This window comes from Cellulomonas alba (assembly GCF_030362835.1).
GTDB lineage: Bacteria > Actinomycetota > Actinomycetes > Actinomycetales > Cellulomonadaceae > Cellulomonas > Cellulomonas alba.
Genome location: NZ_JAUCGQ010000001.1, coordinates 342,783 through 573,468, shown reverse-complemented (window position 1 = coordinate 573,468; position 230,686 = coordinate 342,783). Strand labels below are relative to the sequence as shown.

Genomic DNA, 230,686 nt, shown 5'->3' with positions numbered 1-230,686 from the left:
GCTGCGCGCGTCGACCACCCGGCTGTCGTTGACGTACGACGACACGCGCGTCTGGAGCACGCCCGTCGACCTGCCCGGCGGCGGCGCGCTCGTCATGACCGACGACGGGCTGTCGCTCGTCGGGCCCGACGGCAGCACCGTGTGGACGACGGGCGCAGGCGCGGGCCCGGGGGCCGAGCTCGTGCTCGACGAGGGCTCGGCGCTGCTGCGGACCGCGTCGGGCGTCGAGCTCTGGCGGCACGACGTGCCGGCCGACCTGTTCGCGACCGCGCAGGTGACGGCGGACTGCACCCAGGTGAACAGCCCGGTGCCCCAGGCGGCGACCGTGGCGACCGTGCTCGGGGTGCGCGTCCACCGCTGCCTGGCCGACGCGGTCGACGCGATGGCCGCGGCCGCCGCGCAGGTGGGGGTTCACCTCGGTGGCGGCAGCGGCTGGCGCAGCGCCGCGGAGCAGGCCGCTCTCCGGCGGGCGCACTGCGCTCCCGCGTCGTCCGACCCCGGCGCGCCGGTGCTCTGCGAGCCCGCGACGGCCCCCGTGGGCGCGTCGTTCCACGAGCGCGGCCTCGCTCTCGACCTGACGCAGGACGGCCGGCTCCTCGGCTCGGGCTCGACCGGCTACGCGTGGCTCGTGCAGCACGCCGCCGCGTACGGCCTGCACAACCTGCCGGGCGAGCCGTGGCACTGGAGCACGACCGGCCACTGAGCGCCGCCCTAGGCTGGGCGCCGTGAGCACCGCCGCGCCGCTGACCGCCGTGACGCAGGACTACCTCAAGGTGATCTGGTCCGCGCGCGAGTGGTCGGACCAGCCGGTGACGACGAAGCTGCTGGCGGCGCGCCTCGGCGTCGGGGCGTCGACCGTGTCCGAGACGGTGCGCCGGCTCGCGGACGCGGGGCTCGTCACGCACGAGCCGTACGGTGCCGTCCACCTGACCGACGTGGGCCGGCGCCACGCGCTCGCCATGGTGCGTCGCCACCGGCTGATCGAGACGTTCCTCGTCGAGGTGCTCGGCTACGGGTGGGACGAGGTGCACGACGAGGCCGAGGTGCTCGAGCACGCGGTGTCGGACGTGTTCGTCGAACGCCTCGCGGCGCGGCTGGGCCACCCGACGCGCGACCCGCACGGCGACCCGATCCCCGGGCCGGACGGTGAGCTCGACCCTCCGGCGGCCACGACCCTGTGGGACGCCGAGCCGGGCCGCTGGACCGTCGCGCGCATCTCCGACGCCGACCCCGAGCTGCTCCGCTACCTCGAGGGCGTGGGGCTCGTGCTGGACGCAGCCGTGCAGGTGGTCGAGCGGCGGACGGTGACCGGCGTCATCGCGACGCGGGTCGCCGCACCCGGCGGCGCCGGCCCGGCCGAGCCCGTCGAGCTCGGTGAGGTCGCGGGCCGCGCGATCTGGGTCGTCGCGGAGGGCTGACGCGCCCGCACCGCGCAGGCCCGGCGCGGCCCGCGGTGCCCCGAGGGTCATGACCGCCGCCGCTCGGGCGCTCGGTAAACTCGGCGAGTGACCTCGCAGGACGCCCCCACCCCCGTGCACCCGGACGCCGCCGCCGGCGCCGACGTGCCGTTCCGCTACACCGCCGCGCTCGCTCAGGACATCGAGCTCCGGTGGCAGGACGAGTGGGAGCGGCGCGGCACGTTCTACGCCGCGAACCCGACGGGTCCGCTCACGGACGGCGACGGTCGCCACGCCGAGCGCACGCAGCGGCCGTTCTTCGTCATGGACATGTTCCCGTACCCGTCGGGCGCGGGCCTGCACATCGGCCACCCGCTGGGCTACATCGCGACCGACGTCGTCGGCCGGTTCCGCCGCATGCAGGGTGACAACGTGCTGCACGCGCTCGGCTTCGACGCGTTCGGCCTGCCCGCCGAGCTGCACGCGGTCCAGACGGGCGAGCACCCGCGCGTCAACACCGAGTCGAACATCGCGATCATGAAGCGGCAGCTGCGCCGCCTCGGACTCGCACACGACGAGCGCCGGTCGTTCGCGACCATCGAGCCCGCGTACGTGCGCTGGACGCAGTGGATCTTCCTGCAGATCTTCGAGTCCTGGTACGACGAGCAGGCGCCGCGTCCGGGAGGCGGCACGGGCCGCGCGCGTCCGGTGGCGGAGCTCGTCGAGGCGTACGAGCACGGCCGGCCGCTGCCCGTCGTCGAGGGCGTCCGCGAGGGCGTCGCGTGGGCCGATCTCGACGCGGTCGAGCGTCGCCGCGTGATCGACTCCCGGCGGCTCGCGTACGTCTCCGAGACGCCGGTCAACTGGTGCCCGGGCCTCGGCACGGTGCTCGCCAACGAGGAGGTCACGGCCGACGGCCGCTCCGAGCGCGGCAACTTCCCGGTGTTCCAGCGCAACCTGCGCCAGTGGAACATGCGCATCACCGCCTACGCCGACCGGCTGGTCGACGACCTCGAGCTGATCGACTGGCCCGACAAGGTCAAGGCGATGCAGCGCAACTGGATCGGCCGCTCGTCGGGCGCCCGCGTCCGGTTCGCCGTCCAGGGCGGCGAGCAGGTCGAGGTCTTCACGACGCGGCCCGACACCCTGTTCGGCGCCACGTTCATGGTGGTCGCGCCCGAGCACCCGCTGCTCGACGAGGTGCCCGCGCAGTGGCCCGACGGCACGCACGGCGCGTGGACCGGCGGCCACCGCACCCCGGCCGACGCCGTCGCGGCGTACCGCGCCGAGACGGCCGCCAAGACGGCCGTCGAGCGCCAGGCCGACGCGGGCCGCAAGACCGGCGTCTTCACCGGCCACCTCGCCGTCAACCCCGTCAACGGCGACCTCCTGCCGATCTTCACGGCCGACTACGTCCTCATGGGCTACGGCACCGGCGCGATCATGGCCGTGCCGGGCGGCGACGAGCGCGACCACGCGTTCGCGCAGGCCTACGAGCTCCCGGTGGTCTACACAGTCGAGGGCGACGTCGACGACGCGGCCCGCACGGGCGACGGCCTCGTCATCAACTCGTCGAACGACGAGATCTCGCTCGACGGCCTGTCGGTCGCGGACGCCAAGGCCCGCATCACCGACTGGCTCGTGGAGCGTGGCGTCGGCGAGGCGACCGTCACGTACCGGCTGCGCGACTGGCTGTTCAGCCGGCAGCGCTACTGGGGCGAGCCGTTCCCGGTCGTCTACGACGAGAACGACCTGCCGATCGCGCTGCCCGAGAGCGCGCTGCCCGTCGCGCTGCCCGACGTGCCGAACTACGCGCCGCGCACGTTCGACCCGGACGACGCGCAGTCGACGCCCGAGCCGCCGCTGGGCCGCAACGACGACTGGGTCCAGGTGACGCTCGACCTCGGCGACGGACCGAAGCAGTACCGCCGCGACACCAACACCATGCCCAACTGGGCCGGCTCGTGCTGGTACTACCTGCGCTACCTCGACCCGACGGCCGACGAGGTCGTCGTCGACCCCGAGCTCGAGCGGTACTGGATGGGTCCGGGCCATGCCGGGGAGCAGGGCGACGGCACCGGCGGCGCGGACACGGTCGGCGGCGTCGACCTGTACGTCGGCGGCGTCGAGCACGCGGTGCTGCACCTGCTGTACGCGCGGTTCTGGCACAAGGTGCTCCACGACCTCGGCCACGTGAGCAGCGTCGAGCCGTTCCACAAGCTGTTCAACCAGGGGTACATCCAGGCGTACGCCTACACCGACCAGCGCGGCGTCTACGTCGAGGCGAGCCAGGTGCTCGAGGACCCGCTGTCCTCGACCGGCTTCTCGTTCCACGGCGAGCCCGTCAACCGCGAGTACGGCAAGATCGGCAAGTCGCTCAAGAACGTCGTCTCGCCCGACGAGATGTACGCCGCGTACGGCGCGGACACGCTGCGCGTCTACGAGATGTCGATGGGCCCGCTGGACCTCTCGCGGCCGTGGGAGACGCGCGCCGTGGTCGGTGCGCAGCGGTTCCTGCAGCGGCTGTGGCGCAACACGGTCTCCGAGGTCGACGGCTCGCTCGTCGTCTCGGACGAGCCGGCGTCGACCGAGACCCTGCGCGTGCTGCACCGGACGATCGCCGACGTCACGGCCGACATGGCCGCGATGCGGATCAACACGGCGATCGCCAAGCTCATCGTGCTGAACAACCACCTGACGACGCTGCCCGCGGCGCCGCGCGAGGCCCTCGAGGCGCTCGTGCTGATGACGGCGCCCGTCGCGCCGCACGTCGCGGAGGAGCTGTGGGCACGGCTGGGCCACGAGCGGTCGCTGGCGCACGAGCCGTTCCCGGTCGCGGACCCGGCGCTGCTCGTCGAGGACACGGTGACGTGCGTGTTCCAGGTGCAGGGCAAGGTGCGCGGCCGCGCCGAGGTGTCGCCGTCGGCGTCCGACGAGGAGCTCCGCGAGCTCGCGCTGGCCGACGCCGGCGTGCAGCGAGCGCTCGACGGCCGCGACGTGCGCACGGTGATCGTGCGCGCACCCAAGCTCGTCAACGTGGTGCCCGCCTGAGCCGCCCGGCCGCCGAGCGCCGAGCTCGGGTCGCGGTCGTCACCGACTCGACCGCGGCGCTGCCGGACGACCTTGCACAGCGCGCGGGGGTGACGGTGGTCCCGCTCGACGTGACGATCGACGGCGTGCGGCACGACGCCTCGCGCCTGACGCCGGCCGAGCTGCTCGCGGCGCTGCACCGCAACGCGCGCGTCTCGACCTCGCAGCCGCCGCCGGCCGCGTTCGCCGCCGCCTACGCGCGCGCGGTGGCGGCGGGGGCGACGGAGGTCGTGTCGGTGCACCTGTCCGGCGCGCTGTCAGGGACGGTCGACGCGGCGCGCCTCGCCGCGCGCGACGTCGCCGTCCCGGTGCACGTGGTCGACGCGCGCACGTCGGCGATGGCGCTCGGCTTCGCCGCCCTGGCCGCGGCCGGTCTCGCGGAAGAGCTGTCGGCAGCGCCCGCGGAATCCCCGACGGCGCGACGCGCCACCTGGTGGCGACGGCTCCGGCGCGAGGCCGAGCCGCCGCGCGAGCCGGCCGCGCCGAGCCCCGGCGCGCGCGTCGCCACGCGGGCCGCCGAGCAGGCCGAGGCGTCCCACGTCTGGTTCCTCGTCGACTCGCTCGACCACCTGCGCCGCGGCGGCCGGCTCAGCGCCGCGTCCACCGCCATCGGCACCGTCCTGGGCCTGCGCCCGCTGTTGACGGTGCACGACGGGGCGATCGTCGTCGCCGAACGGGTCCGCACCCGGCGCGCCGCGCGCGAGCGGCTGGTCGGCATCGCCACCGCCGACGCGGAGGCGCGCCCCGCACGAGTCCGCGTGGCGGTGCACCACCTCGGCCGGCCGGACCTCGCAGGCGGCCTCGCGGACCAGCTCGCGGGCCGCCTCGGCGACCGCCTCGCGGAGTGCATCGTCTGCGAGTCCGACGCCGTGATCGCGGCGCACGTCGGCCCGGGCCTCCTCGCGGTCGTCGTCACCGGGGCCTGACGAGGCGCCGCTGGCCGCTGCTTGACGGTCGGCCGTGGTGGGTGCCGCCTGACCGGGACCGCAGTCGTCGCCGCGAGCCGCCCACAGCCCGGGGCTCGCGTGCGACGAGCCCGACCTGCTCGTCGCGCCCCCTCCGGGCGCGAGCGCCGTCCTACGTTCCCCGGGTGCGCCGACGTGACCGCGAGCTCGCCGCCCGCCGACTCGCCGCGGCAGCCGCCGGCGCCCGACCGGGACTCCGACGACTCGAGGACGCGCCCCCGGCGGCCGTCGCCGACGTCCCGAGCCCCGCGTGGGCGCGTGCGGCGCCGACGTCGTCCGAGGCTCGCGCACCGTCGTCCTCCGGCCCGGCGACCGGTGGCTGGATCCCTGAACGCGCCACCCGGGCGTCGGCCGAACCCTCTGGCGACGTCGTCCCCGGTGCCGCCGGCCCGCTCGCGTCCGCGACGACGCCCCCCGCCGTCGAGGCGCCTCGCAGTCCCGCCGAACCGCTCGCGCCCGCAGCCGCGGTCCGCACGCTCGACGCGCTCCGCCACGCCGCCGACCTCTACGGCGGCGCCGGCACGGCGCCGGACGCGGCATCCCGGCCGCCGGACGTCCCGGACCGGACCTCGCACCCGCACGCGACCCGCTGGGCGGTCAGTCCCCGCGCGGCGGCGGTCGGCGCCGTCGCGATCGCCCTCGTCGGCGGCGCCGTGGCGCTGCACGCGACGACCTCGAGCCCGGGCGACCCGGTCGACCTGCCGACGCCCGGCGCCGCAGCGACGAGCGCGCCGACCGCGGCGGCCGAGGTGGTCGTCGACGTCGTCGGCGAGGTCGCGGGTCCGGGCGTGGTGCGACTCCCGGCCGGCTCGCGCGTGGTCGACGCGGTCGCCGCCGCCGGGGGCGCGACGCGCCGAGCGCAGCTGGCGTCGCTCAACCTCGCGCGCGTGCTCGTGGACGGCGAGCAGATCGTCGTGCCGCGCCGCGGCGCCCCACCGCCGGCCGCACGGGCGACGACGGCCGCCGACGCGCTCGTCGACGTGAACACGGCGGACGTGGCGGCGCTCGACGCGCTGCCGGGCATCGGCCCGGTCCTCGCCCAGCGCATCGTGGACGAGCGCGCCAAGCACCCGTTCTCGTCCGTCGACGAGCTCGCTGACGTCCCCGGCATCGGGCCGAGCCTGCTCGCTCGCCTGCGCCCGCTGGTCCGCACGTGACGCCCGGCGACGCACCGGCGCACGAGCCCGTCGCAGCGCCGCGCGCGTCAGCCGTCGTCGCCGCACATCCCTCCGGCGTCGCGGCGAGCAGGGCGGCGCCCGTCCGGGAGGCGGGCACCCCGCCGATCGACCTGCGCCTCGCGCTCCCCGGCGCCGTCGCCTGGCTCTCGGCAGCGGTGGGCGTGCGGGCGCACCCCGCCGCGGCAGCGCGCCTCGCCGCGACGACTGCCGCCCTGGCCGTTGCCCTGCTCGTGGCCGCCCTGGTCGTCGCCCGCGCTGCTCCAGACCGCCGCGGCCTCGTCCACGGGCCCCCCGCGGGGACCGGGCCGGGTGCGAGCGGGGCAGGGCGAGGTCGGCGGCCGCCCGCGGCTCGCCGTCGTGGGCCGACCGTGCACGTCGCGGCCGCGGCTGCCCTGAGCCTGGCGGTCGCGGCGGCGGTCCTCGGCTCCGCCGCCGCTCAACGTGCGGCGACCGCGCACGGCCTCCTCCCGCAGTCCGCCCGCGAGGGCGCGACGGTACGGCTCGTCGCGACGGTGAGCGGGGATCCGCGCGTGCAGCCGCCGCTCTGGCCCGGCGCACCGCCGCGCGTGACGGTCGTGGTGAGCGCCGAGCGCGTGACGAGCCGCGGCCGGACGAGCGGCGCCGTCGGGCAGGTGCTCGTCGTCGGCACGGATGCGTGGACGCGCGTGCCGTACCGCGCGCGCGTCGAGGTGACGGGCCGCGCGTCCGCGGACGCGCTGCGTGGGCGCACGGTCGCCGTCGTGACGACGACGGCTGCACCGGTGGTGGTGGGTCGACCCCCGGCGTGGGCGCGTGGGGCGTCGGCGGTCCGCTCCGACGTGCGGGAGCTCGCCGACGGCCAGCCCGGGGACGCCGGCGCGCTCCTGGCGGCGATCGCCGTGGGCGACACGGGTCGCGTCCCGACCGACCTGACGGCCGCCCTGCGGACCTCGGGCCTCACGCACGTCACGGCCGTGTCCGGAGCCCACTTCTCGCTCGTGGTGGCGCTGGTGCTCGCGCTGGCGACGGCCGCCCGAGCGCCTCGGTGGGTGCGCGCGGTCGCGGCTCTCGTCGCGACGGCGGGGACCGTCGCCCTCGTGCACCCCGATCCGAGCGTCCAGCGCGCCGCAGCGATGGGCCTGGTGGCGGTGCTCGGCCTCGTGACCGGCCGCCGGGCGCAGGCACCCGCTGCCCTGGCGACCGGCGTCGTCGTGCTCCTCGTGCTCGACCCGTGGCTCGGCGGTGAGATCGGCTTCCTCCTCTCGGTTCTTGCCACCGGCGGGCTCGTGCTTGCCGGGCGTCCGCTCGCCGAGCGGTGGGCCGCACGTCTCGGGCGGGCCGGCGCCGAGGCGCTCGCGCTGCCGGTCGCGGCGCAGCTCTGCTGCGCGCCCGTCCTTCTCGTCCTGGCGCCCACGGTGTCGACGTACGCGGTCCCGGCGAACGTGCTCGCCGCGGCGGCCGTGGGACCCGCGACGGTGCTCGGCCTCCTCGCCGGGCTCGTCGACCCGCTGTGCGCGCCGCTCGCCCGGGGCCTGGCGGCGTGCGCCGGCGCCGCCTGCTGGTGGGTCGGCGCCGTCGCACGGCTGACGAGCGCGATGCCCGGTGCCCGCGCCGACTGGCTCGACGGCCGCGCCGGCCTCGTCACGCTGGCCCTCGCCGCCGCCGCGACGCTGACGCTGCTCCTGCACCGTCGACCGCGCTGAACCACGCTGGCCGCACAGCCGTCCCGTGGAGGCGCCGCGAGCGCCGAGCCGCGCGCCCACGGGCACCGGTCGTGTCAGCCCGGTCTGGCAGGCTGTGCGCGTGCCTCCCGCCCAGCGCCGCTCGTCCGCCCGGTCCGGCGGAGCGCGCACCGCGACGCCCGGGGTGCCGTGGGACCAGGCGACGCTCGCGCCGGTCGTGCTCGTGCTCGGTGGCGAGGACCTGCTCGCGGAGCGTGCGATCGATCGGCTCGTCGCCCAGGCCCGCGCCGCGCAGCCCGACGTCGACGTCGTGCGCCTCGACGCGGGGGAGTACGTCGCCGGCGAGCTCGGCGTCGCGACGAGCCCGTCGCTGTTCGCCGAGGACAAGCTCGTGGTCGTCGCAGGCGTCGAGCGTTGCACCGACGACTTCCTGCAGGACGCGCTCGCGTACCTGGGGTCCCCGGCGCCCGGCGTCGACGTGGTGCTGCGCCACGCCGGCGGCCAACGGGGCAAGCGCCTGCTCGACGCGGCGAAGGCGGCGAGCGTCCCGGCGGTGGCGTGCGACCCGATCACGACGGACGGCGACAAGTCCGCGTTCGTCACCGCCGAGCTCCGGCGAGCCGGGCGCCGCGCCGACGCGCAGGCGGTCCGGGCCCTCGTCGACGCCGTCGGCAGCGACCTGCGCGAGCTCGCCGCGGCGTGCAGCCAGCTCGTCGCCGACTCGGCGGGGCTGATCGGCGTCGAGATCGTGGAGCGGTACTACGGCGGCCGCATCGAGGCGACCGGCTTCCGCGTCGCGGACGCCGCCGTCGCCGGCGAGGCGGGCCAGGCGGTGTCGCTGCTGCGGCACGCGATCGGGACCGGCCTCGACCCGGTCCCGATCGTCGCCGCGCTCGCGCTCAAGCTGCGCACCCTCGCCAAGGTCGCGGCGGTGCGGGGGCGCGGTGCCGGTGCGGCGCGCGAGCTGGGTCTGGCTCCCTGGCAGGTGGATCGGGCGACGTCGGAGCTCCGCCGCTGGACGCCCGAGGGGCTTGCCACCGCCATCGGCGCGGTCGCGCAGGCGGATGCCGAGGTCAAGGGTGAGGGGCGGGACCCGGTGTTCGCGGTCGAACGGGCCGTCCTCGCGGTCGCGTCGGCGTCCGGCCGCTGAGCGGCACGTCGCCGGGCGTCGACCGCGCGCGCCGCAGCCAGAGCCGGCGCGTGTGTCACATCGAGACGGGCCGGGCTCCGGCTCGGTCGAGCACACCCGCGCGCTCGAGGAGGTTCCCCTGGAACAGGGTGATGCCGAGCTCTCGCGCGTGGGCGAGCTGGTCGGCGCTCTCGACGAACTCGGCGATCAGCAGCGCCCCGTAGGACGCGGCGACCTCGACCAGCGGCGCGCCCTCGACGTCGAGGTCTCGCACGTCGACCTTGACGAAGTCGACGTACGGCAGCAGCCGGCGCTGCTCGACCCGGTCGACGAAGCCCGGCAGCGCGATCCGGAACCCGTTGCTCCGCAGCCGGCGGAGCCCGTCGACGACGGCGCGGTCCACGTGCAGGCCGTCAGGCACCTCGACGACGAGCCGATCGGGCCGCGGCGGCACGGGGAGGTCACCCACGACGTACGCGCGCGGGCAGCGCACGAACAGCAGCCGACCGTGCGCGACGTGCTCGAGGTCCGCGCGGCCGAACGTCGCACCGAGCACGTGGGCCGTCGCACGCTCGTGCTGGTGGGCGTTCCACGCGGCGGCCCGCTCGGTCTTGAGCTCGGGGGAGCGCGCGGAGAGCTGGTACGCGAAGATGCCGCCGTGCGCGGCGAACACGCCCTGTCGCGCGATCAGGACTGGCTGGCGCGCCAGCCTGGCGTCCCACTCCCGGCGCAGGCCGCGCGGGATCGCCTGTTCGACGGCCACCATCAGCTCGAGGAGCCGGTCGGCCTCTTCGTCCGGCGTCATGCGTCCTATGACACCACATCGCCGGGCCGTGATGGAGACCCCCGGTGGGGTGGATTTGGGCGAATTGGGCACTCCGTCCGGTAACGACGCAGGTTCATGAGATTTTTCACCCGAAACAGCCCGTATGCCGAGAATGGCGCGACACACGGCTCCCACCATGTCATCCTGTGCGTGACCTGCCCCAACCTTCCAATGACGGGAGTCGTCCCCATGCGTCAGGCAATGAAGTTCGTGGTCGTCGTCGCGCTGGCCGTCGGCTCCGTCTCGGCGGGCGTCGGCGCCGCGGAGGCCTCGTCCGGTCACACGGTGGCCGGCGGCCTCGGGTGCTGCCGCGCCTTCCAGTGAGCCATTCGGGCCGACACGGTGCCGGAACCCTGGCACGCGATTGACGTCATACTTAGGATGACTGTCCATGACGATCGCTGACCGCGTGCGCGAGGCGCGCCTCGCTGCGGGCATCTCTCAGACCGCCCTCGCCGGCAACGCGTTCTCGCCGAGCTACATCTCGCTCATCGAGGCGGGCCACAGGGAGCCGACGGACGCCGCCCTGGCCGTTCTCGCCGAGCGCCTCGGAACGACCCTCGAGTACTTGCGCCACGGTGACGACGGGCCGAACGAGGCGCGCACCCGGCTCGAGATCGACTACGCCCGGCTCGACCTCAGCCAGGGCGACGCCGAGTCGGCCCGCAAGCGCCTCGAGCGGCTCGACCTCGACGTGGTGTCGCCGGGCGCCCGCCTCGCCGCTCTGACCGCCCTGGCGCGGGTCCACGAGTCGGCGGGCGACCTCGAGGCCTCGGTCGCGGTGCTCGAGCCTCTGCTGGCGGACGCGCGGCGGCAGTCGCACCACCTCCAGGCCGCCGAGCTGGCGATGATCCTGGTGGCGAACTACCTCGAGGCCGGCGACCTGCACCGCAGCGTCGAGGTCGGCGAGCGCACCGTCACGGATCTCGAGGACGCGGGCCTGGCGGGGACGGACGAGCACCTGCGGCTCGCGGCCACCGTGCTGTGGGCCTACGTCGAGCGCGGCGACCTGCTGTTCGCGACGCACCGCGTGGCGGAGCTCATCGAGGTCGCGGAACGCGTCGGATCGGCGCGCGGGCGCGGCAGCGTCTACTGGAACGCCGCGGTCGTGGCGGAGCAGCGGCGCGACTACGTCGTCGCGCAGCAGTACACCGAGCGCGCGCTGGCGCTGCTCTCCGAGGGCGAGTCGGGCCGGGACCTCCCGCGGCTGCGCGTCAACTACGCGTGGCTGCTGCTGCGCTCGGAGCCGCCCGAGCCGCGTGCGGCGCTCGAGCAGATCGAGCGCGCGATGCCGGGCCTCGCAGCGCTCGGCACCGAGGTGGAGCTCGCGCACGTCGACGTCGAGCGCTCGCGTGCCCACCTGCTGCTCGGCGACGAGAAGGCCGCCGAGACGTTCGCGCAGGCGGCGATCACACGGCTCGGCGAGGCGCCCCGCCTCGAGAAGGCCATCGCTCAGCTGTCGCTCGGCGACGCGCTGCGCGCGCAGGGTCGCGAGCAGGAGGCGGCAGGCGTCTACGGCATGGCCGCGGACCTGCTCGGCATGATGTCGGCGTCGCGCCAGTCGGCGGCCGCCTGGCGCGACCTCGGCGACCGCTACGCGAGCCAGGGCGACACCGCCTCGGCCGTCGGCGCCTACGACCGCGCGCTGCGCGAGGCCGGCTTCCGCCCGACGGTGCCGCTGCTGGCCTGGGAGAGCTGGTCGCTCACCTGAGCCGACGCGAGCCGGCGCAGGAAACGAGGAAGGGCGCCACCCCGCCGGGGTGGCGCCCTTCCTCATGTCATCGGGTGCTCAGAGAGCGGCGACCGACTTCGCGAGCGCCGACTTCTTGTTCGCCGCCTGGTTGGCGTGGATGACGCCCTTGGAGACCGCCTTGTCGAGCTTGCGGGACGCCGCGACGAGCGCCGTCTGCGCCGCGTCCTTGTCGCCACCGGCGACGGCCTCGCGGACACGACGGACGTACGTCTTGATCTCCGACTTGACCGCCTTGTTGCGCAGGCGAGCCTTCTCGTTCGTCTTGATGCGCTTGATCTGGGACTTGATGTTGGCCACGTGTGGACTCTCTTGTGCGTTCGCCGAAGCGATCTGACAGGTCGTAGAGGGCGCGCACAGCTCCGGGACTGGGGCGTGGGGACACCCGCGGAGAGGAACTGGGCTTGTGCCCGCCGACCCGGGCGGACACGCGGATCAGAATCTTAGCAGGCGTCAGCGGCCCCGGACCGCCGCCATCGCCGCGACGACCTGGTCGAACAGGGCGCGGTCCACCATCGCACCCTCGCGGCGCACGGTCGTGGGGTCCACGCGAAGCACGCGGTCGAGGCGGACCTCGCTCGGGCGCCGGCGGTTGTCCCAGGGACCCGCGCCGATGTCGAGCCAGTGCCGGCCCCGGCGGGCCTCGCCGGCGGCGTCGCGGTCGTGGTCCTTGCTCGTCAGCATCAGCGCCAGCAGCACCGGCCCGTCGCGGCCGACCACGAGGACCGGCCGGTCCTTGCCCTGCCGCGCGTCGTCCTCGTAGGGCACCCAGGTCCAGACGATCTCACCGGGGTCGGCGTCGCCGTCGAGCACCGGCGCGTACTCGGTGGCCACCGGCCCGACGTGGTCCGGCAGCGCCACGTGGCGCGACGTCGAGGCGGGCGTGGGGCGTGGTTCGGAGCGCGGGCGTCGGCGCGTGCGCGCGGTGCCGCCGGGCGCCGTGCCGCTCGGTGCGGACGGCCCGCCCGCGCGCCCGCTCAGGGCGCCGGTCAGGAGCCTCCGCAGTCGTCCGACCCAGCCTCGGGATGCCGCCACGGCGGCACGCTACAGCCGACGCCGCCGCCGGCGCCGTGCGGTGCGCGTCATCCGCCGGAAACGGCGCCGTGACACGCGCTCGTTAGCGTCCGGCCATGGCGGACCTGTTCGACGACTACGGCGGCGGACCGGCGTGGGACGAGATGCTCGAGCGCGACGGCACGCCGCGCGAGGCGTCCCGGCACCTGTACGAGGCGCTGTCCCGGCTGAGCGAGGGCGAGCTGAGGGCGCGCGCCGACGCGCTGGCGCGGTCGTACCTCACCCAGGGCGTCACGTTCGACTTCGCGGGCGAGGAGCGGCCGTTCCCGCTCGACGTGGTGCCCCGCGTCATCGCCGGCGAGGAATGGGACCACGTCGCGCCCGGCGTCGCGCAGCGCGTGCGGGCGCTCGAGGCGTTCCTCGACGACGTGTACGGGCCGCAGCGCGCCATCGCCGACGGCGTCGTGCCGCGGTCGGTCGTCGTCTCGTCGACCCACTTCCAACGGCAGTCGCACGGTGTCCGGACGCCGAACGGCGTGCGGGTCCACGTCGCGGGCATCGACCTGGTCCGCGACCAGGCGGGCACGTGGCGCGTGCTCGAGGACAACGCGCGCGTGCCGAGCGGTGTCTCGTACGTGCTGTCGAACCGACGCGCGATGGCGCAGACGTTCCCCGAGCTGTTCGCGGCACTGCGCATCCGTCCGGTGGCGGACTACCCGCGGCGGTTGCTCGCGGCGCTGCAGGCGTCGGCGCCCTCGGGCGTCGTCGACCCGACGGTCGTCGTGCTGACGCCCGGCGTCTACAACAGCGCGTACTTCGAGCACGCGCTGCTCGCCCGGATGATGGGTGTCGAGCTCGTCGAGGGCCGCGACCTGTTCTGCGCGCAGGGGCACGTGTGGATGCGCACGACGCGCGGACGCCGCCGCGTCGACGTCGTCTACCGCCGCGTCGACGACGAGTTCCTCGACCCCGTCGTGTTCCGGTCGGACTCGGTGCTGGGGTGCCCGGGACTCATGACGTGCGCGCGCCAGGGGACCGTGACGATCGCGAACGCGGTGGGCAACGGCGTCGCGGACGACAAGCTGCTGTACACGTACGTGCCCGACCTCGTGCGCTACTACCTGCACGAGGAGCCGATCCTGCCGAACGTCCACACCTGGCGGCTCGAGGAGCCCGGCGCGCTCGAGGAGGTGCTCGACCGGCTCGACGAGCTCGTGGTCAAGCCCGTCGACGGGTCGGGCGGCAAGGGGCTGGTGGTCGGGCCGCGCGCGTCGCGCGCCGAGCTCGACGTGCTGCGGGCTCGCCTGCGGGCCGACCCCCGGGGGTGGATCGCGCAGCCCGTCATCCAGCTGTCGACGATCCCGACGCTCGTCGACGCGGGGCTGCGGCCGCGGCACACAGATCTGCGCCCGTTCGCGGTGAACGACGGGGAGACGGTCTCTGTGCTGCCGGGCGGCCTGACGCGCGTCGCGCTCCCCGAGGGGCAGCTCGTCGTGAACTCGTCGCAGGGCGGCGGGTCGAAGGACACCTGGGTGCTCGGTGGTGCCGCGCCGCCCCGGGCGGACCCGCAGGCCGCGCGCCGCGGCGCCCCGATGGCCGCGGCCGTCCCCATCGACGCGAACCCCGACGACGACCTGAGCGCGCAGGTGCTCCAGCAGCAGCAGCAGGAGCGTGCACGCACGAGGGGAGGCGCGCCGTGCTGAGCCGCATCGCCGAGTCGCTGTTCTGGATCGGCAGGTACGTCGAGCGGGCGGACGACACCGCGCGCCTGCTCGACGTCCACCTGCAGATCCTGCTCGAGGACCCGTGGGCCGAGGAGGACCTCGCGTGCCGCTCGCTGCTGGCGGTCATGGACCGGCCCGCACCGCCGCGCGACGTGGTGGTGGGACGCGACCACGTGCTCGACGCGCTCGCGTACGACCGAGTGGCCCCGTCTGCGATCGCCGGTGCGCTCGTCGCGGCGCGCGAGAACGCCCGGCGGGCGCGCGAGATCGTCTCGACCGAGCTCTGGGAGTGCCTCAACACGACGTGGAACCAGCTGCCGTCGCACCTGCGACCGGCGCGGCCCCACGACTTCTTCGCCTGGGTGCGCGAACGCGGCGCGACCGTCGCCGGGATCATGGAGTCGGCCACGTCGCGGGACGAGACCCGCCACTTCATGGTGCTCGGCAGGTCGATCGAGCGGGCCGACATGACGGCGCGGCTGCTGACCACGCGGGCGCTCGCGGGGTCGGCGGGTCCCAGCTGGACGACGCTGCTGCGTTCCTGCGGCGCCCACGAGGCGTTCCTGCGCACGTACCGCGGGTCGGCCTCGGACGAGCGCGCCGCGGGGTTCCTGCTGCTCGACCGGTTCTTCCCGCGGTCGATCGTCTCGGCGCTCGACCAGGCGGAGCAGTGCCTCGCCGACCTCGAGCCCGCCGACGACCGGAGCGCAGCCGACGAGGCGCGCCGTCACATCGGCCTCGTCCGGATGAACCTCGAGTACCGGCCGCTCGCGGACGTCCTCGCAGGGCTGCCCCACGAGATGGAGCAGGTGCAGCGCGCGTGCTCCGCGGCGTCCGACGCGATCCGCGGCCGGTACTTCCCGACCGCGCCGACCACGACCTGGGTGGGGGAGCTGCTGTGAGGCTGAAGGTCGTCCACACGTCCGCGTTCCGGTATGACGCGCCGGTCGTCGCGTCGTACAACGAGGCGCGGATGACGCCCGTGTCGGACGCGGCCCAGCGGGTGCTGTCCACGCGGATCGACCTGACCCCGCACACCTGGACCACCGGCTTCGTCGACTACTGGGGCACGGCCGTGACGGCCTTCGAGGTCCTCGCGCCGCACGAGGCGCTCGTCATCACCGCGGAGCACCTGGTCGAGGTGGGGGACCGGCACCTGGCCGACGACCCCGTCGGGTGGGACGTGCTGCGGTCCCCGCGCGTGCGGGACGAACAGGCGGAGTTCCTCACGGACCTGCCGACGACGGCGGTCCCCGAGGCGGTCGCGGACCTCGCGCGCCAGGCCGCGGGCGATCTCCCGCCGCACGAGGCGGCGGTCGCGGCGTGCGACGCCCTGCGGGACGCGGTCGCGTACATCCCGGGCGTGACGACCGCGCACACGCCGGCCGCCGAGGCGTGGGAGGCGCGCGCCGGCGTGTGCCAGGACCTCGCGCACCTCGCGGTCGGCGCGCTGCACGCGCTCGGCATCCCCGCGCGGTACGTCTCGGGCTACCTGCACCCGCAGCCGGATGCCGACGTGGGCGAGACCGTGGTCGGCGAGTCGCATGCGTGGGTCGAGTGGTGGGTCGGCGCGTGGACGGGCTACGACCCGACGAACCGCGTGCCGGTGGGCGAGCACCACGTGATGCTGGCGCGCGCCCGTTCCTACGACGACGTGCCGCCGCTGCGCGGGATCTACGCGGGCACGGGCACGTCGGACCTCACGGTCGAGGTGCGGATGACGCGCGTCGCGTGACGAAGGGCGCCGCGCGGGTGGCGCCGACCGCGTGACGCAGCGCGCGCGGCCGTGGAGCCGCCCGTCAGGGCGTCAGGCGGCGCTCGAGCGCCGACGCGAGCGCCGCCTCGTCCCCGGTGACGACGAGCGCGGGGTCGTCGGCCGTCGTGCGCCCCCAGAGCAGGAGCGCGAGCCGCTCGGCCGGTCCCGACACGCGCGTCGCCGCGGTGGCCCGATCGCCTGCCGGACCGCCGAGCAGCCACTCGTGCGCGACGTCCGTCGCGGCGAGCGCGATCGGTGCGTCGAGAGGCGCCATGCGCCCGAGCCGCTCCTGACGCGGCTGCATCACGGTGACGACCTCGTCGACGGTGTCGACCCACACCACCGGCTCGACGTCGAGGGTGCGCCCGGCGGCGGTCCGCAGGTCCCACAGGTGGACGAGCGTCTCGTGGACCTGGCGGCGGTGCCAGAACGCGACGGGACCGGGACCGAGCAGCGTGCTGGCGGTCGCCTCCGGGTCGAGCTCGCCGAGGGTCTCGCGCAGCTCGGCGGCGCAGCGCGAGTACAGCTCCGGGAGGTCGAACGGGCCGCGGCCGAGCGGCGTCTCGGGCCGGCGCCGGGCCTCCGCGGCCGCCCAGTGGTGGATGCGCGCCAGGTGCACGACGAGGTCACGCACGCGCCACCGCCCGCACCACGGCACGCGCGTCGCGGCCGGCACGTCGTCGATGCCCGCCAGGAACGCGCCCTGCAACCGCGACAGCAGGTCCAGGTAGGGCAGCGGCTCGGCCATGGGACCATGGTGGGGCTGCCCGCCGACGTCCGAGAGACTGGCGGCAGCCAACGACCGTCGATCCGGCGCCATCGCGCCGCCCACCAGCCGGGAGCCCTGCCGCGTGTCCCCGATCCCGAGTGCCGCCGCCGCCCAGCGCATCGCGCCCGCGGCCACCGCGCCCGAGCTCCTGCGCAACTTCTGCATCATCGCGCACATCGACCACGGCAAGTCGACGCTCGCCGACCGGATGCTGCAGCTGACGGGCGTCGTCGACTCTCGCGCGATGCGCGCGCAGTACCTCGACCGGATGGACATCGAGCGCGAGCGCGGCATCACGATCAAGTCGCAGGCCGTGCGCATGCCCTGGTCGGTGGGCGACACCGCCTACGCGCTCAACATGATCGACACGCCCGGCCACGTCGACTTCACCTACGAGGTGTCCCGTTCGCTCGCCGCGTGCGAGGGCGCGGTGCTGCTCGTCGACGCCGCGCAGGGGATCGAGGCGCAGACGCTCGCCAACCTGTACCTCGCGCTCGAGAACGACCTGCAGATCATCCCCGTGCTGAACAAGATCGACCTGCCGGCGGCGCAGCCCGAGAAGTACGCCGAGGAGCTCGCGGGCCTCATCGGCGGCGACCCGGAGGACGTGCTCAAGGTCTCGGGCAAGACCGGCCACGGCGTCGAGGAGCTCCTCGACAGGATCGTCGAGCTCGTCCCGGCCCCGGTCGGGCGGGCGGACGCGCCGGCGCGCGCCATGATCTTCGACTCGGTGTACGACACCTACCGCGGCGTCGTCACCTACGTGCGCGTGGTCGACGGCAACCTCAACCCGCGCGAGCGCATCGCGATGATGTCGACGAAGGCGACGCACGAGCTGCTCGAGATCGGCGTCATCAGCCCCGAGCCCGTGCCGACCAAGGGGCTCGGCGTCGGCGAGGTCGGCTACCTCATCACGGGTGTGAAGGACGTGCGGCAGTCGAAGGTCGGCGACACCGTCACGAACGCGAGCAAGCCCGCCGCCGAGGCGCTCGGCGGGTACTCCGACCCGAAGCCGATGGTGTTCTCGGGCCTGTACCCGATCGACGGCTCCGACTACCCGGCGCTGCGCGACGCGCTCGACAAGCTCAAGCTCAACGACGCCGCGCTCAACTACGAGCCGGAGACGTCGGTCGCGCTGGGCTTCGGGTTCCGCGTCGGCTTCCTCGGACTGCTGCACCTCGAGATCATCCGCGAGCGGCTCGAGCGCGAGTTCGACCTCGACCTCATCTCGACCGCGCCGAACGTCGTCTACGACGTCACGCTCGAGGACCGCACCGAGGTGCACGTCACGAACCCGAGCGAGTTCCCGGGCGGCAAGATCCGCGAGGTGCGCGAACCCGTCGTCAAGGCGACGATCCTGGCGCCGACGGAGTTCATCGGCGCGATCATGGAGCTCTGCCAGTCGCGGCGCGGCGAGGACTTCTCCATGGAGTACCTGTCGGAGGACCGCGTCGAGCTGCGCTACACGCTGCCGCTCGCGGAGATCGTCTTCGACTTCTTCGACCAGCTGAAGTCGCGCACCCGCGGCTACGCGAGCCTCGACTACGAGCCCACGGGCGACCAGGCGGCCGACCTCGTGAAGGTCGACATCCTGCTGCAGGGCGAGCAGGTCGACGCGTTCAGCGCGATCGTGCACAAGGACAAGGCGTACGCGTACGGCGTGATGATGGCGTCCAAGCTCAAGGACCTCATCCCGCGCCAGCAGTTCGAGGTGCCGATCCAGGCGGCGATCGGTTCGCGGATCATCGCCCGCGAGACCATCCGCGCCATGCGCAAGGACGTGCTCGCCAAGTGCTACGGCGGCGACATCACCCGCAAGCGGAAGCTGCTCGAGAAGCAGAAGGAGGGCAAGAAGCGCATGAAGACGATCGGCCGGGTCGACGTGCCGCAGGAGGCCTTCATCGCCGCGCTGTCGTCGGACTCGTCCGCCCCCGGCGGCAAGGACTCCAAGGACGCGAAGAAGAAGTGACGACGTCCGGCGCTCGGGCCGCGGCGTCGGGAGCCTGACGTGCCCTCGCTGCCCGACGGCCTGCCCGCGCCCGACGACGGCGCGCTGCCCGCGTCCGTCCGCGCGGGTGCCGACGCGCGCCGCCTCGGCGTGTACCTGCACGTCCCGTTCTGCACCGTGCGCTGCGGGTACTGCGACTTCAACACGTACACGGCCACGGAGCTCGGTGGTGGCGCGAGCCAGGCGTCGTACGCCGACACGGCACTGCGCGAGCTCGCGCTGGGCGCCCGGGTGCTGGCCGACGCCGGGCTGCCGGCGCGCGAGGTGTCGACGGTCTTCGTCGGGGGCGGCACGCCGACCGTGCTGCCCGTGGGGGACCTCGCGAGGATGCTCGACGGCGTGCGCTCCTCCTGGGGCCTCACGGCGGACGCCGAGGTCACCACCGAGGCGAACCCCGACTCGGTGACGCCCGAGTCGCTCGCCGCGCTCGCGGCCGCCGGGTTCACCCGGGTGTCGTTCGGCATGCAGTCCGCGGTCGGGCACGTGCTCGCGACGCTCGACCGGACGCACGACCCGCGGCGCATCCCGGACGTCGTCCGGTGGGCGCGGGACGCGGGGCTCGCGGTCTCGCTCGACCTGATCTACGGCACGCCGGGAGAGTCGGTCGACGACTGGCGAACGTCCGTCGAGGCGGCGCTCGCGACGGGCGTCGACCACGTCTCGGCCTACGCGCTCGTGGTCGAGGCGGGTACGCGGATGGGTGTGCAGGTGCGGCGCGGCGAGCTCCCGATGCCCGACCCGGACGACCAGGCGACGAAGTACGAGCTCGCCGACGACCTGCTCGCCGCCGCGGGGCTGCACTGGTACGAGGTGAGCAACTGGGCCCGCACCCCGGCGGACGAGTGCCGCCACAACCTCGCGTACTGGCGCGGTGACGACTGGTGGGGCGTCGGCCCCGGCGCGCACAGCCACGTCGGCGGCGTGCGGTGGTGGAACGTCAAGCACCCGCGCGCCTACGCGGACCGGCTCGCCCGCGGGCTGAGCCCCGCTGCGGGCCGCGAGCTGCTCGACGACGAGGCGGCCGGGCTCGAGCGCCTGATGCTCGGGGTGCGGCTGGCGGAGGGCATGCCGACCGACGGGCTGCCCGCGGGCTCGGTCGCGTCGCTGGTCGCGGACGGGCTCGTCGACGGCGCGCGGGCGGTGCGCGACCGGCGCCTGGTGCTGACACGGCGCGGGCGCCTGCTCGCGGACGCGGTCGTGCGGACGCTGGCCGCCTGACGTCGTACACCGGGGCTGTGCGTACCCTTGTGGTTACGTAACCAAAGAGTTACGGTCGACCCATGGACGCGGTGCTGCAGGCGATCGCCGACCCGAGCCGGCGGACGGTGCTCGAGATCCTCCGCGCCGGCCCGGCGACGGCGGGCGAGCTCGCCGATGCGCTGCCGATCGCCCGGCCGGGCGTCTCACGGCACCTGCGGGTGCTGCGCGAGGCCGGCCTCGTCGACGTGCACGCCGACGCGCAGCGCCGCATCTACACCCTGCGTCCCGAGGCTCTCGTCGAGATCGACGACTGGCTCGAGGGCTACCGAGCGCTGTGGCGCAACCGCCTCGACGCGCTGCACACCGAGATCGCACGAGGGAAGAGGACGCCGAGATGACCATCACCGGGACGATGCGCGCGCTGGACGAGACCCGCGGCGCCGTACGCATGGAGGACGTCTTCGAGACGGACGTCGAGGACCTCTGGCACGCCTGCACGACGCCCGAGCGGCTGGCACGGTGGATCGCCGAGGTGTCGGGGGACTTCCGGCAGGGCGGCACGGTCCAGCTGCTGTTCACCAGCACGTGGAGCGGTCCGGCGACCATCGAGGCCTGCGACGCGCCCCACCACCTGCTGCTCACGACGGCGCCCGGGACGGACGACGAGGCGCAAGTCGAGGCGTGGCTGACGCCCGAGGGCGCGCGCACGCGGCTCGTCGTCGAGGAGCGCGGCCTCCCGGTCGAGGGGCTGCACTTCTACGGTGCGGGCTGGCAGGTGCACCTCGAGGACCTCGCGCGGTCCCTCGAGACCGACGGCCCGGTCCACGCCGGCGGATGGTCGGCGCAGGAGCCGGCTCCCGCGTGGCACGCCCGCTGGACGGAGCTCGACCGCGACTACCGCGAGCGCGCGGTCGGGTGAGCCGCGCGGGTCGACGCCGGCGGGCGTGTCGGCGCTGGTGAGCGCCCTGCCCCGAACGCGCCGGCCGGGCGCGGTTCCTTGACACGCCACCCGGCGCTTCGGTTCGCTCGGGCCAGGGCGCGGCCCCGCGTCCTGGCCCAGGAGGCGACATGAGCGAGAACCCCGGCGGCAACCCGCCGAGCGACGACCAGCCGACCGACCCGCCCGCGGAGCCGACTGCGCCGCAGCCCGTGACGCCGCCCGCGCCCGCCGAGCCGTCCGCACCCGACGCGCCTGGCGAGCCCGCGGCGCCCCCGGCGCCCGTCACGCCGCCCGCACCTCCCGCCCCTTCGACGCCCCCCGCCCCAGCGGTGCCGGACGCGCCCGCCTCTGGCGAGACGCCTGCGCCGCCGCCGCCCGGCGCCTCTCCGCCGCCGCCCGTCGCGGGTCAGCCGGGTGCGTACCCGCCGCCTGCGGCCGGTGAGCCGGGTGCGTACCCGCCGCCCGGCGCCTACCCGCCTCCGGGCCCGCAACCCGGCGCGTACCCGCCCCCGGCCGGCCAACCCGGCGCCTACCCGCCCCCGGCCGGCCAGCCCGGCGCGTACCCGCCCCCGGCCGGCCAGCCCGGCGCCTACCCGCCCGCGGGCGCGTACCCGCCCCCGGCCGGCCCGGCCGGCGCGTACCCGCCGGGTGCGTACCCGCCCGCCGGCGCGTACCCGCCGCCCGCCCCGGGCGGCTACCAGCCCGCGCCGCCCGCGGTGGTGGACATCGGCCAGGCGTGGTCCTGGTCGTGGAGCGCGTTCGCCCGGAACTGGGTCACGCTCGTCTTCGGCCTGCTGATCTGGTTCGTCGGGATCACCGTGGTCTGGGCGCTCGCGTTCGCGGTGCTCGGCGGCTTCAGCCACCTCCGGGACCGGACGGGGAGCTCGCTGTTCCTGTTCTCGTCCGTCGGCATCGGCGGACTGCTCGCCGCGGCGATCACCGCGTTCCTCGTCGGCCTGTTCTACTCGGCGTTCGTCCGAACGGGCCTCAAGATCGCGGACGGCCAGCCGGTCACTGTCGGCGACCTCTTCGACTTCGCGCACGCCGGGCCGGCGTTCGTCCTCGCGTTGATCTTCGCGGCCGCGAGCTTCGTCGGCGGACTGATCCCCGTGCTCGGCCAGCTCGCGGGCCTCGTCATCGGGTACTTCGGCTTCTTCGCGTTCCACTCGCTCGTGCAGCGCGACCTGCCGCCGATCGACGCGATCAAGGAGAGCATCGCGCTCCAGACGCGCGACGTCGGCACGTCGATCCTCGTCGTCGTGCTGACGTGGTTGATCGCGGCGGTCGGGTTCCTCGTCTGCGGCATCGGCGCGCTCGTCAGCGTGCCGGTCGCGATGCTGTTCAGCGTCTTCGCCTACCGCCGTCTGATCGGCGGGCCGATCGCGCAGCCGCTCTGACCAGGCAGGACGACGGCGGCCCGCGGAGCATCGAGCCCGCGGGTCGCCGTCGTCGACGGGTCAGGCGGTGACGAAGTCGATGAGCTCCTCGACGCGGCCGAGCAGGCTCGGCTCGAGGTCGGCGTAGCTGCGCACGGACCGCAGGATGCGCTGCCACGCGGCAGCGACGTCGCGGTGGTCGGCGGCGGGCCACCCGAGCTCGCGGAGCACGCCCTGCTTCCACTCCGTGCCGCGCTCGATCGTGGGCCATGCGGTGAGGCCGATCCGCTCGGGTCGCACGGCCTGCCAGACGTCGACGTAGGGATGGCCGAGCACCAGCACGGTCCCGGACGGCGCCGCGCGCATCGCGTCGGCGGCGATCCGGCTCTCCTTCGAGCCTGGCACGAGGTGGTCGACCAGCACGCCGAGGCGTCGTCCGGACCCGGGCGCGAACGAGCGCACGACGTCGGGCAGGTGGTCGACGCCGTCGAGCAGCTCGACGACGACACCCTCGACGCGCAGGTCGTCGCCCCACACGCGCTCGACGAGCTCGGCGTCGTGCCTGCCCTCGACGAGGATGCGGCTGCCGCGCGCGACCCGCGCGGGCGCGTCGCGGACCGCGACCGAGCCCGACGCGGTGCGGGTGGGGCGGACGGGCGCGCGGCTCGTCACGGGCGCGGTGAGGACCACGGGCTCGCCGTCGACCCAGAACCCGGGCCCGAGCGGGAACGAGCGGGTCCGTCCCCGCCGGTCCTCGAGCACGACGACGTGGACGCCGCCCGACTTCTCGACGCGGACCACGGCGCCGACCCAGCCCGTCGTGACCTCCTCCACCACGAGGCCCGGCTCGGCCGGCTGCGGGCGCGAGGTCCGGGTGCGCGGCGGGTGGGGCGAGGACGAGAGGACGTCGGGTCCGTAGCGGTCGGGCACGTCCGGCACCGTAGGCGCTCGTCGCGGCGTGTCGCCGGTCCGCGCGCCGCGTGTCTCGAGGTCGCCGCCGCGCACCGCGGGTGCATCGGCGCTCCGACGTAGGATTGGCACTCAGGAGCGCCGAGTGCTACCCGTGGGTGCACTCGGCAGGGACGGCCCGGGAGGAGGCGGCGTGAGCGAGGACCGGCGGCTCGACGTGCTGCGGGCGATCGTCGAGGACTACGTGGCGACGCGCGAGCCCGTGGGCTCGCGCGCACTGGTCGAGCGGCACGCGCTCGGTGTCTCGCCCGCGACGATCCGCAACGACATGGCGGCGCTCGAGGAGGGCGGCTTCATCGCGCAGCCGCACACCTCGGCGGGTCGCGTGCCGACCGACCTCGGCTACCGCGTCTTCGTCGACCGCCTCTCGACCGTCAAGCCGCTCTCGACCGCCGAGCAGCGCGCGATCGGCACGTTCCTCGAGAACGCGGTGGACCTCGACGACGTCGTGGACCGCGCCGTCCGGCTCATCGCGCAGCTGACCCAGCAGGTCGCCGTGGTGCAGTACCCGTCGCTGCGGCGATCGGCGCTGCGCCACGTCGAGCTCGTCGCGGTCGGTGCGCGGCACCTGCTCGTCGTGCTGATCACCGACACCGGCCGCGTCGAGCAACGGACGCTCGAGCTCGAGGCCGATCTCGACGAGGCGATCGTCGCCCGGCTGCGCGCGTGGCTGAACGCGAGCACCGCGGGGCGCCGGCTGTCCGAGCTGCCCACGGTGCTGGCCTCGGTGCCCGACGCTTTCGCGCAGACGGACGAGCCGATGGTGCGGGCGGTGCTGCGCGTGGTCGAGGAGACGCTCGCGCAGGAGAGCGAGGAGCGGGTCGTGCTGGCCGGCACGTCGCACCTCGCGCGATCCTCGGGCATCGACTTCGCGCGCACGATCGGCCCCGTGCTCGAGGCGCTCGAGGAGCAGGTCGTGCTGCTGCGGCTGCTCGGCGAGATGGCCGAGGACAACGCCGCCGTCGCGGTCCGGATCGGCCGCGAGACGCAGCACGAGGGGCTGCTCGAGACGAGCTTCGTCACGTCGGGCTACGGCGACGAGAGCGGCGCGTCCGTGGCCCGCGTCGGCGCCATCGGCCCGTTGCGCATGGACTACCCCGGAACCATGTCGACCGTCCGCGCCGTGGCGCGGTACCTGACCAGGATCCTTGCCGGATGAGCGGCCCGACCGGCCGTCCGCACCAGGGAAGCGAGCACACGCACCCGTGACCGACTACTACGAGATCCTCGGCGTGCCGCGAGACGCGACGCCCGAGCAGATCAAGAAGGCCTACCGGAAGCTCGCGCGCGAGCACCACCCGGACGTGGCAGGCGCCGACGCGGCCTCCGAGGAGCGCTTCAAGGACGTCTCGCGCGCGTACGACGTGCTGAGCAACCCGGAGAAGCGGCGCGCCTACGACCTGGGCGCGGACCCCGCGTCGCCCGGCGGCGGCATGGGTGGCGGCTTCGGCTTCCAGGACATCTTCGAGACGTTCTTCGGCGCGGCGACCGGCGGCCCGTCGGCGCGGGGCCCGGTGCCGCGCGCCCGGCGCGGGCAGGACGCGCTCGTCCGGATCGACCTCGACCTCGCGGAGGTCACGTTCGGCACGCACCGCGAGGTGCCCGTCGACACGGCCGTCGTCTGCCCGACGTGCAACGGCACCTGCTGCCGGCCCGGTACGTCGCCGCGCACCTGCGAGGTCTGCGGTGGCCGCGGGTCGGTCCAGCGCGTCGCGCGCTCGTTCCTGGGCCAGGTCATGACGACGCAGCCGTGCCCGGCGTGCCACGGGTTCGGCACCGTGATCCCCGAGCCGTGCACCGACTGCTCGGGCGAGGGGCGCGTGCGCGCGCGTCGAACGCTGCAGGTGGACGTGCCGGCAGGTGTCGACACGGGCACGCGCATCAAGCTCACTGGCCAGGGCGAGACGGGCCCGGCGGGCGGACCGGCGGGCGACGTGTACCTCGAGGTGCACGAGCGCAAGCACGACACGTTCCTGCGCCGGGGCGACGACCTGCACGCGACCGTCTCGGTGCCGATGACCGCCGCGGCTCTCGGCACGGTGCTGACGCTGGACACCCTGGACGGTGCGCGCGAGGTCGACCTGCGGCCCGGCACGCAGCCGGCGCAGATCGTCGCGCTGAAGGGCCTCGGGGTCGGCCACCTGCACACCGGCGGGCGCGGCGACCTGATGGTGCACGTCGACGTCGAGGTGCCCACCTCGCTCGACGACGAGCAGTCGGAGCTGCTGCGCCGGCTCGCGACGCTGCGCGGCGAGGAGCGCCCCGAGGCGCGCCTCGCGGCCGCGAACCCCGGGGTGTTCTCGAAGCTGCGCGACAAGCTCGCGGGCCGGTGAGCGCACCGGTCTTCCTGGCGGAGCCCGGGACGCTCGACGGCGTGCGGGCGGGCGACTCGTACCGGCTCGGGGGCGCGGAGGGGCGCCACGCCGCGGTCGTCCAGCGCCGGGCGCCGGGGGAGCGGGTCGACGTGGTCGACGGTCGCGGCGTCCGGCTGCTCGGCGTGGTCGACGCGGCGGGGCCGGACGGTCTCGTGCTGCGCGTCGAGGAGCGGGCCGACGAGGCGGCGCCTGCGGTGGCGCTCGTGCTCGTGCAGGCGCTCGCGAAGGGTGACCGCGACGATCTCGCGATCGAGGCGGCCACCGAGGTCGGCGCGGACGCGGTCGTGCCCTGGCAGGCGGACCGGTCGATCGTGCAGTGGCGTGGCGACCGCGGCGCGAGGAGCCGCGCCAAGTGGGCGCAGACCGTGCGGGCGGCGGCGAAGCAGTCGCGGCGGGCGTGGGTGCCTGACGTCGACGAGCCGCACGACTCCCGGCTGTTGGCGGCCCGGACCGCTGAGGTCACGGCCGCGGGCGGCGCGGTGCTCGTGCTCCACGAGGAGGCGTCCGCGCCGCTCGCCACGACCGTCCTGCCGACCACGGGCGAGTGCCTGGTCGTCGTCGGACCCGAGGGCGGCATCGGCGACGACGAGCTGGACCGGCTGCGCGACGCCGGCGCGGTCGCGGTGCGCCTCGGGCCGCACGTGCTGCGCACGTCGACGGCGGGGCCGGTCGCGCTCGCGATCCTGGCCCAGCGCCTCGGCCGCTGGGGCTGACGAGCCGGACGGGCTGCGCGCAGGGGCCTGGCGGGCCGAGGCGCCGCCTGGCGACCTGGGCCGTTCGACCCCGGCGCGGCTCGCCCTGCGTCGCCCGCGCGCAGCGACGTGGGCGGATCGACCCGGGACGTGCCCACCCGGCTCACGTCGTCCGCGCCCGCCCCGGCCCTCGCGTGACCTTGCGCCCCGTGACGGCGATGTCCGCGCGCCCACCGGCCGCGACCCCCTCGGCCCAGCCGCGCCCGGAAAGCCGGCGGGTCGTGGTGCGCACCCGCGGGAACGCGACGGCCACGGCGGCGTCGACCTCATGGTCCCGGTCGGCGAGGACGAGTGCGCTCGACGTCCCCTCGGCCTCCGCCTCGGTCAGCACCTCGGCGTAGAAGGCGCGCAGCCGTTGCGTCACCATCGCCGTGAACCCGGCGGCGAACGCTCGCTTGTCGCTCGGCAGCCCACCGTGCCGGTGCATCGCCGTGAGCAGCTGCGGCTCGAGCGAGTCGCACAGCACCGCCGCCATCGACATGTCCGCCGCGAACGGCGTGTCCGTCCGGATCGGCGCGCGGGCCTGGTCGGCGGTCATCCGCACCGCGGCCACGTCGACGCTGTGCCGCAGCATGAGCTTCTCGGCCCGCCGCCGTGCCAGGTCGCGCTCGGGCTCGTGCGGCGAGCCGCCGTCAGCGATCGCGAGGAGCGTGCGGATCAGGGCGAGCGTCTCGTCGTGCGTCTTCGGCATCGGGCTCCCGTCTCGGCAGTGGAGCGGCCACCGTTAGGTCGGGGCGCTGACACCCCGGTCGCCGCCGTCCACAGGGGCGTCACGCCTCTGCGTCCCACCACCGGAGCACGCGCATCGCGTCGAGCGTCAGCCAGCGCGAAGGGCGCCCGACGCCCTCGTCGACGTCGAACCACACCCGGCCCCGCGGCGTGCGGTCGAGCAGCCAGACGCCGTCGGGCGTCCGCCGTCGCCGCACGACCTCGACGGCCTCCGCGAGGCGCGGGTCCGGGCGTCCGTCGAGCGCGGACGCCCGCCGGAAGTGGTCGAGCCCGCGCAGCACGTCGTAGTGCCACCGCCGGGGGTGCGCGAACGAGAGGTAGTCCGGATCGGCCGGCTCGCCGGTCGACAGCCGGCGGAACAGCGTGCGCTCGAGGAGGAACTCCTCGCCGGTCCCCCGTGCCTCGCGCGACGCGGCGGTGCCGCCGGTCGCGAGCTCGAGCTCGCGGAGCCCGTCGAGCACGTTGATCGTCGTGTCGAACGACGAGCGGACCGAGCCCTCGACGCGTTCGCAGTTCCACCCGCCGTCCGCGAGCCGCTCGCCGACGAGCCGGTCCGCGAGAGCGGACATGTCCACGCCGAGGTACGCGCCGTCCGCGACGAGCCGGCCGTTGATGCACTCCTCGGTCTCGCCGCCCCAGAACGGCGCACCCGGCCACCAGTTCGGTCCGTCGGACAGCAGGGCGACGATCCGCCGCGCCGCCCTGGACGACGGGTCCAGCCCGAGCTCACGCAGCTGCGTGAGCACGTGCGACGTCGCGGTCCACGGCTGCCCCTCGGCGTCCCAGAGCTGGCGCGTGAAGCCGTCCGGCAGGAAGGCGCCACCGGCCCACTGGCCGTCCGGACCCTCGAGCGCGAGCAGGCGCGCGCCCCAGCCGTCCGTCTCGACGCGCGCGCGCTCGGCCCGCCACTCGGCCTCGGGCCGGTCGAGCAGGTCGCGCAGCACCTGCCACCGGATGGCGGGGTCGGAGTCGAGGAGCCAGTCGACGACGGGGTCGCTCACCCGCGTGACGCTAGCGCGCCTGCGGCCGTGCGGGCCCGGTTGGGCGCCGCGCGGAGCTTTCACGCGGGACCAGGCGACACCTGCTCGGTAGACTGGCGCAGCACACGTCCCGCCGTTCGTCAGGAGATCCGGCGCCAGCCGAGCCGATGGCCGAGTCCAATCCCGCCCCGCGTACCGCGGGAGCCCCGCACGCGCGGGTCGAGCACCGGATCAGCGTCCCGGCCGACGTGTCGATGGTCGAGCTCCTGGGTCGCCGCGACGAGGTGCTGCGCGCGATCGAGCAGGGGTTCACCACGGTGGACGTGCACGTGCGCGGCAACGAGTTCACGCTGACCGGTCCGGCCGGCGACGTCGCGCTGGTCGCGCGCCTGGTCGACGAGCTCGTCGAGGTCGCCGCCGGCGGCACGCCGCTCACGCCCGACGTCGTGAGCCGCAGCGTGCAGATGCTCACCGCCGCGGGCTCGAACGCGCGGCCGGCCGACGTCCTGACGTTCAACATCCTCTCGACGCGCGGCCGCACGATCCGGCCGAAGACGGCGGGCCAGAAGGAGTACGTCGACGCGATCGACCGGCACACCGTGACGTTCGGCATCGGCCCGGCGGGCACGGGCAAGACGTACCTCGCGATGGCGAAGGCCGTGCAGGCGCTGAACGACCGCACGGTCAACCGCATCGTGCTCACGCGCCCCGCGGTCGAGGCGGGCGAGCGCCTCGGCTTCCTGCCCGGCACTCTCACCGAGAAGATCGACCCGTACCTGCGCCCGCTGTACGACGCGCTGCACGACATGGTCGACCCCGAGTCGATCCCGCGGCTCATGGAGGCCGGGACGATCGAGGTCGCGCCGCTCGCCTACATGCGCGGCCGGACGCTCAACGACTCGTTCATCATCCTCGACGAGGCGCAGAACACGTCGGTCGAGCAGATGAAGATGTTCCTGACCCGCCTCGGGTTCGGGTCGAGGGTCGTCGTGACGGGCGACGTGACGCAGGTCGACCTGGGCGCGGGCGTGACGAGCGGCCTGCGCGTCGTCGAGCAGATCCTCGGCGGGGTGGACGACGTCGCGTTCTGCCGCCTGACGTCGTCGGACGTGGTCCGGCACCGCCTGGTCAGCGACATCATCGACGCGTACGCGCGCTGGGACAGGAGCTGACGGAGCCGGCATGAGCATCGAGGTCAACAACGAGTCAGGCTACGAGGTCGACGAGGCCGAGTTCGCGGCGCTCGCACGCTACGTGCTGGACGAGATGCACGTGCACCCGCAGACGGACCTGTCGATCCTGCTCGTCGGCACCGACGTGATGACGGACCTGCACGTCAAGTGGATGGACGAGCCGGGCCCGACCGACGTGCTCAGCTTCCCGATGGACGAGCTCCGCCCCGGTCGCGAGGGTGAGACGACGCCCGCCGGCCTGCTCGGCGACGTCGTGCTGTGCCCGGACGTGGCGGCCCAGCAGGCCCGCGCCGCGGGCCACTCGACCGCCGAGGAGCTGCTGCTCCTGACGACCCACGGGATCCTCCACCTGCTCGGGTTCGACCACGCCGAGCCCGAGGAGGAGAAGGAGATGTTCGCGCTGCAGCGCCGTCTCCTGCTGACGTTCCTGGCCGGCCGATGAACGATGCGCCCGTCGTGCTGCTCGTCGTCCTGGCGGTGCTCGGCATCGTGGCGGCGGCGCTCCTCTCGGCGGGCGAGGTGGCGGTCGGGCACGTCTCCCGGGCGGCCGTCGCCGAGCTGATCGCGGACCGGCGGCCCGCCGCGCTGCGCGTGCGGGACCTCGTCGAGGACTCGGCGCGCGTCGCCGCAGGCGCGTCGTTCGTCCGGCTGCTCGCCGAGATGACGGCGACCGTCGGCATCACGCTCGCGGTCGCGTCGGGCGGGCTGGTCTGGTGGGCCGTGCTCCTCGTGGCCGTCGCGGTCTGCGGGCTGGTCGCCTTCCTGCTCGTCCGGGTGAGCCCGCGGCGGCTCGGCCGGCACCACCCGGTCGGCACGCTGCTGCTGATGGCGCGCCCGCTGGGCTGGGCGGCGGTGTTCGGCGGGCTGGGCGGCGCGGCGCGCGGCGAGGGCGGCACGTCTGAGCAGGACGAGGAGGAGCTCCGCGAGGCCGTGCAGCGCGTCTCGGAGTCCGAGGCCATCGAGGACGACGAGCGCGAGATGTTCCGCTCGGTGCTCGAGCTCGGCGACACGCTGACCCGCGAGGTCATGGTGCCGCGCACCGACATGGTGACGACGCCCGCGGAGACGCCCCTGCCCAAGGCGCTCGCGCTGCTGCTGCGCTCGGGGTTCTCGCGCGTGCCCGTCGTCGGCGAGTCCGTCGACGAGCTGCGCGGCGTGCTCTACCTCAAGGACGTCGTGGCGCGCCTCGAGGCCGACCCGGCGAGCCGCCACCTGACGGCGGCCCAGGTCGCACGGGCCGCGGTGTTCGTGCCCGAGTCGAAGCCCGTGGACGAGCTGCTGCGCGAGCTGCAGGAGGGCTCGTCGCACCTCGCGCTCGTGGTCGACGAGTACGGCGGCATCGCGGGGCTCGTCACGATCGAGGACGCGCTCGAGGAGATCGTCGGCGAGCTCACCGACGAGCACGACCCGCACGCGCCCGAGATCGAGGACCTGGGCGACGGCGTCTTCCGGGTGCCGGCGCGGCTCGGCCGCGACGAGCTCGGCGAGCTGTTCGACCTCGAGGTCGACGACGAGGACGTCGACAGCGCAGGAGGGCTGCTGGCCAAGGCGCTGGGTAAGGTGCCACTGCCCGGCTCGGTCGGCGAGATCCACGGCCTGCACCTGGTCGCGGACCGCGTCGAGGGCAGGCGCCGCCGGCTCGCGACCGTGCTCGTGAGCCTCGTCGCGCCGACCGACGCGCCGGCCGACCACGACCAGCACCACGACACCACCGCTCAGGGAGCTGCCCGATGACCTTCCGCTCCGGCTTCGCGTGCTTCGTCGGCCGCCCGAACGCGGGCAAGTCGACGCTCACGAACGCGCTGGTGGGGCAGAAGGTCGCGATCACCTCGGGCCGCCCCCAGACCACGCGGCACGTCATCCGCGGCATCGTGCACCGCGCCGACGCGCAGCTCGTCCTCGTCGACACGCCCGGGCTGCACCGGCCGCGCACGCTGCTCGGCGAGCGCCTCAACGACCTGGTCAAGGACACGCTCACCGAGGTCGACGTCGTCGGCTTCTGCATCCCGGCCGACCAGCGTGTGGGTCCCGGCGACCGGTTCATCGCGGACCAGCTCGCCGAGCTCGCGCGCGACCGCCAGGGGACGCCCGTCGTCGCCATCGTCACCAAGGCGGACCTCGTGCCGCGACCGCGCATGGCCGAGCAGCTGGTCGCGGTGTCGCAGCTGGGGGAGTGGGCCGACGTCGTGCCGGTCTCGGCGCAGGACGGCTTCCAGGTCGGCGAGCTCACGGACGTTCTCGTCGGCCACCTTCCCGAGGGCCCCGCGCTCTACCCCGAGGGCGAGCTCACGGACGAGCCCGAGTCCGTCATGGTCGCCGAGCTCGTGCGGGAGGCGGCGCTCGAGGGCGTCCGCGACGAGCTGCCGCACTCGCTCGCGGTCGTCGTCGAGGAGATCGTGCCGCGCGAGGAGCCGGCGCGGGACGGGACGCCGATGCTCGACGTGCGCGTCAACCTGTTCGTCGAGCGCGACAGCCAGAAGGCGATCGTCATCGGCAAGGGCGGCGCGCGGCTGCGCGACGTCGGCAGCCAGGCCCGCCGCGGGATCGAGGGCCTGCTCGGCGCTCGCGTCTACCTGGACCTGCACGTCAAGGTGGCGAAGGACTGGCAGCGCGACCCGAAGCAGCTCGGCCGGCTGGGGTTCTGACGTGCTGAGGCGCAGGACGCGGCGCAGCGAGACGCAGAAGCAGGTCGAGCGGCACCTGGGCGAGGTGTACCGCGTGATCGCCGCGACCGCGGTCGGCGTGATCCTGCTGGCGATCCTCGGCGCGTCGCTCGGGCCCGACTGGGACCCGCAGCCGCTCACCGACCCGCTCCAGGTGGAGACCGACTCCACCGCCATCGGCGGTGCGCCGACGCTCGGCAGCTACGCGACGGTGCAGCGCGACGTGCCGGTCCACCTCGACGGCGCGACGATCACCGCGCGGCTGACCGTGCCGCAGGGCACCGCCGGCGCCGTGCCGGGCATCGTCTTCCTGCACGGTGCGGGCACCGGCAGCCACGAGACCGCGTTCCGCGAGCAGGTGGCGGCGCTGTCGCGCGCCGGCGTCGCGACGCTCGTGCCCGACAAGCGGCTCGACACGTACACGACCCGCGACCGCGACTACGTGACGATGGCCGCCGACTACGAGCGCTCGGTCGAGTACCTGCGCACCGTGCCGGGCGTCGACCCGGCCCGCGTCGGCATCTATGCCGAGAGCGAGGGCGCGTGGATCGGCCCCGTCATGGCGGCGAAGGACCGGCGCCTCGCGTTCGTCGTGCTGGCCTCCGCGCCGGTCGTCCCGCCACGTGAGCAGGCGGCGTTCGCGGTCGACTCCTACCTGCGCAACACCGGTGTGCCGAAGGGCGTGTTCCGCGCGATCCCGCGCGCCGTCGGCATGTCGATCCCGGGCGGCGGGTTCGAGTACGCGGACTTCGACGTGACGCCGTGGCAGCGCAAGATGACGCAGCCCGTGCTCGTCGTCTACGGCACCGCGGACGCGTCGATGCCGATCGTGCAGGGCGCCGAGCAGATCCTGCGCGACACCGCGATCGCGGGGAACGGCCAGGTGACCGTCCGGTACTACGCGGGCGCGAACCACGGTCTCCACCTCGGGAGCATGGAAGGCCCGATGTCGCCGGACTTCCTGCGCGACCTGCCCGGCTGGGTGCTCGGGCTGCCCGCCACGGCGACCGCGCCGCCGCGGATCGCGGGGGACCAGCCGTTCCAGGAGTTCGTCGCCGCACCCGTGCCGCAGCCGCGCTGGCTGCGCAGCGGCAACCTCGTGTTCGGCGGCGTGCTCGGTGCGGTGGGCGTGCTCGTGCTCGCGGGCCTCGCGCTCGGCCTCACGCGCCTGTGGGAGGTGGTGCACGCCCGCGCCCGCGCGCACCGGCCGGGCGAGCCGTACGAGCACGTGCGGTACGGGCGCGGCGTCGCGTGGCGGCTCGCGGCCGTGGGTGGCGGTGCCGTCGTGACGGTCGTGGCGCTGCTCTGGTACCTGGTCGCGATCGCGCGGCTCGCGCTCGACTACCAGCGCAACGGCGTCGTCGTGCAGGGCGGCTGGGTGCTCGTCCGGCTGCTCGGCATCGGCGCGGTCGTCGCCGCGGTGCTGCTGCTGCGTCGCGTGCGCCTGCTCGCGGCCGCGGACGAGGCGGTCGCCCGCGGTGTCGTGCGGGTGACCGCGCTCTGGGCCGTCGTGCTCGCGTCGGCCGTGCTGCTCGTCGTGCTGGCGTACTGGGGCGTCTACCAGCTCGGCATCTAGCCGCTCCCGCGGCTAGTGGCCCGGCGTGACGACCGCGTGCTGCTCGAACGCCGCGCAGCCCGCCGAGGGGTCGTCGCAGTAGTCGAACGCGCTGCCGCTGACGGCGATGAGGACACGCCCCACAGGCACGTCGCTCGGGACCTGGACCACGGTGCGGAACTCGCCGTGGTCGCCGGCGACCGCCGAGCCGAGGACGGTGTCCGCGCGCGCGGTCCGCAGGTGGATCTTGTAGTCGCCGTACGTGCCGCGGTCGAACGTGCACACGGCCGGGACGCTCGAGACCGTGATGGTGCTGCCCGGCCGGAAGGTCGACGGCTGCACGTGCAGCGTCGACGGCAGGCAGTTCGGCGCCGGCGGCGCCGAGCACGACGCGACGCCGCCGGTCACGGCGACGACCGCCGTGACGAGCAGCGCGGCGCGCGCGGAAGTCCTGGTACTCACCGAAGCCCCCTCGATCGGTTTGGTGCGCCCACGATGCTGGCAGCCGCGGCAGGCGGCGGACAACGGCTTTCCGGCGGCCGCGGGCGGTCCCGGCGAGGCGCGACGCCCGGCCCGCAGGGCAGTCGCGCGGCGCCCACAGGTCGGGCGTCTTCGCCAACGTCGCCTCAAGTCGGGCACGATGTGCGCCGATGTCCACCGGGGGACGCCTGTCCTCCGGCAACGAGTCGAGGCGAGGGGGCCGTGTGCGCACGTCGTGGGGCTCGGCGACCGACCGTGGCCTGGTCCGCGAGGTGAACGAGGACGCGCTCCTCGCGTACCCGCCGGTCTTCCTGGTCGCCGACGGCATGGGCGGCCACGACGCCGGCGACCTGGCGAGCCGGATCGCCGTCGAGGAGTTCGCGCAGCTGGCCGGTCAGGCCGCGGCGAGCGCCGACGACGTCCACGCGTGCTTCGCGCGGACCGCGACCCGGATCCGCGGCGAGTTCACCGGCGGCCGGCAGGGCGGCACGACCGTCGCGGGCGTCGCGGTGACCGAGCACGACGGCGGGTCCTACTGGCTCGTGTTCAACGTCGGCGACTCGCGCGTGTACCGCTGGAACGAGGAGGGTCTCGAGCGCGTCAGCGTCGACCACTCCGTCGTCCAGGAGCTGCTCGACCAGGGCGCGATCGACCCCGCGGAGGTGGCGTCACACCCCGAGCGGCACGTGCTGACACGCGCGCTCGGCACCGGCGAGGCGCACGAGCCCGACTACTGGCTGCTGCCCGCGGGCCGCACGGACCGGCTGCTGATCTGCACGGACGGCCTGACGCGGGACGTCGGTGACGCCGAGCTGGGTGCGGTGCTGGCGGACGTGGCGGACCCGCAGGAGGCCGCGACGCGGCTCGTGGGGCTCGCGCTCGACCGGGGCGGGCGCGACAACGTCAGCGTCGTCGTGGTCGACGTCGCCACGACCATCGGGGCGAACGACGACGCGCACATCACCGTGCCGCGTCTCGGTGCCGACCTCGGGCCCCACCTCTGGGACGAGATGCTCAACGGCGCGACCGTGCCTCGCGCGCGCCGCACCGAACCACCCGCCGACACGATCGAGGGGAACGCGCCATGACCGTGCCCGAGTACTCCGCCGGGGACTGGACCGCCGTGGTCCGTCCGGGCTTCGTCGCGCTGCTCGGCCCGCAGGTGCCGCAGGCGACGGTGCGCGCGGTGTGGGCGGCCACCGACGCGGGTGTGCTCGGCGTGCTCGCGCTGCTCGCGCGCGAGGGCTTCGAGGGACTGCCGCCGTTCGCGATCGTCGCCGTCGACCGGCGACGGCTGCACGTCGCGCTGCGCGGTGACGTCGAGGTCGAGGTCGGAGCCGAGGTGCTGATCCCCGGCGAGGTGAGCACGTGGAGCGAGCGCGTCGTCGACGACGCGCCGGGAGTAGTCGTGCGCACGCCCGGTGCCGTGCCCGGCGCCGAGCTGCCGATCGCGGAGGGCGTCGTGCGTGCCTCGGCCGTGCGCGTGGGGTTCGTCGCCGACGAGGCGCCCGTCGCCGCTGACGTCGCGGCCGGCCTCGACGCCCCGGCCGCCGAGCCGGACGAGGCCGAGCCCGCCGAGGGCGGCTACGTCGAGCCGGAGCGCATGGACCACGCGCTCGTCGCGCTCGAGCCGCTCGAGGACGAGGAGCCCGACGACGCGGCGCGGCCGGGCGGCGGTGCCGATCCGTCCGAGCCGGTCGGTGCCGCGGCGGTGACGGACGCGCCCGACCTGCGCGCCGACGCGTACGACGCCCCGCCGGTGGTGCCCTGGTTCCCGACGCACGCGACGCCCGACCCCGAGCCGGCGGACGTGGTGGCCGCCGCCGAGGCGCTGCTGCAGGCGCCGGTCACGGTGGAGGGCGCCTCGCCCGACGACCACGACGGCATGACGATCATGTCGGCCGACCTCGCCTCGATCCGCGACCAGCTGCCCGCGTGGGCGGCCGACGACGCGCGCTCGGCATTCACCGTGCCGACGCCGGCGGCGGCGCCGGCGCGCATCGTCCTGTCGACGGGCGTCGTCGTCGAGCTCGACCGGGCCGTGCTCGTCGGGCGCGCGCCGCAGGTCGCGCGCGTGACGAACAGCGAGCTGCCGCGGCTCGTCACCGTGCCGAGCCCGCAGCAGGACATCTCGCGCACGCACGCCGAGGTGCGGTCGGACGGCGACGTCGTGCTCGTCACCGACCTGGACTCCACGAACGGCGTGCACGTGGCGCGGCCGGGGCAGGGTGCGCGTCGTCTCCACCCGGGCGAGCCGAGCGTCGTCGAGGCCGGCGAGGTGGTGGACCTCGGCGACGGCGTGACGTTCACCGTGGAGCGAGGCACGTGACCGCACGCCGCGAGCCCTCCGCACCACCGGCGCTGCCGGGCCACGAGCACGTCCGCCTGCTCGGCCTCGGCGGCTTCGCCGACGTCTTCCTGTACCGCCAGGACCTCCCGCGTCGCGAGGTCGCGGTCAAGGTGCTGCTCGCGGGGAGCATGGACGACGACGTGCGGCGCCGGTTCCGCACCGAGGCGAACCTCATGGCGCAGCTCTCGCACCACCCGTCGATCGTCACCGTGTACCAGGCGGACATCGCGGCCGACGGGCGGCCGTACCTCGTCATGGAGTACTGCTCGCGGCCCGGCCTCGCGGAGCGGTACCGCACCGAGCGGATCGCCGTCGCCGAGGCGCTGCGCATCGGCATCCGGCTCGCGTCGGCCGTCGAGACCGCCCACCGCGCGGGCATCCTGCACCGCGACATCAAGCCGGCGAACGTCCTGACCACCGACTTCGGCTGGCCGGCGCTCACCGACTTCGGCATCGCCGCGACGACGGGCCCGGACGGCGCCGCGACCGTCGGCATGTCGATCCCGTGGTCGCCGCCCGAGCTGCTGGGAGAGCACCCCACCGGCGACGCGCGCTCCGACGTGTACTCGCTCGCCGCCACGGTCTACTCGCTGCTCGCGGGTCGCACGCCGTTCGAGCTTCCCGGCGGGCAGAACACCGCGCAGCAGCTCGTCGCGCGCATCGAGCGCGCCGCGCTGCCGCCGACCGGCCGAGCCGACGTGCCCGCGAGCCTCCAGCAGGTGCTCGAGCGCGCGATGGCGAAGCACCCCGCGCGGCGCTTCCCGTCGGCCGCGGCGCTGGGCCGCGCGTTCCAGCAGGTCGAGGCCGAGCTCCGGGTGCCCGTGACGCCGCTCGACCTCACGGACGAGCCCGCGCCGCCCGCCGCCGCCGAGCGTGCCGACCACCCCGATGCGACGCGCCTGCGTGGCATCGTCGCGGTCGACCCGGTCGCGCCCACCGGGGCACCCGTCGACGACGACCGGACGCGCGTGCGCGGCGCGGTGCAGGTGACGCCCGAGGCGCCGCCGGCCGGTCCCGGTCCGCGCTTCGAGGTGCCGGCCGAGGTCGAGGACGAGGTCGAGGCGGCCCCGTCGGGCCGCGGTCGCGTCGTGGCCGGGGTGGTGGCCGGCGTCGTCGTGCTCGCCGCCGCGGGCGGCGCGATCGCCGTGGCGGCGCAGGGCTCGGGCTCGGCGGACGCCGGGCCGACGACGACGGCGCTCGCGCCCGCGCCGCCGCCCACGGTCGGGGGCGCGGTCCCGAGCCCGACGGAGCTCGCCGGCGCCCGCCAGGCCGACGGGTCGGTCGTGTTCCGCTGGACCAACCCGGACCCGCAGCAGGGCGACCAGTACGTGTGGGGTGTCCGCCAGGCGACCGGCGAGCCGACGCTCGCGCTCGTCGGGACGACGACCGTCACCGTGCCGGCAGCGCAGGCGTCGGGCCAGGTGTGCATCGAGGTCTCGATCGTGCGGGCGGACCGGCGCGAGTCGGTGCGCCCGACGGAGGGCTGCACGGCATGAGGTGGCGCGGGGAGTCCGTGCGCCGGCGCGTCACGAGCACGGCGGCGGTCGTCACCATCCCGGTGGTCGTCGCCGCGCTCGCGATCGTCGGCCGGGGCTTCCCGCTCGCGCGCGTCGACCTCAATGACGGCGGCGTCTGGCTCACCGCGACCGCGCAGCTCAAGCTGGGCCGCTTCAACGCGCAGGTCGAGGAGCTCAACGGCGGCATCGTCACGACCGGGAACCAGTTCGACGTGCTGCAGGACGGCGGTGACGTGCTCCTCGTCGAGCCCACCACGCTGTCGGTGGTCGACCCGGCGACGGTCACCACGACCACGCAGGTCGCGGTCTCGAACGTGACGCCGTCGATGGCCGCCGGCACGGTCGCGATCGTCGACCCCGCCGGAGACCTGTACGTCCGGAGGCTCGCGGGGCTCGCGGGCCTGCAGGTCGGGACCGACGCGGGCGACGTCGCGCTCGGCGAGGGCGGCAAGGCCGTCGTGGCGCGCGACGGCACCGTGCTGGGCGTCGCGCCCGCCGACGGCCGGGTGACGCGCATGGTGGCGGGCGGCACGCCGGTCGCGGCCGGGTCGCTGGGCGCCGGGCCGGTCGACCAGCTCACCGCGGTCGGCGACGTGCCGGTGACGCTCAGCGGCAGCACGCTGCGCACGCCGCACGGCGCGGTCGAGCTCGAGGGCGACGACCTGCAGCTCCAGCAGCCAGGTCCCGCGTCGTCGCGCGTGCTCGTCGCGAGCCGGACGGCGCTGCTCGAGGTGCCGCTCGGCGGCGGCGCCGTGGTCAGCCACCGGACGCGCGGTGCCGGCGGCACGCCGGCCCAGCCGGTGCAGGTCGGGTCGTGCACGCACGCCGCGTGGGCCGCCGCGACCGGTTCCTACCTGAGCCTGTGCGACGGCCGCACCAAGGTCGTCGACCTGCAGGGCATGACGAGCTCCGAGCACCTGCGGTTCCGCGTCAACCGCAACGTCGTGGCGTTGAACGACACGGTGCAGGGCCGCGTGTGGCTGCCGACGCAAGACGCGAAGGCGCGCGTGCCCAACTGGGACGACATCGTGCCCGAGGACACGCCGGACGAGGACGACCAGCAGAAGGACACGACCGACACCACGCAGGACCTCGTCACCGAGTGCACGCACGAGCAGGCGCCGCCCACGGCCGCCGACGACGAGTTCGGCGTGCGTCCCGGCCGCACCACGATCCTGCCGGTCCTCGACGACGACTCGACGTCCGACTGCGGCATCCTCGTGGTCTCCCAGTTCGACCAGCTCGACCCCGACTTCGGCACGATCGAGAAGATCTACGGCGGCCGCGCGCTCCAGGTCGAGGTCGCGGCCGGCGCCACCGGCTCCGCCGACTTCACCTACACGATCACCGACGGCCGCGGCTCGACGCCGTCGACCGCCCACGTGCACCTGGTCGCCACGCCGGCGGGCAACCGCCCGCCCAAGCAGGTGCGGACCGGGCTGCTGCGCGTCGAGCAGGGCGGCCAGGCCGAGCAGAACGTGCTCGCCGACTTCACCGACCCCGACGGCGACGACCTGCTGCTCACCGGCGCGCGCCTCGCGGCGGGTGGCGCGGCCGGCACCGTGCGGTTCAAGCAGGACGGGTCGTTGACGTTCGTCGCGGGCGCGTCCGCGCGGCTGGGCCGGACCACGGTGACGCTCGAGGTCTCCGACGGCACCGAGAAGACGACCGGCACGCTCGACGTCGAGGTGCGGCCGGCGGGCTCGCTCGCGCCGCACATCGACCCCGTGCACGCCGTCACGTACGTCAACCAGCCGGTGCAGGTGCGGCCGCTCGACGCCGTGCGGAGCAGCTCGGCCGAGCCGCCGCGGCTCGCGAGCGTCGACGACGCGGCGGGCGCGACGATCACGCCCGACCTGCAGGGCGGCACCTTCAGCTTCGCGTCCGCGCGTGCCGGCACGTACTACGTCTCGTTCCTCGTCGTCGCGGCGCCGCAGCAGGCCACCGGCCTCGCGCGGATCGACGTGCTGCCGTGGCCCGACAAGGCCGAGCCCCCGGTCGCGGTGCGCGACGCCGCGTTCCTGCCGTCGGGCGGCCAGGTGACGATCGACCCGCTCGCCAACGACTCGGACCCCGCGGGCAACGTGCTCGTCGTGCAGGACGTCGCGGTGCCGTCCGGGTCCGGCCTCAAGGTCGCGGTGATCGACCACGACCTCGTGCAGATCCGCGGCGAGCGGACGCTCGACGGGCCGGTCTCGCTGAGCTACACGATCTCGAACGGCCAGGCGAGCGCGGTCGGCGAGATCGTCGTGCACCCGGTCCCGCCGCGCTCGTCCTCGCAGGCGCCCGTCGTGCCGAACGTCGACGCGGAGGTGCGCACGGGCGGTGTCGTCACGATCCCGGTGCTCGACACCGCGTACGACCCCGACGGCGACGACATCGCGCTCGAGACGCAGCTGCCCGAGCCGCCGCCGGTCGGCCTGATGTTCGTGTCGGGCGACGTGCTGCGCTACCAGGCGTCCGGGACGCCCGGGACGGTGCGCGCGACGTTCGAGGTCATCGACTCGACGGGCAACCGGACCGCGGCCCAGGTGACGGTGCACGTGCACGCGTCGGACGCGTCCACCAAGGCGCCGCCACGGCCGAAGGACCTCACGGCGCGCGTGTTCGCGGGCGACACGGTGCGCGTCTCGGTGCCGCTCGTCGGCATCGACTCCGACGGCGACGGCGTCACGCTGCTCGGCCAGGCGTCGGCGCCGAAGCAGGGCCGCGTCGTCGACCAGGGCGCCGACTGGCTCGAGTTCGAAGCGTACGCCGACGCGGTCGGCACCGACGCGTTCACGTACGCGGTCGAGGACTGGACCGGCCAGCGCGCGGTCGCGACGGTGCGCATCGGCATCGCCCCGCGACCGACGTCGGCCTCCTCGGTCGTGGCGCGCGACGACGAGGTGACCGTCAAGCCCGACCAGACGGTCGAGGTCCGGGTGCTCGCCAACGACGTCGACTCGAGCGGCGCGGACCTCTCGCTCGACGCGTCGCTCGAGATGCCGCAGGGCACCGACGCGCACGTCGAGGGCCGCCGGATCGTCGTCCACGCGCCCAGCAAGGACGGCACGATCCAGATCGCCTACACCGCGCGCGACGAGCGCGGTGGCCACGACTCGGCGGTGCTCACCGTGAAGGTCGTGTCCGACGCGCCCGTCCTGCCGCCGATCGCGCGCGACGTCGTCGTGCCCGCGACCGAGACGATCGACCGGACCGAGGTCGTCGTCGACGTCCTCGCGGTCGCGCAGAACCCGAGCGGCCCCCTGTCCGACCTGCAGGCGTCCGTTCCCGCGGCGTTCGCCGCGGTCGCGCGCGTCGACGCGACCGGCAAGGTCGTCGTGACCCTCGCGGACCACGCGCAGACGGTGCCGTTCCTGCTCACGAACACGACCTCGCCGGGCGGCAAGGCGTCGTCGTACGCGTTCATCACCGTCCCGGCGCTCGGGTTCTTCCCGCCCACGCCGCGGCCGAAGGCGCCCGAGCTGCGCGTCGCGTCGGGCCAGCCGCTCGTCATCTCGCTGGACGAGCAGATCCAGGTCGCGCCCGGCCGCAGCCCGTCGGTCGCCGACCCGGTCGGCGTCACGGCGACGCGGTCCGACGGCTCGTCGCTGGTCAAGAGCTCGACGCAGCTGCAGTTCACGTCGGCCGCCGGGTACGCCGGGCCCGCGTCGATCACGGTGCCCGTCACCGACGCGCGGTCGGCGGGCGACTCCACGGCGCACACCGCGGTCATCACGCTGCCCATCACCGTCTTCGCGGTCGACGACCACCCGCCCGCGTTCGACGCCTCGGTGATCGACGTGGCGCCGGGGGAGGAGCCCCTCGCGGTCGACCTGCGCGCGTTCACGCACGGGCCCGAGGGCGCGACGGGTGCCGCCGCGGCGTACACGTACACCGTGTCGTCCGCCGTGCCGGCAGGCTTCACCGCGTCGCTCAAGGGGAGCGTCCTGTCGGTCGGCGCCGCCGTCAGCACGCCCAAGGGCCGCACCGACTCGGTCGACCTCCGGATCGGCTACGGCACCTCCGGCCACCTCGACGTCAGCGTGCCGCTGCGCGTGGTGGCCAGCACGCGGCCCACCGCGCGCGTGGTCGACACGACCATCGCCGACGGCGTCGAGGGGGTCGCGCGCACGGTCGCGGTGCTCGAGGGCGCGTACAACCCGTTCCCGGGGCAGCCGCTCCTCGTCGTGGGCGCCGCCGTCGAGACACCCGACGCCGGCACGGCCGGCGTCACGGGCAGCACCGTCTCGGTCCGGCCCGCCGTCGGCTTCATCGGCCAGATGGTCACGCGGTTCACGGTCCGCGACGTCACGGGCGACCCCGACCGCGCCGTCGAGGGCCGGATCACGGTCGTCGTGCGTGGCAAGCCCGCGCAGCCCGACGCCCCGCAGGTGGTCTCGGTGGGCGACCGGTCGGTCGTGCTGTCCTGGGTCGCGCCCGACAACCGGGGCGCGGCGATCACGGGCTACGAGGTGGTGGCGAGCCCGGGCCACGTCGTCCAGCAGTGCCCCGCCACGACGTGCACGATCACCGGCCTGACGAACGACGTGGACTACACGTTCACCGTCGCCGCGCGGAACGCGGTCGGCACGTCGGACCCGAGCCTGCCGTCGGGCAGCGCGCGGCCCGACACCGTGCCCGACGCGCCGGCGGCACCGACGCTCCGGTTCGGCGACCGGCGCATCGAGGCGTCGTGGGTCGCGCCGCACTCCAGCGGGTCGCCGGTGACGGGCTACACGCTGATGATCACGCCCGCCCCGCCGTCCGGGCCGTCGACCGTCGACACGACGTCGACGTCCTACACGTTCGAGGGCCTCGCGAACGGCACGCGCTACGCGGTCCAGGTGCGGGCCCACAACCGCGCGCCCGACCCGAGCGAGTGGTCGCCGGCCGCGCAGGAGACGCCGGCCGCGCCGCCGGACGCACCGGGCGACCTCGTCGCGCAGCGCGCCAGCACGCCGCTCGGCGGCCAGATCTCCGTGTCGTGGACGCAGCCCGCGGACAACGGCGCCGCGATCTCCGGCTACGAGCTGACGATCACCGGCAACGGCTCGAGCCTCGTCAAGACGTTCGACGGTACCGCGACGACGTCGTACGCGCTGCTCGACGCGCGCAACGGCGTGGGATACCACTTCGCGGTGCGCGCCCGGAACCGCGCGGACTGGGGGCCCGCGGCGACCGTGGACGCCACGACGTTCGGTGCCCCGACGACGCCGGAGAACGTGTCGGCCGTCGCGCGCGTCGGCGCGGGCGCGATCGACGTCAGCTGGTCACCGTCGGACGGCAACGGCTCGCCGATCGCCGAGTACCACGTGCGGATCAACGGCGGCGACCCGGTCACCGTGCGCGGGACGAGCTACACCGCCGACCACCTGACCGGCGGTCAGAGCTACGTCTTCGTCGTGCAGGCGCAGAACGCGGGTGGCGGGGGCGACGCCGGCTACGTCAGCGGCTGGAGCGACCCGGCGTCCGCGACGGCGACGACACCGCCGGGCACGCCGAACGTGTCCGACCCGGTGGTGTCGGACACCGCCCCGTCCGGGCGGCCGCGCGCGCTCGACATCGCCTGGTCCGCGCCGGCGCCGGGCTCCTCGGCGCCCGTGTCGTACACCTGGACCGTCACGGGCAAGGGCGGTTCCAGGTCGGGAACGACCACCGACACGTCGGTGCCGGGCATCGACGTGAGCGGCTGGAACTGGCCCGTCGGCGGCACCGCCGTCACGGTGAGCGTCACGGCGACCACCGTCGTGTCGGGCACCACCCTCACGAGCGACGCCGGCAAGGCGACGCGCACGATCGGGACCTGGGGCTCGGCGCCCGGCGCCGTGACCGACGTCACGCTGACCCCCGACCAGGCGACGGACCCGACGCAGCTGACGGTCGCGTGGACCGACCCCACCGACACCGGCGGCCTGCCGATCACCGGCCACGACGTGCAGTGGCAGGTCGACGGCGGCGCGTGGACGGCGTGGCAGGACGCGCCGACCGCACCCGTCGCGATCGACAAGGTGCTCGGGCCGAACCCGACCCCCGGCGACCACACGATCACGGTCGCCATCCGCGCGTCCAACGACGTGGGCGCGAGCGCGCGCGGCACGTCGACCGCCCTGACCGTGACGATCTCGGACCCCGCGGCGGGCCCGGGTGGCGGCTGAGCAGCCCCCACCACCCGCGACTCGACCGGCCACCCCCGAAAGGACCCCCATGACCCCCGAGCAGTCCGTCTGGTTCGCCGAGACGTTCGGCGCGCTCGTCAGCAACGTCGGGCGCGCCGTGCTCGGCAAGGAGAAGCCCGTCCGGCTCGTGCTCACGGCGCTGGTGGCCGAGGGCCACGTGCTGCTCGAGGACGCGCCCGGCACCGGCAAGACCAGCCTCGCGAAGGCGCTCGCCGCGACCGTGCAGGGCACGCACAGCCGCATCCAGTTCACGCCCGACCTCCTGCCGAGCGACGTCACCGGCGTGACGATCTACGACCAGGGCAGCCGCACGTTCGAGTTCCACCCGGGGCCGATCTTCGCGTCGGTCGTGCTGGCGGACGAGATCAACCGGGCCTCGCCGAAGACCCAGGCCGCGCTGCTCGAGGTCATGGAGGAGGGCAACGTCACGGTCGACGGCGTGGCGCACCCGGTCGGTCGGCCGTTCATGGTCATCGCCACGCAGAACCCGATCGAGCAGGCGGGCACGTACCGCCTCCCGGAGGCGCAGCTCGACCGCTTCCTGGTCAAGACGAGCCTCGGGTACCCGGACCGCGCGTCGTCGATCGAGATCCTCGGCGGCGCACGCGACCGGACCGCCGGCCTCACCCCGCGCATCACGACCGAGGTCGTCGGCACCATGGCTGACCTCGCGCAGGCCGTGCACGTCGACCCGGTGGTGCTCGACTACGTCGCGCGGCTGCTCGAGGCGACGCGCGACGACGCGCAGACCTCGCTCGGCGCGAGCGTGCGCGGCGGTCTCGCGCTGGTCCGCTGCGCCAAGGTGTGGGCCGCCGCGGCGGGGCGCGAGTACGTGACGCCGGACGACGTGAAGGAGCTCGCACAGCCCGTGCTCGCGCACCGGCTCGTGCTCGACGTCGAGGCGGAGTTCGCGGGCGTCACGAGCCTCGACGTGCTCGACCGCCTGCTCGACCAGGTCGCGCCGCCGGTGCTGCGGACGGTCTGATGCGCATCACCCCGCTCGGCTGGGGGACCGCGGTCGTCGCGGTCCTCGGCCTCGTCGTGGGCCGGCGGCTCGGCTGGCTCGAGCTCGCGGCGGTCGGCGCCGCGTGCGCGGCCGTGTGTGTCGTCGCGCTGCTCATGACGATCGGCCGGGCGCGGTACGCCGTCGACCTCGACCTCGCGGACCACCGCGTGCGCGTCGGGGACCGCGCGACGGGTGGCCTCGAGATCCGGAACGCGGCGCGCCGGCGCGCGCTGCCGTCGCGCGTCGAGCTGCCGGTGGGCGCGAGCGTGGCGGAGCTCGCGGTGCCGAGCCTGGCGCCGGGCGCGAGCCACGACGAGCTCTTCTCGATCCCCACCTCGCGCCGCGCGGTGATCGTGGTCGGGCCCGTGCGCTCGGTCCGCGGCGACCCGCTCGGGCTCGTGCGCCGGTCGGTGCGCTGGACGCAGCCCGTCGAGCTGTTCGTGCACCCGGCGCTGGTCGGGCTCGCGGGCGCGAACGCGGGCCTGCTGCGCGACCTCGAGGGGCAGGCCACGCGCGACCTGTCGGAGTCCGACATGTCGTTCCACGCGCTGCGCGACTACGTCGCGGGCGACGACCGGCGCAACATCCACTGGCGGAGCTCGGCGCGGCACGACCGCCTGATGGTCAAGCAGTTCGAGGACACGCGCCGCACCCTGACGGCGCTCGCGCTCGCGACGAGCCCCGCCGACTACACCGACGACGACGAGTTCGAGCTCGCGGTCAGCGCGGTCGCGTCGATCGGCGTCCAGACCCTGCGCGACGAGCGCGAGCTGGCCGTCCTGGCGGGTCCCGGTGCGCTCCGGGTCGACACGCCCCCCCGCCTGCTCGACGACTGCTCGGGCCTCGCGCTCGCGGCGGGCGACGCGGGCGTCGTGCTGCTCGGCCGCCGCGTCGCGCGCGAGGCCGCAGGCGCGTCCGTCGCGGTGCTCGTCACCGGCTCGGGGCCCTCGGACGCGGACCTGCGGCTCGGCGCCCGCCACGTGCCGGCGGGCACGCGTGTGCTCGTCGTGCGGTGCGCGCGCGGCGCCGACGTCGAGGTGCGCACGCAGGGGTCGCTCAGCCTCGCGACGCTCGGCACCCTCGCCGACCTGCCCCGGCTGCTGCGGCGGGCGACCGGATGAGCACCACGATCGCGCCGACGCCCCGGACGGCGCCTCCCGTGACGCGCCGCGCCGCGCGACGCCCCGCCCGCCGCGGCGTCCGGCAGGGTGCTGTCGACGCGCTGTGCCTGCTCACGGCGCTCGGGTTCGCGCTCGCCCCTCTGCTCGGCGTCTACGGCGGAGCCACGGCGCTGCCTGCGCTCGTCGGCGGGCTCCTGCTCGGCGCCGGCGTCGCCGCGGCGGGCGCGGCACGGCGCTGGTCGGCGGCGACGACCGTCGCGCTCCTCCTCGTGGTGGGCGTCCTCGGCGGGGGAGCGCTCGCCGTCCCGGCGACCACCGTCGCGGGGGTCGTGCCCACGGCGCAGACGGCGCGCGCGCTGGTCACGGGCGCGACGTCGGGCTGGAAGCAGGTCGTCACGCTCACGACCCCGCTCGGCTCGTCCGGCGCGGTGCTCGTCCCCGCCTACCTGCTCGCGCTCGTCGGCGCGGCTGCCGCGCTGTCGATCGCGCTGCGCGTACGCCACCCGCAGGTCGCGACGCTCGCCGCGCTCGTCCCGGTAGCCGGGACGGTGGCCGTGATCGTGCTCGGGACCCGGTGGCCGCACCCCGCGCCGCGGCTGACGGGCGTCGTGGAGGCCGCCCTGCTGCTCGGCTGGGCGGCGTGGCGCGCGGGGACGCTGCGGGCGAGACGCGTGGTCGCGACCGGGCTGGTCGTGCTCGTCGGGCTCGGCGCGGCCGCGCTGGGCGGCCCGGTCGCGGTCGGCTCGACCCCCCGGTACGTGGTGCGCGACGAGGTCGTGCCGCCCTTCGACCCGTCGGCCTACCCGAGCCCGCTGTCGGCGTTCCGCGCGTTCGTCAAGGACGACGACGAGACGCTGTTCACCGTGTCCGGCCTGCCGGCCGGTGGGCGCATCCGGCTCGCGACGATGGACCGGTACGACGGCGTCGTCTGGAACGTGTCGGGTGACGGGTCGGCCGCGTCGGGCGAGTTCCGCCGCGTCGGCGCGACGACGGGCACGACGGCGCGGGGAACGGCCGCCCGCGTCCGGGTCACGATCGACAAGCTCACCGGCGTCTGGCTGCCGACGGTCGGCGACGCGCGCTCGTTCCACCTCGCGGCCGCGGACGCTGCAGACCTGCGCTACAACGACGCGACCGGCGGGGCGGTCCTCACGTCGGGCGTCCACCCCGGCGACGCGTACTCGGTCGACGTCGTCGTGCCGCCCGTGCCGGACGACACCACGCTCGCCAAGGCGCGGTTGGCCAAGGTCACGCTGCGCGACCCGGACGGCGCGCCGCAGAGCGTCTCCGTGACGGCCGCCGACGTCGCGCGCGACGCGGGTACCCCGGTCCAGGTCGCACGCACGCTCGCCACCTGGCTGTCGACGCAGGGGTACTTCAGCCACGGCATCACGACGCGCGGCGACTTCCCGTCGCTCTCGGGCCACGGCGCCGACCGCATGACGACGCTGCTCGGCTCCGACGTGATGGTCGGCGACGGCGAGCAGTACGCCTCGGCGATGGCGCTGATGGCCCGCGCGATGGGCCTGCCGGCGCGCGTGGTGCTCGGCTTCGTGCCCGGCTCGGGGACGCCGTCGGACAAGGCGGCGGGCTCGACGTCGGACGGCAAGGCCGCGAGCGGCGCCGTCGCCGTCAAGGGCCGGGACGTCCAGGCCTGGGTCGAGGTCGACTTCGTCGGCTACGGCTGGGTCCCGTTCGACGCGACGCCCCCCGCGCAGCAGACGCCGCAGCAGCAGCAGAAGCCCAAGCCCGCCGAGCCCGACCCGCAGGTCGTCCAGCCGCCGCCCGTGCCCCCGGCCGCGGTCAAGCCGCCCGACGTCGACACCGAGCAGCCGCAGACCGACGCTCCGCCGCGGGCCGACTCGGCCGACGACCGCTGGCGCACCGTCGCGACGGTCGCGGGGGCGGTCGCGGTCCCGCTGGCGGTCGTCGCGCTTCCCTTCGTCGTGATCGGCCTGCTCAAGGCCCGGCGCCGGCGCCGGCGGCGCCGTGACCGCGACCCCGTGGCGCGCGTCGCCGGGGGGTACGCCGAGGTGCTGGACCGCGCGCGCGACCTGCGCCGCCCGGTACCCCCCACGGCGACGCGCGTCGAGGCCGCCCGCGCACTGGCCACGGCGTTCGCGGACGCGCCCGCGCGCGCCGGCGTCGCGACCCGCGTGGACGCGCTCGCCCGCGCCGCCGACCGCGCCGTCTTCGCCCCGGGCACGCCGAGCGACGCCGAGACCCGGGCGTACTGGGCCGACGTCGATGCGGCGCTGTCCGCGATGTCGCGCTCCGTGCGCTGGCGCCGCCGCGTGCGCGCCCGGCTGTCGACGGCGTCGCTGCGCCGTCGGGCCGCCCGGCCGCGGCCGACCGCCGCACCCGTCCGCGCGCCCCGTGGCGCCCGCCGACCCGCTGAACCGCACGTCCGCCGAGGAACACGATGACCGATCCGCAGCACGCCCGAGACCCGCGCACCGCGGCCGACGACCTCTACGCGCCGGCCGTGGACCACGCGCCGCGGCCGGGACGCCCGGCGTCCGAGGCGGACCTCGCGTCCTACCCGCGCCGCGTCGGTGCGTTCGTGGTCGACCTCGTCCTCGCGTTCGCCGCGAGTGGCTGGGTGGCGCTCGTGGTGCGACCCGCGGACGGGGACGCGCTGCCCGTCGGGGTGCTCGCGGCCGCGGGCGGGCTCGGCGTCGTGCTCGCGGTCGTGCAGTGGGTGCTGCACGGTCGGCGGGGCTGGACGTTCGGTCGGCTGCTCACGGACATCCGGACCGTCGACGCCGAGACGCGCAGGCCGATCGGGATGGGCCGCGTGCTGGTACGCGGTCTGGTCGTCGCGGCCGGCGCGCTCGCGTGCCTGGTCGGCGCCTTCCTGGTGCTGGCGTCGCCGCTCGTCGACCCGACCGGCAGGCGGCGCGGCTGGCACGACCGGGCGGCGCGTGACGAGGTGCTCGACGCGCGCGCGCTGCGGCCCGGTGCGGCGGACGACCCTGCTCCGACGCGAGCCGCGCGCGCGGTGGGCGGCGTCGCGGTCGGTGGCTCGACCTCCTTGGCGCCGGACGTGCCCGACGAGGTGACTGCCGGGACGCCCGCGGCGCCCGTGCCGGCCTGGGCCAGCTCGGTGCTCGCGCCGACCGACGTGCCCGCGCTCCGCCCGTGGTCGGCGTCGGCGCAGCACGAGATGCCGGCCGTGACGGGCTCGCTGCGGCTCGCCCCGCTGGCCCCGCAGCGCAGCGGGCCCGACCTGGACACCCGTGCGATCCCGGTCGTGCGCGCCGCGTCCGCGCCGGCCGGCTCCGCACCGGCCGGCTTCGCGCCGGACGTCCCGACGCCGGGCGCGGCGGCGCCCGACGCTGCGGGTCCGGCCGGAGCGGCTGCTCTCGCGGCGCGCGCCGCCGGACCCGTGCAAGCCGTCGCCGAGCAGGTCACCGCGGTGGCGCCTGTCGCGGCGTCGGCCGGCACCCCGTCGACGCTCGACCCGGAGCTCGAGCTCACCCACCGAGCGGTGCCGCGGCCCGACGCGCTCGGCCTCGACGACGTCTCGGAGGAGACGCTGCCGTTCACCGGCCCGGAGACCGCCGAGATCGAGCTCTCCGACGGCCGCCGGCTCTACGTCGAGCGCACGGCCCTCGTCGGCCGCAACCCGGTCGCCCGCACGAACGTCCGCGCGATCCGCGTGCACGACCCGAACCGCTCGGTCTCGAAGACGCACCTGCAGATCGGCGTCGAGCCGGGCGGGGTCTGGGTCGCGGACCGCGGCTCGACGAACGGGACCGTCGTCACGCTGCCCGACGGCGGCCAGGTGCGGTGCGGCGTCGACCAGCGCGTGCGGCTGCGCGTCGGGTCGGTCGTGGTGTTCGGCGACTGCGCGCTGCGCCTGGTCCGGGGCCCGGGATCGCCGCCCGCGCCGTGATCCCTGGCCTAGAGTCGGACCATGGCGGAGCGACGCCAGGCTGCACGGATGCAGCTCGTCCGGGTCGACGAGGTCGATGCCGTCGCGCCCGGACAGCCGCTCGCCGTCGAGGCCGGCCTGCCGGACGCGCCCGGTCCCGTGCCCCCGACGCCTGGCGGCGCGAGGCGCGGTCGGCTGCCGCGCCGCTGGTGGCTGGTCGTCGTCGCGGCCGTGTGCGCCGTGGTCGCCGCGTGGCAGATCGGCGCGGCGCACGACCGCGCGTACGTGCGCCGCATCACCGCCGTCCCCGGTCTGGTCCGCCCGCTGGACGGGCCGCCCCGCGCGCTGTGGACCGCGCCGGCGTTGTCGGCGACGTCCGGCGTCGAGGCTGCCGACGGTCGGCTCGCTGTCGTCTCGCAGGTCGGCGACGAGCTCGTCCTCGCTGCACGCGACCTGACCTCGGGCGCCGAGCACTGGAGGCGGCCGCTGGCCAAGGCACCCACCGGCGACACGGAGGGTCCCGAGGTGCTCTGCCCGTCGGACGGCGGGGACGTCGGACCGCTCGTCGCGTGCGTGGTCACCCCGGCGCGCAGCCTGTACGCGACCGGCGCGGGCCGTCGGTCCGGCACGCCCACCACCGCGCTCTCGTTCGCCGCGGACGACGGCCGCGCGCTCGGGCGGTGGCAGACCACCGACGCGGTGCTCGACGTCGCCCGCATCGACGACGACCTCGTGCTCGTGACCTACGACCACGACGGCTACCTGGGCGTGGAGCGCCGGGCGGCGGCGAGCGGCACGACGCGCTGGGCGGTGCGCAGCGACGACCTGCTCGACCTGGCGCGCGCGACGCCGGCCACCACGGTGACGGTCGTCGGCCGATGGCTCGTGGTGCACGGCGCGGGGACGCTCGTCCTCGACGCGGCGACCGGCGCGGTGCTGCTCGACGAGCCGTCGCTCGAGAACGTCCGGGCGGTGCCGGTCGACGGCGACATCGCGACGTGGCACATCGGCACGGGCTGGCTCGTCACGAAGCTGGACGGGACCCTGCGGTACCGGCTGCCGGGCGCGCCGACCCTCGCGGCGGCCGACGACGGCTCGACGGGCCGCCTGCTCGTGGTCGACTCGGGCACGACCCTGCGCGGCCTCGACCCCGCCGACGGCCACGCGCTCTGGTCGCAGCCGCAGGTGATGGACCTCGTGTCGCGCGTGTCGCACCGGCTCGTGGTCGCAGGCGACAACCGCTGGGGCGTGCTGGACCCGCGCGACGGCCGCGAGCTGTGGTCCGTCGCGCTCGGGGAGCCCGTGCCGTGGCCGCCCCTGTCCGACGGCGCGCTCGTCATGGGCCCGGGCGACTCGCCCACCGGTGCGCTGCGGCTCGAGGCGTTCCACCTCGGGGACGGCGTGCCGGCATGGACCGTCGCGCTGCCGCGCCACGTCGTGAGCGTCGGCGTCGCCGCAGGTCATGTCGTCGCGCGGACAGCCGACTCGATCGTTGTCTACGGCTGACCCGGCGTCCGTCCGGCGGCCGGCGGCGGCGGCGGCAGCGGACGTCGGCTTGCGCCCGGGCGCCGTCCGCAGGGTAGGGTTCCACTCGTGTTCGGGCGCACGCTCCTTCTTCGTCGCCGCGGCGGGGCCTTCTAGGCCGGATCCTCGTCGCGGTGTTCGGTGTGCCGGCTGATTCCCGCCGAGACCGAAGGACGAACCCCGATGAGCTACCTGGAGACGAGCGCACAGCAGCCGTCGCCCATGCCGATCCACAAGTACCGGCCGTTCCACGAGCAGATCAAGGTCGACCTGCCGGACCGGAGCTGGCCGAGCAGGACGATCACGAAGGCACCGCGCTGGTGCGCCGTCGACCTGCGCGACGGCAACCAGGCCCTGATCGAGCCGATGAACCCCGCGCGCAAGCTCGAGATGTTCGAGCTGCTGGTGCAGATGGGCTACAAGGAGATCGAGGTCGGCTTCCCGTCGGCGTCCCAGACGGACTTCGACTTCGTCCGGAAGCTGATCGAGGAGAACCGGATCCCGGACGACGTCGTCATCCAGGTCCTGACGCAGGCGCGGGAGCACCTGATCGAGCGCACGTACGAGGCGATCGCGGGCGCCAAGCAGGCGATCGTCCACCTGTACAACTCGACGTCGATCCTGCAGCGCGAGGTCGTGTTCCGCTCGGACGAGGACGGCATCGTCGACATCGCGGTCTCGGGCGCGCGGTTCTGCAAGAAGTACGAGGAGCTGATCCCGGACACCGAGGTGTTCTACGAGTACAGCCCCGAGTCGTACACGGGCACCGAGCTGGAGTTCGCGGTCCGCATCTGCAACGCCGTGCTGGACGAGTGGAACCCGACGCCGGACAAGAAGGTGATCGTCAACCTGCCGGCGACGGTCGAGATGGCGACGCCGAACGTCTACGCCGACTCGATCGAGTGGATGAACCGGCACCTGCACCACCGCGAGAACGTGGTCCTGTCGCTGCACCCGCACAACGACCGCGGCACCGCGGTCGCCGCCGCCGAGCTGGGCTACCTGGCCGGCGCGGACCGCATCGAGGGCTGCCTGTTCGGCAACGGCGAGCGCACCGGCAACGTCTGCCTGGTGACGCTCGGCATGAACCTGTTCAGCCAGGGCATCGACCCCGAGATCGACTTCTCGGACATCGACAACATCCGCCGCGTCGTCGAGCGCTGCAACCAGATGCCGGTGCCCGAGCGGCACCCGTACGGCGGTGACCTCGTCTTCACCGCGTTCTCGGGTTCGCACCAGGACGCCATCAACAAGGGTCTGGCGTCGATGGAGGTCCGCGCGGCCGCCGAGGGGAAGTCCGTCGACGACATCGTCTGGGCGGTGCCCTACCTGCCGATCGACCCGAAGGACGTGGGCCGCAGCTACGAGGCGATCATCCGCGTCAACTCGCAGTCCGGTAAGGGCGGCATCAGCTACCTGATGAAGTCGGAGAAGGACCTCGACCTGCCGCGTCGCCTGCAGATCGAGTTCTCGCAGGTCGTCCAGAAGCACACCGACCGGCTCGGCACCGAGGTGACGGCCGACGACCTGTGGCAGATCTTCAACGACGAGTACCTCCCGGTCGAGCCGGGCAGCCCGTTCGACCCGTGGGGCCGGTTCGCGCTGCGCGGCACGCGCTCGACGTCGGTCGAGGCCGGCGCCGACACGCTCGCCGTCGACCTGCTGGACCGCGGTGAGCCGCGCACCGTCGAGGGCACGGGCAACGGTCCCGTCGCGGCGTTCGTGCAGGCGCTGCGCAGCATCGGGTCCGACGTCGCGGTGCTCGACTACGCGGAGCACGCGCTCTCGTCGGGTGGTGACGCCACCGCCGCGGCGTACGTGGAGTGCGCGATCGGCGACGAGATCCTCTGGGGTGTCGGCATCGACCCGTCCATCACGACCGCGACGCTCAAGGCGATCGTCTCCGCGGTCAACCGGCACGAGCGCTGAGGCTGCTCGCACCCGACTTCCCGGTCCCTGCACCACCCCCGTGGGGCACCGGGCGCGTCGGGCCGAGCCTCGGCGAACCCGTGCACGGTCCGCGCACGCCGTGCCGTGCGCGCCGATCCGGCGCGTGCGGCTCACGACACCGGCGCCGCCACCCACTCCAGCGGCAGCGCCTGCACCGCTCGCGAGCGTGCGGTCCAGAGGTTCGGGCTGGACCGCACGCTCGCCGCACGTCCGTCACCCGGCGCCCGGCGGCGAGCCCGCGGGCGATGTCGGTGCCACGGGGGACAATGGCGGCGTGCCCCTGTACCGCGACGAGGCGATCGTCCTGCGCACCCACAAGCTGGGGGAGGCCGACCGCATCGTCACGCTCCTGACGCGCTCGCACGGCAAGGTGCGCGCCGTCGGCAAGGGAGTGCGCCGCACGACGTCGCGGTTCGGGTCGCGGCTCGAGCCGTTCATGCACGTCGACGTGCAGCTCTCGAGCGGGCGCAACCTCGACATCGTCACGCAGGCCGAGACGCTCGGCGCCTACGGGCGTCCCGTCTGCGAGGACTACGCGCTGTACACCGCGGGCACCGTGATGCTCGAGACGGCCGAGCGGCTGGTCGAGGCGGAGCACGAGCCCGCGCTGCAGCAGTACTGGCTGCTCGTCGGAGCCGTCCGGGCGCTCGCGGGCCGTGAGCACGCCCCGGGCCTGGTGCTCGACTCCTACCTGCTGCGCGCGCTCGCGGTCGCCGGCTGGGCGCCGAGCTTCACCGACTGCGCGCGCTGCGGCGAGCCGGGCCCGCACCACGCGTTCGCGGTCGCGTCCGGCGGCGCTGTCTGCGCCGCGTGCCGGCCGCCGGGGTCCGCGGCACCTGCGCCCGAGACGTTCGCGCTGCTCGCGGCCCTGCTCGCGGGGGACTGGGCGACAGCCGACGCGAGCGCCGAGCGGCACCGCGGCGAGGGCAACGGGCTCGTCGCCGCGTTCTGCCAGTTCCACCTCGAGCGCCAGCTGCGTTCGTTGCCGCTCGTCGAGAGGGTCTGACGTGGAGCTCCGGGTCGCGGCGTACGCGGTGGTGATCGGCGACGACGAGGCGATGCTGCTGGCGCACTGGAACGACGGCCCGGGCCGCTCGGCGTGGACGCTCCCCGGCGGCGGCCTCGAGCCGGGCGAGCACCCCGCCGACGCCGCGGTCCGCGAGGTGCGCGAGGAGACCGGGTACGCCGTCGAGCTCGACGAGCTGATCGGCGTCGACTCGATCGTGATCCCGGCCGACCAGCGGCCGACTGCCGACGAGCCGGTGCAGCTGTTGCGCATCGTGTACCGCGCGCACGTGGTGGGCGGCGAGCTGACCGACGAGGCCGACGGCTCGACCGACGAGGCGGCGTGGTTCAGCCCGCGCGAGGTCGACGATCTGGACCGCGTCGAGCTGGTCGACACCGCCCGCCGGTTCGCCGGGTGGGAGCCTCCCGAGGTCTGACGCGGCCCCGGGCAGAATGGGCGCGTGCCGCAGCCCCCGTACCCGCACCCGTCCGGCGCGCGCCCGCCCGCCATCCCGAAGGAGTTCGTGCCGCGCCACGTCGCGGTCGTCATGGACGGCAACGGCCGGTGGGCGAACGCGCGCGGGCTGCCGCGCACCGAGGGGCACCGCGCGGGGGAGGCGTCGCTGCTCGACGTCGTCGCCGGCGCGATCGAGATCGGCGTGGAGTACGTGTCGGCCTACGCGTTCTCGACGGAGAACTGGGCGCGCTCGCCCGACGAGGTGCGCTTCCTCATGGGCTTCAACCGGGACGTGCTGCGCCGCCGCCGCGACCTCATGAACAGCTGGGGCGTCCGCGTGCGCTGGGCGGGCCGCCGGCCACGGCTGTGGCGCTCGGTGATCTCGGAGCTCGAGGAGGCCGAGCGGCTGACCGCGGGCAACTCGACCTGCACGCTCACGATGTGCGTCAACTACGGCGGGCGCGCGGAGATCGCCGACGCCGCGCAGGCCATCGCGCGTGAGGTCGCCGCGGGCCGCATCAAGCCGGACAAGGTCAACGAGAAGCTCGTCGCGAAGTACCTCGACGAGCCCGACCTGCCGGACGTCGACCTGTTCCTGCGGTCGTCGGGCGAGCAGCGGACCAGCAACTTCATGATCTGGCAGGCCGCGTACGCGGAGCTCGTGTTCCTCGACGAGCCGTGGCCCGACGTCGACCGTCGTCACCTGTGGCGCGCTGTCGAGGAGTACGCGCGGCGCGACCGGCGCTACGGCGGCGCGGTGGACCAGCCCTCGGGGGAGTAACGCGGGGCGGACTGGAGGCGGGGCGCGCGACGCCGGTGCTGTCGGTGGCCGCCGCTAGCCTGCCCGGCATGACGCTGGCTCTCGAGATGGTGACGTTCGACTCGCTCGACCCGCGCGCGCTCGCCGCGTGGTGGGCACGGCAGACCGGTGGCGCGGTCCGCGACGAGGCGGACGGCTGGTTCGTCACGGTCGAGGGCGGCGCCGTCCGGCTCGGCTTCCAGAAGGTCGGCGACCCGACACCGGGCAAGAACCGTCAGCACCTCGACCTCATGGCTGCCGACCGCGCAGCCGAGGTCGACCGCCTCGTGGCCGATGGCGCGACGTACGTCGCGGCACACGACGAGGGCGGGTTCTCGTGGGTCGTGCTCGCGGACCCCGACGGCAACCAGTTCTGCGTCGCGCAGGGCTGAGGCGGGCCGTTCAGTCGCGGGCCAGCTCCGGCTCGTCGGCGAGCAGCACGTCGTCGACCACCTCGGGGTGCGGGTCGTGCACCGGGGCGGGGTGGCGCAGCACGGGTCGGAGCGCCGCGGCGGCGCCGTAGACGAGGATCGCGAGGACGACGATCGTCGCGCCCGGCGGGATGTCCCACCAGTACGTGATGACGAGCCCGACGAGGCTGACAGACACTCCGACCACCGAGGCGCCGAGCATCGTCCGAGCGAACGAGCGCGCGTACAGCTGCGAGACGGCGACCGGCACGATCATCAGCGCGCTGACCAGGAGCAGGCCGACGACGCGCATGGCGATCGTCACCGTCAGCGCGGCGATCACGGCGACGAGCATCGACAGCACGCGCACGGGCAGGCCCGACGCACGGGCAAACTCCTCGTCGTGGCTCACGGCGAACAGCGCGCTGCGCAGCCCGAGGCCGACGCCGAGGATCACCGCGGCCAGCGCGACCGTCAGCCAGACGTCGGACGCCGAGACCGTGGCGATCGAGCCGAACAGGTAGCTGATCAGGTTGGCGTTCGTGCCGCCCGCGACCTTGATGAGCAGCACGCCGCCCGCGATCCCGCCGTAGAACATCAGCGCGAGCGCGAGGTCGCCCGACGTCCGGCCGCGCTCGCGGACGAGCTCCATGACCAGCGACCCGACCACGGCTGCCACGACAGCGCCCGGGACGGCGAGGGCGTCGTTGGGCACGACGCCGGCCCAGCTGCCGACGAGCCAGCCGAGCGCGACGCCCGTCAGAGCCACGTGCCCGATGCCGTCGCCCATGAGCGCCATGCGCCGCTGCACCAGGAACGTGCCCACGATGGGCGCGCAGGCACCGACCAGCACGGCGGCGACGAGAGCCCGCTGCATGAGCGGCGAGGTCAGCATCTCCACGACCGGGCTCATGGCACCTCCACGTTCAGGGTCGGCCCCGTCGGCGGCGGCTCGGGGTCGGGGTGGGCGTGCTCGTGCACGTGGTGCGCGCCGGCGTGGTCGGCCCGCGCGGCCGGCGGGGGGCCGTCGTGCACGACGCGGCCGTGCCGCAGCACGACGGCGCGGTCGATCAGCGGTGCGAACGCGCCGATCTCGTGCAGGATCACGACGACGCTCGTGCCGGCGTCGTGCAGCCGCGCGACGGTGTCGACGAACGTGGCCTGCGTCGGCACGTCGATGCCCGTGGTGGGCTCGTCGAGCACGAGCAGGTCGGGGTCGCTGACCAGCGCCCGTGCGATGAGCACGCGCTGCTGCTGGCCGCCGGACATCTCCTGCACGCGCCGGTGCGCGTGGTCGGCGAGGCTCACGGACTCGAGCGCGGCGAGTGCCCGGGCGCGCGCCCCGCGGGGCGGTCGGAGCCGCCGCCCGTGCAGCAGCCCCGACGTCACGACCTCGAGCGCGGTCGCGGGCACGCCCGACGCCGCGGGCAGCCGCTGCGGCACGTAGCCCACGCGGTCCCACGGCACGGTGGGCCCCAGCGGGGCGCCGAAGAGCCGGACCGTCCCGGACGTCGCGGGCATGACGCCGAGCAGCGCGCGCACGAGCGTCGACTTGCCCGACCCGTTCGCACCGAGCAGCGCGAGCACCTCTCCGGGCGCCACCGTCACCGACACGTGGGACAGGATCGGCTGGCCGCCGATCACGACCGAGACGTCCTCGGCGGCGATCGTCGGCACGGCGGCGCCGTCGAGATCAGCGGTCCGCGCGGCGCCGGTGGTCGGGCCGCCGGCCAGGGCGCTCACGAGCACCCCAGCGCGCCGCGGAGGGCGTCGAGGTTGCGGTGCTGGACAGAGAAGTAGTCGTCGCCCGTGGTCGTGATCCCTTCGATCGGGTCGAGCACCTCGGCCGTGACGCCGAGCTCGGAGGCCAGCGTCTTGGCCACCTTCGGGCTCACGAGCGTCTCGTAGAAGATCGTCGTGATGCCTTGATCCTTCACGAGGCGCCCCACCTCGGCGAGGCGCGCGGGCGACGGGTCGGACTCGGGGTCGAGGCCGGAGATGCCGACCTGGACGAGGTCGAAGCGCTCCGCGAGGTACCCGAACGCCTCGTGCGACGTGACGAACGTGCGTGTGCGGCACGTCTCGAGCCCGGTCGTGAACGCGCGGGTCAGGTCGGCCAGCTGCGCGTCCAGCGCGGCCGCGTGGGTGCGGAACGTCTCGGCGGAGGCGGGGTCGGCGGCGGCGAGCTGGTCGGCCACGGCGTCGACGACCGGGCGCAGACGGTCCGGGTCGAGCCAGAAGTGCGGGTCGACGCCCACGTGGGCGTCGTGCGACTCGTCGTCCGCCTCGTGGTCGGCGTCGTCGCCGGACCGCGCGCCGTGGCGGTGCTCCTCGTCGACCGTCATGAGGTGGACGTGCGCGGACGCGTCGACGACGCGCTTCGGCCGGACCTGCTCGACCGCGTCGTCGACCGCCGCCTGGAAGCCCGACTGGTACACGACGAGGTCGGCCGTCTCGAGCTGCGACACCTGCCGCGGCGACAGCTCGACGTCGTGCGGCTCGGCCCCCGGCGGCGTCAGCGACCGCACGTGGACGAGGTCGCCACCGACCTGCTCGGCGACGAACTGCAGGGGGTAGAACGACGTCATCACCTGGAGGTGGCCGTCGTCGGCCTGCGCGCTCTGCGCGCAGCCGGCCAGCGCGAACGGCGCGGCGACGGCGACAACCAGCGCGGCCGCCCACGACCGCGCTCGGCCGCGGCGGCTCGCGCCGGCCCCGCGGCGCGAGGGGGGACGCTCGCCGCGGGTGGGCACCCGGTGCGACGCGTGTGCGGCGGCCGGAATGCTCATGACGATCATTCTCATCTTGCTGAGAACGAATGTCAAAACCGGGATGCGGTCGCCCGGTAGCCTGAGGGCGCTCGTCGCGGCGCTCCCGCCGCGCATCCCGTCCGCCCGCGACACCCAGCCGCGGGCCCACCACCTGGAGTCTCCCGTGGCCGCTGTCTCCCGCCTGGACGCCGTCGTCTCCCTCGCCAAGCGGCGTGGGTTCGTCTTCCCGAGCGGCGAGATCTACGGAGGTACGCGCTCCGCGTGGGACTACGGACCGCTCGGCGTCGAGCTCAAGGAGAACATCAAGCGCCAGTGGTGGCGCGCGATGGTCACGAGCCGTGACGACATCGTCGGTCTCGACTCGGCGGTGATCCTGCCCCGCCAGGTCTGGGTAGCGTCGGGCCACGTCGGCGTCTTCACCGACCCGCTCACCGAGTGCCTCAGCTGCCACAAGCGCTTCCGCGAGGACCAGCTGGTCGAGGAGTTCACCGAGCGCAAGGGCCACGAGCCCGAGGGCGGCCTCGCGGGCGTCAACTGCCCGAACTGCGGCACCAAGGGCCAGTGGACCGAGCCCCGCGACTTCAACATGATGCTCAAGACGTACCTCGGCCCCGTCGAGGACGAGTCCGGCCTGCACTACCTGCGGCCCGAGACGGCGCAGGGCATCTTCGTCAACTTCAAGAACGTCTACACCGCGGCGCGCATGCGCCCGCCGTTCGGCATCGGCCAGATCGGCAAGTCGTTCCGCAACGAGATCACACCCGGCAACTTCATCTTCCGCACGCGCGAGTTCGAGCAGATGGAGATGGAGTTCTTCGTCGAGCCCGGCACCGACGAGACGTGGCACCAGTACTGGATCGACACGCGCACCGACTGGTACACCGACCTCGGCATCAGCCGCGAGAACCTGCGCCACTTCGAGCACCCGAAGGAGAAGCTGAGCCACTACTCGAAGCGCACGGTCGACATCGAGTACCGGTTCGGCTTCCAGGGCAGCGAGTGGGGCGAGCTCGAGGGCATCGCGAACCGCACGGACTTCGACCTGTCGACGCACACCGAGCACTCGGGCCAGGACCTGTCGTTCTTCGACCAGGCCAAGAACGAGCGGTACGTGCCGTACGTCATCGAGCCCGCGGCCGGCCTGACGCGCAGCCTCATGGCGTTCCTGGTCGAGGCGTACGCCGAGGACGAGGCGCCCAACACCAAGGGCGGCGTCGACACCCGCGTCGTGCTCAAGCTCGACCCGCGCCTCGCGCCGGTCAAGGCCGCGGTCCTGCCGCTGTCGCGCAACGAGCAGCTCTCGCCCAAGGCGCGCGACCTCGCCGCCGAGCTGCGCAAGGCGTGGAACGTCGACTTCGACGACGCGGGCGCGATCGGCCGCCGTTACCGCCGGCAGGACGAGATCGGCACGCCGTTCTGCATCACGGTCGACTTCGACACGCTCGACGACCAGGCCGTGACGATCCGCCACCGCGACGACATGTCGCAGCAGCGCGTCGCGCTCGACCAGGTCGCGGGCTACCTGGCCCAGCACCTGATCGGCGCCTGACGCACGGACACAGCGGGGCGCGACCTTCCGGGTCGCGCCCCGCTGTGCGTGCACGACGATCGCGCCGACGCACGACGCGCCGGTCAGCGGTGAGGAGCGCCGATCAGCGCACGGACCGCGGGGAAGAACGTCTCGGCGTCGGCGCGGTCGCACGTGCCGCTGCACGCCGGGTCGACGACCGTGCCGTCCGGCAGGCCGAAGAGCACGCCGCTCTCCGTGTCGAGCAGCCGGGTCGCCGCCTCCCCGACGGCGCCGACGGCGAACCACCGGCCCGCGCGGAGCGAACCCCCTTCCGTGTGCGATACGGGGAACAGGGGGAGCTCGACAGCGTGGGCGACCTGGCCGTCGGCGAGGCGGAAGCCGGCGAGCGACACGTAGAACGCGCGCGCGGACGGCAGGTCCTGCGGCACCGAGCCGTAGGTGAACATCGCCGGTGTCGGAGCCGAGACCGACGTCGCGCCGAGCACCGGGTCCGCCGTCAGGTCCGTGTCCGGTCCGGTGACCGCGGTGCCGGGCCCGACCTCCACGTCCAGGTGCACGCGGCCCTCGGCCGCGCCGGACGGCTGGAGGCGCGCGGCCAGACCGCCGAAGGTGCCGAGCTCGAGGTTCCGTCCGACGAGCACCGGAACCGTCGTGGCGAAGACGTCTGGCGCGACGACCTGCGCGACTCCCGCGGCGCTCGAGGTCGCAGCCGGCGAGGGCGTCGACACCGGTCCGCCGTTCGTCGGAGCGGGGACGCCGTCGAGCGCTCCGCCGAGGGCCCGGACCGCCGCGGCCAGACCTGGCACCTCATCCAGCTGCGGGCACGCCGCGCCGCCGGGCGCCTCGCACGGCTCGGCCACCACCCGGCCGTCCGAGCCGACCACGACGACGCCCGTCGCTCCCGTGGCGAACGCGCCGGCGGCGGCACCGGTGGCCCGCCACACCGAGAGCAGGTGGTGGCTGCCGTCCGAGAACGTCGGGACCTCGACCGCGTGGGACGTCGACCCGTCGCCGACCGTGAACCCGGCCGCGCTCCACACGACGACCCGGGGGTCGGGCAGCGCGAGCGGGACGACGGCCACGCCGAGCCGCCCCCCGTCGTTCGTCGACGAGTCGAACCAGGTGCCGCCGTCCGCCGGGGCGCCGAGGAAGCCGGGGTCGATCGAGTCGCGCGGCGGCGTGCCCCAGATCCACGCGGCCCCGCCGTCCGTCGAGTCGACCGAGCCGCTCTGGACGCCGTTCTGCACCGGCCCCACCACGAGCCTGATCTCGCCACCTCCCGTCGCGAGCCCGAGGTCGATCGACGTCTCCAGGGCAGCGGCGGGAACCGTTCCGTAGTAGTCGGCCACGGCCGGCGGCTGCCGGTGCGCCGGACCGGGGAGGTTGGTGGCGACGAGCCCCTCGGCGACCTCCGTCGTCCGACCGCTGCCGATCGGGTGCGCTCGCTGCGCGTCGCCGTCGGCGGGCGGAGCCGACGTGTTCCCGTGCAGGTCGGCGGTCACCAGGGTCACGGCCATGAGCGCCGCGACGCCGCCGGCCGCGCCGGCGAGCCGCAGGGCGGTGCGACGCCGCACGAACCGTCGCCCTGCCGCGAGCACGGCGTCGGGGTCGAGCTCCATCGGTGGCGCCGCGCTGGCGGCTCGCGCGGCGAGCATCGGGTCGGGTCGCAGGTCCGTCATCGTTCGGCTCCCTCGGCCACGAGGACCTCGCGCAGGTGCGCCAAGCCACGCGACGCGGTGGACTTGACGGTCCCGACGCTCACGCCGAGCTCGGCGGCCACCTCGGCCTCGGGGAGACCGACCAGGTGACGCAGCACGATGACGCGCCGCTGCCGCGGGGTGAGCAGGGCGAGCGCACGGACGAGCTGGTCGCGGTCGTGGGTCGTGCCGTGCTGGTCGGGCGCGTGGGACTCGGGCACCGCGTCGAGCAGGACCTCGCGCCGGCGCCGACGCCACGTGTCGACGCGCAGGTTCACCAGGATGCGGCGCGCGTACGCCAGCGGGTCGGTCGAGACGCGGTCCCACGCGGCGTAGGTCCGGACCAGCGCGGTCTGCGTGAGCTCCTCGGCGCGGTGCGCGTCACCGGTCAGCAGCCACGCGGTGTGCAGGAGCGTCTGCGAGTGGCTCGTCATGAACGCGGTGAACTCGGCGTCGCGTTCCGACGGGGTCGGGCGCGTGCGTGCGGAGACGACCGCGAGCGTCTCGTCGGCGACCACGCTCCGGTCCTCGTCCGCGTCGCGCTGCCGGACGCGCGCGGTACGCGGGGCGGGCGGCTCGCCCGTGCTCCGGCGCACGATCGGGATCGGCATGGTGGTCACACCGTAGGAGACGCAGCAGCAGGTCCGAGGGTTGTCGCGCGGATGACATTCGTCATCCCGACGCGATGACGGACAGGCGTGGCCGGGCGGCCGTCCGGCCGCCAGGATCGTCCCCATGACCTCCACCGACACCACCCGCCAGCCCCGCCCGGCCGCGGGCGCAGCACCGGCGATCGAGCTGCGCGGCCTGCACAAGGCGTTCGGCCCGGTGCGCGCCGTCGACGGCATCGACCTGGTGATCCAGCCCGGCGAGGTCGTCGCCTTCCTGGGGCCGAACGGCGCCGGCAAGACGACGACGATCGACATGCTGCTCGGTCTCGCCCAGGCCGACGCGGGCGACGTGCGCGTCCTCGGCATGGACCCGACGCGCGCGATCGCCGAGGGCCGCATCTCGGCCGTCATGCAGAGCGGCGGCCTGCTCAAGGACCTCACGGTCGGCGAGACCGTCGAGCTCACGGCGTCGTTCTTCGCGAGCGCCCGCTCGACCTCCGAGGTGCTGGCGCGAGCCGGCATCGCGGACATCGCGGACCGCCGCGTCGAGAAGTGCTCGGGCGGCCAGCAGCAGCGCCTGCGGTTCGCGCTCGCGCTGCTGCCGGACCCCGAGCTGATCGTGCTCGACGAGCCGACCACCGGCATGGACGTCGAGGGCCGGCGCGACTTCTGGACCGCGCTGCGCGCCGACGCCGAGCGCGGCCGGACGATCATGTTCGCGACGCACTACCTCGAGGAGGCGGACGCGTACGCGGACCGCATCGTCCTCATCAGCCACGGCCGGATCGTGGCCGACGGCTCGGCCGCGCAGGTCAAGAGCCTGACCGCGGGCCGCATCGTCAGCGCGACGCTGCCGGGCCTGCTCGCCGACGCGCCCGAGGTCGCCGCGCTGCGCGCCCTGCCGGGCGTCCTCGACCTCGAGGTCCGCCGCGACCGGGTCATCCTGCGCACGTCCGACTCGGACGGCGTCGCGCGGCACCTGCTGACGCAGACCGCGGCCACCGACGTCGAGATCACCGCCCGCGGCCTCGAGGACGCGTTCCTCGCGCTCACCGGCGACACCCAGACCGACACCACCGGGAGCCTCTCGTGAGCACCATCACCTCGACCGCGCCGGCGACGACCGCCGACCGGGCCCCGCGCCGCGGCCTCGTCAACCTGGCCTACCTGCAGATCGAGCTGCGCCGCCTGCTCCGCAACCGGCGGACGCTGATCTTCGCGCTGATCATGCCGCCGGTGTTCTTCCTGCTGTTCGGCACCGTGCAGGAGTACAAGACGAAGTCCGTCGGGTACGCGAACATCACTGCTTGGATCATGGTCTCGATGGCGCTGTACGGCGCGATGCTCGCCACGACGAGCGGCGGCGCGAGCGTCTCGATCGAGCGGTCGCAGGGCTGGACGCGCCAGCTGCGGCTGACGCCCCTGCGGCCGGCGAGCTACGTGTTCACCAAGGTCGTGTCCGCGATGGTGCTCGGGCTGGCGTCCGTGCTGGTCACGACGACGGTCGGCCTGGTCGAGGGCGCCAAGCCGCTCGGCCTCCACCCGTCGATGGACGGTCAGTGGGGTCGCATCGCGGCGGCGACCGCGCTCGCCTGGGTGTGCTCGGCGGTGTTCGCAGCGTTCGGCCTGTTCATGGGGTACCTGCTGCCGTCGGAGAACGTCATGCAGGTGCTCGGCCCGATCCTCGCGCTGCTCGCGTTCGCCGGCGGGCTGTTCGTGCCGCTCGGCACGGGGCTGTTCGCGACGATCGCCAAGTTCATCCCGACCTACGGCGTCGCGCAGCTCGCGCGGTGGCCGCTGACGGGCACCGGCGGTGGCTCGGACATCGACACCGGCAACCTCGCGCTCGCGGTGCTCAACGTGGTCGTGTGGGCCACGATCTTCACGGTCGGCGCGGCGTGGCGGTTCCGCAAGGACACGGCACGGGTGTGACGACGCGCCTCGATGGCGGAACCCGTCGCCCGGCTACGGTGAGCGCCGTGACGCGCAGCACCGAGCCGGGCGACGGCGCGCGCCCACGCCGGCGGCTGACGCCGCGCCGGGACGTGTGGAGCGCCGCCTACCAGCCGCGCCGCGAGGAGTGGAGCTCGACCTTCGACGCGGACCCCGACGGACCGCCGACGCGGACGCGACGGGTGATGCGCGTCGTCGGCCCGTCGATGGGCGTGGTCTGGGCGGTGTTCCTGCTCCAGCCGGCGCAGGTCGCGGCGAAGCACCCGGACCCGGTCGTGCGGTGGGTGTCGCTCGTCGCGATCGTGCTGCTCGCGCTGACCTTCGCGTGGGTCGTGGTCCGCAACCGCCCGCTCGACGACCCGGTGCCGCGGCGCACGGCGTGGCTCGTGCTCGGGGTGCAGGTCGTGCTGGTCGCGATCTCCACGCTCGGCGCGCACACCGAGGGGCTGGGCGGGCTGGTGTTCGTGTGCGTCAGCGCGGTGTTCCTGCTGCGCGAGCCCCGCGTGCTGCTGCTCCCGATCATCGCGAGCGTGATCGTGCTGGTGGTGCCGCCGCTGGTCGGGTGGGACGCCGAGAACGGCATCATCATGTCGCTGCTCCTCGCGACGCTCGCGGTGTACGGCTTCGTGCAGCTCGTCGAGCGGAACCGGCAGCTGCGCGTCGCTCGTGACGAGGTCGCCGTGCTCGCGGTCGAGCGGGAGCGCGAACGGATCGCGCGCGACATGCACGACATCCTCGGCCACTCGCTCACCGTGATCTCGGTCAAGGCCGAGCTCGCGTCGCGCATGTTCGACGTCGACGCGGACCGCGCACGCGCCGAGATCGTCGAGGTGAACGCGCTGGCCCGTGCAGCCCTCGCGGACGTGCGCGCCATGGTCACGGCGACCCGGGCCGTGACGCTCGCGGGCGAGCTCGCCGGCGCGCGTCAGGCGTTCGACTCGGCGGGCATCGCCGCGGACGTCCCCGGCAGCATCGAGCAGGTCCCCGACGACCTGCGCCAGCTGTTCGCGTGGGCCATCCGCGAGGGCACGACCAACGTGCTGCGCCACTCCGACGCGACCCGCGTCCGCGTGACGATGACCGCCGACACGCTGACGTTCGACGACGACGGGCAGGGCCTGCGCACGGATCCGGCGTCCGGCAACGGGTTGCGCGGCCTCACCGAGCGCGCCCGCGCGGCGGGCGCCCACGTGGCCGTGTCCCGCAGCCCGCTCGGCGGCTACCGCCTGCAGATCTCCACCGCGCCGGCCGCGCCCGCCGCACCCCTGACGCCCGGCACGCCGACCGCGTGACCGGCACCGACCCCGGACGGACCCTCCCGTGACCGACCAACCCATCCGCCTGCTCCTCGCCGACGACCAGGCGCTCGTGCGGGGCGCCCTCGCGGCGCTGCTCGACCTCGAGGCGGACCTCACCGTCGTCGCCCAGGTCGGGCGCGGCGACGAGGTCGTGGCCGCCGCGCGCGACTACCGGGTGGACGTCGCGCTGCTCGACGTCGAGATGCCCGGGCTCGACGGCATCGCCGCCGCCGCCGCGCTGCGTGCCCACGTGCCGACCTGTCGGTCGCTCGTCGTGACGACGTTCGGCCGGCCCGGCTACCTGCGTCGCGCGCTCGACGCGGGCGCGAGCGGGTTCGTGGTCAAGGACACGCCCGCCGAGCAGCTCGCCGATGCGGTGCGTCGCGTGCACCGCGGGCTGCGCGTGGTCGACCCGGAGCTGGCCGTCGAGTCGCTCGCGGTCGGCACGAGCCCGCTCACGGAGCGCGAGCGGGACGTGCTGGTGGCCGCGTCGGGCGGGGGGACGGTCGCCGACATCGCACGCGCCACGTTCCTGTCCGAGGGAACCGTCCGGAACTACCTCTCGGCCGCGATGGCGAAGACGGGCGGGCGCACCCGCGCCGAGGCGGTGCGGATCGCCGACGAGAACGGCTGGCTGCTCGCCTGAGCGCGGATGGGACAATGGCGCGATGACCGCCACGACCCAGGACACGAGCGCGCCCGCGGGCGCCGTGCTGCCGCCCCTGCGGATCGGGCCGCTCACCGTCGACACCCCGGTCGTGCTCGCGCCGATGGCGGGCGTGACGAACGCCGCGTTCCGGCGGCTGTGCCGCGAGTCCGGCGCCGGGCTGTACGTCGCCGAGATGGTGACGAGCCGGGCGCTGGTCGAGCGCGGCGAGGAGTCGATGCGCATCATCTCGTTCGAGCCCGACGAGCAGCCGCGGTCGGTGCAGGTCTACGGCGTCGACCCGGCGACCGTGCGCGCTGCGGTCCACCTCATCGCGTCGGAGGACCGCGCCGACCACGTCGACCTCAACTTCGGCTGCCCGGTGCCGAAGGTGACGCGCCGCGGCGGGGGAGCGGTGCTGCCCTGGAAGCGCGACCTGTTCCGCGCGATCGTCCAAGGCGCCGTCGAGGCGGCCGCGCCGTACGGCGTGCCGGTGACCGTCAAGATGCGCAAGGGCATCGACGAGCAGCACCTCACGTACCTCGAGGCGGGCCTCGTCGCGCAGGAGGTCGGCGTCGCCGCGGTGTCGCTGCACGGGCGCACGGCCGCGGACTACTACTCCGGCACGGCCGACTGGGACGCGATCGCGCGGCTCAAGGAGACGGTGACGGACATCCCGGTGCTCGGCAACGGCGACATCTGGTCGGCCGAGGACGCGCTCGCGATGGTCGAGCACACGGGCTGCGACGGCGTCGTCGTCGGGCGCGGGTGCCAGGGTCGGCCGTGGCTGTTCGCCGACCTGGTGGCGGCCTTCGCCGGGCGGCCGGAGCGCGTGCGTCCGGGCCTCGGCGAGGTGGCGCGCGTGATCCGCCGGCACGCGGAGCTGATGGTCGCCCACTTCGGCGACGAGTCGAAGGCGATGCGCGAGATGCGCAAGCACATGGCCTGGTACTTCAAGGGCTACGTGGTGGGCGGCGAGCTGCGCGCGCGGTTCGGGCTCGTCTCGACGCTCGTCGAGCTCGACGACCTGATCGCGCAGCTCGACCTGACGCAGCCCTACCCGGGCGAGCCCGCCGAGGGCCAGCGCGGCCGGGCGGGAGCGCCCAAGCGGCCGATCCTGCCGGAGGGCTGGCTCGACTCGCGCGAGCTGTCCGAGGACTTCCGGCGCGCGCTGCACGAGGCGGAGCTGTCCGTCTCCGGGGGCTGACGCACCCGCCCCTGCGCGTCGGCGGTCGCGGCGAGCCGCGGCGTCACGCGATGCGCCGCACGTCCACGCGCCGCGCGAGCCCAGCGACGGCCGCCGTGCTGGCGTGCGGCGCGCCCAGCTCCTCGGTCCCGACCGCCAGCGCCCCCGCGGCCGACGCCTGCGCGAGCGCGACGGGCGTCGGCGCGCCCGCGAGCGTCGCGGCCAGCAGCCCGGCGAGGAACGCGTCGCCCGCACCGTTCGTGTCGACGACCGCGGGCGCGGGTGCGGCCGGCACGTCCCACCAGCCGTCGGCGTCGAGCGCGAGCGCGCCCTCCGCGCCGCGCGTGCAGACGGCGAGGCCGCATCCGCCGGCGCGCGCGAGCCGCAGGTACTCCGCAGGGTCCGCGAGGCGCGCGTCGCTGACGAGCAGCACGTCGGCGGCCTCGACGAACGGTCGCTGGTAGTCGGCGAGCCCGTCGTGGTCGTGCACGTCACACCACACGGGCCGGCCGGTGGCGCGCACCGCGTCGAGCAGCTCGCGGCTGTGGTCCGCCAGGTCGAGGACGACGGCGTCGGCGTCGCGGGCGAGCGCCGCCACCGCGCCGGCGTCGGTCCATGCCTGCGGCAGCTCCAGGTAGACGGAGACGCGCGAGCCGTCGTCGGCCATCAGGTTGAGGTGACGCTCGGTCCGGCCGGCCGCGGCGGGGACGGCCTCGAGCCGGAGGCCCGGCACGTCGAGCGCGGCGCGCACGTGCCGTGCCTCGTCGTCCTCGCCGAGCACCGTCCGGAGCGTCACGTCCACGCCGAGCGCCGCCAGCGTGACGGCCTTGCCGGCGGACGTCCCGCCGAGCGCGTCCCGGTGCCCGGACGCGAAGAGCGTCTGGGGCCGCGCGTCCGGGAGCGCGCCGACGCGCACGAGGGTGTTCCAGGAGGCCGGACCGTTGACGAGGACGCGAGGCACGTGCGTCACCGTACGCGGCGACGGCCGCTAGGGTGGGCCGATCCTGAAACTTGCTGCAACATGTTGCAGCCTTCACCCGGTGGTGACGATGACGTACCCGCCCGTGCGACCCGGCCGTGCCCGGCGCCGCCCGCTCACCCGCGCAGCGCTCGCCCTCGGCGCCGCGTCGGCGCTGCTCCTGTCGGCGTGCTCGGGCTCGCCGCCTGCCGACCCGGACGCGAGCCCCGCGACCGACGGCTCGGGCCACGATGTCGGCGTCGAGCTGTTCCAGTGGACGTGGGACGCGATCGGGCGCGAGTGCACCGACGACCTCGGGCCGGCCGGCTACGCCTGGGTGCTGACGTCGCCGCCGCAGGAGCACATCCTCGGCCCGGCGTGGTGGACCGCGTACCAGCCCGTCAGCTACAAGGTCGAGTCGCGGCTCGGCACACGCGAGCAGTTCGCGGCGATGGCCGACACGTGCCACCGCGCGGGCGTCGAGGTCCGGACCGACGCGATCCTCAACCACATGACGGGCCAGGACGCGCCCGGCACCGGGTGGGCGGGATCGTCGTACTCGCACTACGACTACCCGGGCCTCTACACGAGCGCCGACTTCCACCACTGCGGCCTGACGCCGGACGACGACATCGCGAGCTACCTCGACGCGCAGCAGGTGCAGACGTGCGAGCTCGTGAACCTCGCGGACCTCGACACGTCGTCGCCGAAGGTGCGCGCGACCGAGGTCGCGTACCTGAAGGACCTGCTCTCGCTGGGCGTCGACGGCTTCCGGATCGACGCCGCCAAGCACATGCCGGCGTCCGACGTGGCCGCGATCGTGGGCGCGCTGCCCGCCGGCACCGCCATCGTGCAGGAGGTCATCCGCGGGAGCGGCGAGCCGATCCAGCCCGAGGACTACGCCGGCAACGGCAAGGTCTTCGAGTTCGCCTGGGGCCGCGACGTCAAGGGCGTGCTCGCGGGGACGCCGGGCGCGGCCCTCGACCTCGGCAAGGCGGGGTACCTGCCCTCGGACGACGCCGTGGTGTTCGTCGACGACCACGACACCGAGCGCGACGGCTCCACGCTGAGCTACGCCGACGGCGCCGAGTACGCGCTCGCGAACGTGCTGATGCTCGGCGGCGCGTACGGCGAGCCGATGGTCTACTCCGGGTACGCGTTCTCGGACCGCGACGCCGGCCCCGTGCAGGACGCCCGGGGCGCGGTCGTCGACGCCCGGTGCGCCGCCTCGCCCGGGCCGGCGGCGCAGCGCTCGGACGGCGACTGGGTGTGCCAGCACCGGTGGGCCGAGATCGCGGGCATGGTCGCGTGGCGCGGCGTCGTCGGCGACGCACCGGTCGTGGACCGGTGGGGTCAGGGCGACGCCGTCGCGTTCGGCCGTGGCGAGCGCGGGTTCGTCGTCGTCAACAACGGCCAGGCGCCGCTGACGACCACGCTGGCGACCCGGCTGCCCGACGGCCGCTACTGCGACGTCCTGACCGCCGCGGCGCCGGGCACCGGCTGCGGCGACGCCGCCGTCCGCGTCAAGGACGGCCGGGTGGCGGTGGAGGTGCCGGCGCGGACCGCGCAGGCGTTCGACGTCGCGGCCCGGGCTCGCTAGGCGCTCTCCGTCGCTCCGGAGGCCGCACCGCCGAACGTGCCCGGGGACGAGCGCGCTGCGTCGGACTGGCGCCGACGACGGCGAGGCCCGGCCCCGGGAGCGGGGGCCGGGCCTTGCCGGTCGTGCGCGGGCTCAGGCCTGCGCACGCAGCCAGACGGTCGTGTCGGCCGGCAGGACGAGCGCGCCGGCGGCGTCGCGCTCGAGCTCGACCGACGCGCCGAGCACCGCGGCGTCGGCGGGCAGCACCAGGAGCCGGTCGCCGAGGTTCCCGAGCACCACGACGTCGCGGTTGCGGAACGCGACGACGTCCGGACCGAACGCGTCAGCGCCGTCCAGCTCGGCGAGCCACTCGAGGCCGCCGCTGCCGAGCGCCTCCGCGCGGCGCGTGCGCAGCGCCGCCCGGTACGTCTCGAGCGTCGAGCCGGGGATCCCCCGCTGAGCGTCGACGGCGTACCGCGCCCAAGCGGCGGGCTGGGGGAGCCAGGTGACGCCGGTCGGGGAGAACCCGTGCCCCGGCTCGCCGGCCGACCACGGCAGCGGCACGCGGCACCCGTCCCGGCCGCGCTCGAGCCCGCCGGTGCGGAAGAACGCCGGGTCCTGGCGGTACTCGTCCTCGAGCGACGTGTGGTCGGGCAGGCCGAGCTCCTCGCCCTGGTACAGGTACGCCGAGCCGGGCAGGCCGAGCATCAGCAGCGTCGCGGCGCGCGCACGGCGCAGCCCGAGCTCGACGTCCGGCTGCTCGTCGGTGCGCGCGATGCCGTTGGGTCGCGCCGTGGGGTCGGAGAGGCCGAACCGCGAGGCGTGCCGCACGACGTCGTGGTTCGAGAGCACCCACGTCGTCGGTGCGCCGACCGCGTCGTTCACCGTGTACGACGCCTCGACCACGGAGCGGATCGCGGCCGCGTCCCAGCCGGCGGCGAGGAACGCGAAGTTGAACGCCTGCTGCGCCTCGTCGGCGCGCACGTACCGCGCGAGGCGCGAGAGCGGCTCGACCCACGCCTCGGCGACGAGCGCCCGGTCGCCGTCGTACTGCGCGAGCACCCGGTTCCAGGCGCGGTAGATCTCGTGCACGCCGTCCTGGTCGAACATCGGGCCCTGGTTGCCGCTGCCCGTCACCTCGTCCGCGCGGTCGACGGGCTCGGCGCCCTCGATCATCGACACGTGGCCGGCCCAGTCGGGCAGCCCCGGCGCCTTGACCATGCCGTGCGCGACGTCGACCCGGAATCCGTCGACGCCGCGGTCGAGCCAGAACCGCAGCACGTCCTCGAACTCGGCGCGCACCTCGGGGTGGTCCCAGTCGAGGTCCGGCTGGCGCGAGTCGAACAGGTGCAGGTACCACTCGCCGTCGGGCAGGCGCGTCCACGCCGGGCCGCCGAAGATCGACTGCCAGTTGTTCGGCGGCTCAGACCCGTCGGCGCCGCGACCGGGCCGGAAGTGGTAGCGCGCGCGCTCCGGCGACCCGGGGGCGGCAGCGAGCGCCTGCTGGAACCAGACGTGCTCGTCGGACGTGTGGTTCGGCACCAGGTCGACCATCACACGCAGCCCGAGCCCGTGCGCCCGGGTGAGCAGCGCGTCGAAGTCCGCGAGCGTGCCGAACAGCGGGTCGACGTCGCGGTAGTCGGCGACGTCGTAGCCGGCGTCGGCCTGCGGCGAGCGGTAGAACGGCGAGAGCCAGACGGCGTCGACGCCGAGGTCGGCGAGGTGGTCGAGCCGCGACGTGACGCCGGGCAGGTCGCCGATGCCGTCGCCCGAGGCGTCGGCGAACGAGCGCGGGTAGACCTGGTAGATCACGGCGTCGCGCCACCACGCGGCGTCGGAGGTGCCCGGCGCGTGCACGAGTGCGGTGGTGGGCAGGGCGTCGGTCGTCACGGGGGCGTGCCTCGATTCGTGCTGTGGTGCGGAGGGGACTGTCGTGCGGAAGGTCTCGGGGGAGCGCCGCCGGCGGGCGACCGGGCCGGGCGCGTCGGAGCGGGCCCTGCGCGGGTGGCGCGCGTCGGGTCGCGTGCCGTCAGAGCGCGACGTGCGCGGCGGCCACCGGCGCGGGCGCCTCGGCGGCGCGGACGGCACCCGTCGACCCACGCACGATCAGCTCGGGGTGGAACGTGAGCTCGGTCCGCGTCGACGGCGTGCCGCCGATCTCGGACAGCAGCGCGGCGACGGCCGCGTGCCCGAGCGAGGTGACGGGCTGCCGCACCGTGGTGAGCGGCGGGTCGGTGAACGCGATGAGCGGCGAGTCGTCGAAGCCGACGACCGAGATGTCATCGGGCACCGACATGCCGCGCGAGCGCACCGACCGGATCGCACCCAGGGCCATGAGGTCCGAGCCGCAGATGATCGCGGTGTGGCCGGTGTCGACGAGCTGCTGCGCCGCGGCCTGGCCGCCCTCCACGGTGAACAGGGTCGACACCACGTGCGCCGAGTCGTCCTGGATGCCGAGGTGCCGGGCGAGGTTCGCGGCGAACGCGGCGCGCTTGCGCTGCGTCGGGACGAACCGCTGCGGGCCGATGGCGAGGCCGATCGAGCGGTGCCCGAGCGCGACGAGGTGCCGGAACGCGAGGTCGAGGGCGACGGTGTCGTCCGTCGAGAGCATCGGGGCGTCGACGCCGTCGGCGAAGCCGTTGACCAGCACGATCGGCAGGCCGCGGCTGCGCAGGCGGTGGTACCGGTCCTTGCTCGCGGAGGTGTCGGCGTGCAGGCCGGAGACGAAGATGATGCCGTCGACCGCGTGCTCGAGGAGCACGTCGACGTACTGGTCCTCGGTCGTGCCGCCGGCGACCTGCGTGCACAGCAGCGGCGTGAACCCGCGCTCGGTGAGCATCGACTCGATCACCTGCGCGAGCGCGGGGAACACCGGGTTGGACAGCTCGGGGACGACGAGGCCGACCAGGCCGGCAGACCGCCCGCGCAGCTTCTCCGGCCGCTCGTACCCGAGCACGTCGAGCGCTGTCAGGACGGCCTGACGCGCATCGCTCGAGACTCCCGCCTTGCCGTTCAGGACGCGCGAGACCGTGGCCGTGCTGACGCCGGCCTGGGCGGCCAGGTCGGTCAGACGCGTGCGCACGGGGTGCAGCGTAGGTGACACCGGACCTCCTCGTCCTGAGCCGTTCGTGTGCTGGTCAGCGGGCATTTCCGTGACGCTCCTCGGGTCGGGCCACGGGCACGGACGGGCGTCGTCACCAGTCTCTGCAACCGTTGCCTGAAAGTTACCGTAACGGCTTGCAACGCCGGTGGCAACGAGGTTACGTTGCGTCTCATCAAGCCGACGGCGGTGGGAACACGCCGCTACGGCAACCCCACCGAACCAGGAGATCGACGATGCGACGGAGCATCCTCACTGTCCTCGCGGTCGGCGCGACCACCTTCGCGCTCGCCGCCTGCTCGTCGGGCTCGAGCGGATCCGGCGAGACCGCCACGTCGGCGCCGACCTCGGCAGCCCCCAAGCTCACCGGCTCGCTGACCGTCTGGGTCGACGAGACCCGGATCGACGTCTTCAAGCAGCTCGGTGCCGAGTACCAGCAGAAGACCGGCGTCACGCTCAACGTCGTGCAGAAGCCGTCGGGCGACATCCGCGCGGACTTCGTCAAGCAGGAGCCGACCGGTCAGGGCCCGGACATCATCGTCACGGCGCACGACGCGATCGGGAACCTCGTCACGAACGGCACCATCCAGCCGGTCCAGCTCGGTGACAAGACCAAGGACTTCTCGCAGGTCTCGATCTCGGCGTTCACCTACGACGGCCAGGTCTGGGGCGTGCCCTACGCCATCGAGAACATCGCGCTCGTCCGCAACAACAAGCTCGCCACCTCGACGCCCGACACCCTCGACAAGCTGATCGAGCAGGGCAAGTCGCTCAAGACGAAGTACTCGCTCGTCATCCAGCAGGGCGCGAACGGCGACCCGTACCACCTGTACCCGCTGCAGACCTCGTTCGGCGCCCCGGTGTTCAAGCAGAACTCCGACGGCTCGTACTCCGACGAGATCGGCATGAGCGGCGACGCCGGCCACAAGTTCGCGGCCTACCTGCAGAAGCTCGGCAAGGACAAGGTCCTCGACACCGCGATCGACTCGCAGAAGGCGACCGACGCGTTCACCAAGGGCCAGACGCCGTACATCATCACGGGCCCCTGGAACGTCGACGCGTTCAAGAAGGCGAACGTCGACTTCTCGGTCCTGCCGGTGCCGAGCGCGGGCGGCCAGGACGCGCAGCCGTTCTCCGGTGTCCAGGGCGCGTTCATCAGCGCCAAGACGCAGAACGCGATCGTCGCGAACGACTTCGTGACGAACTTCCTCGCCTCGGAGCCGGTCCAGACCGAGCTCTACACCGCGGGCCAGCGCATGCCGGCGCTGACGGCCGCCGCCGACAAGGTCACCGACCCGATCACCAAGGGCTTCTCCGACGCGGCGGGCAACTCGCCGATGCCGTCGATCCCGGCCATGGACTCGGTGTGGCAGTACTGGGGCACCACGGAGGCCCAGATCATCTCCGGCCAGGCCAAGGACCCGTCGGCAGCCTGGGACACGATGATCAAGAACATCCAGGCCGCCATCGACAAGTCGAAGGGCTGACCTGACGCAGGGTCCGCCGGCCCGCCCCACCCCGGCGGGCCGGCGGACGACCGCACCGCAGCAGCGCTGCCGCGCCGCGCCACGAAGCGCCCCCCCAGAGAGAGCAGACGATGTCCGACCCTCAGCTGACCACGGTCGAGCCCCCGCGGACCGACGACGCCGGTGACGGCACCGCGCACGGCACAGGCAGGACCCGCAACCCCGACGAGAACGCGCACGCGCGCCGGTTCTCACCGGGCTGGATCGTCAAGCTCGTGCTCGTCGGCCTCGTCGACGCGCTGGGCGTGTACGGCATCCTCGCCGCGAGCGGCGTCCAGGCGTGGTGGATCGTCGTCTTCCTCGTCTTCGCGCTCGCGCTGGTGAACTGGGCGTACTTCTCGCGGCGCGCCGTCCCGGCGAAGTACCTCGTGCCGGGCCTGATCTTCCTGCTCGTCTACCAGCTGTTCGTCATGCTCTACACGGGCTACATCGCCTTCACGAACTACGGCGACGGACACAACTCGACGAAGTCGGACGCGATCTCGGCCATCCAGCTGGGCAACCAGGTGCGCGTCGAGGGCTCGCCCGCGTACCCCGTCACGGTCGTGCTCCAGGGCAACGACCTCGGCTTCGCGGTGGTCCAGGACGGCAAGGCCGTCGTCGGGACCGCCGACGAGCCGCTCGCCCCCGCGCAGGGGGCGACCGTCGCCGGCCAGCAGGTCACCGCCGTGCCCGGCTACCAGGTGCTGAGCTTCGCCGACATCGCCCAGCGCTCGCAGGAGGTGACCGCGCTCGCGGTCCCGGTCTCGGAGGACGCCGCCGACGGCACGCTCCGCACCCAGAACGGGACGATCGCGTACGTCTTCGCGCCGGTGCTCGAGTACGACGCGAAGACCGACACCTTCACCAACACGCAGACCGGCGTCACCTACACCGCGAGCGACCAGGGCTACTTCGTCTCGTCGAGCGGCGACAAGCTCGAGCCGGGCTGGCGCGTCGGAGTCGGGTTCTCGAACTTCACCGAGATGTTCCGCAACTCGGACCTGTCTGGGATCTTCGCCCAGGTCATCGTCTGGACGTTCGCGTTCGCGTTCCTGTCGGTCGCGATCACGTTCTTCCTCGGCCTGTTCCTCGCGATCGTCTTCAACGACCCGCGGGTGCGGGGGCGGAAGGTCTACCGCGCGCTGCTGATCCTGCCGTACGCGTTCCCCGGGTTCGTCGCGGCCCTCGTCTGGCGCGGCATGCTCAACCCGCGGTTCGGCTTCGTCAACGAGGTGCTGCTGGGCGGGGCGCAGATCGACTGGTTCGGCGACCCCTGGCTGGCCAAGTTCTCGGTGCTGCTCGTCAACACGTGGCTCGGGTTCCCGTACATGTTCATCATCTGCACGGGTGCCCTGCAGTCGATCCCCGGCGACGTCACCGAGTCGGCGAGGATGGACGGCGCGGGTCCGCTGCGAGTGTTCCGCGCGATCACGCTGCCGCTGCTCATGGTCTCGGTCGCGCCGCTGCTCATCGCGAGCTTCGCGTTCAACTTCAACAACTTCACGTTGATCTACATGCTCAACAACGGCGGCCCGCAGTTCGTCGGCGCGCCGGTGCCGGTCGGGCACACCGACATCCTGATCTCGTTCGTCTACTCGATCGCGTTCGGCACGGGCGGCCACGACTACGGCCTCGCCGCGGCGGTCTCGATCCTCATCTTCCTGGTCGTCGGGCTGATCTCCTGGCTCGGCTTCCGCCAGACGCGCACCCTCGAGGAGCTCTGACATGGCCACGACCACGTCCGTCGAGCCGCGCAGCTCCGCGGTGCCCGGCAGCCGGCCCCGCGCGTCGGCCCCCGTCCGGTTCGGCCGGTGGTGCAAGGAGCTCGGCTGGCGCCACCTCGTCGGCGTCGTCACCATCGTCTTCTGCGTGCTGCCGCTCCTCTACGTGCTGTCCGCGTCGCTGAACCCGAGCGGCACGCTGACGGGCTCGAACGACCTGTTCAGCACGATCAGCGGGGCGAACTACGGCGCGCTGTGGTCGAAGGGCTTCGGCGACTGGGCGCGGAACTCGATCATCGTCGCGGTCGTCACGTCGATCGGGACGGTGCTCATGGGCGCTGCCGCGGCCTACGCGTTCTCGCGCTACCGGTTCCGCGGTCGCCGCGGCACGCTGACCGGCCTGCTCCTGGTCCAGATGTTCCCGCAGCTGCTCGCGGTCGTCGCGATCTTCCTGCTGCTGATCAACCTCAAGGACGTCTTCCCGCTGCTGTCGACCAACTCGCTGCCGGGCCTCATCGCCGTGTACCTGGGCGGCGCGCTCGGCGTGAACACGTTCCTGCTCTACGGGTTCTTCAACACGGTGCCGCGCGAGCTCGACGAGGCCGCGCGCATCGACGGCGCGACGCACGCGCAGATCTTCTGGACGATCATCATGCCGCTCGTCACGCCGATCCTCGTGGTCGTCGGGCTGCTGTCGTTCATCAGCACCTACGGCGAGTTCATCATCGCCAAGACGGTGCTGACGTCGAGCTCGAAGTGGACGCTCGCGATCGGTCTGTACACCTGGGCGTCCGACGAGCGGAACGCGCCGTGGGGCCTGTTCGCGGCCGGCGCGGTGCTCGCCGCGATCCCGATCGTGCTGCTCACGCTCTTCCTGCAGAAGTACATCGTGTCCGGCCTGGTCTCGGGCGCCGTCAAGGGATGACGAGCGGCACCTCCGACCCGCGCGTCCTCGTCCACGAGGCGCACCACGACGGGAGCGAGCGGTACATCCCCGACGGGACGCCCGCGCTGGGTGACGTCGTGCCGGTGCGCCTGCGTGTGCCGGCGGGTCCGGGTGATCCCGGGGAGGACGGCGTGCGGGTGCGCGTCGTCATCGACGGCGAGCCCGAGGTGTTCCCGGCGCGCGTCGACCGGCGGACCGGCGCGGAGACGTGGTTCGTCGCCGAGGTGCCCGTGCACAACCCGGTGGCGCAGTACCGGTTCTTCCTGGGCCCCGCGCCCGCGGATCCGCACGCCTACCGCTGGCTCAACGGGCGCGGCGTCCAGCACCGCGACGTGCCGGACGCCGCCGACTTCCGGCTGACGGTCGCCCCGCCGGCGCCCGCGTGGGGGCGCGGCGGCCTCGTCTACCAGGTGTTTCCCGACCGCTTCGCGCGCTCGGGGCGCGTCACCGAGACGCTGCCCGCCTGGGCCCTGCCGCGCGCGTGGGACGACCCCGTCGACGGGTACGGCCGCGATCGCGCGCGGCAGCTGTACGGCGGCGACCTGTGGGGGATCGCCGACCACGTGGACCACCTCGAGCGGCTCGGGGTCGAGGTCGTGTACCTGACGCCGTTCTTCCCGGCGCAGTCCAACCACCGGTACGACGCGACGACCTTCGACCGTGTCGACCCGCTGCTCGGCGGGGATGCTGCGCTCGCCGACCTGGCGCGCACGCTGCACGCCCGCGGCATCCGGCTCATGGGCGACCTGACGACCAACCACACCGGCGTGGGCCACGAGTGGTTCGCGCAGGCGACGGCGGGCGCCGCCGAGCGCGAGCTCTACTACTGGGACGCCGACGGGCAGCACGTCGGGTGGCGCGGGCACGCGAGCCTGCCGAAGCTCCGGTACGCGTCCGACGACGTGGGTCGCCGCATGTACGCCGGTCCGGAGAGCGTCGTGGCGCGCTGGCTCCGTGGTGGCGGCGACGGCCTCGACGGCTGGCGCGTCGACGTCGCGAACATGACCGGCCGGTACCGCGACGAGGACGCGGCCCACGCCGTCGCGCGCGCGATCCGCGCCACGATGGCGGACGTCCGCCCCGACGCGCTCCTCGTGGGCGAGCACTTCCACGACGCGGGCGCCGACGCGCAGGGCTTCGGGTGGCACGCCGTCATGAACTACGCGGCGTTCACGCGGCCGGCGTGGAGCTGGTTCGCGCCCGCGGAGGGCGCGCCGCGGTCGCTCGAGCTGCCCGGGCCGATGCCGCGCCGCGGCGGGACCGTCGTCGTCGACACCATGCGCGAGTTCGCCGCCGCCGTGCCGTGGACCGTCACGAGCGCGCAGTGGAACCTCCTCGCGTCGCACGACACTCCGCGCCTGCGCACGATCGCCGGCTCGCGCGACGTCGCGCACGTCGCGGCGGCGCTGCTGCTGACCTACCCCGGGACGCCCGTCGTGTTCGCCGGGGAGGAGTTCGGACTGGTCGGCCGCAACGGCGAGGAGTCGCGGACGCCGATGCCCTGGGACCGGCCGGGGGATCGCGACGAGGCGACGTTCGCCGTGTACCGCGACCTCGTCGCGCTGCGCCGGTCGAGCCGTGCGCTGCGGGAGGGCGGCCTGAGGTGGCTCGTCGTCGACGACGACGCGATCGCGTACGTGCGCGAGACGCGCGACGAGCGCGTGCTCGTGCTGCTCGCGCGCGCCCCGTGGCGCGGGGTCGACGTGCCCGACGTCGGGCTGCTCGGGTCCGGTGCGCCCGCGACGATGTACGGCGACCGCGAGCTGCGCGTCGAGGGGTCGGCCGGGGGGCGTGTGCTGCGCCTGCCGGGCGACGGGCCGGCGGTGCACGTCTGGCGCCTGGCCTGACGCCAGGGGACGACGACCGGCCCGGCGCGCGAGTCGCGCTCGTTAGGCTGGGCCGCGTGACCGCGCTCGACGAGAACCTGTCGGTGGACGGGTACGTCGACGCCGACCGCGCCCGGTGGGTGCCGGAAGGGTCGAAGTCGCGCGAGCGCACGCCGTTCGAGCGCGATCGCGCACGTCTCGTCCACTCGTCGGCGCTGCGCCGGCTCGGCGCGAAGACGCAGGTGCTCGGTCCGTCCTCGGACGACTTCGTGCGCACGCGGCTCACCCACACGCTCGAGGTCGCGCAGGTCGGACGGGAGATCGGCAAGGCGCTCGGGTGCGACCCCGACGTCGTCGACACGGCGTGCCTCGCGCACGACCTCGGTCATCCGCCGTTCGGCCACAACGGCGAGCGGGCGCTGGCCGAGCTCGCGCGCGGGATCGGCGGGTTCGAGGGCAACGCGCAGACGCTGCGGCTGCTGACGCGGCTCGAGCCCAAGATCGTCGCGCCCGACGGCACGGCGGTCGGCCTCAACCTCACGCGAGCGAGCCTCGACGCGTCGGTCAAGTACCCGTGGCGCTACGGCCGCGGCCCGCTCACCAAGACGGGCCGCCCGACGCACAAGTTCGGCGTCTACGAGGACGACCTGCCGGTGTTCGCGTGGCTGCGCGCCGACGCACCCGAGGGCCGGAAGTGCCTCGAGGCGCAGGTGATGGACCTGGCCGACGACATCTCCTACTCGGTGCACGACGTCGAGGACGCGGTGGTCGGCGGCCGCCTGGATCTCGACGTGCTGCGGAGCCAGGTCGAGCGCGAGCGGATCGTCGAGGCCGTCGAGACCTGGTACGGCGACGCCGTCGACGCGAACGGGTTGCACGACGCGATGGACCGGCTCGTCGCCGCGCGGCTCTGGCGGCCCGGCTTCGACGGGTCGCGCGCCGCGCTCGCGATGCTCAAGGACGCGACCAGCCAGCTGATCGGCCGCTTCGCCAAGGCCTCGCAGAAGGCGACGCGCGCCGGCCACGGCCCCGGGCCGCTGACGCGGTACGCCGCCGACCTCGTGGTGCCGATCGAGACGCAGGCCGAGATCCTCGTGCTCAAGGGCCTCGCCGTGGCGTACGTGATGGCGCCCCGCGAGCTCGAGCCGCTCTACCACCGGCAGCGCGAGGTCCTCGCGGACCTCGTCCGCGTCCTCGCGGACCGTGCACCGCTCGCGCTGGAGCCGCCCTTCGCGGCCGACTGGCGCTCCGCCGCGGACGACGCGGCGCGACTGCGCGTCGTCATCGACCAGGTCGCGTCGCTGACCGACGTCTCCGCCGCCGAGCTCCACGCGCGCCTGGTACCGCCGCCGCGCCGCTGAGCGCAGAGCAGCACCCCGCCGCTCGCGCCCGCGTCAGGCACCGCCCTGCGACGCGACCCACTCGTCGGTCCGCCGCTGCATCTCCTCGGGAGACACCTCCTCGACCTGGTGGTTGAGGAACCATCGGTGCCCGAACGGGTCGCGCAGCTGCGCGGTGCGCCCGCCGTGGAACGCGTCGGACGGCTCGTCGACCGCCGTGGCGCCGGCCTCGACCGCGCGCGCGAACGCGGCATCCGTGTCCTCGACGTCGATGGTGAACGACACGTGCGCGGGCCCGTCCGCGGTCGGTGCGACCGAGCCGAACGACGGCATCGCCGCCGCGACGGTGAACGTCGAGTCCCCGAGCCGCAGGTCCGAGTGGACCACCGTGCCGAAGGCCTCGACCGCGTAGACGAGCTCGGCGCCGAACGCCCGTCGGTAGAAGTCGATGGCGGCCTTCGGGTCGTCGACCGCCAGGTTGGGATGCAGCGTGCTCATGGGCGCTCCTCGTCGAGTTCACGGGCCGTCGTGCGAACAGGTGTTCGATTCATCAGCATGCCAGACGTCGCAGCGCGCGTCACCCCCGGGGCAGCCGTGACCGCGCCGCGGACCACCTAGACTCGCGGCCGTGGCGGGGCGCATCCGGCAGGACGACGTGGAGGCCGTCCGCGAGCGCGCGCGCATCGAGGAGATCGTCGGCGCGCGGGTGCAGCTCCGGACCGCGGGCATCGGCTCGCTCAAGGGCCTGTGCCCGTTCCACGACGAGCGCTCGCCGTCGTTCCACGTGCGCCCCCAGGTCGGCCGGTACCACTGCTTCGGCTGCGGCGAGGGTGGCGACGTCATCGAGTTCGTGATGAAGACCGACGGCCTCGGGTTCGTCGAGGCGGTCGAGTACCTCGCGGGTCGCGTGGGCCTGCAGCTGCGCTACGAGGAGGGCGGCGGCACGACGCGCACGGGCGACGAGCCGGGCCGGCGGCGTCGGCTCGTCGAGGCGCACGCCGTCGCCGAGGCGTTCTACCGCGAGCAGCTGGCCGCGCCCGGGGCCACCGCGGGCAGGCGCTTCCTCGCCGAGCGCGGGTTCGACCGTGCCGCGGCCGAGCAGTTCGGCGTCGGGTTCGCGCCCCAGGGGTGGGACGGGCTGCTGAGCCACCTGCGCGGGCGCGGCTTCACCGAGCCCGAGCTGCTCGCGTCGGGCCTCGTCAGCCAGGGGCAGCGCGGCGTGTACGACCGGTTCCGCGGCCGCCTCGTGTGGCCGATCCGCGAGGTCACGGGCGAGACCATCGGCTTCGGTGCGCGCCGTCTGTTCGACGAGGACAACGGCCCGAAGTACCTGAACACCCCGGAGACGCCGATCTACCGGAAGTCGCAGGTGCTGTACGGCCTCGACCTCGCGAAGCGCGACATGCAGAAGGAGCGCCGCGTCGTCGTCGTCGAGGGCTACACCGACGTCATGGCGATGCACCTGTCGGGCGTCGGGACGGCCGTCGCGACGTGCGGCACCGCCTTCGGCTCGGACCACGCGCGGATCGTGCGCCGGCTCGTCGGCGACGCCGGCGGGGCCGGGGGAGTGCAGCTCGCGTCCGGGACGTCGGTCGGCGGCGAGGTCATCTTCACCTTCGACGGCGACGCCGCCGGGCAGAAGGCCGCGATGCGCGCGTTCGGCGAGGACCAGTCCTTCTCGGCGCAGACGTTCGTCGCGGTCGAGCCGACCGGCATGGACCCGTGCGAGCTGCGCCAGGCCAAGGGTCCGGACGCGGTGCGCGCGCTCGTCGCCGGGCGTCAGCCGCTGTTCGAGTTCGTCATCCGCACGACGCTCGCCGGGTTCGACCTGGGGACGGCCGAGGGCCGCGTCGGTGCGCTGCGCGCGGCGGCCCCCGTCGTCGCCGGCATCCGCGACACCGCGCTGCGGCCCGAGTACAGCCGCCTGCTCGCGGGCTGGCTCGGCATCGAGGACCTGGACACGGTCCGCCGCGCGGTGAGCGCGGCGCGGCCGCGGACCGGCGGCCACGACGACCGCGGCGCGAGCGGCCGCCCCGGCGGCGACCGCGGCCCGAACGGCCGCCCCGGCGGCGACCGCGGACGGCCCGGCCGCCCGGGTGCCGACGCGGGCCGCGAGGTGCCGGCGCAGGACGCGCCCGCGCGGCTCGTCGTCCCCGACCGGCGCGACCCGGTGGCGCAGGTCGAGCGCACGACCCTCGAGGTCGTGCTCCAGCAGCCGGCGCTCGTGCCGGCCGAGTTCGACGACCTGGCCGCCGACGCGTTCGCCGCGCCGGCGTACCGCGCGGTCCACGAGGCGGTGCGGGCGGCGGGTGGCCTGGTCGCCGCGCGCGCGACCGACAGCGCCACCGCGTGGGTCGGCCAGGTGCTCGAGCAGGCAGCGGCGCCCGTCCGGTCGCTGGTCACCGAGCTCGCCGTCGCGCCCCTGCCCGAGGACCGGCCGGAGGTGCTGCCGGCCTACGTCCGCGACGTCGTGCTGCGCCTCGTCGAGGTCGGCTACACGCGGCGCATCGCGGACCTGCGCGGACGGCTCCAGCGGATGGACGCCGCGGCGGACCCGGCCGCGTACCAGGCGGCGTTCGCCGAGCTGATCGCGCTCGAGTCGGCGCGGCGCACCCTGCGCGAGAGCGCCTGACCCGGCCCCCTGCCGTCAGTTCAGCGCGGTCGCCGTCAGCGCGCCCCACGCCATGGTCAGCGGACCGTTGGCCGAGCCCGAGCTGAGGTAGCCGAGCACCTTGAGCGACCCCGCCGTCTGGAGCGCGGCGGTCGTGTCCGTCGTCGTGGTGGTCCACGTCGTCGGCTCGGCGGTGCCGTCCTTCCACGCCTTGGCGCGCAAGGTCGTCGTCCCGGTGCCCTGCACCTGGAGCCGCAGGTGGTACGCGGTTCCCGGCGCCAGCGTGCCGGGCAGGTTGACGGCCGTGAGTGCGGTCCCCGAGCGCGTGATGCTCGCCTGGACCGTGCCGCCCGCCGCGAGCTTGAGCCGCACCGCGTAGTCGTTGGACCCGACGACGCGGCCCGACAGCGCGAGGTACGCGGTGACGTCGGGCTGCCGGTCGACGGCGACCGTCGCGCCGACGTCGACCGCGGTGGACGAGACCGAGCCCAGCGCGGCAGTCATGGTCGATCCGGTCGGGACCACGACACGGCCGGCACCACCGGAGACGGAGTACCTCGACGCGGTGCCGGTGAGCGTCCAGGCACCGCCGACGTCCGCGCTGCCCCACCCGTTCGCGACCGTGCGCGCGAAGGCGTCCGACGCGACGGTGGAGGTGGGCGGCGGCGCGGTCACCGACACCTGCTGCGTCGCCGTCCCGGTCGCGCCGTCGTCGTCGGTGACCGTGAGCGTCACCGGGTACGTACCCGTCGCGGCGTACGTGTGGCTGGCGGTCGAGCCGGTGGCGGTGCCCCCGTCGCCGAACGTCCAGGACCAGCTCGCGACGGTCCCGTCCGGGTCGTGCGACGCGGTGCCGTCGACGGCGAGCGCGAGACCGCTCGCCGTCGGCGTGAACGCGGCGACGGGCGGCTGGTTCGGCGGCGGCGGTGGCGGCGCGCCACCGACCGGCACGGCCGAGACGTCGTCCCAGGACGCGGTGAGCGCGCCGCCGGTCGCGGAGCTGCTCAGGTAGGTGGACAGCCGGATCCCGCCCGGGGCCTGCAGCGCGGCCGTCGAGTCCGTCGCGGTGTACTGCCACGCCGACGGCTCGGTCGTGCCGTCGAGCCACGCCTTGGTGCGGATCGTGGTGGGCGACGTGCCGTCGACCTGCACGCGGACGTGCAGCCGCGTGCCGGCGGCGAGCGTGACCCCGGCGACCGCACCGCCGCCGATCACGGTGCCCGACCGTTCGGGCGCGAGCTGGATCGTCCCGTTCGGGCTGATCCGCAGCCGCGCGCCGTAGTCGTTCGTCGCGAGCAGCCGCGCCGAGACCGTCACGAACGAGGTCTGGTCCGGCACGCGGTCCAGCGCGAGCGTCGCGCTCAGGTCGGTCGAGGTGGACGAGACGGTCGCGAGCGTCGACGTCAGCGTCGAGCCCGGTGGCACCGCCTGCCGGCCGACGCCGCCCGCCACGCTGTACCTGGTCGACGTCCCCGCGAGCGACCACGGGCCGCCGGTCTGCGCCGAGCCCCACCCGGAGGTGACGGAGCGTTCGAAGTCATCCGACGCGACGGTCGTGGGCGGGGGCGGCGAGCCCGTGCCTCCCATGTCGTACGCCAGGGTGAACCGGCTGTCCGCGTCGGTCTCGAACTGGCCGAGCGTCGGCGAGTAGGTGTACGCCTCGATCGCGTTCTGGTCGGGCTGGAACGTGTAGTAGCGGAGCCAGCCGTCGCCGCCGTTCGCGCGGGCCTGGTAGTCGGACAGCGCCGAGAGCACGGGCCGGCCGCACGTGTTCGTGTCGGTGCGGCGCGCCTCGCCCTGGTCGCCGGAGTAGAAGTGGCCGTTGAGCACGAGGAAGATCTGGCAGCTCGTCGAGACGAGCTTGTTCCAGAGCGCCTGGCCCGAGTTGCCGATCCCGTCCTGGCGCAGCACCTGCGTCGACAGCGACCCGGTGAGGTCCAGGTAGCTGTGCGTGACGAGGATCGTGCGGCGGTCCGGGTACGCGGCGAGCACCCGCTTCGCCCAGTCGATCGCGTAGTCGGGCGGGTTGTACTCGAGGTTCAGCACGAGGAAGTCCATGCCGGCGGCCGAGAACAGCGAGTAGCTGTCGCCGTCACCGCGGTCGACCGGGTCCGGACCGAACTGGTTCTGGCCGAGGTAGCCGCCGTACGTCGCGGTCGACGGCGTCCACGTGAGCGACTGGTAGCGCGACGGCGGGAAGCGCTGCGCGAAGTGGCTCAGGCCGCCGCCCGTCAGCTCCATGTCGTGGTTGCCGGGCACCACCGAGCTCGGGACGCCGGCGGCGTCGAGCGTCGCCATGTACTGCGACGCGTTGCCCCAGTCATAGTCGCGGTCCTCCCACTCGACGAGGTCGCCGAGCTGCACGACGAACTGCGTGTTGAGGTCGGCCCGATGGTCGACGACCCACTGCGTCTGCGCGCCCATGATCCAGTAGTTCGTCGCGGACTTCGTGTACGACTGCGTGTCGGGCAGCGCGACGACCGTGAAGGCCGGCCGGGGGTCGTCGGCCCGCGCCTCGGGCGGGGGAGCGAGCAGCGCGCACGCGACAGCCAGGGCGGCGACCGCGGCTCCCGCGCCCGCGGTGCGGCGGTGCACCCACGAGCGGGAGGACCAGCGGGCTCTCGCGACACCGGGCAGCGCGCGCATGGCAGCTCCTCACAGGTGGCCCACATCCCACGCCCGTCCGCGACAAAGGTCAAGACCGGACAAGTCGGACACCTGGACCGCAGGGTGGAAACCCCTCGGAGCGGCGTCAGGCCGGTTCGACGGCCGTGGGCGTCCCGCGCGTGATCCGCACCAGCTCGTCGAACGTGGTCGGGAACACCGTGCGGGCGACACCCGCCGCCGCCCAGACCTCGTCGTACTGCGCGAGCGCGACGTCGACGAACGTCCGCACGGGCGCCGGGTGCCCGACGGGCGCGACGCCGCCGATCACCTGCCCCGTCGCGTCCTTGACGCGCTCCTTCGGTGCGCGCCCGAGCGTGCCGCCGAGGCGGGCGCCGAGCCAGTCGGTGTCGACGCGGTGCGCGCCGGACGTGAGCACCAGCACCGCCTCGTCGTCGAGCAGGAACACCAGGGAGTTCGCGATCTGCCCGACCTCGACGCCGAGAGCGTCGGCTGCGAGCTGGGCGGTCGTCACCGCGTCGTCGAGCCAACGCACGCGCGGCTCGACGCCGTGCTCCTGCAGCGCGGCCGTGACGAGCTCGACGGCGGGGTGGGTGGTGGGCGGCATGGCGCGATCGTAGGGCGCCCGAACCGCGGTCGCGGGCGCCCTGCGCGAGGATGTGCGCGTGCCGGACGACTCGCACGCCGCGCGACTCGCGTGGCGGCTCCGCGACTACGACGTGGCCGTGCGCTGGCAGACGGGCGCGCTGCTCCGCCGCGGCGCGCCCGGCGGGTGGGAGCGCCCGGAGCACCCGGTCGGTCCCGTGGTGGTGCTCGTCCCAGGCGTGTACGAGCGCTGGCTGTTCCTGCGGCCGGTCGCCGAGAGGCTGCACGCGCGTGGTGTGCGCGTCCACGTCGTCCCGGCGCTCGGTCGCAACGCCCGCCCGATCCCGGTCTCCGCGGCGTTGCTCGGTGCGTACCTCGTCTCGCGGGACCTGCACGACGTCGTGCTCGTGGCGCACAGCAAGGGCGGGCTCATCGGGAAGCTCGCGATGCTGCGGTACGACCCCGACGGCCGGATCGCGAGGATGGTCGCGGTGAACACGCCGTTCGACGGCTCGACGCTCGCGCGGTGGACGCTCAGCCCCGCGCTGCGGGCGTTCCGGCCCGCCCACCCCACCATTCGCGAGCTCGGTGCGGAGCTGGGAGTCAACGAGCGGATCGTCAACGTGCAGAGCCGATGGGACCCGCACGTGCCGGGCGGCAGCCGGCTGCCGGGGGCGGTCGACGTCGAGCTGGAGACGCCCGGGCACTTCCGGCCGCTCATGGACCCCCGGCTGGACGCCGTCCTCGCGGACGCGCTCGGCCTGCCGGCCAGCGGGTGACGGGTCAGCGTCGGGCGAGGTGGAGCACGCGCGTCAGCCCGGGCTCGTCCGGGTCGTCGACGATCGGGACGCCCGCGAGCCAGGACCGCACCACGTGCGCGAGCTCGCCGGGGTGGCTGAAGTTCATCGCGTGCGCGGCGCCCTCGACGAGCACGAACGACATCTGCCCGTCGGCCAGCCGCGCCAGCTCGGCGACCCGGCGCGGCTCGGGCATGAGCGGGTCGCGCGAGCCGATCACGGCCAGCGCGGGCACCTCGACCCCGAGGAACCGCTCGAGGGCAGGGAAGCGCGTCAGCTCGCTGAACAGCGAGAGCGCGTTGAGCGGCCCGAACCGCAGGTAGTCGGGCACCGCGCTGCGCGCCATGCGCGGGCTCTCGCGCAGGCCGTCACGGGCGAGCTGCGTGATGGCCCGCGCGAACGGCTGGTTGTGCACGCCGCCGGCGGGCGAGACGAGCACGAGCCGCTCGACGCGGTCCGGCGAGCTGTGCGCGAGCTCGAGCGCGACGGCGCAGCCCATCGAGTTGCCGAGCAGCACGACCTTCTCGTGCCCGAGCACGTCGAGCAGCTCCTCGAGCGCGCCGGCGAGCGCCGGGATGCCGAGCGTCTGCTCCCAGTCCTCGCTGCGGCCGTAGCCCGGCAGGTCGGGCACGAGGTTCTGCGCGGTGCCCACCAGTCGCTCCGCGGTCGGCATCAGCGAGCGCCCCGAGATCGCGAAGCCGTGGACGTGGACGATCGGCGTCGCGCCGTCGACGGCCGCGCTGGTCCGGACGAGCACACGGTGCCCGCGCAGCCGTACCCACCGATCGGTCCACGCGCCGGCTGCCATCGGGCGATCGTGGCAGAGCCGCGCCTCCGCGGCGAGGTCATGGCCGCAGGTCTCGCCCGCAGGGGGTGAACCGCGGCGGCCACGGCCTCGTGTGCCACCGAGGGGTACGCGTCTGCGGCCCCCGACCTCGAGGAGGCGCATGTCATGGTTGCCAGATCGACCTACATCGGAGCGTCCGCCGCTCTCGCGATGGCGCTGGGCGTGGCGGTCGCGGGTCCCGCGGCTGCGGCGGACAAGCCTCGGCCGCACACGTTCCAGCAGGTCAACCTCGTCTCGGACCAGCCGGGCGTCGCGGCGCTGGCCGACCCCGAGCTCGTCAACGCGTGGGGCATGTCGCGCGGACCGAACACGCCGGTCTGGGTCTCGGACAACGGTGCGGACGTCACGACGCTGTACCGCACCGACACGGCAGGTGCCCCCGTCACCAAGGTGCTGAGCGTCGCGATCCCCGGCGGCGCGCCCACGGGCCAGGTCTTCAACGACACGACCGCGTTCATGGTCCCCGGCACGGGCCAGGCGGCGCGGTTCATCTTCATCGGCGAGGACGGCGACCTGAGCGCGTGGAACGGCGGACCGTCCGCTGTCGCGGTGGGTCACACAGACGGCGCGGTCTACAAGGGGCTCGCGCTCGTGCACCCCGCGTCCGGCCCGATGCTGCTCGCGGCGAACTTCCACGACAACCGGATCGACGCCTTCGACGGGTCGTTCATGCCCGTCCCGACGCCCGGCATGTTCCACGACCCGTTCCTGCCCGCCGGGTACGCGCCGTTCAACGTCGCCGAGATCGACGGCCGCGTCGTCGTCACGTACGCGAAGCAGGACGCCGACCGCGAGGACGACGTCGCCGGTCCGGGCCACGGGTTCGTCGACGTGTTCTCCGAGCAGGGCGCGTTCCTGCACCGGTTCGCGACACGCGGCGTGCTCAACTCGCCGTGGGGCCTGACGATCGCCCCCGCGGCGTTCGGCCGGTTCGCCGGGGACCTCCTGATCGGCAACTTCGGCGACGGGCGCATCCACGCCTTCGACGCGCGCACCGGTCACCTCGAGGGGACCCTGCGGGGGACGAACGGCAAGCCGCTCGCGATCGACGGTCTGTGGGGCCTCACGGTGGGTGACGCCGTCGCCGGCGGCGCCGACTCCGTGTGGTTCAGCGCAGGTCCGAACGGCGAGCAGCACGGTCTGCTCGGCCTGCTGAAGGCCGCGCCGGAGAAGCACCACCACCATCACCACGGTCGGTGACGGTCCTCGCTGACGAAGGATGACGCGAGGTCCCGACCACGGCCCGACGACGGGTGTGGTCGGGACCTCGTCGTCAACCGCGCGCTCGTGCCTCGATCAGGTGGCGCGTCGAGTGCGCGACCAGCGGCTCACCCCTGCGCAGCTGCGCGTCCAGCTGGCGCAAGGTGCCGTCGTACCGGTCGACGGAGAAGTCGGGCACCCACCACACGCACTTGCGCAGCAGCCAGACGACGGCCCCCACGTCGTGCAGCTCCATGCGCAGCCGCGCCCGGCGAAGGTCGGTGACCACCAGACCGGCGCGCTCGGCGGCAGCCGCCTCGTCGCCCGGCTCGCGCGCGGCCGGGCCGTCGAGCGGGCCGACGAACCTCTCGATCAGCTCGAACGCCGATCTCGGCCCGACGTGCTGCGCGAGGTAGGTGCCGCCCGGTCGGAGCACGCGACGGATCTCGGGCCAGTCCGGTGCGACCGGGTGCCGTGAGGTGACGAGCTCGAACGACGCGTCGGGGAAGGGCAGCCGGGCACCCGCCAGGGTGTCCGCAACCTCCACGCCGCGCGGACCGAGGAGCGCGCGGGCGCGCCGCGCGTTGGGCTGCCACCCCTCGGTGACCACCATCCGGGCCGGCAGCAGCGGCGCCTCGGCCACGACCTCTCCGCCGCCGGTGTCGATGTCGAGCGCGGAGGCGACCTGCGCGAGCCGTGCGCCGAGCAGCCGCGCGTAGCCCCACGGCGGCCGCTCCTCCGAGGCGCGTCCCTCGAGCCAGCCGAAACCCCACCCGCTGACGTCGGCCGTCGCGGCCTCCGCCACGAGCTCCTCGAACGATCGCACCGTCGCACCCTCACATCACCACGGCTGCGCACACCAGCCGAGACGTTCCCGCCGAGGCGAGCTCGGTGACACTGACATCGTGCGCGGCGCGCGGGGCCGGCCGGTGCCATGCTCTGAGCCGGCTGGGCTCGGGCCGGACGTGAGCTGGGACGACTCCCGTCGGGCCGGCGCTCAGCTGTGTCGCCAGTACCCCACGTAGACGTTGCCGTTCCCGTTGAAGAAGCTCCCGAACCCGATCTTGAGCGCGCCGCCTGCGCCGTTCTGGTCGTAACGCTTGCCGTTGTACCAGATGGCGACGTGCCCGGCGGTGTTGATGCTGCCGTCGCGCAGCTTCGTCTGCGACCACACCAGGACATCCCCGTTCTGGAAGCTCTGGTCGGTGTGCCACACCCACCCGTGGCTCGCGAAGAAGTTCCCACCGGTGCGGCCGGCCTGGTAGTCCACGGCGTTCCCGATGGCGCCGGGAGGCGTTCCCCACACCGAGCCGAGGTAGTCCTTGATCAGCGCCACGCACTGCCCGGTGCCGACCTGAGTACCCGCCGGGTGCGCGGCGACGTACGCGTCGAGCTTCGACGCGCCAGCCCCGCCGCCCGCGGGGGTGCAGTCCGGCTCGCCAGGCACGAGACCGTTCGTGCCGGTGAGGAAGTCCGCGTCTGGCACCCAGTCCCCGCCGAGGAGCCGGTGCCACGTGTAGTCGTATGCCGAGGAGTACGCGCCCTTGACGCCTTGCCCGCTCGTGGTGCCGCACACGATGGGCACACGGGTGTTGGGCGGGTACACCTTGAACAACGTGCTGTTCAGCGTCGGCCCCGACTGGCTCTGCGTGCCGGGCGTGCTGCCGGATTTCGCGTTCGCTCCGACGGTGATCCACCGCACGACGGCCCTCGTCCAGATCGGTGTCGCGCCGCTGTAGAGCACCAGGTTGCCGTCGTCCTGGACGAGCAAGCTCACCCCTGCGCCGTACCCGTCGGTTCCTGACCCCCACCGGGCGGTACCGGCGGCGGAGTAGATCACCAGGTTGCCGTCGGACTGCATGACCACGTGATCGCCACCGGCGGAAGCCGCTGCGACCCAGACCACCCCGGTCGGCCCCGACAGGACGAGGTTCCCGTCGGCTTGCATCACGAGGCCGTACGCACCGTTCGCGGACCGCAGCCACTTGTCCGCGCCGAGCACCTCACCGTTGAGCAGCTGGTCGGGCGCGGTGACGGTGACCGAGGCGGACGTGACTGCCTTGGTGGCGTATCCGGCTCGAGCGCCCGTGACGCGCACAGCCAGTGCCGCGAACTCATCGGCGAAGGTCAACGCGTACGTCTTGGCGGTCGCGCCGGCGACTGCGACGCCGTTGCGCAGCCACTGGTACTTCGGGGTGACGGTCGGGTTCCACGTCCCGGGGTTGGCGGTCAGCGTCCCGTGCACGGTCGCGGTGCCGGAGACCGTGGGCTTCGACGCCGAGGCGAACGTCGCGAGCTTGACCGCAGCGGTGGCTTTGCTGGTCCTCGCGGCGCTTTTGTACCCCGCCTTCTTGCCGGTGACCTTCACCGTGATCTTCTTGCCCGCATCGGCCGGCGCGAGCTTGTAGGTGCTCTTCGTCGCCCCCGAGATGGCGACGCCGGACCGCTTCCACTGGTACGTGAGCTTGACCGGCGCGGGCTTCCACTTGCCGGCGTGCGCGGTCAGCGTCTTGCCGACCTGCACCGTGCCGGTCACGGTCGGCACTGGCCTGGCTGTGAGCGTCTTCGTAGATGCCGCGTCAGCCGGTGCCCCGACGACGAGCACCAGCGTCAAGACCGCCGCGAGAACCACAGCGACGCGCCGCAACATCACGCGAACAGCACGGGCAGAGACCATCACGCACCCCAACGTCACGTTGGCGGAGCGGAGCGCGCCGCACGGCGGGAGCGTAGCGACGGCAGCCGGTCGAAGTCCGACAAACCGCCTGAAGTTCGCCCGTCCGAGTGGCGGCCGGCGCGGTGCCGGCCAGACCGAAGGCGGGGGCGCTTGGCACCAGGTGGGCGACACCGCCGGGTGTCCCGAGCCGGAGCTGCGCGCTGCCGGCGCGGCGCGACGTCGCCCCGGCGCGGTGGCACCAGATCGTCGCGAGGTGGTCGAGCAGCTCGGGCCCGAGGCTCGAGCCAGCGGCTTGCCGACGAGGCGCGTCGACAGGGGCGTTCGCCTTGCATAGTCGTCGGTCAAACGTCGACCGCTACCATGAAGCGGAGATGGTGAAGGGCCCCTCACCGGGCGTTTCCGCAGGTGAGGGGCCCTCTTCTGCTCCCCCGACTGGACTCGAACCAGTAACCCTTCGATTAACAGTCGAATGCTCTGCCAATTGAGCTACGGGGGATCGCAACGGGGAGAAACTCTAGCAGCCGCCCAGGGGTGCCTTTGACGGCCTAGCGTCGCAGCCCGGCCGCCTCGCGCACCTCGCCCTCAGCAGCCTCGACGCGGGCGAGCGTCGCCGGGTCCGACAGGTCCACGCCCGCGTCGCCGACCACCTGCGTGAACAGGGCACCGTCCTCGTCGCGCCGCAGCGCGACCCGCAGGGGAGCCCGCCCACCGCCGAGCTCGACGGACACGGCGTGCACCACGGACGCCTGCACGCGCTCGCGGAACATCTGCGTGAACGCGACCGACGAGCGCTCGTCGCCGAGCACGAGAACGTCGCCCTCGCCCGACACCCAGCGCACCGTGAGCGCACGCGACTCCGGGTCGAGCGAGCCGCGGTCGACGTCGCACCACGCGTCACGGCGCACCGCGTCGTCGGTCAGGACGAAGAACGCGCGGCGGCTGACGACGGCTCGCCGCCCGTCGGCGAGCCGGACGGCGGCGAGCACCCGGTCGTCGCTCAGGTCGAGCCGCGCCCGGTCGGTGGCGGCCAGGTGGCGGGAGGTCACGGGCACCCGCTCACGGTACCCGCGGCTCCGGACGCCCCAGGCCAGGCGCCGCCGACCGGTGTCGTCGACGGCGCCTGGCCTCGGTGCGCGGGGTCCCGCGGGTACGCTGACCGCGCCCCGGGGCAGTAGCTCAGCCGGTCAGAGCAGCGGACTCATAATCCGTGGGTCGTGGGTTCAAGCCCCACCTGCCCCACCCGTCGGCGCGGTCACCCGCGCACCCCCGCGAGCTCGAGAACCTCGTCGGTCGCCGGCGCCGCGCGGCGCGACAGCGAGCCGGGCCACCAGACCCGCTCGCCGAGCAGCGCGATCGCCGCCGGCAGCAGCACGGTCCGGACCACGAGGGCGTCGACCAGCACGGCGGCCGCGAGACCGACGCCGAGCTGCTTCATCTCGGTCATGTGCAGCGCCGCGAAGATCGCGAACACCGACACCATGATCAGCGCGGCACTCGTCACCGTGCCCGCCGACCGCAGGACGCCGGCCCGGACCGCGTCGCGGGTCGAGAGGCCGGCCGCGGCCGCCTCGCGGATCCGGCTGACGACGAACACGTGGTAGTCCATCGACAGCCCGAACAGCACCGCGAACGTGAACAGCGGGATCCACGAGATGATCGCGCCGGTCGAGCGGAAGTCGAGCAGCCCCTCGGCCCACGTGTGCTGGAAGACGAGCACCAGCACGCCGAACGCGGCCCCGGCGGACAGCAGGTTCGCCACCGCCGTGACGACCGCGAGCCAGACCGACCGGAAGATGCTCGCCATCAGCACCATCGTCACGAGCACGACGAACGCGACGACCCACGGCAGGTGGTCGGCGAGGTGGCGCGACTCGTCGAGGTTCGTCGCGGTGTCGCCGCCGACGGACCACGTCGCACCGCCGACCGGGTCGAGGTACGTGGGCAGCAGCTGGTCGCGCAGCTCGTCGAGACCCTGGCGCGCCGAGGGCGAGTCGGGGTCGAACGGCGCGGCGAGCGCGAGCGCGTGCACCGTGCGGTCCGACGAGGCCCGCACCTCGGCTGCGCCCGTCGCCCCCTGCGCGAACAGCGGGTCCGTCGCGACGTGCCGCTCGAGCGCGGCGAGCGAGGTCTCGACGTCGGACGCGCGCGACGCGGGCGCCTCGACGACCACGACGTGCTGCGTCTGCTCGCCGGGGAACGCTGCAGCGAGGCGGTCCAGCGTGCGCACCTCGGCGATCGACCGGGGCAGCGTCTCGGCGGAGCCGGTCTGGAGCTTCAGCGCGAGAGCCGGCGCGGCGAGCGCGAGCAGTGCGACGACGGTGACGACGAGCGTGCGGCCGGGGCGGGCGAGCACGCCGCGCAGCACGGCCGACCAGAGGCGGGACTCGCGCCCGTCGGCACGCGCCGAGAGCCGCCAGACGATCGGCACGCGCGGGCGGTCGATGCGGGGGCCGAGCAGCACGAGGAACGCGGGCAGCACCGTCAGGGACCCGATGACGGCCACCGCGACGACGAAGATCGCGCCGGCAGCGAGGGACGAGAACACCGGCTGGTCCGCGACGAACAGCCCGAGCATCGACACGATCACGGCGACCCCGGACACGAGCACCGAGTGGCCGGACGTCTCGGCCGCGATCTCGACGGCCGACAGCGTGTCCCGGCCCGCCGCGCGCTCCTCGCGCGCTCGTCGGACGTAGAACAGGGAGTAGTCGACGCCGACGGCCATGCCGATGAGCAGGATCATGCTCGACGTCGTCCCGGAGTCGGGGATCAGGTGCGACGCGAGCTGGCTGAGGCCAGTCGCCGCCGCGACCGACGAGAGGGCGAGCAGCACGGGGACGCCGGCCGCGAGGAGCGCGCCGAACGCGACGAGCAGGATCGCGAGCGTCACGGGCAGGCTGATCGTCGCAGCGGCCGAGAGGTCGGACCCGACCTGCGCGTTGATGGCGTCGTCCAGCGAGGCGCCGCCGACCTGTTCGACGCGCAGCTGGGGGAACGCGCGCTGCGTGGCTGCCGTCGCGTCGAGCAGCGGCTGCACGCGGTCGCTCGCCGTGGCGGGGTCGCCCGCGAGCGTCGCCTGCACCAGCACGGCCGAGCCGTCGGGAGCGACGACCGCCCTGTCGATCTTCGTGATGCCCGACAGCGCCGCGAGCCGCTCGGTGACGTCCTTCGCCGCGGCGCGGGCGGCGGTGACGTCCAGTCTCTGGCCCTCGCGCGCCGTGACGAGCACGTCCTCGGTGCTCGCGTCCTCGAGGCCCGCGTCGTGCAGCGCGTGCGCGGCGTGCCCCGAGCCGCCGACACCCTGGTCCACGTCGGCCAGCGAGCGCATGCCGGCGAGCTGACCCGCGGCGAGGCTGGCGGCGACGAGGACGATCCAGAGGGTGATCGCGCGCCACGGGTGCTCCGCGCTCCAGCGTGCGACGCGCACGGTCGCGGGGCGCCGCTCGGCGCGCGTGGTCCGTATGGTGCCCGGCCGGTCGGTCATGAGGTCCTCCGTGGTCGGTCGGCCCGCTGACCGGGCCGTACACCAGGACGCTCCCGTGCCGGGCGGGCGGGGCGCACTGGGCCTGACCCCCCAACCCGTGGTCGAGGTAGCACTACCCCGGGATGGGGGAGAGCCGACCCGCCCGGCGCGCGAACGCGGGCGGACCTGCGCCGTCACCCGTCCGGCGGCATCACGCGCGCTCGGGGCAAGTGATCTGTGTCACAGGTCGAGACGACCCGTCGTCAAAGTGTTGGACGCGCGTCCAGGTAACGCCGCAGGTCAGGGAGTCTCGTCCCGTTCCGTCCGGTTGAAAATCACCCGTTTGCACCCGAAACGTGCGACGCGAGGTTCTTGCACAGATGTCCAGGTTCCGACATAGTTCAGGAGTCAGCGAAAACGGCAAACCCGCCGCAAGGTGGGGACGCAAAGCCACGGGGCCCACAGGGTCAGCCGAGCTACCGAACGACAGGAGAAGGATCATGGCGCTCGACGCCCCCCAGGCCCCGCTCTCGCAGGGCGCTCTGCTCACCCCCGGCGAGGTCGCCGTCCTCTTCCGCGTCGACCCGAAGACGGTCACGCGCTGGGCGCAGGCCGGCAAGCTCTCGGCCGTGCGGACCCTCGGTGGTCACCGCCGGTTCCACGAGTCCGAGGTCCGCGCTCTGCTCACGGGCATCCCGCAGCAGCGCACGGGCGAGTGACCTCCGCCTGACGACTCCACGAGGCCCGGTCCGCAGCGATGCGAACCGGGCCTCGCGTCATGTCCGACAGCTCCGGCGCGCCGCGCACGCACCCGGCCGCGACCGCCGGCCCGCTCAGCGCACCGTGGCCAGCACCGCCTCCCGCACGTCGGCGAGCGAGCGCTCCGGCTGGAACACGAGCCAGTCGAGCCCCGCGACGAGTGTCGCGCCGAACAGACCGGCCGCGGTCAGGCTCGCGTCGCGCTCCGGCCACGCGCTCGCCACGACGGCGGCGAACGTGCCCATCGCGTCCTCGCGCAGCTGCCGGATCGAGTCCTGCCACGTGCGGCCCGTCCGGAACGCCTCGGCGACCGCGAGCCGTGCGAAGTCGGGGTGCGCCTGCACCTGCGCGAGCAGCTCGCCGACCAGCGCCTCGATCGCGGCGCGCCCCTCGAGGCCCGCGGCGGCTGCGCGCAGCGCGGCGGTGAGCCGTCCGACGCCCTCGGCGATGATCGCCTCGAACAGCGCCTCCTTGCTGCCGAAGTTGTAGAACACGCTGCCCTTGGCGACGCCCGCGGCGGCGGCGATGTCGTCGACGGAGGTCGCCGCGACGCCGCGGTCCGCGACGAGAGCGAGGGCCGCGTCGACGATGTGCTGGCGCGTGCTGCTGGCCATGGTCGTCCTCAGATCGACAGCGACGGGTGGAGGCGGCCGATGGTCCACGTCCGCATCCGCGCAGCCTTCCACGACGTGACCGCGAGCGAGGCCACGAGCATGACGACGAGCACGGCGGCGCCCGTCCAGAGCCGCGCGTCGGCGGTGCCGGTGATCAGGTCGCGCAGCCCCTGGACCGCGTACGTCATGGGCAGGTACGGGTGCAGCGCACGGAAGAAGGCCGGCGTCGTCTCGACCGGGTAGGTGCCGCTCGCGGAGGTGAGCTGCAGCATCAGCAGTGCGATCGTCGCGACCTTGCCCGCCGCCGAGCCGAGCACGGCGATGAGCATCTGCTGCACCGCCAGGAACGTCGCGGCGACCAGCACGAGGAACGCCACCGTGCCCACGGGGTTCGCGACGTGCAGGCCGAGCGCGAGCACGACGACCCCGAGCAGCAGCGCGACCTGCCCGACGCCGATCGCCGCCGCGGGCAGGTAGCCGGCGAGCGCCGCGCGCCAGCCGGCCGCCGGGGTGGCGAGCGCCCGGCTCGGCAGCGGCCGCAGCAGCAGCCACGTGATGATGCCCCCGACGAACAGCGCGAGCGGCAGGAACAGCGGCGCGAACCCCTCGCCGAGGCCGTGGGCGCGCGCGAGCGACGTCGAGTCGAGCGTGACGGGGTCGGAGATGGCGGCTGCCCGCGCCGAGCGCTGCGCGGCGGTGTCGTCCGGCAGCTGCGCCGCGCCGTCGTGCAGCGCGTCGGCGAGCGTCGTGCCCCCCGCGCTGAGGTGGTCCGCGCCCGACGCCGCCTGGTCCGCGCCGGTCGCGAGCGACGCGGTGCCCGTCGCGAGTGCCCGCGCGCCGGTGTGCAGCCCGTGGACACCAGAGGCGAGCTCGCCGGCGCCGTCCGCGAGGCGCGACGCGCCGTCCGACGCGGTCGACGCGCCCGACGCGAGGGTCCGCGTCGACGTCGCGAGCCTCCCCGTCCCGCGCTCGAGCGCCGCCGCGCCGTCCGACGCGGCCGAGGCGCCCGCGTCGAGCTCCCCGAGTCGTTCCCGGGCGCCGGCGAGCGCCGCCGTGTCGGGCAGCTCGGCCGTCACCTTCTGCAGGCCGCCGAGCAGCGCCGTCGCTTGGGCGTCGCCCGTGGCGGCGCGCGCGGCCAGGTACCGACCGACGTCCCCGAGGCCCGCGGTCAGGTCCTGCTGCGCGACGGACCAGTCGTCGGCCAGCGCGTCGACCTCTCCGACGGTCTCGTGGACGCCGGCGGCGACCTGGGCGGTCCCGTCCGCGAGGCGGCCTGCGGCCGCCTGCACGTCGCCGGCACCGCCGGCCACGGCGGACGCGCCGTCCGCGAGCTGCGCGGTCCCGGTGGAGAGGTCGTCGGCCTTCGCCGCGAGCGTGGCCGCGCCGTCGTCCGCCTTCGCCGCGCCGGCCGCGATCGTCGCTGCGCCGTCGTGCGCCGCGGCGGCGCCGGACGCGACCTGGCGCAGGCCGTCTCCGAGCGTGTCCGCCGCGTCCGCGAGCCGCACCGCGCCGTCGCTCGCGTCCGCCATGCCGTCGCGTGCCTTGCCGAGACCCACGAGGACCCGGTCCACCGCCTGCTCGCCGGCCGTCACCGCGACCGCGTCGCGCACCTCTTGCATGGCGCTGCGACCCAGCGTCGTGGCGAGGTAGGAGTTGGCGTCGTCGTAGGTGACCTCGAGCCGCGCCGAGCGCGGGGCGTCCCCGCCGGCGGACGCGAGCGCGGACGAGAAGTCCGCGGGGACCGTCACCGCGAAGTAGTAGTCGCCGGCGCGGACGCCGTCGCTCGCACGCGCCGCCGGGACCTCGGCCCAGTCGAGGTCGCCGGACGCGACGAGCCGCTCGACGACGTCGTGACCCGCGTGCAGCGGCTCGCCCTGGACGGTCGCGCCGCGGTCGAGGTCGACGAGGGCGACCGGCAGCCGGTCGAGGTGCTGCGTGGGGTTCCAGAACGCCCACAGGTACAGCGCGCCGTAGAGGAGCGGGATGCCGAGCATCACGACGACGGCGAGCTTGGGCAGCGTGCCGCGGCGGAAGCGACGGAGCTCGGTGCCGGAGGTCAGGGAGAGCATGGCGGTCCTTCAGGAAGCGGGGGCGACGGCGACGACCCGGACGACGGGCGTCGCGTCGCGGGCCGTGTCGAACGACGAGGTCGCGGCGACCACGGTCGTGCCGGTCTCGGCGAGGTGGGAGAGGTGGCGCCACACGACCGCGCGCCGTGCGGGGTCCTGCACGCGGTCGACGTCGTCGACGACGAGCAGGCGGGGGCGCTGCGCCATCGCGAGCGCGATCCGGAGCAGCAGCGCGTCGACCTCGTCGAGGTGCCAGACGACGGTCGAGGCGGCGGGCACCGCACGCGTCCCGAAGACGGGCGCGAGCACCCCGTCCACGGTGGCCTGGTCGGCACGCGGCACGCGGCGGTACCAGGGCGAGAGCCAACCGATCCGCTCACGGACGTGCGCGGCGACGGTCACCGAGTCGTCGAGGTCGTCGATCCCGCTGAACCCCGCGACCGCGACGCGACGCTGGACCTCGCGGCGCGCGTGGGGGAGCGGCCGGCCGAGGACCGTCAGCGACGAGCCGCGGTCGGGCACCATGCGGCCCGCGAGCGTGAGCAGGAGGCTCGTCCGGCCGGCGCCCTGCGGGCCGTGCAGGACGGTCAGCGTGCCGGCCGGCACGTCGAGGTCGACCGGCCCGTAGACGGTGCCGCGCTCGCCGTGCAGCGCGAGGCGGCGCGCGACCACGACCGGCGCCGGGCGTTCGAGTGGCTCGTCGGTGGGGGCCGCAGGCTGCGGCGTGTGGTCGACGTCCGAGTGGGCGGGGCGTTCCGTGAGGGTCACAGCATCTCCAAACTGACCAGTCAGTACAAATACTAGACCCGCCTCGTCGGCGCGCAGGCGCGTGCCGGCGTCTGTTCGCTCACACGTCCTCGCCGACCGCGCCCGCCCGCCCTGGATCGCCACGGACCCCGTGGCGCGCATGGGAGGATCGAGCCATGGCGATGCGAGAGATCCGGACCGTCGGAGACCCCGTCCTGCGCACCCCGTGCGACCCGATCACCACCGTCGACGACCGCGTGCGGTCGCTCGTCGAGGACCTGCTCGAGACGGTCGACCACGACGGCCGCGCGGGGCTCGCGGCGAACCAGATCGGCGTGAGCCTGCGCGCGTTCTCGTGGAACATCGACGACGAGATCGGCTACGTGCTCAACCCCGTGATCGTCGAGCTTTCGCAGGACGAGTACCAGGACGGCGACGAGGGCTGCCTCTCGGTCCCGGGCCTCTGGTACCCGACGACACGTGCCTGGTACGCCCGCGTGGTCGGCACGGACCTCGACGGCAAGGAGGTCGTCGTCGAGGGCACCGAGCTCATGGCGCGGTGCCTGCAGCACGAGGTCGACCACCTCGACGGGATGCTCTACCTCGACCGCCTCGAGCGGTCGGTGCGCAAGAAGGCGATGCGCGCGGTGCGCGAGCAGCTCTAGTCCCGCCCGGCGCCGCCTGGCTCGCGCGATCCGATGTCGATCGGCGCGGACGCTTGGCGGCGTCCGCGCACGTCAGGCACACTTGTGCCAGCACGCCGCGAGCCCATGCAACGCTCCCGGGGCGCGACGAGGTCGTTGGGGAAGACGAACCTCGAGCCGCTCAGGAGGACGACATGGCAGGTGCGATCACCCGCGGTGTACTTTTCGTGCACTCTGCGCCCCGCGCGCTGTGCCCCCACGTCGAGTGGGCGGCGGGCAACGCGCTGGGGACGCGCGTGAGCCTCGACTGGACCGAGCAGCCTGCCGGCCCGGCCTTCTTCCGCGCCGAGCACTCCTGGCAGGGCGTCCCCGGCACCGGTGCGCGGCTCGCGTCGGCGCTCCGCGGCTGGGCTCACCTGCGCTACGAGGTCACCGAGGAGGCGAGCCACGGCGTCGACGGCTCGCGCTGGAGCCACACGCCCGAGCTCGGGATCTTCCACGCCCAGACGGACGTCCACGGCAACGTCGTGGTCCCGGAGGACCGCATCCGCGCTGCGCTCGAGCAGGCCGACGACCCGGCCCGGCTGCGCGCCGAGCTCGACCTCGCGCTCGGCCAGGCGTGGGACGACGAGCTCGAGCCGTTCCGCTACGCGGGCGCGGGCGCCCCCGTCCGGTGGCTGCACCGCGTCGGCTGACGCCATCGGCCCGGGGACCGCGCGTCGGCCCGCGCTGTCGTCGGCACGGCGATCGCGCGTCGGCACGACGCGAACCCACGCTCGCGTTGCGCGATCGCGGTGCCTCGGTCCGCTGACGCGGCAGCGCGCGCCGGGCCGGGCACGAGAAGGGCCGCCCCCGGAGGGGCGGCCCTTCTCGTGCGTCAGGTCAGGCGGAAGGCGTCAGGCGGACGTCACCACGAGGGCGACGTTGTGCCCGCCGAAGCCGAACGAGTTGTTCACCGCGGCGATGTCGCCGTCGGGCAGGGCACGCGGCTTGTCGCGGACCAGGTCGAGCACGAGCTCGGGGTCCGGGTTGTCGACGTTGATGGTCGGCGGCGCCTGGTGCTCGTTCACGGCGAGCACGGTGAAGATCGTCTCGAGCGCGCCGGCTCCGCCGAGCAGGTGGCCCGTCATCGACTTCGTGGCCGAGAGCGCCACGTGGTCCGCGTCGTCGCCGAGCAGGCCGCGGATCGAGCGCGCCTCGATGAGGTCGCCGACCACGGTCGACGTGGCGTGCGCGTTGACGTGCACGACGTCGCGCGGCGCGACGCCGGACTCCGCCAGCGCAGCGCGCATCGCACGGATCTGGCCGTCCCCGCTCGGCTCGGGGGACGTGATGTGGTACCCGTCCGCGGAGAGGCCGACGCCCGAGATCTTGGCGTAGACGCGAGCGCCGCGGGCGGCCGCGTGCTCGGCGCTCTCGAGCACCACGACGCCCGCTCCCTCGCCGAGCACGAAGCCGTCGCGGTCGACGTCGTACGGACGCGACGCGCCCGCGGGGTCGTCGTTCCGCAACGAGAGCGTGCGGGAGGCCGCGAACGCGGCGATCGGCATCGGGTGGATCGCAGCCTCGGTGCCGCCCGCGATCACGATGTCGGCACGGCCCGAGCGGATCATGTCGGCCGCGTAGCCGATCGCCTCGGCACCGGATGCGCAGGCGGAGACGAGCGCGTGGGCGCCGGCGCGGGCGCTGAACTCGAGCGACACGTACGCGGTCGGGGAGTTCGGCATGAGCATGGGCACCGTCATGGGCAGGACGCGGCGGGCACCCTTCGTCGTCATGGTGTCCCACGCGTCGAGGATCGTCTGGATGCCGCCGATGCCCGACGACACGACGGCGCCGAGGCGGTCGTGGTCGACCTCGGGCGAGCCGGCGTCGGCCCAGGCCTCGCGCGCCGCGATCACCGCGTACTGCGCGGAGACGTCCATGCGCTTGAGCTCGGGAGTCGTGAGGACCTCGGACGGGGCGACCTTGATGGTCGCCGCGAAAGTCAGGGGCAGGCCGAACTTCTCGACCCACTCGGGGTTGAAGAGGCGGGCACCGGACTCGCCCGCGAGGGCGGCGTCCCACGTGCTGCGCACGTCGCCGCCGAGGGGCGTGGTCGCGCCCAGTCCGGTGACGACGACGTCGGTCAGGTGGCTCATCGGTGCTCCAGGTCGGCGGTCGGGTGCGGGTGCCCGCCCGGGCGCGTGTCGTGCGACGGCGCCCGGGCGGCCAGCGGAGCCGGTCGGCTCAGGACTGCGCGCTCGCGATGAAGGAGACGGCGTCGCCGACGGTCGTGAGGTTCTTGACCTCGTCGTCGGGGATCCGCACGTCGAACTTCTCCTCGGCGAGCGTCACGATCGTCATCATCGACAGCGAGTCGATGTCGAGGTCGTCGGTGAAGGACTTCTCGGGCAGGACGGAGTCGGTCGGGAGGCCGGTCTCCTCGCTGACGATCTCGGCCAGGCCGGCCAGGATCTCCTGCTCGCTGTGCGCCATCGGGTTCTCCTTGGTGGGTGATGAACGGGTCGGTCGAACGGTACAGGGGTGATGCTTCGGGCCCGGGTCGGCCAGGTCGCTACGGCAGGACGACGACCTGCGCCGCGTAGACGAGGCCCGCGCCGAAGCCGATCTGCAGCGCGAGCGCACCGCTGGCGACCTGCCCCTCGCGGAGCAGGCGCTCGGTGGCGAGCGGGATCGAGGCCGCGGACGTGTTGCCGGTGTCGGCGATGTCGCGGCCGATCACGACGGACTCGGGCAGGCCGAGCGTCTTCACCATCTGGTCGATGATGCGCATGTTCGCCTGGTGGGGGACGAACGCGTCGATGTCGTCGGCCGTCACGCCCGCGGCGTCCAGCGCCTTCTGCGCGACCGGGGCCATCTGCCAGACCGCCCACTTGTAGACCGCGGGGCCCTCCTGGCGCAGGGTCGGCCAGCCGAGCTCCGCGTTCTCGCGCCACTGCAGCCACGAGTGCGTCTGGCGCACCTTGTCGGCCGCCGCGCCGTCGGAGCCCCAGACCGTCGGGCCGATGCCCGGCGTGTCCGACGGGCCGACGATCACCGCGCCCGCGCCGTCGCCGAGCAGGAACGAGATCGACCGGTCGGTCGGGTCGATGAAGTCGCTCATCTTCTCGGCACCGATGACCAGCACGTGGCGTGCGGTGCCGGCACGGACGAGCGCGTCGGCCTGGCCGATGCCGTAGCAGTAGCCGGCGCACGCGGCCGAGATGTCGTACGCCGCCGCGGGCGTCGCGCCGATGCGGTCGGCCACGATCGCCGCGCCCGCGGGCGTCTGGTGGAAGTAGGTGACGGTCGACAGGATCACCGCGTCGATGTCCGCGCCGCTGAGGCCGGCGTGCGCGAGCGCGGCGTTCGCCGCCTCGACCGCGAGGTCGATGACGTCCCGGTCGGCGCCGGCGCGGCGACGCGTCACGATGCCCGTGCGCTGGCGGATCCACTCGTCGGACGAGTCGATCGGGCCCGCGATGTCGTCGTTCGTCACGACGTTCTCTCCGCGGACGCCGCCGATACCGAGGATCCGCGTGTGCGCCGGTCCGGTCGCCTGCGTCAGGGTGGGGCGGGTCACGACAGGTCCTCCTGGGGGCTCGGGGTGCCGGTGCCGGCGTGGCGGCGCACGAGGTCGCGCGCGGCGTCGAGGTCGGCGGGCGACTTCAGCGCCACGGTCTCGACACCGGGCAGCGTACGCCGCGCCAGTCCGGTCAGGACGCCCCCGGGCGCCAGCTCGAGCAGGCCCGTGACGCCGAGCGCGACGAGCCGTTCCTGGCACAGGTCCCACCGCACGGGGTTGGCGACCTGCGCGACGATCAGCTCGAGGCCGCGCGCGCCGGACGCCACGACGGAGCCGTCGGAGTTCGTCAGCAGCGGGGTCAGCGGCTCGCCCGGCGTGATGCCCTCCGCGGCGCCGCGCAGCTCGTCGACGGCGGGCGCCATGTGCCGCGTGTGGAACGCCCCCGCGACCTGCAGCGGCACGACGCGGGCGCGGGCCGGGGGCTCCGCGGCGAAGGCCGCGAGGTCCTCGAGGGTGCCGGCGGCGACCACCTGGCCGCCGCCGTTGACGTTGGCTCCCACCAGGTCGTGCGTCGCGAGGGCCGCCGCCACCTCGTCGGGGTCGCCGCCGAGCACGGCGCTCATGCCGGTCGGCGTCGCGGCCGCCGCGCGCGCCATCGCGGCGCCGCGCAGCGCGACGAGACGCAGCGCCTCGTCCTCGGTCAGCACGCCGGCGATCGCGGCCGCCGCGAGCTCGCCGACCGAGTGGCCGGCGGTCGCGCCGGCGACCCGGGCGGTGGCCGGCGCGAGCGCCGCGTCGGCATCGAGCTCGAGGACGGCACGCAGCGTCGCGAGCGCGGACGCGACGAGGAGCGGCTGCGCCACGGCGGTGTCGCGGATGGTGTCGGCGTCCGACGTCGTGCCGTGCGCCACGAGGTCGAGCCCCGTGGTCTGCGCCGCGCGGGTCAGCGAGGTGGCGACGGAGGGCAGCTCGAGCCAGGGGGCGAGCATGCTGGGGGACTGGGCACCCTGACCGGGGCAGACGACGACGAGCACCCGACCAGCCTGCCGGGTGCCTCGAGCCGGACCGGGTCACGGCGAGCACGAAGCTTGCGGAGCGACCTTGTGGGGCTCCTACAACTCAGGCGTGGGCCGCGTCGTCCGGGTGACGCACCGCCTCGAGCCGGCCGAGCGCAAGCGCGGTCTGCAGGACGTACGACTCCCGGGCGTCCAGCGGGTCCCACCCCGTGACGTCCGAGACGCGGCGCAGGCGGTACCGGACGGTGTTCGGGTGGACGTACAGCGACCGGGCCGCGGCCTCGAGCGAGCGGCCGGTGCCGAGATAGGCGGACAGGGTCTCGAGCAGGGAGCCCTGGCTCGCCGCGAGCGGCGCGTAGGCCTGGGCGATGAGGGCGCGGCGCGCGGTCTGGTCGCCGACCAGCACGCGTTCGGGCAGCAGCTCGTCGGCCTGGACCGGGCGCGGCGCGTGCTCCCACGCGGGCGCCGCCTGCAGGCCGGCCAGTGCCGCCCGCGCGGACCGCGCCGCGTCCGCGAGGTCGGTCACGACGGGCCCGAGCACCACCGGGCCCGGCCCGAACCGGGGGAGCAGCGACGCCGCCGCGGCGCGGAGGTCGCCCTCGCCACCCAGGAACAGCACGAGCCGCTCGCCCTGGATCCCGACCAGCGCGTCGTCGGCGGCGCGCCGCGTGGCCCGCCGCAGGTCGGCGGCGCGCACCTCGTCGAGCGGCGACGCCGTCGTCCCGACCATGACGAGCGTCGACCCGCGCCCGCTCCAGCCGAGCGCCGCGATGCGCGAGCGCATCGAGTCGTCCGCGTCGCCCCGGACCAGCGCGTCCACGACCAGCGCCTCGAGCCGGGCGTCCCACGCGCCGCGCACCTCGGCGGCCCGCGCGTAGACCTCGGCGGCGGAGAACGCGACCTCGCGCGAGTACCGCAGCACTGCCTCGCGCAGCTCGCGCTCGTCGCCCGGTGCCGCGAGCCGGTCGCTGTGCGTCTCGACCACGTCGACGACGATGCGCACGAGCTGCAGCGTGTGCTGCAGCGAGATGGAGCGCGTCAGCTCGGGCGGCGCACCGGCGAAGATCTCGCCCACGCCGTGCGGCGGTCGCGACGGGTCGGCGAACCACGTGACGAACGCCGTGATGCCGGCCTGGGCGACGAGGCCGACCCAGGAGCGGTCCTCCGCGGGGAGCGCGCGGTACCAGTCGAGGTCCTCGTCGAGGCGCCGCATCGCAGCGGCGGCGAGAAGTCCCGCTCCGTCGCGGACGCGCCGCTGCGTCTCCGGCGTCGCGTGGCCGTCGAGCGCGAGCGCACGCGGCTCCGGTCGCCGCCGACGGGCCGGCGTCGAACCCGCGTCGGGCGTGGGCTCCGGGGTCGGCCGGGCCGGGTTCGCGGCAGAGCGGGGCGAGCTCGACATGGGCCGAGCATAGGGGCGTTGTTGTGGGAAGTCGACAAACGGGCCGGTGCTCCGCCGCGGGTCGTCGGACCGCGACGCCGGGTGCTCGCGGCCCGTTCCGGCTAGGGTCACGACATGGCACTCCTGCCTCGGCTGCGTCAGCTCATGCGACGCCCGTCGTCCGCATCGCGGGTCGGCGCGCGCCGCCCGACGACTGCTGCGCGCCGTGGCGACACGCTCCACGAGGACGCCCTGCGCTCGATGCTGAGCGACGACCCGAACAACGAGCGGGCCTTCCGTGCGCTGGCCGAGATCGTCCGTCGGCGCGCCGCCGAGATCGGCCCGGACGGCGACCCGCTGACCGCGCCAGGCGAGGACCGCGAGCGTGCCGCGGACCTTGCGGTGTGGTCGCTGGGCGAGGAGCTCGCCGGCAACCCCCGGGCCTGGTACCCGCTCATCGAGGTCGCGCGGCTCTCGGTCCGGGACGACCGGGAGGGCACGCTGCGTCGCCTGACGACGGCCGCGGAGCGCGACTCGTCGGGCCGCGCGCTGGCGGAGGGGCTCGCGCTGCTGCGGCAGGCGGGCGACCCGGTCGCGGCGCTCGGGCTCGGCGTCGGTCACTGGCACCCGCGCGAGCACGACCCGACGATCGCCCGCGAGCTGGTGCACGCCGCGATCGAGGCGGGTCGGCCGCTCGACGCGAAGCAGTTCATCGGCTCGCTCGACCTCTACCCCGACCAGGGGGCGGTCGCAGGTCTGCGTACCGAGCTCCAGCAGGCGCTCGCGCAGGCCGAGCAGCGCATCCCCGGCACCTGACGACTGCCGGCGTGGTGTGCGCGGACCGACGGCACGCGCACACCCGGACGAACGACGAGGGCCGGGCCCCGCGGACGCCTCCGCAGGACCCGGCCCTCGTCGTCCAGGCCGTGCGGCCCGTCAGGACTCGCCGCCCGCGTTGCCGGAGGTGCCCGCCGTCACGTCGTGCAGGCGGTACCGCTCGATCGCCTGCGCCGGCGCCTCGGCGGCCACGGCACCGTCGCGTGCGAGCTCCGAGAGCACGCGCACCACGACGGACGGGCCGTCGATCTTGAAGTGGCGACGTGCGGCCGCACGGGTGTCGGAGAAGCCGAACCCGTCGGCGCCGAGCGTCGCGTACCGTCCGGGCACCCAGGCCCGGATCTGGTCCTGCACCAGGTGGTCGTAGTCGCTCGTCGCGACGAACGGCCCCTCGGCACCCGCGAGCTTGGTCGTCAGGTACGCCTCGCGACGCTCCTCGCCCGGGTGCAGGTAGTTGCGCTCGTCCGCGGCGAGGCCGTCGCGCCGCAGCTCCGACCAGCTCGTCACCGACCACACCGCGGCGCGGACGCCCCAGTCCTCGGCGAGCAGCTTCTGCGCCTCGAGCGCCCAGGGCACGCCGACACCCGACGCGAGGATCTGGGCGCGCGGCCCGTCGCCCTCGGCCGGCGAGAGGAGGTGGATGCCCTTGAGGATGCCCTCGACGTCGACCCCCTCGGGCTCGGCCGGCTGGACCATCGGCTCGTTGTAGACGGTGAGGTAGTAGACGACGTCGCGGTCGCGGCCGCCGTTGTCCTGGCCGTACATGCGCTCGATGCCGTCGCGCACGATGTGGCGCAGCTCGTAGCCGTATGCCGCGTCGTAGTGCACGACGTGCGGCATCGCGCCCGCGATGAGCGGCGAGTGGCCGTCGGCGTGCTGCAGGCCCTCGCCGGTCAGCGTCGTCCGACCAGCCGTGGCGCCGATCAGGAAGCCACGGGCCATCTGGTCGCCGGCCGCCCAGAACTGGTCGCCCGTCCGCTGGAACCCGAACATCGAGTAGTAGAAGTAGAACGGGATCAGCGGCTCGCCGTGCGTCGCGTACGACGTGCCGACCGCCTGGAACGCCGAGGCCGAGCCGGCCTCGTTGATCCCGGTGTGCATGATCTGGCCGGACTCCGACTCCTTGTAGGAGAGCATGAGGTTCCGGTCCACGGCGAGGTAGTGCTGGCCGACCGTGTTGAAGATCTTGGCGCTCGGGAAGATCGAGTCCAGGCCGAACGTGCGGGCCTCGTCCGGGATGATCGGCACCAGTCGGTGTCCGATCTCCTTGTCCTTCAGCAGGTCCTTGAACAGGCGCACGAGCGCCATGGTCGAGGCGACCTCCTGGTGGCCGGAACCCTTCGCCAGGCCCTCGTACGCCTTCGGCTCCGGGAGCGTCAGCGGCTTGTACGTCGACCGGCGCTCGGGCACGAACCCGCCGAGCTGGCGGCGGCGCTCGAGCATGTACTGGATCGCCTCGTCGTCCATGCCGGGGTGGTAGTACGGCGGCAGGTACGGGTTCTCCTCGAGCTGCGCGTCCGTGAAGGGGATCTTCAGCGTGTCGCGCAGGATCTTGAGGTCGTCGCCCTTGAGCTTCTTCATCTGGTGCGTCGCGTTGCGCCCGGCGAAGCCCGAGCCCAGGCCGTAGCCCTTGATCGTGTGCGCGAGGATGACCGTCGGCTGGCCGGTGTGCTCGCGGGCCGACTTGTAGGCCGCGTAGATCTTCCGGTAGTCGTGGCCGCCGCGCTTGAGCGCCCAGATCTCGTCGTCCGTCATGTTCTCGACGAGCGCCTTCGTGCGCGGGTCGCGCCCGAAGAAGTGCTCGCGGATGAACGCGCCGTCCTCGGCCCGGTACGTCTGGTAGTCGCCGTCCGGCGTGACGTTCATCAGGTTGACGAGCGCCCGGTCCTTGTCGGCGTTGAGCAGGACGTCCCACTCGCGGCCCCAGATCACCTTGATGACGTTCCAGCCGGCGCCTCGGAACTCGGCCTCGAGCTCCTGGATGATCTTGCCGTTGCCGCGGACCGGGCCGTCGAGGCGCTGCAGGTTGCAGTTGACGACGAACGTCAGGTTGTCGAGGTTCTGCTGCGCCGCGAGGTGGATCAGGCCGCGGCTCTCGGGCTCGTCCATCTCGCCGTCGCCGAGGAACGCCCAGACGTCCTGCTGGCTCGTGTCCTTGATGCCGCGGTTGTGCAGGTACTTGTTCGTCCACGCCTGGTAGATCGCGCCGGACGGGCCGAGGCCCATCGAGACGGTCGGGAACTCCCACAGGCTGGGCGCGAGACGCGGGTGCGGGTACGACGGCAGGCCGCCGCCCGGGTGCGACAGCTCCTGGCGGAACCCGTCGAGCTGGTGCTCGCTCAGCCGGCCCTCGAGGTACGCGCGGGCGTAGACGCCGGGGGAGGCGTGGCCCTGGAAGTAGACCTGGTCGCCGCCGCCCGCGTGGTCCTTGCCGCGGAAGAAGTGGTTGAGGCCGACCTCGTACAGCGTCGCGACCGACGCGTACGAGGAGATGTGGCCGCCGACGCCGATGCCGGGCCGCTGCGCGCGCGTCACCATGACGGCCGCGTTCCAGCGGTTCCACGAGCGGTAACGGCGCTCGATGTTCTCGTCGCCGGGGAAGTACGGCTCGTCGTGCACCGCGATGGTGTTGACGTACGGCGTGTTCATCGACACCGGGATCGCGACGTTCCGCTGGCGCGCGTGGCGCAGCAGGCTCAGCAGCACGTACCGCGCGCGGGGGCCGCCCTTGTCGTCGATGAGCCCGTCGAGCGACTCGAGCCACTCGCCGGTCTCGTTCGGGTCGATGTCGGGTACCTGGCTGAGCAGGCCGCCGATGAGCGGTCCCGTCTCGTCGATCGAAGCCACCAGTGCTCCTTGCTCTCGTCCGCGCGCGGATGCCGGTGAGGCGTCGTTGCGCTTCTCGGCCGCTCCCTGCGCGGCGCGTGCGTCTGCGCTCCGGCGGGTGGCGGGTAACGCCCCATTCTCGGTCCGACCGGCCCCGAAAGTCACACGAAGCGGCCGCCTGGTTCCTGTGACGTCCGTTGCACCGTGCAGCGCTCTTGCCAGGGCCGAGGCGCATGCGGTGGGCTACCGTGTGCCGCATCGGCAGGCGCCCGGACGTGGGCGAGAGCACGACGAGAGGATCGGTCGGGACGTGTCATCCACCACGGACGACGCCGCGCAGGCGGCCGCGCGTCTGGGTTTCACCGCAGGGCAGGTGGTCCAGGAGCTCGGCTACGACGACGACGTGGACGAGGAGCTCCGTACCGGGCTCGAGGCCGTCACCGGCAACGACCTGGTCGACGAGGACTACGACGACGTGACGGACGGCGCCATCATCTGGTTCCGCGAGGACGACGGCGACCTGACCGACGCGCTCGTCGACGCGATGACGGTGCTGGACGACAGCGGCCCGATCTGGGTGCTCACTCCGAAGGCCGGCCGGCCGGGCCACGTGTCGCACAGCGACATCGAGGAGGCCGCGACGACCTCGGGCCTGCACGCGATGAGCACGATGTCGATCGCGCCGGACTGGTCCGCGACGCGGCTCGGGACGCGCGGACGCGGCAAGTGAGCCCCGTCGCGGGCGACGTCGCCCCCGACTTCACGCTCCCCGACACGCACGGCACACCCGTGGCGCTCTCCGCGCTGCGCGGCGCCCCCGTGTGCGTGGTGTTCGTGCCGTTCGCGTTCTCGGGCACGTGCACGGGCGAGCTGTGCGAGCTGCGGGACAACCTTGCGGCGTTCGACACGGCGGGCGTCCGCCTGCTCGTCGTCTCGTGCGACCCGATGTTCTCCCTGCGTGCGTGGGCCGAGGCAGAGGGCTACCAGTTCGACCTGCTCTCGGACTTCTGGCCGCACGGTGCCGCGGCGCAGGCCTACGGCGTGTTCGACGCGGTCCGGGGCCGCGCGAACCGCGGGTCATTCCTGATCGACGCCGACGGCGTCGTGCGGTGGGCCGTCGTGAACGAGGCGGGGCAGGCGCGGCCGATCGCCGCGTACCGCGAGGCGCTCGCCGCGTTGTAGCGGCCGCGCCGGTGGGCTCGCGGCCCGTCCCGGGCACCCGCGTGGGCCGTTCCGACGGCCGACGGGCCGGTAGGCTGAGCCGCCGTTCGCGGGGCCGCACGCCTCCGCGACGAGGGGCCTGTAGCTCAGCTGGTCAGAGCGCCGCGCTTACACCGCGGAGGTCGCCGGTTCGAAACCGGCCGGGCCCACACCGTGCGCGTCGGCGCGGTCGCGCACGGTGCCCGCGCGGCTAACCTCTCCCGGTGCGCATCGCCTCGCTCCACGTGTACCCCGTGAAGTCGCTCCGCGGCATGGACGTCGGCGCCGCCGACGTCGAGCGGCAGGGCCTGCGCGGCGACCGGCGCTGGATGGTGATCGAGCACGACGGGTCGAACCTCACGGCGCGCAAGCACCCGCCCATGCTCGGCGTCCGCGCCGTGGCCGACGGCGCCGCCGGGCTGCGGCTGAGCGCCGCCGGGCTGCCCGACCTGCACGTCGAGGCCCCGGGCACGGACGTCGAGCGCATCGAGGTCGGCCTGTCGCGGGTCGGCACCGCGACTCCCGCGGGTGAGGCTGCGGACGCCTGGCTCACGCGGGCGCTGGACCGGCCGGCGCGGCTCGTCTGGCTGGACGACCCGACGCGGCGGTCCGTCGCCCCCGAGCACGGTGGCCGTCCCGGCGACACGCTCAGCTTCGCCGACGACGGCCCGCTGCTCGTCACGACGACCGCGTCGATGGAGCGCCTGAACGCCTGGATCCGCGAGGCCCATCCCGAGCACGCCACGCTGCCGATGGAGCGGTTCCGGCCGAACCTCGTCGTCGACGGGGCGGACGAGCCGTTCGCCGAGGACGCCTGGCGCTCGATGCGCGTCGGCGACGTCGAGCTGCGGTTCGCCGAGCAGTGCGACCGGTGCGTGATGACGACCATCGACCTCGAGACGCTCCGCACCGGCAAGGAGCCGATCCGGACGCTCGCGCGGCACCGGCGGTGGGACGGCAAGACCTGGTTCGGCGTGCGCATGGTGCCGGTGACGACCGGGCGGGTCGCCGTCGGCGACGCGGTGGAGGTCGCGGACGCCTGACGCGGGCGCCGTGCGCCGGCACGTGACGCCGGCACGCGGCCGGGACGCGCGGAACCGGCCCATTCCGCCGAGCCGCGCGCCTCGAGGAGCGCGCCTGGCGCCGAGTGTGCGTTCGTCACCGGCGGCGGGATCCGGCACAGGGCCCGCGCGCTGCCGGTAGGTTCGCGGCGTGAGTGGAGCGCGGCTGGCCGACGTCGTGGGATGGCTCGAGCGGCGGTACCCGCCGGCGACCGCCGAGCAGTGGGACGCGGTCGGTCTGGTCGTCGGCGAACCCGCCGACGCCGTGCGGCGCGTGCTGTTCGCCGTCGACCCCGTGGCCGAGGTTGCCGACGAGGCGCTCGAGTGGGGCGCCGACCTCGTCGTCACGCACCACCCGCTGCTGCTGCGTCCGGTGCACTCGATGGCGGCGACGACGTTCAAGGGCGCTCTGCTGCACCGGCTGGTCCGCGGCGGGGTCGGTCTCTACGCGGCGCACACGAACGCAGACGCGGCAACCGGCGGGGTGGCCGACGCACTCGCTGACGTGCTCGGGCTGGTGGACACCGAGCCGCTCGTCCCGGTCCCGGCGGAGCCGCTCGACAAGCACGTGGTGTTCGTCCCGGTGGACGCGTCCGAGGTGCTCGTCGACGCGCTGGCTGCGGCCGGTGCTGGGGCGATCGGCGCGTACACGCGCTGCGCGTGGGTGACGACGGGTGAGGGGACGTTCACGCCCGGCCCGGGCGCTCGGCCCGCGATCGGCAGCGTCGGCCAGACGGAGCGGCTCGACGAGGCGCGCGTCGAGATGGTGGCACCGCGCCGGCTGCGGGGTGCGGTGGTCGCCGCGATGCGCGCGGCGCACCCGTACGAGGAGCCGTCGTTCGACGTGCTGGAGCTCGCGTCCTGGCCCGGCGCGACCGGGACCGGACGGGTCGGTCGGCTCGCGGAGCCCGAGCCGCTCACCGCGTTCGCGCGGCGGGTGGCCGAGGCGCTGCCGGCGACGCCGCAGGGCATCCGGTACGCGGGCGACCCCGGGGGCCTCGTCACGCGCGTGGCCGTGGTCGGCGGCAGCGGGGACTCATTGTTCGACGCGGTCCGCGCGGCCGCGGTCGACGCCTACGTGACCTCGGACCTCCGCCATCACCCTGCCTTGGAGCAGCGCGAGCGCGCGGCGCACGAGGCCGGCGGACGGCCGTACCTCGTCGACACCGCGCACTTCGCGTCCGAGTGGCCGTGGCTCGCTCGCGCGGCGCGGACGCTCGAGGCCGACGCCGCCGCCGCAGGCCTTACGGTGGAGACCCGCGTGAGCACCCGGCGTACCGATCCGTGGACCGGGCACGTCCCGTCCCCGCAGGCCTGACGCCGGACCTCGGCACCCGCTCGTCCCACCCGGAAGGACCCTCGTGGCCACTGCCCCCGCTGCCGACCAGCGCCGCCTGCTCGACGTGCAGGAGCTCGACACCCGGCTCGACCAGCTCGCCCACAAGCGCCGCACGCTGCCGGAGCTGGCGCGCATCGCGGAGCTCGAGGGCCAGGTCGGCGACCTGCACACCGCGCTCGTCACGTCGCGAACCGCCGTCGAGGACCTGCGCCGCGAGGTCGCGAAGGCCGAGGCCGACGTCGAGCAGGTGCGGTCGCGCGCCGCGCGCGACCAGGCCCGCATCGACTCCGGCCAGGGCACGGCGAAGGACCTGCAGGCGCTGACGAGCGAGCTCGAGTCGCTCGCGCGCCGCCAGGGCGACCTCGAGGAGGTCGAGCTCGAGGTGATGGAGCGGCTCGAGGCGCATGAGAAGGCGCTCGCCGACGTCAGCTCGGCGCACGAGCAGCTCGTCGGGCAGCGCACCGTGGTCGAGGGGGAGCGCGACACCGCGGTCGCGACGATCGACGCGGAGGCCGAGCAGGTGCGCGCGCAGCGCGCCAAAGCGGTCGACGGGCTCGACGCGGGACTGGTCGCCCTCTACGAGCGCCTGCGCGGTCAGCTCGGCGGCCAGGGCGCGGCACGCCTGCGCGGCAACCGCTGCGAAGGCTGCCGGCTCGAGCTCAACCCGCTCGACCTCGACACGATCCGCGCGGCGTCCGCCGACCAGGTCGTGCGCTGCGAGGAGTGCGGCCGGATCCTCGTCCGCGGAGCCGACGAGGCCTGACGGACCCTGGCGGGAGAGGTGGGCGCCGACCGTCGGCGTCGCTCCCCGGTGGCGCCCGGCCGGCCCGGTCGCGAGACTGCCGGGGTGAGCGAGCAGGAGGACGTCTCGGGCGCGGTCGGTCCCGCCGGCGCGGCACTGCCGGAGCCCGGGACGGGTCGAGCGCCCCGCCCGTCGGGCGCGGGCGTGCGGTTCGACGAGGACCTGCCAGTGACGGTCGTGCTCGTCCGGCACGGCCAGACGAGCATGACCGTCGCGCGCGGGTACTCCGGCTCCGGCGAGCCGGGACCGTCGCTCGACGAGGTCGGCCGGCGGCAGGCTCGGGCCGCCGCGGCGCTCGTCGAACGGGTCGGTCGTGACCTGTGGGGCGACATCGAGTTCCCGAGCGAGGTGGTCGCGTCGCCGATGGTGCGGACGCAGGAGACCGCGGGGATCATCGCCGATCGGCTCGGTCTCGGCGTGCGCGTGGACGCCACGTTCCAGGAGGCGGACTTCGGCGAGTGGCAGGGCCTGACGGCCGAGGAGATCGAGGCGCGGTGGCCGGGGCAGCTCGCGCCGTGGCACACCAAGGCCGACGTGCGGCCGCCGGGCGGCGAGTCGATCGCCGACGTCGGCGTGCGGCTGCGGCGCGGGTTCGACGAGCTGCTCGCCGGCGGCGGCGGGCGCACGGTCGTCGTGGTCAGCCACGCGGTCGCGATCCGCGCGGCGCTCGGGGTGGCGATGGGCGCGCAGCCGTCGTCGTGGAGCCAGCTGCGGGTCGCGCCGGCGTCGGTGAGCATCGTGCGGCTGTTCAGCGACAAGCGGCACGAGATCGCGGTCGCGGGGGCACCGAGCGAGGGCTGGGGGCCCTAGCCGCGGCGGGTGCGGTGGTGCGGCCCGTCAGTGCACGACGACCAGCGCCGCGACCGCCCCCACCACGACGACCGGGGCGACGAGCAACCCCTGGAGCACGATCGTCCGCGCGCGCACGTCGAGCAGCACCTGCCGGCAGCGCTGCCACCAGAGGATCGTCGCCAGCGAGCCCCAGGGGGTCACGAGCGGTCCCACGCCCGTGCCGATCAGCAGCGCCGCCAGCCGCAGCGGGTCGGTGCCCGCCGCGGGCTCGAGCGCGAGGAACGCCGGCAGGTTGTTGACGCCGTTCGCGGCGAGCGCCCCGACCGCCGCCAGCCGCAGCAGCTCGGGGAACCCGTCGCCCTGACCCGCGGCGCGGGCCAGCACCGTGCCGAGGCCGTGGGCGTGCGCCGTCTCGACGACCGTGAACAGCGCGGCGACGACGAGGATCGTGCGCCACGGCACGAGGTCGCGGGCCGGCACGGGCAGCGGTCGCCGGCGCGCGAGCGTGACGAGGAGCAGCACGGCAGCCGCCGCGGCTCCGACCGGCGCGGGCGGAGCGCCGGCGGCGAACGCGACGGCGATGGCGGCCGTGACGCCCGCCGTGACCCGGAGCAGCACCGCGTCGGCCGGCCGCCGGGCCGGGTGCGTCTCGAACCGCCCGGCCAGCGCGTGCCGGTCGCGGACGCCGAGCAGGACCACCGTCAGGACGATGGCGGCGAGGGCGGGCGCCCACATCAGGCCGACGAACCCGATGTCCTGCTGCTGGAACGTGTGGTCCGCGAGCAGGTTCGTCAGGTTCGACACCGGCAGCACGAGCGACGCGGTGTTCGCGAGCGCCAGCACCGCGAGCGCCGGCACCAGCGGCGGCGTCTTGCTCCGGCGGGCCAGCGAGATGACGACGGGCGTCAGCAGCACCGCGGCCGTGTCGAGCGACAGGACCGCGGTGCTCAGCGTCGCCAGCACGACCACGAGGACCCACAGGGCCCATCGGCGGCCGTGCGCGACGCGCGCCGCGAGCGACGCGGCGGCGTCGAACAGCCCGGCGCCCGCGCAGAGCTCGGCGACGACGGTCAACGCCGCGACGAACACGAGCACCGGTACCGTGCGGTTAGCGAGCTCGCGGGCGTCGTCAGCCGGCAGCGCGCCGGTGACCAGGACGACGGCGATGACGACGCACGCGAGGGCCCACCACGGGAACCGACGACGCCGGGCGGCCACGGCGACGCGTCAGGCCACGACGAGGGTCAGGGTGCGGGCACCGCGGGAGACGGCCGGCCCGAGCTCGACGTCGACGAGCTCCGGGCCGACCAGCTCGCGGGCGGCGCGGGCCAGCTCGTCCGCGGTTCGCGGCAGTCGGGCGCGGCGCGTGAGCAGGTGCCGGGTCAGCACGCCGCGCGTGTGCTTCGCGTGGTGCGACACCACCTGGCGGACTCCGTCGGTGTCGCGCTCGACGCGGACGGTCACCCACGCGGTCCCGCGCGGCGGGTGCCACGCGGCGAGGTACGCGGCCGAGCGTGCGTCGACCACGAGGTCGCCCTGCGCGCGCGGGTCGAGCTCCGCGGCGAGCGCGTCACGCCACGCCGCCGCGAGGGGGCCGACCCCCGGCAGGTCGGTGCCCATCGAAAGCCGGTAGGCCGGGATCGCGTCACCGGGTGCGACGACGCCCCACAACCCCGAGACGACCCGCACCGACTCGTGCGCACGCCGCCGCTGCGCCGCCGTCAGGCGATCGAGGCCCGCCGCCGCGTACAGGACGCCGGTGTAGACGCGGGCGGCCGGAGCCGTGGGTGCGGTGGACAGCTGCACGTTGCGTGCGACCTCGGCCTCGAGGCTGGCCCCGACGCCCAGCACCGTCGCCGCGTCGGACCGCGCGCTGACCTCCGCGAGCGCGTCGAGCACCTTGCGGCGCAGCGGGGTCAGACCGGGGGAGGAGAGCCCGTCGAGGTCGACGGCCGCCCCGCGGCGCGGCGCGGTCTTGCCCTCGGACGGCGGCAGGAGCAGCAGCACGCCCCGACCCTAAGGCGTCGAGCGCCGCGCGACCGCCGCGACGGCCCTAGACTCGGCGACGCGGATGAGTCAGTCAGGCGGTCGCGTCGGGCCTTCGGGCCTGCCGAGGAACGTCCGGGCTCCGCAGGGCAGGGTGGTGGGTAACACCCACCCGGGGTGACCCGCGGGACAGTGCCACAGAGAACAGACCGCCGCGTCGTCCGGTTCGCCGGAGGGCGCGGTAAGGGTGAAACGGTGGTGCAAGAGACCACCAGCGCACCGGGCGACCGGTGCGGCTAGGTAAACCCCACCCGGAGCAAGGCCAGACAGGGAGCGTTCGAGGGCTGCCCGCCCGAGCTCCCGGGTAGGCCGCTGGAGGCGTGCGGCAACGTACGTCGTAGAGGGATGGCCGCCACCCGCGCTGGGGCAACCCGGCGCGGGGACAGAACCCGGCGTATCGACTGACTCATCCGCCCTTCGGGCTCTGACCTGCGGAAACGCTAGACGCCGACGCTGCTAGTCCGCAGAGAGTCCGCAGGATTCGCGCCGAGAACGCTCTCGACGGCTTCTCTCGTGCGGTCGTGAGAGTCCGGCCAGAGGTGCGCGTACGTGTCGAGCGTCTCGGTGGCAGACGCGTGCCCGAGACGCTCCTGCACCGTCTTGACGGACTCGCGTGGGCGCCGGTCACAGAGCGCGCGGAGGTCCGGTCGTGGCTGAGGCTCAGCGCGACATCGAGAACAGCAAGACCGTGCGGGACTTCGTCACAGCGCTCGCCTGCACGATGAGCGTCTGCACCTGTCCCGAGCTTGGCGTGCTGCTCCACACCGACGGGCACGGCAGCATCCTGGATTCCGAGTGGGGTCACCTGCCCGACTGCCCCGTGTTCGCGAACCCGGACGACGCGCCGCCGGTCCAGGCGTGACGACCTATTCGCTCGCCAGCCCCCGACGACGCATGCGGTCCTCGATCACGAACCGCGCGATCAGGCTCGGGACGAACGTGAAGACCAGCGGGTGGAAGCCCATGCCCTGCGACCACGTGAAGAGCAAGGCGGCCACCGGCGGCACAGCCCACGCCGCGCGCTCGACCCACGAGATCTCGCCTCGAAGCGCCGGCGCGACGGTGCACGCAGCGACAACGACGCACAGAACGACAATGCCGGCCATCGCGCTTCCTCTCGGGGTCGGCTCACGCGAGCGCGCCGCCGGTGGCGGAAACGTACAGCACGCCCACGTCAGGCGGTCGTCGCGTGATCCTTCGTAGCCTCACGGCATGGACGAGCGCGCGTCGTGCGTATGTGCGCTACTGCCCCGGCTGCGGCCGAACCCGTGTCCGGCTCGCGTGGGTCAACGAAGGATCCGATGGTGTGCCCGACTACGCGCGGAGCAGACCGCAGTGCACCGACTTCACGTGCCCGTACAGCAACCCGGACCACTGGTCTGCTGCGGACTCGCCGCTCGTGACTCCCCGGCGCTGACGTGGAGCCCCCAAGCGCACGTCGTCGCAGGTCAGCGGCATGATGCCCGCAACCCGGCGTATCGACTGACTCATCCGCCCTTAGGGCCCTGACCTGCGGACACGCCGCTAGGTCGTTCCGCTCACCTGCGCCGGGGACGGCCGCGGGATCCCCACATGGGGTTGGCCAGCCACGCGGCGATGCCGCCCAGCGAGTCCCCGAGGTCGTCGCCGGCGGGATAGACGGTGACGCCGTTGTCCGTGTCGACGAGCCAGTAGGTCGACGACACACCGGCCGGTATCCCACGTCCGTCGCGCTTCGCCAGCCTCAGGCCGCGGCGGCTCGCGCTGGTCCGGACCGACTGCTCGCTCGCGCTCCACGGGAGCGCGTCTTCACGAGCTGCCTGGCGAACCGCCGCGGCGCGGGCCGACGTCGAGCCGTGGAAGTCCGACGTCATGGTGGTTCCCTCCGGGACGCCCTGCCGCGCTGCTGCACAACGCGCTCGTCAGAGTAGGCCGCTCCGGCACGGGCGGCCACGGTTCGAGCTCCCAGACCCGGGCGCAGACGAGCCTGAGACCCCTACCGCCGCCGCACGTCCTGCGACGCGAGCCACACCCACTTGATCTGCTCGCGCCTTGCGTCGACGAGCTCGACCTGCACGTCCCGGCCGGCGTAGAGGTGGGCGGTCGTGTCGATCAGCTCGAGCCCGTCGTGCTCCCAGACGATCCACGCGGTGACGCGGATCGGCGGCCAGATGGTCTGCTGCGACTCGCGCGGCGGGATCGGGCGCTCGTTGCGGACCTTCTGCCACTGCGGCCGCGTCTGGTCCCAGCTCGGGGCGTTGCCCCTCCAGTCGACGCCGCTCATGTCGAACAAGTGTACGAGCGACGACCGTGCCGGGTCGCCACCCGCCGTGTGATGTCAGCCGGATGGCCGCGTGCGCCCCTCGGTTCGGGGGCGCCTCAGGCGTCGGCCGCCGCGGCGCGGCTCGTCGCCGGCGCCGGCGCAGGCGCCGTCGCGGGCTCTGCGGTCGCCCCGGCGAGAGGTCGAGGCGGATAGACCCAGGTGACGAGCGCCACCGAGATCAGCATCAGCAGGAACCACGAGCCGACCTTGCCGATGCCCACCGGGTGCCACGCGACGACCTGGCTCGGGTACGCCCACGCGCCGAACCGGGTCGCGACGTTCTCGGCGGCCCAGATCGCGCACGCCACCAGGCCGAAGGCGACGACCACCGGCATCCGATGACGCCCGCGGTGCACGCGGTAGTGCATGGTGCAGCGGCCGAACACCACCACGACGGCGGCGACGAGCCACCACCGCACATCGGCGACCCAGCGGTGCGTGAAGAAGTTGGCGTACGCCGCAGCCGCGACCACCGCGGCGAGAGACCGGCGCGGGTACCCGTCGAAGCGCAGGTCGAAGATCCGGAACACGCGGACCAGGTAGGAGCCGACGGCGGCATACATGAAGCCGGAGAAGAGGGGGACGGCGCCGATCCGCAGCACGCCGTCCGTCGCGTACGACCAGGAGCCGGCGTCGGTCTTGAACAGCTCCATGGCCGTGCCGACGACGTGGAACACGAGCACGACGCGCAGCTCGCGCAGCGTCTCGAGCCGGGACGCGAGCATCGCCACCTGGAGGCCGACCGCGACGAGCGTCAGCGCGTCGTTGCGCGCGAGCGGCGGGGAGTCGGGGTACGCGACGTGCGCCAGCGCGATCGCCGCCAGCATCGCGCCGCCGAACACCGCGGCCCAGCCCTGCTTGAGGACGAAGACGACGAGTTCGACGAGCGCACGTGCGACGCGGCCCGCGCCCACGCGCGCGAGCCGGCGGTTCGCCCAGGCGTCGATGCGCGCCTCGACGACGGTGAGCTCGGAGCGCGGGTGGCGAGGGGGCGTCGGCAGCGCAGCGTCGGGCACGTGACCAGCAAACACGCCGGGCGGGGCCGACCACGGCCGTGGGGCGTGGAGGCCGCGGACGGGGTTCGTGAACGTCCCCGCCGCGGCGACGACGTCAGCCCGGCGGCTGGGCGGCGAGCGCGGCGGCCAGCTGCGACGGCGTCGAGCGCAGCAGGCAGAACTCGTTGCCCTCCGGGTCCGCGAGCACCTGCCACGTCACGTCGCCCTGGCCGATGTCCACCTGCGTCGCGCCGAGCTCGAGCAACCGCGCCAGCTCGGTCGCCTGGTCGGAACCGTCCGGGGGGCGCAGGTCGGCGTGCAGCCGGTTCTTCACGCTCTTGACGTCGGGCACGCGCAGGAACAGCCAGCCGGTCGCGGCCCTGTCGGGCGGCGCGATGGCCACCTCGTCGTCGTCCTCGTCCGGGTCCCAGACGTGATCCCAGCCCAGGGCCTCGGCCCACCAGCGGGCCTGGGCGTGCGGGTCGGCGCAGTCGATCGAGAGGTGCGAGACGACGGGGGCCATGCCGGGCACGCTACGGCCGGCCACCGACACGCGCGCGTCGGCACTCAGGCGTCCGGCGGCGGGACGGTACGCGTCGGCCGGTCGAGGCGGACCACACCCGAGTCGAGGTCGAACGGCGGCGCGTCGTCGCCGGACTGCCGGATGTCCAGCTTCTGCCGCTCCTGCTCGGCCACGAGGTTCGCGTGCCCCGGCTGGAACACGTCGAGGATCCCGTCGAACATGCCGGACGCCGCCGAGCCGGACGGCACGCGGACCGGCCGCGGCCGTCGCCGGTCGAACCACCCGCGCGCGACGGCGCGGTCGAGGCCGAGCAGCAGCAGCGCCACGCCCACGACGATCGCGACGACGACGGGCCATCCCATGCCCCCATCGTCGCACCCACCGCCGGCGCGACCGCGAGCCGCCGGGCGGCTCGTCACACCCGCAGCGCGGTCCGCTGCCGGGCGTGCTCGGCCGCGACCCACGGCGTCTCGAGCCGCGCGTCGTCCGGCTCGCGGCTCGCCGCGAGATCGCGCAGGTACGTGAGGTCGGCCGCGACGCGCGCGGCGACGTCTCGTCCGTGGGCCACCGAGCCGTGGCCCGGCACGACGACGCCCGCCCCGAGCGCGCGCAGCCGGTCGAGCGTCACGCCGTACGTGCTGAGCGCGTCCGGCGCGGCGGTGTCGAGGAGCGGGACCTCGGTGTCCGAGAGCAGGTCGCCGGCCAGGAGCACGCGGAGCTCGGGCAGCCACACCGACGTGTGCTCCGGCGCATGGCCGGGGGTCCGGAGCAAGCGGGTCCGCGGGCCGTGCCACGCGAGCTCGACGCCGCCGTCCGGCGCGACCGCGCCGGGGCAGGGGAGCGGCGGCTCCGCCAGGACCGCCGGCCGGCCGCCCGCCACGGCCGCGAGGTGAGCGTCCGCGTCGCGCTCGGCCTCGAGCGCTCTCGGCCACGAGCCTGGTGCGAAGGCGTCCGCCGACGCCGCCCCGACCCGGTCGTCGCTCGGGCCCCGCCATGCGGGCAAGCCGACCCAGGCCGGGGTCGTCAGCACGTGGTCCCAGTGCGCGTGCGTCACGACGCGGCCGACAGGACGGAGGGCACGCGCGTCGAGCTCGGCGGCCAGTGCGACCAGCTCGTCCGCGGTCACGCCCGGGTCCACGAGCAGGCACGCGCCCGCCCGGCCGACCAGCACGGTCGACGTCGTCGCGTACACCGCGCTCGTCGCGACGAGGACGCCGGGAGCGACCTCGTCGAGCGCGCGTGTCAGCGGTCGGCCTCCGCCGCGAGCGCCGCGGCGCCGACGATGCCCGCCGCGTTCCGCAGCTCCGCCGGGATGATCCTGGTCCGCAGGTCGAGCAGCGGCAGGAACTTCTCGTGGTGCTTGCTCACACCGCCGCCGACCACGAACAGGTCGGGCCAGAACAGGTTCTCGACCACCGAGAAGTACCGCTGCAGGCGCTCGGCCCACTGCGCCCAGTCGAGGTCCTCGCGGTCGCGCGCGCTGTCGGCCGCCCGCGACTCCGCGTCGAAGCCGTCGATCTCGAGGTGACCGAGCTCGGTGTTCGGCACGAGGTGGCCGTCGACGATCAGGGCCGAGCCGATGCCGGTGCCGAGCGTCACGACCATCACGACGCCCTCGACACCCTTCGCGGCGCCGTACCTCACCTCGGCGTAGCCGGCGGCGTCCGCGTCGTTGACGGCCAGCACCTTGCGGCCCGTCGTCTCGCGGACCGCCTTCGAGACGTCCGTGCCGATCCACGTCTTGTCGACGTTCGCGGCCGACTGTGCGACGCCGTGCAGGATCACCGCCGGGAACGTGACGCCGATCGGCACGTCCTTGTCCAGCTGGAACGACTCGACGACGGCCGCCACCGTCTTCGACACCGCGTCGGGCGTCGACGGCTCGGGCGTGGGGATGCGCAGCCGGTCAGCGGCGAACTCGCCCGCCTTGAGGTCGACCGGCGCGCCCTTGATGCCGCTGCCGCCGATGTCGATGCCGAACGCGAGGTGGTGGTGCTTCTTCTTGTCCTTCTTGTCGTCGCTCATGGCAGCGTCAGGACCTCCGCTCCGGTGTCGGTGACCAGCAGGGTGTGCTCGAACTGCGCGCTGCGGCGGCCGTCCGCGGTGAGGACGGTCCAGTCGTCGTCCCACATGACCCAGTCGGGCGTGCCGAGGTTGAGCATCGGCTCGATGGTGAAGACCATGCCGGGCTCGATGAGCCTGTCGTACGCCGGGGCGGCGTCGTAGTGGGGGATGACGAGGCCCGTGTGGAACGCGGGTCCGACGCCGTGGCCGGTGTAGTCGCGGACGACGCCGTACCCGAACCGTGCCGCGTACTTCTCGATGACGCGGCCGATCACGTTGATCTCCCGGCCCGGCTGCACCACCTTGATCGCGCGGTTCAGCGCCTCCTGCGTGCGCTCGACGAGCAGCCGCGACTCCTCGTCGACGTCGCCGGCGAGGAACGTCGCGTTGGTGTCGCCGTGCACGCCGCCGATGTACGCCGTGATGTCGAGGTTCACGATGTCGCCGTCCTCGATCACCGTCGAGTCGGGGATGCCGTGGCAGATCACCTCGTTGACGGAGGTGCACAGCGACTTGGGGAAGCCGCGGTAGCCGAGCGTCGACGGGTACGCGCCGTGGTCGACCAGGAACTGGTGGCCGATGGCGTCGAGCTGGTCGGTCGTGACGCCGGGCTGCACGTGCCTGCCCACCTCGGCGGTCGCCTGCGCGGCGATCCGGGCCGCGACGCGGATCCGCTCGACGGTCTCGGCGTCGAACGCGTCGGGCCCGCGCCACGGCTCGGGGCCGGGCTTGCCGACGTACTCCGGCCGCGCGATCGAGGCGGGGACAGGGCGGCGGGGGGAGACGGTGCCCGGGACGAGGGCGGAGCGCGCGTGCACGGGCGACATACCTGGCAGTCTACGAAGAGAACGCATCCGCGACCCGCGAAGGAGCAGGCCATGGCAGGCGAGTACTGGTTCAACACCGAGACCCACGAGGTCGAGGAGGGCCGTCAGAGCGACGCGTCGAAGCTCATGGGTCCGTACCCGACGCGCGAGGAGGCGGCGCACGCGATCGAGAAGGCGAAGGCGCGCGCCAAGGCCTGGGAGGCGGAGGAGGAGGCCGAGCGCTGACGGCGGCGTCCGCCGAGCCGCCGGGACCGCGTCAGCGCCGCACGAGGTGGGCGACCACCGGCCGGTGGTCGCTGCCGCCCGTCCGCGCCAGCACGGCGAACGACTCGACCCACCAGGCGCGCCCGTCGACGAGGACGTGGTCGATGGGCGCGGCGAGCCAGGTCGGCGCGCTCGCGGGCCAGCTCCCGGAGGAGGCGCGCCCGACGGCGGCCGCGGCGTCGACGCACGGGCCCAGGTCGCGCAGCCCGGGGTGGTCGAGCGTCGCGTTGAAGTCGCCCGCGACGACGGCGCCGGGCTGAGCCGCGCAGGTCTGCGCGAGCGCGCGCGTGTCGGCGCGCCACGCGGCCATCTGGCTGCGCGCGGTCGGCGACGTGGTGTGACCGGCCACGAGCACACCGCCCTCCGCCGCCACCTGCACCCCGCCGACCGGCAGCGAGACCGTCGTCGGCGGGCCGGGCGCGAGCGCGGCGGACACGAGCATCGTCGTGCCCTGGATCCACGGGACCGTGCTCGCGCCGGACTCGACGACCATCGGCCGCCCGGCCTCGCCGAGCAGGGCGGCGGTGCGCGCGGTCGTCGACCGGGACGTCTCGGGCAGCGCCACGACGTCGGCCCGCTGCTGCTCCACCAGGCGAGCCAGCGTCGGCGCGTCGACGACGTCGGCGGTGTTGAACGCCAGCACGACGAGCCCGTCGCCCGATGCGGCGCCGCCCGGCTGCTGCCCCACGGTGCGCCCGGCGAGCACGGCGGCCTGGGCGAGCCCGCCCAGCACGAGCACGAGCCCCAGCGGGAGGACGCGGCGGCGGAGCCACGGCACCCCGAGCACGACGCCGGCCGCCAGGAGCGCACCGAGGCCGACGAGCGCCCGGAACGAGACGAGCTGCGCGACGGGCGCGACGCCCGCGGCCAGCGGCACGGCGAGCACGAGCAGCGCGGCACCGGCGAGCGCGGCGAGCACCACGCCGGCGGCGCGCCACGCCGGGTGCGCGGGCGCGCGCCGGACGGGCGCGGACGGCGTGACGTCCCGCTCGCGCTCGAGGGTCACTGCTGGAAGCTGTGGTCCGCGTCCGGGAACGAGCCCGCCCTCACCTCGTCGACGTACGCGCTCGCGGCCGAGCGGAGGGCCGCGCCTACCTCGCCGAACCGCTTGGCGAACCGCGGCGACCAGTCGCCCATGCCCGCCATGTCGACCCAGACCAGCACCTGGCCGTCGCACTCCGCGCCCGCGCCGATGCCGATGGTCGGGACCGCGACGAGCTCGGTGATCCGCGCGGCGATGGGTGCGGGGATCATCTCGAGCACGATCGCGACGGCGCCGGCCTCGGCGATCGCCATCGCGTCCTCGGACAGCCGCTCCGCCGCGGCGTCGCCGCGGCCCTGGACCCGCGGGCCGCCGAGCAGGTGCTCGGACTGCGGGGTGTAGCCGAGGTGGCCGACCACGGGGATGCCGGCGTCCGTGAGCGCGCGCACCTGCGCGGCGACCCGCCGGCCGCCCTCGAACTTCACGGCCGCCGCGCCCGTCTCCTTCATCACGCGCACGGCCGTCGCGAGCGCCTGCGCCGGACCGGCCTCGTACGAGCCGAACGGCAGGTCCACGACGACGAGCGCGCGCTGCGCCCCCCGCACCACGGCGCGCGCGGGCGGGATCAGCTCGTCGACCGTCACCGGCAGCGTCGTCTCGTGGCCGAGCATCGTGTTGCCGATCGAGTCGCCGACCAGCAGCAGGTCGACGCCCGCCTCGTCGAAGATCCGCGCCGTCACCGCGTCGTACGCCGTGAGCATCGTCAGCTTCTCGCCACGCTCCTTCGCCTCGCGCAGGTGGTGGACGCGCACGCGCTTGGTCGTCATCGGGTGTGCTCCTTCAGGGCTGTCGGGTCGGGGGAGGCGCCGGGGCTCACGGCTCGCGCCAGCGGTTCGTGACGGGCAGCCGCCGGTCCCGGCCGAACGCGAGGGCGGTGACCTTGGGGCCGAGCGGGTACTGCCGGCGCTTCCACTCGGCGCGGTCGACGAGCTGCAGCACGCGGTCGACGACCGCCGCGTCGTAGCCGCGGGCGAGCAGCTCCGCGCGGCCCTCGGCGTGCTCGACGTAGGCGTCCAGCACCTCGTCGAGCAGCGCGTACGGCGGCAGCGAGTCCTGGTCGAGCTGGCCGGGGCGCAGCTCCGCCGACGGCGGCTTGGTGATCGACGACTCGGGGATCGGCGGGATCTCGCCCGCGTCGGCCGCGCGGTCGTTGCGCCAGCGCGCGAGCGCCCAGACGCGGGACTTGTCGACGTCCTTGAGCGGCGCGAAGCCACCGATGCTGCCGGCGTCGTAGATCGTCGCGTAGCCCGTGGCGAGCTCCGACTTGTTGCCGGGCGCGATGACGAGGTGCCCCTCGCGGTTCGAGATCGCCATCAGCAGCACCCCGCGCACGCGCGCCTGCAGGTTCTCCTCGGTGACGCCCTCCATCTCGAGCTCGCCGCGGAACGCGTCGACCATCGGGCCGATCGGCTGCACGCGGTAGTCGGCGCCGATGCGCTTCGCCAGGTCGGCCGCGTCGTCCTTGCTGTGCTCCGACGAGTACGCCGACGGCATCGAGACGCCGACCACGTTCTCGCCGCCGATCGCGTCGGCGGCGACGGCCGCCGTCAGCGCCGAGTCGATGCCGCCGGACACCCCGAGCAGCACCGAGCGGAAGCCGTTCTTGCGGACGTACCCCTGCAGACCGAGGACGATCGCGCGGTAGACCTCCTCGTCGGGCTCGAGCGGCGGCACGAACGGGCCCCGTCCGCCGAGCTCCCAGACGAGCAGGTGCTCGACGAACTGCGGCGCGCTCGCCAGCAGCTCGCCGTCGCGCCCGACGACGAACGAGCCGCCGTCGAACACGAGGTCGTCCTGCCCGCCCACGAGGTTGACGTACGCGACGGGGGCGTCGACCTCGGCAGCGCGCCGCGCGGCCAGCTCGGTGCGGACGTGCCCCTTGCCCTCCTCGTACGGCGAGCCGTTCAGCACGACGAGCAGGTCGACGTCAGCGGCGTCCATGCGCGACACCGGCCCGCCGTCCTGCCAGATGTCCTCGCAGATGACGACGCCCACGCGCGCCCCGGCGACGTCGACCACGCACAGGTCGTCGCCCGGCGCGAAGATCCGGTACTCGTCGAACACGCCGTAGTTCGGCAGGTGGTGCTTGTCGTAGCGCGTCTCGACGCGGCCGTGGCGCAGCAGCACCGCCTGGTTCGTGGGCCGGTGGCGCGTGTCGGCGCGGTCGTCGTCGGGCTGCGTCGGCTCGCCCGTCGGCCGGGGCGCGATCTCACCGACCGACCCCACGAGCACCGCGAGCTCGCCCAGCCCCTCCGCCGCGAGGGCTTCCGCGGTGCGCAGCAGCGCGGCCTCGGCGCCGCGCCGGAACGACGCGCGCAGGGCGAGGTCCTCGATCGGGTACCCCGTGATCGTCATCTCCGGGAAGACGACGAGGTCGGCGCCTGCCTCGGCGGCCCGACGCGCCCACTCGAGCACGAGCCGCGCGTTCCCGTCGACGTCCCCGACGCACGTGTCGACCTGGGCGAGCGCGATCCGGGCGGGGGAGTCGGAGGGCATGCGTCGAGCCTAGTCACGCCGCGCAGACCCGCCGCGGTGAGCCCGCTCACCCGCGTGCGCCGCGCCGCACGGGATACCGCGTGCGCGCCGACGCAAGGGATACCGCCGTGCGCGCCGACGCAAGGGACACCCGTGCCCACGCCGCCGGACCGCCACTCGGTTCGCCCGGGGGCGATCGCCTGCTCCCGCTCGTCGTCCGCCGCTCGTTGCACGCGTGGTCGCACGTTCCGCACCGCCCGACGGCGCGAAACGTCCGACCACGCGTGCAACGACGAGTGCGGCGTCGGGCCGGGTCAGGGTCGCAGGGCGTTGGAGCCCGAGCCCGGGCCGACCCGCGATTCGCCCGCACGGAGCGACGAGTGCGGCGTCGGGCCGGATCAGGGTCGCACTCGGTCGGTGACGCCCGCCGCGCGCGGGGTCATCACGACCGGCGGGCGCTGGGCAGGGGAGCGGGTCGCGCAGATCGCCTCGATGCGGCGCACGGTCTCTTCCGGCGAGAGCGCGATCTCGCGTGGCGTCACCGCCAGCCGCAGGATGCCGGCCTCGGCCAACGCGCTGTCGGAGCGGACCGTCCGGTCCCAGTCGGGGCCCGACGAGTGGTAGGCGGACGAGTGGACCTGGACTGCGACGCCGACCTCGTCGAACCAGACGTCGGGCGAGGGGAGGCGGCGCCCGTCCGTCCCGTGCAGCACCGGGTTCGGCCAGGCGGTCGGCAGCGTGGAGCTGCCTGCGATCAGCATGAGCAGGTCGTGCTCTGGGACGGACCAGGCGCCCGTCTCGGCGGCCTCGATGGCGAGCCGCAGGACCGCCGAGCCTCGACGTGCTCCGGCGTGGAGCTCGTGGCGAAGCTTCGCCGTCGACGTCATGCGTCGCTGGACGGCCTCGATCACGACCGCGCGCGCCTGCCGGGCGTCGCGCGTACCGCGGCACAGGTCCGCTACCGCACGTGCGACTGCGGTGACCGCCAGCACGCCGTCGCGGTGAACCTCGGAGGGCGGACGTGTCGTTCGCGTGATCCGGACGAAGGCGGCTCGGCGGTCACGGCCGGAGGGCACCAGCACGTCGACACGTGCCACAGCCGGACCGTTGCGCAGCCCGTGCCAGGCGGCAGCCGCGGCACCGGTGATCACGCTCGCCGGACCGGCCATCAGGACGGCGGCGACCGGCCGCTGCTCGGCACGGAGTGGCGCGCGGCTGAGGTGCACGACGCCGGGGAGGACGAGCCGCCAGTGCGACTCGAGCCTCCGCCGGAGCTTTGCCGCGTCGATCCCCGCTGAAGCCAGCTGCTGACGCGTGAGCAGACCCGACTGCGCAGCCGCCACGACCTCGAGCTCCGCAGGAAGAGCGCGCACCATGACGAGCAGGTTGCCGCTCTGGATTCCCGGCCGTTCCGCCGGCCCGCCCGCCTGCCGACGTCGGGGCTCCGAGCGGGGCTGTGGGCGGATCGCGTCGCGGGTCTCGCGGCGCGGTGACCGGAGCGCGGACCCCGCCGGCGTCGCACCTGTCGTCGGACGGTGCGCACCGTTTTCCTGTGCGCGGCGTCCGAACATCCGTGCGAAGTCGCCCTGTCGCAGATCGGTGCAGGGCGTGTCACCGTTCCGCCCGGTCCGATCAGGCAGGATGTACCGCATGGACAGGCAGCAGGAGTTCGTGCTCCGTACCGTCGAGGAGCGGGACATCCGCTTCATCCGGCTCTGGTTCACCGACGTGCTCGGCATCCTCAAGTCGGTGGCGGTCGCACCGGCGGAGCTCGAGAACGCGTTCTCCGAGGGCATCGGGTTCGACGGCAGCTCGATCGAGGGCCTGACCCGCGTCTACGAGGCCGACATGATCGCGCGCCCCGACCCGCAGACGTTCCAGGTGCTGCCGTGGCGCGGCGAGCGGCACGGCACCGCGCGCATGTTCTGCGACCTGCTGACGCCCGACGGCGAGCCGAGTCTGGCAGACTCCCGCCACGTGCTGAAGCGCGCGCTCTCCAAGGCGAGCGACCAGGGGTTCACCTTCTACACGCACCCCGAGGTCGAGTTCTACCTGTTCGACGCGCCCGCCGACCCGGCGCAGCCGCTGCAGCCGGTCGACCAGGGCGGCTACTTCGACCACGTGCCGCGCGGCACCGCGCACGACTTCCGTCGTGCCGCGATCACGATGCTCGAGTCGATGGGCATCTCGGTCGAGTTCTCGCACCACGAGGCGGGCCCGGGCCAGAACGAGATCGACCTGCGGTACGCCGACGCGCTCACGACCGCGGACAACGTCATGACGTTCCGCACGGTCGTCAAGGAGGTCGCGCTCGAGCAGGGCGTGTTCGCGTCGTTCATGCCGAAGCCGCTGGCCGACCAGCCGGGCTCGGGCATGCACACGCACCTGTCGCTCTTCGAGGGCGACCGCAACGCGTTCCACGAGCCGGGTGCGCCGCTCGAGCTGTCGAAGGTCGCGCGGTCGTTCATCGGCGGCCTGCTGCGCCACGCGGCCGAGATCACGGCCGTCACCAACCAGTTCGTCAACTCGTACAAGCGGCTCTGGGGCGGGGCCGAGGCGCCGAGCTACATCTGCTGGGGCCACAACAACCGCTCGGCGCTCGTGCGCGTGCCGATGTACAAGCCGGGCAAGGGCAACTCGAGCCGCATCGAGTACCGCGCGGTCGACTCCGCGACGAACCCGTACCTCGCGTTCGCGCTCATGCTCGCCGCCGGCCTCAAGGGCATCGAGGAGGGCTACGAGCTCCCCGAGGGTGCCGACGACGACGTGTGGGAGCTCACCGACGCCGAGCGCAGGGCCCTGGGCATCGAGCCGCTGCCGTCGTCGCTCGAGGCTGCGATCACGGTGATGGAGCGCTCCGAGCTCGTCGCCGAGACGCTGGGCGAGCACGTCTTCGACTACTTCCTGCGCAACAAGAAGCAGGAGTGGGAGGAGTACCGCGCCCAGGTGACGCCGTACGAGCTGCGGCGGTTCCTGCCGGTCCTCTGAGGCGCGCGGTGAGCGTGCAGCCCGACCGCCGCGGCCCGTCGCTGACGAGCCGCCTCCTGCGTGCCGGCATCGCCGACGTGCCACGGGCAGAGCGCCTGCTCGGCGACGCGCAGCTCGTGGCGCTGCTCGACGACCCGGCGCACGTGCTGCTGAGCCCGCTGAGCGAGGCCGCCGACCCGGACCAGGCGCTGCTCGCGCTCGCGAAGGTCGCCGGCGTCGTCCGCGGCGACGTGCTGCTGCGCGACGCGCTGCGGGAGGCGCTGCTGACCGACGGGCCCGCTCGGGACAGGCTCGTCGCCGTCGTCGGCGCGTCCGTCGCGCTCGGCGACACGCTCGCGGCGCACCCCGAGAACCTCGCCGTGCTGCTCGACCCGACACCGGGGACGGCGGTCCCGGTCGCGCACGTGCGCGCCGAGCTGCTCCGCGCGGTCGGTGCCGACCCCGACGCGGAGGTGCCCGTGGCGGCGTCGGGCGGCGCGCCCGCGACGGACGCGCTGCGGCGGGCGTACCGGACGCGCCTGCTGCGGATCGCCGCGACGGATCTCACGAGCACCGACCCGCTCTCGCGCCTGCCGGGCGTCGCGGCGGCGCTCGCGGACCTGGCGGCGGCGGCCCTCGAGGCGGGGCTCGCGATCGCTCGCGCGGAGCTCGACGACCACGGTCGCGACGTCCGCATCGCCGTCATCGGCATGGGCAAGGGCGGCGGCCGCGAGCTCAACTACGTGAGCGACGTCGACGTCGTCTACGTCGTCGAGCCGGTGGACGGCGCCGACGAGGCCGAGGCGCTCGCAACGGGCGCCCGCCTCGCGACCGGCCTGGCGCGTGCCTGTGGATCCCCGGTCGGCGTCGAGCCCGCGCTCTGGCCGGTCGACGCCGCGCTGCGGCCCGAGGGCAAGGACGGCCCGCTCGTCCGGACGCTCGCGAGCCACCGGGCGTACTACGAGCGCTGGGCCAAGACCTGGGAGTTCCAGGCGCTGCTCAAGGCCCGCCCGATGGCGGGGGACCGCGAGCTCGGTCGGGCGTACGTCGACACGACGCAGCCGTTCGTCTGGGCCGCCGTGCGGCGGGAGAACTTCGTCGAGGACTCGCAGGCGATGCGTCGGCGCGTCGAGCAGCACGTCCCGGCCGCCGAGGCGGACCGGCAGATCAAGCTCGGCGTCGGCGGCCTGCGCGACGTGGAGTTCACGGTGCAGCTGCTCCAGCTCGTGCACGGCCGCGCCGACGACTCGATCCGCAGCGGCAACACGCTCACGGCGCTGTCGGCGCTCGCCCAGGCGGGCTACGTGGGCCGCGAGCACGCCGCCGAGCTCGCCGTCTGCTACCGGTGGCTCCGGACCGTCGAGCACCGGCTCCAGCTCCACCGCCTGCGCCGCACGCACCTGATGCCCACGGCGGACGACGACCTGCGGCGGCTCGCGCGGTCCGTCGGGCTGCGCGTCGAGGGGCCGGACGGCCTGCTCGAGCGCTGGCGGCAGGTGCGCCGCGACGTGCGCCGACTCCACGAAGAGCTGTTCTACCGACCGCTGCTCCCCGCGACCGCCCAGCTCTCCGCCGAGGAGGCGAGCCTCGCGCCGGAGGCGGCCCAGGCGCGGCTCTCGGCGATCGGCTACGCGGACCCCGCCGGCGCGATGCGCCACCTCGCCGCGCTGACCGAGGGCGTCTCCCGGCGCGCGTCGATCCAACGCCAGCTGCTGCCCGTGATGCTCGGCTGGTTCGCCGAGGGCGCCGACCCTGACGGCGGCCTGCTGGCGTTCCGGCGCCTCTCGGACACGCTCGGCGCGACGCACTGGTACCTCAAGCTGCTGCGCGACTCCGGCACGGCGGCCCGCCGGCTCGCGCACGTGCTCTCGACGTCGCGCTACGTCGCCGACGCGCTGATGCGGTCGCCGGAGTCGGTGACGTGGCTCGACGACGACGCCGACCTCGAGCCCCGCACCTGGGAGCGGCTGCACGCCGAGGCCGACGCCATCCTGACGCGTGCCGACGCGCGGCAGAACGCCGTCACGGCGATGCGCGCGCTGCGCCGGCGCGAGCTGGCCCGGACGGCCGTCGCCGACGTGCTCGGCGCCGTCACGGGTGTGCGCGCCGCGCAGAGCCTGAGCGTCGCGGCCGACGTGCTGCTCGCGGGCGCTCTGCGGATCGCGGAGTGGGACGCGCGAGTCGAGCGCGGGCTCGACGCGGCTCCCACGCGGATGCTCGTGGTCGCGATGGGCCGCCTCGGCGGGCGCGAGGTCGGGTACTCGTCCGACGCGGACGTGCTGTTCGTGCACGACCCCGTCGACGGCGCGGACCCGGTGGCCGCGCAGGAGTACGCGCTGGCGGCGGCGGCATCGGTGCGCGCGCTGCTCGGCGCCGTCGGGCCCGAGCCGAGCCTTGCCGTCGACGCCGACTTGCGCCCCGAGGGCCGGAACGGCCCGCTCGTGCGGACGTTCGAGTCGTACGCCGAGTACTACGAGCGCTGGTCGTCGCCGTGGGAGAGCCAGGCCCTCCTGCGGGCTCGCCCCGTGGCGGGCGACGTCGAGCTCGGTGAGCGGTTCGACGCGCTCGTCGCGCCGCTGCGCTACCCGGCCGGAGGCCTCGACACCGCGACGGTCCGCGAGATCCGGCGCATCAAGGCGCGCGTGGAGGCCGAGCGCCTGCCGCGGGGCGTCGACCCGGCGCGGCACCTCAAGCTCGGCCGCGGCGGTATCTCCGACGTCGAGTGGACCGCCCAGCTGCTCCAGCTCCAGCACGCGCACGCCGTGCCCGGTCTGCGCACCACGGCGACGATCGAGGCGCTCCAGGCGGCGTCCGAGGCGGGCGTGCTCGACGAGGACGACGCGAAGGTGCTGGTCGAGGCCTGGGACCTCGCGAGCCGGCTCCGCGACGCGAACGTGCTGTGGACGGGCCGCGCGGAGGGCGCCCACGCGGACCAGCTCCCGCACGACCGGCAGACGCTCGCGGGCGTCGCGCGCGTCCTCGGGTACCCGTCCGGCTCGGGCGGCGAGCTCGAGGAGACGTACTTGCGGACCGCGCGCCGGGCGCGCGCCGTCGTGGAGCGCGTCTTCTACGGCTGACGCCCCCAGACGGGACGTGCCGGCCCTCGGGGCGCAGGAGGACCACCCGCGAAGGGTGCAAATGCGCCCCCGTTGTCGCAAAGCGGACGGCCGCGGGCCATGCTCGGAGCAAGGGTCCCCAGCAGCGGGAGGGCACGTGGCTGTCAGGAAGAACGCGAGCGGCGCGGGGGCGCCCGACCTGCCGGACGAGCCCGGGTCGGCGGCGACCGGCGCCGACGGCCCCGCTCCCGCCGAGGCCGGTCCGGCGGACGAGGGCCCCGCGCCCGAGGCGGTCGTCGGACCCGTACCGACGAACGACGAGCTGCCGGCCGAGGCCGAGGCCGAGGCCGAGGGCGACGAGCCCGCGGACGGCGACACCCAGCCGGTGCCGGTCGGGCACCCGGTCGACGGCCCCCCGGCGGACGTGACGCCTTCGCTCGCCGACACGCAGCCGGTCGTCGTCGACGCCCCGGCGGGGAGCGCAGCGACCGCGGCCCCGACGTCCGAGCGGGAGCGCGAGCTGCTCCTCGAGCGCCTGACCGCGCTCGAGGCGGAGAACGCGCACCTGCGCGCCACGGGTGGTCTGCCCGGAGAGGGGCCCGCGACGGCACCCGTCGGGGCTGTCACGGGGCGCCCCCGCCACCGGTGGGGCCGCACGACGGCGGCCGTCGTCCTCATCCTGCTCGGCGCATTGCTCGCGCCCGTCGCGGTGACGGTCACGTGGGCCAAGGAGACGATCACCAACACCGACCGCTACCTCGCAACCGTCGGGCCGCTCGTCGACGACCCCGTGATCCAGCAGGCCGTGACGAACCGGCTGACCGGCGCGATCGTCGACGCGATCAACCTCGACCAGCTCGTGGCGCAGGGCACCGCCGCCGTCGCGGACCTCGGCCTCCCGCCGCGCGTCGCCGACCTGGTCCAGGGCCTCGACCAGCCGATCGTCAACGCCGCCACGAACTTCATCCACACGCAGGTGAACCGGATCGTCACGTCCGACGCGTTCTCGAACGCGTGGAAGGAGGCGAACCGCAGCGCGCAGCAGCAGCTCGTCGCCGTCATGCGGGGAGACCCGGACGCGATCGCGAGCATCGACTCGAACGGCACGCTGAGCGTCGACCTCACGCCCGTGGTCGACTCGGTGAAGCAGTCGCTCGCCGACCGAGGCTTCACGATCGTCAACAGCCTGCCGACCATCAACGCGACCTTCCCGCTCGTCAAGAACTCCGACCTCGTGCGGCTCAAGAACGCGTACCAGGCGCTCGACGTGCTCGGCACGTGGCTCCCGTGGCTCGTCGTGGCGCTGCTCGCCGCGGGCGTCATGTGCGCGTACAACCGGTCGCGCGCCGTGATGGCCGCGGGCCTCGCCTTCGCCGGGGCGATGCTGCTCCACGGCCTCGCGGTCGGGATCGGACGCTCGCTCTACGTCACCTCGCTGCCCGCGACGGTCCAGCGGCGCGACGCCGCGCTCGACGTGTACGACCAGATGGTGTCGTTCCTCAAGGTCGCGATCCGCACCGGCTTCGTGCTCGGGATCGTGGTCGCGATCGTCGCGTTCCTCGCCGGGGGCAGCGCCGCGGCGGTCGCGGTGCGGGGCGCCTACACGCGCTCGACGGCGTGGGTCCGTGGCCTCGGCGACAGCCACGGCGTCGGGACCGGCGCGGTGGGCGTGTGGCTCGACGAGCAGCGCGTGCTGATCCGTGTCGTCGTCGCGATCGGCGCCGCGCTCGCGCTCGTGCTGGCCGGGCACCTGACGCCGAAGTACGTCCTCGGCGTCGCGGTCGTCGCCCTCCTCGTGCTCGGCGTCGTGCAGCTGTTGTCGCGTCCGTCGGGCGACAGAGCCGGGCGCCGGGTGTGACCCCGGACGCGGCGCGGTTCAGCGCGTCGTGGGTGGCCGCGTGGAACGCGCACGACCTCGACGCGGTGCTCGCGCACTTCGCCGACGACGTCGTCTTCACCTCGCCGGTCGCCGCGCGCATCCTGCCCGAGACCGGGGGAGTGCTGCGCGGGAAGGACGAGCTGCGGCGCTACTGGGCCGAGGGCCTGCGGCTCGTCCCCGACCTCCACTTCACGGTCGAGCGCGTGTTCGCAGGCGTCGACGTCCTCGTCATCAGCTACCGCAACCAGGTCGGCAGCCTCGTCGACGAGGTGCTGCGGTTCGCCGGCGGGCAGGTCGTCGCGGGGCACGGCACCTACCTCGCCGAGAGCGGTGACGACCCGGCGGGTCTCGCCACCGCCGGCGACTGAGAAGGCGCGGTCGGCGCGTCCCGGGACGCGTCAGCCCGCGCGGCGCCGCCGGAACTCGTCCGCGAGCTGCTGCGCCTGGGCGCCGACGAGCCGGCGCAGGTCGTCGTGCAGCCCGGCGACGCGGCGCGGGTCCGCCCCCGCGTCGCGTGCTCGCTCCCAGTCGGCCTTCGCGGCACGGATGTCCTCGTCCGTGACGCGCACGACCCACGAATCGTCTTCCCCCACGTCGTCAACGGTGGCGCACCGGCCCTCGACCGGACGAGGGTTACCGGGCGGGATCACCCCGCCGTTCACGCGCACGTGCGGCGTGTCGCGGCCCCGTCACTCGGTCGGCCGCAGCCACGGGGGTGGACGGTTGCCCCGCGGTCGCTCAGGACGCACGGTGACGCACGTCACTGCAGGTCAGGCCGACGTGCCGGCTGTCACCGGCCCGACCTGCGGAGCGCGCCGTCGGTCAGGCTCGCCCGTCGTCGCCCCTCTGCACGGGGACGTCGTCCACCGGGGGCGCGTCGGAACGACGGTCCTCGACGGGGGCGTCGTCCGCCGTCGGGACGTCGGGGTCGATCCGGTCGGCGTGGCCCAGCCGGTCGTCGAGGTCGGCGCGCGCGCCGCTCGCCAGCTCCTCGTGGCTCCGGGCCTCCTGCGCGAGCGCGGTGGCGTCGGCGGAACGTGCGTCCGCCTCCGCCTGGGCGAGCCGGGCCTGCGCCTCGAGCCGCGCGGCTTCGGCCTCGCGGCGCCGCACCTCGACCTCGTCGACCGCCGCCTTCTCGCGGATCTCCTGGGCCTTCGCCCGCTGCGCCTCGACGCGCCGGGCCCCGGACCTGCGGGACAGTGCGACCGCCACGGCGATGACGATGGCGACCACGACGACTGCCACGACGATCCAGATGATCGTTGACGTGCTCACGGTGCTCTCCTTCCGATCGGACAGCCCCCCGTGGCATTGCACAGTCGTCGGCACCACCCCGCAACCGCGCCGGGCCCACGACCGCGCACGGCGCGCCTCGGACCGCCTTCCCACCGGCGCGTCGACGCAGCATGATCGAGCGGGCCCCGCGCTCGCCGGACGGCCCGGCGCCGACCCGCTTCTGTGTGGCGTGCCGCCGCACGGCCGCCACACCCCCGGAGGAACGTTGAAGCTCCTGCTCACCTCGGGTGGCGTCACGAACCCGAGCATCCACCGCGCTCTCGTCGAGCTCCTCGGGAAGCCCGTGGCCGAGAGCCGGGCGCTGTGCATCCCGACGGCCCAGTGGGGCCACCCGATGTGCGGCCCGGAGTCCGTGCGCGGCCTGCTCGCCGCCGAGCCCGACTTCCGCCATCTGTCCGGCCTGGGCTGGGCGTCGCTGGGAGTCCTCGAGCTGACGGCGCTGCCGAGCGTCGGGCCGGAGCGCTGGGTCCCGTGGGTGCGCGAGGCCGACGTGCTGCTCGTCGACGGCGGCGACGCGACGTACCTCCACCACTGGATGCGGGAGTCCGGGCTCGCGGACCTGCTCGCGTCGATGCCCGACACGGTCTGGGTCGGGGTGAGCGCCGGCAGCATGGTGATGGCGCCCCGCATCGAGGACTCCTTCGTGGAGTGGTCGGGCGCACCCGACGACCGGACGCTGGGCGTGGTCGACTTCGCGATCTTCCCGCACCTCGACGCGTTCCCGACGAACACCCGTGCGCACGCCGAACGGTGGGCCGCCGGCCTCGGCGTCCCGGCGTACGCCATCGACGAGCAGACGGCGATCGCAGTCGTGGACGGCTCCGTCCGCGTGGTGTCCGAGGGACGGTGGACGGCCTTCGACGCGGCGGGGAACGTGACGACCTGAGCGGGCCGCGAGCCGGTGCGGAGCGGACGCCGGCTCTCGGCGGCACGATGAGGCCGTGGATGGGGTGCGATCTGACGCGTGGGCCCGCCCGCAGGTCGGTGCGACGTCCGTGAAGGGCTCGCGCCGCCCCGACGGGGGCCCCCGCGTCGATCCGGGCGCGGCGGACCGATGACGTCGCTCGACGAGGTCGTGGACGACCTGTACGCCGGTCGGCCGGACGGCTTCGTCTCCGCACGTGATGCCGCTGCTCGCGCGGCCCGGGCCGACGGCGACCGCGCGCTGGCCGGTCAGATCGCCGCCCTGCGCAAGCCGACCGTCGCCGCGTGGCTCGTCAACCTGCTGGTCCGCGAGGACGCCGACCTCGCCGGTCAGATCGTCGCGCTCGGGGAGGGGCTGCGCGAGGCCGAGCGGACGCTCGACGGGGTCGCCCTGCGCGACCTGTCGCGTCAACGCCGGGCGCTCGTCTCGTCGCTCGTCGCGAGAGCCCGCTCGTTGGCGATCACGGACGGGCACCGCGTCGGCGACGCGGCGCTGCAGGAGGTCGACGCGACCCTCACGGCCGCGCTCGCCGACGCCGACGTCGCGCAGGTGGTCACCTCGGGTCGCCTCACGGAGGGGCAGCAGTACGTCGGGTTCGGCGCGGCGGACGTGTCGCTGGCCGGTCCGGCGCCGCGCGCGGGCGGGCAGTCCCGCGACCGGGAGGCGAGCCCGGCGCGCCCGCCGGCGGGAGAGCGTGCCGGCGCCCGCGGGCCGCACCCGGTGAGGGAGGCGGGTGGACGGTCGGGTGCGGGCGCTGGCGCGGAGGGCGGTCTCGAGCAGGCACGCGCGTCGACGAAGCGCGCCACGGCCGGTCCGGACACGGAGCGTCGTGAGTCCGAGCACGAGCGCCGCGCCGCCGAGCGAGAGCGCCGCGCCGCCGAGCAGCGACGACGCGCGGCGGACACGGCGTGGCAGGGCGCGACAGAGGCTCTCGAGCGTGCGCAGGCCGACGGCGACGCAGCGATCGCCCGGCGCGACCAGCGGCGCGCCGACCTCGAGGCCGCGGAGCGCGCCGCGCGAGCGGCGTCCGACCTGGTCGAGGAGCTGACCGAGGCGCTCGCCGACCTGCGTCGCAGGCTGTCGCGGGCGCAGAAGGACGTCGGGCTCGCCGAGAAGCGCGTCAGCCGGACGGAGAGCGCTCTCCACGACGACGAGCGGGCCGCGGTCGCCGCGCAGCACGCTCTCCGACGAGCGCAGCGAGCCGTGGATGAGGCGGCCGAGGCGCGACGGGCTGCCGCCGAGACGTGAGCGCAGCGGTGGCGGGGGCGGCCTGAGCCACCCCCGCCACCGCTGCGGTCACTGCGCCGGCCGCGCTCCTAGCCGTGCCGGCCAGGGTGTCCCGGCCCTGGGCCGTGACCGTGGTGCCTCGGCGTCGCCGCCACTGTCACCAGCGCGGACTCCGACGTGCTCACCCCGCCGGACGTCGCGGTCACGGTGACTCTGACGTGCCCCGGCTCGGTCGCCGTCAGCACACCGGTGGTGGTCACCGCGGCCCCGGCGCTGTTCGTGTCCATGGGGGCGATCCGGTAGCTGTACGTGGTGCCGGAGGCCGCCGGGACGAGCCGCGCGGAGAGCTGGACGCCTGCCGCCGCGTCGCGAACCGGCACGCTCCGGTCGGCGAAGTCCACCGCCGCCGCGTGGGCGTCGGGGAACGCGCTGCCGGTGGCGTCGGGAGCACCCGCCGTCACGACGACCGGGAACGTGGTCGACCTCGTCTCGCCGTCGGCGGTGGCCGTGGCCGTGATGAGGACCGTCCCGACCCGCTTCGGTGCGACAGCACCCGTCCGGTCCACCTTCGCGACTGCCGGGTTCGAGGACTTGTACTCGACCTTGAGCGCCCGGTCGTCGAGGTTCCAGAAGGCGAGGTCGTGCTTGGTCACCGACAGCTGGGCGTTGATCCGGTTGTCCGGGGTGTCGAGGCGCAGCTGGGTGCCGTCAGGCTGTGCCGACACCACCTCGACGCCCGCCTTGCGTGCGCCGCTCACGTGGAGCGTCGTCGCCTTGAGGTCGGCATCCGCGGAGCTCGGGCCCGCCAGGATCGTCCAGTCACCCGTCGGGAAGACCTTCTTGTGCGTCACGTCGTCCCAGAACCAGAGGTCGCCGGGCTTGATCGTCATGCGCGCCGTCCGGGACCCGCCCCCGATGACGTCCGTCTTCACGAAGCCCTTGAGCTGCTTGAGGGGCCGCTCGTTGCCGTCAGCGCCGCTCGGCGCCTTGGCGTAGACCTGCACGACCGCCTTGCCCGGGTGGCTCGCGGCCCGGTTCGACACGCGGACCGCGACCGTCACCGACTGGTTCGGCGTGACCCGCGAAGCCGACAGCGTCGGGGCCCCGTAGTCGAACCGCGAGTACGACAGGCCGCTGCCGAACGCGTAGTCGGGCGCGGCGCAGCCGGCACCGACCTGGTAGTAGAGGTAGGTGCGGCCGCAGGTCGCGCCCTCGGCCTTGGTCAGCCGGTAGTCCTCGACGGCGAGGTCAGGCGCGGTCGCCTTGCCCAGCTGGGCGTCGACGTCCGAGTACCAGGTCAGCGGCAGCTTGCCCGAGAAGTTCGCGATCGCGGTGCGACCGTCCTCGAGCTTCACGGAGTCGTTGAACAGCAGCTCCGACATCGCCGGGCCCTGGTACATCCCGTTGAACGACGACCAGACGATGCCGCCCACGGTGGGCAGGTTCTTGAACTCGCTGAGGTCGACCATCGTCTTGCCCTGGATCCACACCACGATCTTCTTGCCGTACTTGCTGGCGAGCGGCGCGATCGAGTCCCGGATCAGCTCGGCCTGCATGCGCGGCAGAGCGACGGTGGTGCGGTCGGTGCCCTCGCCGCCGTCGTCGTTGCGATGGCCCACCACGACCACGACGTTGTCCGCCTGCGAGATGCGGTACTCGGCGGTCGCCGCGTCCTTGACGGGGTCGCACGGGTCGCTCGAGCACGTCGAGGTCGTGATGGCGGTGCCGGCCTTGTTCAGCACGTCCGGGAACACCGAGAGGTGGTCCGAGAGGTACGGCGTCGCCGAGCCCGGGGTGATGTCGGAGGTGCTCCCACCGGTCTCCTCGGCCAGCGCCTGCGCGAACGTGGTGCTGACGGCGGTCGGGCCGGAGTAGGAGCCCGACTGGAACGTGTTGAGGCTGTCGACGTGGCCGAGCGCGACGGTCGTGCCGGTGGTCGCGCCGGCGAACGGGAGCGTCGAGCCCGCGTTCTTGAGCAGCACCGGCGCCTCGAGCGCGGCCTCGTGGGCCACCGCGCGGTGCGCGGCCGACGCCAGCTTCACGTCCGGGTTGCCGGCGGTCGACAGCGAGTACGACGCGTTGTCCCACGGCACGTCCGCGGCCGGGTCGAACTCGCCGGTCTGGAAGCGTGCGGTGAACGCTCGCACCAGGGCGATGTCGACGTCGCTCTCGGTGACGTAGCCCTGGTCCTGCGCGGCGGGCAGACCGTCGGCCGAGGGGTAGTCCGGTCCGAAGCAGTCGAGGTCGGTACCGGCCTTGAGCGCCCACGCGTTGCCGAGCGGCTTGCTCACCTGGGTGTCGCCGCCGAGCTGGGCCGGGTGCCACGAGTGGCCCTGCGTGCCGGTGCCGTACACCCGCGTGATGGCGCCGCAGTCGGAGACGACGTAGCCGTCGAAGCCGAACGAACGACGCATCAGCGTCTCGATCGCGTAGCGGCTCGCCGCCATCGGGGTGCCGGGGGTGCCGTTCGGCGTCACCTGGTCGTCCGGGCTCCACGTCGTCGGGAAGCTCGCGGCCGACGGGTAGTCGGTCGTGTAGTCCTCGACCATGTTCACGGCGTTGTACGCGGTCATCATCGACCGCGCCCCGGCTCCGGCCACCGACGCGGCGAAGGGCGGCACGAAGTACTCCAGCAGCGACCGCTCGCTGAGGTTCGACGTGCCGAAGTCTCTGTTCGCCTCGGAGTTGTTCGCGAGGTAGTGCTTCGGGGTCGCCACGGCCTGGACGTAGTCGTCGGGCTTGGTCGGCACCGTGTCGGGACGCGACGCCGTGTCGCCCTGCATGCCCGTGACGAACGCGCTCGCGATGCCGCCGGTCAGCTCGGGGTCCTCGGAGTACGACTCGTCGGCCCGTCCCCAGCGCGGGTCGCGGTTGAGGTTCTGGTTCGGTGACCAGTACGTCAGGCCATAGCAGGCGCCGCCCGGGAGGACGGGCGCGTCACTGCCCGGCGGGCACGAGGTGTTGTAGGTGACGCGCGCCTCGTCCGCGATGCCACCCGCGATCTTCTGCGTCAGCGGGGCGTCCCACGTGGACGCGATCGACGTGCTCTGCGGGTACTGGGTGTAGTCGTTGTTCCCCGGGAGGGTGGGGAAGTAGATGCCGTGGTTCGCCTCGCCCCAGTAGCCGTACGACGTGACGCCCAGCCGGGAGATCACCTGGGGCTTCGGCGCCCAGGTCGCGTGCGGCTGCATGGCGCGCAGCTGGTCGAGCTTCTCCTCCAGCGTCATCCTCGACACGAGGTCGGCGGCCCGGACGCTGAACGGCAACGACCGGTCCTGGTACGCCGGCACGTGGTGCGCCGCCGCGGTCGCGCCCTGGGCGCCCACCATCAGGCCGCTGCCCACCAGTGCTGTCACGACGAGCCCGACGAGTGGTGTCCGCCGCGTCCGGAGTCTCCTGCCGGCCGTGGTCGCCCTGGGCACGGAACCGATTCTCACCATGAAGGCATTCCTCATTCCTGTCAGCCGACCGCCTACCTCGGCGAGCCTCATTCCAGGCGCGCGCGAGCCAGCGTCGTCGCTGTGCTCGGGGGCCTTTTCCGACGGGGTAAGGCGGTTTGTTACCGCTAACATATAGCGCGTGACGCACGTTACCTCGGTGCCGGGGGCCGGTCAACGGCTGGGAGGAGGTCGTGCGAACGGCCATCGGCGTCGCTCTCCGGTGCGCGACGAGACCGGGCAAACCGGTCGGCGTCGACCGTGGTCACCGTGCCACCTCGACGCCCGGTCCGCACCTCCGGGTCGGACGGCGACGCCGTGCCGGGGTCCGCGTGGGGCCCACGTCGTCGTGCCGGTGCGGGATATCTCCGCAGGCCATCGCCGTATGGCGGCGCACACCCGTGCTTGCGGTGGGGTACCGACCACGGTGTGGCTCCGAGTCGCCTGGCAGGGCGCCCCGTGACCGCGCGAGCCTCAGGTGCGGGGGACGACGGGGCCTTCTCGCGCACGGCCGAGAGGGTTCGAGCTGCGCGGCGCTCCCGGGGACCTGTCGGCAGACCGCGCGTCTTTCACCAGCGGTGTCGCGAGGAGATCGGCGCGCTTCTCTTTTCAGTGTGGGAAAGTGCGGCGCGCCGAAATAACGCGCCCGTATCGCCGACAATGGCCCGTGGAGCGCACGCGCCCGACGGCGACACCCTGCATGGCCTTGTTCCGAGCGTCGCGAGGTGTTCAGACGTGGTACCGCAGATGCCGCGCCGCTCGAACGCGCCGAAACCGCCGGACGCGCGAGGGCGTCAGCGAGCGGCACTGCTCACAGGTCGTGCACGACCCCGCGGCGAGACGCCTGGTGGCTCGTCATGGCACCTGCCGGGCGACCCACGCGCCCACGTCGCCGCGGGACAACGCGATCGCCAGCAGCTCGGGGAACCGGTCAGGTGTGCACGCGAACGCGGGGATGCCCATCGCGGCGAGCGCGGCCGCGTTGTCGTGGTCGTACGCGGGTGCGCCCGAGTCGGAGAGGGCGAGCAGGGCGATGACCTGTGCACCCGAGGCGGTGAGCTCGCCGGCGCGGCGGAGCATCTCGTCGCGAACGCCGCCCTCGATGAGGTCGCTGATGAGGATGAACAGTGTGTCCGCGGGCCGGCTCACGAGGGTCTGGCAGTACGCGATGGCACGGTTGATGTCCGTGCCGCCCCCGAGCTGGGTGGCGAACAGGACGTCGACGGGGTCGGCGAGCTGGTCGGTGAGGTCGACGACGTTCGTGTCGAACACGACCAGGGAGGTCCGCAGCGCCGGAAGGGACGCGAGGACGGCGCCGAACACGGAGGCGTACACGACGGACTCGGCCATGGAGCCCGACTGGTCGATCGCGAGGACGACGTCGCGGGCGACGACGTTGCGGTGGCGTGCGTGCCCGACCAGCCGGTGGGGGACGACCGTGCGGTGCTCGGGCAGGTAGTGAGCCAGGTTCGCCCGGATGGTGGCGTCCCAGTCGATGTCCGACAACCGCGGCCTGCGCGTGCGTGAGCGGCGCAGTGCGCCGTTGACGGCGGAGCGGGTCGCGGATGCGATGCGTCGCTCGATGTCGGCGACGACAGCCGCGACGACCTGCCGCGCGGTGGCCTTCGACTGCTCGGGGACGGTGCGGTTCAGCGCGAGGAGCGTCGTCACGAGCGACATGTCGGGCTGGACTGCGGCCAGCAGCTCGGGCTCGAACAGGAGCCGGCGCAGGCCGAGCCGGTCGACCGCGTCGCGCTGCATGACCTCGACCACGCTGGTGGGGAAGTACGTCCGGATGTCGCCGAGCCACCGGGCGACGCGCGGCGCGGAGCCGCCGAGACCGGCGGAGCGCTCGCCGGCGGCGTGCGTGCCGGCATCGCCGGTGTCGTAGAGCGCGGCAAGCGCGGCGTCCATCGCCTGCTCACCGGCGCTCAGCTGGACGTCGACGCGGCTGGGTTCGCCGAGCAGGAGCCGCCACCGACGTAGGCGCGTCGCCTCGTCGACGCGCTCGAGCTCACCGGTCGGTGGGGCTGCCGAGCCGAGCGGGTCCGGCCCGAGCTCGCTCGTCGAGCTCATCGGGTCGCTCCCAGCAGCAGTGCCACCGTGCGCAGCGGACCGGCGGCGAGCTCGAGATCGACGCCGTCGTCGGCCGCGGGCGCGGGGGTGCCGTCGGACCGGGGCAGTCGCGTGACGGCGTCGCCGAGGTTGCGCCGTTCACCGAGGGGCAGGGCGCCGAACGTGCGACGGAGCAAGGGCATGACGTCGGTGAACGTGGGGGCAGCCAGGGTCGCGACCCACGCGTCGAGGACCGCGAGCAGGGCACGGTCGTGCACGAGGAGCAGGCCGCCGCCCGCGAGGAAGCCCTCGACCCACGCGGCCTGGTGGCGGGCGACCGTGCCGTACGACAGCGCCCGCGACAGGCGCAGCCCGGCGTCGCGGATGTCGATGCGGTGGGCGTCGAGGAGCAGCCGCGTGGCGCGTCCGGTGAGAGCGCCGGAGATGTCCGTGCGGCCAGCCAGGGCGAGGATCGTGTCGAGCCACAAGGCGGTGCCCGTGTCGTCGTCGCGCAGCTGGACCGCCGTGTGCACGTCGTCGAGCAGGCGCCGCAGGGCGAGCGCGGACTCGTCGTCGAGGCCCGCGACGGCGGCGGCCAGACCGGCGCAGACGCGGACGAGGAGCGCGTCGCCGACGCGGCCGAGGTCGGCGGTCGGGGTGCCGCGGACGTCGCTGTACCGGTGGGCGCGGACCAGCGCCGGCAGTGCGGCCATGAGGCGGGCGATGTCGCCGTCGTGGGCGGCCCGGACGTCGACGTGCTCGAGCACGGCGTCCGCCGCACGCGGCAGGTCGGCGAGCAGTGTCTGCTCCAGCATCGCGGTCAAGGTCGGCAGTGGTGCCTCGACCGCGTCGTGGACGACCCGCGCAGTTGCGGCCGTCTCGACGGTGGTCCCCCAGAGCGCCGCCTCGACGACCGCGACTGCGAGCTCGGGGCGCCAGCGCAGCGTCCACGCCTCGCGGAACGTGCCGGTGCTGCGGCTGCGCTGGTGGTCGGGCTGGGCCCAGTCGATGTCGAGAAGCGTCAGCCGGTGCAGGAGCCGGGAGCGGGCCAGGTCGGTCTCCTTGCGCAGGTCGAGCTCGAGGGTGCGCGGCGCGGCGTCGAACGAGAGCCGCAGCCGACGCGCGACGGCCCGCAAGTCGGTGTCGAGCGGCACGGTCGGTACGTGGTCGCTCACCTCACCCAGGTGCTCGCCGACGACGAGCTGCGCGGTGACATACGCGACGAGGTCGTCGTCGCCGTCGCACAAGACCGCCCGAGTCGCCTCGGTCACCTCGGCCAGACCCGGGATGTGGCGGCCTCGCAGGGTGGCGAGAGTCTCCGCGAGCCGGACGGCCTCGATCACGTGCGCGGACGAGACCGGCAGGTCCTTCTCCCGGAGCGCGCCGCCGACCCGGACGAGCCAGCTGGCCGTCACGTCGGACTGCGTCGTGAACAGGTGCTCGTACCAGCCCGGGGAGGTGATCCCCGCGCCGTACCCGGACGCACGGGCCAGGCGCGAGGACGTCCACGGGATCCAGGTCAGCGTCGTCTTCTTCTTGGGCAGGCCGGCCAGGAGCTTGGTGTCGACGCTCGCGGGCGGCAGCTTTCCGGCGAGAGCCGGGGCGTGCCAGGCGCCGCAGACCACGGCGACCCGCCGGTGGCCGGCCTTCTGCGCCGCTCGGATCTGCTGGCGCATGTACGCCTCGCGGCGCGCCTCGTCCGGGTCGTGGGGCTGGGGATGTGCCTCGCGGAGGTGCGCCATGGCCTCCGTGAGGACGCCGAACGGTGTCGAGTCCGTCAGCCGCGACTCGACGACGTCCTCCCACCACCGCTCGGGGTCGTCGTACCCCGCCGCGCCGGCGAGCGTGGCGATCGGGTCCAGGGACACCGGCGGCTGCCCGGCCTCGTCGTCCTGCACCGAGGCATCCGGGGGCGCGGCGCGGGCCGCGAGGCTGACAGATGCGGGCAGGTCGATGAAGCGCGCCGGGACGTCGTTCGCGTTCGCCCAGGTCAGGGCCTGCCACTCAGGGGAGAAGGCGGCGAATGGCCAGAAGGCGGCGGTCGCCGGCGCGTCCGTCAGTGAGGCGAGCAGCGCGACGGGCGGCGTCAGGGTCCCCGCCTGCGCGAACCCGATCAGGTCGTCGGCGTCGGCGGGGCCTTCGACCAGGACGAGGTCGGGCTGCAGCTCTGCGAGGGCTCGGGCGACGGCGCGCGCCGAACCGGGACCGTGGTGCCGCACGCCCATGACGTGCACGCCGTCCGCCGTGGACGTCGGCGCGGGAGCGTCCGCGTCGGTCTGCGTCACGCGGTGACCTCGCGGCACGCGCGGTAGAAGTCCGACCAGTCGCGGCGCTCACGCACGACGGCCTCGAGGTACTCCGTCCAGACGACGGTGTCGGTCAGGGGGTCCTTGACGACGGCGCCGACGATGCCCGCCGCGATGTCCGACGGCCGCAGCACGCCGTCGCCGAAGTGCGCGGCCAACGCGAGCCCGTTGGTGACGACGGAGATCGCCTCGGCGGTCGACATCGTCCCGGACGGGCTCTTGACCGCGGTGCGCCCGTCGACCGTCTGCCCGGAGCGCAGCTCGCGGAACACGGTGACGACGCGTCGGATCTCCTCCGCCGCGGCCGGCACCGGTGGGAGCTCGAGCGAGCGGCCGAGCTGCTCGACGCGCCGGGCGACGATCGCGACCTCCTCCTCGGCGGTCGCAGGCAGCGGCAGCACGACCGTGTTGAACCGGCGCCGCAGCGCCGACGACAGCTCGTTGACGCCGCGGTCGCGGTCGTTCGCGGTGGCGATGACGTTGAAGCCCTTCGCGGCCTGCACCTCGCCCCCGAGCTCAGGGACGGGCAGCGACTTCTCCGAGAGGATCGTGATGAGCGCGTCCTGCACGTCCGACGGGATGCGGGTGAGCTCCTCGACGCGCGCGATCGACGCCTCGCGCATCGCGGTCATGACGGGAGACGGCACCAGGGCAGCGTCGCTCGGGCCCTCGGCGAGGAGCCGCGCGTAGTTCCAGCCGTAGCGGATGGCGTCCTCGGACGTGCCGGACGTGCCCTGCACGACGAGCGTCGAGCGCCCCGAGACGGCGGCCGCCAGGTGCTCGCTGACCCAGGTCTTCGCGGTGCCGGGGACGCCGAGCAGCAGGAGAGCCCGGTCGGTCGCGAGCGTCGCCACCGCGACCTCGACGAGCCGCCGCGGACCGACGTACTTCGGCGTGATCACGGTGCTGTCGGCGAGGCTCCCGCCCAGCAGGTACGTGACGACTGCCCATGGCGACAGGCGCCACGCGGGCGGCCGCGGGCGGTCGTCGAGGCGCGCGAGGGCGTCGAGCTCGTCGGCGAACGCCTGCTCGGCGTGCGGGCGCAGCAGCGCGGTGGTCTCGGTCACGAGAGCTCCTCGATGGTCAGGCGTCGTAGGTGGACGAGGTCGGCGGCGCGGTTCAGCGCGGGTGCGGCGTCGGGGCTCGCGGCGGCGGCGCGGCGCAGGGTGGCCTCGGCCGCGGCGTCGGGCCGGGACCGGATCGCGAGGAGGCCGGCGAGCTCGCGCACGGCCCAGCCGCGTGCCCGGTCCGTCGCGCCCGCGATCGAGGTCGCGACGGTCTCGGTGAGCTCGGGCGCCCACGGGCCGGGGACGGCGGTGAGGAGCGCCAGCGCGCTCGCGTCCAGGGCCGGCTTGCCGCGCCCGGCGGCCTGCAGGCCCCGTTCCACGAGCCGGTGCCGGTCGCCCGGAGGCACGAGCGCGATGAGCCCGGCGCGCGCGGGGGCCCACTGGTCGGGCGTCGCCGCGTCGAGCAGCGCCAGCGCCCATGACGGGTCGCGCTGGGTGAACGCGGCGCGCACCCACCCGACGACGAGCTCAGGGGCCTTGGCGTCGAGCGCGAGCCCGACGAGCGTGCGCGGGTCCTGCCGGAGCTGGTCGGTCCACGCGGTCAAGGGTGTGGCGGCCACGAGCTCGGTCAGCAGGTGGGCGCCCGGTCCGACGCCGGGCGGGGCGGGAGCGAACGGGTCGGAGTCGCGAGGGGTCGGCAGCGTCACCGTGAGGTGCTCGCGCAACAGGCGTCGTTCGAGCCGCACCGTCGCCAGGGCGCGCGCGGCGCACTCCCGCGCGAACGCCGACTCGGGCAGGAGCGTGAGGACGCCTGCCGCGGTACGACGCACCGAGGCCGCCCTGTCGGTCGACGCGAGCTGCAGCACGTCCTCGTCGGCGACCGTCACGTCCCCGGCGATCGCGTGCAGGAACGAGACCTTCTCCTCGGCCTTGAGCGTGGACCAGGTCTCGGCGAGCACCTGCCGGGCCAGCGCCGGGTCGACCGCGCGCAGCGTGGACCACCAGTGCGTTCGTTCGTCTGCGGTCCCGTGCGACCAGCGTGGGTCGTCGCGGACGTCGCCGGTCAGGTCGAGGTCGGCGGGCGTGTGCGCGGTGACGACGAGCTGCCAGCCCGGGTGCTGGGAGGCGAGCCAGCGGCCGCGCTCCCCGATGACCGCCACGACCGCGCCGGCCACGTCCTGGCGGGGCGTTGCCGCCGCGTACGTCAGCACGGGTCCGAGGAGCGCAGCCGGCACGCGGAGCCGGCGTTGGTCGAGCAGGGTGAGCCACTCGAGCAGGAGGTCGGGTCCGACGGGGTCGGGGTCGCTCAGCAGCTGCGCGGCCCGTGCTGCCGCTCGCGGCCCCGCCGCGTCCCGGTCCTCGACGGGCGCGGGCTCGCACAGCGTGGCGGCGGGCGCGGCAGGAGGGGTGGCGCGACGGGCGACGGCGAGCACGGCGGCGGCCGCCAGGAGCGTGTCCGACGCGTCCTGCTCGGGAAGCGCGTGCACGACGTCACCGGTCACGCCCGTCAGCGCAGCGCGCTCGAGCGCCGCACGCTGGGTGCCGAGAAGGGCGGCGGTCGCGAGGTCGTCACGGACGGTCACAGGGCCACGAGCTCCTCTCCGGCGAGGACCGCACGTGGCGTCGCTCCGGCGGCACCGTAGTCGACCGCCAGCACGACGGGCCGCCCGCCTGCGACGGCGAGCGCGGTCCACGGCTGGACACCGAGCGGGACGGGCAGCCTCCCCGTGTCGTCCTGCACCCAGAAGGCGCCGTGCCCGTCGACGCCGACGAGGGCGGGTCCGAGGACGACGGGGATGGCGGCAGCCCACGGGTCGGCGGTCAGGGCGTCGGCCCATCGTCGTGCGGCGTCACGGAGGGTGACGCCGGCAGGCGGGGCGGTCAGGCGCGCTGGCTCGCCGTGTCGTTGACCGACCAGGGCCCGGAACGGGTCGCCGGGGTAGGTGTGGACGTCGGCGTCGAGCGTCGTGCCTGCCATCAGGGACGCATCGAGCGGTTGCCCGGCGGCGGCGAACGACACGACGGCGACGTCGCGCGCGCTCGTGGTGCCGTGCAGGTGCACGCGGCGCACGCTCAGGCGGTCCTGGCTGCTGTCGTGCACCGACAGGACGGCCCACGTGTCGCGATGGGCGGGCGTGGCTAGCACGTCAGCGGCACGCGTCGGGAACCCGATGCGGCGACGGACGACCGCCGCCAGCCCGTCCGGCAGCTCGTCGAGGCGCGCATGCGCCGTCGTGAGGAGGTGCAGGAGCGCGAGCTCCTCGAGGAGGCGTGCCGGCCAGCCCTCACCGGACGCAGCGGCGGCGGGCAACGTCCGCACGGTGTCCGCCAGCCCTGGAGCCTGCGCGTCCACGAGGCGTCCTGCGACCGGCTCGAAGTGCCGGTAACCGGCGCGGTCGGCACCGGCCAGTCCATGGGTGACCTGGTCGCGTAGCCACCGCTGCAGGTCGGCGACCCCGGCGGCGACGCGGTCGGCGCGAGCTGTGACCCGTCTCGCGGCGGCAGCCTCGTCGACCGGCTCGGCCGCAGCCGAGGTCGCGGGCCGGGCAGCCCGCGCGGCGCGGCCCGCCAGCCACGTGCGCGCGAACTCGGCCGGCTCGACGGCCGCCGCGACCTGACCCTGCGACCAGAGCACGAGGAGTGCGAGCGCGTGCTTGCACGGGAACTTCCGGCTCGGGCAGGAGCACGAGTACGCGGGCCCGGTCAGATCGACGACCGTGACGTAGGGGCTCTTGCCGGAGCCGGCGCACAGACCCCACACCGCGGCGTCGGTCGCGCCGGTCGACCCCCAGGGCACCGGGGTGGCGAGCTTGCGTGCGGCCGCTGTCGACGAGGCGTCGGGGGAGAGGGACAGCACCTGCTCAGTGCTCCACGGCGGCGGCACCGGCGGAGCGTATCGACCCCCGGTGACACCGCGGTGCCGACCGGCGTTCGACGCTCGGAATTCACTCGCGTGCCCGAGGCCCGCCACTGCCGGCGGCCGGGGCAGGCGAGCCTCGACGTGCGTCACCTGCCGCCGGACGTTCGTCGCGCCCCCATGGGGACTGACGCGCGATGCCCCGCCGCGGGGCGCCGGACCTATCGGTCGAGCGCCGAGCGTCCGGCCGCCGGCATGCCCGCATGACGCCATGAGCGGTCCCGGGCACCCGCGCCAAGTGAGAACCCCCTGGCCGGAGCAGCGGCCAGGGGGTTCTCAGATCGGGCGACTCACACAGGCTCAGCAGTCGTAGTACAGCCTGAACCATCGCTCCTCCAAGACCGAACGCCCAGGTCAGCAGTCCGCTGACCAGGGCGTTCGTTCGTCGCCGTGCATCTGAGGTGCATCCGGCGTGCATCTGTTGCCACAAGGTTGTGGCACGAGTTGTGGCAAACATCAGCGTCGCGCGGACGTCGACAGGCGGCAAGGGTGGAAGAGCATCCGCCCGCTGACCGATGCCCGGCGCCCTGGCCCGCCCTGGTACCCCGGGGCGCTACGGCCGAAGCAGGCGGAGGCGTCCCGGCGACTCGAGCTCGACGTGCCAGCCGGGGAAGGCACGCGCGGCGGTCACGACCGAGCGCCAGTCCCAGGCGGAGCCGTCCGCGTCGTTGGTGAACACGATGCCGTCCGAGAGCTCGACGCGCGTCGAGCAGGGCCACTGCCGGTAGGCCTCGGACTCGTCGGCCGGGGCCCACCGCAGCTGCTCGGCGGACAGGTCGGCCAGGGTCAGAGACTGTGTCGGGGGAGGCGCCTGGATCGTCGGCCGGGAGGCGGCGTAGAGGCCCTCGGGTGCGACATCGATCTCGCCAGGCCAGACCAGAGTTCCGTGCTCGACCCGGACCTGCCGGAAGAGCGCCCGATCGACTCTCAGCGGTTCGTAGAACGGGCCTCGCAACCAGTCGGCCAGGTCGAGCATCCGTGTCTCGCCATTCTCGAACCACATTGCCACGGTGAAGCCGTCGAGCGCGCGGACGGCCACCGGGCTGATCCAAGTCGCGGGCACAACGCCACGGTAGCGAGGTCGTATCTTCCGGACACCCGCACGTCTCGAGCCGGCCGCGGATGATTGGTCCCGACCGCCTGTCGCGATGTTGCTGTGTCCCGCCAGCCCGGAAGCCCAGGTGTGAACCGCTCCGTGGGGATGCGGGCGTTGGTGTGCCGATTAGGAACGCGAGGGCGTCTCGTGCCATCCGCTGCCACTCATCGTCACCGTCACCTCACGAGGCGGTGCTCAGGGGGCGACCCCTGCGGCCGCGAGCGCGACCTGAACGGGCGAGGAGACGCGATCCCATGGGGCCGGGTCGATGCGGGCTCGCGCCTCAGATTCGCCGCTTGCGATGCTGGTAGGGGAGACGAGGTTGCTCAGGCGATACGACTTCCAGACCTTGCGTGCGCCGAGATGGTCCTGAGCGACAAAGACGTTCTCGTGACGGACGTACTGACGCTCCTCGAGCCGGGCGCCCGCAATGACTCGGATCGCAACCGTCAGCTCAGTGGGAACTTGCTGCAGCGCCGTGGCGGCAATCGTGAGCGGATGCCCGGTGCGCGACTCGATGACCAGATGTGCGTCCCGCTCGAGGTCTACCGACCACCCGGGGTGCGCGGCTCGGATGAGGCGTGTGATCTCCGGCCACGGACTGCTCGCCGTCATGGCTTCGAGGTGGTCGAGGACCGCGCGGGGCGAAGAGCTCACAGATGAAGCACCGTAGATGTCGCGCACGATGGAGGTGATGAGGTTCGGGTCCGCATGTGCGAGATGCGGCCGGAGATCGTCCAAGAGGTCGGCGTAGGCCTTCCCGCTGCCGGTCGTGCGTATCGGAGACGCTCCCTGATCGAGCCGGTAGAGGCAGACCGCCGCAAGCGAGCCCACCTCCGGCTGGAGCCGTGCTGGCACGTCGTCGCCCGGAAGGTTCGCTGTGGCCTCCGCCAGTGAGTGGAACCAGCCCTTGTCCTCGTCCCACGCTCGCGCCAGAGATACGAGCAGCACGAGGCGGGTCAAGGCCAGCCTGTCGATCGCAGGCCGCGCGGCCATCGCTCTGATGACTTCGTTGCTGACCCAACGTCGAAGGTGATTCTTCTGAGCAGCGCTGAGCTCTGGCAGCTCACTTCGGTGTTCCTCGCCCTCGCTATCCGCTTCGGCCGCGTCCAGGTCGTCGGCGGAGTGGACGTCGTCGAAGTCGGACTCGTCGGCATCGAATCGGTCGGCCCATCGAGGCGGTCGTGACGAGCCGGAGGGTTGCAGCTGGCGTGCAAGGTGGGGAAAGACGAGGCCGCTGGACGCGTCATGCGCGACTGTCGGACCCAGTCGCGCGACGGCCTCGTCGGAGTAGCGCGCCCAGGCTTCCTCGTCGTCGAAGGTCCGCCGGTTTCTGTCACCCGAGACAACCGCCGGCGACTCGGTGCGGTGCGGCGCGGTGCCGGCGGCCGGCACTGCCCTCTGCTCCCTCGTCACCCGATCCAGGGTTCGCAACCAATCGCGCCACGCGGAGTGGTCGTCGAACAGGGTTCGCCAGTCCATGTCGGTGTTGACACTCGTGGATCGACGGGGCGGGATCCGCCGGACGACGGCTTCGATGTCGGTCAGGAAGTGGAAGGGTCCGCGATGCTCGACGCCGTCGCGCTCGTACCTGAGCCGCAACCGGGAGCGCGCCCCGAACGTGCGCGTGGGCGTGAAGCGGGCCACCAGCTGGCCGGGTGGGATCTGTCCGAGCGTCGACGTCACCTCGGGCTGGTCCTCGAACTCACTGGCATCGATCAGTATCGGGAAGGGTGCGGGGCTTGAGAGCTCAACGACGATTGCGGCCTCGTCGAATGTCGCAGACAAGAGCACGGGCGCCGGCTGGGCTCCGCTCACGGTCTCGCCGGGCGCGGCTTGGATCCGCACAGTGGGGATCGCGGCGGCCATGATCGGTTCGCCGAGACCGGGGAAGATCGACCGGTTCATGTCGGACACGACCCCAACCTCGCAGTTCCCGCCATCACGGACACTCCGGAGAAGCGCCGCGCCGGTGAGGTTTGGCGAGCCGGTGAGCACCCAGCGCCGCTGCGGCGACGCGGCCTCGAGCAGCTTGCCGTGCCGGTACCGTGCGCCAGCGTCCTGCCACACGAGTTCGACCGAACATTGTGCGGCGACAGATTCGAGTGCGGCCGGGTCGAGGACGGTTCGGCCGGGCTGGACCGCGATCTTCACGGTGCGGGGGCGGTAACGGTCGATCAGCGCACCGAGCGCCGTGCCGGACGGGTCGTGGAACGGGGCGTGGAGTGCCAGCTCGTCGGCGGGCGCCTCCGGCAGTTGGTCGAGGATCGGTCTGAACGCGGTTGTCACAAGCCGCGGCCCGCCCTCGACGGCGGGCGACGTAGAGATCAGGCGTTCGATCGAAGCGAGGACGCGACGTACGGCGGCGCGTGCGGGAGTGCTCATCTGCAGCTCAGTGACGCTCGCCAACCATGAGGCCACTTCGCCCACCATCGTGGGTACTCCGGTGGCCGCGTCGCCTGTAGCCACGCACAAGGTCTCGTCGTTGCCGAGCCACCCACCTGTGGTGAGGTTCCCTGATCCGACGGCGACGAGGACGCGCTCGGGTCCTACCAGGACGCACAGCTTTGGGTGGAATGCGGCGGGCAGGGCGACGACGCCGATGAGGTAGCTCGCGCCGGCCGCGTGCACCGCCTGTGGATCCGGGTTGTACTGCGCGGCGTCGCAGAGCACCGTCACCGCCGCCCCACTGGCCCGAACAACCCCGAGTACGCGCTGCTCGAAGTAGCCCAGATCGAAGTTGAAGGTGGTGAAGAGGGCCTCGGTGTAGGGCCGGTCCTGCATGTCCGGCAGTCCGAACAAGCGGGAGTGGAGTGAGGCGACTCCTTTCGCCTTCAGGCTCGTCTCATTCGAGGAGGTAGCCACGTGGCCCCAGTTCCCACACGCCGGCGTCGCTCACGCTGAAGATCCCGGTCTGGCGTCCCATGGACAGCAGCTGTGTCCAGCGCAATGGGGGTTCACCTGTCGCCTCGCCGTGCATCTTCACCACCAGGTCGTCCTGGAGGAGGATCCGCAGTGGCATCACGTACCGGCCCGGGCGCCAGTACGACTTCGACATGGTCACGCGGTGAGCCCGGTTGACCATGACGGACGCAAGCCAACGGGCGAACTCTGCAACCGGTCGCGCACCCCAGTCACTGAGTACGTTCGAGACCCACTGCGGTGACAGTTCCTCGGACTCGAAACGGTGGCCGGGGGGACCGGCAAGGCCGAGTCGCACGGGTCCGCTTGTGTCATGCAGGAGTCGGAATCGCATCGCGCCGAGTGCGAGGGTGGCCAGGTGTCGCTCAGGCGAGGGCCGGTCGGCGATCTCGAGCTCGGCGGGGAGTGGCGCGCCGTGGGCGTCGACCACAGGCGGGAGGCCCGCGACGAAGTCGGCCAAGGTGCCCGCGGGCATGTCCTCGGCGAGTAGTCGTCCGAGTTGGTCGACTGTCAGCGGACCCCCATTGAGGTAGCGGCAGGTGTGAGCGAACAGCTCGCGCCAGGCGGCGACCGAGGCCGCGCGGGTACGGATGCCGCGCCACCGCAGCCAGATCTCCGTGCTGCGCGGGTCGTCGACGACCACCGGACTGAACATGACGAACGCGCCAAGGTCACGCTCGGTGCGAACCTCCGACGACCCCATTGCGGTCGCGAAGAGGCGCATGAGCTGCCCGATGTTGCCCGCGACGGTTCCCGCCTCGTCGGGACGGCCAGCAAACCGTTCGGCGAGCAGGCCGCCGTCGTCGGACGTTGCTGCTCGGCACAGGCACATCGAGCCGAGATCCGCGACGTCGGCGAGGCCAAGAGAAGACGTCGTCGCGGCGAGATCGACGACAGGTCCCAGTTCGCGATGCACTACGGGGCGGTCGTAAGCGGGGCCGGGCGACAGTGGGCCGTCTGCCAGCCAGCCCAGGCTGACTTCGGATCCGAAGTACGGTCCGAGGAAGCCCGTGGCTGCGTTGGCATACTTGCCTGGCCCCATCCCGGCGGCGTCGTCGAGATCCACCTGACCGGACGACAGAAAGCTCAGGATCCGGTCACGGCCGTGAGCCGCCGGATACCACGAGTCGTGGCCGTCGCTCTGCTGGTGCGACATGCAGATTAGGGCGTAGACGATCTCGGTACGGCGCAGAAGGTTGCGCGCCTGTCCACCGTCGAGCCGTCGGCGTTGCGCTTCATCGGCGATCAGGGCATGCAGGGCGTAGTAGCGAGCGGTGTTGGTCACGGTCGTGACACCAGGCACGTTGACGGCCACCGCGGCGTTCAGGAACTGTTCGACGGCGAGGGGGAACAAGCCCTGGATCGGATCGCTCGAATGGTCGACCCAGCCAGGGCCCTCCACGTTGGCCAGGCCGTCCAGCACCGACTCCTCGGTCTTCGCAGTTTGGTCGTCGCCGCGAATGACCTGCGGCGACGTCACTGGAATCGAACCCCTGTGGCCGGAGGACCGCAAGCGTCATCGCAGGGCTCAGCACCGGATCACGCTCACGTCTCGACGCAAGCGCGAGTTCGCCACGCATGGCAACGCACAAATGTCGTTAAGCGACGCGGCGCCGTGACACTCGCGACACGCCGGTGCTTCGACGCCCCGCCAGTGCGTCATCACCACGCGTGACGGGCGACGTCCGGTGGGCCAGCGGGTTTTCGCAGGTCCGCACGGCTGCGGGGGGCGGGTCAGTCGCGGCCGGGGCTGGTCCGGGCAGATCGGCGGCCTCCGAGGTGCCAGCCGATGATGTCGAGGGCGCGCAGCGCGGTGATGGCTGGGCCGCCGGGCGGCGTCAGACGCGCGAGCCTGTGCCAGGACTCCGGTCGCTCGCGCAAGTCGTCCTGCATGTGCCGCAGGACTTCCAGTGCGAACCTTTCCCAGCTTCGGCCCTTCACCGGGGGTACTGGCGCGTGCGGGTGGTCGCGGTAGCACCACGCGATCCGCACGTCCCACAGTGGCAGCAAGAGGGGGCGCTTGCGATGCACGATCTTGGCGAACTTGGTCAGGCCGACCTGGAACAGGGTCGCCTCGTCGAGATACCCGAACAGATGTGCCGCCGCGGCCAAGTCGCGCTCGTCCGCATCCGCCAGGGCGACGTCCTCGCGCACCTCGGTGAGCCGTTCGTTGATCCCGTCGAGGCCGTCGAGCAACGAGTAGTAAGCGCGCAAGGTGCGGACGCCGGCGTTGAGCAAGGTCGGGGCGAACAAGTCTTGGGGTCCGATGAACGGACCAGCCGACCCTGGATACCCGTCGTAGGCCGGGTAGGCGTAGTGATCCGATGGCGAATTGAGGTACGTGACGACGAGGCGATTCGCCGCGTCTGCGTCGATCGTCTCAGCGCCAACGCGAAGCTTCGTCACGGCGTCATCTCGTTGCCTCGTCGTCGGTCAGGACCCGGGGCGGAAGACCCTGCTGCGGCCGCCAGGGCAGCAAGGGCCGTGCCAGCTCGCTTCTGCACGGAGCTCAAGCGGTCGCGAAGGTCGTTGCGAGTCGCGCGCGCTCCGTAGATCTCGCCGGCCATCGCGTCAATGCGCTCGAACTCCGGCTTGAAGATGTCGTCCAAGTCCTTGCCGAAGTTTTCGAGGGCCTCAGCCACGATGGTGGCGGCCTGAGCCAGGACCTCCTGAGTGATGCTGCGACGTCGCTCGGCACGAGCCTGCTCAGCCTTCACAGCGGCCCGCTCGTCAGCCAAGACGCCGTATGCCTCGAGGCCGACGGCGATCACGACTCCGCCGACTCGTGCGACCTTCCCGATTGTGTTGGCTGTCCTGACCGCCTGCCACGGCTTGAACTTCTTGCCGAAGGCACGGCCGACCGTGAGCACAACCTGGTGGCCGTTGCTGCCCGCCGAAGGCCTCACTCCACCGCCCGCGCCCCAGAACTTGTTGAACTGCTTGAGGTACTTGGACATGTCGCGCGTCCACCCCGGAGCTGTCGGAACGGCAGCGTGGCTTGGTCGGACCACGACCTCGGGCGCATCGAAGCCGGCGGTCTCCACGTCGGCGAGTTCGAGTGTGAGGCGCCCGTACGGCGTTGCCTCGATCGCGAGGACCTCCGAGGCAAGGTCATCGAACTGAATTTCCAGCACGCGCTTGACCGAGCTCTCGAATCGCTCGAGCGCCGTGCCGAGGCTCTCGTTGAGCGTCGCCATGCGACTTTCGAGCGTCGTCCCAGAAAGGTCGCCACCATGCTCATCCCGTTCGATGGCATCGGCGAATTGCGTGGCGGCCCGAACAGCGTCCGAGCGGAACTGAGCCGATCGAGCCCCCAACAGTTCTCCGAGATGGATCCGCTTCTTGGAGAGAGCGGAACGCTGCCGCCCCAGAACCGTCAGAGCGGCCTGCTCATTTGGGTCGTCCGTCAGCGACGCAGAGGCTTCGAGCGAGATGGCAGCGATCATCTGTAACGGCTGACTCAGCCTCCCGAGCTCGCCTTGTTGTCTGGCAAAGTCGTTGATGAGGGCTGCGACCTTTGCCAACCCGGACGCCTCGACGAAGGCTGATGAGTCGGCGGGAGCGGAATCCGCGAGGTCGAGGCCGTCGAGGTAGTACTGGGCGTCGCACTCAACCCACGGGACCTGTTCGAACGAGCCGAGCGCCTCCGTGATCGCAGCCTCGCGATGACCCGGGGCGGCCTCCATCGTCCCTGCCTTGGTGATCACGATGAGTGTCTGGTGCGACTTCCCGAGTCGTCCCAGGACATCTCGAAGGTGGGCGACAAGTGTGTCGTCGAAAAGTTCTACAGGCACGGCGAAGAGCACCAGGTCCGCCGCTTGGAGCGCTTGTTCAGCCCGCTCGTCATGGTCTGGTCGATCAGCGTGGACGCCGGGAGTGTCGACGAGGCGGACGTCCCCGTCCCAGCTGTACTCCGTGACCTGGTCGGTGGTCACTCCAGAGCCGATCGGGATGTGGAAGGCCCGGTTGGTGAGCGCTTCGATGAGTGTCGACTTCCCGCTGCTGTGGTAGCCGGTGAAAACCAACAGAGGGGTGGCGTGCGCCTCTACCGAGAGCCGTTCCAGCAGCGGCTCGGCGAGCGCCGGATCGAACTCGGCGAGGACGTTGCGTAGCTCCTCGGCCAATCCGCGCGCTCGCGCTGAGGACTCTTTGAACAGGTTGACGGTCACGAGCTCTCAATCCTTCAGGTTGTCTCGATCTGGACTCGTCGGGCGAGGTGAGCCTCCAGGCCGACGGCCCAGGTCTCGGCGATTGCGGAGGGGATGTCTGCAGCGATGCTCAGGAGGGCCGATGCGGCGTCGGCTCTGACGAGCCGCATGGGCGCTTCGACGAAACTCAGCGCGTACGAGAGGGCGCTGGCGGCCTCCCCACCTGAAGTTGAGGCCTTGCCACCGGCGAGTGTCTCGCCGACGTCAGGTGGGAACAGCCAAGACTCCGCGAAGCCTGCATCGTCGAACTCGACGAGAATGCAGACCCCTGGCACGCGCGTAGCCCGCTTCACCGCGCGCGCGAGGCGTTCTCTCCGGTCGATCCGAAGCAGGGCTGAGGTTGTCTGTCGGTCCAGTTCTCGGACCGAGGCTTGCAGGTTCTCGCTACCTTTCGTCCATTCTGATGCCACGAGCTCCAGCGCGGCTGATTGCTCATGACTGCGCGCAAGTTCACGTCCGAGCACATCACGGATGTCATTGAGTTGATCGCCGATTGCTGCGCGGTACTTACTTGTCAGCTCGTCGAGAATGGGGCCAACCTGCTTTGCTACCTCATCTCGCCGCTTTTGCAGGACGCCGTCCTTGCCCAGGAAGATGTGGTCGACCAGACTCTTGATCCGCCCTGCTGCAAGTCCGGCGATGCCACCGATGACGAACCCGGCGCCAGCGGTGACGATCGCAGCCGGCCCAGCCGCCAATCCGAGTGCTCCGCCGATCTGAGCTCCGAGCCACGCGCCCCCGGCGAACCCCAACAGTGAGCCTCCCGCGCCGACTCCTGCGCGGATCAGCCGGTTGCCCCACACGGCGCCGAACCCCGGCAGATTACGCAGCCCGAACTGGTCGAGCGAAACGTTCGACCATTCTGCGTCGGTAGCCTCGATCGTGGACCTGATTTCGTCCGCCAGACTTGTCAGCCGGTGTTCCAGCGTCTTCTGTAGCTCGTCCTGGAGAGCCTCGACCGCGTCGTTCCAGTCCGATTCAAGAGACTTCCCGAAGTCGATCGCATCGAGGTGCCAGTCGCGACGCCGTCCGACGGCTGCCTCAACGTCCGACTCCATTGCCTCGCCCGTGGAACGCACGGCGCGACGAAGGCGTTCGTGCATGTCGTTGTACATGCCACGGTTGTGCTCCGCCCGGGCACGTAGGGTGGCCGAGGCCAGTTGTAGCGACCGCGCCAGTTCTTCGGCCGGTTGACGCTGATTGTCGATGAGTCGAAGCGCGCGCCGGCTCTCTCTGTGGGCTTCGTGTTCGCGCAGGAGCGCGTCGGTGAGGTCTGCGATCCGGCTCGCAGCGTGCAGCTCGGTGTCGACTTCGTCGTATGCGAGAGCTTCTGCGGCTGCGAGGGCGTGCACGTGGACGACTTCGAGCGGCTTGACACCGGCGACGGCCATATGTCGCCTGATCTCGTCGAGGAGCCCTTCGCGGTGGCCGAAGACACGGTCGGGGAAGCGCAGAAGGTTCAGCCGTCCAACGCCTTCGAGCGATTGGCGGCAGTTGAGGGCCACGATGATCGGCTTGCCAATCAGGCCGAGCAGCTTCAGCGCCGCCGCCGACTCCTGCTGAATCGAGTCGCTGCTGTTCACCCAGAGAATGACGTCGGCGTCCAGAGCGGCCGCGAGCGCCTTCTCCGTGTCGTCCGCACCACCGTGGGCTCCGACGCCCGGAGTGTCGACCAGTTCGATGTGTTCGGACACCGACATCGCGGCTCCAAAGACGTCTCTGGAGAAGCGTTGACGCCCGTCGCCGATGCGGTCGTGGTGGAACCCGGTCAAGGCCGTCAGAAGTGAGGACTTGCCTGCCATGGTTCGACCCATCAGGACAATCCGCATCGGCGCGGCGAGGTCCTCTGCTTCGCCCTGTGCCGTGCTGACCGAGGTATCGCGGGGCGCCAGAAGTCCGTCACCAGCTGCGCCGAGCGCCTCCGCCCGGTGGAGGGCACCTTCGCTGACCGCAACGGTGAGCGACTCGAGTTTGACCAAAGCATCGAGCAAGCCGGGCCATGGGTCGGTCCACTCCGGCTCTTCGCCGAAGATCACGGGGAGCGCCGTCGGAAGCCACTCGTGACGGCGAGGCACGTCGCGCTTGGACACGCATCCATCATCGGCAAGCTGGCCGTGTCGTCTGAGGGAGATGGTCGCTCCGATCGGTCGGTTCGGATCTGCTCCCCCGCATCTGAGCGGTGCTCGGCGCGTGAACCGCCCCGGCTTCCATGGAGGCTGGTGTGTCCCGGGCTTCGCAGAGTCCGATTCCTGGATTCTTGTGCCACTTGACCCTCGGAGGAGGGCCTCGTGGGACGTCGTGGATACCCACCCGCGTTCCGACGCAAGGTGCTCGATCTGCTGGCGGCCGGCCAGTCTGTCGCTGATGTGACGCGCGACCTGGGCATCAGTGCCGAGTCGATCTACACCTGGCGGCGGCAGGACCAGATCGACCGCGGGCTCGTGCCGGGGACCTTGTGCGGACTACTCCGGCTCACGCAGGCCGCTGGCGCGCCTGACCGGACGAGCGACTGCGGCGCGGACGGCGTCAGGGGTGCCGATCACGCGGACGAACGACCGCGCCCGAGTGACCGCGGTGTAGAGCAGCTCGCGGGTGAGCAGCGGCGACTGCGCCGGAGGCAAGATGACGGTGACCCGCTCGAACTGGCTGCCCTGGCCGCGGTGGACGGTCATCGCGAGCACTGGCTCGACCACAGGTACCCGAGATGTGCGGACCAGCATGGGGGAGTGCGGCTCGCCGAACGCGACGAGCGCGCCGTCGTCGCCATCGCTGATGACCACGCCGGTGTCGCCGTTGAACAGGCCGCTCGCGCGGTCGTTCTGCGTGACCAGTAGCGGGCGGCCGAGTGGCCACATGCCCCAGGCGCGCGCACCCGTCGCTGCGGCGATCCAGCTCTCTGCCTGCGCGGCCCAGTGCGCGACACCCGCAGGTCCCTCGCGGTGCGCGAGCAGCAGGCGGTGGCGGCCCAGCGCCTCCAGGGCTGCGCTCGCGTCGCCCTGGCGTGCCGCGCCCACGAGGGCGTGGCCCCAGCTCTCGACGTCTGCGCGAAGACCGGCGATCTCGGCGGCCGACGCGCGCTCCCCGGCCGTCTCGATGAACTCTCGGTGCTCGTCACCCGCACGCAGGAGGGCGAGCACCGCGTCAGCGTCGCCCGCGCGGATCGCCTCGGCGAGAGCCCCCAGCTCCGCGCCGAAGCGGTGTGCCCGCGTGAGACGGACCACGCCGGTCGACAGCGACGCCACGAGGTCGCCCAGCACCGCGCCGGCCTCAACACTCGCGAGCTGGTCGGGGTCGCCGACGAGCACGAGCCGGGCGTCCGGCCGCACGGCCTCGGCGAGTCGGGCCATGAGCTCGAGCGACACCATCGACGCCTCGTCGACGATCACGAGGTCGTGCGGCAGCGGCCGCTGCGTGCCGTGGAGGAATCGTGTCGTGCTGCCGGGGCGCCAGCCGAGCAGCCGGTGAACGGTGCTCGCGTGCAGGTGTCCGACGGCATCTCGGTCGGTCGCCCCGAACTGCTCGATCTCCGCGGCCACCGACTCTTGAAGCCGTGCCGCCGCCTTGCCTGTCGGTGCCGCGAGCGCGACCCGCAGGCCCGGCTCGGTCGCGGCCAGCGCGGCCACCATGCGGGCGACCGTCGTGGTCTTGCCCGTGCCCGGGCCGCCGGTCAGCACGAGAAGCCGACGGGACGCGGCCGCACGCACCGCCTCGCGCTGATGCCCATCGTCGGGCCGCGGGAAGAGCCGGCTGACCGCCGAGTTGAGCGCCGCCTCGTCGAAGGGTACGAGCGCGAGGCGTGCATGCAGCTCACGGCGGACGACCTGTTCGTCGCGCCAGTACCGGTCGAGGTAGACGCGGCCGTCGACCCATCGGACGGGGCGGTCGGCCGGGCCCGTGACCCCGTCGGCAACGAGGGGGCTGCGACGCACCGCGGCATGCCACTCATCGAGCGCCGGTAGCAGGGCGGTGTCGACTCCATCGAGGGTCGCAGCCTCGCCGAGAGCCAGGCACACCGATCCCTCGCGCAGTGCGCGGACTGTGAGTGCGATCGCGAGCAGCACCTGTTCGTCGGCCTCGCCGCCGATCGCGCCGAGACGGGTGGCGACATGGACGTCGGCTGAGACGAGCGCGTCGGCGTCGACCAGGCGCGCCAGCACTCCCTTCGCCCGCCAGGGGCGTGATGCGGAGAACCGGTCTTCGCTGCTCTCGACGTCGCTCGTCGCGCTCGGCGTGCTCATCGTGTCGACCCCCGCCCGTCGAGCAGGTCGGACAGCGCGACGACGAGGGCCGCGGGTGGGCGCCATGCCATCACGCCGACCGTCGTGCCGGCGACGACGGGCGCTTCGGGCCCGAGCATGCCGCGTAGGAACAGGTACAGGCCGCCACCCAGGTGCACGTCCGGGTCGTAGGGCGGCACGCGCCAGCGCAGGTAGCGGTGCAGCGCGACCGAGTACAGCATGAGTTGCAAGGGGTAGTGCTGGTCGAGCATCGCCGCCGACATGGCCTCCGGGCGGTAGTGCCAGGCCGACAGCGGCTCGTCGACGGGGCCGAGACGGTTCGTCTTGTAGTCCACGACCAGGTACCGATGCCCCCCGGGGGCGTCGGCCGGGATGCGCAAGACAGCGTCGATGCTGCCCGTCAGGTAGCCCCGCAGACGGCCCGGTGGGAGCCCGTCATCCGCGAGGCGGTCCGCGTAGCCGGCAAAGACATCGTCGGCGGGCAAGTGCGTGCGCAGCAGGGCTGCCACATCGCGCAGAGAGGCTGGCGGGCGGCCGCCGCGGTCGCCACCCGCCAGCGGGAGCTCGAAGTCGAGCTCGGCGAGGCGGTCGCGCGTGGCGAAATCGCGCAGTGCGGCGCCGCGCGCGAGCGGGCCGAGCGGCGTGGAGACGGCGGGCAGCAGAGCGTCGGCGAGCTTGGCGGGTGCGAGGCCGGGAACCGTCCCGGCCCGGTCGCATTGCAGCGTGAGTTCGGCGCGCGTGTCGGTGGCCGAGGTATCGAACAGCTCGAGCGCCCGGTGCACGACCGTGCCAAACGTGGTCCCGGCGGGCAGCTCGGCCATGGGCGACGGCAGCGTGCGGAGCATCGCCTCGTCGGGCGTCACGGCAGCTGCGGCTGGCGGCACCAGGGACGGTGCGTCGGGCTCGTCCTGCAGGCCCGCGACGTCGGGCTCGGTTGCGACCCCGGTGTCCGCGTCGCGCACCGCGCCGCCGTGCGCGGGTGCGGTGAGGGCTGAGAACGACGTGCGCCGCCATGCAGAGTCGACCGGCCGGTCGAGCGTGTCGACCGCCAGAGTCGGCGCGGTGTGCAGCGGGGCGGTCCATCGAGTCGTCGGCGGCTGGTCCTGGACCACCTCGAGGTGCAGGTGGCCCGGAGCGCGTGCGACGAGATCACGCAGCACTGCCTCGGTCGCTACGTCGGTCGTCGTCGGCACGCTGTCTTGCGGTGTGCCATCGGCCGCCCGCGAGCCCTGGAGCAGGCGGGTCAACGGACCACTGGGAGAGTTGCTGCTTGGCGCCCACCAGAGCACGACCTGGCTCGTCGCCCGAGTGAGCGCCACGTACGCCAAGCGGAGCGTCTCGCCCGCGTCGTCCACCGACCAGGCCGCCCGCGCCTCGGTGTACCTCGGGCTTCCCGCGCCGCCCACGTGGAGCGTGCGCTCGCCGTTGCTGTGGAACTGCAGCGTCTCGGGTGTGCGTGGCGTCCACCGGTCCCACAGGTAGGGCACCATCACGACGGGGAACTGCAGCCCCTTGCTGGCGTGGACCGTGATCACCTGGACGGCGGCGGCGTCGGTCTCCAGACGGCGGCTGCGCTCCTCCGCGTAGTCGCTCTCGGCATCGTCGATGCGTGCCCGCAGCCACTCCAGCAGCGCCGCGGCGCCCATGCCCTGGCCGGTCGCGGCGGCGTGCAGCGCTTCGCCGACGTGCCGCAGATCGGTGAGGCGGCGTTCGCCGTCGGGCCGCTCGAGCAGGCGTGCGCGCATGCCGTCGGCCGCAGCGGCCTCCTGGATCGACACGACGCCGCGATCCGCCAGGACGCGCGACCACGCGCGCAGCCGGTCGGCGAGCTCATCGCGTTCTTTGTCGTCGGCCAGCGCGAGGCGGGTTGCGTCCCAGCCAAGGAACGGCGTGAGGGCGGCCGCGGCGACGGCGCCCGGCAGGGCGGGCCGCGCCAGCGCGGACAGCAGCAGGAGCCAGTCCTGCGCGGCGGCGGTATTGAACACGCTCGCCAGCCCGGTCACGACCGCCGGCACTCCGACGTCAGCGAGCGCGTCGCGGACAGCGACGGCCTCCCTGTTCTTGCGCGCCAGTATCGCGATGTCGCCCGGCTCGACGGGTCGCCAACCACCCTCATCGCGGAGCTGCGCGCGGCTGAGCGTGCGCACAACCTGGGCAGCGACGTCGCGGTGCAGCAGCTCGCGCACCGGCCAAACCGCGGGTGCCTTCGGGCCCACGGCGCCGACCGCGGACCGCGTGATCTGGCGGACGATCACGCCCGGCCCGCCGTTGAGCCGGCGGCCTGAACGCCCGGGCGAGACCGGGTGCACGACGATGCGCGGGTCGCCCAGCGCGGTTCCCTCGAGGATGGGTGCGAGGCCGGCGAGCACGGCGGGGTCGGCGCGCCAGTTGCGGGTCAGCGTCTGCGTCTGCGCGTCCGCGGCCGCCCGCAGGTACGTTGCGACGTCGGCACCTCGGAACGCGTAGATCGCTTGCTTGGGGTCGCCGATGAGGATCAGCGTGCGGTGCCCGTGGAACGCCGTTCGCAGGATCTCCCATTGCACGGGGTCGGTGTCCTGGAACTCATCCACCATGACGACCGTGTACCGCTCCCGCACGCGCGCGGCCGCGGCCGCGCCGGTCGCCGGGTCGGCGAGCGCGTCGCGCAGCACGACCAGCAGGTCGTCGTAGTCGAGGACGCGTTGCGCGCGCTTGCGCCGCACGAACTCGGCTCGCGCTGCGGCCGCGAGCCCGTACCGGAGCTGGCCCGGGGTGTCCGCCGGCGCGTCCTCGGGCTCCAGGCGCGCGCTGTGGTCGCTGATCGCTTCGTGCGCGACCTGTCGGGCAGTGGCGACAGTCACGAGCGGCTGCTCCGAGCCGACGTACTTGCGCAAGTAGAGGTCATCCACCACTTCGGCCTCGAGGGTGGCCACGTCCGGGACGAGCGTCGCGTCGTGGTCGACGTCGCCGACCGTGCCAAGCGTCGCCAGCATCTGCTGGCAGAAGCCGTGCGTCGTCGTGATCGTCGCGGCGTCGAACTCGGCCAGGGCACGCGCGAGCCGGTCGGCACGGCCCAGGCGCTCGTCGTCGTCGACGGCGGCGAGGAGTGCGACCACCTCGTCGTCCGTCGGCTGGGGGGTGGAGGCGCGCAGCGCACGTTCCACCTCGACGAGCCGCGCCCGCACACGGTCGCGCAGCTCCGAGGTCGCCATCCGGCCGAACGTCACGAGCATGAGCTCCGGCAGGCGCGCGGCACCTTCGGCGACGTACCGGGCCGCGAGCGACGCGATCGTGGTCGTCTTCCCCGTTCCTGCGCTCGCCTCGAGCACAACCGTGCCCACCGGCAGCGGACCTGCGACGTCGAACACCGGTGACGTCATCCGAGCCCGACCTCCTCGTGCCGGTCGAGCGCCGACCACAGTGCGACCGACAGCGCTCCAAAGCGCGTCGACTCGTGCGGTGCCCGCTCGCGGTCACGCTGCGAGGGCGGCCCGAGCAGGTCGTCGAACGTCAGGTCGTCGCCCCACACCAGGACGTGATGGGCGTCGGCGCACTCGAAGCCGCCCCGCCCCTGGCGCGCGTCCTCCGCGGAGCCGAGGTCCTTGCGGGCGGCCGCCAGTGCGTCCTCCTCATCGCCACCGCGCACCCGATGGCGCGCGTAGGCCCACGACGTCTGCAGCGGCAGGGGGAGCGGCTCACGCAGCGCCTCGTCGTACAGCTCGACGAGCGAGCGCAGGACGTGCATCGCGTCGTCTGGCCCGGGCGCCCGGAGTTTGGCGACTCGCGGCTGCGCGCTGGCGCCGTCGCCGCGGGCCACGGTCACCGCCGTCAACCGCCGGTCGGGGTGCGACGCTGTGAGCGCCAGCAGATGGACCCATGCGCGCAGCCGGTGCTTCGGCCCCAGCCGGCTGTACACGGCCCGCGCGACGACGTCGCCTCGCACGCCGTGCACCGTGCCCGCCAGCCGGCGGCCGCCGGGAAGCTCGACGTCGACTTCCAGCGGCGTGCCCGGGCCGTCGAGGTGCCGTCGAGCGGCCACGAGCAGGGGGTCGACCTCATTTCGCACTGAGGCGAGCGCTGCCCCGCCGAGCGCACCCGGTGGCATGTGGCCACGGCGCCGCTCAGCGGCGGCGGTCTGGTCGAGCGGGATGCCGTCGAGGCCGGCTGCGAGCAGCCGGTCGCCCACCGACCAGCGCTCGAGGGCGCCCATCTCGAGAGGGAGCCGGTCGTCGAGCTGCGGCTCATCGCCCGGCAGTCGCACGCCCAGCCGGACCCTGATGAACGCGCGCACCGGATGCTCCAAAGCCGTGACCAGCTCCTCGAGGTCCAGATCGTCGTCCACCTGCGGCGGCAGCGGCTCGGCCAGGAACGGCCTCACCTGCCAGTCGCGGTGGCGCGCGGCGAGGGCCGCGGCGAGGTCGAGCCGGTCGAACGCGAACGGTCCTGGCCGGCCGAGCGCCCCGGCGGTGAAGTTCCGCTCGTCGACGGTCTGCAGCGGGTGGTGGACCACATGCGTCCGCGCTGGCGCGCCGTCCGGGTAAGCGACCGCATCGTCCAAGGCGTCCAGCAGCTCGCCGACGGGCACCGCTGGTGGGCGCACGGCGCCCGTGCGCTCGTCTGCGCCGGAGTGCACGATGAGCAGGCAGTCTTCTGCACTCGTGACCGCGTCGAGGAACAGCTGTCTGTCCTCCTGCCGAGGGTCGCGCTCACCGACGAGGGGGTCGCGCGCGAGCACGTCGTCGCCGTCCGGGGCGACTGCGCGAGGGAATTGCCCGTCATCCATGCCGATCAGCGCCACGACCCGATGGGGGACGGCCCGCATCGGCTCCAGCGAGCACACGGTGAGCGCGCCCGTGCGGAAGCCCGCGCGGGTAGGTCGTCCGCGCAGGTGCGGTTCGAGCAGCGCGACGATGTCCGCGAGTCGCAGCGAGGCGGTGCTGGTCGCCGCGAGACGTGCTGTCGTCACTACGTGCGCGGCCTGCGCCCGCTGCCAGCGGTCCGCGGGCGCCACGTCGGTGAGCAGGTCGACGGCTCGTTCCAGAGCGGCGAACCAGTGCTCCGCGGGCTGGGCACCCGTGAGCCCGGCGAGGGCGACGGTGAGGCGGTCGAGAAACTCGGCCAGGCGGCCCGCGAGGTCGACGTCCGTGCTCGGGACGTCGTCGATGGGCAGCACGGATCCCACGAAGCGGTTGTCGTCCTCGGCCATGGCGACACCCAGCAGCAGCCGGTCGAGAGCGGTCGACCAGGTGCCCTGAGGGACATTGCCCAGCTGGAAACGCGCACGGCGTTGCGCGTCCTCGCCCCAGTGCACGCCCGACTCCAGCGCCCACGCGCGCACGCGGTTGAGTGCGTCTTCATCGAGCCCGAAGCGGCGCCTCACCGGAGCCTGGCCTGCGAGGTCGACGACCGCCGACGCAGTGACGCGGGAGTCTGCGAGCTCCAGAACGGTCGCCAGGACGGTGAGAACAGGGTTAGAGCGTGCCGGCGCGCGGTCGGCTATCCGCACGCGAAGCGTTCGACCTGGGTGCGTCTCGGGTGCATCGCCGTCGACAGCAGGCTCGAAAATGGCCTCGACGAGGGGGGCGAACAGCTCGACGTCCGGGCACATGACCACGATGTCCCGAGGCTGCAGCGTGGGGTCGTCGGCGAGCAGCCCGGCGAGCGCGTCGCGAAGTACCTCGACCTGGCGCGTGCGGCCGTGGGCGGCGTGCACCTGCACGGATCGATCGTGTGCACCGGCGTCATGCCGGGCGCCACCCGATCGATCGTCTCGAAGCCGAGTCTGCAGCGCGCCCAGAACGCTTCGAGGGGGCTCTGGGACCTCGACCCACGTGACGAGCGGGTCGAAAACGAGCAGCCGCGACTCGAGCTCGGTCGCGTCTGACGCCATGGACTCGAGCATCGGGTGCTGAGCCACCCGCCCCGTGTCACGACGCCGAGAGACGGGTGGGCCGGGCGCTGCGGCAACACGCTCCCACAGCCGATGTGACGGGCTGGGCAGCCACAGATGCACCTCCCGGTGCGTGGCCAAGGCGTGCAGGACACGCACGTGCGCGTCGGGGAGCGCCGTCGGTCCGAACACCGACAGGCGTTCGGGCAGGTCAACGACGTCAGGTTCAGCGGCGAGCCGGCCGACCGCGTCGTCGATGCGCAGCGCGGGCGCGGGCACGTCGAGCCGGCTGCGCAGCCTCCGCCACAGCTCTGCCTGCCAGACCAGGTCGGCGGCCAGCGGCGTGCCGGCGCCGTCCTGATCGAGCCCGTCGGCCCACGCGCGGACCAGCGCGGGGCGCTGCTCGTCGTACGACTGCAGGAGGCGTGCAAGGCGCTGCGCGAGCCGAAGGCGCCGGCTGCGGCGCAGGTGGTCGTCCGCCTGACCGAGGTAGCGCGAGATCGTAGCCAGCCACGAGGACCCGTGCTCCTCGTCGAGTACCGCAAGGACGTGCCAAGGCAGCCGGTCGGGGTGCCATGGGTCGTGGTCGGGCTCGATCCCGATCGTGGCGGCGAGTGCCTCGCGGACGATGGTCCGCGGTGGGTCGAAGCGGACATTCGCGCAGACGCCGTCCTCGCGCGGCCCGGTCCCGAGGTGGTGTGCCAGCCGTTGGGCGACCCACCGCTCGACCCCGCGCGTCGGAACTGCCACCACGTCTGGTGTGAACGGGTCGGCAGGCGGTGCGCTGAGCACTGCCGCCAAACTCGTCACCAACGCGTCGGCACGTTCGGCGACGTGCAGCCGAAGGCGGCCCCCGCCCCCCGCAGCGTCGCTCACGCTCGGATCGTAGACCGACCGACCGACAAGTCAGCGGCGACTCCGACGCGGGGTACACCGGAGGGTGTTCGGCATTCAGGCAGTGTGACGGCGACGCCAGAGCGGTCGGGCGGACGGCGCGTGAACAGCATTCGATGCACTCGGGGACGAGAACTTGGCAGCCCTACGAGGTACTGAGACGAGCGTGAACTCTGGCGCTCGAGGCGGCTGAGCAGCGACCGGTAGGCGGTCTCAACCGGCCAGGCACACCGGTCCGGATCGGGTCCGGTTCCGGTGTGTCGTTCAGCTCGGCCAGGTCGTACGCGGTGCCGCCGGCGACCGTCGGCCCGTCGACGTGCACATGGGAGGGCGCCGCGGGGGTGAGGGTCGCACCGCGCTCTGACACGGTGGGTCGACCGCAACCGGACCGCTGGGGCGCGTCAGATCCCGAACCAGCCACCGCGGCGCGGCCCGCTCTCCGTGGCGCGTCCACCTTGCAGCGCTACTCGCTGACGAACGGGTCGTTCCACCGCTCGCCGAAGAGGTCGCGATCGAGCGCACCGTACGACCGGCCGGTCCAGATCGCCCGGACATCATCGCCGGTGCGCCAGCTGTCCGTCGTGCACGGCGTGATCTCCGCAACCCGCCGGCCGTCCATCGTCAGGACGAAGCGCTCTCCAGCCGCAGCTCGGCGGATCACTTCGTCGGCCCGTTCGCGCAACTCGTCAGCGGCGATGATGCTCTCCATCCACACGACGCTACGCCGGCCACGCATGGACATGGCCAGTCCCGCGGAGTGACGCGCACGGTCCGCAGGTGCGGCCCATTCGGCGAGGTAGGAAAGGTCGATCGCTTCGAGCAGAGCGCGAAGGTCCGGTTCGCGGGCGAGATCGATCGGCTGCAAAGCGCTCGTCCGCGGGGCGAGCGAGAGGACGACGTCCCGACCGGCGTCCTCGATGATCTGCGCTGCGCGCGCCACGTCCCAGCGGACCTGACGCAGGAGCTCGCGGTCCAGGCGCACCGCGTGCTGTGGTCGCGGCAAATCCCCAGCGACACCTGCTGTCCGGGGCTCGCACCGCAGGCGATCACTCCTCTGGGTGACTTTTCGCGTTTCGGGCATCGTCGACGTGTCGCGACTGTAAGTTCCCGGTCAAGTCTCCCTGTGACAAGGCTTTGGAGGAGTCATGAGCCGCTCGTATGCGGCGGCCATCTCGGTGGTCGCAGTGGTCGCCGGGGGCCTGGTGGCGGCGCCCGCCGTCGCCGCGCCCGACACGCCGGGGCCTGAGACGCTGGCAAAGGTCGCCGCGGGCAGCGTGACGCACGGTGCAGCCCTGAGCCTCGCCGGCGCGGCTGCACCCGTCGCGTTCACCGGCGCGGTGAAGGACCCGTCCGGGCGCGCCGTTCCCGATGCGACGATCACCCTGGTCGCGTGGCCGACCGACGCCGAGCTCGCCAAGTTGCGTCCCGGCGACCCGGTGCCGATGACCCGCATCGGCATCACGTCCGCGGACGCCTCAGGAAAGTACGCGCTCTCACTGGACTCAGCGGCCGTGAAGCAGTGGCTCGCGGCCCGTCCCACGAGTGCCGAGATCAACGTCGAGCTCGCCGCGACGACAGACACGACGGCCGCTGTCGCGGCGACGACCTTGACGGTCGACGGTGTCTCCGGCAGCGCCGGGGGCGTAGCAACGTTCGCTGCCCCAGACGCGTCCGGCGCCACCGTCTCGCCGCGCCTTCCGGTCCCGGTGCAGAACTTCACTACGGCGATCGCATCGGGTACTTGGCAGCCGGCCGCACCCACCTCGGCCGGCGCCGTCGGCATCGACCTGATCACAAAGATCACCGCGAGCAGCGCCGCGGCGACGGCGAAGACGGCGTCGGTCACCTCCGACGCGACGGTGACCGCGGCGGCGGCCTCCTCAGTGTGCGGCGTGTACAAGAAGAGCTACGGCGACCAGAAGGTGACGCTCGCAGAGGTCAGCGGCACGCACAACCAGTGGGCCGCGACCTACACCTACAAGCAGTCCCAGTCCAGCACCCTTGGGATGGGGATCTCGAGCACGGGGGCATACGGCAGCTTCAGTGCCGGGGGCACGCAATCGTCCTCGGCGTCGTCTACCGCCGGGTTCCAGCCGCAATCCGGCGTGTACGGCTACCTCGCTTTCCGGACCACCTGGCAGTACGGGCAGTACTACGAGAACTTCTGCTCGCCGCGGAACGTGTACTACTACACGGCGCGGCCCGTTCAGTGGAAGGGTGCAGTTCTCAACGAGGGCGGACCTGACATCTTCAATGCGACGTACTGCTCGCCCATCAGCGCCAACAACTACGCGTTGATGACGACGAACACCGAGACGACCATGTCTGGCGGTGTCTCCATTGGGCCTGTCATCGGCATCAACTTGTCGTCGCAGACGGGCTTCAGCACGACGGGATCGCTGAAGGTCACGCTCAAGAGGAGCGGTCAGCTGTGCGGCTCCAAGAGGACTTGGAACCAGAACGACGCCGGCGCGCTGACAGTCAAGTGAGGTTGCACCGCATCTGCGCAGCAGCTGTTGCTTCGAGCGTTGTGCTGGCGGGGTGCTCGGGCGGCGGCTCTGCGTCGTCCAACGCCCTCGTCCTTGACACAGGCATTCAGCTGTACTGCGCTCAGCAGCTCTCCGGTGATGCTGTGACCTTCGCGGTGGGGTGGGTCGACAACACCTCCTCGCACGAGGTCATCGCCGACCCTGCCGCCACTCTGGTCAACCCAACACCAGGAATCACGCTCGCCGGCTACTACTTGTCTGATCCGTCCGCGGCGAGCACCACGGTCAACGGTGGCGATTTCACGATGCCAGCCAACCCACCGCTGACTGTGCCGCCGAAGTCTCAAGCTCTCATCGTCATCGGCATTGGCCTCGCTTCAGGCGTACATGTCGCCCGTGCGGACGGGATCGAGTTCCACTATCGCGAGAAGGAGGGCCGTTCGGGACTCTTCCGAACGCGCACAGTCCTGCAGACGAGCGACGGCGACTCCTGCCCGGACTGGACGCCCACACCCACCCCGGAGCGGTAGGCCGATAGGTCCGACCCATCCCCCGTAATGACGACCGGAGGTGCAGGCGGCTCACCAGTCGCCCGCACGCCGAGGTGGCCAGCGCGCCCCACCCTCCTTGGGGGCGCGGCGACGGCAGCTTCTTGAGCACGGACGGGCAGCTCACGGCTCCATCCGAGGCGACTCTCGTCTTGAGCGACATCCGAGGCCGCCACCTGTACCACCTGACCGGACCCCCGCGTGGCGTAGCAAGCCAGTGCCCGGCATTCGGCGGCCCGAGTCCGCTCGGGTCTGCTGCACGAGTAGGTGACATCTCACCTGTGGCGCTGAGTGCGCCGCTGGAAGGATGTGCACCGTACCCAGGCCGTACCGATGGAGTTCCGCCGTGACGTCGTGGCGGTTGCCCGACGTGGTGAGGCTCCGATAATGCAGATCGCGGCGGACTTCGGGATCGCCGAGTCGTGTCTGCCTGACTGGCTGCCTGATGCTGCTGTCGAGGGCGGCGATCGTCCCGGTGTGATCAGGTCGGAGTCGACCGAACTGCGCGAAGCGAACCGCCGGATCCGGCTGCTGGAGCAGGAGAGCCAGATCCTGCGCCGCGCCGCCGCCTACCGGGTCCGGGCGCATCTGCCGGGAAGAGGCTCTACCCGCTCGTGAGTGAGGTCACCGCCGACCGGATCCCCGTCGCGGTGACGTGCCGGGTCCTCAAGCTCGCCAGACAGCCCTACTACTGCTGGCTCACCGCATCCGTCGCAGGCCCGTGAGCTGGCGCGGGCGCACCTCGCGAACGTCCTGTTCGACGCCCATCGCGACGACCCGGAGTTGGGGCGCCGGCTGCGCGCCGACGAGGCCCACCGAGCCGGTCATGGGCGTGGGCGCCGCGTGAGCGCCGTGCCGCAAGACGCTGTCGGATGTACGGGGGAGGATTGAACACGTGACGCACTGGGGCCCGGACCATGCCCTGCCGGCCGCTCGCTTGGCGGCCCAGGTGCGCCGTTTCGGCAAGTCGCTCGGCGGTGCCGCCGTAGTCGATCCGCAGCGCGGCGGGCCCGGTGCCGTCGTGGTCGTTGTCGCGAGCTTCGAGTTGCGCGTCGGACGGCAGCTCGAGCTGGAGGGCCTCGACGTTGAAGAGGCCATCGAGAAGCTCACCGCCTGGACCGAGCACATCGAGTCGATGGACGCGCAGCACCGCACCCTGTACGCGCAGCTCTTCTTCGAGCACGTGCCGCTCGACCAGCTCGACGCGGTGACCCGCGATGCGCTGGCATGACGTCGAGCGAAGTAGAGGGGACGCCCGATGGCGGTGAATCCCCTCGAGAAGCCGGCGCTCGAGCTCGCGGGGCGAATGACGCCTGATGCGGTCGAGAAGACTCGCATATCGCAGCTCCTCGACCTGAGTGAGCTTGTGGGCGTAGTGGTGGTGACCGGGCCTGGGGGCAGGCCGGCTCTGCACGACTACTCCATTGTGCAACTGGGGCTGGGCGTCCATGCGGTGCGCTTCACGATCCCCGCTACGAACGCATGCGAGAGCCTGGTGTGGGCCTCCACGATGTGCGCTCACCTCAAGCCGATGACACCCGAGAAGCGCGCGCTGTGGGCTTCGCTCTTCCGCGCCGGCACACCGCTGGAACAGATCGACGACGCCGTCGCGGACGCGCTCAGCTGACTTGGGCGGTCATGGCCGCGAGCCGGTACGGCGCGCTCCGGCCGCGGGACTTGCGGACGGTGACGCCGCGTCAGTGCCGCGCGCGGTCGAGGCCTGGTCGTGCGTGGCCGGAAACCCGGGTCCCGCGGCCGCGCACGCGCAGCGTGCGGGTGGGGCATGTGGTGCCACCCGACGGGAGAACACGCTGGCCGCGCGACTGTTGCACCAACTCGAGACGTAACCGGTTGGCAGCCCGTGCGGAATGAACGGCGCGCGGCTGTCAGGCGCGCCGTCCCATTCCAGGTAGACCTCCGGAGACGACGGAACGGACCTGGACTCTCGGCGGCTTCTTCGCGATTGTCTTCGTCAACCGGGCGACCTCGTTCTCCAAGTCGCGGCGCAGGACACGTTCCTCCTCGGACAGCAACCCCCGGTTGCCAGACAGCGGCTTGAGTTCAGCTTTCAGCGCCTTGAGCCTTGCAGCCGTCTCCTCGGGTGTCAGACCGGTGGCGGGGTGTGCTCGCGGGAGCTTCTCGAGGATGCGCGCCGCGGAACGCGCCTGCGCGAGCTCCTACGCCTGCTCCGCCGTAAGTTTCGTGCCCGCCCGGCGCAGGCGCATCAATCGCGACTCGCTTCCTCGGGCAGCCTGCAGAGCCCGCGTTCGCTGGCGTGGAGTCATCGCCGCGAAGTCGCTGCTCCGGGGCCGGTCCTTGGCTGACACGCGGGCATCTTGCCAGAAGGTCAATATGAACCGGTCCTGGATCGATGCTGGCTCTCAGCCACGGAAGGACGAGAGCCATGGGTGCTCGGAGGAAGCATCCGGGCGAGCTTCGGGACCGTGCGAGCGCTGCGCCCGGTCGTGCTCCGGGGCGATGCGGGGCGAGTTGTCGCACCAGGTGTGCGACAACTCGCCCCGCATCGCATCGCGGACCAGTGGCCCGGCGCACGCCGCACCCGGGCGGCGGCAGTCGGGCGCGCGCCGGGCGGCCTTACCCCCTGGGGCTACCGCAGGAGGTCCGCGGTCAGCTCGCGGAGCTCGTCGATGTCGACTCCGGCGAAGAACAGGCTCCGGTACGTGGCGACGTCGTTCTGCTCAAGACCCCGCACGTAGTCGACGGTGATGGCCAGGCGGTCCGCCAAACCCTGAAGGTCGGGGGCGGTGAGCTCAAACTCCCGCACCTCGTCGTCCGGCCCGCCCGAGACGGTGACGCGTGCGCTTGCGGCCCCGTTACTGACACGCGGCAGCCGGCTCACGACCACGCTGCCACCCAGCGCGAGCCCGAGCTCACGGGACAGCCGCTTCAGTTCCTCCAGGCACTGCACTGCCGTCGGGTCCGGGGCCGGCAGGTCGAGCGACGCGATCGCGAGCCGCTGGGCTTCCTGCGGGCGGCGGTCGTACTTGGCCGTCGTCGAGACGCGGGCGTGCCCTACGATGCGTGCCACCAGCGTGATGTCGGTCGTGGGCAGCAGGTGGCTGATCAGGAATCTGCGCATGTCGTGCGGGGCCAGTCCGGTGATGCCCGCCTGCTCTCCTCGGGTGCGCACGATCTTCCACACCTGGTGGCTCGACAGCGGCCCATGCCCCACCAGGGGCCGGCCAGTGCGGGACAGCGGCACGAACAGCGGGCCAGGCTGGCCGCCGCGGATCTCGAGCCAGCGGTCGAGGTAATCAGCGGCGGCGGGGTGCAGCCACGCATCGCGGGGCGCGCCGCCCTTTGTCGTGCCGAGCCAGGCCTTGAGCTCGGGGAGGTCGAGGTCGGCAAGGTCAACGTTGACGACCTCGTTCCGCCGCGGCCCGCTACCAGCGAGGAAGGCGATCAGCGCCGCGTCCCGGACGCCGGTGGCGTCGTTCCCCGGCCCGGTCATGCACGCCTCGAGGACGGCACCGAGCTCGGCCGTCGTGAGGTAGGTGCCCGCGGGGCGCCGTGGCAGGCCCCCCTTCGCCTCGAACGTGATGGCGTCGCGGTACTGCTCGTAGGTCAGCAGGCCGGCGCGGTAGCAGCACTGCAGCATCACGCGCAGGGCGGAGGCGTCCCGCGTTGCGGTGGCCGCCGAGACTCCGGCGGCGACCGTCGACCACATGAGCTGGGCCAGGTCCCGGTCGACGAGGAGCTCCCAGGGGAACGATGTCTCGTCGTGCTGGCCGTCGCTGAAGCGCATCGCAAGCCGGCGCAGGGCTCCGGTCATGGCCCGGGAGCTCTCCTTGTTGTGCCGGTAGCGGCCCCGGAAGCGGCCCAGGGCGTCGGCGCGGCGGGCGACGGTCTTGGCCAGCCGGTGGGCCTCCTTCGCGGTGACCGCGTGCAGTGTCGTGGCGTTCACGCGGCGGCTCCGCCCGCGCGGCCCGGCAGCCGGACGGAGCCGACCGCGGCGCGCTGCACGTCGTCGCCGCGCCGGTCGTAGACGAGGGTCGAGTCCAGCTTGGTGTGGTTGAGCAGTTTGCTGACCAGGGCCGCGTCGTAGCGCATCAGCATGTCGGAGGCGAAGGTGCGCCGGAAGTCGTGCGTCCCGAACGGCGCGACGCCGGCCGCCGCCGCGCGGGTCCGCAGCATGTACCGGATCGACACCGGGTGCAGCGGAGCAGTGGCACTCGGCTCGTTGAGGTTGCTGAACAGCGGGCCGGGTCGCTCGCCGCGGACACGGGCCCACGCCGCGAGGTAGCCGGTCGCGACGGGGTGGAGGTACACGAGGTGGTCGCGCCCGTTCTTGGTCTTGCGCAGCAGCAACGTGCCCTGCTGACGGTCCCAGTCGGCCAGCTCAAGCTTGAGCACCTCCGAGATGCGTGCCCCCGTCGAGCGCAGAACCGCGACGATGGCCGTGTTCCTGGCGCGGGCGCGCCGTGACCCGATGCTCGAGCACGCACCCATCAGGTCTGCGATCTCCTGGTCGGTGAGGGCTCGGCCGGCGCCCGTGGGGCCCGGTGCGATCGTGTACAACTCCTCGAGCAGGCGGTCGCGGCGCAGCGGGCTGATCAGGCCGGCGCTGTGGCATTGCGACACCACGCGCCGCACCAGCGAGACCTTGTCGTTGCGGGTGGTCTGCCGCGGGTAGGTGCGGTAAATGCGTCGGCGCAGCTCGGCCGCGTCGTCGACCGTCATCAGGTGCCACGGGTGGTCGAACGCCGCCGAGAGCGGCAGGGAACCGGTGGGCACTCCCAGCAGCAGCTCGAGGACGACGCGCAGCGCCATGGCGATGCCCCGGCGGTACCTCTGCTGGCTGCGGGCCACCATCCGGTGCACGGGGTGGCGACGCTCCGGGAGCGCCATCGCGGCGCCCGGGTCGGGGTCGGCCCAGTCCTGCGGTCGGCCGCCGTCGTGCTTGCGGCTCTTCTTGCGCTGCTTGCGCTGCTTCTTGGCGCGCTGCGTGCCGTCGTGCAGGAACTGCGTGAAGGCGCCAGGGCGGGCGTCCTCGGCGGGCTGGTGCCCGCCGGGCGGCGTGCCCGTGGTCGGTGTGGTGACGGCCGCGGGGGTTCCCGCGTTCGGCATGTGCATCAGGGTATGGCCCTTCCGGCCGGGCGGAGCCGGCCAGTCCTGAAGGGCACGGGAATAGCTCTTCCCGTTCCCTTCGGCCGCTCGACTTGAGCGACTGGAGGGGACCGTTCAGGGTTGCCGCGACGTCGCAACCATCTTGCTTGGCGACGTCGTCGCAGGTCAGCGAGCTGAACAATCGATCGCGCGGGCGCGGTCGAACACGATCGAAAGCGCCTCTCTGGCCGGGTGATCGCGCGGTGAGGCTGGGGCGGCTGCCGAACTACGGCGCCAGGTCGTCGTGCAAGACAACTCGTGACAGTTCGACGTAGTCGCCTCGACGCCAGTAGTGCAGTCGCCGCGCCGACGGACTGTTGCGCTGCAGGGCGACACGGAAGCAGGTCGATCCATCCTCCCGCGTGACAGGAGGCGCTCCGCCGCTCTCCGCGAGGCGAAGCTCGTGGTGGTCGAGCGCACGCAAGCGCTGCGGATCGCCGATGACGACGTCGCACACGACCTCAGCGAGCTTGCGCCACGACACCGGCCCGAGTGCTTCGAGGGACTCGTCGAACGCGGGACCGATGCTCCAGTCCCGCAACGGCCAGCGGGACTTCTCGCCCGCTGGGACCCGTGCCGCCCAGACGGCAGTCACCGAGAACCTAAGTGCGTCCTCGGTCGTCTCGAACCACGCTCGCGTGTCGACTTCGACCGGATCTTGCGCGGAGTCGTGTTCCAGGCGCTGTCGGGCGCGGTCGGCGTCCCGGTACTTCACGCGGAATGCCTTGCGCTCCGCCTCGGAGACCTCAAGCCGGCGTTCGAGGGCCCGAGAGTGCTCCCGCATCTGGCGAGCCTCGTGCTCGGCACCAGACGCGGTGGCGAGTTCCCGCTCGAGATGCTTGATCCGTGCCTGGGCGGTCTGCAGAGACAACGAGAGATCCCTGACCGCGGGTCCGACCGGCTCGTCGACTCTTGGCGTCGCTGCGACCGGGGAGGGCGTCGGTGGGGCGAAGGCCTTGCCCGCACGAAGATCCAGGGGCGTGGGGGAGCGAGGTACGGGACTCGGTGCGATCTCAGCCGTCGTGGGGACCGGGGTGCTCTCGACGGGTTGGGTGGTTGGGGAGGCCGGCTGATCCGCATCGTCAGGTGGTGGTGCGTCTTCCGCGGCCTCGAGCGGAACGATCTGCGGTACGGCAGGAATGAGCAGCCACGGTGGCCCGGCGGCGAGGATCGCTGGCGGGTCAACTGGCTGGTCGTCGTCGTCGACGTCGAGCAGGGAGAGTGCTGGTCGCTCGACTCCGACTACCCGCGCGACCACCACATCACCCGGAGCGAACAGGGCGTCGAGCCGGTCGTTGTCGTTGCCCGTCACGGCAGCCCGGTCGAGATCGCAGTCGATGCCGTAGACCGGGCGCAGCGTCAGGAGGGCCGGTTCCGCCGCGACAACCTCGGCCAGGACCACGGCACCGACCTCGTACCGGTCCGGCCACCGTGCCGGCTCCGGCGCGTCAAGTACCAACCTGCGCGTCTCGGGGTCGACGGTGCCGCTCAGTGGCTGCCCGGCGCGGACGAGCCGGTCAAGTGGGACGTCGTACCCGGTCAGCTCCTCCCACAAGCTCGCCGGTGAGCCGTCGTCGAGGCGGATGAGCGCACGAGGCCCGAGGACACCCAGGACCTCGCCCGCGGCCCTGCGCTGGGTGCTCGACGAGCGCGGCGCGTAGAGCCCGGCAGCCACGGCGGACGCCATGCCGTCGCCGATGAGTAGATCGGTCGCGGACTGTCTCTCACGCATCGAGTAGGCGAACCGCAGCGGAGCGACACTCGGTCGGACGACCCATCCGTGGTCGATCGGGTAGACCCGCGAAGCCCCGCCGTAGACCTGCGTCTGGTTGGGCATCGCGGCGGAGAACACCCAAGACACATCAGAGGTCGGCATGACGACGACCTCGACCAGTCCCTGGAGCGCGTCGGCCAACTCGTCGACGTCGACGAACGGCTCCGTCTGCCCCGACGCGATCGTCACCACGGCGACCGGCCAGCTGCGACCGGGCGTCAGCAGTCGTGTCGCCAGCGCATGCGCGTCGTCGTCCCTCGCGACGCGCGATACGCCCCGAGGGACGACCACGGGCACAAGCGGCGGCGTGGTCACGTCGGCCGACGGGAGCTCTCGGCTGCGCTTGCGCCTGACCATCGTTGCCTCCATCCCTTGGGGCGTCGTCCCATCCTGGCGTCGGCCCAGTGCGCCGGCCCTGATCCGGCCAGATTCCACCCGCATGGTGGACGGGACCGACTCGTCCCGCCCGTCTTCGACGTCATGCCGCGTGCGCGGCGTCCGTCGGCTCGCCCGGCGTCGTCGTGTCGCTCCCCGTGCCGGCGAGCGCCCCGAGCGCCTCGTCAAGCAGCCGGTGGATCGACTGGGTCACGGTCGTGCACCCCGTCTCGATCGTGGTGACCTGCCTACCGATCGAGGCGGCTGCCTTCTTGATGTCGCTGATCTTCTCGAGCTGCTCGAGTGCTGCCGTGATGCGCTCCTGAGCCGTCGCGATCTCCGCACCGACTCCACCCGACCTCAGCGATTCCGCGATCGCCACCGTGCGCAGCAGCTGGACAACCGTGCGCAGAAGCTCGGGGTTGTCGACCTCAGGGTCGAACGCGAGGACGACCCGGCGCGGACCGAGCACCCGAACGGACAGTCCGGCGTTCTGCTCCGGGGTTCTCACGATTCCCAGCGACGCGTGTGCGACGCGGTTCCGCTCCGCCTCGTCGAGGTAGTCGCCCCAGGCGGTACGCGGTGAGTCCGTCATCTCGAGCACGACCTTCGCGGTCTGACCGCCCACCGCCAGCACACCGTCCCCCTTCTTGCATCGGGGGATCGCGCCGGTGGTGGCGGTGGTGTCGGTGTACTCGTCGCCGAGACCGGCGGCGACGCCCTGGAGGATGGCGTGGAGACTGCCCTCAAACGTCTCGCCCTTGATGGGCGTCACCTGCGCGAGTCGAGTGCGGGCGTCCTGCACCTTGACCTGCGACACGAGCTCGTCCACCTTCCGCCCCAGCTCCGTGTTCTGCTCCTCGAGGCGGCGCGCGAGCTGCTGGTGCTGCTCGGTGATTCCTGCGGCGTGCCGGGCGATCGGCGACGTCGGGTCGGCGGGGTCGAGCTGCTTGGCCGCCTGCTCGAGGAGCTGGCGAGCGCCGTCGCTGACGTGCTTCTCGAGCTGGGTCCCGAACTCGTTCAGCACCGGCTGGAGGCGCTCGAGCAGCTCGGGGCTGTCTCCGCCGAACAGCCGCCGCGTCTCCTCGACGAGCTGCGCCTTGCAGGCCGTCACCGCGGTCGTGAGCTCGTCCCGAGTCGTGCGATCGGCTTCCACGATCGCCTTGCGAGCGTGGTCGGTGACCTTCGCGATGGCGTCTGTGGCGTCCCTCGTGGCGCGGGTCGTCAGCTCGGCGGCTGCCGTTGTTGCGGCGTTCGTCCGAGCGCCGACGTCAGTGACGAGGCGCTCGAGTGCCCGTGCTTCGACCGTCTGCGCGGTCGCTGTCAGCGCCCGAGCTCCGAGCGTCAGTGCCTCGGTCGCGAAGGCGGTGACGTCGGCGCCGGCCACGCTCTGGTCATCCTCGATCGGCTCGCCGCGGACGCCGGTGGTCCACCGCCGCGCCTCGCGCAGAACCGCGTCATCGGCGATCTGCAGCGTCTCGATCAGCAGCGCCCGTCCGGTCTCGTCGATCCGGGCTCCAGCATGCGTTTCGCTCATGAACTCGCTCCTCTCGGTCGAGCCGTCGGCGAGCCCCGACGGGCACGGTCAGACTGGGAAGCGCAAGGGCGCTGGATCAACGCCACAGCATGTTTACCCGGCTAAACAGGGCGCGGCCTTGGCCGCAAACAGGTCCGGCCCTACCCTCCTTGTCGAGCGAAGGGAGGGGACATGGGAGCCAGCATCACGTTGCAGGACATCGCGATCGCGACCGGCGTGACACGCCAGGCGGTCACGAACTGGCGACGGCGGACGAGCGTCTTTGGAAGTCCTGTCCCGTTCCCGGCTCCCGTCGACACCGTCCGCGGAGTCGAGCGGTTCGATCGTGACGAGGTCCTCGCGTGGCTGCAGGTCACGGGCCGCGGCCGGAACGACCAGGTCGAACTCGACGCCCCCGCCCTGACGCCGCCGGACGACGCAACTCTCGACGACACGATCACACTGCTCGCTTTGCGGAGCCAGACGGCACGCGACATCGCCGAGCTCTCAAGGGATGAGTTGGCGCGGCTCGCGATCGACGTCGACCCGCACGACGAGGTACTTGCAGCCGAGGTGTCGGAGCTGGACCCGTCGCCTCAGGTGCTGGCGTACGTCGACGAACTTCTCGGGGCATCGTACGGCCCGGGCGACGCGCTGGACCGGTTGACATCGAGCCGACTCTTTCGCGAGCGCGGGGGACGCGGCCTCTCGCGCGAGGGCGTCGAACTCCTCGTCGCGGTGATTGGCGCCTGCGTCCAGCACATCCCGGGGGCTGCGGTTGCCTTCGACGCCGCGCCCGAGGTGCTCGCATGCATCCCGGACGGGACGACCGTGGTTCTGCCGAGCGATCGCGCGGCGCGTCGCCGACTGATGATCCGCAACGTCCCGACGACGCCGGACGCACCGTCCGTCGTCAGAGCGGCGGTCCTTCTCGGCGCCGATGACGCCGTGCTGGATCGGATCGATGACATCGCAGACGAACTGCCCGCTGGAAGCGTGGCGGTGGTCCTGGGGCCCGCTTCTGTGTTGTGCGACAGGCTGCGCGGTGCGGACGCTCGACGCCGCCGCACGCTCCAGGTTGGAAATCTCGTCGCCGCCATTCGCCTGCCGCGGGGGATGTGGACCGAGGCCCATCGCCTAACTCTCGCACTGTGGGTACTGCACGCCGGTGCCCCTGCGCGCCGTGTTCTGCTGGCGGACCTCACCGGGCGGGACGTCGTCGTGGACGACGTCGTCGACGACGTGCTCGGCGCGCTTGAGCAATCCGACCGACGCCAGTATCGCTACGGCCGTGCACTGCCGTACGACCGCGCCGTCGACGGCGACCCGCTCGTCCCGGCCGGCATCGCCCCCGCGCGCCTACCCGGTGTCGATCCGGGCCACAGAGACGCCGTCACCGCGGCCACGCTCGTGACGAGCCTCCCCGTCGACGGGTTCGACATCCTCGTCGCGCCCGCCGCCGCCGCGCTGGCCACGGCGCCGCGATCGCTCGGTCAGATGGTGGACGAACGGTCGGCCCGGAAGCTGCGAGGCTCACGCATCGACCCCGCCCACACCGAGACCACTGGTACCACGCGGATTCTCTCCGCGGTCGCGACCGAACCCACGTGGCAGATCGACCCCCTCGTCGCCGCCATGCACTACGGGCATGCACTCCCGACCGAGCCGGGTGACGTCGTCGTCGCGACGTCGCCGCGACCCTCAGCCGTCGTCGACGAGGTCGGTGGTGCCCTCGTTCGCTCCCCGAGCTTCATCCTGCGCTTGACCGAACGGGCTGGGATCGGGCCTCTGGCACTCGCCGAGTGGATCAACCTTCTTCCGGAGCCCGCCGGAGACTGGCGCGCCTGGGCCGTCCCGCGGCTGTCCGCCCGCCACGTCGACGACGTCGAGGCCGCGCTCACGACCGCGGTCGCACACCTGGGCGAGTTGCGTCGCCGTGAGGACGCAATGCATGACCTGATCCGTCACCTCGTCCAGGGCGTCGCTGTCGGCGACCTCGCTCTTCTCCCCACCACCAATCGGAAGGCCGGCTGACATGCCACCGCGCGCCAAGTCCGCACCTGACGCTCCCTCGACGATGAAGGAGCTCAAGGACACTCTCTGGAAGGCCGCAGACAAGCTGCGCGGCTCCCTGTCCGCGTCGCAGTACAAGGACGTCATCCTTGGGCTCGTCTTCCTCAAGTACGTCTCTGACGCCTACGAGGAGCGGCGCGAGACGATCCGGGTCGACCTGCTCGCCGACGGATACGACGAGTCGCAGATCACCGAACTGATCGACGACCACGAGGAGTACCAGGGCTACGGGGTGTTCGTCGTCCCGCAGCAGGCACGCTGGTCGTACCTGTCGGAGAACTCCAAGGGCACGCCCGCGATCGGCAACGAGCCGCCGCGGACGATCGGGTCGCTCGTCAACGACGCGATGGACTTCGTCATGGGCGCGAACCCGAGCCTGGTCGGAACGCTGCCGCGCATCTACAACCGCGACAACATCGACCAGCGGCGACTCGGCGAGCTCGTCGACCTGTTCAACAGCACCAGGTTCAGCCGGCAGGGCGAGCACAAGGCTCGCGACCTGATGGGTGAGGTGTACGAGTACTTCCTCGGGGCTTTCGCCCGCGCCGAGGGCAAGCGTGGCGGGGAGTTCTTCACGCCGCCGTCGGTGGTGAAGGTGATCGTCGAGATGCTTGAGCCGCACGAGGGGCGCGTGTACGACCCGTGCTGTGGGTCCGGTGGCATGTTCGTGCAGACCGAGAAGTTCGTGTACGAGCACGATGGTGACCCGAAGAACGTCGTTGTCTACGGCCAGGAGCTCAACGAGGAGACCTGGCGTCTGGCGAAGATGAACCTCGCCATCCACGGGATTGACAACAAGGGTCTGGGCGCGCGGTGGGGCGACACGTTCGCCCGCGACCAGCACGCAGACGTTCCGATGGACTTCGTCATGGCGAACCCGCCCTTCAACATCAAGGACTGGGCCCGCAACGTTGAGGACCCGCGCTGGCGGTACGGCGTCCCGCCCGCCACCAACGCGAACTACGCCTGGATCCAGCACATCCTCTCGAAGCTCGCCCCCGGCGGGCGCGCCGGCGTCGTCATGGCCAATGGGTCGATGTCGTCAAACTCCAACGGCGAGGGCGACATCCGCCGCCAGATCGTCGAGGCCGACCTCGTCTCGTGCATGGTCGCCCTGCCGACCCAGCTGTTCCGCAGCACCGGCATCCCCGTGTGCCTGTGGTTCTTCGCCAAGGACAAGACCCGGGGCGCCCAGGGCGCAATCGACCGCACCGGACAGGTCCTGTTCATCGACGCTCGAGCACTCGGACACATGGTGGACCGCGCCGAGCGCGAATTATCCGTGGACGACGTCAAGAAGATCGGTGACACGTACCACTCGTGGCGTGGCTCGTCTTCTGCGGTCGGAACGTACGAGGACGTCGCGGGTTTCTGTCGGTCTGTGCCGCTGGCCGAGATCGAAGCGGCCGGCTACACGCTCACACCGGGACGATTCACTGGATCAGCCACAGAAGCCGAGGCAGACGACCCCATTGATCAACGGGTGTTTCGACTGACTCAAGACGTTCTCGAGGCACTTGACCGAGCAGCAGAAGCCGAGGCTCTCGTGCGCGCACAGTTGGAGAGACTCGGTGTCTGACTGGACGAAGTCGACGTGGGGCGCGGTTGTCGAGCTCCAGTACGGCCGAGCCCTCGGCGCATCGGAGCGCTTGGCGGCCGGACCGACTCGCGTTTATGGGACGAACGGGCCCATTGGATGGACGTCCACGTCTCAATCTGACGGGCCGGGCGTCATTATCGGCCGAAAGGGTGCGTACCGCGGGGTGCATTACTCACCGGGGCCGTTCTGGGTGATCGACACGGCCTACTACGTCACGCCGCGCGTTCCGATGGATATGCGATGGGCGAGTTACGCAATTAGGCCCGACGACATCGCCGCGATCGGTTCTGGCTCGGCGATACCGTCGACCAGTCGCGAGGACTTCTACGCGTTGCCGGTCCTTCTTCCGGGTCTGGATGAGCAACGGGCGATCGCTGACGTGCTCGGGGCGCTCGACGACAAGATCGCCGCCAACGATGCGATCCTCGGCACTCAGTCGGCGCTGGCCGACGCCTGCTTCATGCAGGCACTCGCGTTGGGCGGCGACCGTGTCGCGCTCGGAGAGTTAGCAGAGTTCCTCAACCGCCGACGGGTGCCGTTGTCTTCGCGCGAGCGCGAAGCACGTATTGGTGCCGTGCCTTACTACGGAGCGGCGAGCCGTCTCGGCTTTGTGGACGAAGCTCTCTTTGATGAGCCTCTGCTATTGGTCGGCGAGGATGGCACGGTCGTTCGGGATGGAGGATCGCCGGTTACCCAGTACATCTGGGGACCGGCATGGGTGAACAACCACGCGCACGTCCTGCGAGGCCGCGGAATTTCAACTGAACTGCTCTGGGTCGCGCTGCGTCAGTCGAATGTAGCTCACCTTGTCACGGGAGCGGTCCAGCCCAAGTTGAGCATGGGAAACCTTCGGACGTTGGAAGTCTTGCTGCCGTCGAGTCGTGGCGAACTCGAGAGACGCGTCCAGGCGTTCGTTGGCTACGAGCGCGCGCTCGTAGAGGAGTCATCGCGCCTGGCGTCGACCCGAACCGGCCTCCTGCCGTTGCTTCTGTCGGGCAAGGTGCGCGTCCGCGATGCCGAGAAGAAGGTCGAGGAGGTGCTCTGATGGTCAGCGAGGCGGAATGGGAGGACATCGCGCTCGAGCGGCTGGAGCAGCACGGGTGGGAGTGGTTGCCCGGCGTGCAGACCGCCCCTGGCGCCGAGTTCGGTCGTTCTTCGTGGGACGACCTCGTGCTCCGCGAGCGCGCGCTCGCCGCGCTGCGGCGCCTGAACCCGCTCGTGCCCGAGGGGTACCTCGGTCAGGCGCTGGCCGAGGTCCTGGCGCCGGCGTCGCAGGACTCGATCGCCGAGAACTTCCGGCTGCACGAGGTCCTCGTCCACGGATACCGCGGCATCGTGTACATCGACCCCGAGGGCGTCGAACAGAACCCGACCATCAGGTTCGTCGGCCACCGCGTCGAGGACAACGAGTGGCTCGCCGTCAACCAGGTGACGATCCGGTCGGCGGAGCACGAGCGCCGGTTCGACGTCGTGCTGTATCTCAACGGCCTGCCGGTGGTCGTCGTCGAGCTCAAGAAGGCCGGCGCCGAGCGCGCCGACGTGTCGGCGGCGCACGCACAGCTCGACACGTACCTGCGCGAGTTTCCGATGGCGTTCCGGTTCGCGGTTCTCACGATCATCAGCGACGGCATCACCGCCCGGTACGGCACGCCGTTCACGCCGCTCAACCACTACTCGCCGTGGAATGTCGACGACGACGGTCGTCGCGTCACCCCTGGCGTCGACGTGCGGGACGACAGCCTGGGCCTCGAGATCGAGCTGCTGATCGACGGCGTCTGCAACCCCGAGCGGTTCCTGCAGCTGCAGCGCAACTTCGTCGCGTTCGACGAGGGCGCGGACGGGCACGCGAAGCGGATCGCGAAGCCGCATCAGTACTTCGCGGTCACCAAGGCCGTTGGCTCGACGGTCACCGCGGTCGAGAGCAACGGCAAGGCCGGCGTCGTCTGGCATACGCAGGGGTCGGGCAAGTCGATGGAGATGGAGCTGTACGCGCACCTCGTCGCGCTGCAGCCCAAGCTCAAGAACCCGACGCTCGTCGTCGTCACCGACCGCACCGAGCTCGACAGCCAGCTCTTCGAGGCGTTCAACCGGTCACGGCTGCTCGCCGAGAGCCCGGTCAACGTCATCTCGCGCGGACAGCTCCGCGACGCACTGACCACCCGAGCGACCGGCGGCATCTACTTCACGACGCTGCAGAAGTTCGGACTGACCGACGAGGAGCGCAAGGCGGGCGCGGACCACCCGCTGCTCACCGACCGGCGCAACATCATCGTCGTCGTCGACGAGGCGCATCGCAGCCACTACGACGACCTCGACGGGTACGCCCGCCACATCCGCGACGCGTTGCCGAACGCTGCGTTCATCGCGTTCACTGGCACGCCGATCTCGTTCGCGGACCGCAACACCCAGGAGGTGTTCGGAGAGGTCATCGACACCTACGACCTCACGCGCGCGGTCGAGGACGGCGCAACGGTGCAGGTGTACTTCGAGCCGCGCCTGATCTCCGTCAAGCTCGCCAAGGACGTCTCGGACGAGGATCTCGACACTGCCGCTGACGAGGCATCGACGGGGCTCGACGAAGTCGAGCGCGAGCGCATCGAGAAGTCGGTCGCCGTCATCAACGCCGTCTACGGGGCGCCCGCGCGGGTCTCTGCGCTGGCCGATGACCTGCTCGACCACTGGGACAAGCGTTCGGAAGCCATGCGCCCGTTCCTCGAGTCGCCCGGCAAGGCGTTCATCGTGGGTGCGACCCGCGAGATCTGTGCCCAGCTCTACGAGGAGATCGTGGCCCGGCGTCCGGGGTGGCACGACGATGCCGTCGACAAGGGCGCCGTCAAGGTCGTGTACTCCGGGTCCGCGACCGACACGGGCCTCGTCGCCAAGCACGTGCGGCGCGACGCCCAGAACAAGGTCATCCAGAAGCGCCTCAAGGACGCCGAGGACCCGCTGCAGGTCGTCATCGTCAAGGACATGATGCTGACGGGCTTCGACGCGCCGCCGCTGCACACGCTCTACCTGGACCGGCCGCTGCAGGGAGCGCTGCTCATGCAGACGCTCGCTCGCGTCAACCGCACTTTCCGCGGGAAGCCCGACGGCCTGCTCGTCGCATACGCGCCCTTGGCCGACAACCTGAACAAGGCCCTGGCCGAGTACACCGAGAAGGACCAGCAGGCCAAGCCCGTCGGACGCAACATCGACGAAGCGGCAGCTCTGGCCCGCACGCTCGTCGCCGCGCTCGACTCGATCTGCGCCGGCTACCCGTGGCAGAAGCAGCTCGGGAACGACGCGCGGAGCTGGATCAAGGCGGCGGTCGGCGTGACCAACTACCTGCGCTCCCCGTCGTCTCCCGGCAACCAGGAAGCGGACGGCGTCGAGACCCTTGGTGCCCGCTTCCGCAGGCTCGCCAACCAGCTCGCCCGCGCCTGGGCCCTGGCGGCGGGCTCCCAGACACTCGACGACCTGCGACGGACCGCGAAGTTCTACGAAGAAGTCCGCGTCTGGATGGCCAAGTTCGACGCCCAGGAGCGGCAGGCCTCCGGGGAGCCTGTCCCCGAGGAGATCAGCCGGCTGCTCGCAGGTCTCGTGGCGACGGCCACCGCGACCGGCGAGATCGTCGACATCTACGACGCCGCCGGTCTGCCCAAGCCGTCGCTGTCCGACCTCGGACCGGAGTACGTCCATCGCGCGCAGCATGCCGAGAACGCGCACCTCGCGATTGAGGCGCTGCGCGACCTGCTCACGGAGGAGTCCGCGCGGGTCACGCAGAACAGCCTGGTCCGCCACCGGGCGTTCTCCGAGAAGCTCAAGGAGCTGATGAACCGCTACACCAACCAGCAGCTCACGTCGGCAGAGGTCATCGCCGAGCTGATCGAGCTGGCCAAGGAAGTTGCCGCGGAAGCGCGCCGGGGCGAGGAGTTCACGCCGCCGTTGAACTCGGACGAGCTGGCCTTCTACGACGCGGTCGCCGCCAACGAGTCCGCGGTCGACATCCAGGGCGAGGAAGTGCTGGCTCAGATCGCCCGCGAGCTGGTCGAGGTGATGCGTCGCGACGTCAAGACGGACTGGACGGTTCGCGACGACGTGCGGGCCAAGCTGCGCTCGTCGATCAAGAGGTTGCTGGTGAAGTACAAGTACCCGCCGGACAAGCAGCCGGGCGCGATCGCACTGGTCATGGAGCAGATGGAGAGCATGGCTCCGCGGATGGCCGCGAGCGCGACTTCGACCGGTTCGCCCGCACTGGTGTAGGTGGCTTCCGCCATGTCGCAAGTGCAGCGACTGCCTCAGGTCAAGACTGCGACTCGACCTGACGATGGGTGGGGGATGACGCTCGGTGCGCCTGGCAACCGATTCGGGGGAGTGGCATGAGCGAACAGGCAGGTCCGCCGACATTCGGCTACCACCCGCTCGTCGACGAGATCGGCGAGGTGCTGCCTCGTGCTGCGTTCGTCCGTGCCCTTGTGCTCGACGAGCCGATCAGCGACCTCGTGGATCACGTCTCGGCGTGTAGGTCCCTGTGGGACGCCGAGGTGGCGCTGCCGGCGGGCATCTACTGGTTTGACGGCATCGACGAGCCGCTCCTGATGCAGGTCGGCGGTGGCGCACCACCGGGCGCGGCGAGCTCGATAGCGATTGACGAGCTCAGCGAGGAGCATCCACTCACTCAGGCATTCGGGTGGGCGGAGCACTTTTGGTCCGACGCTGATGACGTCCCCACACCACGTTTCGCGGTGCATGAGCCCGCGCTGATCGTTCCCGGCGGCGATGATGTCATCGTCCGAAGCCGCAGATTTGTCGGTGGCGGATGGCGCTACACCGTGTTCCACGACGGTCGATCCGAGCAGGTTCTGGAGTCGAAGCTCGCGCCGGCGCCGCAGCTCGACGACCCCGTCGAATGGGTGAAGGGGGAGCCGGCCACCGTCGACCGGTTCGGCGCGACGCTCACCCGCAGCAAGTTGCGTGGCAGGTTCTCCGACACCGTCTACTCGTTCCGGGCCACGAGGACGACATTCCGCCCATACCAGTTCAAGCCGGTGCTCAAGCTGCTCCAGACCGGCAAAGCCCGCTTACTCATCGCCGACGAGGTCGGCCTCGGCAAGACCATCGAAGCCGGCCTGATCTGGACCGAACTCGAAGCGCGGCGGGAGGCGGACCGCGTCCTCGTCGTGTGCCCCTCGTCGCTCCTGGGCAAGTGGAAGGAGGAGATGGAGGAACGATTCGGCTTCGAGCTCACCGAGCTCGACACCACGGCCCTCGCGACGTTCCGGGAACGCTTCCGAGAAGGTCGCCTGCCACCTCGGCAGGCCTACATCTGCAGCCTTGAGCGGCTGCGGACCTGGGACGGGCTCGAAGAACTGACCGCGGCGCCGCCGGAGTTCGACCTCGTGATCGTTGACGAGGCCCACTCCATGCGGAACTCGAACACCAAGAGCTACGAGCTCGGAACCCGTCTCGCGGAGTGGGCCGACTCCCTGGTCTTCCTCACCGCCACGCCCATCAATCTGCGACAGGAAGACCTGCTCAACCTGCTGGAGCTCCTCGCGCCGGAGGACTACGACGACCTCGCCGACCTGCAGCTGCGACTGGAGCCGAACGCCGTCCTGCACGAGGTCGGGCGGATGCTCAGCGACCGCTCCGCGACAGCACCCGACCGGCTCGCGGCCATATCGCGCCTCGGGCGGTCTCCATACGGGCTCGTCCTGCAGCAGCGACCCGACTACCCGCTGCTTCTGGAAGTGCTGGGCCGCGAGCCGCTGACACCGGCCGACATCGTCGAGGCGCGCCAGTACCTGGCGGACCTCAACTCCCTGTCGACCGTGATCACCCGCACCAAGAAGGCCGAGGTGGACGAACGCAAGGCGCTGCGCGTCCCGCACTCGGCCGACGTCACCTGGACCCCCGCTGAGCTGGCGTTCTACGAGGAGTACGTGCGCTGGTGCCGTGACCGCGCCGACGCCGTCGGCATGCCCGTCTACTTCGCGATGCAGATGCCCCTGCGGCTCGCGAGCGCCTGCCTCCCAATGGCTCGGCGGTCTGTCCTGGATCCGGCGGGATTTGGAGCGATCACCGACGCCGACCTCGAGTCGGACAAGCACGCGGTGCAGGTCGAGCCACACCCTGCGCTCGTCGCCGCCGCGCGAGCTCTTCCGGAGGGCGTCGACACCAAGTTCGACGCCCTGGCGCCGGTCCTCAAGAACCTCGTCGCCGAGGGCAGACGGGTGCTCCTGTTCACGTTCTCCAAGCCGACTCTCGCCTACCTCGCCGGACGGCTCGGCACCTCGATGCGAGTCGCCGTGCTCCACGGCGGCGTCCGACGTGACCTGCGGCGGCGGATCATGGCGGACTTCCGCCGCGGCGAGTACGACGTCGTGCTCGCCAACCGCGTCGCAAGTGAAGGCCTCGACTTCGAGTTCTGCTCCGCGGTCATCAACTACGACCTGCCGTGGAACCCGATGGAGATCGAGCAGCGCATCGGCCGCATCGACCGCATCGGGCAGCCGGAGGAGAAGATCCTCGTCGTCAACTTCTACAACGAGGCCACGATCGACGAACGCATACTGCGCCGGGTGCTCGACAGGATCAAGATCTTCGAGTCCTCGATCGGCGCGCTCGAGCCGATCATCGAGGCGCAGATGCCGGCCCTGCGCGCCGCATTCGACTTCACGCTCACCGCGGCGGAACGAGAGCGCAAGGTCCAGCAGGTCCTCACCGCGATCGAGAACCAGCGAGCGGGTCTGCGCGAAGTGGCCGATGCATCGTCCGCGCTCATGGTCAGCAACGACGTCGACGTCTCCGGCCTCGAGGACGACCTCATCCGCACCGGTAAGTACATCGGGCAGCGCGAGCTTGGCTTGCTGTTGCACGACTGGGCGCGGACGGATGGCGCCGAGGGAGTGGAGTTCACCCCTGACGGGTCCGCACTCTCGCTGCGCGGTACCCCTGCGATGGCCGAGCGAGTCGACCAGCTCGCGCGAAGCGGACGCCGTTCCCGGGCTGAGGTCGAGCGCCTCTCGGCCGGGCTACGAGCCGAGATGCCGCTGCCGTTCGTGCTCGACCAGGAGCGCGCGCGTACCGGCGGAGGGGACCTGCTCACCGCCACCAGCCCGCTCGTCATGGCCGCCGTCGACGTGCCCGGCCACCGGCAGGCCAGGTTCGCGGACATCCGGCTCACCGGCGACGGCGTGGCCCCTGAAGGCACGTACGTCGTGGTGCTGAGCCAGGCGCTATCCGCACGGCGCGGGGGCGACGAGATCTGGGGCTGCGCTGTCGATCTCGACGGCCGTCAGGCACCGACCGAGGTGGCCGACTTGCTCTTGGCGGGACTCGCGATGGGCAGGTTGGCCCAGGGTTCCGGCACCTACGACGCCTCGCGCCTTGTCAGGCCGACGGCTCGGGCCCGCGATCTGCTCGAGCTGCGTCACGAGCGAGAGCAGCATCGCCGCGACCGGGAGGCGCAGGCTCTCGTCGAGGCGCGCCGAGTGGTGCTCGCTGAGCAGTACGAGCGTCGGACGAGGACCATCGACCAACGCATCAGGACGGCGCGAGAGCGAGGCCGCAAGGCCTCAGCGATCCGGCTCTTCGAGAGCCAGCGACGACGTGCGACCGACCGGTACCGGGTGCTGGTCGCCAACCTGGAATCCGAGCTTCACCCCGAGATCCGCCTGCAGCCGCTGGCCGCATGCGTGCTGGAGGTTGTGCATGGCACCTGACAATCGTGCGGCCGAGCTCAGCGACGAGCGCGCCGCAGAGAAGCAGTATGCGGAGGCGATGCACCGCCGCGCGGATCGGCCGCAGCCCACGCAGGGGGCACGCAGCACGTACTGGACGGGAACGGGGCAGCCGATCGCGCGCCGGGCGGCGTTCGGCGAGCTCGTCGGACGCGTCGCCCTACGTGGACCCGAGCACGAGCACCTCGACGGGGCTTCGGACTTCTACATCGGCGACTGCCATTACAACCTCGACGGTGTCGAGATCTTCAGCTGGGCCGCGCCCGTGGCCTGTGCGTTCTTCCGCGGCTCGACTCACCACACTCTGTGCGATGACGTCGCCGTGATCCGAACCTTCGTCCACTCAGGCGGGACGCTCACGGAGTTCCACGACGAGGCTCTCGTCGACGACCCGCCGAGCCGTCCGTTCGCGCGGCGGGCGCTGAACATCCCGACGGCCCCGATCCGGCCGACAATTCCCCGGTTGCCCACGAAGCAGCCGCCGGCGCAGCAGCAACCCCGGACGACCCCACAGACGCCGGCGCCGACGTCGGCCGGGTCGACGGCTGTCGCCCGTGCGAACCAAACCGGGGCGCCTCGCGCTTCCACGTCGCGTGCGAAGACGCCGCTCAGGGCCGAGTCGGTCCTACAGAGTCGCCTCGCCGCACCCCGGGCCGAACGACTCACGTCGGTGCTGTCGACGCTGCAGCCCGACCAGTACGAGATCGTCACGGCGCCGGGACGAGCCGACCTCGTCGTCGAGGGACAGCCCGGAACCGGCAAGACCATCATTGCGGCGCACCGGGCCGCGTATCTCGTCAGTCCCGCGGTCGATACCAGCCTGCGGCCAACAGGCAGCGTGCTCCTCGTCGGCCCGTCGCGGGAGTACTCGCGCCACGTGGAGGGCTTGATCTCCAGTCTGGCGCCCGGAAGCTCCGACATCCGTGTCGTCGCCGTCCCCGAGGTTCTCGGGTTGCTGACTCAGGTGAATGAACGAGATCTGCGGGGGCCGACCAGTTATACGTGGCAGGACGTCGACACCGAGCTTGCGGCCCTCGCAGGCCGGGCGCTCGCCAAGGCGAAGCGAACTGGGCGCAGGCATCCGAACATGCGATCGGCGCTGGAGCAGGTCTACGAGATTCTGCGGGTCAACGGTTCGTCGGCCGAGCCCCTGACGAACGACGCGGAGTGGCGTCACTACCTTCGTTCGCTGCCAAGGTTCGGCGAGGCCCGCGTCGACCGCTCCCTGCAGCCGCTGCTGGCCTCGATCGTCACCCAGATCAAGTTGCCCCAGCAGCTGTGGGGCATCGGCCATGTCATCGTGGACGAGGCGCAGGACGTCCACCCCCTCGAGTGGGAGGTGCTGCGCAGGCTGAACTCCGGAACCTGGACCATCTTCGGCGACCTGAACCAACGGCGCTCGGACCACACGGTGGCCAGCTGGCAACGGGTCGCCGACTACTTGGGGATCCGTATGGACTCCAAGGTCCCGGTCACGACGTTGCAGCGGGGATACCGCTCGACCCGACCTATCATCCAATTCGCGAATCGGCTCCTGCCCCGCACCGAGAGGGAGCTTGAGTCGCTACAAAGAGAGGGCCCCGATCCGGTCGTTGTCCCGACCAAGTCGCTGTCGCCGGAGGCGATGCGACAGGCGATCGCGCTCCTGGACAGGCACCCGCAGGGCACTGTCGCGATCATCGACGTCGAGCCCGAGAAGGTCCGGGCCGAGACGTTGCGGCTGGGGTGGGTGGCCGACCGCGGCGATCGCAACAAGTGGCGCAAGGGCGGCCGGCTGCTGACCATCACCAATCCCGACGCAGCACGTGGCCTGGAGTTCGACGGTGTCGTCGTCGTCGAGCCAGGGGCGTTCCCGCCCAATCTCGGCCGGCAGGGTCAGCTCTACACAGCGCTGACTCGAGCGAACCGTGAGCTCGTGGTCGTCCACAACGACGCGCTACCCGACGAGCTGAGGGTGCGGCGAAGATAACAGCGTCGGGGGGTTCGTTGTCGGAGGCGGTCAGCCACGCCGACGATGCACACGAGCCGGAAGCGCGACATTGAACGTTGCCCATGCCTCACGACCGACGGTTCGGAGGACACGTGCCCGACCGCACGTACTACGACACACTCGACGACGCGATGGCCGCGCTCGGCGTGCCCGTCGAGAGCCGACCGCTTGCCCGCGACCTGACGCCGAGGGTGCCGTCCGAGTTCTGGATCCCCGCGAAGAGCACGTACATCGCGGTTCGTCCACAAGGCGAGCGGGTCGTCAAGACGTACGTCAACCGCGGGTTCGTCGACCGATGGGTCGCACCCCGTAGATACGAGCGAACGCACATCGTCGGTGGCGTCGCCGACGGGCCCTACGAGCGCTGACCGACCGCCGCCACGCGACTCGTCATCCCCTGGGCACGACCACGGACCGTAGGGCGGCGGCGAGCCGGCGCCGTAGCAGTTCGCTCAAGGGGTGTTCGGCTCGCCCGTCGTCCGGGACGCGCTTGAGGTGGAGGCGCAGTACCCTGATCTGCCCTCGCGCCAGCGGGGCTCGCGGGCCACCAGTTTGATGCCGCTCAGTCGTTGTAGAAGCGGTCGAGAGCGGAGTCGAGGTGCTCTTCGCCGGTGCGGTAGTACCGCGAGTTGACCGTCTCCTCGTTGTCCCAGCCGCCGATCTGCATGAGCTGACCCTTCTTGAGCTCCATCCAGTCGACCATGTCGCGGGCGAACCGGTGACGCAGGGTGTGCCAGGGCTGCTCCATCTGCGTGACCAGCACCGCACGGCGCTCGCCGTTACGCATCGTGCGGGTCTCCGGCGTGACCGTGTACTTCCAGCCGGCCGCCTTCTGCGACTCGGTGATGAGCTCGTTGAGGTTGCTCGTCCACCACATGCCGCCCTGCGGTGCCGGGAACAGCAACGCGTCGGGGTTGGTACCCGCACGCTGCTCGGCTTGGGCCTCCTCCGCTCGCTCGAGCAGCTTCTCGAGCAGCGGGTACTCGTCGCGCGTCAGACGCAGCACTGGAACCCAGCGGCGCTTGCGGTTCTTAGGCAGGCGGCGCCGACCGGTCGCCGCGTTGGTGGACCACTGCCAGAACACCCGGATCACCCAGCCGTTCCCACGGCGGACGATGTCGTCGGCCGTGAGCTGGAACTGCTCGCCCTGGCGCAGGCCCGCGCCGATCGCTGTGTGGACGGCCAGCTCACCCCACGGCACCCGCAGCTGCATCGTCTCGGCCAGGGCCACGCACGCGGAACGGTGCGGGGCGTCCTCCTCGCTGACGTAGGACGCGGCCTGGCCCTGCACCAGCACCTGCTCGCGACGCCGGGGACGGCGCTGCTCCTGGGGCAACCGCGGCGCGACCGTCCTGGCCCGCTGTGGAAGGAGAGCAGCCTGCTCCCAACTGATGGCCTCGCACTCCGCGGCCCAACAGAGGAAGTTGCGCACCTCGCTGGTCATCTGCCGCACCATGCCAGGAGTGCCGCACGCGCTGCGCATACGGTTGATGGTCGCGAGGTCCAGGTCGGTGGCGGGCAGCCCCTCGATGCCCTTGACGGCGCGAGCGAGATCATCCGCGATCTTGGCGTGGTTGCTCTCGGTCCAGTCCTCTCCCGTCAAGTGCCCGCCCTTGTCCCGCTTGCGGTCACGCGGAGTGGAGACGTACTCCCGCACGAGCTCGCCGAGCGTCACGACCGTCGAGCCCGTGTCCGGGTTCGCGAGCTCCGCGTCGAGCGCCTCGGCCTGGTGGAGCGCGAACTCGGGGTCCCGGCCCAGGCTGCGGTGCCGGCGCTCGCCGGTAGCGTCGACGAAGCTGAGCCGGTAGTACGGCCGGCTGCCGGTGGGCACGTACAGGGTGACCCGGCCGGTGCCGACCAGGTGGCCGTGCGCGCGGCTCACGACGCCCGCCGCGAGGTCGCGTGGGGCAGCGCGGCGATCTTCGCCAGGGCGGCCGCGTGCGGGTCGACGGCGGTCTGGACCGGCGCTGCCAGCTCGGTGGGACCGGGCGTCGTCGTCGGCTTGGGGCCGGTGGCGATCGACACCGGGGCGACGGGCAGGAGCGTCGGCAGGTAGGCCAGGACGGTCTCGCGCAGCCAGTACTTGCGCGCGTTGGGCGCGTCGCAGAGTCGGAACGCCGGCGGGAAGTCGGGCCGGCCGATGAGGGTCCGGGTGGCGCGGGTCTGCTGGCGCAGGGCCAGGGCGATGTGCTCGACGGTCCAGATCGGATCGCCCAGGGAGATCTCGGGAAGCGGTGTGCGTCTGCTGTGCATGGCGCGGAACGTCCGGGGGTCACCGCGGGCCGCAATCGCCACACGACTCTTGTGGCAAACCTTGTGGCAAGACGACGGCAGCCCAGCCACCGAAGGGGTGGCTGGGCTGCCGTTCTTGCAGGTCACCGCCTCATGGGAGCAGCCATGGGGCGGGACGATTCCGCTGGGATTTAGCAGTCGTAGTAGAGCTCGAACTCGTGCGGGTGCGGCCGCAGACGGATCGGGTCGACCTCGGCGGAGCGCTTGTAGTCGATCCACGTCTGGATCAGGTCCGGCGTGAACACGTTGCCGGCGGTCAGCCAGTCGTGGTCGGCCTCGAGGTTGTCGAGCACCTCGGCGAGCGAGCCCGGGACCTGCTGGATCTGGGCGTGCTCCTCGGGGGGCAGCTCGTAGAGGTCCTTGTCGACCGGCTCCGGCGGCTCGATGCGGTTCTGGATGCCGTCGATGCCGGCCATCAGCATGGCCGCGAAGGCCAGGTACGGGTTCGACGACGGGTCCGGCACGCGGAACTCGATGCGCTTGGCCTTCGGGTTCGAACCCGTCACGGGGATGCGGATGCACGCGGAGCGGTTGCGCGCCGAGTAGACCAGGTTGACGGGCGCCTCGAAGCCCGGCACGAGGCGGTGGTACGAGTTCACCGTCGGGTTGGTGAACGCGAGCAGCGCCGGTGCGTGCTTGAGCAGACCACCGATGTACCAGCGGGCGAGGTCGGACAGGCCGCCGTAGCCCTTCTCGTCGAAGAACAGCGGCTGGCCGTCCTTCCAGAGCGACTGGTGCACGTGCATGCCCGAGCCGTTGTCGCCGAAGAGCGGCTTCGGCATGAACGTGGCGGTGCGGCCGTTCTCGTGCGCCACGTTCTTCACGACGTACTTGAAGAGCTGCACCTTGTCGGCCGACTTGCCGAGCGTGTCGAAGCGGTAGTTGATCTCCGCCTGGCCGGCGGTGCCGACCTCGTGGTGCGCGCGCTCGACCTGCAGGCCCAGTGCGTCGAGCTGCAGCGAGATCTGGTCGCGCAGGTCGGCGAAGTGGTCGACCGGCGGGACGGGGAAGTAGCCACCCTTGTACGGCGTCTTGTGGCCGAGGTTGCCACCCTCCTCCTCGCGGCCCGTGTTCCACGCGGCCTCGATGGAGTCGATGTAGTAGAACGACGCGTCCTGGCGGGTCTGGAACCGGATGTCGTCGAAGATGTAGAACTCGGCCTCGGGCGCGAAGAACGCGGTGTCCGCGATGCCGGTCGACTTCAGGTACGCCTCGGCCTTGGCGGCGACCTGACGCGGGTCGCGGCTGTAGGGCTCGTCGGTGTACGGGTCGACGATGTGGAAGTTGATGTTGAGCGTCTTCTCCGCGCGGAACGGGTCGACGTAGGCCGTCGAGACGTCCGGGATCAGCTTCATGTCCGACTCGTGGATCGCCTGGAAGCCGCGGATCGACGACCCGTCGAACATCTGGCCCTCGGTGAAGAAGCTCTCGTCCACGCTGCCCGCGGGCACGTTGAAGTGCTGCATCACGCCGGGCAGGTCGCAGAACCGGACGTCGATGAACTTGACGTCCTCGCTCTTGATGAAGGCCAGGACTTCCTCTGGCTTGCTGAACATCCGCTGCTCCTCGGTTGGTCGTCGCCCGTTCGATCGGGCTGGCCCGACCGTACGAGGGGGCCGTTTCTCCATCGTGTAGCGATTGTTTCCACGACGTTACGGACCCGGTGCCTGTGTAACGATCGGTCGCCGGACCGGTCAAGCGTCCATCTCGCGCCGCCTACCCTGGACGCGTGGTGACGCGAGAGAACATCGGCTCCTGGCTCGAGGGCAGCCCGGCGGGTGGCGAGGGCGACGACCGAGGCGCGCGGCTCGGCCTCCCGCGGGACGGCAGCGGCTCGCTCGCCGGTCTGGGCCGGCGCATCGTGGCGCTGCTGATCGACTGGTTCGCGTCCCTGCTCGTGGCGTCCGTCGTCTTCCCGCACGACAGCGCGTCCCGGTCCTGGGGGCCGCTCGCGATCTTCGCGCTCGAGAACGTCGTGCTGGTCGGTTCGATCGGCTCGTCGATCGGGCACCGGCTGCTCGGTCTGCGCGTGCGCCGCGTCGCGACGCCGCCCGCCGAGCCGGTCGTCGACGACGGGCACGCGCCGGGCTTCCTCGCCGCCGCGATCCGGACGGTGCTGGTGTGCGTCGTCATCCCGGCGGTCATCTGGGACGGCGACGGCCGCGGCATGCACGACCGGGCCGCCGGCACGGCGATCGTCCGTCGCTGACGCACCGCGCGTGACGCACCGCGCGCCCGCGCGGGCGGCTCGTCGTCAGGCCGGTGCCGTCCACTCGAGGCTGTACCGCCAGTAGAGCCTGCGCCGCCACCGGACGCCCGGCAGCGCGAGCCGCGCGGCGTCGCGCACGGCGCCGTAGCCGTCGGCCGGGTCGGTCATGGGGGAGCCGTGCTCCCACACGCCACGACGCCGGTCGGCCACGAACGCCACCGGGACCGCCGCCGCACCGAGCGCCGCGTCGAGCGGGCTGCGCACGGCGGCGAGGCCCACGACGACGAGCCGCCCGCGGGGCGCCGTCAGCGCGGCGAGCCGCCGCAGGCCCGCGGCGAGGTCGACGTGGTGCAGCGTCGCGAAGCACGTCACGAGGTCGAACGTCCCCTCGGGGACCTCGAGCGCGTCGCCGACCTCGTAGCGCAGACCCGCGCGGCCGTCGGCGGCGGCGCGCGCCCGCTCGACCTCGTCGACGTCCGCGTCGACGCCGACCACCGAGGCGACGCCCGCGTCAGCCAGCCTGCGCGTCAACAGCCCCTCGCCGCAGCCGACGTCGACCGCCGACCGGGCTGTGCGGGCATGCCGCAGCGCGAGGTGGTGGTAGTGCGTGTTGTGGTTCCAGGTGCCGTTCGTACCGTCCGCAGCCACGCGGGCACCGTACCGAGCGCGGCCCGCAGAGAGGCGGAGGTCAGCGCCCGCGCATGCCCTTGCGGTCGGGGCGCACGCGCATCGGGTCGACACCCTTCGGCACCGGCAGGCGGACCGCGCCGAGCGCGGTCAGCCGCTTGTCGACGGCTGCGACCTCGGCCTTCGTCAGCTGAGGCTTGAGCTTCTGCACGGTGCGGGGCAGCTTGCGCAGCGGCACCTGGCCCTCGTCGTTGCCGCACTGGATCACCGTGATCGGCGCGCCGGAGATGACGCGGGCCGTGCGCTTGCGCTCCTGCTCGAGGAGGCGACCGACGCGGGACGCCGGGCCCTCGCCGATCAGCACGACACCCGGTCGGCCGACACCGCGGAAGACCACGTCCTGCGTGCGCGGGTCCACGGCGACGGGCTCCTCGCCGAACGTCCAGCCGCGGCGGATCGTGCCGAGCGCGGCACGCGACGCGCCGGGCTGTCCCTCGATCTGCGTGTACGCGGCGGTCTCGGCGCGGCGCGCGAGCACGAACAGCGCCGCGAGCACCGCGAAGGGCACCGAGAGCAGCAGCCAGTACAGCCACTGACCGATCAGCAGGCCGACCACCGCGCCGATCGCCAGGATGCCGACGAACGTCGCGAGCACGAGCCACGTGACCGACGGGTCGACCCGGCGGGACATCTGGTACGCCTGCCACACCTGGTGGTACCAGCGGGTCTTCTTGACCTCGGGCGTGTCGGAGCTGGACGAGTTGCGGGCCATGGGCCCGAAGTCTACCGAGCGCCGGGGCCCGTCCTGGTCACTCCGCGGGGGAGGACGACGGACCGGCGAGACTCAGCGCGCGAGCAGGCTCGCGGCCTCCTGGCGCGCGGTGGTCGGCTCGCCGAGGTGCGCGAGCGCCTCCGGGATCGGCAGCCCGCGGCGGCGCATGGCCTGCCCCCACAGCCGGCCGGCGCGGTACGACGAGCGGACGAGCGGGCCGGCCATCACGCCGAGGAACCCGATCCGCTCGGCCTCCTCGGACAGCGCGACGAACTCCTCAGGGCGGACCCACCGGTCGACGGGGTGGTGGCGCACCGAAGGCCGGAGGTACTGCGTGATCGTGATGAGGTCGCAACCCGCCTCGTGCAGCGCGGCGAGCGCCTCGACCGTCTCGTCGTACGTCTCGCCCATGCCGAGGATGAGGTTCGACTTCGTGACGAACCCCGCGTCGTGCGCGCGCGTCAGCACGGACAGCGAGCGCTCGTACCGGAAGCCGGGGCGGATCTGCTTGAAGATCCGCGGCACGGTCTCGAGGTTGTGCGCGAGGACCTCGGGCCGCGAGTCGAAGACCTCGTCGAGCAGCTCGGGGACCGCGTTGAAGTCGGGGATCAGCAGCTCGACGCCGGTGCCGGGGTTGACGTCGTGGATCTGGCGCACCGTCTCGGCGTAGAGCCACGCGCCGCCGTCGGGCAGGTCGTCGCGCGCGACGCCGGTCACCGTGGCGTACTTGAGGCCCATCGCCTGGACGGAGGCCGCGACGCGGCGCGGCTCGTCGCGGTCGAGGTCGACCGGCTTGCCGGTGTCGATCTGGCAGAAGTCACAACGCCGCGTGCACTGGTCGCCGCCGATGAGGAACGTCGCCTCGCGGTCCTCCCAGCACTCGAAGATGTTGGGACAGCCCGCCTCCTCGCACACCGTGTGCAGGCCCTCGCGCTTCACCAGGCCCTTGAGCTCGGAGTACTCCGGCCCCATGGTCGCGCGCGTGCGGATCCACTCGGGCTTCTTCTCGATGGGGGTCTGCGCGTTGCGCGCCTCGACCCGCAGCATGCGACGGCCCTCGGGTGCGATGGTCACGTCCGTCAGAGTAACCGCGCGTCGCGGTGGTGGCCGCGGCGAGCGCCGAGGCGCGCGTCACACGTCGCGCGAGGGGACCTCGGTCCCGCGAGCGGTGGCGCCCGCCGGGGGGACGCTGGAGCGGTCGAGGGTTCCGGCGAACGGGACGGGGGATGCCATGACCGTGCTGGTGTCGGTCGCGTCGCGCCACGGTGCGACGGCCGAGATGGGTGACCTGGTTGTCGAGGAGCTCGCTGCCGCCGGGCTGGACGTCGACCGCGTCGCGCCCGACGACGTGGAGCGCGTGACCGGCTACGACGCCGTCGTGCTCGGGTCGTCGGTCTACGTGGGCCGGCTCGACGCGGGCCTGCGCGAGCTGGTGCGGCGCCAGGCGGGCCAGCTGCGCGAACGGCCGGTCTGGCTGTTCTGGTCGGGACCGGTCGGCGACCCGCCGGTGCCGCACGACGTCCCGGACGACGTCGACGCGATGTCGGCGCGGATCGAGCCGCGCGACATGCGGTGCTTCGTCGGCGCGCTCGACCGGGGCGGGCTCGACCTGACCGAGCGGGCGCTCGTCGCGCTCACGCACGCGCCGTCGGGCGACTTCCGCGACCTCGACGAGGTGCGCGAGTGGGCCCGGGCCATCGGCGCCGCGCTCACCGGCACGCGGTAGCCCCCGGGCGGGGGGCGCGGCGTCAGAGTGCGGGGACGGCCGCCAGCAGCGGCGTCAGCGTCTCCTCGAGGTGCCCGCGCACGAGCGGCAGCACCTCGGCGATCGTGACGCGACGTCCGGTCTCGGCCGTGAGGGACGTGACGTCGGCGTCGGCGATGCCGCACGGCACGATCCGGTCGAACTCGGCGAGGTCCGGCTCGCAGTTGAGCGCGAAGCCGTGCATCGTCACGCTCCGCGACACGCGCACACCGATCGCCGCCACCTTGCGGGCGCGCCGACCGCCGGACGCCTCGTCGGCCGGGAACCACACGCCCGAGCGGCCCTCGACGCGCACGGCCGCGAGCCCGAGGTCGGCGCACGTGCGGATCATCGCCTCCTCGAGCGCCCGGACGTAGGCGACGACGTCGATGGGCTCGGCCAGTCGGACGATCGGGTACCCGACCAGCTGGCCCGGCCCGTGCCACGTGATGCGCCCGCCGCGGTCGACGTCGACGACGGGCGTGCCGTCGACCGGTCGGTCCCACTGGGCCGTGCGCTTGCCGGCGGTGTACACGCTCTCGTGCTCGACGAGCAGCACCGTGTCGCGCCGATCACCGGCGGCGACCTCGGCGTGGACCGCCCGCTGGAGCTCCCACGTCGGGACGTAGGGGAGCAGGCGCGTGCCGAGGTCGAGCTCGTCGAACTGCATGGCGGCAGGCTAACCCCGGTCGGCGGCACCAGCCGCGCCACGGTCGGTACGGTGCCCGGTATGGAGGCGCTGCGGATCGGGTTGGTCGGGTACGGCGGGGCGGGTCGCGGCATCCACGCGCGGCTGCTGCGCGAGGTGGGCCAGGAGGTCGCCTGGGTGGTGACGCGGTCGCGCGCCGCCGCCGTGCACGAGGACTGGCCGGCAGCTCAGGTCGCGCCCGACGTCGAGACGCTGCTGCAGCACGCCGCCGAGCTCGACCTCGTGGTGGTCGCGAGCCCGACGGGCGACCACGTGGACCACGTCGAGGCGGCGCTCGCGGCCGGCGTGCACGTGCTCGTCGACAAGCCGCTGGCGACGACCGCGGCCCAGTGCCGGCGCCTCGTCGAGGCAGCAGCGGACGCGGGCGGCAGGCTGACCGTGTTCCAGAACCGGCGCTGGGACCCGGAGCAGCTCGCGCTCCGCGGGCTGATCGAGTCCGGGCGGCTCGGACGCGTGCACCGGTTCGAGCGGCGGTGGGAGAGGTTCCGCCCGGTGCCGCAGGACCGCTGGAAGGAGAACGACCCGGAGGCGGGCGGCCTGCTGCTCGACCTCGGTGCCCACCTGGTCGACTCGGCGGTCCAGCTCTTCGGCGCGGTGCGGTCGGTGTACGCCGAGCTCCACGCGCGGAGCACGCCGGCGACCGACGACGTGTTCCTCGCGCTCGTGCACCGCACGGGCGTGACCAGCCACCTGCAGGCGGGCGCCGTCGTCGGGGCACCCGGACCGCGCACGCGCGTGCTGGGTGAGCACGGCGCGTACCTCGTGACGACGTTCGAGGGCGAGGCCACGCCGTACGCCGTGCTCGACGACGCCTACGAGGAGGGCCGGCGACCCGGCGAGCCGGTGCACGTCGGGTGGTTCGTCCGGGGCTCCGAGCGCACGCCCGTCGCGCAGCCGTCCGGGGGCCACGCCGAGCTGTACCGCGAGGTCGTGCGCTGGGTGACCGACGGTGGTCCGCCGCCCGTCGACCCCGCAGACGCCGTCCGCACCGCGGACGTGCTGGACGCCGCGGTGGTCTCGGCGACGCAGGGGCGCGTGGTCACCCTGGCCTGAGGCCTCCGCCGGGTGGACCCGCGCCTTGCGGTCGGTGCGACGGGATCGGTGCCTGTGGACGAGCCGCACCGCGGTGCGCAGCGATCAGGTTCGATCCCGTCATGGATGCCTTCGCCGTGCCGGGGGACGTGCTCGCGGTGCTGACGGCCGCGGGTCTGAGGCCCGCGCGGTCGCTCGGGCCGGCGGCGTGGCTCGTGGCTCCGGCCGACGACGCGGGCGACCTTCTCGAGCTCCACGTCGTGGCGTTGGCGTTCGACGAGCACGTCGTCGCGCGCGCCGCCGCCCTCACCGCGCTCGCGCACGAGCACCTGCCGCGGGTGCGGAGCGTCATGCCCCTGGGCCCGGGTCGGTCGGGGCTCCTCGTGGCGCACGTCGTCGGGACGTCGCTCGCGCGGCTCCGCGCGGCGCGCCCGCCGCTCTCCGACGGCGAGGCCGTGACGCTGACGGTGCCGCTGGCAGGCGCGCTCGCCGCACTGCACCGCGCGGGCCTCGCGCACGGTGCCGTCGGGCCCGACGCCGTGGTCGTCGATCCCGACGGACGGCCGGTGCTGACCCACCTGCACCGCGTGCTGCTCGCCACCGGCTCGCCCGACGACGACCTGCGCCGCCTGCTCGCGACGGTGCTCGACGTGCTGCCCGGGGCCGACGTCGACGTGCTGGCGGAACGTGCTGCGACGGCCACGGTGCGGGACGAGCTCGAGGCGCTGCTCGCGTCGCCCGCCGTGACGGCCGACGCCGTCGTGGAACGGTGCTTCGCGGCCGCGGCGCCCGAGCCCGTCGGGCCGCCCGATGCGGGCGCGCTGGCCTGGGCGGACGCCGCCGACGTGGTCGAGCGCGCGGGAGGCCCGAGCGAGCGGGTGGCACGCGAGGCCGTGACCGCGGCGGCGTCGAGGCGCGAGCGTCGCGTGGTCGAGGGCGGGCGGCGCCGCCGACGGCGGTCTGCTCCGGGCCGCCGATCCGTCTGGCGGGCGGTCGCCGGCGGTGTCGCCGTCTGCCTTGCTGTCGTCGGCCTCGCGGCCGCGCACGAGGCCTGGGCGGGCGATGGCCGGGTGCCGGCCACCAGAGCCGATGGTCCGGTTGATGCCGACCCGGCTCGTGACGACCCGGCTCGTGACGACCCGGCCACGGTCGCCGTCAGGCTCACGCAGGCGCGCGCCGCGGCGCTCGCGGCCGTCGACGCGCGGGCGCTCACGAGCGTCGACGCGCCCGGCAGCCCGGCGCTCGCCGCCGACCTGGCGCTCGTGCGCGCGCTCGGGACCGCGCACCTCGACGGCGTCCGCGTGCAGGTCTCCGCTCGTCCGAGCGTCGCACCCGGACCCGCCTGGGCGGCGGTCGTCGTGACGTCGGCGACGTCGGCCTACGGGCGCGTCGAGTCCGACGGCTCGCGCACGCAGGTGCCGGCGGGCCCGCCCCGGACGGTGGTGCTGGACCTGCGGCGGACGCCCGACGGCTGGCGCGTGTGGGACGTGCGCGGGCGCTAGCCCTGCTGCGCCGCGCGAGCCGCCGCCACCCAGGTGGCGGCGGTGTCCAGGTCACCGTGCAGCGGCCGGAACCCGCTCTCCTCGAGCTTGGTCGGCACCGCACGTACCGACCCGAGCACCTCGGAGGAGAAGTCGCCGAGCGCAGTCCGGATCGCCCACGCGGGCACCGGCACGACGGCCGGCCGGTGGAACGCGCGCGCGAGCGCGCCGACCACGTCGGCGTTCCGATCGGCGTGCGTCACGAGGTTCACGGGTCCGCCGACGTCCGCGCCGAGCAGGTGCACGATCGCCGCGACCTCGTCGGGCAACGTGATCCAGGGCCAGAACTGGCGGCCCGACCCGAGCCGCCCGCCGAGTCCGAGCCGCAGGATCGGCAGCAGCCGGCCGAGCGCGCCGCCGCCCGGACCGAGCACGAGCGACGTGCGGAGGTGGACCACGCGGACGCCCGCGTCGACCGCGGGCCCGGAGGCGGCCTCCCAGTCGCGCACCACGCCGGCGAAGAAGGTCGAGCCCAGCGGTTCGTGCTCGTCGAGCACGTCGTCGCCCCGATCGCCGTAGGCGCCGATGCCGGACGCCTGCAGCAGGGCGCGCGGACCGTCGTGCATGCCCGCGAGCGTGGCGGCGAGGAGCGAGGCGGTCCGGACGCGCGACGACAGCACAAGGCGCTTGCGGGCAGCCGTCAGCGGCCGTGAGCCCGGGTTGACACCCGACAGGCACACGACGGCGTCCACGCCACGCAGCGCGTCGGCGTCGATGCGTCCGGCGTCCGGCTCCCACGCGATCTCGTGCGCCGCGCGTGGCGGGCGTCGCACGAGGACCGCGACCTCGTCGCCCCGCGCCCGCAGGGCGGCGACCAGCGGCGACCCGATGAACCCGCTGGCACCCGCGACGACGACCCGCACGCTCCGACCCTAGGCGCGTGCGCGGTGCGTGCGCCTGCTGGCGGAGGGGACCGACTGCGCGAGGCCGTCGTGCTCGGCGCGCAGCGACGACGGTGTCGATGCCGCACGGTGAAGGGATCGGCGGGCGCCGGCGCTCCACCTGGGGCGAGCCGCGGCACCCGGGAACGCCGACGGCCCCGGGACCATGCAGGTCCCGGGGCCGTCGGTCAGTGCAGGTTCAGAGGCCGAGCTCGGACTCGAACGCGCCCTCTTCGAGGCGGGCCTTGACCGCGGAGAGGTACCGCGACGCGTCCGCGCCGTCGACGAGCCGGTGGTCGTACGAGAGGCAGAGGTAGCACATCGACCGGATGGCGATGACCTCCTCGCCGTCCGCGTCCTTGACCACGACCGGCCGCTTGACGATCGCGCCCGTGCCGAGGATCGCCGACGTGCCACCGGGCACGATCGGCGTGTCGATGATCGCGCCGCCCGAGCCCGTGTTGGTGACGGTGAACGTCGCGCCCGAGAGCTCGTCCGGCGTCACCTTGTTGGCGCGCGTGCGGCCCGCGAGGTCGGCGATCTTGCGGGCGAGACCTGCGAGGTTGAGGTCGCCCGCGTCGCGGATGACCGGCACGACGAGCCCGCGCTCGGTGTCGACCGCGATGCCGACGTTCTCCTGGCCGTGGTACGTGATGGTGTCGCCCTCGAGCAGGCCGTTGACCTTCGGGTAGGTCTTGAGCGCCTCGATCGCGGCCTGCACGAAGAACGGCAGGAACGTCAGGTTGACGCCCTCGCGCGCCTGGAAGTCCGCCTTGGCGCGGGCCCGCAGGCGGGCGATCTTCGTGACGTCGACCTCGACGACCGTCGTGAGCTGGGCCTGCTCGTGCAGCGCCTCGACCATGCGCTCGGCGATGATCTTGCGCAGGCGGCTGGCCTTCTCGGTCGTGCCCCGCAGCGGCGAGACGGCCGGCGCGGCCGGAGCCTTGGCGGCCGGCGCGGCGGGCGCGGCCGGAGCCGCCTTCGCGGCCTCCGCCTGGGCGGCCGCCTCGAGGACGTCCTCCTTGCGGATGCGGCCGCCGACGCCCGTGCCCGTCAGGGTCGCGACGTCGACGCCCTTCTCGGCGGCGAGCTTGCGGACCAGCGGGGTCAGGTACGAGCCCGATGCCGAGGGCGCCGCGGCGGGCTGAGCAGCCGGGGCGGGAGCGGCCTGCGCGGGCGCGGCCTGCGCTGGCGCGGCCTGCGCGGGCGCGGCCTGGGGCTCGGCCTCCTGCGCCGGTGCCGGCTCCGGCGCGGTCTGCGGCTCGGGTGCCGGCGCGGCGGCGACCGGAGCGGCCACGGGGGCCGGGACGGGCGCGGGCTGCGCAGCGGCCGGAGCGGCGGGCGCCTCCGCGGCAGGCGCCTGCTCGGCGGCCGGAGCGGACCCGCCGGCACCGATCACGGCGAGCGGAGCACCGACCTGTGCGGTCTCGTCCTCCTGGACGAGGATCTGCAGGAGCGTCCCCGCGAACGGCGACGGGATCTCGGTGTCCACCTTGTCGGTCGAGATCTCGAGCAGCGGCTCGTCGACCGCGACGTCGTCGCCGACGGCCTTGAGCCAGCGGGTGACGGTGCCCTCGGTCACCGACTCGCCCAGGGCGGGGAGCGTCACCTGCTCGCCCTCGCCACCGCCCGCGGCGGGGGTCTGCGGCGCGGACGCCTCGGCGTCGGGAGCCTCGGCCGCGGCCTCGTGAGCCTCAGGGCTCTGCTGCGCGGGCTCCGCCTCGGCGGCGGACTCCTCGGCCGGTGCCTGCTCGGTCTGGGCCGGCTCGGCGGGGGCCTGCTCCTGCGCGGGCGCCGCAGGTGCGGCCTCGGCGGGCGCGGACGACGCGCCGTCGCCGGAGCCGATCACCGCGAGCGTCGCGCCGACCTCGACGGTCTCGTCCTCCTGGACGAGGATCTGCTCGAGCACGCCCGCGAAGGGCGAGGGGATCTCGGTGTCGACCTTGTCGGTCGAGATCTCGAGCAGGGGCTCGTCGACCTCGACGCGGTCGCCCACGTTCTTCAGCCAGCGCGTGACCGTTCCCTCGGTGACGGACTCACCCAGGGCGGGAAGCTGCACGTTCTCGGACATGTCGGCTCGTGTCTCCTTCGATCCTGAGCTCAGTTGTGGGCGTGCAGCGGCTTGCCGGCGAGCGCCAGGTGCGCCTCGCCGAGGGCCTCGTTCTGCGTCGGGTGGGCGTGCACGAGCGCGGCGACGTCCTCGGGGTACGCCTCCCAGTTGACGATGAGCTGGCCCTCGCCGATGAGCTCGCCGACGCGCGCACCGATCATGTGCACGCCGACCACCGGGCCGTCCTTCTGGCGCACGAGCTTGATGAAGCCCTGCGTGCCGAGGATCTTGCTCTTGCCGTTGCCCGCGAGGTTGTACTCGAGCGTCTCGACGTTCTCGGCGCCGTAGATCTCCTTGGCGCGCGCCTCGGTCACGCCGACCGAGCCGACCTCGGGCTCGGAGTAGGTGACGCGCGGGATGCCGGACTCGACGATGGGCTGCGGGTTCAGCCCGGCGATCTGCTCGGCGAGGTAGATGCCCTGCGCGAAGCCGCGGTGCGCGAGCTGGAGGCCCGGGACGATGTCGCCGACGGCCCAGATGTTGCCGACGCCCGTGTGCAGCTTCTCGTCGGTGATGACGAAGCCGCGGTCGAGCGTGATGCCCTGCTCCTCGAAGCCGACGCCGCTCGTGCGCGGGCCGCGACCGACGGCCACGAGCAGGAGGTCGGCGTCGAACGTCTTGCCGTCCTCGAGCGAGACGTGCACGCCGCTGTCGTCCTGCGTCACGCCGGAGAAGCGGACGCCGACGTTGAACTTGATGCCGCGCTTGCGGAACGCGCGCTCGAACGCCTTCGAGATCGCCTCGTCCTCGTTGGGCACGAGGTGGGGGAGCGCCTCGATGATCGTCACGTCCGCGCCGAAGGACTTCCACACGCTCGCGAACTCGGAGCCGATGACGCCGCCGCCGAGGATGATCGCGGACTTCGGCACCCAGTCGAGGTGCAGCGCCTGGTCGGACGTGATGACGCGGCCGCCGATGTCGAGGCCCGGCAGCGATCGCGCGTACGAGCCGGTCGCGAGCACGACGTGCTCGCCGGTGACGCGCTGGCCGTTGACCTCGACCGTGTCCTTGGCGACGAGCCGGCCGAGGCCCTCGATCACCGTGATGTTGCGGGACTTGATCAGACCCTGCAGGCCCTTGTAGAGGCCGCCGATCACGTTGTCCTTGTACGAGTTCACGCCCGCCATGTCGATGTGGTCGAGCGTCGTGTGCACGCCGAAGTGCTGGCCCTCGCGGGCGTTGTCGGCGAGCTCCGCCGCGTGCAGCAGCGCCTTGGTGGGGATGCAGCCCATGTGGAGGCAGGTGCCGCCGACCTTGTCGGCCTCGATGAGGGCGACGGACTTGCCGAGCTGGGCGGCGCGGAGCGCGGTCGCGTAGCCGCCACTTCCCGCTCCCAGGACGACGATGTCGAAAGCGGTGCCGTTCGTGTCGGCCACGGGCAGACTCCTCGTGATGACGATGCTGGTGGGCTCGCCGACCATCTTGTCATCCCGGCACCACCGGAACGACCCGGACCGCGCCGTCGGAGCCTGTGACGCTCGGAACAGGTCGCCGAGCGGCTCACCTGCGGCCGCGGCGCCGGTTAGCCTCGTTCGTCATGGGTCTGTTCTCGCGGCGCAAGCGCGACCAGGACGCGGCGGCGGCGGAGTCCGCGACGCCGCGCGAGGCGCGCGAGGCGACGATCGCGCACCTGTCGGACTTCGTGACGACGCGGGTCGGCGTCGAGGCGTACATCGAGCCGGCGAACGCGATGAACCCGACCACCGTGCTGCTCGTCGCCACCGACGGCGAGTGGACGCGACGGCGTGTGCCCGACGCGCCCACCGCGCACGAGGTCGCGCGCTCGCTCGGCATCCCGTCGTACGACGTCCAGCGCACGGGGTACCCGCAGCGCTACCGCGACTGGAACACGCGCCAGAAGAAGAAGGCGCGGCGGGAGGCCGACGCGGTCTGACCCGCGCGTCTCGCGCTCTGACCGCGCCGCCCGACGCGCGCGGTCGCCGCCGGGCGCGAGCACCCGGCGGCGACCCGCAGGCTCAGCGCCCGGCGCGCGCCTCGATCAGCCCGAGCAGCGTCCGCACGCCGACGCCGGTGCCACCGACCGGCGTGTACCCGTGCGCCGCACGCTCGTTGAAGGCGGGGCCGGCCACGTCGAGGTGGCCCCACGGCGTCCCGCCGACGAACTCGCGCAGGAACACGCCCGCGGTGAGCATCCCGCCGAACCGGTCGCCGATGTTCGCGATGTCCGCGACCTTCGACTTGAGGGTGGCACGCAGCTCGTCGGGCAGCGGCATGGGCCAGAACTGCTCGCCGGTCGCGCCCGCGGCCGCGACGACCTCGGCACGCACGTCGTCGGAGCCCATGACGGCGGACACCCGGTGCCCGAGCGCGACGACCTGCGCGCCGGTGAGGGTCGCGATGTCGAGCACGACGTCGGGCTTCTCCTCGACGGCCGCCACGAGCCCGTCGGCCATGACGAGCCGGCCCTCGGCGTCGGTGTTCAGCACCTCGACGGTCTTGCCGCCACGGATCGTGATGACGTCGGACGGCCGCTGCGCGCTGCCGGAGGGCATGTTCTCCGCGAGGCAGAGCCAGCCCGTGACGGCCACGGGGAGCCCGAGCCGCGCGGCGGCGATCACGGTGTGCAGCACGGCCGCGGCGCCCGCCATGTCGGACTTCATCGCCTCCATGCCGGCCGCCGGCTTGATGGAGATGCCGCCGCTGTCGAACGTGATGCCCTTGCCGACGAGCGCGACCGTGGCGTGCGGCTTGGCAGGGGCGTACGCGACGCGGACCAGGCGCGGCGGGCGGACCGAGCCCTGCCCGACGCCGATCAGGCCGCCGTACCCGCCGGCCGCGAGGGCCTTCTCGTCGAGCACGCTCACCTTCAGCGAGCGCACGCCGGCGTCCTTGACGGCCGCCCTCGCGAGGTCGGCGAACGCGGCGGGGTACAGGTCGTTGGGTGCCGTGTTCACGAGGTCGCGCGTCGCGTGGACGGCCGCGGCCAGCACCTCGGCACGGGCCACCGCCTCCTTCGCCGACCCGTCCCGCGTCCGGCTCGTCACGACCTCGATGCGGTCGACCGCGGGCTTCGCCTCCGCGGTGCGGTAGCGCGTGTAGGCGTACGCGCCGAGCAGCGCGCCCTCCGCGACGGCCGTGACGGATGCCAGGTCGTCCGCGGGCAGCGCGAGCGCGACCGAGGCGGTCCCCGCCAGCTCGCGCGTGGCGGCACCCGCGGCGCGGCGCAGCGCCTCGGACGTGATCGCGTCGGCCGCGCCGACACCGGTGAGCACGAGGACGCCGGCCGACAGGCCCGTCGCGGGGACACGGCGCACCTCGTCGGGGGCGCCCGTGAGGCCGAGTGCAGCCGCGTCCTTGGTCAGCGCGGTGCGCAGGTCCTTCGGCAGCCACCCGGCGTCGAGCAGCGTGGGCGAGCCGTCCTGCTGGGCGACGCCGAGGACGACGGCGTCGACGGACAGGCGGGCGGGGTCCTTGGAGGTCAGCGAGAGCGTCACGGGTTCGATCGTAGGCGCGTGCGCGGACCGGGATCGGGTGACCCCCGTCCCGCAGGTAGGTTGTGGGCCCGTGATCGTCCCCCTCGCCGTGCTGGTCGTCGCGCTCTCCGTGGCGCTCGCCGCGTGGGCCGCCTGGTACGTGATCCGCGACCGAGCGGTCGTGCTGCGGCAGCTCTGGGGCGGCGCCGTGGTCGAGGGGGCGCTCGTCGTCCAGGCCGTCGTCGCGGGAGTCCTGGCCGCCGGCGGCGGCACCGACGCGTCGGGGGTGCTGCTGTGGGGCTACGTGGCCGCGCAGCTCGTGATCCTGCCGCTCGCGGCGGCGTGGGCGTTCGCCGAGCGCACCCGCTGGAGCTCCGTGGTGCTGGCCGGTGCCGCGCTCGTCGTCGCCTTCCTCGAGTTCCGACTCCTGCAGGTCTGGGGGACCTTCGCATGACCGATCCGACCGCCCCGGCCGCGCCGGATCCGACCCCGGCGAGGGGCACGTCCGCCGCGACAGCGACCGGTCCGGGCCGGCTGCTCGTCGCCGTCTACGGCGTGCTCGCGATCGCGGCGACCGCGCGCGGCCTCTACCAGGTGGCGACCAAGCTCGACGAGGCGCCGCTGGCCTACGTGCTCTCGCTGTTCGCGGGCATCGTCTACGTGGTCGCCACGATCGCGCTCGCGAAGGGGTGGCGCACGCTCGCATGGGTCGCCGTCGGCATCGAGCTCGTCGGTGTCCTGACGGTCGGGACGCTCTCGGTCGCCGACGTCGGCGAGTTCCCCGACCAGACGGTCTGGTCGGGGTACGGCCAGGGCTACGGCTACGTCCCGCTCGTCCTGCCGTTCCTCGGGCTGTGGTGGCTGTGGCACACCGGCCGTGCGGGACGGACCGCTCAGGAGCCGACCGCCGCCGACCTCTAGGGTTGGCGGCGTGTACCGCCTGCTCTTCGACCTCGTGCTCCGCCGGCTCGACCCCGAGCGCGCCCACGAGCTCGCCTTCGGCCTGATCCGCGGCGTGGCCCGCGTGCCGGTCCTGCGCGGCCTGGTCGCGCGCGCGTTCGTGGCGCCCGCCGCCGGTGCGGTCGAGGTGTGGGGCCGACGCTTCCCGGCGCGGTTCGGGCTCGCGGCGGGCTTCGACAAGAACGCGGTGGGCGTCGCGGGTCTGACGACGCTCGGGTTCGGGTTCGTCGAGATCGGCACCGTGACGGCCGAGCCTCAGCCGGGCAACGAGCCGCCGCGCCTGTGGCGGGTCCTCGACCAGCACGCGCTGCGCAACCGGATGGGCTTCAACAACGAGGGCTCGGCCGCCGTCGCGGAACGGCTGCGCCGGCTGCGCGGCACGGCCGCGGGGCGGCGGTTCGTCATCGGCGTGAACATCGGCAAGACGAAGGTGACGCCCGCCGAGCACGCGGCGGTCGACTACGCGACGAGCGCGCGCCGGCTCGCGCCCTACGCCGACTACCTCGTGGTGAACGTCTCGTCGCCGAACACGCCCGGGCTGCGCGACCTGCAGTCGGTCGAGGCGCTGCGGCCGATCCTCGAGGCGACGCGCGTCGCGGCCGACGAGGCCACCGTCCGCGCGGGCCGGCCGGCGGTGCCGCTGCTCGTCAAGATCGCCCCCGACCTGTCCGACGACGACGTCGACGCGGTCGCCGAGCTGGCCGCCGAGCTCGGCCTCGACGGCGTGGTGGCGGTGAACACGACGATCGCGCACGACCTCGGTCCCGGCGGCCTGTCGGGGCCGCCCGTGCGCGACCGCGGGCTCGACGTGGTGGCGCGGCTGCGCGCCGCGCTCGGCCCGGAGGCGGTGATCGTCGGCGTCGGCGGCATCTCGACGCCGGCGGACGCGCGCGAGTACGTCGCGGTCGGCGCGACGCTCGTGCAGGGCTACACGGGCTTCATCTACCGCGGGCCGTTCTGGGCCACCCGCATCAACCGGGCACTGGCGGCCGACGCCGCGCGCGACGCCGCGGCACGGAGCAGGGTGAAGGCGTGATGGTGGTCCGGCCGCAGTGGGAGTGGCGCTTCGACGACGCGCAGGGCGCGACGGTCGATCGGCCCGTGAGCCCCGTGTTCACCACGCAGTACGACGCCGAGCAGTGGATCGGCGAGCACTGGCGCGCGCTGGCCGCACAGGGTGTGCGCACGGCCACCCTCCTGCACGAGGGCACCCCGGCGACGGCGCCCCTGTCGCTGGGCTGACGCCCGCGCGTCGCGCTTCGTCGCGGCGGTCAGCGCCAGACCGCGTCGTCGCGCCCGAGCGGCGCGCCGAGGTCGCCGGTCCGGAGCGCGACGCCACCCACCGAGAGCGGCGGATCGGCGACCGCCAGCCGGCCGTACGCCGTGGCCCTCACGTGCGGGTGCTCGACGGGCACGGTTCCCTCGGCGACGGCCTCGGGGGGCTGGGCCCTCGCCCGCTCGAGCTCCGCCGCCGTGCGCGCGAGCGAGAGGCGCCACGACGAGCCGGTCCCGGTGCGTACGCGCCGCGCCAGGCCGGCCAACGCCGCGGCGCCCGCGAGGTAGCCGGTCGCGACGTCGAGCGCCTGCACGGGCAGCGACACCGGGTGGTCGGCGCCCGCGGTCTCCATGCCGGTGTCCGCGATCCCCGACGAGAACTGCACGAGCGAGTCGAACCCGCGCCGCCCGGCCCACGGCCCGGTGAAGCCGTAGGCGCGGAGCGACACGTCCACGAGCCCGGGTCGGACCGCCGCGCGCTCGTCGGCGCCGAGCCCGAGGTGGTCGAGCGCGCCGCCGCGGTAGCCGTGCACCAGCACGTCCGCGGTAGCGAGCAGCGCGCGCACCGTCGCCGCGCCCTCCGGCGAGCGGGCGTCGAGGCGCGCGGTGCGCTTGCCCCACATGACGGAGGGCAGCGTCGCCGGCTCGTCCCAGCCGGGAGGGTCGACGCGCAGCACGTCGGCGCCCAGCGCGGCGAGCAGCTGTGTCGCCGTCGGTCCGGCGAGCACGCGCGTCAGGTCGAGCACGCGCAGGCCCGCGAGCGGCGCGTCGGGGCGAGCGTCCCATCGAGACGACGCGGTCGACGTGCCGCCCGGCTCGATCGCGACCAGGGGCTCGGCGGCGACCGCAGCGCCCTGCGGATGGCGGGCCCACGCCGCGGCGGTGCGCAGGCTCGCGGCCGCGCCGCCTGCGGCCACCACGGCTGCCTCGACGTCGTCGGCCGTGCGCGACCGGACGGCGGCGGCGACGGCCGCGGGGTCCGCCGAGGCGCCGAGCGCCCGCAGTGCGGCGGCTCGGTGGTGGGGCGCGTTGGTGTGCAGCCGGACCCACCCGTCGGCCGTGCGGTACGGGGCCGACAGCGGGTCCCAGGGCGACGGAAGCGCCGCGTCGACGCCGGTCGTCGGCCCCGCGAACCAGGCGTCGGCGAGCGGTCGGTGCACGACGACGTCCGGACGCGAACCGCCCAGCGCCGCGACCAGGTCGGCCACCGCCGCGCCGGCGACACCCACCGACGCGGTGGCGAGCGCCGAGACCGGGTAGGCCGACCTGAGCGTCGGAGGACCGGAGACCTCCAGGTCGGTGCTGACGCCGAGCGCGCGCCCCCCGGCGTCGAGCAGCGACCCGAGCGCGTCCACGGCTACACCACCGCCGCGTAGGGGAGGCGTGCGTCGGCGGTCGAGGGCGGGGTGCGCGCGACGGCGGTCCACGCGTCGGCCAGGATGGCGACCGCGCGGCCGAGCGCGTCGTCGTCGGCGGTGTACGGCAGTCTCAGGTAGCGCTCGAAGCTGCCGTCGACGCCGAACGCCGGACCGGCCGCGAGCCGCAGGCCCAGCCGGGCGCACAGCGCGACGACAGCGGACGAGACCGGCGCACCGAGGTCGACCCACAGCGCCAGGCCGCCGGGCGGCACGGCGAACCGCCAGTCCGGCAGGCGCTCGGCCAGCAGGCCACGGAGCAGCTCGCGCTGGGAGCGGAGGAACGCGCGGCGCTCGTCGAGCGCGTCCGCGCCGTCGAGCAGCAGCCGCGCGGCGACCAGCTGCTCGAGCACGGGCGTGCCGAGGTCGACGTGGCTGCGCTCGGCTGCGAGCCGCGCGACGAGCTCGGGGTCGGCGCGCACCCACCCGATGCGCAGGCCGCCCCAGAACGACTTCGACGCCGAGCCGACGGTCACCACCAGGCCGGCGTCGCGCCCGTCGCCGGTGAGGGGAGCCGGCGGCGGTCCGTCGAGCGTGAGGTCCGTGAGGGCCTCGTCGGCGACGACGAGCGTCCGGGTGCGGCGGGCGAGCGCGCGCACACGGTCGCGGGCCTCGGCGGACAGGCTCGTGCCGGTCGGGTTGTGGTGGTCGGGGATCAGGTACGCGACGCGCGGGGAGACCTGACGCACGGTCGAGTCGAGGAGGTCGAGGTCGAGCCCGTCCGCATGAACCGGCACGGGCACCGGACGGCCGCCCGCGGCCCGGGCGGCGTCGATGGCGCGCGGGTAGGTCGGGTGCTCGACGACCACGCGGTCGCCCGGGCCGCAGTGCGCGGCGAGCAGCAGGTGGATGGCGTGCTGCGCGCCCGTCGTCACGAGCACCTGGTCGGGCGTGGTCGGCGTTCCGCGGCGGGTGTAGCGGTCGGCGATCGCCTCGCGCAGCTCGGGGACGCCCAGCGGCGTGTAGCCGGTCGTCGCGAGGTGGCGCGGCAGTGCGTCGAGCGCGGCCAGGTACGCGGCGTGCAGGCGCGTCGGTGCCGGCGGGGCGGCGATCGACAGGTCGAGCACGTCCTCGTCGGCCGGCGTGGTGTCGGCGCGAGGCCGGCCCGCGGCGCGCGCAGGCAGCGTGGTGACGGTGCCCGAGCCGCGGCGGCTGACGAGGTAGCCCTCCGTCCGCAGCACGTCGTACGCCGACGCCGTGGTGGTCCGCGACACGGCCAGCGCGTCGGCGAGCTCCCGTTCCCCGGGCAGCGTCGTCCGCAGCGGGACCGCGCCCGAGAGGATGGCGGCGCGCAACGCGTCGGCGAGGGCACCGTAGGCGGCCCCGTCCCGCCGCCATGCCCCGAGCAGCGCGACGAGCCGAGGCGCGCCGATCCGGCGATCCGTGAGCATGGGGCCACTGTGTCACAAGTGGCTATCGAAAGGGAGGCCGGTTGAGGTGCAGGATCGCAGCGTGACGACGATCGACGATCCCGAGACGACCACCCTGCCGGCGCTGCCCGCCACCGCCGCCGCCCGACGCACCGCCGTCCGCCGCGGTGCGCAGCTCGCTGCCGGTCTCGTCGCCTACGCCGCCTCGATGGCGCTCGTCGTCCACGCAGGGCTCGGCAGCATGCCCTGGGACGTCCTGACGCAGGGCGTCGCGCGGCACACCGGCGCGTCGTTCGGGACGGTGACGCTCGTGACGAGCGCGGTCGTCCTGGCCTGCTGGATCCCGCTGCGGCAGCGACCCGGCATCGGCACGGTCGCGAACGTGCTGGTCATCGGGCTGCTCATCGACCCGTTCCTCGCGGCGCTCGACCACCTGCCCGACCCGCTGCCCCTCGCGGCGCGCGTCGCGCTGATGGCCGCGGGCATCGTCCTGAACGGGCTCGCGACCGGGCTCTACGTCGGGGCACGGCTCGGGCCGGGACCGCGCGACGGACTCATGACCGGTCTCGTCGCCCGCACCGGTCGGCCGATCCGGCTCGTCCGCACCGCGATCGAGGTGACCGTCGTCGCGGCGGGCTGGGCGCTGGGCGGCACGGTCGGTGTGGGGACCGTCGCCTACGCGCTCGCGATCGGGCCGCTCGTGCAGGTCTTCCTGCCGCGGCTCACGGTCCCCGTCGCGACGCCGACCCCGGGGACGCCGACGGGCCGGCCCCCCAGGTAGGGGCCGGCCCGTCCGGCGACGGGGGTCAGCGGCGGCTGGGCGACGACTCCGCAGTGAGCGCGGCGTCGGACACGACCGAGTCGCCGAGCACCTCGTCGATGCGCGCGAGCAGCTCCGCGGGGATCTGCACGCCGGACGCCTTGACGTTCTCGGCGACCTGCTCGGGCCGCGAGGCGCCGATGATCGCGGACGCGACGTTGTCGTTCTGCAGCACCCAGGCGACCGCGAGCTGCGCCATCGTCAGGCCCAGCTCGTCGGCGATCGGCCGCAGCTGCTGGACGCGCTCGAGCGTCTCGGTCTGCGAGAGGAAGCGCCCGATCATCTGGGCGCCGCCCTTCTCGTCCGTCGCCCGCGAGCCCGCGGGCGCCGCCTGGCCGGGCAGGTACTTGCCGGTGAGCACGCCCTGCGCGACGGGCGACCACACGATCTGCGAGAGACCGACCTCGGCGCTGGTCGGCACGACCTCGTCCTCGATGACCCGCCAGAGCATCGAGTACTGCGGCTGGTTCGAGATCAGCGGCACGCGGAGCTCGCGAGCGAGCGCCGCGCCCTCACGGATCTGCTCGGCCGTCCACTCGGACACGCCGATGTAGAGCGCCTTCCCGGCGCGCACCACGTCGGCGAACGCCAGCATCGTCTCCTCGAGCGGCGTCGCGTCGTCGAAGCGGTGCGCCTGGTAGACGTCGACGTAGTCGGTCCGGAGGCGGCTCAGCGAGCCGTCGATCGCCTCGAAGACGTGCTTGCGCGACAGGCCCGAGTCGTTCGCGCCGCGGGGGCCCACGGGCCAGTAGACCTTCGTCAGGATCTCGAGCGACTCGCGGCGCTGGCCGGCGAGCGCGGCGCCGAGCACCTCCTCCGCCTTCGTGTTGGCGTACACGTCGGCGGTGTCGAACGTGGTGATGCCGGCGTCGAGCGCGGCGTGCACGCAGGCCGTCGCGGTCTCGTTCTCGACCTGCGAGCCGTGCGTCAGCCAGTTGCCGTAGGTGATCTCGGTGACCTTGAGGCCGGAGCGGCCCAGGTGTCGGTAGTTGACCATGCAAGCACCCTAAGCGGGTGCGCGGACCGGTCGCGTCAGACCGGCTTCTGGCGCCGCTTCACCTGGGGCTTCGGCATGCGCGACGGGCGCAGCTGGAACGCGCGCAGCACCGCGTACATCGCGAGGCCCTTGACCTCGGCCTCGGGGCCGAACTTCGCGATCAGGCGCTTGCGCAGCCCACGCCACAGGAAGTACGCGTCGCCCACGGCCGCGAGGATGTAGACGTACAGCAGCAGGATCGCGAAGAACGCGATCGCCGTGCGCGCGAGCGCGAACTGGAGCACCAGGAAGAACGCCGCCGCCGGCAGGAAGAACTCGCCGAGGTTGTAGCGGGCGTCGACGTAGTCGCGGATGTACCGGCGCACCGGACCGCGGTCGCGCACGGGCATGTGGCGCTCGTCCCCGGACTGCATCGCGCGGTACTCGAGCTCGCGCTGCTCGCGGCCCTTGGACCGGGCGTCCTTCGCGGCGGCCTTGCGGTCGGTGGGCACGAGCGGGCGCTTGTTCGCCGCCTCCGCCTCCTTGCGCTTCGGCGTGGGGCGACCCTTGCCGGGCTCGAGGCTCGACTCGGGCGTCACGGCGGGCTCCGGCGTGACGGAGGGGGGCTGCTGGTTGCGACCGAACACCCCGCAAGGGTAGTCGAGTAGCGTGACGCGGCGTGACGTCGCACTCCCTGGACCCCGCCCCCGTCGACCCCACCCGTACCGAGGCGCTGCGCGCCCGTGTCGCCGCCGCCTTCCCCGCGCTGCGCGCGGACCTCGAGGCGCTCGTGCGGATCCCGAGCGTCTCCAACGACGCGTTCGACCAGGCGCACGTCGAGGCGAGCGCGGAGGCCGTCGCCGGCCTGCTGCGCGACGCGGGGATGCCCGAGGTCGAGGTGCTGCGGGCGACGAACCCCGACGGCCGCGTGGGCGCTCCGGCGATCGTGGCGCGCCGTCCCGGCCCGGCCGGCGCGCCGACGGTGCTGCTGTACGCGCACCACGACGTGCAGCCGCCCGGCACCGACTGGGACACCGACCCGTTCGAGCCGACCGAGCGGGACGGCCGTCTGTTCGGCCGCGGCGCGGCGGACGACAAGGCCGGCGTGATCGCGCACGTCGGCGCGCTGCGGGTGCTCGCCGACGAGCTCGGCGCGGGCGTCACCGTGTTCGTCGAGGGCGAGGAGGAGATCGGCTCGCCGACGTTCACCACGTTCCTGCATGAGCACCGCGAGCGGCTCGCGGCCGACGTGATCGTGGTCGCCGACTCGTCGAACTGGAAGGTCGGCGTGCCGGGTCTCACCACGTCGCTGCGCGGCCTCGTCGGGTGCGACGTCGAGGTCGCGGTGCTCGACCACGCGGTGCACTCCGGCATGTACGGCGGTCCGATCCTCGACGCCCCCACGCTGCTGGCGCGGCTCGTCGCGACGCTGCACGACGACGACGGCGAGGTCGCCGTGGCGGGCCTCGTGCGTGCCGCCGACCCGACGGTCGACTACGACGAGGCCGAGCTGCGCGCCGACGCGGGCGTGCTCGACGGCGTCCGGCTCGCCGGCACGGGCCCGCTCACCGCGCGGCTGTGGACGCGCCCCGCGCTGTCTGTCATCGGCTTCGACGCGCCGCGCATCGCCACGTCGTCGAACACGATCGCGCCGCGCGCCACCGCGCGGCTGTCGCTGCGGCTCGCGCCTGGGCAGGACCCGGCGGCTGCGATGGCGGCGCTGCGTGCTCACCTGCTCGAGCACGCCCCGTTCGGCGCGCGCGTCACCGTCACCGAGAAGGAGGCGGGCAAGCCGTTCCAGGCGCCCGCCGACTCCGCGGCGATGCGGGCGGCGCGGGCCGCGTTCGCGGCGGCGTGGGGGACCGAACCGGTCGACCTCGGCATCGGCGGCTCGATCCCGTTCATCGCGGACCTGCTCGACGTCTACCCGGACGCTGCCATCCTCGTCACGGGCGTCGAGGACCCGGACTCGCGCGCGCACGGCGCCAACGAGTCGGTGCACCTCGGCGAGCTGGAGCGCGTGGTGCTGGCTGAGGCGCTGCTGCTCGAGGCGCTCGCGCGCTGACCCCGCCGGCGGGGCAGCGGCGCCGTCGGCGGACGGATGGTCGGACGTCTCGCGTCGCCGTACGGCGCGATACGTCCGACCATCCGCGCAGCGACGTACTCGTGGACGCCCCGGGCCGCCGCGTCAGCGGGCCGCGACGTCGACCGCGCGCGCCCAGGCGGCGACGTCCGCCGGCAGCTCGGGGCTCTCGATGGGGTGGCCCGCGATGAGCGCGACGACGTCCGGTGCGGAGACGCGCTCGCCGTGGCGCCCGAGGAACCGTCCGGCGACCACGCCGCGCGCCACGTGCTCACCTCCCCGCGAGAAGGTCTGCTCGAGGTAGACCACCCGCGCGTCCCAGCCGAGCACGCGTGTCGTGATGTCGAAGCGCTGCCAGAAGGTCAGCGAACGGCGGTACTTGATGGTCTGGGCGGCGACCACGGGGTACCAGCCGCGCTCGGCGAGCGTGCGGGCGGCGCCGAGGTCGGCGATGAAGTTGCTCCGCGCGACGTCCATGCACTGCAGGTAGATGCCGTTGTTGACGTGCCGGTAGAGGTCGAGGTCCGACAGGTGCACGCGCATGCGCGTGACCGACGGGTCGAACATGCCCTGACCGGGCACGGCGGCCCGGGGGCGGTACGAGGCGAGCGCGAGCTGGAGCGTGCGGATCACGCCGTGATGTTACTGACGAGTAGCCCGGCGGGGCGACGGCGTCAGACGGGCGGCGCGGGGTCGTACTGGATGCCGCGGCGCACCGCCCGTGCGGCATCGGGGGACTCGAGTCGCGCGACGAGGTGCAGCGCCATGTCGATGCCCGCGGAGACGCCGGCCGACGTCACGACGTCGCCGTCGTCGACGAACCGCGCCTCGTCGTCCGGCAGCACCGACGGGTCGAAGCCGACGAGCTCGTCGAACGCCGCCCAGTGCGTCGTGGCGGGACGGCCCGAGAGCAGCCCGGCGGCCGCGAACACGAGGGACCCCGTGCACACGCTCGCCATCAGGGGCGTCGACGCCCGCATCGAGCGGACCCACGCGAGGTGGTCGGGGTCCGCCGCGAGCGGCCGTGTGCCGCGCCCGCCGGGGTAGACGAGCACGTGCAGCGGTCCGACGCCTGCCGCCGACTGGTCGGGCACGAGGCAGAGGCCCTTCGCGCACCGCACGCCCGCGCCGTCGGCCGAGAACGTCACCACCTCGGGCCGGAGCGCCGAGAGCGCGGCCCACGCGGCGAGCACGTCGTAGGGCCCCACGACGTCCAACTCCTCGGCACCGTCGAAGACGAAGATGCCGACCCGGAGCGCGGACCCGGTGCCCATCGCGTCAGTAGCCCGGCAGCGCCAGCATCTGGTCGAGTGCCACGCGGGCCCAGTGCGCGTCGTCCGGGTCGACGACGATGCGGTTCACGGTCCGGCCGGCCACGAGCGACTCCATGGTCCAGACCAGGTGCGGCAGGTCGATGCGGTTCATCGTCGAGCAGAAGCACACGGTCGAGTCGAGGTAGTGCACGCGCAGCTCGGGGTGCGTCGCCGCGAGCCGGCGCACCAGGTTGAGCTCGGTGCCGATCGCCCACGACGAGCCGGCCGGGGCCGCGTCGAGCGCCTTGATGATGTACTCCGTCGACCCGACGAGGTCGGCGGCCGTGACGACCTCGTGCTTGCACTCGGGGTGCACGAGCACGTTCACGCCGGGCTCCGCCGCGCGGATCTCCTCGACGTTGCGGGCGGAGAACCGGCCGTGCACGGAGCAGTGCCCGCGCCACAGGATCATCCGCGCGTCGCGCAGCTGCTGCGTGGTCAGGCCGCCGTTCGGCTTGCGCGGGTCGAACACGACGCAGTCGTCGAGCGAGAGGCCGAGCTGCAGCACCGCGGTGTTGCGGCCGAGGTGCTGGTCGGGCATGAAGAGGACCTTGCCGCTGCCCTCGAGGCCCCCCCGCTGGTCGAACGCCCACCGGAGCGCGACGTGCGCGTTCGACGAGGTGCACACCGTGCCGCCGTGCCGCCCGGTGAACGCCTTGATGGCGGCCGTCGAGTTCATGTACGTCACGGGCACGACGTCGTCGGCGACGCCGGCGTCGACCAGCACGTCCCACGCGTCCTCGACCTGGTCGATCGCGGCCATGTCGGCCATCGAGCAGCCCGCGGCGAGGTCGGGGAGCACGACCTGCTGGCTGTCGGACGTGAGGATGTCGGCGGACTCGGCCATGAAGTGCACGCCGCAGAAGATGACGAACTCCGCCTCGGGCCGCGCGGCGGCCTCGCGCGCGAGCTTGAACGAGTCGCCCGTGACGTCGGCGAAGTCGATGACCTCGTCGCGCTGGTAGTGGTGGCCGAGCACGAAGGCGCGGTCCCCGAGGGCCGCACGCGCGGCGCGCGCGCGCTCGACCAGGTCGGGGTCGCTGGGCGCGGGGAGGGCCCCGGCGCACTCGACGCCACGCTCGGACTCGAGGTCGATGCCTCGACCGAGGAGCAGCAGCGCGGAAGAAGCGGGCTCGACGAACGTCCCGGGTGCAGCGGTCAGGCTCACGCGCCGATCTTCCCACAGGCCGCGGACGTCGCCCCTGGCCGTGCCACGATGCAGCCCGTGCGCGTGCTCCTCGCCCCCGACTCGTTCGGCACCAGCCTGACCGCCGCCCAGGCGGCGGCGGCCGAGGCCGAGGGCTGGCGTCGCGCCGCGCCGGCCGACGAGGTCGACCTGCTCCCGCTCGCCGACGGCGGCCCCGGGTTCGTCGACACGCTGCACGCGGCGCTCGGCGGCCGGCTCGTGCCGGTCACCGTGTCGTCCCCGATCGGCGAGCCGGTGCCCGCCGCCCTGCTGCACGCACCGGACGGGACGGTCTACGTCGAGTCCGCGCAGGCCGTCGGGCTCCCGCTCGTGCCGCTCGGCCGGCGCGACCCGACGCGCACCTCGAGCCGCGGCGTCGGCGAGCTCCTCGCACACGCGGTGGCGGCCTCGCCGCGTCGCGTCGTGGTCGGCCTGGGTGGCTCCGCGACGAACGACGCCGGCGCGGGCATGCTCGCCGCGCTCGGCCTGCGCGGGGAGCGGCTCGGTGCCGGGGGTGGCGCGCTCACCGGCGCGACGGCCGACGACCTGGCCGGCCTGCGCCGGCTGCGCGACCGGTGGCGCGACGTCGAGCTGCTCGTCGCGACCGACGTCGACGTCCCGCTGCTCGGTCTGACGGGCGCGAGCGCCGGCTTCGCGCCGCAGAAGGGCGCGACCCCCGAGCAGGCGCAGGCGCTGGAGCGTGCGCTCGACGACTTCGCCCGCGCCGCCGTCGACGCGCTCGGCGACGACGTGCGGCCCGACCTGCTGGCAGGCGCGTCGCGCCCGGCGCGCCAGCGGCTCACGGCGGCGCCCGGTGCTGGCGCGGCGGGCGGCCTCGGCTTCGGGCTCGCGCTGCTCGGCGGTCGCCTGCTGCCCGGCGCGAGCCTCGTCGCGGACCTCGTGGGTCTCGACGCCCGGATCGCCGCGGCCGACGTCGTCGTGACCGGGGAGGGTCGGTTCGACTGGCAGTCGCTGCACGGCAAGGTCGCGAGCGAGGTCGCGCGCCGGGCGCTCGCGTACGGCGTCCCCACCGTCGTGCTCGCGGGGCAGGTGCTCGTCGGGCGGCGCGAGCTCGCGGCCGCGGGCGTCGCGGCCGCCTACGCCGTCTCCGACTCGCCGGACGACGTTCCCGCGGCGCTCGCGGACCCCGCCCGCAGCCTCGCGGCGCGCGCCGAGCGCGTCGCCCGCACGTGGTCACGCGCCGGCACGTGACGCAGGTCGCACGGCGTCGCGCGGTGCGCGTCGTACAGTGGCGGGAACAACCTGGAACGCGATGATGTTCGGACCGGTTGATGCAGGTGGGGCGCCCCGGCGCCGCCCAGGAGTTCGAGGGATCCAGGAGACACCATGAGCGAGACCACGACGACCGCCACCCACGGCGTCAGCCTCACCGACGGCGCGGCGGAGAAGGTCCGTAGCCTGCTCGAGCAGGAGGGTCGCGACGACCTGCGCCTGCGCGTGGCCGTCCAGCCCGGTGGCTGCTCCGGCCTGATCTACCAGCTCTACTTCGACGAGCGCCTGCTCGACGGCGACGCGACGCGCGACTTCGACGGCGTCGAGGTCGTGGTCGACCGCATGAGCGTCCCGTACCTCGAGGGCGCCACGATCGACTTCGCGGACACGATCGAGAAGCAGGGCTTCACGATCGACAACCCGAACGCGGGCAGCTCCTGCGCGTGCGGCGGCTCCTTCAGCTGACGCCCCGACCGCCTCGACGAAGGCCCGGCACCCCCGCGGTGCCGGGCCTTCGTCGTCCCCGGGCGGCCGCGTGGCCGTCGGGTCAGGACGCCGATCCGCCGCCGAGGCGCACCGTCAGGGCGTGCACGCCGCCGTCCTCGGTGGCGGAGACCATCTGGTGCCCGCGCATGCGGGCCCACGCGGGCACGTCGTGCACCGCGGCGGGATCGGTCGCCAGCACGGTGAGCTCGGCGCCGGCCGGGGCGTCGGCCGCGGCGCGCGCGAGCCGGATGACGGGCGCCGGGCAGCGCAGCCCGCGCGCGTCGACCACCACCGGACCGCTCACAGCCCGTGCACCCCGGCGGTGCCGCGCACGTCGGCGACCACACCGGGCAGCACCGCGAGGAAGCGCTCGACGTCCGCGGCCGACACGCCACGGTGCAGGCCGATCCGGATGTTGCCGTGCGTCAGCGCGCCCATCGCGGCGAGGACGTGGCTCGGCTCGAGCGCCGACGACGTGCACGCGGACCCGGACCCGACCGCGAACCCGTGGCGGTCGAGCGCGGTGACGAGGGCCTCGCCGTCGACGTAGAGGCAGGAGAACGTCACCACGTGCGGGAGCCGTCTCTCGGGGTCGCCGACGACGTCGACGTCGGGCACGCTCGCCGGCACCGCGGCGCGCACCCGCTCGACGAGCGGGCGCAGCGCGGCGTCGTCCGCCCGGCTGGTCGCGACCGCGAGCTGGAGCGCGACGGCCGCCGCCAGCGCCGCGGGCACCCAGGCGCCGCCGGGGAACCAGCGGTCGTCGTCCTCGGGCCAGTCGGGCGTCCGACGAACGGCCGTCCGGGCGACGAGGACGCCGAGCCCGCCGGGCGCGCCCCAGTCGCCGGGATCCGCGGCGAGCAGGTCCCAGTCGGTGCCGACCTCCGTGTGGCCGAGGCTCGCGCCCGCATCGACGAGCAGGGGCACGCCGGCCGCGCGCGCCGCGTCGTGCGCGTCCCCCACCGGTTGGAGCGTGCCGACCTCGCCGTTCGCGTGCTGCATCGCGGCGAGCACGACGCCGGGCCGCGCGACGGCGTCGCGGAACGCGTCGAGGTCGGCGCGTCCGGTCGCGTCGACGGGCACCGTCCGGCGGGTGCCGTCGCCGCGCGCCGCGACGAAGTCCGCCGCGGCGAGGACGGCCGCGCGCTCGACCGCCGGGACCACCACGTCGGCGCCCACGCGGCGTCGCCCGCGCGCGACCGAGAGCACCGCGCCGTGCAGCGCCGCGACGTGCGACCCGGCGAACCCGACCTCGTCCGTGCGCGCGCCGACGACCGCCGCGATCGCCTCGCGCGCGCCGTCCAGCAGAGCCCGTGCGCGGCGGCCCTCGGCGTGCAGCCGTCGGGGGTCGCCCCAGCCCTGGTCGAGCGCCTCCAGGAACGCCGCGCGCGCCTGGGGGAGCACCGGCGCGCGGCCGCCCGCGTCCAGGAACACCCGCTCGCCTGTGGCGTGGCTCACACCGGCTGCGGCCGTGCCGTCCGGCTCGTTGCTCTGCACCTGGGCACGTTAACGCTCGAGCGCCCCGCGACCACGCGGATCACCGCCTCCGACCAGCGCGGGAGGGCGGATGTGACGGTGCTGACAACGTGTCGTCAAGGGGTGTCGCCGGGGCGAAAGCGGGTAACCGGCGCGCTAGGCTGCACGCGTCGAGGACGAAGGTCCCGGGCTATGCCGCCAGCCGCGCGGCGACGTGCCACGGGGCCCGGAAGTGGAAGGTTCCCCGTGCACCCGGACAACCCCCGCAGGAAGCGTCGCCCGGCGCTCGCCTGGGCCGGCCTGACGGCCGCCGCCGCACTCCTGCTCAGCGGATGCTCGGAGCAGGTCCAGCGCGGATGGCTGCCCGGCAGCTCCGACGCCGAGGTCACGGACCAGACCGGTCGCATCACGCACCTGTGGGTCGGCTCGTGGATCGCGGCGCTGGTGGTCGGGCTCATCACGTGGGGCCTGATGCTCTGGTGCGTCGCCGTCTACCGCAAGCGCAAGGGCGACAACGTCCTGCCTGTCCAGCTCCGGTACCACGTGCCGCTCGAGATCATGTACGTGATCCTCCCGATCGTCATGATCGGCGTGCTGTTCTACTACACGAACCGCGACGTCACGGAGATCCAGGACACGTCGAAGCCCGCGCAGAACCACGTGCAGGTGATCGCCAAGCAGTGGAGCTGGGACTTCAACTACCTCGACGACGACGCGTTCGAGACGGGCCAGCACGCGCAGGACGTCGGCACCGGAGAGGGCGTGCTCGACGACCAGGTGACGCTCTGGCTCCCGGTGGACGAGCGCGTGCTGTTCACGCTGAACTCGCGTGACGTCATCCACTCGTTCTGGGTGCCCGAGTTCCTCTACAAGATGGACGTCATCCCCGGCAAGACGAACTCGTTCGCGGTGACGCCCACGAAGGTCGGGCACTACCGCGGCAAGTGCGCCGAGCTCTGCGGCGAGTACCACTCGTCGATGCTCTTCAACGTCAACGTCGTGACGAAGGCCGACTACGACAAGCACATCGCGGAGCTCAAGGCCAACGGCCAGCAGGGTTCGCTGCCGCTCGACCTGAGCCGCCAGCAGGACCTCGACAGCGCGCACAGCACCACGGAGCCCCGCTCGCAGGAAGGCAGCAAGTGATGGCCGCGGTCGCGGAGCACATCCCCGGTCTGGCGCCCTCGCGCCAGACGCTCGGTCGCACGGTCGTTAAGTGGGTCACCTCGACGGACCACAAGACGATCGGCTACCTGTACCTGATCACGTCGTTCATCTGGTTCCTCGTCGGCGGCGTCCTCGCGCTGCTGATGCGCGCCGAGCTGTTCGAGCCCGGCATGCAGCTGTTCCAGTCGAAGGAGCAGTACAACCAGGCGTTCACGATGCACGGCACGATCATGCTGCTGCTGTTCGCGACGCCCCTGTTCGCCGGCTTCGCGAACGTGATCATGCCGCTGCAGATCGGCGCGCCCGACGTGGCGTTCCCGCGGCTCAACATGTTCGCGTACTGGCTGTTCCTGTTCGGCGGCCTCATCGCCGCGGGCGGGTTCCTCACGCCTCAGGGCGCGGCCTCGTTCGGCTGGTTCGCGTACGCGCCGCTCTCGAACTCCGTGTACTCGCCGGGGCTCGGCGGCGACCTGTGGGTCTTCGGCCTGGCGCTCGCCGGCTTCGGCACGATCCTCGGCGCCGTCAACTTCATCACGACGATCATCACGATGCGCGCGCCCGGCATGACGATGTTCCGGATGCCGATCTTCACGTGGAACATCCTCGTGACGTCGCTGCTCGTGCTGATGGCGTTCCCGCCGCTGGCCTCGGCGCTGTTCGCGCTCGGTGCGGACCGCCGGCTCGGCGCGCAGGTGTTCAACCCCGAGAACGGCGGCGCCATCCTGTGGCAGCACCTGTTCTGGTTCTTCGGGCACCCCGAGGTCTACATCATCGCGCTGCCGTTCTTCGGCATCGTCACCGAGATCCTGCCGGTGTTCAGCCGCAAGCCGATCTTCGGCTACAAGGGCCTGATCTACGCGACGATCGCGATCGCGGCCCTGTCGGTCACCGTGTGGGCGCACCACATGTACGTCACGGGCTCGGTGCTGCTGCCGTTCTTCTCGTTCATGACGATGCTGATCGCGGTGCCGACCGGCGTGAAGTTCTTCAACTGGATCGGCACCATGTGGCGCGGCAAGCTCACGTTCGAGACGCCGATGCTGTGGTCGATCGGGTTCCTCGTCACGTTCCTGTTCGGCGGCCTGACGGGCATCATCCTGTCCAGCCCGGGTCTCGACTTCCAGCTCTCCGACTCGTACTTCGTGGTGGCGCACTTCCACTACGTGGTCTTCGGCACCGTCGTGTTCGCGATGTTCGCGGGCTTCTACTTCTGGTGGCCGAAGATGACGGGCCGGATGCTCAACGAGACGCTCGGCAAGTGGCACTTCTGGCTGCTGTTCATCGGCTTCCACACGACGTTCCTCGTCCAGCACTGGCTCGGCGTCCTCGGCATGCCGCGCCGGTACGCGGACTACTCGCCGGACGACGGCTTCACGTGGATGAACCAGCTGTCCACGGTCGGGTCGTTCATCCTCGCTGCGTCGATGATCCCGTTCCTCTGGAACGTCTACACGACCTGGCGCAACGCGCCGCTCGTGGCCGTCGACGACCCGTGGGGCTACGGCGCGTCGCTCGAGTGGGCGACCAGCTGCCCGCCGCCCCGGCACAACTTCACGTCGCTGCCCCGCATCCGCTCGGAGCGCCCCGCGTTCGACCTGCACCACCCCGAGGTCGCGGCGATGGACTACGTCGAGCCGGGCGGCGGCCCGTTCGACTGGCAGGCCGAGCGCACGGGTGAGACCGAGTCGGCTGTCGAGCGGGTCGTGAACGGCGAGAGCGAGTCGGAGCAGTCGACGACGACCATCGTCGACGACCCGGTCAACCGGCCGACCGAGGGCGAGGAGAACGCCTGATGAAG

The 230,686-nt window shown here is 73.4% G+C and carries 190 protein-coding genes, 3 tRNA genes, 1 other RNA gene, 1 pseudogene and 1 riboswitch (2 of these 196 only partly in view); of the genes and pseudogenes, 104 read left to right on the top strand and 91 right to left on the bottom strand.

The window, feature by feature from the left end:
* The 7 genes from QRT04_RS02560 to holA form a co-directional block, all read left to right on the top strand.
* Window positions 1-703, top strand: partial view of a D-alanyl-D-alanine carboxypeptidase family protein gene (locus QRT04_RS02560; RefSeq protein ID WP_289453315.1) — the end only. 1,010 nt of this gene lie to the left of the window's left edge; 703 of the gene's 1,713 nt are visible here — the last part of the coding sequence; the start codon falls outside the window, past its left edge; its stop codon occupies window positions 701-703.
* 22 nt (window positions 704-725) lie between these two features.
* Window positions 726-1,418: a metal-dependent transcriptional regulator gene (locus tag QRT04_RS02555; protein ID WP_289453314.1), complete on the top strand. Its 693-nt coding sequence runs from the start codon at window positions 726-728 to the stop codon at window positions 1,416-1,418.
* Window positions 1,419-1,505: 87 nt separating this feature from the next.
* The gene (leuS, locus tag QRT04_RS02550; RefSeq protein WP_407653537.1) at window positions 1,506-4,448 is read left to right on the top strand and encodes a leucine--tRNA ligase; all 2,943 of its coding nucleotides are present in this window, start codon (window positions 1,506-1,508) and stop codon (window positions 4,446-4,448) included.
* The gene (locus QRT04_RS02545; protein ID WP_289455687.1) at window positions 4,445-5,413 is read left to right on the top strand and encodes a DegV family protein; all 969 of its coding nucleotides are present in this window, start codon (window positions 4,445-4,447) and stop codon (window positions 5,411-5,413) included. Before leuS ends, QRT04_RS02545 begins: the two co-directional genes overlap by 4 nt.
* A 164-nt stretch (window positions 5,414-5,577) precedes the next feature.
* Complete coding sequence (locus QRT04_RS02540) at window positions 5,578-6,609, top strand: ComEA family DNA-binding protein (protein ID WP_289453313.1); 1,032 nt, start codon at window positions 5,578-5,580, stop codon at window positions 6,607-6,609.
* Between the two features lie 551 nt (window positions 6,610-7,160).
* Complete coding sequence (locus QRT04_RS02535; protein ID WP_289453312.1) at window positions 7,161-8,312, top strand: ComEC/Rec2 family competence protein; 1,152 nt, start codon at window positions 7,161-7,163, stop codon at window positions 8,310-8,312.
* A gap of 100 nt (window positions 8,313-8,412) precedes the next feature.
* Window positions 8,413-9,441, top strand: a complete 1,029-nt coding sequence (gene holA, locus QRT04_RS02530; RefSeq protein WP_407653536.1) for a DNA polymerase III subunit delta — start codon at window positions 8,413-8,415, stop codon at window positions 9,439-9,441.
* A 55-nt stretch (window positions 9,442-9,496) separates the two neighbouring features.
* On the opposite strand, the gene QRT04_RS02525 is transcribed toward holA, so the two are convergent.
* On the bottom strand, window positions 9,497-10,225 hold the full coding sequence (locus QRT04_RS02525) for an EAL domain-containing protein (protein ID WP_289453311.1): 729 nt from the start codon (window positions 10,223-10,225) through the stop codon (window positions 9,497-9,499).
* 210 nt (window positions 10,226-10,435) lie between these two features.
* Here QRT04_RS02525 and QRT04_RS02520 point away from each other — a divergent pair, with 210 nt between their 5' ends.
* Both QRT04_RS02520 and QRT04_RS02515 read left to right on the top strand, forming a co-directional pair.
* On the top strand, window positions 10,436-10,570 hold the full coding sequence (locus tag QRT04_RS02520; protein WP_289453310.1) for a hypothetical protein: 135 nt from the start codon (window positions 10,436-10,438) through the stop codon (window positions 10,568-10,570).
* A 67-nt stretch (window positions 10,571-10,637) separates the two neighbouring features.
* Window positions 10,638-11,957, top strand: a complete 1,320-nt coding sequence (locus QRT04_RS02515) for a helix-turn-helix domain-containing protein (RefSeq protein WP_289453309.1) — start codon at window positions 10,638-10,640, stop codon at window positions 11,955-11,957.
* Between the two features lie 78 nt (window positions 11,958-12,035).
* On the opposite strand, the gene rpsT is transcribed toward QRT04_RS02515, so the two are convergent.
* A complete protein-coding gene (gene rpsT / locus QRT04_RS02510) occupies window positions 12,036-12,296 on the bottom strand; it encodes a 30S ribosomal protein S20 (RefSeq protein WP_289453308.1) in 261 nt (86 codons plus the stop codon).
* A gap of 153 nt (window positions 12,297-12,449) precedes the next feature.
* Window positions 12,450-13,031, bottom strand: coding sequence for a type II toxin-antitoxin system PemK/MazF family toxin (locus QRT04_RS02505; protein WP_289453307.1), 582 nt, complete (start codon window positions 13,029-13,031; stop codon window positions 12,450-12,452).
* A gap of 95 nt (window positions 13,032-13,126) precedes the next feature.
* Here QRT04_RS02505 and QRT04_RS02500 point away from each other — a divergent pair, with 95 nt between their 5' ends.
* Genes QRT04_RS02500 through QRT04_RS02490 form a run of 3 tightly spaced genes read left to right on the top strand, consistent with a single transcriptional unit; the run spans window position 13,127 to window position 16,469 of the window.
* Window positions 13,127-14,713 (top strand): circularly permuted type 2 ATP-grasp protein, encoded by a 1,587-nt coding sequence (locus tag QRT04_RS02500; protein WP_407653535.1) that lies wholly within the window; start codon window positions 13,127-13,129, stop codon window positions 14,711-14,713.
* Window positions 14,707-15,636 (top strand): alpha-E domain-containing protein, encoded by a 930-nt coding sequence (locus QRT04_RS02495; protein ID WP_289453306.1) that lies wholly within the window; start codon window positions 14,707-14,709, stop codon window positions 15,634-15,636. The genes QRT04_RS02500 and QRT04_RS02495 overlap by 7 nt, the downstream gene beginning before the upstream one ends.
* Window positions 15,633-16,469, top strand: a complete 837-nt coding sequence (locus QRT04_RS02490) for a transglutaminase family protein (protein ID WP_289453305.1) — start codon at window positions 15,633-15,635, stop codon at window positions 16,467-16,469. The genes QRT04_RS02495 and QRT04_RS02490 overlap by 4 nt, the downstream gene beginning before the upstream one ends.
* A gap of 64 nt (window positions 16,470-16,533) precedes the next feature.
* On the opposite strand, the gene QRT04_RS02485 is transcribed toward QRT04_RS02490, so the two are convergent.
* Window positions 16,534-17,238, bottom strand: a complete 705-nt coding sequence (locus tag QRT04_RS02485) for a maleylpyruvate isomerase family mycothiol-dependent enzyme (RefSeq protein WP_289453304.1) — start codon at window positions 17,236-17,238, stop codon at window positions 16,534-16,536.
* Window positions 17,239-17,341: 103 nt separating this feature from the next.
* Between QRT04_RS02485 and lepA the strand changes: the two genes are divergently transcribed.
* The 5 genes from lepA (at window position 17,342) to QRT04_RS02460 (ending at window position 22,804) form a co-directional block, all read left to right on the top strand.
* Window positions 17,342-19,228 (top strand): translation elongation factor 4, encoded by a 1,887-nt coding sequence (gene lepA, locus QRT04_RS02480; protein WP_289453303.1) that lies wholly within the window; start codon window positions 17,342-17,344, stop codon window positions 19,226-19,228.
* 39 nt (window positions 19,229-19,267) lie between these two features.
* Window positions 19,268-20,485, top strand: a complete 1,218-nt coding sequence (gene hemW, locus QRT04_RS02475; protein ID WP_289453302.1) for a radical SAM family heme chaperone HemW — start codon at window positions 19,268-19,270, stop codon at window positions 20,483-20,485.
* Between the two features lie 62 nt (window positions 20,486-20,547).
* Window positions 20,548-20,865, top strand: coding sequence for an ArsR/SmtB family transcription factor (locus tag QRT04_RS02470; RefSeq protein ID WP_289453301.1), 318 nt, complete (start codon window positions 20,548-20,550; stop codon window positions 20,863-20,865).
* Window positions 20,862-21,386: an SRPBCC domain-containing protein gene (locus QRT04_RS02465; protein WP_289453300.1), complete on the top strand. Its 525-nt coding sequence runs from the start codon at window positions 20,862-20,864 to the stop codon at window positions 21,384-21,386. The genes QRT04_RS02470 and QRT04_RS02465 overlap by 4 nt, the downstream gene beginning before the upstream one ends.
* A 149-nt stretch (window positions 21,387-21,535) precedes the next feature.
* Window positions 21,536-22,804 carry a hypothetical protein gene (locus QRT04_RS02460; RefSeq protein ID WP_289453299.1) on the top strand — a complete coding sequence of 423 codons (1,269 nt, stop codon included), beginning with the start codon at window positions 21,536-21,538 and terminating at the stop codon, window positions 22,802-22,804.
* A 60-nt stretch (window positions 22,805-22,864) separates the two neighbouring features.
* Here the strand turns inward: QRT04_RS02460 and QRT04_RS02455 are convergent, their stop codons facing one another.
* Complete coding sequence (locus QRT04_RS02455; protein WP_289453298.1) at window positions 22,865-23,713, bottom strand: DUF3097 domain-containing protein; 849 nt, start codon at window positions 23,711-23,713, stop codon at window positions 22,865-22,867.
* 172 nt (window positions 23,714-23,885) lie between these two features.
* Here QRT04_RS02455 and hrcA point away from each other — a divergent pair, with 172 nt between their 5' ends.
* From hrcA to QRT04_RS02440, 3 genes are read left to right on the top strand one after another with little or no spacing between them, the layout of a single operon-like run.
* The gene (gene hrcA / locus QRT04_RS02450) at window positions 23,886-24,911 is read left to right on the top strand and encodes a heat-inducible transcriptional repressor HrcA (protein WP_289453297.1); all 1,026 of its coding nucleotides are present in this window, start codon (window positions 23,886-23,888) and stop codon (window positions 24,909-24,911) included.
* A 46-nt stretch (window positions 24,912-24,957) separates the two neighbouring features.
* On the top strand, window positions 24,958-26,085 hold the full coding sequence (dnaJ, locus tag QRT04_RS02445) for a molecular chaperone DnaJ (RefSeq protein WP_289453296.1): 1,128 nt from the start codon (window positions 24,958-24,960) through the stop codon (window positions 26,083-26,085).
* The gene (locus tag QRT04_RS02440; RefSeq protein ID WP_289453295.1) at window positions 26,082-26,840 is read left to right on the top strand and encodes a 16S rRNA (uracil(1498)-N(3))-methyltransferase; all 759 of its coding nucleotides are present in this window, start codon (window positions 26,082-26,084) and stop codon (window positions 26,838-26,840) included. Before dnaJ ends, QRT04_RS02440 begins: the two co-directional genes overlap by 4 nt.
* Before the next feature lie 142 nt (window positions 26,841-26,982).
* Here QRT04_RS02440 and QRT04_RS02435 read toward each other — a convergent pair whose 3' ends face one another.
* Together QRT04_RS02435 and QRT04_RS02430 are read right to left on the bottom strand one after the other, a co-directional pair.
* Window positions 26,983-27,570, bottom strand: coding sequence for a hypothetical protein (locus tag QRT04_RS02435; protein WP_289453294.1), 588 nt, complete (start codon window positions 27,568-27,570; stop codon window positions 26,983-26,985).
* 79 nt (window positions 27,571-27,649) lie between these two features.
* The gene (locus QRT04_RS02430) at window positions 27,650-28,609 is read right to left on the bottom strand and encodes a hypothetical protein (RefSeq protein WP_289453293.1); all 960 of its coding nucleotides are present in this window, start codon (window positions 28,607-28,609) and stop codon (window positions 27,650-27,652) included.
* Window positions 28,610-28,755: 146 nt separating this feature from the next.
* Here QRT04_RS02430 and QRT04_RS02425 point away from each other — a divergent pair, with 146 nt between their 5' ends.
* From QRT04_RS02425 to QRT04_RS02405, 5 genes are read left to right on the top strand one after another with little or no spacing between them, the layout of a single operon-like run.
* The gene (locus QRT04_RS02425; protein ID WP_289453292.1) at window positions 28,756-29,760 is read left to right on the top strand and encodes a PhoH family protein; all 1,005 of its coding nucleotides are present in this window, start codon (window positions 28,756-28,758) and stop codon (window positions 29,758-29,760) included.
* A gap of 10 nt (window positions 29,761-29,770) precedes the next feature.
* Window positions 29,771-30,223: an rRNA maturation RNase YbeY gene (gene ybeY / locus QRT04_RS02420; RefSeq protein WP_289453291.1), complete on the top strand. Its 453-nt coding sequence runs from the start codon at window positions 29,771-29,773 to the stop codon at window positions 30,221-30,223.
* The gene (locus QRT04_RS02415) at window positions 30,220-31,515 is read left to right on the top strand and encodes a hemolysin family protein (RefSeq protein ID WP_289453290.1); all 1,296 of its coding nucleotides are present in this window, start codon (window positions 30,220-30,222) and stop codon (window positions 31,513-31,515) included. Before ybeY ends, QRT04_RS02415 begins: the two co-directional genes overlap by 4 nt.
* Complete coding sequence (gene era, locus QRT04_RS02410) at window positions 31,512-32,426, top strand: GTPase Era (RefSeq protein WP_289453289.1); 915 nt, start codon at window positions 31,512-31,514, stop codon at window positions 32,424-32,426. Before QRT04_RS02415 ends, era begins: the two co-directional genes overlap by 4 nt.
* A gap of 1 nt (window position 32,427) precedes the next feature.
* Window positions 32,428-34,020: an alpha/beta hydrolase family protein gene (locus tag QRT04_RS02405; protein WP_326522449.1), complete on the top strand. Its 1,593-nt coding sequence runs from the start codon at window positions 32,428-32,430 to the stop codon at window positions 34,018-34,020.
* A gap of 12 nt (window positions 34,021-34,032) precedes the next feature.
* Here the strand turns inward: QRT04_RS02405 and QRT04_RS02400 are convergent, their stop codons facing one another.
* Entirely contained in the window at window positions 34,033-34,461 is a 429-nt protein-coding gene (locus QRT04_RS02400) for a hypothetical protein (protein ID WP_289453288.1), read from the bottom strand.
* A gap of 242 nt (window positions 34,462-34,703) precedes the next feature.
* Between QRT04_RS02400 and QRT04_RS02395 the strand changes: the two genes are divergently transcribed.
* The 14 genes from QRT04_RS02395 to QRT04_RS02330 all read left to right on the top strand — a co-directional run bounded on the left by QRT04_RS02395 (window position 34,704) and on the right by QRT04_RS02330 (window position 56,638).
* On the top strand, window positions 34,704-35,567 hold the full coding sequence (locus QRT04_RS02395; RefSeq protein ID WP_289453287.1) for a PP2C family protein-serine/threonine phosphatase: 864 nt from the start codon (window positions 34,704-34,706) through the stop codon (window positions 35,565-35,567).
* Window positions 35,564-36,808 carry an FHA domain-containing protein gene (locus QRT04_RS02390; RefSeq protein ID WP_289453286.1) on the top strand — a complete coding sequence of 415 codons (1,245 nt, stop codon included), beginning with the start codon at window positions 35,564-35,566 and terminating at the stop codon, window positions 36,806-36,808. The genes QRT04_RS02395 and QRT04_RS02390 overlap by 4 nt, the downstream gene beginning before the upstream one ends.
* Window positions 36,805-38,325, top strand: coding sequence for a serine/threonine-protein kinase (locus QRT04_RS02385; RefSeq protein ID WP_289453285.1), 1,521 nt, complete (start codon window positions 36,805-36,807; stop codon window positions 38,323-38,325). The genes QRT04_RS02390 and QRT04_RS02385 overlap by 4 nt, the downstream gene beginning before the upstream one ends.
* The gene (locus tag QRT04_RS02380) at window positions 38,322-44,486 is read left to right on the top strand and encodes a fibronectin type III domain-containing protein (RefSeq protein WP_289453284.1); all 6,165 of its coding nucleotides are present in this window, start codon (window positions 38,322-38,324) and stop codon (window positions 44,484-44,486) included. The genes QRT04_RS02385 and QRT04_RS02380 overlap by 4 nt, the downstream gene beginning before the upstream one ends.
* Window positions 44,487-44,535: 49 nt before the next feature.
* Entirely contained in the window at window positions 44,536-45,492 is a 957-nt protein-coding gene (locus tag QRT04_RS02375) for an AAA family ATPase (protein ID WP_289453283.1), read from the top strand.
* A complete protein-coding gene (locus QRT04_RS02370) occupies window positions 45,492-46,634 on the top strand; it encodes a DUF58 domain-containing protein (protein ID WP_289453282.1) in 1,143 nt (380 codons plus the stop codon). The genes QRT04_RS02375 and QRT04_RS02370 overlap by 1 nt, the downstream gene beginning before the upstream one ends.
* The gene (locus QRT04_RS02365; protein ID WP_289453281.1) at window positions 46,631-49,060 is read left to right on the top strand and encodes a transglutaminase-like domain-containing protein; all 2,430 of its coding nucleotides are present in this window, start codon (window positions 46,631-46,633) and stop codon (window positions 49,058-49,060) included. The genes QRT04_RS02370 and QRT04_RS02365 overlap by 4 nt, the downstream gene beginning before the upstream one ends.
* The gene (locus QRT04_RS02360; protein WP_289453280.1) at window positions 49,057-50,532 is read left to right on the top strand and encodes an RDD family protein; all 1,476 of its coding nucleotides are present in this window, start codon (window positions 49,057-49,059) and stop codon (window positions 50,530-50,532) included. Before QRT04_RS02365 ends, QRT04_RS02360 begins: the two co-directional genes overlap by 4 nt.
* Before the next feature lie 21 nt (window positions 50,533-50,553).
* Window positions 50,554-52,017: an outer membrane protein assembly factor BamB family protein gene (locus tag QRT04_RS02355; protein ID WP_289453279.1), complete on the top strand. Its 1,464-nt coding sequence runs from the start codon at window positions 50,554-50,556 to the stop codon at window positions 52,015-52,017.
* Between the two features lie 201 nt (window positions 52,018-52,218).
* On the top strand, window positions 52,219-53,964 hold the full coding sequence (gene leuA, locus QRT04_RS02350) for a 2-isopropylmalate synthase (RefSeq protein WP_289453278.1): 1,746 nt from the start codon (window positions 52,219-52,221) through the stop codon (window positions 53,962-53,964).
* A gap of 295 nt (window positions 53,965-54,259) precedes the next feature.
* Window positions 54,260-54,991 carry a DNA repair protein RecO gene (recO, locus tag QRT04_RS02345; protein WP_289453276.1) on the top strand — a complete coding sequence of 244 codons (732 nt, stop codon included), beginning with the start codon at window positions 54,260-54,262 and terminating at the stop codon, window positions 54,989-54,991.
* Between the two features lies 1 nt (window position 54,992).
* The gene (locus tag QRT04_RS02340; RefSeq protein ID WP_289453275.1) at window positions 54,993-55,427 is read left to right on the top strand and encodes an NUDIX hydrolase; all 435 of its coding nucleotides are present in this window, start codon (window positions 54,993-54,995) and stop codon (window positions 55,425-55,427) included.
* Between the two features lie 24 nt (window positions 55,428-55,451).
* Entirely contained in the window at window positions 55,452-56,228 is a 777-nt protein-coding gene (locus QRT04_RS02335) for an isoprenyl transferase (protein WP_289453274.1), read from the top strand.
* A 68-nt stretch (window positions 56,229-56,296) separates the two neighbouring features.
* Complete coding sequence (locus QRT04_RS02330; protein WP_289453273.1) at window positions 56,297-56,638, top strand: VOC family protein; 342 nt, start codon at window positions 56,297-56,299, stop codon at window positions 56,636-56,638.
* 10 nt (window positions 56,639-56,648) lie between these two features.
* Here the strand turns inward: QRT04_RS02330 and QRT04_RS02325 are convergent, their stop codons facing one another.
* The 3 genes from QRT04_RS02325 to QRT04_RS02315 form a co-directional block, all read right to left on the bottom strand.
* Window positions 56,649-57,569 carry a metal ABC transporter permease gene (locus tag QRT04_RS02325; protein ID WP_289453272.1) on the bottom strand — a complete coding sequence of 307 codons (921 nt, stop codon included), beginning with the start codon at window positions 57,567-57,569 and terminating at the stop codon, window positions 56,649-56,651.
* A complete protein-coding gene (locus QRT04_RS02320; RefSeq protein WP_289455683.1) occupies window positions 57,566-58,333 on the bottom strand; it encodes a metal ABC transporter ATP-binding protein in 768 nt (255 codons plus the stop codon). Before QRT04_RS02320 ends, QRT04_RS02325 begins: the two co-directional genes overlap by 4 nt.
* A 62-nt stretch (window positions 58,334-58,395) precedes the next feature.
* A complete protein-coding gene (locus QRT04_RS02315; RefSeq protein WP_289453271.1) occupies window positions 58,396-59,445 on the bottom strand; it encodes a metal ABC transporter substrate-binding protein in 1,050 nt (349 codons plus the stop codon).
* A gap of 145 nt (window positions 59,446-59,590) precedes the next feature.
* Here QRT04_RS02315 and QRT04_RS02310 point away from each other — a divergent pair, with 145 nt between their 5' ends.
* On the top strand, window positions 59,591-60,976 hold the full coding sequence (locus QRT04_RS02310; protein ID WP_289453270.1) for a glycine--tRNA ligase: 1,386 nt from the start codon (window positions 59,591-59,593) through the stop codon (window positions 60,974-60,976).
* 83 nt (window positions 60,977-61,059) lie between these two features.
* Here QRT04_RS02310 and QRT04_RS02305 read toward each other — a convergent pair whose 3' ends face one another.
* On the bottom strand, window positions 61,060-62,637 hold the full coding sequence (locus QRT04_RS02305) for a hypothetical protein (protein ID WP_289453269.1): 1,578 nt from the start codon (window positions 62,635-62,637) through the stop codon (window positions 61,060-61,062).
* The gene (locus QRT04_RS02300) at window positions 62,634-63,266 is read right to left on the bottom strand and encodes a SigE family RNA polymerase sigma factor (RefSeq protein WP_326522448.1); all 633 of its coding nucleotides are present in this window, start codon (window positions 63,264-63,266) and stop codon (window positions 62,634-62,636) included. Before QRT04_RS02300 ends, QRT04_RS02305 begins: the two co-directional genes overlap by 4 nt.
* A gap of 124 nt (window positions 63,267-63,390) precedes the next feature.
* On the opposite strand from QRT04_RS02300, the gene QRT04_RS02295 reads away from it, so the two are divergent.
* The 5 genes from QRT04_RS02295 to dusB are packed head-to-tail and all read left to right on the top strand — an operon-like array spanning window position 63,391 to window position 68,370.
* On the top strand, window positions 63,391-64,359 hold the full coding sequence (locus QRT04_RS02295; protein WP_289453268.1) for an ABC transporter ATP-binding protein: 969 nt from the start codon (window positions 63,391-63,393) through the stop codon (window positions 64,357-64,359).
* Window positions 64,356-65,198, top strand: a complete 843-nt coding sequence (locus QRT04_RS02290) for an ABC transporter permease (protein WP_289453267.1) — start codon at window positions 64,356-64,358, stop codon at window positions 65,196-65,198. The genes QRT04_RS02295 and QRT04_RS02290 overlap by 4 nt, the downstream gene beginning before the upstream one ends.
* A gap of 47 nt (window positions 65,199-65,245) precedes the next feature.
* Window positions 65,246-66,511 (top strand): sensor histidine kinase, encoded by a 1,266-nt coding sequence (locus tag QRT04_RS02285; protein WP_289453266.1) that lies wholly within the window; start codon window positions 65,246-65,248, stop codon window positions 66,509-66,511.
* 28 nt (window positions 66,512-66,539) lie between these two features.
* Entirely contained in the window at window positions 66,540-67,163 is a 624-nt protein-coding gene (locus QRT04_RS02280; protein WP_289453265.1) for a response regulator transcription factor, read from the top strand.
* A 22-nt stretch (window positions 67,164-67,185) separates the two neighbouring features.
* Complete coding sequence (dusB, locus tag QRT04_RS02275) at window positions 67,186-68,370, top strand: tRNA dihydrouridine synthase DusB (protein ID WP_289453264.1); 1,185 nt, start codon at window positions 67,186-67,188, stop codon at window positions 68,368-68,370.
* A gap of 43 nt (window positions 68,371-68,413) precedes the next feature.
* Here the strand turns inward: dusB and QRT04_RS02270 are convergent, their stop codons facing one another.
* Window positions 68,414-69,310, bottom strand: a complete 897-nt coding sequence (locus QRT04_RS02270; RefSeq protein ID WP_289453263.1) for a carbohydrate kinase family protein — start codon at window positions 69,308-69,310, stop codon at window positions 68,414-68,416.
* A gap of 88 nt (window positions 69,311-69,398) precedes the next feature.
* Here QRT04_RS02270 and QRT04_RS02265 point away from each other — a divergent pair, with 88 nt between their 5' ends.
* Window positions 69,399-70,907: an alpha-amylase gene (locus QRT04_RS02265; RefSeq protein ID WP_289455681.1), complete on the top strand. Its 1,509-nt coding sequence runs from the start codon at window positions 69,399-69,401 to the stop codon at window positions 70,905-70,907.
* Between the two features lie 132 nt (window positions 70,908-71,039).
* Here the strand turns inward: QRT04_RS02265 and QRT04_RS02260 are convergent, their stop codons facing one another.
* Together QRT04_RS02260 and QRT04_RS02255 are read right to left on the bottom strand one after the other, a co-directional pair.
* Window positions 71,040-72,776: a glycoside hydrolase family 13 protein gene (locus QRT04_RS02260; RefSeq protein WP_289453262.1), complete on the bottom strand. Its 1,737-nt coding sequence runs from the start codon at window positions 72,774-72,776 to the stop codon at window positions 71,040-71,042.
* A gap of 139 nt (window positions 72,777-72,915) precedes the next feature.
* Window positions 72,916-73,989: a LacI family DNA-binding transcriptional regulator gene (locus QRT04_RS02255; RefSeq protein WP_289453261.1), complete on the bottom strand. Its 1,074-nt coding sequence runs from the start codon at window positions 73,987-73,989 to the stop codon at window positions 72,916-72,918.
* Window positions 73,990-74,222: 233 nt separating this feature from the next.
* On the opposite strand from QRT04_RS02255, the gene QRT04_RS02250 reads away from it, so the two are divergent.
* From QRT04_RS02250 to QRT04_RS02230, 5 genes are all read left to right on the top strand, one after another.
* Window positions 74,223-75,473 carry a sugar ABC transporter substrate-binding protein gene (locus tag QRT04_RS02250; RefSeq protein ID WP_289453260.1) on the top strand — a complete coding sequence of 417 codons (1,251 nt, stop codon included), beginning with the start codon at window positions 74,223-74,225 and terminating at the stop codon, window positions 75,471-75,473.
* Between the two features lie 110 nt (window positions 75,474-75,583).
* Window positions 75,584-77,218 carry an ABC transporter permease subunit gene (locus QRT04_RS02245; protein WP_289453259.1) on the top strand — a complete coding sequence of 545 codons (1,635 nt, stop codon included), beginning with the start codon at window positions 75,584-75,586 and terminating at the stop codon, window positions 77,216-77,218.
* A gap of 1 nt (window position 77,219) precedes the next feature.
* A complete protein-coding gene (locus tag QRT04_RS02240; RefSeq protein WP_289453258.1) occupies window positions 77,220-78,140 on the top strand; it encodes a sugar ABC transporter permease in 921 nt (306 codons plus the stop codon).
* The gene (locus tag QRT04_RS02235; protein WP_289453257.1) at window positions 78,137-80,008 is read left to right on the top strand and encodes a glycoside hydrolase family 13 protein; all 1,872 of its coding nucleotides are present in this window, start codon (window positions 78,137-78,139) and stop codon (window positions 80,006-80,008) included. The genes QRT04_RS02240 and QRT04_RS02235 overlap by 4 nt, the downstream gene beginning before the upstream one ends.
* Window positions 80,009-80,064: 56 nt before the next feature.
* Window positions 80,065-81,348, top strand: coding sequence for a deoxyguanosinetriphosphate triphosphohydrolase (locus tag QRT04_RS02230; protein ID WP_289453256.1), 1,284 nt, complete (start codon window positions 80,065-80,067; stop codon window positions 81,346-81,348).
* A 33-nt stretch (window positions 81,349-81,381) separates the two neighbouring features.
* Here QRT04_RS02230 and QRT04_RS02225 read toward each other — a convergent pair whose 3' ends face one another.
* Window positions 81,382-81,825, bottom strand: coding sequence for a VOC family protein (locus tag QRT04_RS02225; RefSeq protein ID WP_289453255.1), 444 nt, complete (start codon window positions 81,823-81,825; stop codon window positions 81,382-81,384).
* A gap of 130 nt (window positions 81,826-81,955) precedes the next feature.
* Between QRT04_RS02225 and dnaG the strand changes: the two genes are divergently transcribed.
* On the top strand, window positions 81,956-83,959 hold the full coding sequence (gene dnaG, locus QRT04_RS02220; protein WP_289453254.1) for a DNA primase: 2,004 nt from the start codon (window positions 81,956-81,958) through the stop codon (window positions 83,957-83,959).
* A gap of 15 nt (window positions 83,960-83,974) precedes the next feature.
* Here dnaG and QRT04_RS02215 read toward each other — a convergent pair whose 3' ends face one another.
* Both QRT04_RS02215 and QRT04_RS02210 read right to left on the bottom strand, forming a co-directional pair.
* The gene (locus QRT04_RS02215; RefSeq protein ID WP_289453253.1) at window positions 83,975-86,584 is read right to left on the bottom strand and encodes a PKD domain-containing protein; all 2,610 of its coding nucleotides are present in this window, start codon (window positions 86,582-86,584) and stop codon (window positions 83,975-83,977) included.
* A gap of 106 nt (window positions 86,585-86,690) precedes the next feature.
* The gene (locus QRT04_RS02210) at window positions 86,691-87,170 is read right to left on the bottom strand and encodes a YbaK/EbsC family protein (RefSeq protein WP_289453252.1); all 480 of its coding nucleotides are present in this window, start codon (window positions 87,168-87,170) and stop codon (window positions 86,691-86,693) included.
* Between the two features lie 58 nt (window positions 87,171-87,228).
* Between QRT04_RS02210 and QRT04_RS02205 the strand changes: the two genes are divergently transcribed.
* Complete coding sequence (locus tag QRT04_RS02205) at window positions 87,229-87,927, top strand: esterase/lipase family protein (RefSeq protein WP_289453251.1); 699 nt, start codon at window positions 87,229-87,231, stop codon at window positions 87,925-87,927.
* Between the two features lie 4 nt (window positions 87,928-87,931).
* Here QRT04_RS02205 and QRT04_RS02200 read toward each other — a convergent pair whose 3' ends face one another.
* Window positions 87,932-88,753, bottom strand: a complete 822-nt coding sequence (locus QRT04_RS02200; protein WP_289453250.1) for an alpha/beta fold hydrolase — start codon at window positions 88,751-88,753, stop codon at window positions 87,932-87,934.
* Window positions 88,754-88,897: 144 nt separating this feature from the next.
* Between QRT04_RS02200 and QRT04_RS02195 the strand changes: the two genes are divergently transcribed.
* The gene (locus QRT04_RS02195) at window positions 88,898-89,992 is read left to right on the top strand and encodes a TIGR03118 family protein (RefSeq protein WP_289453249.1); all 1,095 of its coding nucleotides are present in this window, start codon (window positions 88,898-88,900) and stop codon (window positions 89,990-89,992) included.
* Window positions 89,993-90,065: 73 nt separating this feature from the next.
* Here the strand turns inward: QRT04_RS02195 and QRT04_RS02190 are convergent, their stop codons facing one another.
* From QRT04_RS02190 to QRT04_RS02175, 4 genes are all read right to left on the bottom strand, one after another.
* On the bottom strand, window positions 90,066-90,818 hold the full coding sequence (locus tag QRT04_RS02190) for a class I SAM-dependent methyltransferase (RefSeq protein WP_289453248.1): 753 nt from the start codon (window positions 90,816-90,818) through the stop codon (window positions 90,066-90,068).
* 171 nt (window positions 90,819-90,989) lie between these two features.
* On the bottom strand, window positions 90,990-92,537 hold the full coding sequence (locus QRT04_RS02185; protein ID WP_289453247.1) for a hypothetical protein: 1,548 nt from the start codon (window positions 92,535-92,537) through the stop codon (window positions 90,990-90,992).
* A gap of 555 nt (window positions 92,538-93,092) precedes the next feature.
* Window positions 93,093-93,165: transfer RNA gene (locus tag QRT04_RS02180), tRNA-Asn, on the bottom strand.
* 49 nt (window positions 93,166-93,214) lie between these two features.
* The gene (locus QRT04_RS02175) at window positions 93,215-93,721 is read right to left on the bottom strand and encodes a hypothetical protein (protein ID WP_289453246.1); all 507 of its coding nucleotides are present in this window, start codon (window positions 93,719-93,721) and stop codon (window positions 93,215-93,217) included.
* Window positions 93,722-93,834: 113 nt separating this feature from the next.
* On the opposite strand from QRT04_RS02175, the gene QRT04_RS02170 reads away from it, so the two are divergent.
* A tRNA-Ile gene (locus QRT04_RS02170) sits at window positions 93,835-93,908 on the top strand.
* Window positions 93,909-93,921: 13 nt separating this feature from the next.
* Here QRT04_RS02170 and QRT04_RS02165 read toward each other — a convergent pair.
* Entirely contained in the window at window positions 93,922-96,153 is a 2,232-nt protein-coding gene (locus tag QRT04_RS02165; protein WP_289453245.1) for an MMPL family transporter, read from the bottom strand.
* Window positions 96,154-96,541: 388 nt separating this feature from the next.
* Window positions 96,542-96,616: riboswitch (cyclic di-GMP riboswitch) on the top strand.
* A gap of 16 nt (window positions 96,617-96,632) precedes the next feature.
* Here QRT04_RS02165 and QRT04_RS02160 point away from each other — a divergent pair.
* Window positions 96,633-96,851, top strand: a complete 219-nt coding sequence (locus QRT04_RS02160; protein WP_289453244.1) for a BldC family transcriptional regulator — start codon at window positions 96,633-96,635, stop codon at window positions 96,849-96,851.
* A gap of 114 nt (window positions 96,852-96,965) precedes the next feature.
* On the opposite strand, the gene QRT04_RS02155 is transcribed toward QRT04_RS02160, so the two are convergent.
* The 3 genes from QRT04_RS02155 to QRT04_RS02145 are packed head-to-tail and all read right to left on the bottom strand — an operon-like array spanning window position 96,966 to window position 100,342.
* The gene (locus QRT04_RS02155) at window positions 96,966-97,505 is read right to left on the bottom strand and encodes a TetR/AcrR family transcriptional regulator (protein WP_289453243.1); all 540 of its coding nucleotides are present in this window, start codon (window positions 97,503-97,505) and stop codon (window positions 96,966-96,968) included.
* A gap of 8 nt (window positions 97,506-97,513) precedes the next feature.
* Window positions 97,514-99,574, bottom strand: coding sequence for a YhgE/Pip domain-containing protein (locus QRT04_RS02150; RefSeq protein WP_289453242.1), 2,061 nt, complete (start codon window positions 99,572-99,574; stop codon window positions 97,514-97,516).
* Between the two features lie 9 nt (window positions 99,575-99,583).
* Complete coding sequence (locus QRT04_RS02145) at window positions 99,584-100,342, bottom strand: ATP-binding cassette domain-containing protein (protein ID WP_289453241.1); 759 nt, start codon at window positions 100,340-100,342, stop codon at window positions 99,584-99,586.
* A 155-nt stretch (window positions 100,343-100,497) separates the two neighbouring features.
* On the opposite strand from QRT04_RS02145, the gene def reads away from it, so the two are divergent.
* Window positions 100,498-100,986, top strand: a complete 489-nt coding sequence (gene def, locus QRT04_RS02140) for a peptide deformylase (RefSeq protein ID WP_289453240.1) — start codon at window positions 100,498-100,500, stop codon at window positions 100,984-100,986.
* 173 nt (window positions 100,987-101,159) lie between these two features.
* A complete protein-coding gene (locus tag QRT04_RS02135) occupies window positions 101,160-101,660 on the top strand; it encodes a DUF3145 domain-containing protein (protein WP_289453239.1) in 501 nt (166 codons plus the stop codon).
* A gap of 201 nt (window positions 101,661-101,861) precedes the next feature.
* Here QRT04_RS02135 and QRT04_RS02130 read toward each other — a convergent pair whose 3' ends face one another.
* The 5 genes from QRT04_RS02130 to QRT04_RS02110 form a co-directional block, all read right to left on the bottom strand.
* A complete protein-coding gene (locus tag QRT04_RS02130; RefSeq protein WP_289453238.1) occupies window positions 101,862-103,106 on the bottom strand; it encodes a beta-ketoacyl-[acyl-carrier-protein] synthase family protein in 1,245 nt (414 codons plus the stop codon).
* Window positions 103,107-103,194: 88 nt separating this feature from the next.
* Window positions 103,195-103,443 carry an acyl carrier protein gene (locus tag QRT04_RS02125; RefSeq protein ID WP_289453237.1) on the bottom strand — a complete coding sequence of 83 codons (249 nt, stop codon included), beginning with the start codon at window positions 103,441-103,443 and terminating at the stop codon, window positions 103,195-103,197.
* A 79-nt stretch (window positions 103,444-103,522) separates the two neighbouring features.
* Window positions 103,523-104,530 (bottom strand): beta-ketoacyl-ACP synthase III, encoded by a 1,008-nt coding sequence (locus QRT04_RS02120; protein WP_289453236.1) that lies wholly within the window; start codon window positions 104,528-104,530, stop codon window positions 103,523-103,525.
* Window positions 104,527-105,507: an ACP S-malonyltransferase gene (locus QRT04_RS02115; RefSeq protein ID WP_289453235.1), complete on the bottom strand. Its 981-nt coding sequence runs from the start codon at window positions 105,505-105,507 to the stop codon at window positions 104,527-104,529. The genes QRT04_RS02120 and QRT04_RS02115 overlap by 4 nt, the downstream gene beginning before the upstream one ends.
* A gap of 85 nt (window positions 105,508-105,592) precedes the next feature.
* The gene (locus QRT04_RS02110) at window positions 105,593-106,888 is read right to left on the bottom strand and encodes a PucR family transcriptional regulator (protein WP_289453234.1); all 1,296 of its coding nucleotides are present in this window, start codon (window positions 106,886-106,888) and stop codon (window positions 105,593-105,595) included.
* A gap of 114 nt (window positions 106,889-107,002) precedes the next feature.
* Here QRT04_RS02110 and QRT04_RS02105 point away from each other — a divergent pair, with 114 nt between their 5' ends.
* Complete coding sequence (locus QRT04_RS02105; RefSeq protein WP_289453233.1) at window positions 107,003-107,683, top strand: hypothetical protein; 681 nt, start codon at window positions 107,003-107,005, stop codon at window positions 107,681-107,683.
* A gap of 120 nt (window positions 107,684-107,803) precedes the next feature.
* On the opposite strand, the gene aceE is transcribed toward QRT04_RS02105, so the two are convergent.
* The gene (gene aceE, locus QRT04_RS02100) at window positions 107,804-110,551 is read right to left on the bottom strand and encodes a pyruvate dehydrogenase (acetyl-transferring), homodimeric type (protein WP_289453232.1); all 2,748 of its coding nucleotides are present in this window, start codon (window positions 110,549-110,551) and stop codon (window positions 107,804-107,806) included.
* Window positions 110,552-110,840: 289 nt separating this feature from the next.
* Here aceE and QRT04_RS02095 point away from each other — a divergent pair, with 289 nt between their 5' ends.
* The 7 genes from QRT04_RS02095 to QRT04_RS02065 all read left to right on the top strand — a co-directional run bounded on the left by QRT04_RS02095 (window position 110,841) and on the right by QRT04_RS02065 (window position 115,742).
* Entirely contained in the window at window positions 110,841-111,260 is a 420-nt protein-coding gene (locus QRT04_RS02095; protein ID WP_289453231.1) for a DUF3052 domain-containing protein, read from the top strand.
* A complete protein-coding gene (locus QRT04_RS02090; RefSeq protein ID WP_289453230.1) occupies window positions 111,257-111,712 on the top strand; it encodes a peroxiredoxin in 456 nt (151 codons plus the stop codon). Before QRT04_RS02095 ends, QRT04_RS02090 begins: the two co-directional genes overlap by 4 nt.
* Window positions 111,713-111,826: 114 nt before the next feature.
* Window positions 111,827-111,900, top strand: a tRNA-Val gene (locus QRT04_RS02085).
* Between the two features lie 54 nt (window positions 111,901-111,954).
* On the top strand, window positions 111,955-112,773 hold the full coding sequence (locus QRT04_RS02080; protein ID WP_289453229.1) for an MOSC domain-containing protein: 819 nt from the start codon (window positions 111,955-111,957) through the stop codon (window positions 112,771-112,773).
* A 169-nt stretch (window positions 112,774-112,942) separates the two neighbouring features.
* Window positions 112,943-114,109, top strand: a complete 1,167-nt coding sequence (locus QRT04_RS02075) for a Nif3-like dinuclear metal center hexameric protein (RefSeq protein WP_289453228.1) — start codon at window positions 112,943-112,945, stop codon at window positions 114,107-114,109.
* A 43-nt stretch (window positions 114,110-114,152) separates the two neighbouring features.
* A complete protein-coding gene (locus QRT04_RS02070; RefSeq protein WP_289453227.1) occupies window positions 114,153-114,893 on the top strand; it encodes a zinc ribbon domain-containing protein in 741 nt (246 codons plus the stop codon).
* 84 nt (window positions 114,894-114,977) lie between these two features.
* A complete protein-coding gene (locus QRT04_RS02065) occupies window positions 114,978-115,742 on the top strand; it encodes a histidine phosphatase family protein (protein WP_289453226.1) in 765 nt (254 codons plus the stop codon).
* 27 nt (window positions 115,743-115,769) lie between these two features.
* Here QRT04_RS02065 and QRT04_RS02060 read toward each other — a convergent pair whose 3' ends face one another.
* Both QRT04_RS02060 and QRT04_RS02055 read right to left on the bottom strand, forming a co-directional pair.
* Entirely contained in the window at window positions 115,770-116,942 is a 1,173-nt protein-coding gene (locus QRT04_RS02060; RefSeq protein WP_289453225.1) for an SLC13 family permease, read from the bottom strand.
* A gap of 9 nt (window positions 116,943-116,951) precedes the next feature.
* Window positions 116,952-117,731, bottom strand: coding sequence for a YaaA family protein (locus tag QRT04_RS02055; RefSeq protein WP_289453224.1), 780 nt, complete (start codon window positions 117,729-117,731; stop codon window positions 116,952-116,954).
* 65 nt (window positions 117,732-117,796) lie between these two features.
* Here QRT04_RS02055 and rnpB point away from each other — a divergent pair.
* Both rnpB and QRT04_RS02045 read left to right on the top strand, forming a co-directional pair.
* Window positions 117,797-118,183: RNase P RNA component class A (rnpB, locus tag QRT04_RS02050), an RNA gene on the top strand.
* Window positions 118,184-118,419: 236 nt separating this feature from the next.
* A complete protein-coding gene (locus tag QRT04_RS02045; RefSeq protein ID WP_289453223.1) occupies window positions 118,420-118,632 on the top strand; it encodes a hypothetical protein in 213 nt (70 codons plus the stop codon).
* Between the two features lie 4 nt (window positions 118,633-118,636).
* Here QRT04_RS02045 and QRT04_RS02040 read toward each other — a convergent pair whose 3' ends face one another.
* From QRT04_RS02040 to map, 9 genes are all read right to left on the bottom strand, one after another.
* Complete coding sequence (locus QRT04_RS02040) at window positions 118,637-118,876, bottom strand: hypothetical protein (protein ID WP_289453222.1); 240 nt, start codon at window positions 118,874-118,876, stop codon at window positions 118,637-118,639.
* Between the two features lie 432 nt (window positions 118,877-119,308).
* Window positions 119,309-119,623, bottom strand: coding sequence for a hypothetical protein (locus QRT04_RS02035; RefSeq protein WP_289453221.1), 315 nt, complete (start codon window positions 119,621-119,623; stop codon window positions 119,309-119,311).
* A gap of 122 nt (window positions 119,624-119,745) precedes the next feature.
* Window positions 119,746-120,033: a hypothetical protein gene (locus QRT04_RS02030; protein WP_289453220.1), complete on the bottom strand. Its 288-nt coding sequence runs from the start codon at window positions 120,031-120,033 to the stop codon at window positions 119,746-119,748.
* A gap of 95 nt (window positions 120,034-120,128) precedes the next feature.
* Window positions 120,129-121,088 (bottom strand): DUF817 domain-containing protein, encoded by a 960-nt coding sequence (locus QRT04_RS02025; protein WP_289453219.1) that lies wholly within the window; start codon window positions 121,086-121,088, stop codon window positions 120,129-120,131.
* Window positions 121,089-121,182: 94 nt separating this feature from the next.
* Entirely contained in the window at window positions 121,183-121,590 is a 408-nt protein-coding gene (locus QRT04_RS02020) for a VOC family protein (RefSeq protein WP_289453218.1), read from the bottom strand.
* Window positions 121,591-121,634: 44 nt separating this feature from the next.
* Complete coding sequence (locus QRT04_RS02015) at window positions 121,635-121,952, bottom strand: DUF6191 domain-containing protein (protein WP_289453217.1); 318 nt, start codon at window positions 121,950-121,952, stop codon at window positions 121,635-121,637.
* Window positions 121,953-122,005: 53 nt separating this feature from the next.
* On the bottom strand, window positions 122,006-122,782 hold the full coding sequence (locus tag QRT04_RS02010; RefSeq protein ID WP_289453216.1) for an MBL fold metallo-hydrolase: 777 nt from the start codon (window positions 122,780-122,782) through the stop codon (window positions 122,006-122,008).
* 50 nt (window positions 122,783-122,832) lie between these two features.
* On the bottom strand, window positions 122,833-123,615 hold the full coding sequence (gene ppgK / locus QRT04_RS02005) for a polyphosphate--glucose phosphotransferase (protein WP_289453215.1): 783 nt from the start codon (window positions 123,613-123,615) through the stop codon (window positions 122,833-122,835).
* Window positions 123,612-124,481: a type I methionyl aminopeptidase gene (gene map, locus QRT04_RS02000; protein WP_289453214.1), complete on the bottom strand. Its 870-nt coding sequence runs from the start codon at window positions 124,479-124,481 to the stop codon at window positions 123,612-123,614. The genes ppgK and map overlap by 4 nt, the downstream gene beginning before the upstream one ends.
* A 51-nt stretch (window positions 124,482-124,532) precedes the next feature.
* Between map and QRT04_RS01995 the strand changes: the two genes are divergently transcribed.
* Window positions 124,533-124,706 carry an SPOR domain-containing protein gene (locus QRT04_RS01995; protein ID WP_289453213.1) on the top strand — a complete coding sequence of 58 codons (174 nt, stop codon included), beginning with the start codon at window positions 124,533-124,535 and terminating at the stop codon, window positions 124,704-124,706.
* A gap of 31 nt (window positions 124,707-124,737) precedes the next feature.
* On the opposite strand, the gene QRT04_RS01990 is transcribed toward QRT04_RS01995, so the two are convergent.
* From QRT04_RS01990 to QRT04_RS01975, 4 genes are all read right to left on the bottom strand, one after another.
* Complete coding sequence (locus QRT04_RS01990; RefSeq protein ID WP_289453212.1) at window positions 124,738-125,751, bottom strand: endonuclease/exonuclease/phosphatase family protein; 1,014 nt, start codon at window positions 125,749-125,751, stop codon at window positions 124,738-124,740.
* Window positions 125,748-126,554 carry a 3-methyl-2-oxobutanoate hydroxymethyltransferase gene (gene panB, locus QRT04_RS01985; protein WP_289453211.1) on the bottom strand — a complete coding sequence of 269 codons (807 nt, stop codon included), beginning with the start codon at window positions 126,552-126,554 and terminating at the stop codon, window positions 125,748-125,750. The genes QRT04_RS01990 and panB overlap by 4 nt, the downstream gene beginning before the upstream one ends.
* A 46-nt stretch (window positions 126,555-126,600) precedes the next feature.
* Window positions 126,601-128,283 (bottom strand): NAD+ synthase, encoded by a 1,683-nt coding sequence (locus QRT04_RS01980; protein WP_289453210.1) that lies wholly within the window; start codon window positions 128,281-128,283, stop codon window positions 126,601-126,603.
* Between the two features lie 377 nt (window positions 128,284-128,660).
* Window positions 128,661-129,638, bottom strand: a complete 978-nt coding sequence (locus tag QRT04_RS01975) for a hypothetical protein (protein WP_289453209.1) — start codon at window positions 129,636-129,638, stop codon at window positions 128,661-128,663.
* 274 nt (window positions 129,639-129,912) lie between these two features.
* Between QRT04_RS01975 and QRT04_RS01970 the strand changes: the two genes are divergently transcribed.
* The 4 genes from QRT04_RS01970 (at window position 129,913) to QRT04_RS01955 (ending at window position 136,532) form a co-directional block, all read left to right on the top strand.
* Entirely contained in the window at window positions 129,913-131,250 is a 1,338-nt protein-coding gene (locus QRT04_RS01970; protein ID WP_289453208.1) for a glutamine synthetase family protein, read from the top strand.
* A gap of 14 nt (window positions 131,251-131,264) precedes the next feature.
* The gene (locus QRT04_RS01965) at window positions 131,265-134,306 is read left to right on the top strand and encodes a bifunctional [glutamine synthetase] adenylyltransferase/[glutamine synthetase]-adenylyl-L-tyrosine phosphorylase (protein ID WP_407653600.1); all 3,042 of its coding nucleotides are present in this window, start codon (window positions 131,265-131,267) and stop codon (window positions 134,304-134,306) included.
* Between the two features lie 136 nt (window positions 134,307-134,442).
* Complete coding sequence (locus QRT04_RS01960; protein WP_289453206.1) at window positions 134,443-136,143, top strand: hypothetical protein; 1,701 nt, start codon at window positions 134,443-134,445, stop codon at window positions 136,141-136,143.
* Window positions 136,140-136,532, top strand: a complete 393-nt coding sequence (locus QRT04_RS01955) for a nuclear transport factor 2 family protein (RefSeq protein ID WP_289453205.1) — start codon at window positions 136,140-136,142, stop codon at window positions 136,530-136,532. The genes QRT04_RS01960 and QRT04_RS01955 overlap by 4 nt, the downstream gene beginning before the upstream one ends.
* A gap of 30 nt (window positions 136,533-136,562) precedes the next feature.
* Here QRT04_RS01955 and QRT04_RS01950 read toward each other — a convergent pair whose 3' ends face one another.
* The gene (locus tag QRT04_RS01950; RefSeq protein WP_289453204.1) at window positions 136,563-136,757 is read right to left on the bottom strand and encodes a hypothetical protein; all 195 of its coding nucleotides are present in this window, start codon (window positions 136,755-136,757) and stop codon (window positions 136,563-136,565) included.
* Window positions 136,758-136,986: 229 nt separating this feature from the next.
* Entirely contained in the window at window positions 136,987-137,439 is a 453-nt protein-coding gene (locus QRT04_RS01945) for a hypothetical protein (protein WP_289453203.1), read from the bottom strand.
* Window positions 137,440-137,665: 226 nt separating this feature from the next.
* On the opposite strand from QRT04_RS01945, the gene QRT04_RS01940 reads away from it, so the two are divergent.
* Both QRT04_RS01940 and QRT04_RS01935 read left to right on the top strand, forming a co-directional pair.
* Window positions 137,666-138,346 (top strand): Type 1 glutamine amidotransferase-like domain-containing protein, encoded by a 681-nt coding sequence (locus tag QRT04_RS01940; protein WP_289453202.1) that lies wholly within the window; start codon window positions 137,666-137,668, stop codon window positions 138,344-138,346.
* A 168-nt stretch (window positions 138,347-138,514) separates the two neighbouring features.
* Window positions 138,515-139,633, top strand: coding sequence for a coiled-coil domain-containing protein (locus QRT04_RS01935; RefSeq protein WP_289453201.1), 1,119 nt, complete (start codon window positions 138,515-138,517; stop codon window positions 139,631-139,633).
* Between the two features lie 68 nt (window positions 139,634-139,701).
* Here QRT04_RS01935 and QRT04_RS01930 read toward each other — a convergent pair whose 3' ends face one another.
* The 12 genes from QRT04_RS01930 to QRT04_RS01875 form a co-directional block, all read right to left on the bottom strand.
* Complete coding sequence (locus QRT04_RS01930) at window positions 139,702-142,968, bottom strand: glycoside hydrolase family 3 C-terminal domain-containing protein (RefSeq protein WP_289453200.1); 3,267 nt, start codon at window positions 142,966-142,968, stop codon at window positions 139,702-139,704.
* Between the two features lie 936 nt (window positions 142,969-143,904).
* On the bottom strand, window positions 143,905-145,125 hold the full coding sequence (locus QRT04_RS01925; RefSeq protein ID WP_289453199.1) for a VWA domain-containing protein: 1,221 nt from the start codon (window positions 145,123-145,125) through the stop codon (window positions 143,905-143,907).
* Window positions 145,122-147,389 (bottom strand): DUF5682 family protein, encoded by a 2,268-nt coding sequence (locus QRT04_RS01920; RefSeq protein ID WP_289453198.1) that lies wholly within the window; start codon window positions 147,387-147,389, stop codon window positions 145,122-145,124. Before QRT04_RS01920 ends, QRT04_RS01925 begins: the two co-directional genes overlap by 4 nt.
* The gene (locus tag QRT04_RS01915; RefSeq protein WP_289453197.1) at window positions 147,386-148,477 is read right to left on the bottom strand and encodes an ATP-binding protein; all 1,092 of its coding nucleotides are present in this window, start codon (window positions 148,475-148,477) and stop codon (window positions 147,386-147,388) included. Before QRT04_RS01915 ends, QRT04_RS01920 begins: the two co-directional genes overlap by 4 nt.
* Complete coding sequence (locus QRT04_RS01910; RefSeq protein WP_289453196.1) at window positions 148,474-150,000, bottom strand: DUF5691 domain-containing protein; 1,527 nt, start codon at window positions 149,998-150,000, stop codon at window positions 148,474-148,476. The genes QRT04_RS01915 and QRT04_RS01910 overlap by 4 nt, the downstream gene beginning before the upstream one ends.
* A complete protein-coding gene (locus QRT04_RS01905; RefSeq protein ID WP_289453195.1) occupies window positions 149,997-151,301 on the bottom strand; it encodes an SWIM zinc finger family protein in 1,305 nt (434 codons plus the stop codon). Before QRT04_RS01905 ends, QRT04_RS01910 begins: the two co-directional genes overlap by 4 nt.
* A gap of 586 nt (window positions 151,302-151,887) precedes the next feature.
* The gene (locus QRT04_RS01900; protein WP_289453194.1) at window positions 151,888-152,373 is read right to left on the bottom strand and encodes a DUF2442 domain-containing protein; all 486 of its coding nucleotides are present in this window, start codon (window positions 152,371-152,373) and stop codon (window positions 151,888-151,890) included.
* A 252-nt stretch (window positions 152,374-152,625) separates the two neighbouring features.
* Complete coding sequence (locus tag QRT04_RS01895; RefSeq protein ID WP_289453193.1) at window positions 152,626-155,232, bottom strand: phospholipase D-like domain-containing protein; 2,607 nt, start codon at window positions 155,230-155,232, stop codon at window positions 152,626-152,628.
* Window positions 155,233-155,275: 43 nt separating this feature from the next.
* The gene (locus tag QRT04_RS01890) at window positions 155,276-156,832 is read right to left on the bottom strand and encodes a hypothetical protein (RefSeq protein WP_289453192.1); all 1,557 of its coding nucleotides are present in this window, start codon (window positions 156,830-156,832) and stop codon (window positions 155,276-155,278) included.
* 254 nt (window positions 156,833-157,086) lie between these two features.
* The gene (locus QRT04_RS01885; protein WP_289453191.1) at window positions 157,087-157,758 is read right to left on the bottom strand and encodes a DUF6308 family protein; all 672 of its coding nucleotides are present in this window, start codon (window positions 157,756-157,758) and stop codon (window positions 157,087-157,089) included.
* On the bottom strand, window positions 157,755-159,521 hold the full coding sequence (locus tag QRT04_RS01880) for a GTPase (protein ID WP_289453190.1): 1,767 nt from the start codon (window positions 159,519-159,521) through the stop codon (window positions 157,755-157,757). The genes QRT04_RS01885 and QRT04_RS01880 overlap by 4 nt, the downstream gene beginning before the upstream one ends.
* A gap of 14 nt (window positions 159,522-159,535) precedes the next feature.
* Window positions 159,536-161,650, bottom strand: coding sequence for a GTPase domain-containing protein (locus QRT04_RS01875; RefSeq protein WP_289453189.1), 2,115 nt, complete (start codon window positions 161,648-161,650; stop codon window positions 159,536-159,538).
* Window positions 161,651-161,848: 198 nt separating this feature from the next.
* On the opposite strand from QRT04_RS01875, the pseudogene QRT04_RS17195 reads away from it, so the two are divergent.
* Window positions 161,849-161,989 (top strand): annotated as a pseudogene (locus QRT04_RS17195) (transposase); the annotation flags it as partial.
* 33 nt (window positions 161,990-162,022) lie between these two features.
* Here the strand turns inward: QRT04_RS17195 and recD are convergent.
* From recD to QRT04_RS01855, 4 genes are all read right to left on the bottom strand, one after another.
* Entirely contained in the window at window positions 162,023-163,798 is a 1,776-nt protein-coding gene (gene recD / locus QRT04_RS01870) for an exodeoxyribonuclease V subunit alpha (RefSeq protein ID WP_289453188.1), read from the bottom strand.
* A complete protein-coding gene (locus QRT04_RS01865; protein ID WP_289453186.1) occupies window positions 163,795-167,157 on the bottom strand; it encodes a UvrD-helicase domain-containing protein in 3,363 nt (1,120 codons plus the stop codon). The genes recD and QRT04_RS01865 overlap by 4 nt, the downstream gene beginning before the upstream one ends.
* Window positions 167,154-170,543, bottom strand: coding sequence for an exodeoxyribonuclease V subunit gamma (recC, locus tag QRT04_RS01860; RefSeq protein ID WP_289453185.1), 3,390 nt, complete (start codon window positions 170,541-170,543; stop codon window positions 167,154-167,156). The genes QRT04_RS01865 and recC overlap by 4 nt, the downstream gene beginning before the upstream one ends.
* A 481-nt stretch (window positions 170,544-171,024) precedes the next feature.
* Window positions 171,025-171,543, bottom strand: a complete 519-nt coding sequence (locus tag QRT04_RS01855; RefSeq protein ID WP_289453184.1) for a type II toxin-antitoxin system Phd/YefM family antitoxin — start codon at window positions 171,541-171,543, stop codon at window positions 171,025-171,027.
* 163 nt (window positions 171,544-171,706) lie between these two features.
* On the opposite strand from QRT04_RS01855, the gene QRT04_RS01850 reads away from it, so the two are divergent.
* From QRT04_RS01850 to QRT04_RS01830, 5 genes are all read left to right on the top strand, one after another.
* Window positions 171,707-173,050, top strand: a complete 1,344-nt coding sequence (locus QRT04_RS01850; RefSeq protein ID WP_289453183.1) for a hypothetical protein — start codon at window positions 171,707-171,709, stop codon at window positions 173,048-173,050.
* Between the two features lie 143 nt (window positions 173,051-173,193).
* On the top strand, window positions 173,194-173,580 hold the full coding sequence (locus tag QRT04_RS01845) for a hypothetical protein (protein ID WP_289453181.1): 387 nt from the start codon (window positions 173,194-173,196) through the stop codon (window positions 173,578-173,580).
* A gap of 405 nt (window positions 173,581-173,985) precedes the next feature.
* Window positions 173,986-174,216 (top strand): hypothetical protein, encoded by a 231-nt coding sequence (locus QRT04_RS01840; protein ID WP_289453180.1) that lies wholly within the window; start codon window positions 173,986-173,988, stop codon window positions 174,214-174,216.
* A 277-nt stretch (window positions 174,217-174,493) separates the two neighbouring features.
* The gene (locus QRT04_RS01835; RefSeq protein WP_289453179.1) at window positions 174,494-174,829 is read left to right on the top strand and encodes a hypothetical protein; all 336 of its coding nucleotides are present in this window, start codon (window positions 174,494-174,496) and stop codon (window positions 174,827-174,829) included.
* Window positions 174,830-174,856: 27 nt separating this feature from the next.
* Complete coding sequence (locus QRT04_RS01830) at window positions 174,857-175,225, top strand: hypothetical protein (protein WP_289453177.1); 369 nt, start codon at window positions 174,857-174,859, stop codon at window positions 175,223-175,225.
* Between the two features lie 981 nt (window positions 175,226-176,206).
* On the opposite strand, the gene QRT04_RS01825 is transcribed toward QRT04_RS01830, so the two are convergent.
* From QRT04_RS01825 to QRT04_RS01810, 4 genes are all read right to left on the bottom strand, one after another.
* Window positions 176,207-177,523 carry a tyrosine-type recombinase/integrase gene (locus QRT04_RS01825; RefSeq protein WP_289453176.1) on the bottom strand — a complete coding sequence of 439 codons (1,317 nt, stop codon included), beginning with the start codon at window positions 177,521-177,523 and terminating at the stop codon, window positions 176,207-176,209.
* Window positions 177,520-178,686 (bottom strand): tyrosine-type recombinase/integrase, encoded by a 1,167-nt coding sequence (locus QRT04_RS01820; RefSeq protein WP_289453175.1) that lies wholly within the window; start codon window positions 178,684-178,686, stop codon window positions 177,520-177,522. Before QRT04_RS01820 ends, QRT04_RS01825 begins: the two co-directional genes overlap by 4 nt.
* A gap of 265 nt (window positions 178,687-178,951) precedes the next feature.
* The gene (locus QRT04_RS01815; RefSeq protein WP_289453174.1) at window positions 178,952-180,856 is read right to left on the bottom strand and encodes a hypothetical protein; all 1,905 of its coding nucleotides are present in this window, start codon (window positions 180,854-180,856) and stop codon (window positions 178,952-178,954) included.
* A gap of 121 nt (window positions 180,857-180,977) precedes the next feature.
* Entirely contained in the window at window positions 180,978-182,411 is a 1,434-nt protein-coding gene (locus QRT04_RS01810) for a Fis family transcriptional regulator (RefSeq protein ID WP_289453173.1), read from the bottom strand.
* Window positions 182,412-182,582: 171 nt separating this feature from the next.
* Here QRT04_RS01810 and QRT04_RS01805 point away from each other — a divergent pair, with 171 nt between their 5' ends.
* The 7 genes from QRT04_RS01805 to QRT04_RS01775 all read left to right on the top strand — a co-directional run bounded on the left by QRT04_RS01805 (window position 182,583) and on the right by QRT04_RS01775 (window position 196,145).
* Window positions 182,583-184,424, top strand: coding sequence for a hypothetical protein (locus QRT04_RS01805; RefSeq protein ID WP_289453172.1), 1,842 nt, complete (start codon window positions 182,583-182,585; stop codon window positions 184,422-184,424).
* 1 nt (window position 184,425) lies between these two features.
* Entirely contained in the window at window positions 184,426-186,042 is a 1,617-nt protein-coding gene (locus QRT04_RS01800) for a class I SAM-dependent DNA methyltransferase (protein ID WP_289453171.1), read from the top strand.
* Window positions 186,035-187,108 (top strand): restriction endonuclease subunit S, encoded by a 1,074-nt coding sequence (locus QRT04_RS01795; protein ID WP_289453170.1) that lies wholly within the window; start codon window positions 186,035-186,037, stop codon window positions 187,106-187,108. The genes QRT04_RS01800 and QRT04_RS01795 overlap by 8 nt, the downstream gene beginning before the upstream one ends.
* Window positions 187,108-190,308, top strand: a complete 3,201-nt coding sequence (locus QRT04_RS01790) for a type I restriction endonuclease subunit R (RefSeq protein WP_289453169.1) — start codon at window positions 187,108-187,110, stop codon at window positions 190,306-190,308. Before QRT04_RS01795 ends, QRT04_RS01790 begins: the two co-directional genes overlap by 1 nt.
* A gap of 116 nt (window positions 190,309-190,424) precedes the next feature.
* Window positions 190,425-193,769 carry a helicase-related protein gene (locus tag QRT04_RS01785; protein WP_289453168.1) on the top strand — a complete coding sequence of 1,115 codons (3,345 nt, stop codon included), beginning with the start codon at window positions 190,425-190,427 and terminating at the stop codon, window positions 193,767-193,769.
* Entirely contained in the window at window positions 193,759-195,756 is a 1,998-nt protein-coding gene (locus tag QRT04_RS01780; protein ID WP_289453167.1) for an ATP-binding domain-containing protein, read from the top strand. The genes QRT04_RS01785 and QRT04_RS01780 overlap by 11 nt, the downstream gene beginning before the upstream one ends.
* Before the next feature lie 113 nt (window positions 195,757-195,869).
* On the top strand, window positions 195,870-196,145 hold the full coding sequence (locus tag QRT04_RS01775) for a hypothetical protein (protein WP_289453166.1): 276 nt from the start codon (window positions 195,870-195,872) through the stop codon (window positions 196,143-196,145).
* 194 nt (window positions 196,146-196,339) lie between these two features.
* On the opposite strand, the gene QRT04_RS01770 is transcribed toward QRT04_RS01775, so the two are convergent.
* The 3 genes from QRT04_RS01770 to glnA form a co-directional block, all read right to left on the bottom strand.
* Window positions 196,340-197,659 (bottom strand): site-specific integrase, encoded by a 1,320-nt coding sequence (locus QRT04_RS01770; RefSeq protein ID WP_289453165.1) that lies wholly within the window; start codon window positions 197,657-197,659, stop codon window positions 196,340-196,342.
* The gene (locus tag QRT04_RS01765) at window positions 197,656-198,030 is read right to left on the bottom strand and encodes a hypothetical protein (RefSeq protein WP_289453164.1); all 375 of its coding nucleotides are present in this window, start codon (window positions 198,028-198,030) and stop codon (window positions 197,656-197,658) included. Before QRT04_RS01765 ends, QRT04_RS01770 begins: the two co-directional genes overlap by 4 nt.
* Window positions 198,031-198,200: 170 nt before the next feature.
* Window positions 198,201-199,625 (bottom strand): type I glutamate--ammonia ligase, encoded by a 1,425-nt coding sequence (glnA, locus tag QRT04_RS01760; RefSeq protein WP_289453163.1) that lies wholly within the window; start codon window positions 199,623-199,625, stop codon window positions 198,201-198,203.
* 173 nt (window positions 199,626-199,798) lie between these two features.
* Between glnA and QRT04_RS01755 the strand changes: the two genes are divergently transcribed.
* Entirely contained in the window at window positions 199,799-200,278 is a 480-nt protein-coding gene (locus QRT04_RS01755) for an RDD family protein (protein ID WP_289453162.1), read from the top strand.
* Between the two features lie 45 nt (window positions 200,279-200,323).
* Here the strand turns inward: QRT04_RS01755 and QRT04_RS01750 are convergent, their stop codons facing one another.
* The 3 genes from QRT04_RS01750 to lipA form a co-directional block, all read right to left on the bottom strand.
* Window positions 200,324-200,926 carry a class I SAM-dependent methyltransferase gene (locus tag QRT04_RS01750; RefSeq protein ID WP_289453161.1) on the bottom strand — a complete coding sequence of 201 codons (603 nt, stop codon included), beginning with the start codon at window positions 200,924-200,926 and terminating at the stop codon, window positions 200,324-200,326.
* A gap of 40 nt (window positions 200,927-200,966) precedes the next feature.
* Entirely contained in the window at window positions 200,967-201,677 is a 711-nt protein-coding gene (locus QRT04_RS01745; RefSeq protein ID WP_289453160.1) for a DUF4191 domain-containing protein, read from the bottom strand.
* A 72-nt stretch (window positions 201,678-201,749) separates the two neighbouring features.
* On the bottom strand, window positions 201,750-202,751 hold the full coding sequence (gene lipA / locus QRT04_RS01740) for a lipoyl synthase (protein ID WP_289453159.1): 1,002 nt from the start codon (window positions 202,749-202,751) through the stop codon (window positions 201,750-201,752).
* A gap of 157 nt (window positions 202,752-202,908) precedes the next feature.
* Between lipA and QRT04_RS01735 the strand changes: the two genes are divergently transcribed.
* Window positions 202,909-203,403, top strand: a complete 495-nt coding sequence (locus QRT04_RS01735; protein WP_289453158.1) for a flavodoxin domain-containing protein — start codon at window positions 202,909-202,911, stop codon at window positions 203,401-203,403.
* A gap of 22 nt (window positions 203,404-203,425) precedes the next feature.
* Here the strand turns inward: QRT04_RS01735 and lipB are convergent, their stop codons facing one another.
* A complete protein-coding gene (gene lipB / locus QRT04_RS01730) occupies window positions 203,426-204,091 on the bottom strand; it encodes a lipoyl(octanoyl) transferase LipB (RefSeq protein ID WP_289453157.1) in 666 nt (221 codons plus the stop codon).
* Between the two features lie 60 nt (window positions 204,092-204,151).
* Here lipB and QRT04_RS01725 point away from each other — a divergent pair, with 60 nt between their 5' ends.
* Both QRT04_RS01725 and QRT04_RS01720 read left to right on the top strand, forming a co-directional pair.
* Window positions 204,152-205,183, top strand: coding sequence for a Gfo/Idh/MocA family protein (locus tag QRT04_RS01725; RefSeq protein WP_289455680.1), 1,032 nt, complete (start codon window positions 204,152-204,154; stop codon window positions 205,181-205,183).
* 101 nt (window positions 205,184-205,284) lie between these two features.
* A complete protein-coding gene (locus QRT04_RS01720; RefSeq protein WP_289453156.1) occupies window positions 205,285-206,664 on the top strand; it encodes a serine/threonine-protein kinase in 1,380 nt (459 codons plus the stop codon).
* Here QRT04_RS01720 and QRT04_RS01715 read toward each other — a convergent pair.
* The 3 genes from QRT04_RS01715 to lpdA form a co-directional block, all read right to left on the bottom strand.
* Window positions 206,661-207,566: a TIGR01777 family oxidoreductase gene (locus QRT04_RS01715; protein ID WP_289453155.1), complete on the bottom strand. Its 906-nt coding sequence runs from the start codon at window positions 207,564-207,566 to the stop codon at window positions 206,661-206,663. The two genes, QRT04_RS01720 and QRT04_RS01715, sit on opposite strands and share 4 nt — an antisense overlap.
* 217 nt (window positions 207,567-207,783) lie before the next feature.
* On the bottom strand, window positions 207,784-209,655 hold the full coding sequence (gene sucB / locus QRT04_RS01710) for a 2-oxoglutarate dehydrogenase, E2 component, dihydrolipoamide succinyltransferase (RefSeq protein WP_289453154.1): 1,872 nt from the start codon (window positions 209,653-209,655) through the stop codon (window positions 207,784-207,786).
* A gap of 29 nt (window positions 209,656-209,684) precedes the next feature.
* The gene (gene lpdA / locus QRT04_RS01705) at window positions 209,685-211,070 is read right to left on the bottom strand and encodes a dihydrolipoyl dehydrogenase (protein WP_289455679.1); all 1,386 of its coding nucleotides are present in this window, start codon (window positions 211,068-211,070) and stop codon (window positions 209,685-209,687) included.
* Window positions 211,071-211,231: 161 nt separating this feature from the next.
* On the opposite strand from lpdA, the gene QRT04_RS01700 reads away from it, so the two are divergent.
* Window positions 211,232-211,588, top strand: coding sequence for an oxidoreductase (locus QRT04_RS01700; RefSeq protein WP_289453153.1), 357 nt, complete (start codon window positions 211,232-211,234; stop codon window positions 211,586-211,588).
* A gap of 82 nt (window positions 211,589-211,670) precedes the next feature.
* Here the strand turns inward: QRT04_RS01700 and QRT04_RS01695 are convergent, their stop codons facing one another.
* Window positions 211,671-213,149 carry a leucyl aminopeptidase gene (locus QRT04_RS01695; protein ID WP_289453152.1) on the bottom strand — a complete coding sequence of 493 codons (1,479 nt, stop codon included), beginning with the start codon at window positions 213,147-213,149 and terminating at the stop codon, window positions 211,671-211,673.
* A gap of 70 nt (window positions 213,150-213,219) precedes the next feature.
* Between QRT04_RS01695 and QRT04_RS01690 the strand changes: the two genes are divergently transcribed.
* Genes QRT04_RS01690 through QRT04_RS01675 form a run of 4 tightly spaced genes read left to right on the top strand, consistent with a single transcriptional unit; the run spans window position 213,220 to window position 215,330 of the window.
* A complete protein-coding gene (locus QRT04_RS01690) occupies window positions 213,220-213,582 on the top strand; it encodes a hypothetical protein (protein ID WP_289453151.1) in 363 nt (120 codons plus the stop codon).
* Window positions 213,579-214,049, top strand: coding sequence for a hypothetical protein (locus QRT04_RS01685; protein WP_289453150.1), 471 nt, complete (start codon window positions 213,579-213,581; stop codon window positions 214,047-214,049). The genes QRT04_RS01690 and QRT04_RS01685 overlap by 4 nt, the downstream gene beginning before the upstream one ends.
* A 10-nt stretch (window positions 214,050-214,059) precedes the next feature.
* Window positions 214,060-215,124, top strand: coding sequence for a quinone-dependent dihydroorotate dehydrogenase (locus tag QRT04_RS01680; RefSeq protein ID WP_289453148.1), 1,065 nt, complete (start codon window positions 214,060-214,062; stop codon window positions 215,122-215,124).
* Window positions 215,124-215,330 (top strand): hypothetical protein, encoded by a 207-nt coding sequence (locus QRT04_RS01675; protein WP_289455678.1) that lies wholly within the window; start codon window positions 215,124-215,126, stop codon window positions 215,328-215,330. The genes QRT04_RS01680 and QRT04_RS01675 overlap by 1 nt, the downstream gene beginning before the upstream one ends.
* Before the next feature lie 29 nt (window positions 215,331-215,359).
* On the opposite strand, the gene QRT04_RS01670 is transcribed toward QRT04_RS01675, so the two are convergent.
* Both QRT04_RS01670 and yczR read right to left on the bottom strand, forming a co-directional pair.
* Window positions 215,360-216,718: a CoA transferase gene (locus QRT04_RS01670; RefSeq protein ID WP_289453147.1), complete on the bottom strand. Its 1,359-nt coding sequence runs from the start codon at window positions 216,716-216,718 to the stop codon at window positions 215,360-215,362.
* A 2-nt stretch (window positions 216,719-216,720) separates the two neighbouring features.
* Window positions 216,721-218,169 (bottom strand): MocR-like transcription factor YczR, encoded by a 1,449-nt coding sequence (yczR, locus tag QRT04_RS01665; RefSeq protein WP_289453146.1) that lies wholly within the window; start codon window positions 218,167-218,169, stop codon window positions 216,721-216,723.
* Between the two features lie 61 nt (window positions 218,170-218,230).
* Here yczR and yczE point away from each other — a divergent pair, with 61 nt between their 5' ends.
* On the top strand, window positions 218,231-218,929 hold the full coding sequence (gene yczE / locus QRT04_RS01660; RefSeq protein WP_407653530.1) for a membrane protein YczE: 699 nt from the start codon (window positions 218,231-218,233) through the stop codon (window positions 218,927-218,929).
* Between the two features lie 25 nt (window positions 218,930-218,954).
* Here yczE and QRT04_RS01655 read toward each other — a convergent pair whose 3' ends face one another.
* On the bottom strand, window positions 218,955-219,965 hold the full coding sequence (locus QRT04_RS01655) for an aldo/keto reductase family protein (RefSeq protein WP_289453145.1): 1,011 nt from the start codon (window positions 219,963-219,965) through the stop codon (window positions 218,955-218,957).
* A 35-nt stretch (window positions 219,966-220,000) separates the two neighbouring features.
* Window positions 220,001-220,591, bottom strand: coding sequence for a DUF3043 domain-containing protein (locus QRT04_RS01650; protein ID WP_289453144.1), 591 nt, complete (start codon window positions 220,589-220,591; stop codon window positions 220,001-220,003).
* A gap of 32 nt (window positions 220,592-220,623) precedes the next feature.
* On the opposite strand from QRT04_RS01650, the gene QRT04_RS01645 reads away from it, so the two are divergent.
* Window positions 220,624-222,009, top strand: coding sequence for a dipeptidase (locus tag QRT04_RS01645; protein ID WP_289453143.1), 1,386 nt, complete (start codon window positions 220,624-220,626; stop codon window positions 222,007-222,009).
* 123 nt (window positions 222,010-222,132) lie between these two features.
* Here the strand turns inward: QRT04_RS01645 and QRT04_RS01640 are convergent, their stop codons facing one another.
* From QRT04_RS01640 to nadA, 3 genes are read right to left on the bottom strand one after another with little or no spacing between them, the layout of a single operon-like run.
* Window positions 222,133-222,660, bottom strand: coding sequence for an acyl-CoA thioesterase (locus QRT04_RS01640; protein WP_289453142.1), 528 nt, complete (start codon window positions 222,658-222,660; stop codon window positions 222,133-222,135).
* 41 nt (window positions 222,661-222,701) lie between these two features.
* Entirely contained in the window at window positions 222,702-223,301 is a 600-nt protein-coding gene (locus QRT04_RS01635) for a DJ-1/PfpI family protein (protein ID WP_289453141.1), read from the bottom strand.
* A gap of 4 nt (window positions 223,302-223,305) precedes the next feature.
* Window positions 223,306-224,508 carry a quinolinate synthase NadA gene (gene nadA / locus QRT04_RS01630; RefSeq protein WP_289453140.1) on the bottom strand — a complete coding sequence of 401 codons (1,203 nt, stop codon included), beginning with the start codon at window positions 224,506-224,508 and terminating at the stop codon, window positions 223,306-223,308.
* Between the two features lie 48 nt (window positions 224,509-224,556).
* Between nadA and QRT04_RS01625 the strand changes: the two genes are divergently transcribed.
* Window positions 224,557-225,738 carry a glycerate kinase family protein gene (locus QRT04_RS01625; RefSeq protein WP_289453139.1) on the top strand — a complete coding sequence of 394 codons (1,182 nt, stop codon included), beginning with the start codon at window positions 224,557-224,559 and terminating at the stop codon, window positions 225,736-225,738.
* Window positions 225,739-225,873: 135 nt separating this feature from the next.
* Entirely contained in the window at window positions 225,874-226,224 is a 351-nt protein-coding gene (gene erpA, locus QRT04_RS01620) for an iron-sulfur cluster insertion protein ErpA (protein ID WP_289453138.1), read from the top strand.
* An 82-nt stretch (window positions 226,225-226,306) separates the two neighbouring features.
* Here erpA and QRT04_RS01615 read toward each other — a convergent pair whose 3' ends face one another.
* Both QRT04_RS01615 and QRT04_RS01610 read right to left on the bottom strand, forming a co-directional pair.
* Complete coding sequence (locus QRT04_RS01615) at window positions 226,307-226,549, bottom strand: sulfurtransferase TusA family protein (RefSeq protein WP_289453137.1); 243 nt, start codon at window positions 226,547-226,549, stop codon at window positions 226,307-226,309.
* On the bottom strand, window positions 226,546-227,742 hold the full coding sequence (locus QRT04_RS01610; protein WP_289453136.1) for a cysteine desulfurase family protein: 1,197 nt from the start codon (window positions 227,740-227,742) through the stop codon (window positions 226,546-226,548). The genes QRT04_RS01615 and QRT04_RS01610 overlap by 4 nt, the downstream gene beginning before the upstream one ends.
* 225 nt (window positions 227,743-227,967) lie before the next feature.
* Between QRT04_RS01610 and ctaC the strand changes: the two genes are divergently transcribed.
* The 3 genes in view from ctaC to QRT04_RS01595 are tightly spaced (each overlapping or abutting the next) and all read left to right on the top strand, a layout consistent with a single transcriptional unit that may run on beyond the window.
* Window positions 227,968-228,867: an aa3-type cytochrome oxidase subunit II gene (gene ctaC, locus QRT04_RS01605; protein ID WP_289453135.1), complete on the top strand. Its 900-nt coding sequence runs from the start codon at window positions 227,968-227,970 to the stop codon at window positions 228,865-228,867.
* Complete coding sequence (ctaD, locus tag QRT04_RS01600; protein WP_289453134.1) at window positions 228,867-230,681, top strand: aa3-type cytochrome oxidase subunit I; 1,815 nt, start codon at window positions 228,867-228,869, stop codon at window positions 230,679-230,681. The genes ctaC and ctaD overlap by 1 nt, the downstream gene beginning before the upstream one ends.
* Window positions 230,681-230,686 carry the start of a cytochrome c oxidase subunit 4 gene (locus QRT04_RS01595; RefSeq protein ID WP_289453133.1) on the top strand. Its footprint extends 393 nt past the window's final position, so 6 of the gene's 399 nt are visible here — the first part of the coding sequence; it begins with the start codon at window positions 230,681-230,683; its stop codon lies off the right edge, out of view. Before ctaD ends, QRT04_RS01595 begins: the two co-directional genes overlap by 1 nt.

Bases quoted from the DNA above. Each gene is read 5' to 3' on its own strand.
- QRT04_RS01830 (WP_289453177.1), top strand. From the start codon at position 174,857: ATGGCGGTGAATCCCCTCGAGAAGCCGGCGCTCGAGCTCGCGGGGCGA.
- QRT04_RS01980 (WP_289453210.1), bottom strand. From the start codon at position 128,283: ATGCCCTCCGACTCCCCCGCCCGGATCGCGCTCGCCCAGGTCGACACG.
- QRT04_RS02215 (WP_289453253.1), bottom strand. From the start codon at position 86,584: ATGCGCGCGCTGCCCGGTGTCGCGAGAGCCCGCTGGTCCTCCCGCTCG.
- QRT04_RS01840 (WP_289453180.1), top strand. From the start codon at position 173,986: ATGCAGATCGCGGCGGACTTCGGGATCGCCGAGTCGTGTCTGCCTGAC.
- QRT04_RS01995 (WP_289453213.1), top strand. From the start codon at position 124,533: ATGGCAGGCGAGTACTGGTTCAACACCGAGACCCACGAGGTCGAGGAG.
- QRT04_RS02500 (WP_407653535.1), top strand. From the start codon at position 13,127: ATGGCGGACCTGTTCGACGACTACGGCGGCGGACCGGCGTGGGACGAG.
- recD (WP_289453188.1), bottom strand. From the start codon at position 163,798: ATGAGCACGCCGAGCGCGACGAGCGACGTCGAGAGCAGCGAAGACCGG.
- QRT04_RS02415 (WP_289453290.1), top strand. From the start codon at position 30,220: ATGAACGATGCGCCCGTCGTGCTGCTCGTCGTCCTGGCGGTGCTCGGC.
- QRT04_RS01935 (WP_289453201.1), top strand. From the start codon at position 138,515: ATGACGTCGCTCGACGAGGTCGTGGACGACCTGTACGCCGGTCGGCCG.
- QRT04_RS02360 (WP_289453280.1), top strand. From the start codon at position 49,057: ATGACCGATCCGCAGCACGCCCGAGACCCGCGCACCGCGGCCGACGAC.
- panB (WP_289453211.1), bottom strand. From the start codon at position 126,554: ATGACGACCAAGCGCGTGCGCGTCCACCACCTGCGCGAGGCGAAGGAG.
- QRT04_RS02525 (WP_289453311.1), bottom strand. From the start codon at position 10,225: ATGACGCCGGACGAAGAGGCCGACCGGCTCCTCGAGCTGATGGTGGCC.
- QRT04_RS02465 (WP_289453300.1), top strand. From the start codon at position 20,862: ATGACCATCACCGGGACGATGCGCGCGCTGGACGAGACCCGCGGCGCC.
- sucB (WP_289453154.1), bottom strand. From the start codon at position 209,655: ATGTCCGAGAACGTGCAGCTTCCCGCCCTGGGTGAGTCCGTCACCGAG.
- QRT04_RS02520 (WP_289453310.1), top strand. From the start codon at position 10,436: ATGCGTCAGGCAATGAAGTTCGTGGTCGTCGTCGCGCTGGCCGTCGGC.
- QRT04_RS01635 (WP_289453141.1), bottom strand. From the start codon at position 223,301: ATGGGCACCGGGTCCGCGCTCCGGGTCGGCATCTTCGTCTTCGACGGT.
- QRT04_RS02130 (WP_289453238.1), bottom strand. From the start codon at position 103,106: ATGAGCCACCTGACCGACGTCGTCGTCACCGGACTGGGCGCGACCACG.
- QRT04_RS01810 (WP_289453173.1), bottom strand. From the start codon at position 182,411: ATGAGCGAAACGCATGCTGGAGCCCGGATCGACGAGACCGGACGGGCG.
- QRT04_RS02110 (WP_289453234.1), bottom strand. From the start codon at position 106,888: ATGTCGAGCTCGCCCCGCTCTGCCGCGAACCCGGCCCGGCCGACCCCG.
- QRT04_RS02020 (WP_289453218.1), bottom strand. From the start codon at position 121,590: ATGGCCCCCGTCGTCTCGCACCTCTCGATCGACTGCGCCGACCCGCAC.
- QRT04_RS01745 (WP_289453160.1), bottom strand. From the start codon at position 201,677: ATGGCCCGCAACTCGTCCAGCTCCGACACGCCCGAGGTCAAGAAGACC.
- QRT04_RS02160 (WP_289453244.1), top strand. From the start codon at position 96,633: ATGGCGCTCGACGCCCCCCAGGCCCCGCTCTCGCAGGGCGCTCTGCTC.
- QRT04_RS02265 (WP_289455681.1), top strand. From the start codon at position 69,399: ATGACGTACCCGCCCGTGCGACCCGGCCGTGCCCGGCGCCGCCCGCTC.
- QRT04_RS01675 (WP_289455678.1), top strand. From the start codon at position 215,124: ATGGTGGTCCGGCCGCAGTGGGAGTGGCGCTTCGACGACGCGCAGGGC.
- QRT04_RS02030 (WP_289453220.1), bottom strand. From the start codon at position 120,033: ATGAGCGGCGTCGACTGGAGGGGCAACGCCCCGAGCTGGGACCAGACG.
- era (WP_289453289.1), top strand. From the start codon at position 31,512: ATGACCTTCCGCTCCGGCTTCGCGTGCTTCGTCGGCCGCCCGAACGCG.
- QRT04_RS01975 (WP_289453209.1), bottom strand. From the start codon at position 129,638: ATGGTGCGCGCTCTTCCTGCGGAGCTCGAGGTCGTGGCGGCTGCGCAG.
- QRT04_RS02330 (WP_289453273.1), top strand. From the start codon at position 56,297: ATGACGCTGGCTCTCGAGATGGTGACGTTCGACTCGCTCGACCCGCGC.
- QRT04_RS02240 (WP_289453258.1), top strand. From the start codon at position 77,220: ATGGCCACGACCACGTCCGTCGAGCCGCGCAGCTCCGCGGTGCCCGGC.
- map (WP_289453214.1), bottom strand. From the start codon at position 124,481: ATGTCGCCCGTGCACGCGCGCTCCGCCCTCGTCCCGGGCACCGTCTCC.
- QRT04_RS02135 (WP_289453239.1), top strand. From the start codon at position 101,160: ATGGCAGGTGCGATCACCCGCGGTGTACTTTTCGTGCACTCTGCGCCC.
- QRT04_RS02425 (WP_289453292.1), top strand. From the start codon at position 28,756: ATGGCCGAGTCCAATCCCGCCCCGCGTACCGCGGGAGCCCCGCACGCG.
- QRT04_RS01735 (WP_289453158.1), top strand. From the start codon at position 202,909: ATGACCGTGCTGGTGTCGGTCGCGTCGCGCCACGGTGCGACGGCCGAG.
- QRT04_RS01700 (WP_289453153.1), top strand. From the start codon at position 211,232: ATGGGTCTGTTCTCGCGGCGCAAGCGCGACCAGGACGCGGCGGCGGCG.
- QRT04_RS02380 (WP_289453284.1), top strand. From the start codon at position 38,322: ATGAGGTGGCGCGGGGAGTCCGTGCGCCGGCGCGTCACGAGCACGGCG.
- QRT04_RS02300 (WP_326522448.1), bottom strand. From the start codon at position 63,266: ATGCCGATCCCGATCGTGCGCCGGAGCACGGGCGAGCCGCCCGCCCCG.
- ybeY (WP_289453291.1), top strand. From the start codon at position 29,771: ATGAGCATCGAGGTCAACAACGAGTCAGGCTACGAGGTCGACGAGGCC.
- QRT04_RS02485 (WP_289453304.1), bottom strand. From the start codon at position 17,238: ATGGCCGAGCCGCTGCCCTACCTGGACCTGCTGTCGCGGTTGCAGGGC.
- QRT04_RS01865 (WP_289453186.1), bottom strand. From the start codon at position 167,157: ATGACGTCACCGGTGTTCGACGTCGCAGGTCCGCTGCCGGTGGGCACG.
- def (WP_289453240.1), top strand. From the start codon at position 100,498: ATGGCGATGCGAGAGATCCGGACCGTCGGAGACCCCGTCCTGCGCACC.
- QRT04_RS01970 (WP_289453208.1), top strand. From the start codon at position 129,913: ATGGACAGGCAGCAGGAGTTCGTGCTCCGTACCGTCGAGGAGCGGGAC.
- QRT04_RS01725 (WP_289455680.1), top strand. From the start codon at position 204,152: ATGGAGGCGCTGCGGATCGGGTTGGTCGGGTACGGCGGGGCGGGTCGC.
- QRT04_RS02195 (WP_289453249.1), top strand. From the start codon at position 88,898: ATGGTTGCCAGATCGACCTACATCGGAGCGTCCGCCGCTCTCGCGATG.
- QRT04_RS01815 (WP_289453174.1), bottom strand. From the start codon at position 180,856: ATGGTCAGGCGCAAGCGCAGCCGAGAGCTCCCGTCGGCCGACGTGACC.
- glnA (WP_289453163.1), bottom strand. From the start codon at position 199,625: ATGTTCAGCAAGCCAGAGGAAGTCCTGGCCTTCATCAAGAGCGAGGAC.
- QRT04_RS02250 (WP_289453260.1), top strand. From the start codon at position 74,223: ATGCGACGGAGCATCCTCACTGTCCTCGCGGTCGGCGCGACCACCTTC.
- QRT04_RS01925 (WP_289453199.1), bottom strand. From the start codon at position 145,125: ATGAGCTCGACGAGCGAGCTCGGGCCGGACCCGCTCGGCTCGGCAGCC.
- QRT04_RS02460 (WP_289453299.1), top strand. From the start codon at position 21,536: ATGAGCGAGAACCCCGGCGGCAACCCGCCGAGCGACGACCAGCCGACC.
- QRT04_RS01765 (WP_289453164.1), bottom strand. From the start codon at position 198,030: ATGCACAGCAGACGCACACCGCTTCCCGAGATCTCCCTGGGCGATCCG.
- QRT04_RS01655 (WP_289453145.1), bottom strand. From the start codon at position 219,965: ATGGTCAACTACCGACACCTGGGCCGCTCCGGCCTCAAGGTCACCGAG.
- QRT04_RS01850 (WP_289453183.1), top strand. From the start codon at position 171,707: ATGAGCCGCTCGTATGCGGCGGCCATCTCGGTGGTCGCAGTGGTCGCC.
- QRT04_RS02355 (WP_289453279.1), top strand. From the start codon at position 50,554: ATGGCGGAGCGACGCCAGGCTGCACGGATGCAGCTCGTCCGGGTCGAC.
- QRT04_RS02305 (WP_289453269.1), bottom strand. From the start codon at position 62,637: ATGACGGACCTGCGACCCGACCCGATGCTCGCCGCGCGAGCCGCCAGC.
- erpA (WP_289453138.1), top strand. From the start codon at position 225,874: ATGAGCGAGACCACGACGACCGCCACCCACGGCGTCAGCCTCACCGAC.
- QRT04_RS02235 (WP_289453257.1), top strand. From the start codon at position 78,137: ATGACGAGCGGCACCTCCGACCCGCGCGTCCTCGTCCACGAGGCGCAC.
- QRT04_RS01805 (WP_289453172.1), top strand. From the start codon at position 182,583: ATGGGAGCCAGCATCACGTTGCAGGACATCGCGATCGCGACCGGCGTG.
- QRT04_RS02035 (WP_289453221.1), bottom strand. From the start codon at position 119,623: ATGACGTCGGACTTCCACGGCTCGACGTCGGCCCGCGCCGCGGCGGTT.
- yczR (WP_289453146.1), bottom strand. From the start codon at position 218,169: ATGCTCACGGATCGCCGGATCGGCGCGCCTCGGCTCGTCGCGCTGCTC.
- QRT04_RS02105 (WP_289453233.1), top strand. From the start codon at position 107,003: ATGGCACTCCTGCCTCGGCTGCGTCAGCTCATGCGACGCCCGTCGTCC.
- QRT04_RS02210 (WP_289453252.1), bottom strand. From the start codon at position 87,170: ATGCCGCCCACCACCCACCCCGCCGTCGAGCTCGTCACGGCCGCGCTG.
- lipB (WP_289453157.1), bottom strand. From the start codon at position 204,091: ATGCAGTTCGACGAGCTCGACCTCGGCACGCGCCTGCTCCCCTACGTC.
- QRT04_RS02015 (WP_289453217.1), bottom strand. From the start codon at position 121,952: ATGGGATGGCCCGTCGTCGTCGCGATCGTCGTGGGCGTGGCGCTGCTG.
- QRT04_RS01780 (WP_289453167.1), top strand. From the start codon at position 193,759: ATGGCACCTGACAATCGTGCGGCCGAGCTCAGCGACGAGCGCGCCGCA.
- QRT04_RS01720 (WP_289453156.1), top strand. From the start codon at position 205,285: ATGGATGCCTTCGCCGTGCCGGGGGACGTGCTCGCGGTGCTGACGGCC.
- QRT04_RS02165 (WP_289453245.1), bottom strand. From the start codon at position 96,153: ATGACCGACCGGCCGGGCACCATACGGACCACGCGCGCCGAGCGGCGC.
- ppgK (WP_289453215.1), bottom strand. From the start codon at position 123,615: ATGAGCGACGACAAGAAGGACAAGAAGAAGCACCACCACCTCGCGTTC.
- QRT04_RS02155 (WP_289453243.1), bottom strand. From the start codon at position 97,505: ATGGCCAGCAGCACGCGCCAGCACATCGTCGACGCGGCCCTCGCTCTC.
- QRT04_RS02245 (WP_289453259.1), top strand. From the start codon at position 75,584: ATGTCCGACCCTCAGCTGACCACGGTCGAGCCCCCGCGGACCGACGAC.
- QRT04_RS02375 (WP_289453283.1), top strand. From the start codon at position 44,536: ATGACCCCCGAGCAGTCCGTCTGGTTCGCCGAGACGTTCGGCGCGCTC.
- QRT04_RS02040 (WP_289453222.1), bottom strand. From the start codon at position 118,876: ATGGCCGGCATTGTCGTTCTGTGCGTCGTTGTCGCTGCGTGCACCGTC.
- QRT04_RS02315 (WP_289453271.1), bottom strand. From the start codon at position 59,445: ATGAGCATTCCGGCCGCCGCACACGCGTCGCACCGGGTGCCCACCCGC.
- ctaD (WP_289453134.1), top strand. From the start codon at position 228,867: ATGGCCGCGGTCGCGGAGCACATCCCCGGTCTGGCGCCCTCGCGCCAG.
- leuA (WP_289453278.1), top strand. From the start codon at position 52,219: ATGAGCTACCTGGAGACGAGCGCACAGCAGCCGTCGCCCATGCCGATC.
- QRT04_RS01820 (WP_289453175.1), bottom strand. From the start codon at position 178,686: ATGCCGAACGCGGGAACCCCCGCGGCCGTCACCACACCGACCACGGGC.
- QRT04_RS01800 (WP_289453171.1), top strand. From the start codon at position 184,426: ATGCCACCGCGCGCCAAGTCCGCACCTGACGCTCCCTCGACGATGAAG.
- QRT04_RS02200 (WP_289453250.1), bottom strand. From the start codon at position 88,753: ATGGCAGCCGGCGCGTGGACCGATCGGTGGGTACGGCTGCGCGGGCAC.
- QRT04_RS01685 (WP_289453150.1), top strand. From the start codon at position 213,579: ATGACCGATCCGACCGCCCCGGCCGCGCCGGATCCGACCCCGGCGAGG.
- QRT04_RS02390 (WP_289453286.1), top strand. From the start codon at position 35,564: ATGACCGTGCCCGAGTACTCCGCCGGGGACTGGACCGCCGTGGTCCGT.
- QRT04_RS02325 (WP_289453272.1), bottom strand. From the start codon at position 57,569: ATGAGCCCGGTCGTGGAGATGCTGACCTCGCCGCTCATGCAGCGGGCT.
- QRT04_RS02435 (WP_289453294.1), bottom strand. From the start codon at position 27,570: ATGCCGAAGACGCACGACGAGACGCTCGCCCTGATCCGCACGCTCCTC.
- QRT04_RS02370 (WP_289453282.1), top strand. From the start codon at position 45,492: ATGCGCATCACCCCGCTCGGCTGGGGGACCGCGGTCGTCGCGGTCCTC.
- QRT04_RS02125 (WP_289453237.1), bottom strand. From the start codon at position 103,443: ATGGCGCACAGCGAGCAGGAGATCCTGGCCGGCCTGGCCGAGATCGTC.
- QRT04_RS01785 (WP_289453168.1), top strand. From the start codon at position 190,425: ATGAGCGAACAGGCAGGTCCGCCGACATTCGGCTACCACCCGCTCGTC.
- QRT04_RS02225 (WP_289453255.1), bottom strand. From the start codon at position 81,825: ATGAGCACGCTGCATCCCAACCTGGCGGTCGACGACCCGAAGGCCGCC.
- QRT04_RS01625 (WP_289453139.1), top strand. From the start codon at position 224,557: ATGCAGCCCGTGCGCGTGCTCCTCGCCCCCGACTCGTTCGGCACCAGC.
- QRT04_RS02150 (WP_289453242.1), bottom strand. From the start codon at position 99,574: ATGCTCTCCCTGACCTCCGGCACCGAGCTCCGTCGCTTCCGCCGCGGC.
- dusB (WP_289453264.1), top strand. From the start codon at position 67,186: ATGACCGCCACGACCCAGGACACGAGCGCGCCCGCGGGCGCCGTGCTG.
- QRT04_RS01790 (WP_289453169.1), top strand. From the start codon at position 187,108: ATGGTCAGCGAGGCGGAATGGGAGGACATCGCGCTCGAGCGGCTGGAG.
- QRT04_RS02295 (WP_289453268.1), top strand. From the start codon at position 63,391: ATGACCTCCACCGACACCACCCGCCAGCCCCGCCCGGCCGCGGGCGCA.
- QRT04_RS02515 (WP_289453309.1), top strand. From the start codon at position 10,638: ATGACGATCGCTGACCGCGTGCGCGAGGCGCGCCTCGCTGCGGGCATC.
- QRT04_RS02470 (WP_289453301.1), top strand. From the start codon at position 20,548: ATGGACGCGGTGCTGCAGGCGATCGCCGACCCGAGCCGGCGGACGGTG.
- QRT04_RS02365 (WP_289453281.1), top strand. From the start codon at position 46,631: ATGAGCACCACGATCGCGCCGACGCCCCGGACGGCGCCTCCCGTGACG.